The organism is Paraniabella ginsengisoli (assembly GCF_022513635.1).
In the GTDB taxonomy this organism is placed as follows: domain Bacteria; phylum Bacteroidota; class Bacteroidia; order Chitinophagales; family Chitinophagaceae; genus Niabella; species Niabella ginsengisoli.
The window spans coordinates 978,506-1,209,191 of sequence record NZ_JAKWBL010000001.1 but is presented as its reverse complement, the minus strand read 5'-3'; the positions used below and the strand labels follow the sequence as shown (position 1 = coordinate 1,209,191).

General features: G+C 38.3%; 230 protein-coding genes, 3 tRNA genes, 3 rRNA genes and 15 pseudogenes (2 of these 251 cut by a window edge). 94 read left to right on the top strand and 157 right to left on the bottom strand.

Annotation, left to right across the window (positions count from 1 at the left end; translation table 11 throughout):
• The 12 genes from MKP09_RS06735 to MKP09_RS06675 all read left to right on the top strand — a co-directional run.
• On the top strand, positions 1-588 hold the final stretch of the coding sequence (locus MKP09_RS06735; protein ID WP_240827000.1) for an ROK family protein. 636 nt of this gene lie to the left of the window's left edge; only the last 588 of its 1,224 coding nucleotides appear in the window; its start codon lies off the left edge, out of view; it ends in the stop codon at positions 586-588.
• A 388-nt stretch (positions 589-976) separates the two neighbouring features.
• On the top strand, positions 977-2,155 hold the full coding sequence (locus tag MKP09_RS06730) for a TonB-dependent receptor plug domain-containing protein (RefSeq protein ID WP_240826999.1): 1,179 nt from the start codon (positions 977-979) through the stop codon (positions 2,153-2,155).
• A gap of 2,424 nt (positions 2,156-4,579) precedes the next feature.
• The gene (locus tag MKP09_RS06720) at positions 4,580-5,992 is read left to right on the top strand and encodes a SusD/RagB family nutrient-binding outer membrane lipoprotein (protein WP_490355038.1); all 1,413 of its coding nucleotides are present in this window, start codon (positions 4,580-4,582) and stop codon (positions 5,990-5,992) included.
• Positions 5,993-6,159: 167 nt separating this feature from the next.
• Positions 6,160-6,483 carry a carboxypeptidase-like regulatory domain-containing protein gene (locus tag MKP09_RS06715; RefSeq protein WP_240826998.1) on the top strand — a complete coding sequence of 108 codons (324 nt, stop codon included), beginning with the start codon at positions 6,160-6,162 and terminating at the stop codon, positions 6,481-6,483.
• Positions 6,471-7,841: a TonB-dependent receptor plug domain-containing protein gene (locus MKP09_RS06710; RefSeq protein WP_240826997.1), complete on the top strand. Its 1,371-nt coding sequence runs from the start codon at positions 6,471-6,473 to the stop codon at positions 7,839-7,841. The genes MKP09_RS06715 and MKP09_RS06710 overlap by 13 nt, the downstream gene beginning before the upstream one ends.
• Positions 7,766-9,217 carry a TonB-dependent receptor gene (locus MKP09_RS06705; protein WP_240826996.1) on the top strand — a complete coding sequence of 484 codons (1,452 nt, stop codon included), beginning with the start codon at positions 7,766-7,768 and terminating at the stop codon, positions 9,215-9,217. Before MKP09_RS06710 ends, MKP09_RS06705 begins: the two co-directional genes overlap by 76 nt.
• Positions 9,214-9,573 (top strand): hypothetical protein, encoded by a 360-nt coding sequence (locus tag MKP09_RS06700; RefSeq protein WP_240826995.1) that lies wholly within the window; start codon positions 9,214-9,216, stop codon positions 9,571-9,573. The genes MKP09_RS06705 and MKP09_RS06700 overlap by 4 nt, the downstream gene beginning before the upstream one ends.
• Before the next feature lie 30 nt (positions 9,574-9,603).
• On the top strand, positions 9,604-11,184 hold the full coding sequence (locus MKP09_RS06695; protein ID WP_240826994.1) for a SusD/RagB family nutrient-binding outer membrane lipoprotein: 1,581 nt from the start codon (positions 9,604-9,606) through the stop codon (positions 11,182-11,184).
• 517 nt (positions 11,185-11,701) lie between these two features.
• The gene (locus MKP09_RS06690; RefSeq protein ID WP_240826993.1) at positions 11,702-12,664 is read left to right on the top strand and encodes a TonB-dependent receptor plug domain-containing protein; all 963 of its coding nucleotides are present in this window, start codon (positions 11,702-11,704) and stop codon (positions 12,662-12,664) included.
• Positions 12,592-14,973, top strand: a complete 2,382-nt coding sequence (locus tag MKP09_RS06685) for a SusC/RagA family TonB-linked outer membrane protein (RefSeq protein ID WP_240826992.1) — start codon at positions 12,592-12,594, stop codon at positions 14,971-14,973. The genes MKP09_RS06690 and MKP09_RS06685 overlap by 73 nt, the downstream gene beginning before the upstream one ends.
• A 10-nt stretch (positions 14,974-14,983) precedes the next feature.
• The gene (locus tag MKP09_RS06680) at positions 14,984-16,582 is read left to right on the top strand and encodes a SusD/RagB family nutrient-binding outer membrane lipoprotein (protein ID WP_240826991.1); all 1,599 of its coding nucleotides are present in this window, start codon (positions 14,984-14,986) and stop codon (positions 16,580-16,582) included.
• A 144-nt stretch (positions 16,583-16,726) separates the two neighbouring features.
• The gene (locus tag MKP09_RS06675; RefSeq protein ID WP_240826990.1) at positions 16,727-18,118 is read left to right on the top strand and encodes an alpha-L-fucosidase; all 1,392 of its coding nucleotides are present in this window, start codon (positions 16,727-16,729) and stop codon (positions 18,116-18,118) included.
• Between the two features lie 67 nt (positions 18,119-18,185).
• Here MKP09_RS06675 and MKP09_RS06670 read toward each other — a convergent pair whose 3' ends face one another.
• The 7 genes from MKP09_RS06670 to MKP09_RS06640 all read right to left on the bottom strand — a co-directional run bounded on the left by MKP09_RS06670 (position 18,186) and on the right by MKP09_RS06640 (position 21,401).
• Positions 18,186-18,797: a DNA-3-methyladenine glycosylase family protein gene (locus MKP09_RS06670; RefSeq protein WP_240826989.1), complete on the bottom strand. Its 612-nt coding sequence runs from the start codon at positions 18,795-18,797 to the stop codon at positions 18,186-18,188.
• Positions 18,798-18,854: 57 nt separating this feature from the next.
• Complete coding sequence (locus tag MKP09_RS06665) at positions 18,855-19,175, bottom strand: NUDIX hydrolase (protein WP_240826988.1); 321 nt, start codon at positions 19,173-19,175, stop codon at positions 18,855-18,857.
• Positions 19,139-19,411: an NUDIX hydrolase gene (locus MKP09_RS06660; protein WP_240826987.1), complete on the bottom strand. Its 273-nt coding sequence runs from the start codon at positions 19,409-19,411 to the stop codon at positions 19,139-19,141. Before MKP09_RS06660 ends, MKP09_RS06665 begins: the two co-directional genes overlap by 37 nt.
• A 228-nt stretch (positions 19,412-19,639) precedes the next feature.
• Entirely contained in the window at positions 19,640-19,981 is a 342-nt protein-coding gene (locus MKP09_RS06655) for a DinB family protein (protein WP_240829337.1), read from the bottom strand.
• The gene (locus MKP09_RS06650) at positions 19,924-20,166 is read right to left on the bottom strand and encodes a DinB family protein (RefSeq protein ID WP_240826986.1); all 243 of its coding nucleotides are present in this window, start codon (positions 20,164-20,166) and stop codon (positions 19,924-19,926) included. Before MKP09_RS06650 ends, MKP09_RS06655 begins: the two co-directional genes overlap by 58 nt.
• 2 nt (positions 20,167-20,168) lie before the next feature.
• A complete protein-coding gene (bamJ, locus tag MKP09_RS06645) occupies positions 20,169-20,573 on the bottom strand; it encodes a BamJ family beta-barrel-assembly machinery protein (protein WP_240826985.1) in 405 nt (134 codons plus the stop codon).
• Positions 20,574-20,651: 78 nt separating this feature from the next.
• The gene (locus tag MKP09_RS06640) at positions 20,652-21,401 is read right to left on the bottom strand and encodes an ABC transporter ATP-binding protein (protein WP_240826984.1); all 750 of its coding nucleotides are present in this window, start codon (positions 21,399-21,401) and stop codon (positions 20,652-20,654) included.
• A gap of 327 nt (positions 21,402-21,728) precedes the next feature.
• Between MKP09_RS06640 and MKP09_RS25550 the strand changes: the two genes are divergently transcribed.
• Complete coding sequence (locus MKP09_RS25550; protein ID WP_262915136.1) at positions 21,729-22,250, top strand: amino acid kinase family protein; 522 nt, start codon at positions 21,729-21,731, stop codon at positions 22,248-22,250.
• Entirely contained in the window at positions 22,214-22,993 is a 780-nt protein-coding gene (locus MKP09_RS25545) for an amino acid kinase family protein (protein ID WP_262915269.1), read from the top strand. The genes MKP09_RS25550 and MKP09_RS25545 overlap by 37 nt, the downstream gene beginning before the upstream one ends.
• A 2-nt stretch (positions 22,994-22,995) precedes the next feature.
• Here the strand turns inward: MKP09_RS25545 and MKP09_RS06630 are convergent, their stop codons facing one another.
• The 5 genes from MKP09_RS06630 to MKP09_RS06610 all read right to left on the bottom strand — a co-directional run bounded on the left by MKP09_RS06630 (position 22,996) and on the right by MKP09_RS06610 (position 26,493).
• Positions 22,996-23,592: a GLPGLI family protein gene (locus MKP09_RS06630; RefSeq protein ID WP_240829329.1), complete on the bottom strand. Its 597-nt coding sequence runs from the start codon at positions 23,590-23,592 to the stop codon at positions 22,996-22,998.
• Positions 23,589-23,762: a hypothetical protein gene (locus tag MKP09_RS06625; protein WP_240826983.1), complete on the bottom strand. Its 174-nt coding sequence runs from the start codon at positions 23,760-23,762 to the stop codon at positions 23,589-23,591. The genes MKP09_RS06630 and MKP09_RS06625 overlap by 4 nt, the downstream gene beginning before the upstream one ends.
• A 69-nt stretch (positions 23,763-23,831) precedes the next feature.
• A complete protein-coding gene (locus MKP09_RS06620; RefSeq protein WP_240826982.1) occupies positions 23,832-25,151 on the bottom strand; it encodes an outer membrane beta-barrel protein in 1,320 nt (439 codons plus the stop codon).
• On the bottom strand, positions 25,148-25,957 hold the full coding sequence (locus MKP09_RS06615; protein ID WP_240826981.1) for a hypothetical protein: 810 nt from the start codon (positions 25,955-25,957) through the stop codon (positions 25,148-25,150). Before MKP09_RS06615 ends, MKP09_RS06620 begins: the two co-directional genes overlap by 4 nt.
• 92 nt (positions 25,958-26,049) lie before the next feature.
• A complete protein-coding gene (locus MKP09_RS06610; protein ID WP_240826980.1) occupies positions 26,050-26,493 on the bottom strand; it encodes a hypothetical protein in 444 nt (147 codons plus the stop codon).
• A gap of 284 nt (positions 26,494-26,777) precedes the next feature.
• Between MKP09_RS06610 and glgB the strand changes: the two genes are divergently transcribed.
• Complete coding sequence (glgB, locus tag MKP09_RS06605) at positions 26,778-28,886, top strand: 1,4-alpha-glucan branching protein GlgB (protein ID WP_240826979.1); 2,109 nt, start codon at positions 26,778-26,780, stop codon at positions 28,884-28,886.
• A gap of 46 nt (positions 28,887-28,932) precedes the next feature.
• On the opposite strand, the gene MKP09_RS06600 is transcribed toward glgB, so the two are convergent.
• The 5 genes from MKP09_RS06600 to MKP09_RS06580 all read right to left on the bottom strand — a co-directional run bounded on the left by MKP09_RS06600 (position 28,933) and on the right by MKP09_RS06580 (position 33,412).
• On the bottom strand, positions 28,933-29,772 hold the full coding sequence (locus MKP09_RS06600) for an amidohydrolase family protein (protein WP_240826978.1): 840 nt from the start codon (positions 29,770-29,772) through the stop codon (positions 28,933-28,935).
• A gap of 72 nt (positions 29,773-29,844) precedes the next feature.
• Positions 29,845-30,699, bottom strand: a complete 855-nt coding sequence (locus MKP09_RS06595) for a fumarylacetoacetate hydrolase family protein (protein ID WP_240826977.1) — start codon at positions 30,697-30,699, stop codon at positions 29,845-29,847.
• A gap of 48 nt (positions 30,700-30,747) precedes the next feature.
• Positions 30,748-31,512, bottom strand: a complete 765-nt coding sequence (locus MKP09_RS06590; RefSeq protein ID WP_240826976.1) for an SDR family NAD(P)-dependent oxidoreductase — start codon at positions 31,510-31,512, stop codon at positions 30,748-30,750.
• A gap of 107 nt (positions 31,513-31,619) precedes the next feature.
• Positions 31,620-32,780 (bottom strand): molecular chaperone DnaJ, encoded by a 1,161-nt coding sequence (gene dnaJ / locus MKP09_RS06585; RefSeq protein WP_240826975.1) that lies wholly within the window; start codon positions 32,778-32,780, stop codon positions 31,620-31,622.
• Between the two features lie 83 nt (positions 32,781-32,863).
• Positions 32,864-33,412 carry a nucleotide exchange factor GrpE gene (locus MKP09_RS06580; RefSeq protein WP_240826974.1) on the bottom strand — a complete coding sequence of 183 codons (549 nt, stop codon included), beginning with the start codon at positions 33,410-33,412 and terminating at the stop codon, positions 32,864-32,866.
• A 401-nt stretch (positions 33,413-33,813) separates the two neighbouring features.
• On the opposite strand from MKP09_RS06580, the gene MKP09_RS06575 reads away from it, so the two are divergent.
• From MKP09_RS06575 to MKP09_RS06550, 6 genes are all read left to right on the top strand, one after another.
• On the top strand, positions 33,814-34,161 hold the full coding sequence (locus tag MKP09_RS06575; protein WP_240826973.1) for a hypothetical protein: 348 nt from the start codon (positions 33,814-33,816) through the stop codon (positions 34,159-34,161).
• The gene (locus MKP09_RS06570) at positions 34,118-35,257 is read left to right on the top strand and encodes a hypothetical protein (RefSeq protein WP_240826972.1); all 1,140 of its coding nucleotides are present in this window, start codon (positions 34,118-34,120) and stop codon (positions 35,255-35,257) included. The genes MKP09_RS06575 and MKP09_RS06570 overlap by 44 nt, the downstream gene beginning before the upstream one ends.
• Positions 35,258-35,286: 29 nt before the next feature.
• Entirely contained in the window at positions 35,287-35,880 is a 594-nt protein-coding gene (locus MKP09_RS06565; RefSeq protein ID WP_240826971.1) for a hypothetical protein, read from the top strand.
• Positions 35,881-36,480: 600 nt separating this feature from the next.
• Positions 36,481-37,062 carry a hypothetical protein gene (locus MKP09_RS06560; protein WP_240826970.1) on the top strand — a complete coding sequence of 194 codons (582 nt, stop codon included), beginning with the start codon at positions 36,481-36,483 and terminating at the stop codon, positions 37,060-37,062.
• Positions 37,041-38,447: a hypothetical protein gene (locus tag MKP09_RS06555; RefSeq protein ID WP_240826969.1), complete on the top strand. Its 1,407-nt coding sequence runs from the start codon at positions 37,041-37,043 to the stop codon at positions 38,445-38,447. Before MKP09_RS06560 ends, MKP09_RS06555 begins: the two co-directional genes overlap by 22 nt.
• A gap of 215 nt (positions 38,448-38,662) precedes the next feature.
• Positions 38,663-39,058: a hypothetical protein gene (locus tag MKP09_RS06550; RefSeq protein ID WP_240826968.1), complete on the top strand. Its 396-nt coding sequence runs from the start codon at positions 38,663-38,665 to the stop codon at positions 39,056-39,058.
• Here the strand turns inward: MKP09_RS06550 and MKP09_RS06545 are convergent.
• From MKP09_RS06545 to MKP09_RS06535, 3 genes are all read right to left on the bottom strand, one after another.
• Positions 39,055-39,750 (bottom strand): SIR2 family NAD-dependent protein deacylase, encoded by a 696-nt coding sequence (locus tag MKP09_RS06545; protein ID WP_240826967.1) that lies wholly within the window; start codon positions 39,748-39,750, stop codon positions 39,055-39,057. The two genes, MKP09_RS06550 and MKP09_RS06545, sit on opposite strands and share 4 nt — an antisense overlap.
• A gap of 9 nt (positions 39,751-39,759) precedes the next feature.
• The gene (locus MKP09_RS06540; RefSeq protein WP_240826966.1) at positions 39,760-40,647 is read right to left on the bottom strand and encodes a DUF4349 domain-containing protein; all 888 of its coding nucleotides are present in this window, start codon (positions 40,645-40,647) and stop codon (positions 39,760-39,762) included.
• A 384-nt stretch (positions 40,648-41,031) separates the two neighbouring features.
• Positions 41,032-41,394, bottom strand: a complete 363-nt coding sequence (locus MKP09_RS06535) for an EVE domain-containing protein (RefSeq protein WP_240826965.1) — start codon at positions 41,392-41,394, stop codon at positions 41,032-41,034.
• Between the two features lie 185 nt (positions 41,395-41,579).
• Here MKP09_RS06535 and MKP09_RS06530 point away from each other — a divergent pair, with 185 nt between their 5' ends.
• Both MKP09_RS06530 and MKP09_RS06525 read left to right on the top strand, forming a co-directional pair.
• Positions 41,580-42,674, top strand: coding sequence for an NAD(P)/FAD-dependent oxidoreductase (locus MKP09_RS06530; RefSeq protein ID WP_240826964.1), 1,095 nt, complete (start codon positions 41,580-41,582; stop codon positions 42,672-42,674).
• Between the two features lie 98 nt (positions 42,675-42,772).
• Positions 42,773-43,276, top strand: a complete 504-nt coding sequence (locus tag MKP09_RS06525; protein WP_240826963.1) for a DUF6265 family protein — start codon at positions 42,773-42,775, stop codon at positions 43,274-43,276.
• Positions 43,277-43,301: 25 nt separating this feature from the next.
• Here MKP09_RS06525 and MKP09_RS06520 read toward each other — a convergent pair whose 3' ends face one another.
• Positions 43,302-44,459 (bottom strand): galactokinase, encoded by a 1,158-nt coding sequence (locus MKP09_RS06520; protein WP_240826962.1) that lies wholly within the window; start codon positions 44,457-44,459, stop codon positions 43,302-43,304.
• A 32-nt stretch (positions 44,460-44,491) separates the two neighbouring features.
• Between MKP09_RS06520 and MKP09_RS06515 the strand changes: the two genes are divergently transcribed.
• Positions 44,492-45,529 carry an aldose epimerase family protein gene (locus MKP09_RS06515; protein ID WP_240826961.1) on the top strand — a complete coding sequence of 346 codons (1,038 nt, stop codon included), beginning with the start codon at positions 44,492-44,494 and terminating at the stop codon, positions 45,527-45,529.
• A 6-nt stretch (positions 45,530-45,535) separates the two neighbouring features.
• Positions 45,536-46,150, top strand: coding sequence for a hypothetical protein (locus MKP09_RS06510; protein ID WP_240826960.1), 615 nt, complete (start codon positions 45,536-45,538; stop codon positions 46,148-46,150).
• 50 nt (positions 46,151-46,200) lie between these two features.
• Here the strand turns inward: MKP09_RS06510 and MKP09_RS06505 are convergent, their stop codons facing one another.
• The 6 genes from MKP09_RS06505 to MKP09_RS06485 form a co-directional block, all read right to left on the bottom strand.
• A complete protein-coding gene (locus MKP09_RS06505; RefSeq protein ID WP_240826959.1) occupies positions 46,201-47,202 on the bottom strand; it encodes a GSCFA domain-containing protein in 1,002 nt (333 codons plus the stop codon).
• Positions 47,203-47,233: 31 nt separating this feature from the next.
• Entirely contained in the window at positions 47,234-47,404 is a 171-nt protein-coding gene (locus tag MKP09_RS25540) for a TrmH family RNA methyltransferase (protein ID WP_262915267.1), read from the bottom strand.
• Entirely contained in the window at positions 47,404-48,015 is a 612-nt protein-coding gene (locus MKP09_RS06500; RefSeq protein ID WP_317235185.1) for a TrmH family RNA methyltransferase, read from the bottom strand. Before MKP09_RS06500 ends, MKP09_RS25540 begins: the two co-directional genes overlap by 1 nt.
• Before the next feature lie 198 nt (positions 48,016-48,213).
• On the bottom strand, positions 48,214-48,645 hold the full coding sequence (locus MKP09_RS06495; RefSeq protein ID WP_262915266.1) for a DUF4112 domain-containing protein: 432 nt from the start codon (positions 48,643-48,645) through the stop codon (positions 48,214-48,216).
• 64 nt (positions 48,646-48,709) lie between these two features.
• The gene (locus MKP09_RS06490) at positions 48,710-48,889 is read right to left on the bottom strand and encodes an NUDIX hydrolase (protein WP_240826957.1); all 180 of its coding nucleotides are present in this window, start codon (positions 48,887-48,889) and stop codon (positions 48,710-48,712) included.
• Entirely contained in the window at positions 48,874-49,272 is a 399-nt protein-coding gene (locus MKP09_RS06485; protein ID WP_240826956.1) for an NUDIX domain-containing protein, read from the bottom strand. Before MKP09_RS06485 ends, MKP09_RS06490 begins: the two co-directional genes overlap by 16 nt.
• Positions 49,273-49,399: 127 nt before the next feature.
• On the opposite strand from MKP09_RS06485, the gene MKP09_RS06480 reads away from it, so the two are divergent.
• The gene (locus tag MKP09_RS06480; RefSeq protein ID WP_240826955.1) at positions 49,400-50,008 is read left to right on the top strand and encodes a superoxide dismutase family protein; all 609 of its coding nucleotides are present in this window, start codon (positions 49,400-49,402) and stop codon (positions 50,006-50,008) included.
• A gap of 66 nt (positions 50,009-50,074) precedes the next feature.
• On the opposite strand, the gene MKP09_RS06475 is transcribed toward MKP09_RS06480, so the two are convergent.
• The 7 genes and pseudogenes from MKP09_RS06475 to MKP09_RS06445 all read right to left on the bottom strand — a co-directional run bounded on the left by MKP09_RS06475 (position 50,075) and on the right by MKP09_RS06445 (position 59,116).
• On the bottom strand, positions 50,075-50,767 hold the full coding sequence (locus tag MKP09_RS06475) for a porin family protein (RefSeq protein WP_240826954.1): 693 nt from the start codon (positions 50,765-50,767) through the stop codon (positions 50,075-50,077).
• Positions 50,768-50,841: 74 nt separating this feature from the next.
• Positions 50,842-51,864 carry a UDP-N-acetylmuramate dehydrogenase gene (gene murB, locus MKP09_RS06470; RefSeq protein ID WP_240826953.1) on the bottom strand — a complete coding sequence of 341 codons (1,023 nt, stop codon included), beginning with the start codon at positions 51,862-51,864 and terminating at the stop codon, positions 50,842-50,844.
• Positions 51,865-51,996: 132 nt separating this feature from the next.
• Complete coding sequence (locus tag MKP09_RS06465) at positions 51,997-52,677, bottom strand: DUF4998 domain-containing protein (protein WP_240826952.1); 681 nt, start codon at positions 52,675-52,677, stop codon at positions 51,997-51,999.
• A gap of 131 nt (positions 52,678-52,808) precedes the next feature.
• A complete protein-coding gene (locus MKP09_RS06460; RefSeq protein ID WP_240826951.1) occupies positions 52,809-54,011 on the bottom strand; it encodes a DUF5000 domain-containing lipoprotein in 1,203 nt (400 codons plus the stop codon).
• Positions 54,012-54,041: 30 nt separating this feature from the next.
• Positions 54,042-55,910 carry a RagB/SusD family nutrient uptake outer membrane protein gene (locus tag MKP09_RS06455; protein ID WP_240826950.1) on the bottom strand — a complete coding sequence of 623 codons (1,869 nt, stop codon included), beginning with the start codon at positions 55,908-55,910 and terminating at the stop codon, positions 54,042-54,044.
• A 60-nt stretch (positions 55,911-55,970) separates the two neighbouring features.
• Positions 55,971-58,718 (bottom strand): annotated as a pseudogene (locus tag MKP09_RS06450) (SusC/RagA family TonB-linked outer membrane protein); the annotation flags it as partial.
• 41 nt (positions 58,719-58,759) lie between these two features.
• On the bottom strand, positions 58,760-59,116 hold the full coding sequence (locus MKP09_RS06445; protein WP_240826949.1) for a carboxypeptidase-like regulatory domain-containing protein: 357 nt from the start codon (positions 59,114-59,116) through the stop codon (positions 58,760-58,762).
• 337 nt (positions 59,117-59,453) lie between these two features.
• Here MKP09_RS06445 and MKP09_RS06440 point away from each other — a divergent pair, with 337 nt between their 5' ends.
• Positions 59,454-60,479 carry a LacI family DNA-binding transcriptional regulator gene (locus tag MKP09_RS06440; protein ID WP_240826948.1) on the top strand — a complete coding sequence of 342 codons (1,026 nt, stop codon included), beginning with the start codon at positions 59,454-59,456 and terminating at the stop codon, positions 60,477-60,479.
• Positions 60,480-60,489: 10 nt separating this feature from the next.
• Here MKP09_RS06440 and MKP09_RS06435 read toward each other — a convergent pair.
• The 6 genes and pseudogenes from MKP09_RS06435 to MKP09_RS06410 all read right to left on the bottom strand — a co-directional run bounded on the left by MKP09_RS06435 (position 60,490) and on the right by MKP09_RS06410 (position 65,062).
• Positions 60,490-62,273: pseudogene (locus tag MKP09_RS06435) on the bottom strand (S9 family peptidase).
• Positions 62,274-62,302: 29 nt separating this feature from the next.
• Entirely contained in the window at positions 62,303-62,608 is a 306-nt protein-coding gene (locus MKP09_RS06430; protein WP_240826947.1) for a hypothetical protein, read from the bottom strand.
• Positions 62,609-62,897: 289 nt separating this feature from the next.
• Positions 62,898-63,494, bottom strand: coding sequence for a S24 family peptidase (locus MKP09_RS06425; protein WP_240826946.1), 597 nt, complete (start codon positions 63,492-63,494; stop codon positions 62,898-62,900).
• Between the two features lie 52 nt (positions 63,495-63,546).
• Entirely contained in the window at positions 63,547-63,654 is a 108-nt protein-coding gene (locus MKP09_RS06420; RefSeq protein ID WP_240826945.1) for a helix-turn-helix domain-containing protein, read from the bottom strand.
• Positions 63,655-63,756: 102 nt separating this feature from the next.
• Complete coding sequence (locus MKP09_RS06415; protein ID WP_240826944.1) at positions 63,757-64,626, bottom strand: hypothetical protein; 870 nt, start codon at positions 64,624-64,626, stop codon at positions 63,757-63,759.
• A gap of 217 nt (positions 64,627-64,843) precedes the next feature.
• A complete protein-coding gene (locus MKP09_RS06410; protein WP_240826943.1) occupies positions 64,844-65,062 on the bottom strand; it encodes a hypothetical protein in 219 nt (72 codons plus the stop codon).
• A 361-nt stretch (positions 65,063-65,423) separates the two neighbouring features.
• On the opposite strand from MKP09_RS06410, the pseudogene MKP09_RS27925 reads away from it, so the two are divergent.
• Positions 65,424-66,274, top strand: a pseudogene (locus tag MKP09_RS27925) (hydrogen peroxide-inducible genes activator).
• A 305-nt stretch (positions 66,275-66,579) separates the two neighbouring features.
• Here the strand turns inward: MKP09_RS27925 and MKP09_RS06395 are convergent.
• The 13 genes and pseudogenes from MKP09_RS06395 to MKP09_RS06345 form a co-directional block, all read right to left on the bottom strand.
• Positions 66,580-67,584, bottom strand: coding sequence for a lytic transglycosylase domain-containing protein (locus tag MKP09_RS06395; protein ID WP_240826941.1), 1,005 nt, complete (start codon positions 67,582-67,584; stop codon positions 66,580-66,582).
• A gap of 253 nt (positions 67,585-67,837) precedes the next feature.
• Positions 67,838-68,422, bottom strand: coding sequence for a hypothetical protein (locus MKP09_RS06390; RefSeq protein ID WP_240826940.1), 585 nt, complete (start codon positions 68,420-68,422; stop codon positions 67,838-67,840).
• A gap of 208 nt (positions 68,423-68,630) precedes the next feature.
• Positions 68,631-69,779: a cell envelope integrity TolA family protein gene (locus MKP09_RS28875; protein WP_490355045.1), complete on the bottom strand. Its 1,149-nt coding sequence runs from the start codon at positions 69,777-69,779 to the stop codon at positions 68,631-68,633.
• Between the two features lie 126 nt (positions 69,780-69,905).
• Positions 69,906-70,743 (bottom strand): annotated as a pseudogene (locus MKP09_RS28870) (type VI secretion system contractile sheath protein TssC); the annotation flags it as partial.
• Positions 70,744-70,889: 146 nt separating this feature from the next.
• A complete protein-coding gene (gene tssD, locus MKP09_RS06380; protein WP_240826939.1) occupies positions 70,890-71,408 on the bottom strand; it encodes a type VI secretion system tube protein TssD in 519 nt (172 codons plus the stop codon).
• Positions 71,409-71,539: 131 nt separating this feature from the next.
• Positions 71,540-71,860 carry a hypothetical protein gene (locus tag MKP09_RS06375; RefSeq protein WP_240826938.1) on the bottom strand — a complete coding sequence of 107 codons (321 nt, stop codon included), beginning with the start codon at positions 71,858-71,860 and terminating at the stop codon, positions 71,540-71,542.
• 156 nt (positions 71,861-72,016) lie between these two features.
• On the bottom strand, positions 72,017-72,814 hold the full coding sequence (locus MKP09_RS06370; RefSeq protein WP_240826937.1) for a hypothetical protein: 798 nt from the start codon (positions 72,812-72,814) through the stop codon (positions 72,017-72,019).
• A gap of 5 nt (positions 72,815-72,819) precedes the next feature.
• Complete coding sequence (locus tag MKP09_RS06365; RefSeq protein ID WP_240826936.1) at positions 72,820-73,155, bottom strand: hypothetical protein; 336 nt, start codon at positions 73,153-73,155, stop codon at positions 72,820-72,822.
• A gap of 8 nt (positions 73,156-73,163) precedes the next feature.
• Positions 73,164-73,454 carry a PAAR domain-containing protein gene (locus MKP09_RS06360; protein ID WP_240826935.1) on the bottom strand — a complete coding sequence of 97 codons (291 nt, stop codon included), beginning with the start codon at positions 73,452-73,454 and terminating at the stop codon, positions 73,164-73,166.
• A 32-nt stretch (positions 73,455-73,486) separates the two neighbouring features.
• The gene (locus MKP09_RS06355; RefSeq protein ID WP_240826934.1) at positions 73,487-73,801 is read right to left on the bottom strand and encodes a hypothetical protein; all 315 of its coding nucleotides are present in this window, start codon (positions 73,799-73,801) and stop codon (positions 73,487-73,489) included.
• Positions 73,802-73,836: 35 nt separating this feature from the next.
• Positions 73,837-74,145 carry a hypothetical protein gene (locus tag MKP09_RS27920; protein WP_394801039.1) on the bottom strand — a complete coding sequence of 103 codons (309 nt, stop codon included), beginning with the start codon at positions 74,143-74,145 and terminating at the stop codon, positions 73,837-73,839.
• A gap of 50 nt (positions 74,146-74,195) precedes the next feature.
• Positions 74,196-74,582, bottom strand: a pseudogene (locus MKP09_RS27915) (phage baseplate assembly protein V); the annotation flags it as partial.
• A gap of 392 nt (positions 74,583-74,974) precedes the next feature.
• The gene (locus MKP09_RS06345) at positions 74,975-75,406 is read right to left on the bottom strand and encodes a hypothetical protein (RefSeq protein WP_240826932.1); all 432 of its coding nucleotides are present in this window, start codon (positions 75,404-75,406) and stop codon (positions 74,975-74,977) included.
• A 189-nt stretch (positions 75,407-75,595) separates the two neighbouring features.
• On the opposite strand from MKP09_RS06345, the gene MKP09_RS06340 reads away from it, so the two are divergent.
• From MKP09_RS06340 to MKP09_RS06290, 11 genes are all read left to right on the top strand, one after another.
• The gene (locus tag MKP09_RS06340) at positions 75,596-76,234 is read left to right on the top strand and encodes a hypothetical protein (RefSeq protein ID WP_240826931.1); all 639 of its coding nucleotides are present in this window, start codon (positions 75,596-75,598) and stop codon (positions 76,232-76,234) included.
• On the top strand, positions 76,231-76,494 hold the full coding sequence (locus MKP09_RS06335; RefSeq protein WP_240826930.1) for a hypothetical protein: 264 nt from the start codon (positions 76,231-76,233) through the stop codon (positions 76,492-76,494). The genes MKP09_RS06340 and MKP09_RS06335 overlap by 4 nt, the downstream gene beginning before the upstream one ends.
• Positions 76,495-76,518: 24 nt before the next feature.
• On the top strand, positions 76,519-77,301 hold the full coding sequence (locus MKP09_RS06330; protein WP_240826929.1) for a TssN family type VI secretion system protein: 783 nt from the start codon (positions 76,519-76,521) through the stop codon (positions 77,299-77,301).
• A 94-nt stretch (positions 77,302-77,395) separates the two neighbouring features.
• Positions 77,396-78,100: a hypothetical protein gene (locus MKP09_RS06325; protein ID WP_240826928.1), complete on the top strand. Its 705-nt coding sequence runs from the start codon at positions 77,396-77,398 to the stop codon at positions 78,098-78,100.
• Positions 78,088-78,546: a hypothetical protein gene (locus tag MKP09_RS06320; protein WP_240826927.1), complete on the top strand. Its 459-nt coding sequence runs from the start codon at positions 78,088-78,090 to the stop codon at positions 78,544-78,546. Before MKP09_RS06325 ends, MKP09_RS06320 begins: the two co-directional genes overlap by 13 nt.
• A 112-nt stretch (positions 78,547-78,658) precedes the next feature.
• On the top strand, positions 78,659-79,120 hold the full coding sequence (tssO, locus tag MKP09_RS06315; RefSeq protein ID WP_317235260.1) for a type VI secretion system TssO: 462 nt from the start codon (positions 78,659-78,661) through the stop codon (positions 79,118-79,120).
• Positions 79,121-79,143: 23 nt separating this feature from the next.
• Positions 79,144-79,434, top strand: coding sequence for a hypothetical protein (locus MKP09_RS06310; protein ID WP_240826926.1), 291 nt, complete (start codon positions 79,144-79,146; stop codon positions 79,432-79,434).
• A 35-nt stretch (positions 79,435-79,469) separates the two neighbouring features.
• On the top strand, positions 79,470-80,231 hold the full coding sequence (locus MKP09_RS06305; RefSeq protein WP_240826925.1) for a hypothetical protein: 762 nt from the start codon (positions 79,470-79,472) through the stop codon (positions 80,229-80,231).
• A gap of 5 nt (positions 80,232-80,236) precedes the next feature.
• Complete coding sequence (locus MKP09_RS06300; RefSeq protein WP_240826924.1) at positions 80,237-80,665, top strand: GPW/gp25 family protein; 429 nt, start codon at positions 80,237-80,239, stop codon at positions 80,663-80,665.
• 100 nt (positions 80,666-80,765) lie between these two features.
• A complete protein-coding gene (locus MKP09_RS06295; RefSeq protein WP_240826923.1) occupies positions 80,766-81,227 on the top strand; it encodes a hypothetical protein in 462 nt (153 codons plus the stop codon).
• Between the two features lie 23 nt (positions 81,228-81,250).
• A complete protein-coding gene (locus tag MKP09_RS06290; protein ID WP_240826922.1) occupies positions 81,251-82,615 on the top strand; it encodes a hypothetical protein in 1,365 nt (454 codons plus the stop codon).
• 8 nt (positions 82,616-82,623) lie between these two features.
• Here MKP09_RS06290 and MKP09_RS06285 read toward each other — a convergent pair whose 3' ends face one another.
• The gene (locus MKP09_RS06285) at positions 82,624-83,703 is read right to left on the bottom strand and encodes a Gfo/Idh/MocA family protein (protein WP_240826921.1); all 1,080 of its coding nucleotides are present in this window, start codon (positions 83,701-83,703) and stop codon (positions 82,624-82,626) included.
• 392 nt (positions 83,704-84,095) lie between these two features.
• Between MKP09_RS06285 and MKP09_RS06280 the strand changes: the two genes are divergently transcribed.
• The gene (locus MKP09_RS06280; protein ID WP_240826920.1) at positions 84,096-84,869 is read left to right on the top strand and encodes a phosphatase PAP2 family protein; all 774 of its coding nucleotides are present in this window, start codon (positions 84,096-84,098) and stop codon (positions 84,867-84,869) included.
• Here the strand turns inward: MKP09_RS06280 and MKP09_RS06275 are convergent.
• The 10 genes from MKP09_RS06275 to MKP09_RS06235 all read right to left on the bottom strand — a co-directional run bounded on the left by MKP09_RS06275 (position 84,826) and on the right by MKP09_RS06235 (position 94,845).
• On the bottom strand, positions 84,826-86,598 hold the full coding sequence (locus tag MKP09_RS06275; RefSeq protein ID WP_240826919.1) for a GAF domain-containing protein: 1,773 nt from the start codon (positions 86,596-86,598) through the stop codon (positions 84,826-84,828). The genes MKP09_RS06280 and MKP09_RS06275 overlap by 44 nt on opposite strands.
• Before the next feature lie 191 nt (positions 86,599-86,789).
• Positions 86,790-87,146, bottom strand: a complete 357-nt coding sequence (locus MKP09_RS06270) for a hypothetical protein (RefSeq protein ID WP_240826918.1) — start codon at positions 87,144-87,146, stop codon at positions 86,790-86,792.
• Positions 87,118-89,541 (bottom strand): BamA/TamA family outer membrane protein, encoded by a 2,424-nt coding sequence (locus MKP09_RS06265; RefSeq protein WP_240826917.1) that lies wholly within the window; start codon positions 89,539-89,541, stop codon positions 87,118-87,120. Before MKP09_RS06265 ends, MKP09_RS06270 begins: the two co-directional genes overlap by 29 nt.
• On the bottom strand, positions 89,505-89,960 hold the full coding sequence (locus MKP09_RS06260; protein WP_240826916.1) for a hypothetical protein: 456 nt from the start codon (positions 89,958-89,960) through the stop codon (positions 89,505-89,507). Before MKP09_RS06260 ends, MKP09_RS06265 begins: the two co-directional genes overlap by 37 nt.
• A gap of 35 nt (positions 89,961-89,995) precedes the next feature.
• Positions 89,996-90,766: a metallophosphoesterase gene (locus MKP09_RS06255; RefSeq protein WP_240826915.1), complete on the bottom strand. Its 771-nt coding sequence runs from the start codon at positions 90,764-90,766 to the stop codon at positions 89,996-89,998.
• On the bottom strand, positions 90,766-91,650 hold the full coding sequence (locus MKP09_RS06250; RefSeq protein ID WP_240826914.1) for an SdiA-regulated domain-containing protein: 885 nt from the start codon (positions 91,648-91,650) through the stop codon (positions 90,766-90,768). Before MKP09_RS06250 ends, MKP09_RS06255 begins: the two co-directional genes overlap by 1 nt.
• A complete protein-coding gene (gene ppk1 / locus MKP09_RS06245) occupies positions 91,643-93,646 on the bottom strand; it encodes a polyphosphate kinase 1 (protein WP_240826913.1) in 2,004 nt (667 codons plus the stop codon). Before ppk1 ends, MKP09_RS06250 begins: the two co-directional genes overlap by 8 nt.
• Positions 93,647-93,656: 10 nt before the next feature.
• Positions 93,657-93,863 (bottom strand): Pycsar system effector family protein, encoded by a 207-nt coding sequence (locus MKP09_RS28865; RefSeq protein ID WP_490355037.1) that lies wholly within the window; start codon positions 93,861-93,863, stop codon positions 93,657-93,659.
• Positions 93,860-94,291: a Pycsar system effector family protein gene (locus MKP09_RS28860; RefSeq protein WP_490355036.1), complete on the bottom strand. Its 432-nt coding sequence runs from the start codon at positions 94,289-94,291 to the stop codon at positions 93,860-93,862. The genes MKP09_RS28865 and MKP09_RS28860 overlap by 4 nt, the downstream gene beginning before the upstream one ends.
• Positions 94,276-94,845 carry an HD domain-containing protein gene (locus MKP09_RS06235; RefSeq protein WP_240826912.1) on the bottom strand — a complete coding sequence of 190 codons (570 nt, stop codon included), beginning with the start codon at positions 94,843-94,845 and terminating at the stop codon, positions 94,276-94,278. Before MKP09_RS06235 ends, MKP09_RS28860 begins: the two co-directional genes overlap by 16 nt.
• A gap of 411 nt (positions 94,846-95,256) precedes the next feature.
• On the opposite strand from MKP09_RS06235, the gene MKP09_RS06230 reads away from it, so the two are divergent.
• Positions 95,257-95,832 carry a YciE/YciF ferroxidase family protein gene (locus tag MKP09_RS06230; RefSeq protein ID WP_240826911.1) on the top strand — a complete coding sequence of 192 codons (576 nt, stop codon included), beginning with the start codon at positions 95,257-95,259 and terminating at the stop codon, positions 95,830-95,832.
• A 129-nt stretch (positions 95,833-95,961) separates the two neighbouring features.
• Here the strand turns inward: MKP09_RS06230 and MKP09_RS06225 are convergent, their stop codons facing one another.
• Together MKP09_RS06225 and MKP09_RS06220 are read right to left on the bottom strand one after the other, a co-directional pair.
• Positions 95,962-96,315 carry a response regulator transcription factor gene (locus tag MKP09_RS06225; RefSeq protein WP_240826910.1) on the bottom strand — a complete coding sequence of 118 codons (354 nt, stop codon included), beginning with the start codon at positions 96,313-96,315 and terminating at the stop codon, positions 95,962-95,964.
• A gap of 7 nt (positions 96,316-96,322) precedes the next feature.
• Positions 96,323-97,804: a PAS domain S-box protein gene (locus MKP09_RS06220; protein WP_240826909.1), complete on the bottom strand. Its 1,482-nt coding sequence runs from the start codon at positions 97,802-97,804 to the stop codon at positions 96,323-96,325.
• A gap of 346 nt (positions 97,805-98,150) precedes the next feature.
• On the opposite strand from MKP09_RS06220, the gene xth reads away from it, so the two are divergent.
• The 3 genes and pseudogenes from xth (at position 98,151) to MKP09_RS06200 (ending at position 100,027) form a co-directional block, all read left to right on the top strand.
• Positions 98,151-98,924: an exodeoxyribonuclease III gene (gene xth / locus MKP09_RS06215; RefSeq protein ID WP_240826908.1), complete on the top strand. Its 774-nt coding sequence runs from the start codon at positions 98,151-98,153 to the stop codon at positions 98,922-98,924.
• Between the two features lie 57 nt (positions 98,925-98,981).
• A pseudogene (locus MKP09_RS27910) lies at positions 98,982-99,730 on the top strand (DUF72 domain-containing protein).
• A 96-nt stretch (positions 99,731-99,826) separates the two neighbouring features.
• Positions 99,827-100,027: a CsbD family protein gene (locus MKP09_RS06200; protein WP_240826905.1), complete on the top strand. Its 201-nt coding sequence runs from the start codon at positions 99,827-99,829 to the stop codon at positions 100,025-100,027.
• Between the two features lie 199 nt (positions 100,028-100,226).
• On the opposite strand, the gene MKP09_RS06195 is transcribed toward MKP09_RS06200, so the two are convergent.
• From MKP09_RS06195 to MKP09_RS06175, 5 genes are all read right to left on the bottom strand, one after another.
• Entirely contained in the window at positions 100,227-100,379 is a 153-nt protein-coding gene (locus MKP09_RS06195; protein ID WP_240826904.1) for a hypothetical protein, read from the bottom strand.
• A gap of 71 nt (positions 100,380-100,450) precedes the next feature.
• Positions 100,451-102,199: a PAS domain-containing protein gene (locus tag MKP09_RS06190; RefSeq protein WP_240826903.1), complete on the bottom strand. Its 1,749-nt coding sequence runs from the start codon at positions 102,197-102,199 to the stop codon at positions 100,451-100,453.
• 5 nt (positions 102,200-102,204) lie between these two features.
• The gene (locus tag MKP09_RS06185; protein WP_240826902.1) at positions 102,205-102,537 is read right to left on the bottom strand and encodes a hypothetical protein; all 333 of its coding nucleotides are present in this window, start codon (positions 102,535-102,537) and stop codon (positions 102,205-102,207) included.
• Between the two features lie 400 nt (positions 102,538-102,937).
• A complete protein-coding gene (locus MKP09_RS06180) occupies positions 102,938-103,216 on the bottom strand; it encodes a hypothetical protein (protein ID WP_240826901.1) in 279 nt (92 codons plus the stop codon).
• 11 nt (positions 103,217-103,227) lie between these two features.
• Positions 103,228-103,452, bottom strand: a complete 225-nt coding sequence (locus tag MKP09_RS06175; RefSeq protein ID WP_240826900.1) for a hypothetical protein — start codon at positions 103,450-103,452, stop codon at positions 103,228-103,230.
• Positions 103,453-103,869: 417 nt separating this feature from the next.
• Between MKP09_RS06175 and MKP09_RS06170 the strand changes: the two genes are divergently transcribed.
• Both MKP09_RS06170 and MKP09_RS06165 read left to right on the top strand, forming a co-directional pair.
• Complete coding sequence (locus tag MKP09_RS06170) at positions 103,870-104,853, top strand: SDR family oxidoreductase (protein WP_240826899.1); 984 nt, start codon at positions 103,870-103,872, stop codon at positions 104,851-104,853.
• 122 nt (positions 104,854-104,975) lie between these two features.
• Positions 104,976-105,773 carry a DNA-formamidopyrimidine glycosylase family protein gene (locus MKP09_RS06165; RefSeq protein WP_240826898.1) on the top strand — a complete coding sequence of 266 codons (798 nt, stop codon included), beginning with the start codon at positions 104,976-104,978 and terminating at the stop codon, positions 105,771-105,773.
• Here the strand turns inward: MKP09_RS06165 and MKP09_RS06160 are convergent.
• Entirely contained in the window at positions 105,727-105,969 is a 243-nt protein-coding gene (locus MKP09_RS06160) for a hypothetical protein (RefSeq protein WP_240826897.1), read from the bottom strand. The genes MKP09_RS06165 and MKP09_RS06160 overlap by 47 nt on opposite strands.
• 204 nt (positions 105,970-106,173) lie before the next feature.
• On the opposite strand from MKP09_RS06160, the gene MKP09_RS06155 reads away from it, so the two are divergent.
• Complete coding sequence (locus MKP09_RS06155) at positions 106,174-106,668, top strand: hypothetical protein (RefSeq protein WP_240826896.1); 495 nt, start codon at positions 106,174-106,176, stop codon at positions 106,666-106,668.
• Positions 106,665-106,943 carry a hypothetical protein gene (locus tag MKP09_RS06150; RefSeq protein WP_240826895.1) on the top strand — a complete coding sequence of 93 codons (279 nt, stop codon included), beginning with the start codon at positions 106,665-106,667 and terminating at the stop codon, positions 106,941-106,943. The genes MKP09_RS06155 and MKP09_RS06150 overlap by 4 nt, the downstream gene beginning before the upstream one ends.
• Before the next feature lie 16 nt (positions 106,944-106,959).
• Here the strand turns inward: MKP09_RS06150 and MKP09_RS06145 are convergent, their stop codons facing one another.
• Positions 106,960-107,235 carry a hypothetical protein gene (locus MKP09_RS06145; protein WP_240829470.1) on the bottom strand — a complete coding sequence of 92 codons (276 nt, stop codon included), beginning with the start codon at positions 107,233-107,235 and terminating at the stop codon, positions 106,960-106,962.
• Here MKP09_RS06145 and MKP09_RS06140 point away from each other — a divergent pair.
• The 4 genes from MKP09_RS06140 (at position 107,209) to MKP09_RS06125 (ending at position 110,511) form a co-directional block, all read left to right on the top strand.
• Complete coding sequence (locus MKP09_RS06140) at positions 107,209-107,646, top strand: DedA family protein (protein WP_240826894.1); 438 nt, start codon at positions 107,209-107,211, stop codon at positions 107,644-107,646. The genes MKP09_RS06145 and MKP09_RS06140 overlap by 27 nt on opposite strands.
• Before the next feature lie 256 nt (positions 107,647-107,902).
• Positions 107,903-108,469, top strand: coding sequence for a Crp/Fnr family transcriptional regulator (locus MKP09_RS06135; protein ID WP_240826893.1), 567 nt, complete (start codon positions 107,903-107,905; stop codon positions 108,467-108,469).
• 51 nt (positions 108,470-108,520) lie between these two features.
• Positions 108,521-108,973: a DoxX family protein gene (locus tag MKP09_RS06130; protein WP_240826892.1), complete on the top strand. Its 453-nt coding sequence runs from the start codon at positions 108,521-108,523 to the stop codon at positions 108,971-108,973.
• Positions 108,974-109,119: 146 nt separating this feature from the next.
• Positions 109,120-110,511: an alpha-L-fucosidase gene (locus MKP09_RS06125; RefSeq protein WP_240826891.1), complete on the top strand. Its 1,392-nt coding sequence runs from the start codon at positions 109,120-109,122 to the stop codon at positions 110,509-110,511.
• A 50-nt stretch (positions 110,512-110,561) separates the two neighbouring features.
• Here the strand turns inward: MKP09_RS06125 and MKP09_RS25535 are convergent, their stop codons facing one another.
• The 16 genes and pseudogenes from MKP09_RS25535 to MKP09_RS27900 all read right to left on the bottom strand — a co-directional run.
• Complete coding sequence (locus MKP09_RS25535) at positions 110,562-111,446, bottom strand: sulfatase-like hydrolase/transferase (RefSeq protein WP_262915134.1); 885 nt, start codon at positions 111,444-111,446, stop codon at positions 110,562-110,564.
• Positions 111,447-111,525: 79 nt separating this feature from the next.
• Positions 111,526-112,089, bottom strand: a complete 564-nt coding sequence (locus tag MKP09_RS25530) for a sulfatase-like hydrolase/transferase (protein WP_262915133.1) — start codon at positions 112,087-112,089, stop codon at positions 111,526-111,528.
• A gap of 561 nt (positions 112,090-112,650) precedes the next feature.
• Positions 112,651-112,878 (bottom strand): sulfatase/phosphatase domain-containing protein, encoded by a 228-nt coding sequence (locus tag MKP09_RS06110; RefSeq protein WP_240826890.1) that lies wholly within the window; start codon positions 112,876-112,878, stop codon positions 112,651-112,653.
• Positions 112,875-114,152, bottom strand: a complete 1,278-nt coding sequence (locus MKP09_RS06105; RefSeq protein ID WP_240826889.1) for a sulfatase-like hydrolase/transferase — start codon at positions 114,150-114,152, stop codon at positions 112,875-112,877. The genes MKP09_RS06110 and MKP09_RS06105 overlap by 4 nt, the downstream gene beginning before the upstream one ends.
• 36 nt (positions 114,153-114,188) lie before the next feature.
• Entirely contained in the window at positions 114,189-114,503 is a 315-nt protein-coding gene (locus MKP09_RS06100) for a sulfatase/phosphatase domain-containing protein (RefSeq protein WP_394801038.1), read from the bottom strand.
• A gap of 11 nt (positions 114,504-114,514) precedes the next feature.
• Positions 114,515-114,913 carry a sulfatase family protein gene (locus tag MKP09_RS06095; RefSeq protein ID WP_240829310.1) on the bottom strand — a complete coding sequence of 133 codons (399 nt, stop codon included), beginning with the start codon at positions 114,911-114,913 and terminating at the stop codon, positions 114,515-114,517.
• Positions 114,811-115,497, bottom strand: a pseudogene (locus MKP09_RS06090) (sulfatase-like hydrolase/transferase); the annotation flags it as partial. The gene MKP09_RS06095 and the pseudogene MKP09_RS06090, both read right to left, overlap by 103 nt.
• A 171-nt stretch (positions 115,498-115,668) precedes the next feature.
• Positions 115,669-116,303 (bottom strand): annotated as a pseudogene (locus MKP09_RS06085) (sulfatase-like hydrolase/transferase); the annotation flags it as partial.
• Positions 116,288-117,124, bottom strand: coding sequence for a sulfatase-like hydrolase/transferase (locus tag MKP09_RS06080; RefSeq protein WP_240826885.1), 837 nt, complete (start codon positions 117,122-117,124; stop codon positions 116,288-116,290). The pseudogene MKP09_RS06085 and the gene MKP09_RS06080, both read right to left, overlap by 16 nt.
• Positions 117,125-117,383: 259 nt before the next feature.
• Positions 117,384-118,367: an alpha-L-fucosidase gene (locus MKP09_RS06075; RefSeq protein WP_240826884.1), complete on the bottom strand. Its 984-nt coding sequence runs from the start codon at positions 118,365-118,367 to the stop codon at positions 117,384-117,386.
• Between the two features lie 113 nt (positions 118,368-118,480).
• Positions 118,481-118,750 carry a RagB/SusD family nutrient uptake outer membrane protein gene (locus MKP09_RS28855; protein WP_490355044.1) on the bottom strand — a complete coding sequence of 90 codons (270 nt, stop codon included), beginning with the start codon at positions 118,748-118,750 and terminating at the stop codon, positions 118,481-118,483.
• Entirely contained in the window at positions 118,750-120,204 is a 1,455-nt protein-coding gene (locus MKP09_RS06070; RefSeq protein WP_490355035.1) for a RagB/SusD family nutrient uptake outer membrane protein, read from the bottom strand. The genes MKP09_RS28855 and MKP09_RS06070 overlap by 1 nt, the downstream gene beginning before the upstream one ends.
• Positions 120,205-120,215: 11 nt before the next feature.
• Positions 120,216-123,209, bottom strand: coding sequence for a SusC/RagA family TonB-linked outer membrane protein (locus MKP09_RS06065; protein ID WP_240826883.1), 2,994 nt, complete (start codon positions 123,207-123,209; stop codon positions 120,216-120,218).
• A gap of 257 nt (positions 123,210-123,466) precedes the next feature.
• A complete protein-coding gene (locus tag MKP09_RS06060) occupies positions 123,467-123,967 on the bottom strand; it encodes a glycoside hydrolase family 95-like protein (protein WP_240826882.1) in 501 nt (166 codons plus the stop codon).
• A 23-nt stretch (positions 123,968-123,990) separates the two neighbouring features.
• Entirely contained in the window at positions 123,991-125,244 is a 1,254-nt protein-coding gene (locus MKP09_RS27905) for a glycosyl hydrolase family 95 catalytic domain-containing protein (RefSeq protein WP_394801037.1), read from the bottom strand.
• 24 nt (positions 125,245-125,268) lie between these two features.
• A pseudogene (locus tag MKP09_RS27900) lies at positions 125,269-125,972 on the bottom strand (glycoside hydrolase family 95 protein); the annotation flags it as partial.
• Positions 125,973-126,735: 763 nt separating this feature from the next.
• On the opposite strand from MKP09_RS27900, the gene MKP09_RS25525 reads away from it, so the two are divergent.
• The 9 genes and pseudogenes from MKP09_RS25525 to MKP09_RS06010 all read left to right on the top strand — a co-directional run bounded on the left by MKP09_RS25525 (position 126,736) and on the right by MKP09_RS06010 (position 136,201).
• Positions 126,736-127,392, top strand: coding sequence for an alpha-L-fucosidase (locus tag MKP09_RS25525; RefSeq protein ID WP_317235184.1), 657 nt, complete (start codon positions 126,736-126,738; stop codon positions 127,390-127,392).
• Entirely contained in the window at positions 127,295-128,524 is a 1,230-nt protein-coding gene (locus MKP09_RS06050; RefSeq protein WP_317235259.1) for an alpha-L-fucosidase, read from the top strand. The genes MKP09_RS25525 and MKP09_RS06050 overlap by 98 nt, the downstream gene beginning before the upstream one ends.
• Positions 128,525-128,806: 282 nt before the next feature.
• Positions 128,807-129,852: pseudogene (locus MKP09_RS06045) on the top strand (DUF1549 domain-containing protein); the annotation flags it as partial.
• Between the two features lie 33 nt (positions 129,853-129,885).
• Entirely contained in the window at positions 129,886-132,015 is a 2,130-nt protein-coding gene (locus MKP09_RS06040) for a DUF1553 domain-containing protein (protein WP_394801036.1), read from the top strand.
• A gap of 5 nt (positions 132,016-132,020) precedes the next feature.
• Positions 132,021-133,528: pseudogene (locus MKP09_RS06030) on the top strand (DUF1501 domain-containing protein).
• A gap of 151 nt (positions 133,529-133,679) precedes the next feature.
• Positions 133,680-134,786 carry an NHL repeat-containing protein gene (locus MKP09_RS06025; protein ID WP_240826878.1) on the top strand — a complete coding sequence of 369 codons (1,107 nt, stop codon included), beginning with the start codon at positions 133,680-133,682 and terminating at the stop codon, positions 134,784-134,786.
• A 10-nt stretch (positions 134,787-134,796) separates the two neighbouring features.
• Entirely contained in the window at positions 134,797-135,414 is a 618-nt protein-coding gene (locus tag MKP09_RS06020; RefSeq protein WP_240826877.1) for a DUF2231 domain-containing protein, read from the top strand.
• Positions 135,415-135,431: 17 nt separating this feature from the next.
• Complete coding sequence (locus MKP09_RS06015; RefSeq protein ID WP_240826876.1) at positions 135,432-135,833, top strand: hypothetical protein; 402 nt, start codon at positions 135,432-135,434, stop codon at positions 135,831-135,833.
• A complete protein-coding gene (locus MKP09_RS06010; RefSeq protein ID WP_240826875.1) occupies positions 135,812-136,201 on the top strand; it encodes a hypothetical protein in 390 nt (129 codons plus the stop codon). Before MKP09_RS06015 ends, MKP09_RS06010 begins: the two co-directional genes overlap by 22 nt.
• A gap of 253 nt (positions 136,202-136,454) precedes the next feature.
• Here MKP09_RS06010 and MKP09_RS06005 read toward each other — a convergent pair whose 3' ends face one another.
• From MKP09_RS06005 to MKP09_RS05890, 25 genes are all read right to left on the bottom strand, one after another.
• Positions 136,455-138,836 (bottom strand): glycosyl hydrolase family 95 catalytic domain-containing protein, encoded by a 2,382-nt coding sequence (locus MKP09_RS06005; protein ID WP_240826874.1) that lies wholly within the window; start codon positions 138,834-138,836, stop codon positions 136,455-136,457.
• A gap of 225 nt (positions 138,837-139,061) precedes the next feature.
• On the bottom strand, positions 139,062-139,505 hold the full coding sequence (locus MKP09_RS06000; protein ID WP_240826873.1) for a hypothetical protein: 444 nt from the start codon (positions 139,503-139,505) through the stop codon (positions 139,062-139,064).
• 298 nt (positions 139,506-139,803) lie between these two features.
• Complete coding sequence (locus MKP09_RS05995; RefSeq protein ID WP_240826872.1) at positions 139,804-140,346, bottom strand: hypothetical protein; 543 nt, start codon at positions 140,344-140,346, stop codon at positions 139,804-139,806.
• Between the two features lie 14 nt (positions 140,347-140,360).
• A complete protein-coding gene (locus tag MKP09_RS05990; RefSeq protein ID WP_240826871.1) occupies positions 140,361-140,867 on the bottom strand; it encodes a hypothetical protein in 507 nt (168 codons plus the stop codon).
• Between the two features lie 202 nt (positions 140,868-141,069).
• Positions 141,070-141,810, bottom strand: coding sequence for an FEKKY domain-containing protein (locus tag MKP09_RS05985; RefSeq protein ID WP_240826870.1), 741 nt, complete (start codon positions 141,808-141,810; stop codon positions 141,070-141,072).
• On the bottom strand, positions 141,803-142,654 hold the full coding sequence (locus MKP09_RS05980; protein ID WP_240826869.1) for a hypothetical protein: 852 nt from the start codon (positions 142,652-142,654) through the stop codon (positions 141,803-141,805). Before MKP09_RS05980 ends, MKP09_RS05985 begins: the two co-directional genes overlap by 8 nt.
• Before the next feature lie 47 nt (positions 142,655-142,701).
• Positions 142,702-143,442: a hypothetical protein gene (locus MKP09_RS05975; RefSeq protein ID WP_240826868.1), complete on the bottom strand. Its 741-nt coding sequence runs from the start codon at positions 143,440-143,442 to the stop codon at positions 142,702-142,704.
• 120 nt (positions 143,443-143,562) lie between these two features.
• Positions 143,563-143,814, bottom strand: a complete 252-nt coding sequence (locus MKP09_RS05970; protein WP_240826867.1) for a hypothetical protein — start codon at positions 143,812-143,814, stop codon at positions 143,563-143,565.
• 415 nt (positions 143,815-144,229) lie between these two features.
• Positions 144,230-145,075, bottom strand: a complete 846-nt coding sequence (locus tag MKP09_RS05965; RefSeq protein WP_240826866.1) for a hypothetical protein — start codon at positions 145,073-145,075, stop codon at positions 144,230-144,232.
• A gap of 208 nt (positions 145,076-145,283) precedes the next feature.
• Positions 145,284-145,415 carry a hypothetical protein gene (locus tag MKP09_RS25520; protein WP_262915132.1) on the bottom strand — a complete coding sequence of 44 codons (132 nt, stop codon included), beginning with the start codon at positions 145,413-145,415 and terminating at the stop codon, positions 145,284-145,286.
• A 122-nt stretch (positions 145,416-145,537) separates the two neighbouring features.
• Complete coding sequence (locus tag MKP09_RS05960) at positions 145,538-145,786, bottom strand: hypothetical protein (RefSeq protein WP_240826865.1); 249 nt, start codon at positions 145,784-145,786, stop codon at positions 145,538-145,540.
• Positions 145,774-146,283 (bottom strand): DUF2931 family protein, encoded by a 510-nt coding sequence (locus tag MKP09_RS05955; RefSeq protein ID WP_240826864.1) that lies wholly within the window; start codon positions 146,281-146,283, stop codon positions 145,774-145,776. The genes MKP09_RS05960 and MKP09_RS05955 overlap by 13 nt, the downstream gene beginning before the upstream one ends.
• Positions 146,284-146,287: 4 nt before the next feature.
• Positions 146,288-146,596 carry a hypothetical protein gene (locus tag MKP09_RS05950; protein WP_240826863.1) on the bottom strand — a complete coding sequence of 103 codons (309 nt, stop codon included), beginning with the start codon at positions 146,594-146,596 and terminating at the stop codon, positions 146,288-146,290.
• Positions 146,597-146,677: 81 nt separating this feature from the next.
• Entirely contained in the window at positions 146,678-146,878 is a 201-nt protein-coding gene (locus MKP09_RS05945) for a hypothetical protein (protein ID WP_240826862.1), read from the bottom strand.
• A 20-nt stretch (positions 146,879-146,898) separates the two neighbouring features.
• Positions 146,899-147,462, bottom strand: a complete 564-nt coding sequence (locus MKP09_RS05940; protein ID WP_240826861.1) for a hypothetical protein — start codon at positions 147,460-147,462, stop codon at positions 146,899-146,901.
• A 74-nt stretch (positions 147,463-147,536) separates the two neighbouring features.
• Complete coding sequence (locus MKP09_RS05935; protein ID WP_240826860.1) at positions 147,537-147,689, bottom strand: hypothetical protein; 153 nt, start codon at positions 147,687-147,689, stop codon at positions 147,537-147,539.
• 5 nt (positions 147,690-147,694) lie between these two features.
• Entirely contained in the window at positions 147,695-148,507 is an 813-nt protein-coding gene (locus MKP09_RS05930) for a hypothetical protein (RefSeq protein WP_240826859.1), read from the bottom strand.
• Between the two features lie 10 nt (positions 148,508-148,517).
• The gene (locus MKP09_RS05925; RefSeq protein WP_240826858.1) at positions 148,518-149,069 is read right to left on the bottom strand and encodes a hypothetical protein; all 552 of its coding nucleotides are present in this window, start codon (positions 149,067-149,069) and stop codon (positions 148,518-148,520) included.
• Entirely contained in the window at positions 149,066-149,506 is a 441-nt protein-coding gene (locus tag MKP09_RS05920; RefSeq protein ID WP_240826857.1) for a hypothetical protein, read from the bottom strand. Before MKP09_RS05920 ends, MKP09_RS05925 begins: the two co-directional genes overlap by 4 nt.
• A 427-nt stretch (positions 149,507-149,933) precedes the next feature.
• Entirely contained in the window at positions 149,934-150,296 is a 363-nt protein-coding gene (locus MKP09_RS05915) for a hypothetical protein (protein WP_240826856.1), read from the bottom strand.
• Positions 150,297-150,552: 256 nt separating this feature from the next.
• Positions 150,553-151,428 carry a hypothetical protein gene (locus tag MKP09_RS05910; RefSeq protein ID WP_240826855.1) on the bottom strand — a complete coding sequence of 292 codons (876 nt, stop codon included), beginning with the start codon at positions 151,426-151,428 and terminating at the stop codon, positions 150,553-150,555.
• Positions 151,429-151,534: 106 nt separating this feature from the next.
• Positions 151,535-152,785 (bottom strand): tetratricopeptide repeat protein, encoded by a 1,251-nt coding sequence (locus MKP09_RS05905; protein WP_240826854.1) that lies wholly within the window; start codon positions 152,783-152,785, stop codon positions 151,535-151,537.
• A gap of 635 nt (positions 152,786-153,420) precedes the next feature.
• Positions 153,421-153,493, bottom strand: a tRNA-Lys gene (locus MKP09_RS05900).
• 88 nt (positions 153,494-153,581) lie between these two features.
• Entirely contained in the window at positions 153,582-154,325 is a 744-nt protein-coding gene (locus MKP09_RS05895; RefSeq protein ID WP_240826853.1) for a polysaccharide deacetylase family protein, read from the bottom strand.
• Positions 154,326-154,462: 137 nt separating this feature from the next.
• Positions 154,463-156,034 (bottom strand): glycoside hydrolase family 9 protein, encoded by a 1,572-nt coding sequence (locus tag MKP09_RS05890; protein ID WP_240826852.1) that lies wholly within the window; start codon positions 156,032-156,034, stop codon positions 154,463-154,465.
• 104 nt (positions 156,035-156,138) lie between these two features.
• Here MKP09_RS05890 and MKP09_RS05885 point away from each other — a divergent pair, with 104 nt between their 5' ends.
• Together MKP09_RS05885 and MKP09_RS05880 are read left to right on the top strand one after the other, a co-directional pair.
• Positions 156,139-156,948, top strand: coding sequence for an SDR family oxidoreductase (locus tag MKP09_RS05885; protein WP_240826851.1), 810 nt, complete (start codon positions 156,139-156,141; stop codon positions 156,946-156,948).
• A 120-nt stretch (positions 156,949-157,068) separates the two neighbouring features.
• Positions 157,069-157,896: an SAM hydrolase/SAM-dependent halogenase family protein gene (locus MKP09_RS05880; protein ID WP_240826850.1), complete on the top strand. Its 828-nt coding sequence runs from the start codon at positions 157,069-157,071 to the stop codon at positions 157,894-157,896.
• A gap of 94 nt (positions 157,897-157,990) precedes the next feature.
• Here MKP09_RS05880 and MKP09_RS05875 read toward each other — a convergent pair whose 3' ends face one another.
• The 6 genes from MKP09_RS05875 to MKP09_RS05855 form a co-directional block, all read right to left on the bottom strand.
• Positions 157,991-158,206, bottom strand: coding sequence for a Txe/YoeB family addiction module toxin (locus tag MKP09_RS05875; protein WP_240826849.1), 216 nt, complete (start codon positions 158,204-158,206; stop codon positions 157,991-157,993).
• A gap of 90 nt (positions 158,207-158,296) precedes the next feature.
• A complete protein-coding gene (locus MKP09_RS05870; protein WP_240826848.1) occupies positions 158,297-158,458 on the bottom strand; it encodes a DUF2683 family protein in 162 nt (53 codons plus the stop codon).
• Between the two features lie 59 nt (positions 158,459-158,517).
• The gene (locus MKP09_RS28605; protein WP_262915131.1) at positions 158,518-158,643 is read right to left on the bottom strand and encodes a hypothetical protein; all 126 of its coding nucleotides are present in this window, start codon (positions 158,641-158,643) and stop codon (positions 158,518-158,520) included.
• Positions 158,644-158,699: 56 nt separating this feature from the next.
• On the bottom strand, positions 158,700-159,497 hold the full coding sequence (locus tag MKP09_RS05865; RefSeq protein WP_240826847.1) for an N-acetyl-gamma-glutamyl-phosphate reductase: 798 nt from the start codon (positions 159,495-159,497) through the stop codon (positions 158,700-158,702).
• 172 nt (positions 159,498-159,669) lie between these two features.
• Complete coding sequence (argG, locus tag MKP09_RS05860) at positions 159,670-160,887, bottom strand: argininosuccinate synthase (protein WP_240826846.1); 1,218 nt, start codon at positions 160,885-160,887, stop codon at positions 159,670-159,672.
• Between the two features lie 122 nt (positions 160,888-161,009).
• Positions 161,010-161,639, bottom strand: coding sequence for a GNAT family N-acetyltransferase (locus MKP09_RS05855; RefSeq protein ID WP_240826845.1), 630 nt, complete (start codon positions 161,637-161,639; stop codon positions 161,010-161,012).
• 386 nt (positions 161,640-162,025) lie between these two features.
• On the opposite strand from MKP09_RS05855, the gene MKP09_RS05850 reads away from it, so the two are divergent.
• Positions 162,026-162,400: a hypothetical protein gene (locus tag MKP09_RS05850; RefSeq protein ID WP_240826844.1), complete on the top strand. Its 375-nt coding sequence runs from the start codon at positions 162,026-162,028 to the stop codon at positions 162,398-162,400.
• On the opposite strand, the gene MKP09_RS05845 is transcribed toward MKP09_RS05850, so the two are convergent.
• Positions 162,389-163,087 (bottom strand): SAM-dependent methyltransferase, encoded by a 699-nt coding sequence (locus MKP09_RS05845; protein ID WP_240826843.1) that lies wholly within the window; start codon positions 163,085-163,087, stop codon positions 162,389-162,391. The two genes, MKP09_RS05850 and MKP09_RS05845, sit on opposite strands and share 12 nt — an antisense overlap.
• A 426-nt stretch (positions 163,088-163,513) precedes the next feature.
• Between MKP09_RS05845 and MKP09_RS05840 the strand changes: the two genes are divergently transcribed.
• Both MKP09_RS05840 and MKP09_RS05835 read left to right on the top strand, forming a co-directional pair.
• Positions 163,514-165,046: a DUF8202 domain-containing protein gene (locus MKP09_RS05840; RefSeq protein ID WP_240826842.1), complete on the top strand. Its 1,533-nt coding sequence runs from the start codon at positions 163,514-163,516 to the stop codon at positions 165,044-165,046.
• Between the two features lie 10 nt (positions 165,047-165,056).
• Complete coding sequence (locus MKP09_RS05835; protein ID WP_240826841.1) at positions 165,057-165,356, top strand: hypothetical protein; 300 nt, start codon at positions 165,057-165,059, stop codon at positions 165,354-165,356.
• A gap of 52 nt (positions 165,357-165,408) precedes the next feature.
• Here MKP09_RS05835 and upp read toward each other — a convergent pair whose 3' ends face one another.
• Positions 165,409-166,059: a uracil phosphoribosyltransferase gene (gene upp / locus MKP09_RS05830; protein ID WP_240826840.1), complete on the bottom strand. Its 651-nt coding sequence runs from the start codon at positions 166,057-166,059 to the stop codon at positions 165,409-165,411.
• A 288-nt stretch (positions 166,060-166,347) separates the two neighbouring features.
• On the opposite strand from upp, the pseudogene MKP09_RS05825 reads away from it, so the two are divergent.
• Positions 166,348-167,435: pseudogene (locus tag MKP09_RS05825) on the top strand (anhydro-N-acetylmuramic acid kinase).
• 36 nt (positions 167,436-167,471) lie between these two features.
• Here MKP09_RS05825 and holA read toward each other — a convergent pair.
• The gene (gene holA, locus MKP09_RS05820) at positions 167,472-168,467 is read right to left on the bottom strand and encodes a DNA polymerase III subunit delta (protein WP_240826839.1); all 996 of its coding nucleotides are present in this window, start codon (positions 168,465-168,467) and stop codon (positions 167,472-167,474) included.
• A gap of 180 nt (positions 168,468-168,647) precedes the next feature.
• On the opposite strand from holA, the gene MKP09_RS05815 reads away from it, so the two are divergent.
• From MKP09_RS05815 to MKP09_RS05800, 4 genes are all read left to right on the top strand, one after another.
• A complete protein-coding gene (locus tag MKP09_RS05815) occupies positions 168,648-169,643 on the top strand; it encodes a DUF8428 domain-containing protein (RefSeq protein WP_240826838.1) in 996 nt (331 codons plus the stop codon).
• Between the two features lie 104 nt (positions 169,644-169,747).
• Positions 169,748-170,311, top strand: coding sequence for a helix-turn-helix domain-containing protein (locus MKP09_RS05810; RefSeq protein WP_240826837.1), 564 nt, complete (start codon positions 169,748-169,750; stop codon positions 170,309-170,311).
• 96 nt (positions 170,312-170,407) lie between these two features.
• A complete protein-coding gene (locus MKP09_RS05805; protein ID WP_240826836.1) occupies positions 170,408-171,154 on the top strand; it encodes a heavy-metal-associated domain-containing protein in 747 nt (248 codons plus the stop codon).
• Positions 171,155-171,268: 114 nt separating this feature from the next.
• On the top strand, positions 171,269-172,636 hold the full coding sequence (locus MKP09_RS05800; RefSeq protein ID WP_240826835.1) for a hypothetical protein: 1,368 nt from the start codon (positions 171,269-171,271) through the stop codon (positions 172,634-172,636).
• 3 nt (positions 172,637-172,639) lie between these two features.
• Here MKP09_RS05800 and MKP09_RS25510 read toward each other — a convergent pair whose 3' ends face one another.
• Genes MKP09_RS25510 through MKP09_RS05785 form a run of 4 tightly spaced genes read right to left on the bottom strand, consistent with a single transcriptional unit; the run spans position 172,640 to position 175,539 of the window.
• Complete coding sequence (locus MKP09_RS25510) at positions 172,640-173,044, bottom strand: putative porin (RefSeq protein ID WP_317235183.1); 405 nt, start codon at positions 173,042-173,044, stop codon at positions 172,640-172,642.
• Complete coding sequence (locus MKP09_RS05795) at positions 173,041-174,708, bottom strand: putative porin (RefSeq protein ID WP_262915130.1); 1,668 nt, start codon at positions 174,706-174,708, stop codon at positions 173,041-173,043. Before MKP09_RS05795 ends, MKP09_RS25510 begins: the two co-directional genes overlap by 4 nt.
• A gap of 7 nt (positions 174,709-174,715) precedes the next feature.
• Complete coding sequence (locus MKP09_RS05790; protein WP_240826834.1) at positions 174,716-175,303, bottom strand: purine-nucleoside phosphorylase; 588 nt, start codon at positions 175,301-175,303, stop codon at positions 174,716-174,718.
• Between the two features lie 2 nt (positions 175,304-175,305).
• Positions 175,306-175,539 (bottom strand): nucleoside phosphorylase-I family protein, encoded by a 234-nt coding sequence (locus tag MKP09_RS05785; RefSeq protein ID WP_240826833.1) that lies wholly within the window; start codon positions 175,537-175,539, stop codon positions 175,306-175,308.
• A gap of 229 nt (positions 175,540-175,768) precedes the next feature.
• Between MKP09_RS05785 and sucC the strand changes: the two genes are divergently transcribed.
• From sucC to MKP09_RS05770, 3 genes are all read left to right on the top strand, one after another.
• Complete coding sequence (gene sucC / locus MKP09_RS05780) at positions 175,769-177,013, top strand: ADP-forming succinate--CoA ligase subunit beta (protein ID WP_240826832.1); 1,245 nt, start codon at positions 175,769-175,771, stop codon at positions 177,011-177,013.
• A 176-nt stretch (positions 177,014-177,189) separates the two neighbouring features.
• Positions 177,190-180,864 (top strand): SusC/RagA family TonB-linked outer membrane protein, encoded by a 3,675-nt coding sequence (locus MKP09_RS05775; protein ID WP_240826831.1) that lies wholly within the window; start codon positions 177,190-177,192, stop codon positions 180,862-180,864.
• A 205-nt stretch (positions 180,865-181,069) separates the two neighbouring features.
• The gene (locus MKP09_RS05770; RefSeq protein ID WP_240826830.1) at positions 181,070-182,353 is read left to right on the top strand and encodes a SusD/RagB family nutrient-binding outer membrane lipoprotein; all 1,284 of its coding nucleotides are present in this window, start codon (positions 181,070-181,072) and stop codon (positions 182,351-182,353) included.
• A 67-nt stretch (positions 182,354-182,420) separates the two neighbouring features.
• On the opposite strand, the gene MKP09_RS05765 is transcribed toward MKP09_RS05770, so the two are convergent.
• From MKP09_RS05765 to MKP09_RS05675, 19 genes are all read right to left on the bottom strand, one after another.
• Complete coding sequence (locus MKP09_RS05765) at positions 182,421-183,158, bottom strand: OmpA family protein (protein WP_240826829.1); 738 nt, start codon at positions 183,156-183,158, stop codon at positions 182,421-182,423.
• A gap of 109 nt (positions 183,159-183,267) precedes the next feature.
• Positions 183,268-185,025 (bottom strand): DUF5723 family protein, encoded by a 1,758-nt coding sequence (locus MKP09_RS05760; RefSeq protein ID WP_240826828.1) that lies wholly within the window; start codon positions 185,023-185,025, stop codon positions 183,268-183,270.
• Positions 184,986-185,303: a hypothetical protein gene (locus tag MKP09_RS05755; protein ID WP_240826827.1), complete on the bottom strand. Its 318-nt coding sequence runs from the start codon at positions 185,301-185,303 to the stop codon at positions 184,986-184,988. Before MKP09_RS05755 ends, MKP09_RS05760 begins: the two co-directional genes overlap by 40 nt.
• A gap of 752 nt (positions 185,304-186,055) precedes the next feature.
• Positions 186,056-186,167 (bottom strand): 5S ribosomal RNA (gene rrf / locus MKP09_RS05750).
• A gap of 141 nt (positions 186,168-186,308) precedes the next feature.
• Positions 186,309-189,102 (bottom strand): 23S ribosomal RNA (locus tag MKP09_RS05745).
• A 329-nt stretch (positions 189,103-189,431) separates the two neighbouring features.
• Positions 189,432-189,504 (bottom strand) — tRNA-Ala (locus MKP09_RS05740).
• 11 nt (positions 189,505-189,515) lie between these two features.
• Positions 189,516-189,589: transfer RNA gene (locus MKP09_RS05735), tRNA-Ile, on the bottom strand.
• Positions 189,590-189,695: 106 nt separating this feature from the next.
• Positions 189,696-191,221 (bottom strand): 16S ribosomal RNA (locus tag MKP09_RS05730).
• Together the 16S, 23S and 5S rRNA genes with 2 tRNA genes alongside form the textbook arrangement of a ribosomal RNA operon.
• A gap of 1,110 nt (positions 191,222-192,331) precedes the next feature.
• Positions 192,332-194,197, bottom strand: a complete 1,866-nt coding sequence (locus MKP09_RS05725; protein ID WP_240826826.1) for a RagB/SusD family nutrient uptake outer membrane protein — start codon at positions 194,195-194,197, stop codon at positions 192,332-192,334.
• 72 nt (positions 194,198-194,269) lie between these two features.
• A complete protein-coding gene (locus tag MKP09_RS05720) occupies positions 194,270-197,047 on the bottom strand; it encodes a SusC/RagA family TonB-linked outer membrane protein (RefSeq protein ID WP_240829306.1) in 2,778 nt (925 codons plus the stop codon).
• A gap of 14 nt (positions 197,048-197,061) precedes the next feature.
• On the bottom strand, positions 197,062-197,682 hold the full coding sequence (locus MKP09_RS05715; RefSeq protein WP_240829304.1) for an STN domain-containing protein: 621 nt from the start codon (positions 197,680-197,682) through the stop codon (positions 197,062-197,064).
• Positions 197,683-197,901: 219 nt separating this feature from the next.
• A complete protein-coding gene (locus MKP09_RS05710) occupies positions 197,902-198,957 on the bottom strand; it encodes a FecR family protein (protein WP_240826825.1) in 1,056 nt (351 codons plus the stop codon).
• An 84-nt stretch (positions 198,958-199,041) separates the two neighbouring features.
• On the bottom strand, positions 199,042-199,620 hold the full coding sequence (locus MKP09_RS05705) for an RNA polymerase sigma-70 factor (protein ID WP_240826824.1): 579 nt from the start codon (positions 199,618-199,620) through the stop codon (positions 199,042-199,044).
• A gap of 209 nt (positions 199,621-199,829) precedes the next feature.
• Positions 199,830-200,570: a tRNA pseudouridine(38-40) synthase TruA gene (gene truA / locus MKP09_RS05700; RefSeq protein ID WP_240826823.1), complete on the bottom strand. Its 741-nt coding sequence runs from the start codon at positions 200,568-200,570 to the stop codon at positions 199,830-199,832.
• Between the two features lie 28 nt (positions 200,571-200,598).
• Positions 200,599-201,846 (bottom strand): DUF4476 domain-containing protein, encoded by a 1,248-nt coding sequence (locus tag MKP09_RS05695; RefSeq protein WP_240826822.1) that lies wholly within the window; start codon positions 201,844-201,846, stop codon positions 200,599-200,601.
• Between the two features lie 79 nt (positions 201,847-201,925).
• Positions 201,926-202,726, bottom strand: a complete 801-nt coding sequence (locus tag MKP09_RS05690; RefSeq protein ID WP_240826821.1) for a TPM domain-containing protein — start codon at positions 202,724-202,726, stop codon at positions 201,926-201,928.
• 131 nt (positions 202,727-202,857) lie between these two features.
• Entirely contained in the window at positions 202,858-203,322 is a 465-nt protein-coding gene (locus MKP09_RS05685; RefSeq protein WP_240826820.1) for a TPM domain-containing protein, read from the bottom strand.
• Positions 203,323-203,327: 5 nt separating this feature from the next.
• Positions 203,328-203,807: a LemA family protein gene (locus MKP09_RS05680; protein WP_240826819.1), complete on the bottom strand. Its 480-nt coding sequence runs from the start codon at positions 203,805-203,807 to the stop codon at positions 203,328-203,330.
• A 181-nt stretch (positions 203,808-203,988) separates the two neighbouring features.
• Positions 203,989-204,570: a LemA family protein gene (locus MKP09_RS05675; protein ID WP_240826818.1), complete on the bottom strand. Its 582-nt coding sequence runs from the start codon at positions 204,568-204,570 to the stop codon at positions 203,989-203,991.
• A 301-nt stretch (positions 204,571-204,871) separates the two neighbouring features.
• Here MKP09_RS05675 and MKP09_RS05670 point away from each other — a divergent pair, with 301 nt between their 5' ends.
• The gene (locus MKP09_RS05670) at positions 204,872-205,630 is read left to right on the top strand and encodes a hypothetical protein (protein ID WP_240826817.1); all 759 of its coding nucleotides are present in this window, start codon (positions 204,872-204,874) and stop codon (positions 205,628-205,630) included.
• A gap of 112 nt (positions 205,631-205,742) precedes the next feature.
• Here MKP09_RS05670 and MKP09_RS05665 read toward each other — a convergent pair whose 3' ends face one another.
• From MKP09_RS05665 to MKP09_RS05635, 8 genes are all read right to left on the bottom strand, one after another.
• Positions 205,743-206,867, bottom strand: coding sequence for a metallopeptidase TldD-related protein (locus MKP09_RS05665; protein ID WP_240826816.1), 1,125 nt, complete (start codon positions 206,865-206,867; stop codon positions 205,743-205,745).
• Complete coding sequence (locus tag MKP09_RS05660; RefSeq protein ID WP_240826815.1) at positions 206,765-207,418, bottom strand: hypothetical protein; 654 nt, start codon at positions 207,416-207,418, stop codon at positions 206,765-206,767. The genes MKP09_RS05665 and MKP09_RS05660 overlap by 103 nt, the downstream gene beginning before the upstream one ends.
• A gap of 126 nt (positions 207,419-207,544) precedes the next feature.
• Positions 207,545-208,285 (bottom strand): metallopeptidase TldD-related protein, encoded by a 741-nt coding sequence (locus tag MKP09_RS05655; RefSeq protein WP_240826814.1) that lies wholly within the window; start codon positions 208,283-208,285, stop codon positions 207,545-207,547.
• Positions 208,282-209,226 carry a hypothetical protein gene (locus MKP09_RS05650; RefSeq protein ID WP_240826813.1) on the bottom strand — a complete coding sequence of 315 codons (945 nt, stop codon included), beginning with the start codon at positions 209,224-209,226 and terminating at the stop codon, positions 208,282-208,284. Before MKP09_RS05650 ends, MKP09_RS05655 begins: the two co-directional genes overlap by 4 nt.
• Positions 209,227-209,324: 98 nt before the next feature.
• Positions 209,325-209,501: an AAA-type ATPase lid domain-containing protein gene (locus MKP09_RS28600; protein WP_449586514.1), complete on the bottom strand. Its 177-nt coding sequence runs from the start codon at positions 209,499-209,501 to the stop codon at positions 209,325-209,327.
• Positions 209,453-210,517 (bottom strand): sigma-54-dependent transcriptional regulator, encoded by a 1,065-nt coding sequence (locus tag MKP09_RS05645; RefSeq protein ID WP_240826812.1) that lies wholly within the window; start codon positions 210,515-210,517, stop codon positions 209,453-209,455. The genes MKP09_RS28600 and MKP09_RS05645 overlap by 49 nt, the downstream gene beginning before the upstream one ends.
• Positions 210,518-210,608: 91 nt before the next feature.
• Positions 210,609-210,959, bottom strand: a complete 351-nt coding sequence (locus tag MKP09_RS05640; RefSeq protein ID WP_240826811.1) for a transketolase C-terminal domain-containing protein — start codon at positions 210,957-210,959, stop codon at positions 210,609-210,611.
• Positions 210,956-211,597: a hypothetical protein gene (locus MKP09_RS05635; RefSeq protein ID WP_240826810.1), complete on the bottom strand. Its 642-nt coding sequence runs from the start codon at positions 211,595-211,597 to the stop codon at positions 210,956-210,958. Before MKP09_RS05635 ends, MKP09_RS05640 begins: the two co-directional genes overlap by 4 nt.
• Before the next feature lie 147 nt (positions 211,598-211,744).
• Here MKP09_RS05635 and MKP09_RS05625 point away from each other — a divergent pair.
• The 8 genes and pseudogenes from MKP09_RS05625 to MKP09_RS05585 all read left to right on the top strand — a co-directional run bounded on the left by MKP09_RS05625 (position 211,745) and on the right by MKP09_RS05585 (position 218,180).
• Positions 211,745-212,724: pseudogene (locus tag MKP09_RS05625) on the top strand (YpdA family putative bacillithiol disulfide reductase).
• A 190-nt stretch (positions 212,725-212,914) separates the two neighbouring features.
• Positions 212,915-213,882, top strand: a pseudogene (locus MKP09_RS05615) (DUF445 domain-containing protein).
• A gap of 8 nt (positions 213,883-213,890) precedes the next feature.
• Positions 213,891-214,172: a DUF445 family protein gene (locus MKP09_RS05610; RefSeq protein WP_394801007.1), complete on the top strand. Its 282-nt coding sequence runs from the start codon at positions 213,891-213,893 to the stop codon at positions 214,170-214,172.
• 90 nt (positions 214,173-214,262) lie between these two features.
• The gene (gene prmA / locus MKP09_RS05605) at positions 214,263-215,075 is read left to right on the top strand and encodes a 50S ribosomal protein L11 methyltransferase (protein ID WP_240826805.1); all 813 of its coding nucleotides are present in this window, start codon (positions 214,263-214,265) and stop codon (positions 215,073-215,075) included.
• A 206-nt stretch (positions 215,076-215,281) separates the two neighbouring features.
• Positions 215,282-215,932: a glycerol-3-phosphate 1-O-acyltransferase PlsY gene (gene plsY, locus MKP09_RS05600; protein ID WP_240826804.1), complete on the top strand. Its 651-nt coding sequence runs from the start codon at positions 215,282-215,284 to the stop codon at positions 215,930-215,932.
• A gap of 198 nt (positions 215,933-216,130) precedes the next feature.
• On the top strand, positions 216,131-216,853 hold the full coding sequence (locus MKP09_RS05595) for a M48 family metallopeptidase (RefSeq protein WP_240826803.1): 723 nt from the start codon (positions 216,131-216,133) through the stop codon (positions 216,851-216,853).
• Positions 216,854-217,036: 183 nt separating this feature from the next.
• Complete coding sequence (locus tag MKP09_RS05590) at positions 217,037-217,477, top strand: hypothetical protein (RefSeq protein ID WP_240826802.1); 441 nt, start codon at positions 217,037-217,039, stop codon at positions 217,475-217,477.
• A 97-nt stretch (positions 217,478-217,574) separates the two neighbouring features.
• Positions 217,575-218,180, top strand: coding sequence for an outer membrane beta-barrel protein (locus MKP09_RS05585; RefSeq protein ID WP_240826801.1), 606 nt, complete (start codon positions 217,575-217,577; stop codon positions 218,178-218,180).
• A gap of 101 nt (positions 218,181-218,281) precedes the next feature.
• On the opposite strand, the gene lipB is transcribed toward MKP09_RS05585, so the two are convergent.
• On the bottom strand, positions 218,282-219,007 hold the full coding sequence (gene lipB / locus MKP09_RS05580) for a lipoyl(octanoyl) transferase LipB (RefSeq protein ID WP_240826800.1): 726 nt from the start codon (positions 219,005-219,007) through the stop codon (positions 218,282-218,284).
• 322 nt (positions 219,008-219,329) lie between these two features.
• On the opposite strand from lipB, the gene MKP09_RS05575 reads away from it, so the two are divergent.
• From MKP09_RS05575 to MKP09_RS05565, 3 genes are all read left to right on the top strand, one after another.
• On the top strand, positions 219,330-219,827 hold the full coding sequence (locus MKP09_RS05575) for a S4 domain-containing protein (RefSeq protein WP_240826799.1): 498 nt from the start codon (positions 219,330-219,332) through the stop codon (positions 219,825-219,827).
• A complete protein-coding gene (locus MKP09_RS05570) occupies positions 219,746-220,252 on the top strand; it encodes an RluA family pseudouridine synthase (protein ID WP_317235256.1) in 507 nt (168 codons plus the stop codon). Before MKP09_RS05575 ends, MKP09_RS05570 begins: the two co-directional genes overlap by 82 nt.
• 166 nt (positions 220,253-220,418) lie before the next feature.
• Positions 220,419-221,078 (top strand): NAD-dependent epimerase/dehydratase family protein, encoded by a 660-nt coding sequence (locus MKP09_RS05565; RefSeq protein ID WP_240826798.1) that lies wholly within the window; start codon positions 220,419-220,421, stop codon positions 221,076-221,078.
• Positions 221,079-221,202: 124 nt separating this feature from the next.
• Here MKP09_RS05565 and MKP09_RS05560 read toward each other — a convergent pair whose 3' ends face one another.
• Positions 221,203-221,994 carry a DedA family protein gene (locus MKP09_RS05560; protein WP_240826797.1) on the bottom strand — a complete coding sequence of 264 codons (792 nt, stop codon included), beginning with the start codon at positions 221,992-221,994 and terminating at the stop codon, positions 221,203-221,205.
• 132 nt (positions 221,995-222,126) lie between these two features.
• Positions 222,127-223,671 carry a dicarboxylate/amino acid:cation symporter gene (locus MKP09_RS05555; RefSeq protein ID WP_240826796.1) on the bottom strand — a complete coding sequence of 515 codons (1,545 nt, stop codon included), beginning with the start codon at positions 223,669-223,671 and terminating at the stop codon, positions 222,127-222,129.
• A 174-nt stretch (positions 223,672-223,845) separates the two neighbouring features.
• Here MKP09_RS05555 and MKP09_RS05550 point away from each other — a divergent pair, with 174 nt between their 5' ends.
• The 8 genes and pseudogenes from MKP09_RS05550 to MKP09_RS05510 all read left to right on the top strand — a co-directional run.
• Positions 223,846-225,471 carry an APC family permease gene (locus tag MKP09_RS05550; protein WP_240826795.1) on the top strand — a complete coding sequence of 542 codons (1,626 nt, stop codon included), beginning with the start codon at positions 223,846-223,848 and terminating at the stop codon, positions 225,469-225,471.
• A gap of 197 nt (positions 225,472-225,668) precedes the next feature.
• Positions 225,669-226,390 (top strand): annotated as a pseudogene (locus MKP09_RS05545) (YebC/PmpR family DNA-binding transcriptional regulator).
• A 188-nt stretch (positions 226,391-226,578) separates the two neighbouring features.
• Positions 226,579-227,445 (top strand): transglutaminase family protein, encoded by an 867-nt coding sequence (locus tag MKP09_RS05535; protein WP_240826793.1) that lies wholly within the window; start codon positions 226,579-226,581, stop codon positions 227,443-227,445.
• A 195-nt stretch (positions 227,446-227,640) separates the two neighbouring features.
• On the top strand, positions 227,641-228,024 hold the full coding sequence (locus MKP09_RS05530) for a BlaI/MecI/CopY family transcriptional regulator (RefSeq protein ID WP_240826792.1): 384 nt from the start codon (positions 227,641-227,643) through the stop codon (positions 228,022-228,024).
• A 6-nt stretch (positions 228,025-228,030) separates the two neighbouring features.
• The gene (locus tag MKP09_RS05525) at positions 228,031-229,554 is read left to right on the top strand and encodes a M56 family metallopeptidase (RefSeq protein ID WP_240826791.1); all 1,524 of its coding nucleotides are present in this window, start codon (positions 228,031-228,033) and stop codon (positions 229,552-229,554) included.
• Positions 229,555-229,747: 193 nt separating this feature from the next.
• Positions 229,748-230,260, top strand: a complete 513-nt coding sequence (locus MKP09_RS05520) for a DUF5063 domain-containing protein (RefSeq protein WP_240826790.1) — start codon at positions 229,748-229,750, stop codon at positions 230,258-230,260.
• Positions 230,261-230,384: 124 nt separating this feature from the next.
• Positions 230,385-230,609 (top strand): hypothetical protein, encoded by a 225-nt coding sequence (locus MKP09_RS05515; protein ID WP_240826789.1) that lies wholly within the window; start codon positions 230,385-230,387, stop codon positions 230,607-230,609.
• Positions 230,587-230,686, top strand: partial view of a putative toxin-antitoxin system toxin component, PIN family gene (locus tag MKP09_RS05510; protein WP_240826788.1) — the start only. 317 nt of this gene lie beyond the right edge of the window; only the first 100 of its 417 coding nucleotides appear in the window; the start codon lies at positions 230,587-230,589; its stop codon lies off the right edge, out of view. Before MKP09_RS05515 ends, MKP09_RS05510 begins: the two co-directional genes overlap by 23 nt.

Below are 230,686 nucleotides of genomic sequence, written 5' to 3'. Positions count from 1 at the left end.
GGTTGGGGAATTGGTCTGGGAATTATTTCTGACGGGAAGCTTTTTAGAGGCACAGACGGATTTGCAGGTGAGTTTAGCCATATTCCTTTATTTGATAATAATAAAATTTGTAGCTGCGGTAAACATGGGTGTCTTGAGACAGAAACTTCTTTATTAGTGGTGGCGCAAAAGGGTATTAAGACGCTTAAAAAACAATCTCAACCTTCACTTTTAAAGGAGTTAAATATTGACAGGATCGAAGAATCTGCTAAAAGTATCATCGAAGCAGCGCAAAAAGGAGACAAATTTTCTATAGAATTAATTTCGGACGCAGCGTACAATATTGGCCGGGGTGTTGCCATTCTTATTCATCTCATGAATCCCGAGCTTATTGTTATAAGTGGAATAGGATCTTTGGCTGGAAAAGTGTGGATAGCCCCCATACAACAAGCAGTGAACGAACATTGTATTCCAAAAATATCAGAACACACGGAAATTAAAATTTCTCAACTGGGTTATAATGCCGAGCTGATAGGTGCAACGTCGCTGATAATGGACAATTACGAAAAGTTGCCAAAACTTCTAAACGAAAAAGCGATGGCGTTGTAAGGTCTGCTGCTGTGCTCTAAATATGAATAGAACATAACATTTTTCACAATTAAATCCCGAATATGTATGAAAAGCCATGCAAATTAGATACAGTAATTATATCGTAAACTAAAAATCAGGTTTCAAGCTCTCGAATTTTATCGCCCATCTATAACCGAAGCCGTATGCCCTTAGAACAATTGATACCGGCCAGATAGAAGTAATATAATTTCAATCATTAACCCGATGATTGAAGTGCAACTAAACTAATTACCGCTCGGCGAAATAGATGGTATTAAAACAGCTTAACGAAATCTCTATTAATTAACTAAACCAACATGGCTGCAAATTTTTGCGCTAAAAGAATCTATTTTTTAAAATCAAATCTTGAACAAGTATGAAGAAAACAATGCAAAAAGTTCTGTTAGTATTGGTGATGGGCTGCTGCACGCTCCTATCACATGCCCAGCAACGAACAGTAACAGGTACTGTTGCTGACGAAACAGGAAAACCCATTGCAGGAGCAACTATTACAGTCAAGGGCACATTAACAGCTACCGCTTCGGATGAAGCAGGCTCCTACACTATTCAAATAGCAGACAATGCTGCTATACTTGTAGCATCCTCTCTTGGCTTTGATAATAAAGAAGCTGCTGTTGGCAATAACAACGTAATCAATTTTATATTGCAGACTGGTATTAAGTCTGAAGAAGAAGTAATAGTAACAGCATTAGGTATAAAAAGAGAGGCCAGGTCTCTGGGATATTCAGCACAAAAAATTTCCACCTCCGATATTATGAAGGCGGCGCCACCTGACCTGGGTTCCGGCCTGATGGGAAAAGCAGCCGGCCTGAATGTTACGAGCTCCAATGGTATTCAAGGGGGTTCACAGAGGGTTGTAATACGAGGAAATAATAGCATTCTTGGAAACAACCAGGCATTAATTGTAGTGGATGGTATCCAGATTGATAATGGTGCCCTGGGTGGCCGACAAGCCAAAATGAACAGCAATGAACCCGGTTCGGAAAATCAGTTAGAAAACACTAAAGAGTGGGGATCTTTTTTAAATACCTTAAACCCGGATGATATCCAGGAAATTACTGTATTGAAAGGGGCTACAGCCGCAGCCCTTTATGGCTCAAGAGGCGCCAATGGTGTTTTATTAATTACAACTAAAAAGGGAGAAAATAGAAAAGGGCTTGGAATAGACTATAATTTCAGCACCTTATTTTCTAACCCTTATCGTTATTCAGATGTACAAAACTCCTACGGTATGGGATTGGCAAGTGCTATGTGGAAAGCTAACAATACATTTAGAAAAGATGCGAATGGTCAAGATCGTTTCCCTGATCCCTGGGTAGATATGTATGCTGATATTCCCGGAGGCTATCAGGCCTATGAGCTTTTCAGCTGGTTTGGCCGGGGTGCTTCCTGGGGGCCAAAACTGGATGGCACGGAAATAATATGGTGGGATGGCGAAAAAGGAAATGGGAAGCTCAACCCGATAATAGGAAGGCTTTTTACCAAACTGGAAATACGTCTACACATAATGTCTCCATTAATAAGTCTGGCGATTGGGGAAGTTTAAGAATGGCATATACAAGGTTAGACAATACTGCGATCATTAAGAACACTAACTATAGTCAAAATAATTTTAACCTGGGCTCCAATATCAATATCTCCAAAAAGCTGAAATCTGAGATCACAGCGAGCTACAATAATTATTATAGACGAAATTCTCCAGACCTCGGACAGGATTTTGGCTGGAGCACTTTCACCACATACAACATGTCAAGAGATTATAAGCCTATAGAATTTGATATTTATAAAAAAGACGACGGTAGCAAAGCAGACCTGGCTGGCCTGTCGGCTATTGGCGCCTACCCTTATCAAAACAATTATAACAACCATCTTTTTTGGCATTTAATGGAACAAAACCAGTTCATGACCAGAAATCAATTATTAAGTACCGTAAAATTAACTGCGGAATTAACTCCTTGGTTTAACTTAACGGGCAGGGCTTCAATAGTAAATGCCAATACAACCGTAGAAAGCAGGTATACTCCGGTAGATGTTGCTGGTTTACAAGGTCAGTATGGTATTGAAACAGTAAAAAATCAGGATATGAATCTTGAGGGATTTGGGATTTTTCATAAAGACGAATTATTCGGTGGTAACTTTTCAGGAAGCTTAATGCTGGGAGCCAGTTCATTAAAAAGCAGAATGTATGGCAACAGTGCATGGAATAGTGGTGAAAAAGATGCCACATATGGTCAATCCAGCATTTATCCATGGATTATTCCTAACAAATATTATTTAGCAAATACTTCCTACAACGGACTATTTTCTTTACCGGTTGAAACTTGGGCTAATTATAATATTAACTCAGTTTACGGTATTATGGATCTATCCTATAAGAACTACTTGTTTTTACAGGTAACAGGAAGAAATGATTGGTCATCTACACTACCCATTCAAAATGCATCTTATTTTTATCCATCTACCAGCTTAAGCTTTGTGTTTACCGATGCAATTCAGGGATTAAAAAACTCGAATTGGCTTAACTATGGTAAACTGAAACTTTCATATGCAGGTAGTGCAAATGGCACTGATCCTTATCTTGCATATTACACCTATAGTCCATTCGTTATTTCCAACTATTTAAATGCACAAGCACCGTCTACATTTGGAGGAGTGCCTGTAAGAAGTTATAAGGCAAGCCTCCCGCCGGCTGATGCATTGAAGCCACAAAGGAATACAAGCCAGGAAATTGGTTTAGAGTTGGGCTTTCTTCAAAATAGATTAGGACTGGAGTTTACTTATTATGCTACAAAAAGCCGCGATCAGATTTTATCCAGCTCATTAGCGGGATCGTCTGGGGCTACATCTGTAACTTTTAATACCGGTGAATTATCCAATAAAGGCTTCGAATTTATTATAAGGGCAACACCAGTAAGAACACAGGATTTTAATTGGAATATTGTGGTAAATGGAGCACATAATAAAAATAAGGTGATTGCATTGGCAGATGGTATCGACGTTTACCCATTGCAAGATCTGTGGGGCAACAATGGTGTGAGAATGTATGTTAAAGCCGGTGAAGACTACGGAACCATTTACGGGTACGACTATACCTATAAAAACGGGCAAAAAATTGTAGCGCCTATATATGATAAAACTGATCCTACAAAAGTGGTAGGTTCACGATATGTAACAACCCCCGATTTAGTGCCTATTGGCAATGCCATGCCTAAATTAACCGGGGGCATTTCAAATAGTTTCCGCTACAAAAGGGTGAGTCTCTCCTTTTTAACAGACTTCAGAATCGGCGGGCAGATATACTCTGCCGATTACGCAGCATCAATGGCTAATGGTACTGCGCCTGAAACATTACTGGAGCGCGATGGCGGCGGTCTTTCATACACCTATCCAGATGGTAGTACAGCTAATCATGGAATTGTATTTGATGGAGTATATGCAGACGGTACACCTAATAAAGACGTAGTACATTATCTATATAAGTATGCGGGCCAGTATGGCGCCTGGTCTGGCGTGCCCATGCCCAGAAGTAATGCCATATTTAATAATTCCTGGGGTAAATTAAGAGAACTTACTTTAACCTATTCAGTACCAGGAAAGATTTTGGAAGGCACTGGTTTTATTCAGGGATTGGATGTTTCACTTATCGGAAGAAATCTTTTTACCTATTCACGACCTTGCCTAATCGGTTAAACCCTGAAGCATTAAATGGAATTGGAAATGCACAGGGAATTCAGTGGGCCCAATTGCCTGGCACCAGAGAGTACGGCGTATCTGTTAAAGTGAAATTTTAAATTTTTACACAAATGAAGAAACTAATATATCTGACATTAATTAGTACAGCTTTTTTTCCTGTACGAAAAACTTTGAAGAAATAAACACTCCTCCCAAAGATCCCGTTACGGCATCTACTGACGAATTATTCAACGGTGTTATAAGTTCGTTACCTATAACTGCCGGTGAGTACTCGGTCATGAATTCATGGATCTACCCTATAACCCAGCAAGGTGTTGTAGCAGGTAGCAATAGTTACAATTTCGATGGCGCCCGCGGGTCCTTGTGGACTACTTATTACCAGGCTTTGGCCAATTACAGGCTGATTCAATCAAGAATAGAAACCTCTGCAACACCTGCTAATATGAATAATTTGTATGCAATGCTTAAAACACTTATAGCGTACAAAACTTTTAAAACAACCAATAATTTTGGCAATATCCCCTATTCAAAAGCTGGCTACGCTCCTATTAATGGAGCTGTAGCTTACAATGTACCTTATGATAAACAGGAAGATATTTACTCTTCCCTTTTAACAGATTTGAAATGGGCTGTAGATAATTTTTCTACTGATGCTACTCAATACAGCCCAGGCAGTTATGATACCTTTTTGAAAGGTGATATAGCCAAATGGATCAAATTTGCCAACAGCCTGCGCCTTTATGTAGCAATCACTATGTACAATAAAAACAGTTCCCTGGCAGGGACTCATATTGCAGAAGCTCTATCCAAACCATTATTAACTGACGGCGAAGATATTGGTCTTTGGCCAACGGCTATTACTGGTTTAGAGTTTCAATGGCGCCAATGGTCGTTTACCCAAGATTGCAATTTAAGAATGGGCAGTACCATGTGGAACTTGTTTTCGGACAATAACGATACAGATGGAAGTGGTATTTTTGATATCCGCGCTAAAATATTCTTCGAAACAAATGGAGCTAACAACTGGGTGGCTATTCCTCAAAACCAGGCTACAATTACAGAAACCGGTTCACCCTACAACATTGCCAACCGCGATGTTAATTGGAGCAATAAAGGTAATTCTAATTATTCTGCATTTAATTTCTACTTCGTAAAAGACGTTAAATATATCCCAGAACTGATCCTTACAGCGGCCCAGGTTTATTTCTTAAAAGCAGAAGCGTATAACCGTGGACTGGGAGTTACCGCCAACCAAGCTACAGCAAAAGCAGCGTATGATGCTGGTGTAACAGCATCTTTAACTATGTGGAAGAAAATTGCGTTTAATACCCCTTCATGGGTAGTGAATAAACCTGCTCAGGAAGCATTAACAGCAGTCGAGCTTAATCAGGTACTCACTAATACTAAAGTAGCTTATAATACAGGAGATGCAAGCTCTTCTTTGCTGAAAATATATGCGCAAACATGGATTGACCAATACAGGCAACCTTACGATGCCTGGACGCTGTTAAGAAGAACGGGTGGCAAAACACCGATGTCTTCAATTGGTACCGGTAACTATACAGGTAAATATGGTACTTTGTATAAATTCAAGTATCCTGATGAAGAGCAAAGCTTTAACAATGCCAACTGGAAGACTGAAACCGATGGCTCCGATGTAACCAATAAAAAGATCTGGATACAGCCATAATTTGATTTAAGAGCTTGCGAAACTGCAAGCTCTTTGATGATGTTTACATTTTATCAACACTAAGTTTTATGACTGGTGGTAATGCATACGATAACATATTGACGTATCGATAAATTAATAATTGAGAGGTTACTAACATATAAGATTTTTCAAATCAAAAACTAAGTATGAAAAAAGCAATGCAAAAACTGCTGTTCGCAAGTGTGATGAGTTGCCTCACGCTACTCTCCTATTCGCAGCAAAGAACTGTTACTGGTACGGTTTCGGATAACAAGGGCACACCGATCGCCAATGTGTCTTATATAGTAAAAGGAACGACTGCTGGTGGTGTTACAGACGAAAATGGTAACTTTTCTGTTTCCATAGATGGTAATGATACTGTTCTCGAATTCACATCCGTTGGATATACCAAAAAGAAGTTGCTATTGGTAGCAATACCGTACTTTCGATTTCGCTTGAAGAATCGGATGCTACTGGAATGGAAGAAGTAGTAGTAACTGCGCTTGGCATATCAAAACAAAAAAAACAATTAGGGTTTTCGGTTACAGAGGTAAAAGGTAGCGATATAGCCAAAACAAATGAGATTAATCCGATTAATGCGTTGCAGGGGCGTGTAGCCGGTGTGCAAATTGATCAGGGTGCAGGCGGGCTCTTTGGAAACTCAAAAATTGTTATTCGTGGCAATTCCACCTTGGGTACCAATAACCAGCCTATTTTTGTTGTAGATGGTGTAATTATGGATAACGGCGTGTTTGGAGGAACAGGGCGTGATTTTGGAAACGACTTTAAAAACCTCAACCCTGACGATTTCGAAACTGTTTCCGTTTTAAAAGGTTCTGCAGCTGCTGCTTTATATGGTAGTCGGGCGATGAACGGAGTAATACTCATCACTACCAAAAAAGGAAAAGCCAGAAAAGGAATCGGAGTAACAATTAATCAATCCATCAATACGACTAATCCATACGCCGGGCCTGAATTTCAAAACGAATTTGGAGGAGGTACTGTAGGCGCTTTTTATACCGATGCGCGCGACCCGAATTATAAATCTAATGAGCGCTGGACAACCAAGACATTTCCTACTGATCCTGTAACAGGACAACCTTACATTGATCGCCAGATTAATCGGGAATTGGAAAACTGGGGACCTCGCATGACAGGCCAGGATGTAATCAATTATGACGGTACGCCTACAAAATATTTACCTCAACCTAATAATTTTTTAGATGCTTTTCAAAACGGTTTTGGAAGCAATACTAACATTTCATTAGACGGAGGTACTGACAAATCTACTTTTCGTGCTTCTTATAATCACAACGCAGCAGAAGGCATTGTACCCAATAATAAATTTGCTAAAGATGCCTTCGATATAAGAGCAACACACAAACTAACTGATTTTTTAAGTATTGATGCGGGTGTGGCATACAGTAATTTTCGCGGAGAAAACCCACCGCGCCTTGGCGGGTTAGATGCTTTTGCTTCAGACAATTTTGGAAAACTTTTTAGCTGGATACTTCCCCGGAATTATGATTCTAAATACTGGATGCAGCGCGAACACTACGTAAGCCAATTTGGTGGTGTACCTGATTTTGCGAACCCAGATGAAACCAACCGTGTTCCTGAAGCAAGATTCTGGTATATGTTATATGAAAATAAATATCTTCAAAATGAAGAGTTGCTCCGTGGTCGGTTAACACTTACTGCAGATATTACATCATGGGCTAAAGTAGTTTTAGAAGGCAATATTAACAATGTAGCGGTAAAAAAGAAGACCGTGTGGCCGGACAGTTACAAGGCTTTAAAGGTGGTTCGTATGGTACCGGGACAGAAACCCGAAAAAGCAAATTTTTAAAGGCAATGCTTTTAGTAAATAAATCATTGAGTAAAGACATTGACTTTTCAGGATTTGTAGGCAGTGAAATACAGAGCTTTAATAATGAAAATACTTTTTCTGAAACCAGAGGTGGTTTAATATATCCCAATCAATATTTTATCGCCAACTCTATCAATCCAGTTGTTACTACACAAACTTTTAACCGTAAAAATTTTAAATCGGCCTATATAAGCATTGATCTTTCTTATAAAAACATGTTGTATTGGCAATCTACTTATCGCAGGGATTGGTCTTCAAGTTTAACTTATGCTGATGGCACAGGTAATAACTCCTACGGTTATCCAGCAACAAGCTTATCCTGGATTTTCACAGAAACATTTAAAGGCCTGCCATCCTGGATCAGTTTTGGTAAACTGAGGGCCAATATTTCAGAGCTCGGTAAGGATACTGACCCATATTTACTAAATCAAGGGTTTGCTTTTAATGGATATATATTCCCCAATGGTGGTTCTAATGGTATACCTACATCAACACATTCCAGCAGCAGTACCTTACAAGCAGACATTAAGCCTTTAAAAAAATTAGCAAGAGAAGTAGGCGGAGAAGTGAGATTTTTAAAAAACAGGATAGGGTTTGACATTACCTATTACAAAGAAAATTCTAAAAACCAATTGTTGCCAATATCTACCCCGGGGGTTACAGGAGTTACATCCATATTGTTAAATGCCGGAAACATTCAAAACAGCGGTATTGAAATTGCTATAGACGGAACTCCTGTTAAGAGTAAAAATTTTACCTGGAGCAGCAGTTTAAATTATTCCCGAAACCGCAATAAGATCATTGAACTGTACCCAGGTATTAAGGAATTTAACCTTGGCGCTGATATTGGAGAAATAAGCACATGGGCTGTGGAAGGGCAATCGTATGGAGTTTTAAGAAGCTCTATTCACGCTGCAAGATTTCAGGCGACAGATGCCAACGGAAACAATATTGATGATTCCAGAAATGGCTTGCCTATACTATCATGGAGAAGTGACGGGCGCACAGCATTTCCTGCCAGAAGCAATGTATTACAAGATGTGGGCGATATAAATGCAAAGTTCAGAGCAGGATGGGATAACACGTTTACATACAAAAATTTCAATCTTAATGTACTTATGGATGCCAAAATAGGCGGAGATTTTGTCGCCTTAAGTTACAGGTTTGGCACGCACACAGGTGTATTTCCAAATACTTTGTTGGGACGAGATGCTCAAACGGGAGGCATTAGCTGGACAAGTAAGTATACTGATGACGGCGGAACTTATGACGATGGTATGATTGTAGAAGGAGTTTTTGCTCCTGGCCAAATAGTAACCACCCCGCTGGTAATAATGTTGATGTTGGAGGAATGACATTTAACGAGGCTTATGAAAAGGGGTATATAGAACCAACTCATGCTCCCCAGTTTTATTATCGCTATGGCTCATCGTCAACAGGCGTATCAGATTTCTGGATTTTAGAAAACTCTTGGATCGCCCTGCGTCAAGTAGCATTATCTTATAATTTCACTCCCAAGATATATGAAAAATTAAAATTAAATGGACTTTCACTATCAGTTATTGGCCGGGACCTGGGCTTTATATATCAAACCCTACCGTATAATTTTAATCCTGCTTCTAATAATTCAAACAATACAGCCTTTTCTGGTGAACAGGGTTTTTTACCTAAAACAAGAAATATAACCTTTTCGCTTAGGGCATCTTTCTAAATACATGGCATTAACCATCAATATATTATAATGAAATATATCTACTCTTCTACAATAATCATTGCAAGTATCTGCCTGTGTTGCAGTAGTTGTAAAAGAAATTTTGGGGAAATAAATACAAATCCACAAGTAGTTACAACACCTGATTTAAACTTACTACTTCCTTATACCCAAGACAAAATTGTTACTTATCAGAAAACTGAATGGGTATGGGAGGGATTTGAGCAGTTACTTCGTTTCACTCAACACATATCGACAGACCCGTACGAAATAACATCCAACGTAAACAGCCGTTATTTAACTTATTATCAGCAAATATTGCCTAATCTTTTTGAAATCAGGAGGCAGATAGATATGAAAACAGATAAGGACAGTTATCAGAAAATGGCTGCTATAACTTATGTGTTGCAAATATTACATGGTATAAAAGTAACTGATATGAACGGTTCGATTGTTTACAAAGATGCCAACCTTGGGAGGTACGAACAAAATTTTAATCCTACTTATGATAAGCAGGAAGATTTGTTTAATACCTGGTTACAGGAACTTAATAATGCAATTGCCATTTTGACTAATACCACTCTACCCGATCAAAATACTTACGGGTCGGGAGATGTAATGTATGCTAATGACTGGATAAAATGGGCAAAACTTGCTAATTCGCTAAAACTCCGTATAGCCGCCCGTTTGGAAAATCAGGATGTAAATAAAACTAAAGCAATATTTCAGGAGATAATGCAAAGCGCGGCCGGTGCTATCACAACGGACGACGAGCAATTATCTTATCAAAACAATGATTATATAGGCGCAGGTGATGATATTAACTACCGAAGCACAAGATACGGAACTACGTCAATCATCAATTTTCTAAAACGCACCAACGATCCTCGTTTACTCATATATTTTGAAAAAAACGGGTTAGCAGGAAATTATCGCGATACGCTTACAAAATATAATACCGCACTTCCTGCATTTATTAATCCTAACGATCCTTTAATTAACTATCAAGGAGGTCCCGCGGATTTTACTACTAACTCCGCTGTGGCGGCTTATATCAAGAACCCTTTTCTTGTAGGAAATACTAATGCCGGAAACTCTGTAAGCAGATACTTCTTAATTTCTCCAATCAATAGAAAATTTTTCTCGCCGCGCTACCAAACGCCTACATCCACAGCGCAGTACAAAGAAGTAATTTTTTCGGCCGCAGAAGTATGCTTTTTAATCGCCGAGTTTATACAGAAAGGATATGCAGGAAGTGCAAACACCAGTGGCACTGCCGAAGATTGGTATAATAAGGGAATAGCTTCGTCTATTAAAACAATGAATGCCATTGCCGTCTCGGCCGAGTCGACTACCGCCTATACCAGCAATGATGCGGGCAATGCGTTGATAACTGCATATCAAAACAATGTAAATGTAAAATTCAACGGTGTAAACAACCTTGAAAGAATTTACATTCAGCAATATTTAAATTTTTATAGAAACGCAAATGAGGCTTTTGTGTTTTGTCGCCGTACGGGATATCCAAAAACACATCCACGTACTACGCCCGTGAGCCATTCAATGAACCTATACCCCGAAGGTTTTGGACAATCGACCCCGGCGAATTAAATAGAGTAAATTGGACTGCTGCCATGCAGGAACAGGGTTTCACCCCGAATGCACAAGACTTGCCAACGTTAAGTACACAACGGATATGGTACGATAAAAATGCACCAGTTTTTGGTCAAGGAAACTGATTAAGAAATATGTGTTCTCTAAAAAAGCCGCCTCCGGGCGGTTTTTTTATACATCTATTTTTAACCTTTCATCAGCACGCTAAACCACTTAACAAAAGTTATAAAAAAATTTAAAAAGTATTTTATTTTTTGATTTAAGATGTTTACATTTACTTAACATTTAAACCAAAGCCTGTACGCCATTAAAAACGATACGATTGGTACAGGCCCAAAACTGTGTAAAAGTTCAATTATTCCATAATTGAAGTGTACAGAGATGTATTAATAAGAAGAAAAAGTAACAGCTTTTAGTAAAGCATATTGTCGTGTACTGCTATTTTTTAACTGAACCAAAATAATTACCACCTCTATACAATTCCATTTTTATTTCAAAATCAAAAACAACAAGTATGAAGAAAACAATGCAAAAAATGCTGCTTGCTTTGCTTATGAGTTGCGCCTCTTTTCTCTCCTGGGCTCAGCAAAGAACGGTTACCGGCGCAGTTACAGATGATCAGGGAGTTCCGCTAAGCGGAGTGTCTTATATTGTTAAAGGCACATCGACCGGAGGCATAACTGATGAAAAAGGAAATTTCTCTGTCTCAGTGACCAGCAATGATGCTGTAATAGAATTTACTTTTGTAGGTTATATTACACAGTCCTTAACTGTTGGCGAATCCGCAACTTTGTCCATCACACTTCTGAAAGGTGAAAATCAGATGGAGGGCGTGGTTGTGACTGCGTTAGGAATAAAGCGCCAGCAAAAATCGTTGGGCTATGCAGTTACAAAAATAAGTACGGACAAGCTCGAAAATATTGGTTCCCCGATTAACACCTTTACAGCTTTGTACGGTCAGGTACCTGGCTTACAAGTAAACACTACGGCAATGGGTCCGGCTGGAGGAATTAATATCAAGATTAGAAACGCTGTCGCCCTGCAACAAGGTACTAATACAAGACCTTTGATTGTTATTGATGGTATACCGATGCTTGATGGAAATATCGATAACCTTGATAGAAGTACCGGCAATGGACTTAATGATCTAAATATTGATAATATTGAATCGTTTGAGGTTTTGAAGGGAGCTAAAGCCTCAGTGATGTACGGTGCAAAAGGAGGTTCGGGTGTCATACTAATAACAACAAAGAGCGGAACCAAAAAACCGGGTCTAGGCGTTGATCTTAATATTAGCAGCTCAGTGGATGAAGTTTGGGTACAGCAGGAATTTCAAAATGAGTTTGGCCGGGATTCCCGGCCGCATGGAACAATCCGGGTTTCCAAAACGAGGACGGTTTTTATTTGCGTAACGGCCAGGAAGCCTATTACCCAAGCCAACCTTATAATTTTGGACCAAGGCTTGACGGTAGAATGATACTTTGGTATGATAGTGTAATGCGCCCATATGTAGCGCAACCTAACAATATAAAGGACCTTTATAGAAACGGTCATACAAGTACAGCCAACATTGCTATTCAGGGAGGCGGAGATATTGGCAATTACAGATTCTCTTATACACATGGAGATTACAAAGGTGTTTTTGAAGGTTTCAAAATACGTAGTGACAATTTCAATTTCAATGGTGGTATGAAAATCACAGATCGGGTGAACCTTAAATTTGTAAGCACGTTTAGCACTCAATTTAACCACAATTCACCACGAACTATTCAGGACGCATTTGTTACCTATGGACAACCCCGACAATTAGACGTTAACCTTCTTAAAACACAGATATTAGATCCTGAAACCGATTATTTCTGGTGGTATCTAGATAACCGGGCCACCAGGTTTCCAGTTGGGCGGGTTGCAAGGGAAGAATTAGCAGGTAATTATTTCTTCAATCAAACTCAAAACTCCTACGATAACTATCGAACACACTATATTAATTCAATGACGATCAGCACCAAAATTGCTGACGGTATTTCATTAGATATACTTGGTGGTTTTGATCGTATCGACAATAAAAACGAGACTAAAGAAAAAGTACGCCAACCTTTAAACGTTGCCGCCGGAGGATCGTATTCGTTGTCTACCAGTACTGATATTGCTTACAACGCCCAGGCCATTCTGACTGTAGACAAAAAATTGGGTGAAAATTTTGGACTTTATACTTATGCTGGTACTGTTTTTCAAAGAAACACCAGCGAATACATGAGGAGGTTTACAAACGGAGGCTTTATAACCAGGGATTGGTTTTCTCTTAGAAATTCAAGAAATGACCCTTTCAGTGAATCAAACAGGGGAAATGACCGGCTATATGCAGTATTGGCTTCTGCGCAGATTGCTTATAAGAACTGGTTATTTTTTGAAATTCAGGGACGTAATGACTGGTCTTCAATACAACCTCCGGCTAACAACTCCTACTTTTACCCCGGCGCAAGCATCTCCTGGATTGCGTCAGATGCTCTTGAATTGCCAAAATGGGTGAATTATCTCAAACTCAGGACCTCACTTGCAGACCTCGGACTTCCTGGTCCTCGTTATTTCGGCGGAACAATTTATGATATTGGCAATTATGGCGGTACTATTTTCTACACTCCTCCAGGTGATTTGCCCGCCAGCAATCTGACGCCGGAAAGGAGAAGAGAATTCGAAATGGGAGTTGAGTCTAAATTTTTCAAAAACAGGTTAGGTTTCGAATTCAACTACTACTATGGCAACTGGTATGATCAAATTACACCGTTAAGCGTTGCTCCTTCAAGCGGTGTAAATGCAGTAAGAGTAAATGCTGGAAAAATTACGCATAGTGGTTTAGAATTGATGTTGACAGGAACACCAGTACAAACGACCAATTTTCAATGGATCACGACATTAAACGCCAGTCGGGATAAACCTGTTGTTAAGGAATTAGCCCCTGGAATCGAACAACAGAATTTATGGGGTGCTCAGGGAGCAGCTGTAGTAGCCAAAAAAGGGCGTCCTTGGGGCGAAGTAATTATTAATGACTTTACAAGAGACCCGAATGGTAACAAAGTAGTGGGTGGTGACGGTTTCTATACCAATGATGCAACCAAACCAATCACCGTAGGAAAGGTATTACCCGATTTAGGTGGTGGGTTTAATAATACCCTTAGCTATAAAAGTCTATCCCTAAACTTTAATATTGATTGGCAATTTGGAAGCACATTGATTTCTCAAACTAATCTTTATATGATAGGTAACGGTTCAGCTAAAAACACGGTAGCTGGACGTGATGAGCAGAGCGGAGGGTTACCCTATTATGTTAGGGCAAGCGATGGCGCATTTATTGGATTACCAAGTCATGACAGCCCTGTTCCCGGGGATTCAAGATATACTTTCATCATGCATGACGGAGTAATTTTAGATGGCGTAAAATCCGATGGAAACGGTGGTTTTGTAAAAAATGACATTATTGTCACTGCCGCCGATAAATATTCATACTATTGGAGAAGCTTTCTGGATATACAGCCAGATGTAATCTATAAAAATGATTACATTAAAATGAGAAATGTAGTGCTGGCATATAGCTTGCCAAAAAACATTACCTCAAAAATGCATTTTAGTAAATTACAAGTTTCATTATTTGCTAACAATCTTTTCTATATCCATAAAACAATGCCAAACGTAGATGCAGAAGCGATTAACGGAACCAATGCATTTTACGAAAACAATGCATGGCCAACTGCCAGAAGTTATGGAATTTCATTACGAGCAAGTTTTTAAAAAATACATCATGAAATATATACATGTAAAAATGAAGTGTTGGGCCTTGATGCTTTTTGCTGCAACAATGCTCATCGGATTAAATTCCTGCAAAAAGAAATTAGATGCAGAATTTTTAAACCCAGATGGATTTACCGATCCTAATATAGAAGGCTTTCTAACTCAACTTCAGCAAACGCTGGGAATTTTCAGATACGATTATGGTGAGATGTATCATACCTTTGCAGCCTTTAATCCTCGTCTGGGTTCTGGCGGTTTTGCAAATGCCGGCGACATCACCGATCCAAGTTGGGGAACCAATCCTTACAGTAATCTGTATGGTCGGCTCCGTGTAATTCATTACATGGAAGATGCGTACGCTGCATTACCAGAAGATCAAAAACAAGATTATCAAATCTTCATGCTGTCAAGTAGGATAATAAAAAATTATCTTTTCTATCATCTGGCAGATATATATAATAGCGTGCCGTACAAAGATGCATTACAGGCTTTCGACGGAAATTTCTTTCCCAAATTTGATCCGCAGCAGGAAATTTACACAGGAATGCTGGCCGATTTAAAGGAAGTGGCAACCTCTTTAAGCGGCTATCAATTGAGCACCAGTGTTGCTCATCAGGCCTTCCGTACACAAGATGTTTGGTTCGGGGGAAACGTTACTACATGGAGGACCTTTGCAAATAGCTTGCGCATGAGGCTGGCTATGCGGTTATCCGTGGCTCAACCTGACGCGGCAAAGGCAGCGATACAAGAGTTACTTGCAGATGGACAGTATGCTAAGGATAGGGAAAGTTCAATTACACATGTTGATCGGCAACCTGACCGCGCTTTGGAATATTTAGTATTTCGCAGTATGGTAGAACAAAGAGGTGTAATGTGGATGCCGGAAAATATGTATAAAATTCTTAAACCAACCGGTATGCCTGAAGATCCAAGATTAAAGGTTCTGTTTCAACCCGACAGAAATGGTAATTATTCGCCAATGCCCACAGAAGGTAATGATGTGGACGCCATTCGGTCACAAATAACCAATACTGATTTGACAGCTACATTCCCATCGCTTTATAATAGAACAACGTTCGAAACAAACTACAAATTCCCATACCAGATCATTACATCCTCAGAAATCAGCCTGATTCTTGCCGAATCTGCATTACGCTGGCCAGATATCAATATAAGTGCAGTTGATGAATACAAAAAAGCCATACAGCATTCAATAGATATATACTATGAAGCAAATGCTTTAAATACTTCCAACTATGCAGGTAAAATACCAGCGTCTTCAGTAACAAAGCCTTCGCAAGCAACAATAGATATTTTCCTCGCTGCAAAAGCAACCGAGTTTACTGCTGCCAATGCTGATGGCAAAAAGGCCTTAATTTATGATCAGAAGTATGTTCATTTTAACATGATGAAGCCGTATGAACTATGGGCCGACACAAGGCGATTGTATAAAGAATTAGGCACCCGAGTAAAAAAGTCACCCTCCAATTATGTTTTTATGGAACGTATGATTTACCCAGGAAGTGAAGAACTGAACAATAGAGAGAATTACAACGCGGTAAGATCTCAAAACAATTTTACTTCACCGATTTGGTGGACGGGAAGGTAACATATATAAACTTTTTAAAAAACCGCCTCCGGGCGGTTTTTTAATATCTGTTCGTGTAAATTTAGCTCCTCAGAATATTTATATTTACTTAATCCAGTAAGCTCACGAATAAATTATTATGAAAAAAATCTCTTTTTGATTTGTATGGCATGGAGCATCACCGCCTCCGCCCAGCAACAAGGTATCCACCCCGCATCCACTCAATATGAAGCACCGACAGATCCGCTGGTTAAACAAAAATTAGATAAATGGCAGGATCAGAAGTTCGGGATGATTATACATTGGGGGCTTTACGCAGTACCAGGTATGATCGAGTCATGGTCTTTATGTTCAGAAGATTGGATAACGCGCGACAGCAATTCTTACTACGGCGATTATAAAAAATGGTATTGGGGATTGAAAGAGGATTTCAACCCGGTAAACTTCAATCCCGATCAGTGGGCCAAAGCCGCTAAAACAGCGGGTATGAAATACCTGGTGTTTACTACAAAACATCACGATGGTTTTTGTATGTTCGACACTAAAGAAACAGATTTTAAAATAACAGATGGCCCTTTTAAAAACAATCCCAAAGCCAATGTGGCGAAATATGTGTTTGACGCCTTCAGAAAAGAAGGCATGATGATTGGCGCCTATTTCTCAAAGCCCGATTGGCATAGCCCAAATTATTGGTGGCCGGTATATGCTACTCCTAATCGAAACAATAATTATGACATCAGAAAATATCCGTGGCGATGGAATGCTTTTAAACAATATACTTACAATCAGATCAGCGAACTGATGCACGATTACGGCAGCATGGATATACTTTGGCTGGATGGCGGCTGGGTAAGGCCGCGCGAAACAGTAAACGCGGAAGTGCTAAGCTGGGGAGCACCAATCCCGGAGTGGAGCCAGGATATTGATATGCCTAAAATTGCTACAATGGCGCGCAAAGCCCAGCCTGGACTACTTATCGTTGACAGGACGGTTCATGGCGCTTATGAAAATTATCAGACTCCGGAACAACGGATTCCAGATCATAAAATAGACAATCCATGGGAAAGCTGCATGACGTTGGGCGGTGCCTGGGGTTATGTACCCAACGAAAAATTTAAATCAGCGTCGAGAGTTATTGGTAGCTTAATTGAAATTGTTGCCAAAGGCGGTAGCTTATTGCTTGGAGTAGGGCCCAGTGCCGACGGTACGTTGCAGCAACCCATCATTGATCGGCTTGCAGAAGTAGGAAAATGGATGGACGTTAACGGCGAAGCGATTTACAATACACGGACTACAGAAGTTTATAAAGACGGAAACACTTTCTTCACTCAATCTAAAGACGGAAAAACCATGTATGCCTTACTTCCTTTAAAAGATGGCGAAGCGTTGCCAACCTCTATTGAATGGAGCGGCAACATGCCGGCCAAAGGATCGAAAATGATATTGCTTCAAACAAAGCAAAAGCTAAAGTGGTCTGCAAAAGATGGAAAGATCACCATACAATTGCCAAAGGGTTTGCAGACTGCTGCGGTTGCAATATCATTTACACCGGCATAATATTTTGAACTTCTAACTCCCTCTCCTTTAGGAGAGGGTCGGGGGTGAGGTGTGCATTCGTGGCAATTTATACCGGTATCAGCGGCACGTCCAAATAACGCCATAAGTGCTTACAGGCATAGCTTCGATAAGGGCTCCACTTGTTAGAAATAGCAATCATCTGCTCGATCAAATCTTTTTGATTTGTATATTGAATATGATACAATTGAATCATTGCTTTTTGGATACCGAAATCCCCGGTAGAAAACACGTCTTCCCGGCCAAGCGCAAACATCAATATCATTTCCACCGTCCACTTCCCCACTCCTTTTATCTGCGTTAGCAATTCAATCAGCTCCTCGTTGCTCAATTTGTAAAGCTTCGCATCTGTTAGTTTATGCTCGATAAAGAACTGGCAGACATTTTTTATGTAAACAGCTTTTGAGTTAGACAAACCAATACTTCTTAACTGTTCATGAGAAACATCAAGTATAACAGCCGGTTTAGGATTTTTGGATTTAAAAAGATTTAAAAATCTGGCATAAATCACAGCAGCCACTTTGGTACTTAATTGCTGACTCATAATAGAAGCGCAAATATGCAGGCACATATTTTTTCTAACTTCCAGCGTATGCGATTCCTGCTGTTTGATAACTGCTTTTAAAATTTTGTCCTTATTTAAATGTTTGCGATAAGGCATAGCAATGTACGATGTATAATGTACGAACGCGCTGTCATCTATCCTCTGTCATCTCTCTCACACCTTCAATTCTCCCAACTTAATCAACGCATATAACATGCAGGTTACGTGCATCGATTGTATAAATTCATTATTTCTAAATTTTTCTTTAAATGCTTCCAGGTCCATCAGCTCCACATGTATTTCTTCATTCGCATCAAGGTTTTGATCTGATGTTTTTTTACCTCCCCTTGCTAAAAACATGTGCATCCAATTATTATTGGTAGATGGGTTGGCGCAGGTTTTGCCAAGGTATTCAAAGCTTTCAAATTCATATCCTGTTTCTTCGAGTAGCTCTCTCTTTATGGCGGTTTCAAAATCGGCATCTTCATCGTCCACACACCCCCCGGAATTTCCCAGCAGGTTTCGCCAATGGCGTGCCTGTACTGCATTTCCATCACCACTTTATTATCTTCAGTCAAAGCAAAGCATGTAACCCATGTTGGAAATTCATACACATAGTAAGGATCGACAATTTTCCCCTGCGGCGTTTCGCATGTATCCTTGCGCACCTTAAACCACAGATCGTTAAATAACTGCTCCGATTTTAATGTCTTCCATTTTAAATCTATCATAAGTATTTTTTATTGAGCCAGCTAAAGAATATAACTCTTCGATCTTGCCACGCTCGCTTGTGCTGCAGAATATAGCTCAGCCTATTTAAACGAAACCAACGAATGTTAACAAATTCCCATGCTGGGTTTCGACAAGCTCAACCTGACAAATGCTGCGATGCTGTCATCCTGAACTTGCCGAAGGGTCTTCTTATCAACCTTTCAACTTATCAACTATTCTCAACTTCGTCACCATCTCCTCTTTTCCCGCAAACCATTTATCTGCGCTACATGATGCCTTCCATGCCATGCATAAGATTGTAGAAAATACCAAAGCGAAAGTTCTTTCTTCATTTCGGGATGGTATGCAGCACGTTGCCAATCCTCATCTTTTAAGTTTTTTATTGCTTCATCCCAACGCATGTGTAAAGCATACAACAACGTGATAGACATATTTACGGGCAAAGCTTTTACATCATCTAACTGCACCCATAAGTTTTCATCATAAGTTTTTATAGTTGGTAGGTTTTCTGTCATACAAAGTTTAAACCTTGTGTAAGCATTGATATGGCTATCCGCCACATGATGCACCAACTGGTGTACCGTCCAACCACCTTCTCTATAAGGTGTGTGCAATTGCGCTTCACCAGGTTGGTAATAGCCGCTTCCAGCGCATTGGGCAGAAAACGAATATCGCCCAATGCTCTTTCTTTAACGGCCGAAGAAAAATCCTGCAACTCCAGTTTACCAATCGGATACTGGTTTTCGATCTCCATTGTTAACGGTTTACTTTCAGCAATTCTACTTCAAACAACAATGTTGCACCTCCCGGAATATCGCCACCCGCTCCCCTGTCGCCATAAGCCAGATCTGATGGTATCCAAAGTCTCCAATGGCTTCCCTCTTTCATCAACGGTATGGCTATTTGCCAACCTTGTATCAATTGTGTGAGGCGCGCAGTAAATGGTTGGTTTCTTTTAAATGAGCTGTCAAATTCTTTACCATCTAATAAAGCACCTTTATAATGCGCTGTAATTGAATCAGCCAATACGGGCTGAGTACCAGTGCCCTCTTTTATTACCTCATACTGTATGCCGCCTTCTAACTCTTTTACACCTTCTTTACTTTTATTGGCTTCCAAAAATATCGCGGCCTGATTGTTTTTGTTTTTCGATTTTTTCATTCATAGCTGAACGTAATTTGTGTTGTAAATTCAAATCCATATTAATATTTTTTATTGATTATAATTATTCAAAAATGATTAGTCATCCCGTAAAGTTTTTCCTGTAAGTTGTATAAAAACATCTTCCAGGTTTGCTTTCTTTACTTCCCTTGGCCTTTCAAAGCCAGAAGCCACCAAATGATCAATCAAGTTATCCGGCGTGTCTAAAGCTACAATTTTGCCCGAATCGATAATCGCGATCCTGTCGCATAGATATTCGGCTTCATCCATATAATGTGTTGTAATAATAACAGTTGTTCCCTGCGATTTAATTTCCTTTATCAACTCCCACAAATTACGCCTGGCCTGCGGATCGAGGCCAGTTGTTGGTTCATCCAAAAAAATAACTTTGGGCTTGTTAATAAGTGTTGTTGCTACAGAAAACCTTTGCTTCTGTCCACCACTCAATTCCTTAAATTTGGCTTTTGCCTTTTCCTCTAAATTTACCGAACGCAGCAACTCCATTCCGTCCACATCCTGATTGTACAATCCGCCAAACAGATCGATTAATTGCAACAGATTTAAACCGGGATAATAACTGCTGGCCTGTAACTGAACACCAATAAGACTTTTGATGGTATTTGGTTTTTTATCTAAATCGTATCCGGCTACTTCAATTTTTCCGCTGGTTTTTTTGCGAAGCGTTTCAATAATTTCCAGCGTGGTGGATTTGCCCGCTCCGTTTGGGCCCAGCAATCCGAAGATTTCATTTTCATACACCTCAAAGGAAATGCCTTTTACAGCATTAAAATTACCATAATTCTTCACCAGGTCGTTTACAGAAATCATCACATTTTCCATGCGATAAAACTACAATATAGTTGTGATATGTGGGGAGTTGAAAGTTTAAATATTGATAATTACTAAATCGGCAATGGACATTTGTCGTTTAAATAGGATGCCATTTGCACATCAGTAAAAGTGAGTGACACAAGATCGACGATCTATATTCTACAGCTGATTCAAAAAAATATATTGGAGCAAGAAGGCTACAGCACAGAATCTAAAGAGACGGCGCTTAGTATAGCAGGAATATTGCCTTTCAACTTATAAACTTTTCAACATTCTAACTTTCCATTCAACCAAACCACGACATTTGCAATTCAAAAAATATAAATGGTGAAGGTTTTTAAATTTGGTGGAGCGTCGGTTAATAGCGTGGAGCGTATCAAGAATGTGGCTGATATTTTGCAATCTTATAAAGGCAAACCATTGTTGATTGTTATTTCTGCAATGGGAAAAACCACCAATGCGCTGGAGAAAGTGGCCGAGGCGTTCTATGCGAAAAAGCAAGATGAGGCGCTACAATTTTTTGACCAGATAAAGCAGCAGCATTTAACCACAGCTAAATATTTACTAGTAACCAATTACCTTGCCTGCGAAGCACAACTAAAAGATTTTTTTACCGAAGTAGAATGGTTATTACATGACAACCCAGTTAGGGAATATGATTATTATTATGATCAGATTGTTTGTGCAGGTGAATTATTATCGACCGCCATTGTAAGCCATTATTTAAATGAAGTAAATATTACGAATGAATGGATCGATGTACGTGACATTATCAGGACTGATGATAATTTCAGAGACGCCAATATTGACTGGGATTTTACTCAAAAAAAGTCGACGAAGTCATAAAGCCCATATTAGAAGCGGGTTCCATAGTACTAACACAAGGTTTTATTGGCGCCACTGATGAAAATGAAAGTACAACGTTGGGGCGTGAAGGAAGCGATTATAGTGCTGCGGTATTTTCGAATATGCTGGATGCTGAAAGCCAAACCATATGGAAAGATGTGGAAAGCGTTATGAATGCCGATCCTAAAGAAATTGAAGATGCTAAGCCAATTGCAGAACTTAACTATACCGAAGTTATTGAAATGGCTTATTACGGTGCGCAAGTTATTCATCCAAAAACTATAAAGCCGCTGCAAAACAAAAGTATTCCATTGTATGTAAAATGCTTTCTGAATGCAGATTTACCAGGAACACATATACATAATAATGTCGTCAAAAACCTACCACCAATTATCGTAATTAAAAGAAATCAGGTAATGATTGAGTTAAAATCAAAAGACTTTTCTTTTATTGGCGAACATAATACAGAAATGCTTTACGAGCTTTTTGAAAAACTATTTATTACGCCAACGCTTACGCAAAACGGTGCTATCAACATCATTTACGCTTTCGATTATAAAGAAGAGAAGATCAATCAGTTTGCTGCCGAAGCTGCTCAAAACTTTAATGTGCAGGTTACGCCAGGCTTAACCCTTTTAACCATTCGGCATTATGATGAAACTTCGATAAAACAATATGCGGAAGGCAAAGCATTTTTAGTACGTCAACAAACCGTGCATAATATGCGGTTGCTATATAAATAGGTCTATAGAAAGGTTTGCCATATCATAGGGCTAATATATCTTGTTGCATTTTTATACTCTTTAGCACGCGATTTACCGAACTCTGTCAATATCTGTAGCAGCTCTGCTTCATTTTTCTTTTTACCTTTTGTGGGTTCCTTAATCGGTTGTTCATCAAGCGAAACAGAGGTAGCGATCCAACTTGTATATAGGCGAGGAATCGTTACGCCGAGAATCATCCCAGGCAATCCGTTTAAGCTCATTGGGCCGCCGCTTATGGTTATTTCGTCAGTATAATATGCAAATACATATACGCTATCATATAAAACTGTGCTGGCTCTTCTACAATTAAAACCAGCAATTATAGTATTATCATTTGGATATAACTTCCACTGTATATTTTTCAGATCACCTGAAATAATATAATTATCGTCTATTGCTTTCTGATTTACAAATTTTTTATCAGCATAATCATTATACCAAAAATCATCTTCGTTTACAAAACTTAACCACGGAGAAACTTTTTTTGTATCAGCATTTCTATCAAACTGAAAAGTAGATTTATTATTATTGAATTTATACTTATAATAATTAACCGTAAACTGAGGCTGCGAAGCTATAAGCTTCTTAAAAAATCATCCTCATCAAGATCAACACCCCAGCGATACCCAAGATACTTCTGTATATTAGTCTTTACTTCAAATTCAATAACTCCGCCACTTATGAATTTCTGACCTTGCACAAATACTACGGCGCAAAGTGTAAATACTATTAATAAAACTTGCTTCATTCTTTAATTTTTACAACTGTGATGTTATTAGCATAATCTACAAATGATTGATCTAAAAATATTCATACACTATTTTGCAGGCGTAGGAACAGCGCCGTTTTTCGTAATATTCCACACAAACGAAATCAGCCAAAATCTTTGTAGTGTTGTACGATAACTTTCAGTAAACCTAAAGCTATCAAAGTTTCGATTATAACCTCTATTTTGGTTAAGGATATCATATACAGACAACCTGGCTTCGAACTGATTTTTATAAATCTTCTTTGTAAGGAACCCATTCCAGATAGTAAAGTTATTACCAGATGGATATCCAGGTAATTTTTGCGTATAATTTCCATCAACATCCATCCTGATCTCAAATTTTAATGGCAACTGCACATTCCCCCATATATTAAAGCCGCCACTCCAGTATTTAGCATTTGCGATAGTGCTGACAGTACCTTTCGTGTTATTGTAGCTTACATTAGGAAACAGACCAAAGTCGTACTTATCATCCACACTTTTGTAAATGTTAAGTCTAATACTATAACTATTTGTTGTGCTAATATTTTTTAGGCTTTGCCCGGCATTCGAACTGAAATTACTTACAAAATCCACACTCCTATTAAAGTTATAACCGCCTCCAGCGCCTAAGCGCATACCTATGCTTTTGAGTTTAAACCCGTAGTTAATGTTCGAACTGAAATTAGCAACTCCATTAGTATTTACTGTATAATATCGACGAACGCCTTCATTAAACTCACTGAATTGTGTGAACGCATCCTGTGTGAAATTGTACCTGATGTTCGCCCAAATATTCCTTTCCGTCAACATTTTAAACATGTTATAGTACACATTAAAGCTATGATTAAAGGAAGGTTTCAATGAAGGATTACCAACATAAATATTAAGCGGGTCGGTATTTACGGGTATTGGTTGTAACTGATCTAAAGATGGAGCCCGGCCATATCCGTTATAGTAAAAATTCAATGTCTCGCTGGGTTTTATTTTGTAAGTCAAGTTAGCCCTGGGACTATGGTTCACAAAGCTATAATCTCTTGTAATGTCTCTTGTCAGGTCAATTTGCTCGTAACTAGTAAATGCTGCAGAAGTTCCTACAGAGAAGTTTAATTTCTTTTTATTAAATCTAAAATTGACGCCCGGAGCATTACTCATTAAATTAAGTTCATAGTTATTACTTAACGAGTCAATAAGATTATCGTATATGCCAGTTCCGCTATTAGCATACACATTTCTATCGTTGGTGTTATTAGTAAGTCCGAAGGCATAGCTCAATTCAAGATAAACATCTTTCATCAACGGCTCTGTATAAGCAATTCGTGTATTGTAGTTATTCGATAAGTTATCAGACAATGTATTTTGATCTATTATAGCCGTACTATCAATCACTCCATTTTCAAAAAATCCAACTTGGAATATAGCATATCACTTCCAGCAGATTTAGTATAATTAAAGCCGCCATTTATTGAAATAGTACGATACAGTTTTTTAAATTTATGCATCCAAAGAAGGTTCGCATTAATATTGGTATTATCTGCAGCCCTCTCTCCATGCCTGTTATTTGCGTTAATAAATGAGCTGTCAACATTCCTGTTCTCGCTGTAATAATTATAACTCGACTCATTATTATTCTTATTACCACTTGCTGTCAACTTTAAAGTGTTCATAGAATCAAGCTTGGTTTCAAAAATAATGTTACCGCCTTGTTTTAAATTTGAGCTATATGAATTATTATCGTTGTAACTAAGCCAGGTAGAATCCGGCAAAAAGTTTCTAGTATAGGTTTGCGATTGTGTTGGCGCATTTATTTTCGTCACCCTGTAACCGGCATTAATACTTTGCTTGTCCTGGTTAAATTTATTACTATAATGTAAACCTCCATTCCAGTTCGTAGGTATGCCATCGCTAGAATTGTAATCGCCTCCTCCTGAAAAATAAATATTTCCATCATCTGTTGTCTGCACGTCATCCCCTCCACCAAATTTGCTTCTATCATCCCAATCTAAATTAAGCTTACCTGTGTTGCTCATTATGCCGTATGCTGATATTTTTCTTTTAGCTTTAAATGCATTAAACATAATTGCATTATTAAACTTATTTTGATCGCCAGGTTGATTATCATTTTTCAACCCGCCGCCTGCTTCAACCTTTCCAAAATATCCTTTTTTCTTATCCTCTTTCAACACAAGGTTCATCGTTTGTTTACTTTGGCCATCGTCGATACCTGTAAATGCAGCCTGATCGCTTTTCCCTTTATAAACCTGAACATCTTTAACGATATCTGCTCTTAAATTTTTAGTGGCAATTCCCGGGTCACTTCCAAAAACTCTTCTCCATCAACTAAAAACCTTTCCACCTTCTCACCCAAAGCAGTTATTTCTCCATTTCGGTCTACCTGTACGCCAGGCAGCTTTCTCAATAACTCTTCTACATTTGCACCTTCCCTAACCTTAAAACTATCAGCTGTATAAATGGTGGTATCTCCTTTTATCCTTATGGGTGCACCTGTTTTCACGATCACCTCGTCCATCAACTTAGCCTTCGATATCATATTAATAAAGCCCATGTTGATGGGCTTTCCGGGTTGCATGTTAAACTTTTCGCTAAAATCAGCAAAGTAGGGATGCGTTACTAAAAGTATATAACTTCCTGTGTCAGCAACGGTAAATTCAAAGTCTCCATTTGAACCAGCGCGGGCAAAATCTATCAACACAGAATCCTTACTGTTCATTAGCGCTATCACTGTGTTTTGTAAACTTCTTTGGTCAGCAGAATCTATTAAAGCACCTTTTATACTTGTGGTTTGGGCAAAGGTTGTTGAACAAAGGCAGCTTAGGAGAGCAATTGTTAAATAAAATCTCATAGTTTGTTTCGATAGTTATAAGCAATTAAGATGCATAAAAGACAAAAATGCATAAACTTAGCGCTAAAAAAATTCAAGTTACTCAAACTTTTGTTAAAATACGATAAAACCAAATATCTACGAACATAACGTAAATATCTACTTTTCTTATTTTGATAGCCAAAAATAAAAATCCCCGTTCGGTTAAGTTAGATAGTTCCGGTAAACAACATGTTTTTACCGGTGAAGCGACCTGTTTAAAACGTGAAAGATTTTATGACTATCATAATTATCGTAAATTGCTTCAAACATTATACATGCCAGCCAACATTAAAATCTTTCAGGAAAAATTTGAGAAAGATAATTTTATAGATACATCAAAACCAGTTTGGAATTATTCTATTTTAACTGAGGAAGATATTGCGAATTTTCAGACAGGTACCAATTATACACTTTATGAGAAGTTTGGATCGCATTTATTACAGGTGAACGGCGTTTGGGGCATGTATTTTTGTGTATGGGCGCCCAGTGCTAAGTTTGTTCTTGTCACAGGCAATTTTAATGATTGGAACAAGCTCTCGCATCCGCTTACAGCCCGATGGGATAATAGCGGTATTTGGGAAGGTTTTATTCCCGGATTTAATTATGGCGAAGTGTATAAATATCATATTGTGGGGCCTAATAACAAAGTGATGGACAAAGGTGACCCCTTTGCTAATTTTTGGGAAGTGAAACCGCTTACCGCATCCATCACATGGGATTTGCACTACGATTGGAATGATAATGACTGGATGCAGAAAAGAGAAAAGCATAACTCGTTAAGTGCGCCCTGGAGTGTATATGAAGTGCATTTGGCAAGCTGGTTAAGACCTGACGCAAACGACGAGCACAAATATCTTACTTATGATGAAATACGTGAAAAACTGGTTCCTTATGTAAAGGAAATGGGGTTTACACATGTTGAATTTATGCCAGTTGCTGAGCATCCTTTTGATGGAAGCTGGGGTTACCAGATAACTGGCTATTATGCACCAACTTCCCGATTTGGAGATCCGCAAGGTCTGATGCGGCTGATAGATGCTTTTCACGAGGAAGGAATTGGTGTTCTTTTAGATTGGGTGCCTTCGCATTTTCCTTATGATGCGCACGGGCTATTCATGTTTGATGGCAATCACACTTATGAATATGGCGATATGCGCAAGGGCTTTCATCCAGACTGGAACAGTTATATTTTTAATTATAAAAGAGGTGAAGTAAAATCTTTTTTAATAAGTAATGCGCGGTTTTGGTTCGACTATTTTCATATTGACGGCATAAGAGTAGATGCAGTGAGTTCTATGTTAAAACTGAATTATTCGCGAAAAGAAGGTGAATGGGAACCTAACGAACATGGCGGCGATGGAAACCTGGAGGCAATTGAGTTTATAAAAAATTTAAACGAAATGGTCTATCGTGATTTCAATGGCGTACAAACTATTGCTGAAGAAGCGACTGACTGGCCGGGCGTTTCAAGGCCTACATTTGGCGGCGGGCTCGGCTTTGGTATGAAATGGATGATGGGTTGGATGCACGATTCGCTTGATTATTTCAAGCTCGATCCGATACACCGCACCAATCATCAAAACCAGTTCACTTTTAGCATGATGTATTATTATGACGAAAACTTCATGCTGCCAATCAGCCATGATGAAGTGGTGCATGGTAAAAGCCCGCTACTTTATAAAATGCCTGGCGACCTTTGGCAAAAATTTGCAAACCTGCGATTATTCTTTACATATATGTGGACACATCCTGGTGGCAAACTGTTATTTATGGGTAGCGAATTTGGACAAACGACCGAGTGGAATTATAAGTCGCAATTAGACTGGCATTTGCTGGAATATGATAGCCACAAAGGCGCACAGGCTTGCCTTAAAACCCTGAATAAAACGTTGAAAGATGAACCTGCTTTACATGTAAAACAATTTAGCCAGGATGGGTTTGAATGGATCGATTTAAACCATCGTAACGAAAGTGTGATGGTATATAAAAGAAACGGATCGCAACCTGAAGACGATGTATTAATTATTTTAAATGCAACGCCAGAACCACGCTACAACTGGGTTATAGAAAGCTACGGCAAAGAATATACACAGGAAATCTTCAACTCTGACATTAAGGAATTTGGCGGCACCGGCGATTTTTTCAATAAAGAAATACGCAGCGAATGTTTGGAAGATGATAATAAAAAATACCGCATCACTATTAATCTTCCGCCCTTGGGCGCTTTGATATTGAAGTAGCAGCTATTAATCAAAATAATTCAGAGTTTGTCAATACTTGGAAATGTTATGTAGTTAATTTATAAAACTTTATTGCATTACCTCCATAAAAAGCATTCTTTTCCGTTTCAGAAAAGGTGGCGAAGTAATGATCAACTATTGATTTCATTTTTTTGTAAGAAGCTGCCACCAGGCATACCGGCCAATCGCTGCCGTACATGATACGTTTGGTTCCAAATGCTTCAACAACTGTATCCAGGTATGGCGTAAAATCTGCAGGCTTCCACTTTTTCCAATCGGCTTCGGTTACCATGCCGCTTATCTTGCAAGATACATTCGGTAATGTAGCAATAGCCTGTATATCCTGCTTCCAGCCATCGATCTTGCCATCTTTAATATAAGGTTTAGCTATATGATCGATTACAAATTTTTGATTAGGGAATGCCTCTACTAGTTGTTTAGCATATTTCAACTGATCAGGGAAAATAAGAATATCGTAAGTGAATTTATATTTTTCTAAAAGGCTGATACCTTTCATGAAGTTTTTCTTTAGCATCAATGCCCGGTCTTTCTCACCTTGTAAAACATGGCGAAAGCCCTTCATCTTTTTATAATAACTGTAGTGCGATAATTTATCTTCAATGTTTTTTGCACGCAGATCAACCCAGCCAACAACGCCTTTTACAAAATCATGCTGCATGGCATTGGTAAGCTGAAAAAGATTTTCAGTTTCGGTTTGATCGCTTTGTACAACCACACAACCGTCGATGCCATTATCATCCAAAACAGGTTTCAGATTTTTGGGTAAGAAATCTCTTTGAATGACTTTCATCGAATCATCGATCCAGCTGTCTCTTACGGGATCGAATACCCAAAAATGTTGGTGTGCGTCTATTGTTTGAACCATAATCAAGTTGTTAGTTGACAGTTGACCGATGACAGACTGTGAACAAACAACTGTCATCCGTCAACTCACTTCCTACTTACTCCACGCAACGCAGGTTTGTGAAGACGTTCCTAATCCATCAATACCCAATTCAATTACATCGCCGGGTTTGAGATAAACCGAAGGACTAAAACCCATACCAACTCCCGCCGGAGTACCTGTAGATATTACATCTCCGGGCAATAGCGTCATAAACTGGCTTACGTAAGAGATGACATAAGGCAATTTAAAAATGAAGTTTGCCGTTGTTCCATCCTGCATGGTTTGTCCGTTTACTTTTAACCACAAACGCAGGTTATCTGGATCAGCAATTTCGTCTTTAGTAGCCAGGAATGGGCCTAGCGGCGCAAAAGTATCGCAACCTTTTCCTTTATCCCAAGTGCCTGCACGCTCTAACTGAAACTCGCGTTCACTAACATCGTTGTGCAATACATATCCGGCTACATAATCCATTGCTTCAGCTTCTTCAACATAGCTGGCTTTTTTACCGATAACTATAGCAAGCTCAACTTCCCAATCGGTTTTAACAGAATTTCTTGGTATAATAACATTATCGTTTGGGCCGCAAAGCGAAGTGCTCGACTTCATAAAAATAACCGGCTCTGGTGGAACAGCAGCTCCTGTTTCTTTAGCATGATCGGCATAGTTTAACCCTATACAAAGTATTTTGGAAGGACGCGCGACCGGGCTATCTAATCTTTCATTATCGTTAACTTTTGGTAGCGTGTCTTTATTATCTCTTACAAATTTTTCAAGACGGGCAAGTCCATCTGTTTCGAAAAATTTTTCGTTGTAATCTTCGCCGAAGGCAGACGTATCATATTTTACGTCGTCAATAATAACGCCTGTTCCTGTTTCGCCAACCTGCCCGAATCTGATCAATTTCATATTTCTAATTTATTATTTGAAATTTTATATTTAATATTCCTTATGGTCTCAATTATTTAGTTTTATAAATCCGCCGTCGATCGGGTAATCGCAACCGGTAATAAACGAAGCTTCATCACTACACAAATATAAAATCAGCGCAGCAATTTCATCCGGCTTCGCCATACGACCGATGGGTTGCGTTTGTGATAGTTTTTCAAACATTTCAGCTTCCTTGCCTGGATAATTTTTTGCAAGGAATCCATCAACAAACGGAGTATGCACACGCGCTGGAGAAATGCAATTACAACGAATATTATCTTTTATGTAATCTTTCGCAGTAGATAACGTCATGGCTAAAACAGCACCTTTGCTCATGCTATATGCAAACCTGTCCGGGATGCCTACGCTTGAGGCAATTGAAGCCAGGTTTAAAACAACCCCTCCTCCATTTTGCTTCATTAGTGGAATAGCGGCGTAAAGGCAATTGTAAACACCTTTTACATTTACGTTATACACTTTGTCAAAATCCGACTCAGAGGTAGTTTCTAATTTGCCGATATGCGAAACACCTGCACTGTTCACCAATACATCAACAGCACCTGCTTCTTTAAAAGCATCAATTACTTCTTTCTGATCCGCTACATTTACAACTACTGCACTAGCTTTTCCACCAGCAGCAATTATTTCTTCAACTGTTTTATCAGCAGCTTCTTTATTGAGGTCGGTAACAAATACCTGTGCTCCTGATTTACCAAACAACAGGGAGACCGCTTTACCGATGCCGCTTCCGCCTCCGGTTACAATCGCTTTTTTATTATTTAACTGAAACATTTAAAGTTTTTTAAAGAAATGGCAAGATACTAAAATGGAGTAAAAACATATCAACAAAAAAAGCTGCTGCAAATATGCAACAGCTTTAACTAATTTGTATCAGCGGCTTAATTAAACAAATCTTTGATCTTATCAAAAAAACCTTTTTCTGACTTTTCGGGTTGAGGCTTCATATTAGGAGAATCAGAAAGCTTTTCCAAAGAAGCTTTTTCTTCATCACTCAAATTTTGAGGGGTCCAAACACTTACGTGAATAAGCTGATCGCCCTTTTCGTAGCTGGAGTGAACGTTAGGAAAACCTTTTCCTTTGAGCCTGAAAATTTTTCCACTTTGCGTTCCTTGCGGAATTTTTATTTTAGCCCTGCCATCAATAGTTGGAACTTCTGCGTTGATACCAAATACAGCATCAGTAAAAGATATGTGTAGGTCGAAAACCACATTTAAACCTTCGCGTTGCAGTTCAGGATGTGTATCTTCTTCTATCAATACAATCAGATCGCCTGGAGCTCCGCCGCGCTCACCTGCATTCCCCCTGCCTCCAACACTTAGCTGCATACCTGCTTGCACACCTGCGGGAACGTCAATCGAAATGGTTTCCTCTCCATAAATTCTTCCGCTGCCTTTACAATTAGAACATTTAGCTGTAATAGTACTGCCTTCTCCATTACATTCAGGACAAGTTGTAACGGTCTGCATTTGTCCTAAAAATGTATTCTGAACTTTCCTCACTTGTCCGCTTCCCTGGCAAGTGCGGCAAGTTTCTATACTTCCTTTATCTTTTGCTCCGTTACCACCACATGTGGTACAACCAGTATATTTTTTTACTTTGATGTTTTTAGTAACGCCTTTTGCAATTTCTTCATAAGTAAGTTTAAGTTTTACACGAAGATTACTTCCTCGCACCCCACGCGCTCTTTGTCCACCACCTCTTCCTCTGCCGCCACCGAAAAAGCTGCCAAAAATGTCATCACCAAATACGTCGCCAAATTGGCTAAAAATGTCATCCATGTTCATGCCGCCACCAAATCCACCACGACCCGCACCACTTAAACCAGCGTGACCAAAACGATCATATTGCGACCTTTTGTCTGTATCGCTTAAAACCTCATATGCTTCTGCAGCTTCTTTAAATTTTTCTTCTGCAGACTTATCGCCAGGATTTCGATCCGGGTGATATTGCATTGCCACTTTGCGGTAAGATTTTTTTATCTCTTCAGCCGATGCAGTTTTGGATACGCCTAATATTTCGTAAAAATCTCTTTTTGACATCTATTATAATTTGAAATAAGATCTCTTTAAAAATTTAAAATCAATTAATTAAATAAAGAAATGAACGATTTTAAATTTAAAAACTATTTACCAACAACAACTTTAGCATGACGTATAATCTTGTCATTCAGGTAATAACCCTTAATTACCTCATCAACTATTTTACCTACAAACTCTTCCGAAGGTGCTGGTATCTCGGTGATCGCTTCATGAAGATCGGGATCAAAGTCAGCGCCTTTTGCTTCCATCACTTTCAAACCTTTTGCTTGAAGTAAATTCCTCAATTTATTAAAAACCAAGGAAATGCCTTCTTTCAATTTTTTATCTTCACTAGCTTCTATTTGTGGAGTAGCACGATCTGCATCATCTAATACCTCCAACAACGCCAGCACAATATCCTTATTGGCTATTTGCGAAAACTCTTCTCTTTCCTTTTTAGTTCTTCTTCGGAAATTATCAAACTCTGCAGCAAGCCTAAGATATTTATCCTTGCTTTCATTCAATTCAGTTTCTAATGCATCTAACTGTGTTTCCTCAACAGGATCAGTAAGGTGCTCTGTTCCACTTAAATTTTCATCAGCATTGATATTCAATCCTTCCTGTTCTGTCAACTTATCATTGTTTTGATTCATCCGTATAATTTTTATCTTTTTATTTTGGCGGAGCCATGCTTTCACATTGGATCCTAATTCGTGGCAAAGCTAAGCATGACAAGAATATTGCCAATGAAAAAATGAGGACAAAATGTCGGTTTATCAATAAAATATTTTGGTTAAAAAATAAACTTGTGTGATTTTGTTTAGTCATTTGTTTTATTTTCATGTGTTTGCTTTCATTAACTCATTATAATCTGTATGAAAAAATCCTGCTGCTGCTTTTATTTGGAATAACTGTATGTATCACGTCCATAAGTCAGAGCCTCGAAAACAAACTAACCGAATGGGCAAAGACTAATTCCGTAGAAAAAGTATACCTCCACCTTGACCGAGAAAATTACTTTGCAGGCCAAACGATATGGTTCAAAGGATATTTTATGTCGGGACTTGTTCCATCAGCAAAGAATTCCACACTCTATGCAGAGTTGATTAACAATCAGTCAGAAATAGTTTTAAGAGCTGTTTTTCCCGCCAGTCTTGGTGCAACATGGGGACAATTAGAGCTACCCGAATCTATACCTGCTGGTTTTTATCAATTGAGGGCCTATTCTCCGCTGATGCTTAATCAGCCTGGCTTTGTTTTTCATAAACGTATTTCAATTTTTGGCAAGGAAAGCAAGAAAAAGAAAAGGATCCTGCTGAAAATAAAAGCCAGGTATCTTTTTTCCCGAAGGTGGAAATATGATTACAGGCTTGTTGAATATCGTTGCCTTCAAAGCAATTGATAAATATGGGATGCCATTGGATATTGAAGGGGAAATAAAAAGCGATAAGGGAGAAGTTATAACAAATTTTAAAACTTTGCACGACGGGATGGGTACTTTTCCTATCATTCCCCAACCCGGAAGCAATTATTTCGCCACCATTAACGGTTCGGCAGAACAATACCCGCTCCCACAGCAAACTACTAATGGCATCGCTTTTACAGTAAGGAGTACATCCCGCGGTAAACAATTTAAAATTCAGTATAACAATGAAAATGAAACATTCAAACCAGCTTATCTGATTGGGCAAATGGAAAACGAGGTCATATTCACACATGAATTACCTTCAGATAAAAAAGAGATTAGTGGGATAATTCCTACAGCTGATTCTTATTCCGGCATATTACATCTTACTATTTTCAATAAGGATAATATGCCATTAGCCGAGCGACTTACTTTTATTGATAATAAAGAATATTTACTTCCGGCAGAATTTAAGATTGACACATTGAATACGGACCAGCATAAACGCAACAGGTTTTCCATAGCATTGCAAGACACTATCATTGGCAATTTTTCTGTATCAATAACCGATGCAGATTATGATGACGGTGGAATGAGGCCTCAAAATATTTACTCATGGTTTTTGCTTAATAGTGACATCAAAGGCTACGTACATAATCCTGCATACTATTTTAATTCGCCTGCTGATTCTATTAAAAACGCTTTGGATTTAGTAATGATGACCCATGGTTGGACGAGATTTAAATGGTCGGATGTCAGTCAAAATAAATTACCTGCAGCTCAATTTAAGGACCCCGCCTATATTAACCTAAGTGGACTTATTACTATTGAGGGAACAAAAAAACCACTCGTCAACCAGGATATTATTGCATTCAAATCTCCGCTGGATACATCCAGCAAGCAAAGAGGAATACCCCTTATGCTTAAAACCGATTCTGAAGGACGCTTCAAATTAGATTCGCAGGTTTTATATGATAAGTACAAAATTCTTTTCTCTGAAGTAAGAGGTAAAAAAGCAAATTCATACGAGTTAAATTACTCTCCGACTCCATCAGGCGTACATATCCCTTACAACCCATACTTTTTCCGTTAGACAATGCAGCCTTAACCAATAATCAGAAAATGCTGGATGCCCGTGATGAATATATTAAGGCCGAAGGTATCACCCTGGAAAACGTTATAGTAAGAGGGAGACAGAAATCGGAAATTGAGAAACTTGATGAAGAATACGCCAGTGGTTTGTTTTCAGGTGGTATAAACAGCCGTACTTATGATTTGAGAAATGAACTCTTTTCAGGTGATATTTTTCAATATCTACAAGGACGAATAGCCGGTTTGCAAGTATCTGGAACACCAGGCAACTATGTATTATCTTATCGGGGCGGAGCCGGTTTAAGCGGAGGAAATAACGTTACGATTTATTTAGATGAAATGCAAACTGACGCAGATATGGTGAGCTCCGTGTCTGTTAACCAGATCGCAATGATAAAACTACTCCCTAATTCTGTTGCCGTCCCAGGAAATGGCACTGCCCTTGCTATATATACTAAAAGAGGAGCCGACTTTTCCGCTTCTATAGAATCCGCAACAGATATTATTACTTACAATGGATACAATGTTTTGAAAGAGTTTTATAGTCCAAATTATGACCAGCAACCTAATCCGGAAAAAGCGGATAACAGGCTCACATTGAGCTGGCAACCGTCTTTTTTGTAAGTAATGTGAATCCTGAAATACCAATAATTTTTTATAATAACGATAGGACCAAACGCTTTAAGATTGTTGCAGAGGGCATTACCGAAGATGGCCGTATGTTAATGATAGAGAAAATAGTGGAACCAGGTTCTAACTAATTTTATTTATACAATTTGTGCAAACGCGTTGTTAAATGCATCATTAATTTGTTGCAATGAGAAATCATTAGCAGCAAATTTTTCGTAACTTAACAAGGTATCATGAATTTGTATAAAAAATATTATCTCCTCTTTTCTGTTTCATTACATTAAGTGTCTTTTCCCAAACGCCAGATATAAGCCTCAAAAACTGGCACAAGCAAAGTCCCATTGAAAAAGTATACCTACATCTTGACAGGAAAGATTATTTTGCCGGTCAAACGAGTTGGTTTAAGGGATATTTTTTATCAGACTTTTTACCATCTCAACGCAACTCTACCTTATTTGTAGAACTCATTAATAGCAATGGAGGAATAACAGCTAAAAAGTTTTACCTGTATTTAATGGTATTACTTATGGCCAGATAGAACTTCCGGACACTTTAAGCACAGGTACATACAGGTTTAGAGCCTATACGCCATTAATGTTGAACCATGATAAAGATTATCTGTACAGCACCGCTATCAGAGTTTATGGAAGAAATCCCAAAAATAAACAAGAAGCCTCTGTTGCCGAAAAGCGTTTATCCTTTTATCCCGAAGGCGGTACTTTATTGGCAGGCGTTGAAAACAATGTGGCTTTCAAGGCCACCGATAGCAAAGGCTTACCAGAAAATATTACAGCAATCGTAAAAGATGGATCAGGTACAAAAGTTGCTGAATTAAAAAGCTTCCACGACGGTATGGGTGCTTTTAATTTCACTCCAACTGCAGGACAAACCTATACTGTTGATGTTGCAGAACAAACTTTTATCTTACCGCAAGTGGCAACAACAGGTTTAGCTATTAATGTAATAACTGCTCCTGGTTCTGTTAATTTCTCTTTTACTTCAGCAGGAGGTTCAACATTTGAACCGGTTTATTTGATTGGACAAATGCAGAACCTGATATCATTTAAACAGCCCCTAAATACATCTTCCGGAACGATAAATACTAGTGATCTTCATTCAGGTATTTTGCAACTTACTTTTTTAATAAAGACGGAATGCCACTTGCAGAGCGTTTAATATTTATTGACAATAAAGAATATTTTATTGACGCAGCCTTAAATGCACAAACTCTAAATACAAAAGCAAGAGGCAAAAATCACTTATCGATCGATTTTAAAGAAGTCATTGAAGGGAATTTTTCAGTATCTGTTACGGATGATAATTACAACGAACCTGGTTTAAGAAAAGACAATATTTTATCTTCCTTCTTATTAACCAGCGATATACCAGGATATGTTCACAACCCTGCATTTTATTTCACAGAAAACAGCAGCTCTAAAGAAGCGCTGGATTTAGTGATGCTCACAAATGGCTGGCGTCGGTTTAACTGGAAAGATTTAACACAAAAAACAAAACCTCTGTATAAAGATCCAGGCTATATCTCACTTTCAGGACAGGTAAATGTTCGAGGTTCTAAAAAGAACTTTGCCGAAAGAGAGCTTTTGGTATGGGTGGCCACTTCCGATTCGGGACGCGCTTTGGAAATGGTAAAAACAGATGCTGAAGGGCGCTTTAAAATGGATTCGGTAGTTTTCTTTGATAAGGCCAAGGTTTTATTTAGTGACGTAATGGGTGATAAAAGTAAATTCCTTACAGTTAAACTTGATACAGATTCTTTGTATCAAACTTTTGACCTGCCAGCTTTGCAGTTACCTAATGCAGTAAACACAAACACGTCGCTTATCAATAATATGCAAACTGCTTATAGCACCTACAACAGAAGCAGTGGTGTGTTACTGGATAATGTAAATATTGCTGGCCGCCGCCTTACGCTCGAAGAATTGGAAAAGAAATATACGAGCGGTATGTTTACCGGCAATATTAACGCACGCACGATTAATTTAACGGGCCAATTTGTACCACAGATAAATATTTTTGAATGGCTGATTGGCCGCGTTCCCAGTTTACAGGTTCGTCGTAGCAGCCAATTTTTTGACGACTATCGTTTATATTTCAGACAACAACCTGTGCAATTGTTTCTTGATGAAATGCGAATGGATGATGCTAGTTTTATATCTTCCATACCTCCTAATCAAATTGCTTTAATTAAAATATATCCTCAATTTATAGGCGCCCGTGGTAATAATGCCGCCATCGCAATTTATACCAAACGCGGAGATGATCTAAATGAGGAAATGGAAAGCTCTGGCGATATTGTAGATTACGATGGATATAGCATTATCAAAGAGTTTTACAGTCCGGATTATTCAACACCTCCTGATGTTGATTACAGAGATAATCGTCTCACATTAAACTGGCAACCGGAAATGATTGTTGATTCAACAACTCAGAAAATCCCTATCAATTTTTACAATACTGATCGAACCAAGAAGTTTAAAATTATTGCAGAGGGTGTAAGTAAGGATGGTAAACTTTTAATGATTGAAGAAACGGTAGACTAATCATCTGATAATAGTTCAGTTTTCCAATTAAGGTAAAAGACATCCGGGGTTTTAGAAAAATCTCGGATGTCTTTTGTATAGTATCGTTTATATTGGATGCCATTTGCTCCACAGATCAAGTGTGCGACGCAACGAAGCTGAGTTTTGTTCTTCAGCTGGGACAAAAAAATTTATGTAATTCAATTGCTGTTTGCATCATGCTTAAAAATACTGGCATGAAAATCCTTTTTAGCACATTATTGATCAGCTTTGCGATGCTTGCTGCTGCTCAAAATCGCATTCTTCTTAAATCGGAAAAGAAAATTCCAGATCTTATCGATACCACAAATATGTACTCTAGCAAATACGGCAATGTTGCGAGGCTAACCTATGATAATATGCCATGCATTATGCCATACAATAATAGTGTATCCATTCCTAACACCGCGCATGGAAAACGTACGCCTGCTGACATACCGAACGCATGGAAGTGGAAACCGAAGCAACGAAAGTTTGAAGCCGATGGGAATACTCCGAATGTGTTTCCGAAAAAGTATAACCCCAACAACACACCCAATCTATGGAAGAGAGACTCGATGACGCTTCGGATGATTCCGGAAAAGAAACATTAAAGCCCAAACATTTTTTTTAATTGAACCGTTAATTCTTTTATGCCTTCGGTTGCTGGCTTTTCAATTACTGTAAGATTATGCATAGGTTTTAAATAAGGTACTTTTTTGTCAATTACAAATTTGGGATTGTAAAGCGGCACCATGTCTACTAATCCGGCGGCAGGATAAACAACTAACGAAGTCCCTACTACTACAAAAACATCAGCATCCATCGCTATTTCAGCGGCTTTTTCTATCATCGGCACAGCTTCGCCAAACCATACAATATCGGGTCGCAACTGATTTCCATCGGGCGCTGTATCGCCCAATTGTATGTCGCCTTTTATTTCGTAAGATGGAATAAGCAACTTTTCGCTACGCATCTTAAATATTTCGCCATGCAAATGCGCAACTTTTGTAGAACCCGCTCTTTCGTGCAAATCATCAATATTTTGAGTTATAATCTCTACATTGAAATATTTTTCCAACTCAGCCAGTCCTGTGTGAGCCTTATTAGGACTAGCCTCCACCGTTTGTTTACGACGCATATTATAAAAATCAAGCACCAGCGCAGGGTTGCGTTTCCAACCTTCTGGCGATGCTACTTCTGTAACATCATATCCTTCCCAAAGTCCGTCACCATCCCGAAAGGTTTTCAAGCCACTTTCTGCGCTGATGCCAGCACCTGTAAGTACTGCTAATTTTTTCTTCATGCCGTAAACTTATAAATTCCTTTTTATAACTGCCCGATTACGTCTGTATCTTTTTACGATATATAGAAATACGCTCAGCACTAACCACAAAGGCCAAATTGTAAGTAATCCTATAAATATATCTGCAAAGAATTTACCGCCATCCGCAAATGCAGTAATTAGCCGGGTTCCAAATCCGGGCTTGTCGTTATCTGCATTATAACCAGCTAAAGGTTCAAAATATGTAAGATTGATAGTACTATACCGGGCTTCGCCTGAAAGCTGTGCCAGGCGCGATTCTGCAGATTCAATATCCTCTTGTATATCATTAATTTCCTGCTGCACCTTTAATACATCTTCCACTTTATTGCTTTGTTTCAAAAACTCAAGATATTTAGAGCGGGTGGCTTTCCTGGTTTCAAGCCGGGCTTTGGTATCAATTATACCTCCGGTTACATCTTCCGATGTTATATTTCTTTCCAGTTGGTTCGCATCCTCTGTTTTCAATTCATTAACCAGGCTTTCAAATTGCAACACAGGTACTTTAATAGACATAACCGTTTGTCTTTTATAATCTGTAGCATCACTGTTTTCTTTTGAAATATAAGCACCATATTTTTTAACAGCATTTCTTATAAAAGAAGAATAATTATCGTGCTTCTTAACTTCCAATGTAACATTGGCCGTTTTAATAATTTTTTTATCCCAATCAACAGCGACAGGATTTTGCATCTCCTGTGGGGCGGATATATCAGCACCTGTCGTGTCTTCCATTGCGATGGTCGCGACTTCTTCTAATTTTCCAGAAGACGGTTCATTTAATGTGACATCATTTACGACAGCATCTTCGCTCTTGTTTGTAGAACAGGCAATTAGTATCCAGGGCAATATTGCTATTGCAAAAATTAAGCGTCTCATTATGTAGTTTTTTAAATGATTAAATGGAAGCAGCTTCATTAGCAGCAAGCATCTTTATAAACTCCGGATGTTTATGCAACACTTTCAGCTATTTATTTTTTTGTTAGATACTATTTAATACCAATTCCATAAAAATAGTAACCCAAAAAAATTTGTTAATGCATTGTATAATAACAAAGGTTGATAAAGATCACCGCGCGGTAATCCTTATCAACCTTTCAAATTCAATCCGGACGCTACGCATCCGCCTATTTCAGTTTAACTCCTTCAGAGTTTCCCCTTATCACCCTTCAACAATCTTCAACCACATTCAACTTTTCAAATTGTTAACTTAACCCAACTACTCTTCCGCCATCTTCAATACCATTTCCCACTCGTCGGGTTTTACTGATTGCGTGGAAAGCCGACCCAAACGAACCAGATCCATATCGGCCAGTTTTTTTCAGCTTTAATTTGTGCTAGTGTAACAGGGTTTTTGAGTTTTTTATGTGGTGCCACTTCCACTGCCACCCAACGATCATCATCAGTTGTAGGATCCTGAAACGCCTCTTTTACGATTTTAGCAATACCGACGATTTCAGTGCCTTCGTTACTGTGGTAAAAAAATGCAAGATCACCCTTTTTCATAGCACGAAGATTAAGACGAGCTGCATAATTGCGTACGCCATCCCAAACTGTTTTCTTATCCTTTACCAGTTGATCCCAACTATATTTAAAAGGTTCTGATTTAATAAGCCAATATGCCATAATAAATAATAAATATTGAATGAAAAATATTAAATGATAAATTTACTATCATCTGATTATTTTTATTGAAATTTAGTTGTCAGATGGAATTCCGCAGAAAAATTATTATCGTTTGGTTACAACTTACTCGATAATTTTTATGCTTCATTTCATAAAAATAAATATCAATTGCAACAAATTAGCATTTGGGAATCAGAAACATTTTACGCTCCGCAAGATATAATTATTGTTGGAGCTGGTTTCGCGGGCTTATGGACAGCGCTGCATTTAAAAGAAAAATATCCCTCAAAAAAATAACTATAATTGAGCGTAGTGCAACACCCTCCGGCGCTTCAGGCCGAAATGCAGGCTTCGCATGCTTTGGCAGCCTTACTGAAATTCTATCTGATATTGAGACCATTGGCGTTGAAAAAGCAGTACAAATGCTTAATTGGCGATTTGAAGGTTTAAAATTAATTCGTCATTACTTTAACGATATCACCATCGACTATCAAAATACAGGTAGCTATGAGCTATTAACAACCGATGAACCGCTTGGTCAACTAAGCTATGTCAATGGTTTGCTGTATAATATTACCGGAGCAACAGAAACTTTCGTTCAAAAAGATGAACTTATAGAGAACTTTGGCTTTTCGAATATCTCACATTTGCTGGAAAACAGGTTTGAAGGCGCTTTACACCCTGGCAAATTGCTGACAGTCTTGATCCAAAAAGCTATAGCTATAGATATACAAATAATGTTCGGCACAGAATTGAAGAGCTTTGAAGAAACTAAAGCTGAAGTAAAATTATTAACAGCAGACAAACGGACCCTTACCACGCAGCAAATCGTATTTTGCACCAATGCCTTTTCTAAATCATTATTGCCTGATATACCTATTGTACCAGCCCGCGGACAAATATTACTTACGGAACCAATTGCTGAATTAAAGCTGAACGGCGTCTTTCATTTCGATGAGGGTTATTATTATTTCAGAAATTTGAATGGCCGCATTCTGCTTGGTGGTGCGCGTAATACATCAGTAGCCACAGAATACACATTAGATTCAATTACTACATTGCCCATTCAACAGGCATTGGAAGATTTCTTAAATAAGATAATTCTTCCCGGACAAAAACCGGCCATTGACAGCAGATGGGCAGGTATAATGGCAATGGGGCCAGAAAAGATGCCTATTGTTAAAGCGTTATCTGAAAAAACATTTTGTGCAGTAAGGCTTGGAGGAATGGGTGTTGCACTAGCACCAATGATGGGAAAGATGTTATCTGAAATGATATAATTTTTGTACCAGCATACAATATAAAGCATCAAAATTGCGTCGCACACTTCAACAATTATGCTACTATCAACCTATATAAACGAAAAAAAAATCAAAGCATGAACCAGCGCCTGTTCATATTAAGTATTATGACATTTCTCTTTGTTTCCTGCAACGAAAACAAACAAGAAACTCAGGGCAAACCTTTATACGCAAAAATAAAAACTGCCGGTTGGCTTTCAGGTAACTGGCATCATTCATCCGAAGAGGGAAACGCTACGGAACAATGGAGACGTGTAAACGATTCTACTTATGCAGCAGAAAGTTTTATAATCGTAAAAAATGATACTGTTTTTTATGAAACTATGCATCTCGAACAAAGAGCCGGCTCCGTGTATTGCATTATAAACGCAAAAGAACAGAACAAAAACGAAGCAGTTTCCTTTAAACTCACATCCAGCGAACCTGACATACTTGTTTTCGAAAACCCACAGCACGATTTTCCAACAAAAATTGTGTATAACAAAATAGGAGAAGATTCATTGTTCGCTGAAATATCAGGCACCATAAATGGCAAAGAAAGAAAAGAAGGTTTTCCTTTTAAAAAATTATCTAGCCTGTAATTTATTTGATTTTGAGGATAGAATCTCACACAACCGTCCTTACCCCTTCTGCAATTACAGAAGAAAATACACCAGGCTTATAACCTATTTTTTCGTTATAATAATTAGTAATTTTTTCTTTAAAATCATCAAAGCTATCTTTCTTAACCAACGCAATAGCACAGCCACCAAATCCGGCGCCGGTCATGCGCGCGCCGATGCAATCTTCATAAGTTTTAGAAAATTCAACAATAGTATCTAATTCTTTACCCGAAACTTCGTAAAGACTTTGCAGAGAATCGTGCGATGCGTACATCAGTTCACCAAAGGTTTTAATATCTCCAGACACTAACGCATCTTTAGCTTTTTTAACTCTTTCATCCTCTGAAACTACATGCAATGCACGGTTTTCAATAACCGGATCATTTATTAACGATCGGTTTTTAGTAAAATCTTCTATACTTATTTCACAAAGATGTGTTACTTCTAAGTTTTGCTGCAACAATTTTAATGCGGTGCGGCACTCGTTAAAGCGTTCATTATACTTTGATTCTACCAGCTTTCGTGGCTTATTTGTATTTACAATTGCCAGCACATAATCGCCTATTTCAAAAGGCAGGTATTCGTAGTCGAGCGTGTCACAATTTAAAAGCACGGCATTTGAATCTTTGCCCATAGCAACAGCAAACTGGTCCATAATACCGCTATTCAATCCCATAAAATCGTTCTCCACACGTTTTCCCAATAGTGCCAATTCTACTTTATCCATTCCGCCATTAAACATTTCATTCAGCGCATGACCCGTTAACACTTCAATGGAAGCAGAAGAAGACAATCCAGAACCAATAGGAAGGTTACCGGAGAACAACATATCAAGGCCAGTCACATCAATGCCGGCTTTTGTAAATTCATGGATCACGCCAATTGGATAATTAAACCATTCATCGCCAGTTTTACTATATGTGCTTTGCTTCGATACATCTGTTGTTTCCGGAAAATCAACTGCCCTAAACCTGAAAATATGCTCGTCGTTTTTTGCTACCAGTAAGGTCGTTCCCATTGTAATGGCGCAAGGCATTACCATACCTCCATTGTAATCAATATGCTCCCCAATAAGGTTTACACGCCCCGGGCAAAAGAACACATGCTCAGCCTTTTTGTTAAATTTCTTTTCAAATTCAATTTTCAGATTATCGATAGTCATGTCAATTTTATATTTTTATCAAAAATAACTTTATGGTTGATATATCAGAGCAACAACATGGCACCCATCCTAACGGCAAAGCAATTTTTGTTTACACATTAAAAAATCAGCCGGGAACCATCGTCCAAATCACCAACTACGGCGCCATCATCATGGCGATAAAAATAAAGAAATCCAACAACACTTACAATGATATTGTGCTGGGCTTTGACGAACCATCTCAATATTGGAGCGATGAATATCTTACCAACTACCCCTATTATGGGGCTTCTATTGGGAGATATGGCAACCGGATCGATAAGGCTTCAATTAATATTGACGGAACAGAATATAAACTAAACAGTCACAATCCAGGCTTTCAGTTGCATGGCGGCGTTGAAGGATTCGATAAAAAGGTCTGGGAAAGGATTCCTTCCTCTGAACAAGAATTGATATTGCAATATATAAGCCCGGATGGTGAAGAAGGCTTTCCTGGCGATCTTACAGTTCAAATCGTTTTTAAACTAAATAATGAGAACGAGTTGAGCTACGAATACAAAGCAACCACCACAAAACCAACAGCCGTTAATATTACACATCACAGTTATTTTAACTTGAATAATGGCGAAGGCAATATCCATAATCATTTATTGAAAGTCAATGCCAGTAATTATTTAGAGCAGGATGACAATTACTGCACTACGGGAAAAGAGATCCCAGTTGAAGGAACACGCAATGATTTTAAAAATTTCAATAAAACCGGAACTATAGAAAATCCGGAAGAAGGCATTGATATTAGCTTCCCGTTAGATGATTCGGGATTGAACCATGTGGCAGCAGAAGCTTACGTTGACGGGCAGGATATAAAGTTGCAGGTATTTACAACAGAGCCATTGGTTCATTTGTACAACTCTCGCTGGTCGCCTGCTATTGTTGGTAAAAACGGAACACAGTATGCTGCATTTTCGGGTTTTTGTTTTGAAACACAAAAACATCCTAATGCGATCAGAATTGATAGCTTTCCGAACACTATTTTAAGGCCAGGTGAAACTTACCAAACTAAAACGGTTTATAAGTTGACATCAAAATAAGCTGCGATGACAGTAGAAACTTTAATAACGACTTACAATAATTACACAAATGAACAGTTGCTTGAAGTACACGCCAAGTTGAATGATTATTCTTTTGAAGCAAAACAAGCCTTAACGACCATTATAAAAAACAGAGGCGGTTTAGATGTCTTATTAAATGAAGATATTGAAAGAAAAGAAGCCCAAAAAGAGATTGCTCGAATTAAGGATGAAGTCAGACAATCAAAAAATGTGAATTTTGATGAAGACTTTTTGGTGAAAGCAATTTCCTCCAATCGACTTGATAAAAACCAAGTAAGGCAAATCATACAAGACACTCGGATTGAAATCCATCAAGATCTAGATGATAGAAAAATCAAGCCTCGAACTATTGTTGCCGGTATTCCTGCAGCCATATTGGCTAGCTTATTGTCTGGCGTAATGTGGGGATTGCAGATAATGTGGTCAGGAAGAATGTTCCTCATTTTTTTCATTGGCGTTATCCTAATTTGCTATGGAATGATTAAAGGCTTAACTAAGCAATCTTATAAAAATTTAGCAGTAATTATTTTAACAATCTTATCAATTATTTGCGCATTACTTATTGGTCAGCTAATGTATGAGTTATTCGGCAGACAATAGATCATTGGCTGAATTATCATCAATTTCATGCCAATATAAATAATATTCTGTCATCTCTCAACCGTCAACTCTTTAAAATACTTCATCTCTTCCTCAAAATTCAAAAAGGGATACTTCGCTATCAACTCTTTTGCTTTTTCAAAATGCGCCTTTAAAAATTGCTGGTGCGCGTTAGTTTTAGGTTGGAAAGCTTTATGCTTTCTTGCAATAGCAATTTGACGAACCTGTTTCATCAATTGCTGCGAAGGCTCATCAATACAGGCTTTTGTAAAATGCTCTAACACAAATTCTGTTGCCTGATAATTAGGATGCGCTAAATCTACATCGTAAAAACGATAATCACGGAGCACATCAATCACTAATTCATAAGCCGGAAAATAATATACATCAGGAAATTTATCTACCAAATGATGCACCACTTCTATCAACCTGGCTTTACTTCGGTTATTGTCAATCACTCCGTCCCGTAAATGCCTTACCGGACTTACAGTAAATAATATTTTTATCTTAGGATTAAAGGTTCTTAAACGGTGATAAGTATTATCCATCGCTGCAATAATTTCTTCAATGCCTAATAATTTTTTATAAAACCATTGTCCAGGTGCGCGATGGCAATTGGCTACATGCAAATCGTGTCGCTCCTGTTCGGGAACATTAGAAGAAAGAATATAGGAAAATGCAGAACCTAAAGTAATAATTACCCAATCCGTTTCTTTTAAAAAATGATGCGCGTTCTCAACAGCATCATTAATGCCTTGTAACACTTGTTCTTTATCCATTCCTGAAAATCGCGAATGATGATGCCAGGAATTCCATACTTCGTTGAGATAAAATAAATCGGCTTCGGTATATTTTCGATTCTCCACATATGAAACAAGACTATGCCTTACACTGGCTGGTTCAAATAAAATACCATGTGGGTTTTGAAGCACGTCAAATTTATGTTCGGCCAAAGCATTGCCAATATGCTCTGTAAAGCAAGAGCCAATCAGCAAAATCTTATTGCCATAAGCAATAGGCTGCGGCAAATGCGGAACATTTATGGGAGACATGAAATCCATTGGGAAATGTAAAATGTAGAATTTAGAATTTAGAATTTAGAATATTCCCTCGCTGTTGCAGTACTTCATACAATATCATTCCCGTTGCAACAGAAACATTAAGGCTTTCAAAATTATTCTTCATTGGTATGCTAATGCGCTCATCACAAACTTTCAATAAAGCAGGATAAATACCTTTTTCTTCACTGCCCATCACAATTGCAGCAGGAACAGAAAAATCGCAATCGGATATTTTTTTGAAGCAGTCATTTCAGATGCAAATACCAAAACCCCGTTTAGATGCAGTTCATCAACGGCTTTCATCAAACTATTGACACGGCAAACAGGTATTTTTTCGAGCGCACCGGCAGAAGTAAGAATAGCGTCGTCATTTAAAGCGCCGATACCTTTATCTGGAATAATGATAGCATTAACGCCGCAACACCAGGCTGTTCGGGCGATACCGCCGATATTTCTTATATCCGTTATACCATCTAAAATTAAAAATAAAGGAGTCTCTCCTTTTTCTACTACAAAAGAAATAACATCTTGTAGATTTTGATATTGAACTTTTGCTATTTGTGCAATACAACCGCCATGTTCGCCCACATTAAAACTATTGAGCTTTTGTTGAGGAACATAATTTACCGGTACACCAAATTGCGTAGCAAGCATTTTTAATTCGGATGCATCTTTGCCTACATATTTGGTATCAATATAAATTCTGTCCAGGCCTTTGCCAGACTTTAGTGCTTCGATAATACGTTCCGCACCAATTACTAAGGAACTCTTTTTGGGCCTTTGTGGCGATCTGAAATTTTTCACAAAGCAAAGAAAGGAAAAGTTGAGGGAAGTTGAAAAGTTAAAATGTTGATAAGGGCTTTGCAGATGATTTAAAACCTTCGAGATTTTAAAAACCTCGAAGGTTGGCCATCGTCGTTTATATAGGCTGAGGTATGTTCCACAAAAAAGTGTGCGACGCAATTTCGATGCCAGGTGTTTATTGCTGGGGCGATAAAAATATCACCAACCTAAAGCGCTTTCTGTCCATTGCAGCACGCTGATAATTAAATAAACGATTAGCGCAAGAACAATAAACATTGTAATAATTATCCCCACAATGACTGGCCGGGCGCTACCGCGATGCTTACCTTCGGTATAATGTTCTGATAATAATTTTAGGTTGCGCGTATTGGCCTTGTAGGTGAAATCGAAGACCCAGCCTAACACGGGAATGGCTCCGATAAGTGCATCAAGTGTAGCATTGACAAGCATTTTAGCGGCAAGGCGTCCAGATGCGCCGTGTTTTACCATAGTTATAATCAATGAAATGGATATGATGTATCCGCTAATATCTCCTGCAACGGGAATCAAATTTAGGATTGGATCTAATCCAAATTTGAACCCGCCAATGGAAAACTGCTCGTCCATAAGACGTGTTATCCGCCGCACCATATTAAGACGCCGATCGTTACTGGGCTGTACTGTTATTTGTTGTGTCTTTTCCAAATAGTAATTATTAATATTCGTTGAGCAACATCATCAATTGCACTTTTTGTATGGCCATTATAGAAATAGCATCCGTAATGACTCCATCGCGTATCATATCTATTGCTTCATTAAATGTAATCTTTTTCGATCTTAAATCCTGCTCAGTTTCTTCGGGAGATGCTATTCCATATTTTAATTTCCTGGCCAAAAAATGATACTGTATTCGTCGCTTACCGAATTAGACAGATGGCTTCTTACAATTACATTCCAGTCTTCGGCTATTAATCCGGCTTCTTCTAAAAGTTCACGTTTCGCTGCCTCAAGATAAGTCTCCTCTCCTTCCGGGCAACCACCTTCTGGTATTTCCCAACTAAACGCATCTAGCACAAACCTATGCTGGCCTACAAGGTAGGTGTTCCTATCGTCATCCAAAGCAATAACACCAATTGCTGCATTTTTAAAATGTACTTTTCCATAAATCCCTTTTCCGCCGCCAGGATTAATCACGTCGAACTCCGTTACATTTATCCAGGGATTGTCGTAAACCTCCTTCTTTCCTTCAATTTTCCATGGGTTATTTATATCACTCATAAATTGGTTCAATGTTTGTATAAATTTGAATAGCTATTGATTTTTACCATAATACAACAGTGGTAAAAGTAAACTTTTATATATTTTTATTCGCTAAACCTCATTAATTAAAATTTAAAAAAGCATTATGAAACGTTCTCATTTATTATTAAGTAGTATGATTGCCATTACAGCCCTGGCGTCATGCGGAGGCGCATCTACAAACAGTGACGAGACAACAGGAGGAGATTCTGCAACAGTTGTTACAGATTCAATGTCTTTACCTGAAGCAACAGGTACTTTAGTTGCAACAGCAAATCTTATGTCAACAGCAGATTCTACACAGCAAATAGGTACTGCTAAATTTTACCAGCTGGACAGCACACAAATTAGAATGGATCTTGTAATTGATGACAAGGCAAGAGCAGATAGCAATGTAGCTGTTCATTTTCACGAACACGGTGATTGTGGCGATAAAGGGAACAATACACATGGCCACTGGAACCCAACTAAAGAGAATCATGGTGAATGGGGTTCTGCTGCGTATCATTCGGGCGATATAGGTAATATTCAATTAGATAATAGTGGGCATGCTACTAAATCAGTTACAACTGACAGATGGAGTATTACAGACGGCGCAACTAATAACATTATTGGTAAAGGAATAATTGTACATGGTGGAACTGATGATTATAAAACTCAGCCAACAGGCAATTCAGGTCCTCGCTCTGGTTGTGGTGTTATTATGAAACAATAAACAAACTCCAATAAAACAGGGGCTTCGATTGAAGCCCCTGTTTATTTTTTTATTTGAGTAATTTTTTTAGAAGAATACACCTAATCTAATAGCCCATCTGTTTAAGCCTACTTTCCCGTCCTTCCAATCTTTATTTGACGTGATGTCTGTAAAGCCATTTTCTAAACCAAGCCCAAAGAAAAGATCGGTTTTTTCAGCAAGTTTATACTCACCGCCTGCACCAATCAATAATCCCATGTTTACCTTATTCGTATTTTTCATAACATTTACGTTATCACCAGAAGCAGATCCGTGTGAATATTCAAGCCTTGATCTTAACAAAGCGCCCATATAAGTACCAAATTGTCCCCAAAAACGAAAATTATTCATTTCATTAGTTCTTAATTTTACACTTACTGGAATTTGTAAATACTGCAGCTTCAATTTGTAGTTCTGATCATCGCCAGCGGCGTCTGCACGGTATAAACCTCGATCAGATGTATTGTACATCAATTCAGAAGAACCATGTGCTACTTCAAGTCCGGTAGCAAAAGCACCCCGACCATCGGCGAACATAATATCAGCCATCAATCCGTAGTTCACACCAAAGCCGCTGCCAGTACGCTCGATATCGTTTTCGGCTGGTGTTAAAGAGTTAGCAAATACCGGATCGATTTTGAATCCAAACCTTACTTTTCTTCCATAGATTTCGCTTTGTGCGTTCAGCCCGGAATACATTGAAATGGAAAGCAGGCTAAACATGATAATTTTCTTCATCATTTGAATTTTAAGTTAACAACTGTAGTTTTGTAAAAATAGTTCGCGAAGATAGGAGTTTTCAAGCTCTTTTCAGGTTATAGAATATTCACTTCGGGAAGAAGTTCAACACTGAAGCGTTGCAAAACCGCATCCTGGACTAGCTTACAGACTTCTAAAATATCAGAACCCCTGGCATCGCCATAATTCACCAAAACCAATGCCTGCTTGGCATGTACACCGGCATCACCTTTTCTATATCCCTTTAACCCGCATTGTTCAATAAGCCAGCCAGCAGCCAGCTTCATTGTATGATCAGGATTTTCGTAGGCAACAATCTCCGGAAACGCTTCTTTTAAATTTTGAAACTTTTCTTTTGATACAGAAGGATTTTTAAAAAAACTTCCTGCATTTCCAATCTGTTTGGGATCTGGGAGTTTAGACGTACGTATAGCTATAACCGCGTTAGCAATGGCTTGTATAGACAACTCGTTAACATTTGCTTTTTCAAGTTCCTGTTTTATAGCTCCATATTCAATATGATACTGAGGTTCTTTTCTAAGTTTGTAAGTAACATCTGTTATTACAAACTGATTTTTGAACTTATGCTTAAAAACACTTTCCCTATACCCGAATTCACATGCTGCATTTGAAAAAGTAATCTCTTCTAATGTTTTTCTGTGAACTGTAGTCAATTCATGAAAAACCTCTTTAATTTCTACGCCGTAGGCACCAATATTTTGCATAGGTGATGCCCCAACCAGACCTGGAATCAACGCCAGGTTTTCGATGCCTGCATAATTATGCTCTAAACAATACAGCACCAGCTGATGCCAGACTACCCCGGCGCCCACTTTTAAATAAATAAAATCCTCATCTTCCGCTATTTTTTCAATACCCTTTAAACCATTTTGTATTACAAGCCCTTGCACATCATTTGTAAAAAGCATATTGCTGCCACCGCCTACAATAAGTACGTTGGCGTCTTGCTTTAAAGCCCACGCCATCCCTTCTCTTAAGACATCAACCGAGTCGGCAACTGTAAAATATTGTGCATACGCACTAATACCAAAGGTATTGCGTGACTTTAGGGACACATTACTTTCAATTAGTACACTCATAATACAAGTGTACAATGTTACATTAAAATTAAATAGCTTGATTATTTTGTAACTTAAAAGCATATAATATATGCTTAGCACAATATCGATTTTATAGTTTAGAGATGTCTAAGAATTCAATATATCATTTTTTTATTTGGGATATAATGTTTGTGCAGAGTAAAAAGTATCTATTGAAGTTTTAGGCTTATATAATGTTTTATATATAAAGCTCGTATCACTATTCATGTTTGGTAATTTAATAATTCTTTCTTCAATACTTGTAACTAACGTATCGAATGGAATATTTTGTTTATTCATATAAGAAAATCTTGTACCAATTGAAGTTGAATCAATAGAAAGTACAGAAATAAATGCGGTATCCTGTGTTTTGGTAATTTTAGTTATAACCCTATTATTTAAGAGGCTTTCATACAATACCCCGTAAGAAATACCAATGCTCTCAACAGAAACGGATTTATTATTTTCGTTATCTAAAGTATATATCTGAAACACATACGTACCTTCAGCCAGATTATTAATGATCACCGAAGTTGTGTCAGTAGACATTGAAGTCTGGATCTGAACATCAACAGAATCAGCTTTATTATTCCAATAAATACGCGCGATTTTAGCTTTGGGATCTTTGGTAACCCAACTCAGTTTTATGCGCTCGTTTCCTGCATTGGTATAAAGATTCTCTACCTTTCCTATGTAAGTTAATCCATTAGGTACAACGAATTTTTTGTAGCTATCATCCATTTTACTGCATGATAAAATTGACACAACAATTCCGATGCTAAACAAAAAAACACTACTTCTTAAATTATTCATGTTTTGCATTTTTATTTTTTTGTCGAATGAATACCACCAAAATTTAAACAGTTATTTTGCTTTCCACTCTTTAGAGCATTCATAAATGTTATTTATTATTATAAAAAACTAAAGCATAAAATATTGCCCCCTTATTCACTCGGCGCTCCCCAAAAGGTATATTCTCTAATGTAGAAGTAGGATACGCCGCCCCATATTTCTAATATTTTGACCCGCAGATAACGATACGGAGGTATACCGATGGGCATATCAAAGTCTTCCCCATCCTCAACTGCAAACTTCAGATCTTCCGCAGAGGCCTGCCCCAATGGCAACCCTGATGGTTTAAACGAATTGAATCTCCCGATCGAATCCCAGCTCGCCCAGTTGCCATCTAAAGAAGGGTTATTACTACCCCAGAATTCGAACACTTTTGGATCGCCTGAATTGTAAGCATTAGCAACACCTTCTCTATGAAAAAACTTAAATCGACTTAATACTACAGGTTCCCCCATATCAAAAGTAAAAGAGGCCGGAATGCCTTGGCTTGGAGCAGTATGAAATATCTGGGTGCCGTTATCCCATAAAAAACGCATATATCTTGTAGCGCCTCCAAAAGTATGTGGGCCGGCATTATCATTTGGCAAACTGAGTTCTTGGAATTTTGACTTATCTATTTGAACCTCAGCCAAAGGAATAAAATTCCTTAAAAGGGTATCCGATTTATTATTCCACCTATCCCTTATATATACTGCAAACTTAGTAGTAACAGGATCAAATCCTCTGACAGCATACGCACCCGAATCAGCTTTACTATAAAAAGTATTTACTGTGTACCATGCACCATTTCCCGTTGAGTCTGCTAAAACAACAAATGCCAGATTAGCTCTTGAGAGGTTTTTGAACTTAATTGCGGCACCTCCAAAAGTCTCTTTTAATGTAAGCTCTTCAAAAGTAGTTAACAATGGAGGCTGAAGCGGCGTGACATCCACAATCTGCGGATCAGACTCTTTTCCATTTCTCCCTATAGATTTAATTGTTATTTGCCTGGGTTGAGTGTCACCAAAACCTTCAACAAACAAAGAGTCTTTAAAGTATGATACTTTAGTTTCCTGCTTTACACCTGGGCGAATTTCATATTCGGCTTTTACATACAACAAGTTGTAATCACTCGGAACAGAGTATGTAATAAATGCTCCTCCTGGCATTCCTCCTGTTTTAATATTAGTTACCATTGTAGGAGCTGGGGCATTGTCGTTTGTATAAGTCAACATATCCTGTCTCTTACAAAAAAATCCTCCTGCTATTATAAAAAGCAACAATGCTATTGCGTATATATTTTTATGCTTGCTCATGATGTAATGATTTATAGTATGCAAACTAATTTACCAGCCCAGGTTTTGTACCAGGTTTCGGTTGATTTCAATTGCCGAACTTCTTATCGGCCAGAAATAATCTTTATTAGTAAATCTTTGTATAAACACATTCTGAATTTGATAATACCCCTGAGCAGATGACTGAGGCAAAGTCCAGCCTGTTATTGGCTTATTTAACTCCGTGATCGCGGTTTTCCAACGCTTAAGATCCCAATATCTTGACCCTTCTAAAGCCAACTCTATTGTTCTTTCCCGATGAATAATATCACGCAAACCAATCTTTGTGGTATAAGCCGATGGATTTGTCGAATGCTGGCTCCAGGCTTCCTGAACAGAAGGAATTCCGGCCCTTTCTCTTATTAGGTTAAGATAAGTTAACGCCTCTTCAACAGGGCCCTGGTTTTCATTTATAGCTTCTGCATATAATAAATAAAGATCAGACAAGCGCATTTCGGGCCACGGATAATTTTGAATAGAAAGTACATTGCTAGCACTTATTACATCTTCATAATGCACGTATTTTTTAGGATAGTATCCCGTTACAGAAATAATGTTAGCGAATACACCAGCGGCAGATTGTCCGTATTTAGATTGCAAAACCAATGGAGATGATTCTGGCTTTCCCTGTCCCAGCCACACACCACCATCAAAGGCCAGGCTTGCATAAAATCGGGGTTCCCGATCAAAATTAATTGCCGAGGTTACGTAATTATTACTTATGTAAAATTTTTCAGAACTTGTACCAGCGCGCAAGTTATAACGGTTATTATAATTCCATGTTTTATCCTCGTTTATAGGAACTCCATTTTGACTATAAAAGAGTTCTACAAGTTTTAGTGGAATTCCATAACGCCCTGAGGTTTGAGTATTATCGTCTCGACGGGCGGGATCCAGACCGCGTGGAATAGATTGTTGCTGTAATGTAGTTGTTGTACTATTCGTATTTCCCCAAATGATTTCTGAGTTCCATCGCGCATTTACAGAATTACGAATATTTAATTGCAATTTGGTTGTATCTGAGAAACCTTCTTCATTACGCGTCGGTTCAAATTCATAAAGTTTCATATCGATAGAATGGCAAATATCAACGGCCTCCTTGCATGCCGTTTCTGCTGTTTTCCATTTTACAGGATCAAATGTAGTATTGAACAAGACCGTCCCTCTATTATCTTTTAAATTAGTGTAATCCGTATTACCGTTGAATAACGGACTAGCCGCAGTAACTAAAACTCTTGCTTTTAATGTATAAGCAATCGGCTGTGTTATACGCCCCAATTCATTTACAGGATCTGAGATAATGAGTGGTAAGTCATTTTTTGCTTCATCAATCAACTGTACAATATAATTAAAACACGTATCTACCGGGTCTCTATACACTTTAGCTAACTGGGGGTCTCCATCTACAGGTAAATTTTCTTTAATAATCGGGATTGGACCATACATTCTTAATAAATAAAAATGGTAATAGGCTTTTAAAAACTTTACCTCTGCAATCCAACGGTTTCGTTCCTCTATCGAAAGGTCAGGTACTCTTCCAACGTTTTCCAGGAAAATATTACAGTCCCTTATTCCACCATATAAGTCCTTTCCTCCCAACCTTCCTTCCCAGTAATTCAAATAAGGATCCGTTACATTTTGATTTCCCCTTGCAATTTCATATCCATTAGAGGTACTAAGCGGATAAACAAGGTGGAGCTCATCTCCGGCAGACAAGCCAGGATTATTTCCTACGTTTCCGCTCGCAGGCAGATAGGAATAACATGTAAATAAATACTTTTCCGCTTCTTTTCTTAAAGCAAAGGCGTTTTCTATGGTAGCTATATTGTCCGGAATTATATCCAGAAATTTTTTGCACGATGCGCTAACTATTGTCAACATACTCAACGCTATTAGATATTTAAGCTTTATCATTATTAAAAGTTTCTCTTAAAAATTAGTTTACTCAAAGTTTATTCTAAAACCGACGTTAAATACACGTTGTATAGGATAGTTAAAAGCATTTCCAGCCTGTTCTATATCCCATAGTTTAAACTTTGAAAAGGTAAGAAGGTTAGAACCGTTTATGTAGAATCTTAAATTGGAACAATGATATTTAGTAAGCAATCTTTCAGGAATAGCAAAACCGACTTCCATTTGCTTTAGTCGCAAAAATGCACCGTCACGCATAAACCAGGTATTTCGTTGCGCGTTATTTGGTATTACTGTTGCGCTTAGCCGGGGCCAAAGGGCGTAAACATTTTGATTGGCATCCGACCAATGATCGTTAGCATACGCTTGTAATAAGGCTCCTTCCGAAACAAAGGGCAAGGTGGAGCCTTTATTATTTGTCGAGTTATATGCCTGCGTATTAATCCAAAAAGACTCCTGAGCTAGTCCCTGGAAAAAGGCAGACAGATCAAGCCCCTTCCAACCTACCGAAAAACCAAAACCATATACAATCTCAGGAGTTGTAGGAAATCCGATCGGCACCTGGTCAGCTTGTGTGATTTGCCCGTCGCGATTAACGTCTAAATATTTGATATCACCACCGCCATATACACCTCCAAAACTTTGCACTGGTGAGTTTGCAGCTTCGTAATCATCAACAAAGAGACGTTCAGCGATATACCCCCACTGTTGGCCAATTGAATAACCAACTCTGGACCGGTATTCCTCAACATAATCCGGTTCTTCATAATCAATAAATCGACTTCTGGCATAAGTAAAATTGGCTCTTCCAGATGCCCAAAAATGTTTGCCAAAATTTTCGGTGTAGTCTAAAGAGAGATCAACACCACTGCTTTTAGCCCTACCTACATTGGCTCTAACCTCAGCCGAAAGTCCCATGGTCGCAATGTCAGGGCGTGTCATCAAAATATTTTGTTTGTCGATAGTATAGTATTCGCCAATAAAATTTAGTTTATTAAATAATCCGATCTCAAGTCCTAAATTCATCTGATAAGACTTTTCCCATGTAATGGCTGCGTTTGAGTAGCGCGAAACATCATACCCCGGTCGAGAATACAAGTTATTTTCACCAAATACTGCACCCCTGTCGGTACTGTTAGGATTAGTCTCCGAGAGATAAAAAAATCGATCCCCAGGTGCACCAATTGCATCATTTCCAACCAAACCATACGTACCACGTAGTTTTAGCGCACTAATGGTTTTAGCTACTCCCTCCATAAAATTTTCATTGGATACCTGCCATGCTACCCCAACAGATGGGAAAAAGCCAAATCTTTGATCTTTATGAAATCTCTCTGCACCGTTATATCCGAAATTAAACTCGAAAAAGTAGGTGTTATCATAATTGTATGTTGTTCGTCCGGATAAGCCCAGGTTTCTAAATGGCAGCGACTGTTGTAACGTTGTATTCTGGTCATTCTGTTCAATCCTATTTCTTAAAACATATATCAACATTTGCCCCAGATTATGCTTACTTCCCAATTTAGTATTGTAGTTAAGTGCTGATTCCATATAGAACGAAGCTGCCAAATCTCTAGGCCCCTGAACATAATCGAGATATTCTGTACCTGTTTCAGGATTAAGAGATATCAACTGATAAGTATCTGTTTCTCTATCGTAGCCGCTTGTTTGATACCAAAATGGTCGAAATTGTCTTGACACACTAAAATTCGACGTGCGGTTGACATTTCCTAATATTCTAAAATTAAGTCCGGGGGCAATAAAGTTTAAGTTTTGCTTTAGTTCCATTGAAGCCTGCATAAACGAGCGCGACTGATCTTTGTAACCCTTTACCATATCAGCATAAGGATTATTATAAAAATTATTATCCTCAAGATCGGCCAGATAATTACCAAAGAGTGTATGTTTTAGAAAAGACAACTCAGGTGGTGCATCATAATATGCCGGAAAGCGAACCGGGTTAGAATGCATAATATCTTCATAAACAGCAGTTCCTCCGTCAATAGGACCATTATAATCATCAAAATTACCTGCAAGCTTAACAAACAACACAGTGCTTTTTGTAATATTCACATCAACATTTGATCGTAGTGTATAACTCTTTAAGTTGATGTTATTATTGAAGTTGTTAAGCTTATCTACTTTCAATATTCCGTTATCCTGAGTAAAAGAAGACACATAATAACGGGCTACAGTACCGCCACCGCTTACATTCAGATTTGCACGTTGGTTTGTAGTCTGCTTCTTGAAGAGCATATTCAGCCAGTCGTTGGCTGGATAGACAAATGGATTTCCACCAGCTTCAGTATTTGCAATTTTATCGTCGTTGTAAATGGTGGGATCTCCAAGTGGATTTCTGGTATATACGGCTTCGTTGTAGAGTTTCATATAATCTACCGGACTAGCAAGCTGAATATTTTCTGTCGGTTGCGAAACAGATACTTCGTAGTTACCACCAATTTTTGCTGAACCAACTTTACCCTGTTTCGTTGTAACTAATATCACACCATTGGCACCCCGAGCCCCGTAAAGTGATGTTGATGCGGCATCTTTCATAATGGAAAAACTTGCGATGTCGTCTGGTCGTAACCGGGCAAGGTCCGTTGTTGTTAATTCTATTCCATCAATAAGTATTAAGGGATCTTGCTTATATCCAAACGTTGTTACACCGCGTATAAAGAAGTCGGCATTATCCTGCCCTGGTTCGCCGCTTCGCTGATAAGCAATCAAGCCAGCTACACGTCCGGCCAAAGCTGTAGTAAGATTACTTGTAGGTGTTTGTTTGAGTTCATCTACATTTACTGAAACTACAGAGCCGACTAGTTCTCTTTTTTCTGCGTTCCATACGCAACCGTTACAACTTCGTCCATTTCGGCTCCTTTAGAAAATAAAACAACGTTAATAACTAATGCCGAGTCTGTAACATCAACGGTTCTTTCTTCATCTCCGTACCCTACAAAAGAATACACTAACACGGAGCCTCTAGGAGCTTCAAGGATGTATTGTCCATCAGTATTAGTTTGGGTTCCTGAGGCGATGTTATTTTTTATTGAAACGGAAACGCCCGCTAATGCAGCACCGCTGGAATCAGAAATGGTTCCGGTCACTTTAATCTTATTATCTGCCTGGCCGCTGGAGCACAAAAAAGAAACAAAAAGGAAAGCGTAAAAAAGCATTTAAGTTTCATCATTATAAGCAATTATTTAACAGTTAAATTTTATACACAGTCGTCCACAAAAAAATAGCTTACGGCATATTTTTCCTCATTCTATTGGATCTGATTCCGATAGACATAATAATGCCATCAATACCTGGAATAATCGTGTAATAGCAAAGCAAAAAAATTAGAAGGTCAAAAAAAACAGTTTAGTGAGTCTTTCAAAACCAAGATAAATATTCTATTGAAGAAAAAAAGGAAGTACATGAATGAACTGTAAAAACCCAGTATTACAACGATTGAAACAGTTTTTATATAAAATGTATTAGCGCTCATTTCAGAAAAAAACGCTAACATTGAGCAATGAAAAAGGCGTTACCATCGTAGATATTGCGCACAGGCTAAATATGTCTGCGTCAACGGTGTCTAAAGCCCTGAAAGATGACAAAACGATCAGCGCCATTACAAGAGAAAGAGTAAAAGCGTTGGCTAAGGAATGGAATTATATCCCCAATCAGGCAGCCAGAAATTTTCAACAAAACAAATCGTTTACGCTCGCAATTGTTATACCCGATTTGCTCGATCAGTTTTACGCCTTGGCGATAAATGGCATAGAAGAAGTAGCTATACAAAATAATTATAATGTAATTATATGTCAGAGTTATGATAACTCGGAAAGGGAGATAAACATTCTAAACCATCTTGTCAGTTCGAGAATTGATGGCATTATCATAGTAGTTTCAAAGAATACAAAAGATCTTACCATTTTCGACAATATGGAGAAACAGGGAATTCCAATTGTATTCTTCGCCCGATCTATACAGCAGCCCTCGTTCAGTTCAGTTTCTTCTGATCATAACGATGGTGCGTTGAAAGCAATCAACTTATTAATAAAACGCGGACATAAAAGAATAGCGCATCTGGCTGGACCAAACGCTTTATTAACAAGCCACCTTCGACATACAGCTTACAAAAAAGCATTGGAACAAAATAATATTCCGTACGATGCTGCACTGGTAAAAGCTACAGACTTTTCTTATGAAAGCACTTCAACTGCCTTAACCGAGTTGTACAAAGACAAACACCCTCCTACTGCATTTTTTGTATTCAAAAGCTATGTCGGTTTGGATATAAAACGTTTTCTCCAATCCTCTCATCCAAAAAAACTAAAACATACTGATATTATTGGTTTTGGAAACCTACCGCTAATTAAGCAACTAGAAACTAAACCCACGGCATCATTAGACGAGAATTCTCAAATGATGGGCCGCCAAGCTGCAGAACTTTTATTTGAAAAAATAAAAGATACGGAAGCAGAAAAATTTCACCTCCGAAAAATATTATTATCCCTTGCGACCTTATTATACATGAATAAACAATAGCCACTATTGTTTATTTCGGTCCCAGCAAGTATTCCTTCGGAGGTTCCGCTCCTAATAAATGTTTTACAAAATAATCCCAGCGGCGACGAGTCATATAATAAGTATAAGGGCCGTAACCATGCCTGCTATTAGGAAAAAGAACCAGGTCAAAATCCTTGTTTTCTTTTTGAAGCGCCTCCACAACTAACAATGTATTATATGGTGGAACATTATCATCCATCATACCATGCACTATCATTAATTTGCCTTTCAGATTTTTAGCATAAGCCTGATTGGCTTGTGCTGCATAGTCACTGTTTTCTACAAGGCCGTTATAACGCTCACCCCAATCGTCTTCGTAATTCCGATTATCGTGATTGCCCGATTGCGATACACCAACTTTAAAAAATCGGGATATCTTAATAAGGCTGCCGCTGTTGCAAAACCACCGCCACTATGCCCCCAAATGCCAACACGGTTTGTATCTATCGGATAAGTTTGAGATAATTGCCGAATAGCTGCAATCTGGTCTGGCAACGTATTTTCAGCCATGTTACCATAGCTCATGTCATGAAAACTTTTGGAACGATAAGGATTGCTCGTACCTTCAATAACTACTACAATAAACCCTAATTCCGCTAAAGCCTGGTGATCACCTCTGGACGCAGAAAAGCTCCAACCACCAACGCTGCCACCTTGCGGCCCGGGATATATATAATCAACAACCGGATATTTTTTTGAAGCATCCATTTTTGTAGGTGTAAACACAAGGCCATAAATATCAGTAACGCCATCGGCCGCTTTCGTCATTACAGGAACCGGAGGCTTCCAACCTGTAGCTTTTAAACGAGACACATCAGCTTTTTCCAGATTGACAATCAGCTTACCGTCCATACTTCTATAATCTGCTATAGGTGGTACATCCAGTTGAGAATAGGTGTCAATAAAATAATTACCCGAAGGAGAAAGTGTAATGTTATGATTTCCCAGCTCAGGTGTTAACAACGTAAGCCCCTTGCCATCAAATCCTATTTTATAAAAATAACTGAAATAAGGATTACCCTTTTCCCGGCCATGCCCCGTAAAATAGAGCACACGCTCTTTCTCATCAACTCTCATAAGTTTTCCTACCAGCCAATCGCCTTTTGTAATTTGATGTTTTAGCTTTCCGGTTTCGCTATCATATAAATATAAATGTCCCCAATTGTCGCGTTCAGAATACCAGATTATTTCTTTTGAAGAAGGTAAATATCTCCAGTTAATCGCATTTCTGCCTGATTCAAATTGTGTTTTTACAGTCTCTTCAAAAATCTCTTTAACGGCACCGGTTGAAGCATTTGCTATACGTACCTTCTCATTCTTATGATCTCTTGAAGTAGATACAAAAGCCATTTCAGATGCATCCGGAGACCAGTCGATATCATCGAAAGTTCCACTACTTGCAATATCATCGCTCATTGTAGCGCGGTGCGGGTCGGGAGGAATATTAAGTGAAATTACTTTAGCGTTCTCTACATCGATAATTACTCTTCTAATTGTAGGAATATATTTATCGCCTGGCAGTGGATATTTCCATTGCTCTAATTTAGGCGCACCAACATTAGTTGTTACCAGATACATATCATTCACGTTGCGCTGATCCTGCTGAAAAGTTGCGACTTTTTTAGAATCGGGCGACCAGCTCACAATAGCTGCATCACTATGTTTCCAACCTGCATTATCTGTTGCGTACCCATAATTCTCAACCCCGTCAGTTGTTAATTGCGTTTCCCTTTTTGTTTCCAGATCTTTTACCCAAAGGTTCCAATCTTTAATAAAGACTGCTTTCTTCCCATCTGGAGAAACTACTTCATTTGGATTTTGCCTTCTGCGCCGCGTTTCATCACCACTTTTTTTGTTGCCGTAAAGATTAGTTCCCTTTTTACTTTTTTTACTGGGTCTACAAAAAAAACATCCTTTTCACTTTTATACCAAAATTTGTCCCCATCTAACCATTGCGGATAAGGGTTGGTCCAATCTACATATTTAGCTGTATTATAACTTAAAAACTGTTCTGCTCTTTTATAATCATCTGCAGTTAGTTGTGGTGTTTGAGCACCAAGGAGGTTGGCTAATAAAAGAAATGTAATGATTGCGCTATATCTCTTCATACACAAAATAAGTTTGCGTTAAAATTATCAGTTTTTACTAAACGGCAGTTAATAAATTACAAAAGAGGAAAACTTAAAGGATGAATGATTTTATTGCATAAAGCATAAAAACAACAAAGCCGCTGTTGAAGCGGCTGTTGTATAAGCAATTAGTTCGTCTAAAATCTTTCGTTAAAGTACTTAAAAATAATCTTTTATAAATAAGAAAAAATATTTTTTCGACGAACACCCCTTATTTTTCCATGAATGGGTCAATTTCATCCATAAATTAGTTCAAAAAGATGAAAACCTAATTTCTTTTCTTCTTCATACCATCTACCTGTTGTTGTAGATTGGCCACAATATTTACCAGTTGACCAACATCCCAATTCTGAGAAGTATTTGTTTTAGATATTATATATTGTGCTTCCCACATTTCCAAAACTTCGTCTGAACTTATGGTATATGGTTGAAAAGTAGGGTTGTCACTCATTAATGTCAACTTGTTCTTTGCCTTGGTATTCTTTTGTATACGTTTATAAACAATACCATCATTTCGGGAAACTAATATGCATGCAGTATTGTTTTTTAGAGTGTCCAACGCCTCAATCTTTTCACCAACAATAACGGAACCACTAGGTGTTGGTAACATTGAGTCGCCTAAGATCTCGAACGCCCGGTAGTTTCCTCCACTAAGCATCGGCAATGTAAATGTATTTAACTCATCAATAAATTCATGATCAGCATAACCAGTTAAATAACCTGCTGCCGCCTTCACCGGTACAAAAGGAATTTGAGTAACTACAGGTGCGAGTTTCAATGCGCGTCTTTTAGCAAGATAATTTCCTGAGCCGGTTTCAACGCTAAGGTCTTTACGTAGCAACTCGTCCAGCGTAAGTTTAAACATATCGCAAACGATTTCAAGCACATCGATACGGGGTTCAGCGCGCTCTTCTTCATCACGCGCCTAATAGCGATCTTTTAATATTAAGCTTAGTTGCAAATTCATCCTGCGTCCACCCGCGAAGCTTTCTTAAATACTTCAGATTTTTGTTGGCTACTGACATGACTAATTATTTTAGTGCAAAATACTAATTTTTTTATCATTATAAAAAATTTTATTTATGCATCAATTAGCCAGATAAAAATAAATACCGATTTGTTTAACTTTAAATCCCTTTTACATCTTTTACATCATAGCCTTCAATATCCTGTATATAATTATTAATGACCAAAAAATCGAACAGAGGTTTGGCTTCTGGAGATACAGGCATATTCTTAACTGTGATCACCTCATTAGTTTTTTTATTTAGGTATGGATAAGCATACAGCTTAACATTTCGGCTGAAAAGGTCACTGATGTAGGTCAATAATTCCTGAGTGTAAGTTTCGCTATAGTTTTTCGCATTAAAAATAGTTCGCAGATTTGATATGTTGGTTGAAATACCAACGTTGCGTGGTTTACAGCGAGCAAGGTATTGCGCAAGTTTATTATTACGTTTAAAATTAGATACAATAACATTATTACCCGTATCACATAACTCTTCTGCTCGGGTGGCAAATATTTCAAGATCGTTATCGTTCGATGTATCGTCATCCAGCAAATTGCTCATCAACACTTCTATCATCACAACAAGATTGTCATTTTTCACATTTTGCGACCGCTTAAACTGTTCAACCGCTTTATTGAAAAGATCAAAATTAGGTTTTGACTTTTGAAGGAATTTGGTACGAAGAATCATAATATCTTTCTTATATAAAAGATCTTTAGCCTGCATAACATTTCGTTGCGGATTGAAAATAGCCGCACTCGAAAAACCCTTGGCAATAAGGTATAAATTCACCAACCTGTCGCTGGTATGTTTGAACACAGGGCCGCGCAAGCTTATCATGTCAATCTCAACAGAACCAAAAGAAAGATTGTCTACCAGCGATTCAACCATCAATTGTACATCATGATTATAATAGAAGGCAGCATATACAAGATTAACACCCAATATGCCCAGTACATTATGCTGCAAACTGGTGTCGTTGTCCAATAATTTTACGTGAAAAATGATATCGTTGTGTTCGCCGCCGGGCGCCACCTGAAACCTAAGGCCAAGCCAGCCATGCGGTTCATTGGTACGACTGAAATTAAGCGTAGTAACTGTATCTGCAAAAGCAAAAAAGTTTTGCCCTCATGTTTCTCGCCGTAAAGTCGTTCTGTTAACAAGTCGTACTCGTGCGAAAGCATTTGCTTTACCCTGGAACGGCTTACGTAACGGCCAGTTTCTTCAATTCCATAAATGGCATTACTGAAAGACATGTCGTACGCCGACATTGTTTTGGCCACTGTGCCGGAAGCGGCGCCAGCTGTAAAAAATTTCGGGCGACCTCCTGTCCAGCGCCAATCTCTGCAAAAGTGCCATAAACCGAAGCATCAAGGTTTATTTTTAAAGCTTTCCGTTTTGTTTCGAGTATTTCTCTTGCCATATTCTTTTCAAAGCTACAATTTTTAAGTTCTTAGAAAACTGTATCACATTAAATTATGATTAGAAATAAGAATAAGATAGTTGTTTCAACCTTTTTTAATAACATAAGTGAAGAATTTTATTAGCCAACACTAAACAAATAGCATCAGCCTTGCGTCGCACCATTTTTTGTGGAATATAGCTCAACCAACATATACGACAGCTACCCGACGTCTACTCCAAAACGCCCTGGATCGTGTAACAAAAGTGTCAGATCCAATAAATCACTATGATATCAACAACAAGTACAATTTCTTTATTGAAAAGAAGATATAAAAATAATTGATAGTTTTGCAATACTTATAGATGAAAATGATATAGAAATGACTTTGCAACAATTGGAATATTTACTAGCAGTACATCAACATCGAAATTTTTTAAAGGCGGCGGAAGCTTGTTTTGTTACTCAGCCCACATTGAGTATGCAAATTCAAAAGCTGGAAGAAGAATTTGAAATAAAAATTTTCGACAGAAGCAAACAACCTATTTCCACAACAACTGCGGGAATTGAAGTTATTGAACATGCCAGGCAAGTTGTAACCGCAGCACATGAATTATCGTCTTTGGTAGAATCTCAAAAAGGAAAAATGAAGGGCCTGTTAAGGATCGGTATCATCCCTACTCTCGCTCCCTATCTCTTACCCTTATTCATTCCTACGTTTACTAAAAAATATCCGGATGTAAAGTTGCAGGTAAAGGAGCAGACAACAGATATCATTATCAATATGCTAAAAAAGGCAGCATCGATGTAGGCATCCTTGTTACACCCATTAATGAAAACGGAATAACCGAACATGCGCTTTTTTACGAAGAACTTATGGTGTATGCATCTAAAAATAACAGGCTATATCAAAAGCAATATTTATTACAAAAAGACATTGACGTAAGCAAACTATGGTTATTGGAAGAAAGTCATTGCTTTCGGTCTCAAATCCTTTCCCTGTGCGAACTACAGAAGCAGAGCAAAGAATTTATCAATTTCGAATATGAAGCGGGCAGCATTGAAACGCTAAAAAGAATGGTTGATGTAAATGATGGATTAACGATCATTCCGGAACTTGTAACTATACAGATGCCAAAAAATGAACTGCGCGCAGTACGCCATTTTAAAAGTCCGGCTCCTGTACGAGAAGTAAGTCTGATCGTTCACGGCAATTTTATCAAAAAAGATTGATCGATTCATTGAAGAAAGAAATATTAGCTGCGATACCTGAAAAACTTAAAAAAATAAAAAAGAAATGTAGTTCCTATACAATGAACTTGCTTAGACTTTTTAATAAAACACATAGAGACATAGCATTTGCCTCTTTTGAGGTGATATAGTATCCGCCGTAGGCGGACATAGCCTCTGGTAAAGGAACGATTATGTGTATTTATGTTTCCTGTTTATCATAAAAACTTATGTTTCTATGTGGTTAAAAATAAATTTAAACAACTTCAGTAACTACTTAGCATAGATATTATTTTTCAGCAACACATCTATTCTTTTTTTGCCAATAGGTCGGTTAGCAAAACTCCTTTTTGTTTGTCCAGATCAAGCAAAGTAACATCATGGTCGTAGCCAAGTTTAAAAAAAACACGATCGTCAATGATCCAGCCCTGTACACCAAAAGAATAGCCTTTAAATGAAAGTCCATAATTCGAGGTTTGCAAATCGTCATCTAATACAATCGTTACCATATCTCCATCCTGAAAGTTTTTTATTTTACCTTCTACATGCGCTAATACATATTGCTCTTCGTTTATAACCGGCGCTTTCTTGTCTTTATTTTTTTCTATTTCCTTTTCTATAACGCCAATGATATCTTCATCATTTTCAACTTTCAGATCTGATTGTTTAGGCTTCTTTTTAGGACCGGCGGTTGTGCTAAAAATATTATATCCAAATTTTGAATTGTACAATTCAGGATACTCGAACAATTCTTTTACGGCAATGATCTTATATACATATAAACCTGTTTCGGCATTTAACCTCATGGTAAAATAGTTATTTCCCTGCGCCTTGATAGCATTTAAAATATTTCCAATACCAAAATTATACGCCGCAATTGCCAATGGCCAGTTAACTGTTCCTGCCATTTTACGCAACCCGGTGTAGTTATCGCGAATTAGCTGACAAGCAACACGCGTTGCCTTATCAAAATTCTCTCTTTCATCTATCCCACTTCCTACCTGCATACCATAACCTCGAGCGGTAGCTGGCATGATTTGCCAAATACCTTTGGCGCCAACACCCGATTCTGCTTTAGTTAAAAAACCACTTTCCACAATTGGCAGATACTTAAGATCCGGATGAAGGCCATATGCCTTCAGATATTTTTCAACCAGCGGAAAATAACTGTTAGCACGCTGCCTTAAAGATGGGAGGTTCACAACATTCACTTGCTTTTTGATTACATTCACAAGCTTATCCTGAACAAATTGCTGATTCATCGGTACTGCTTCGCCACAAAAACTAATGATGTGCTGTGCCTCGGCAATCACTGAAATTGCACATATAAAAATTAAGAATAAATATTTTCTGGATTTTATCATTATATAGAAGTTGCTTAAACTTATTTTTCACCACATAGAAACATAGGTTTTTATGATAAACAGGAAAAATTAACAAACATAATCGTTCATTTTCCAGAGGCTATGTTCCGTCTACGGCGGATACTACATATCCTCAAATGAAGCAATTCTATGTATCTATGTATTTTATAAAAAAGTCTAAATAAGTTCATAATACCGTAGCTTATTTATTCTTCTTTCTTCTTGATTTTTTATTGGGCTTCTCATCCTCTTGTGGCTTTGTTTGTTTCACTGCTTTGCTATCAACTGAGCTTCTCACGGATGTTTGCACTTTAGCCAATTCATCAATATAATTTTTCCCACCAATAACAATCCCGGCTACGCCTTTTTCTTTTCGCCTCTCTTCTATAAATAAAACAAGACTTTCACTTTCTATAACATTAGGCGAGCGTGTTGCAAAAACAATGTACTGCGAAGTTCCTGGCTTTATAATCGGATAAAAATTTATATAAGTGAGATAACTACATTTAATAATCATCTTGGCTTGATCCTGTTTGTCATACCAATACATATAAGTCTTTCCAAGTAAAAAATCTTCTTTGGTATTGTTTTCAATTTTCACTTTGTAATAAGTATGCACATCTTTAAACGCAATATTCTCAAGCGTCACCTTAACGCCGCCATTTAAAATTTTGTCCGCGGTGATATTCAGTATATCGGAACTGCTGGTATTTATAAGCGAATCAGCTATCTTGAAATTGCGCAGCGTATCCGCAGCTATAAAAAAATCAGCGTTAACCATCGCCATTTGCCCAGCTGGTATGTTATATACATCAATACCTTTTTTACCGTAACGTTGCCAAATCCCTACTTCGGAATATGCCTTTTCCGCTTCTTTTTGTTTTTGCTCCGCTTCCAGTTGAGCTAACTTTTCCGCAGCGGCCTTCCTTTCGGCTTCTTTTTTTGCAAACGCTTCGGCATCCTTTTTTGGTTTTCTTCTTCAATCGCTTTCTGCTTTAGCAAAGCCTGCTCCTGCAAACGTTTTTTTCAGTTGCTTCTGCTTGGGCTTTAGCTAATGCTTCTTCATCTTGCTTAGCTTTTAACTCTTTTATACGCAGTTCGTCTAGCGCCTTCTGTTTTGCAAGAGCTGTGGCTTCTTTAGCGGCTTTTACCTCTGCCGCTATTTTGATTTCTTCGTCTTTTTGCTTTGCAATCTGTAGCTGGCTTTCTTTTTCGTCAGCTTCTTTTTTAGCTTTAGCAAGTGCTATTGCGTCTTCCTTTTGCCTGGCTTCTTCCTGCTTTCTTTGCTTTTCAACTCCTTTACTTTTTTGAGCAGCATCTTCCTCTTTTTGTTTTTGGGCTACAAGCGCTTCGGCCTTACGCGTTTCCATTTCCTTTTTACGTTGCTCTTCCTGCTCTTTATCCTGCTTTGCAATGCTGGCTTCATCAATACCTTCGGCCATGATTTCCTTTTGCTTTTGCACAAAGGACCGAAGTTCTTTAACACTTGAATGATCATACCATAAAGGTGGACGGCTGTCATCATTAATATTGTATGCAGAATCAAAAACTAAGCGAAACATATGGCTACGGCCACCTTCATTTACTAGCAAACCTGTATTAGGCCCGGTTTTCTGCTCCTTATTAAATTGTAGCGAGATGGATTTTTCTTCTCTACGTTTGGGGATATAATAATCATAAGCATCGTCATCAGAGAAGTTAATATTTAATACCTTATCCGGGAAATTAATAACCGTTATACTTTCCCGTCCAACAAGGATTTTTTCACCATTAATATTTTGAGCAAATGTGTTTAGCTGAAATAGAATAAATAGCAATGATAATACTGAAAACTTCTTCATGCTTTTTGTTTTGAATTGAAAACTATTGTTGGTCGTAACTCGTATCCCAGCTGGCACCTTCATCATCTTTTTTCCTTCCATTTTTATCATAAAATTCTTTGAGGGGAAGTACGGTTTAAGATGAATATCCAGATGTATTTTGTCCTTTTGTTCTGCATCTTGCTCAAACCGCCTGATGCTAAAACCCTCTATTAATCGGCCGGTACCTGTAATGCTATTCATGAATTTAACAACCTTTCCCATCAAGTCTTTACGCATGTTAGCATTGAAGTTTTCAAAAGTTTTCCGGTTTAAAAAATCCATTAAGACCTTAGTCACATAATCAAATACCCTCACCACAGAATAAATTTGCAACCCCAGATTATTACCGTCAAAAAGGGTTTTAGCAGAAAATGCCATTATCTTTTCCTGCGCCTTTACCATTGGTATCAATCCCATTTTATCGAGATAGGCAATTTCATTTTTTCTAAGCTCGAACCGGACACCATCAACATTATTTAGTATACCATATTCCACCCCGCGGCTACCTGGCTCATAACATTACTATATATTCTCCCGGCAAGAGCCCCTGAAGGAGGTAGGTATAGATCTTCTGTTTCGAGCCCGTAATATTTTCCACGCCCTACCAACCAGTTACAACCCATTATTATTGCCGACTTATACACATCGCCACCCGAAAGGCCGGCAGCTACAAACAGCTCCATCACATCGTCTACATCACTAAAATTTTCAAAGTCAGTAATTATAAGAACTTTATTTTCATACCCTATTTTCGCCCATTTTTCTATTACTTTATTAGAACCCAGATATCCCGGAATTACCAATAAGCTATAGTTATTCCGAAGATCAATTCGGTCGAAGTTCTTTTTTAATTCTTCGGAGATATAGTCGACATAATTTGAAAAATTCAGATCTTTTAATTGGGCTAACTCACAATTAATGAACGAAACATTTGGCAGGTTGTCACTTCCACTATTCTTAAAGAAAACAGAAATATTTCTGTAACTACACTCGATTTCTTTTATTTCCTGAATAATTTTCAAGAGATTGTTTTCAAAAAACTGTTGACATTGCTCAGATTTAAGCTCGCTTTGTGCAATCATGCCCGAAATTTCGTTTGAGGATGTCAGCACATCAGACCATAATTTTAAAATATCAAGCAATTCCTTTCGCTCAGATTTTTTTCGGGTTCGGATAAAAAATTAGTACGGCAGTTTTTCGAATCAGGGTTTAGATTTATTACTCCCTCAATAGCAGATGTTAACAAATCGAAGCCTCCATGTTTTACTAATTTGTCAACCTCGCGCTTTATAATTTCTAAGGGACGTGCCTGCTCTTCAGTTTCGTCAGAGAGTTCATGTATATTAATATTTTCGTTCAAAACATATTAGGGTTTTATAGTGACATCAATAGCTAATCGAAATCAAGCTTGTTGCTTATTGGCGCGCTGCTTTTACTTTCAATTTGAGCAGGAGGAACGCCTGGCCATTCGTTAACCAATTTCTCATCGCTTGCAAGAAATACAATAGTTTGAGCAGAAATTGTAAGATGTATTAAACACGGAGATGAACCGTCCGAAGCATTATATACAGAATCGTACGTTTGCCGGTACCTTATACAAAACGCGTTATAAAACAATAACCCAAAATCAAATGTATTGATATGGCTATCCGGATCCGGAGCAATAGTCCCTGATTTCATGTAGCCAGCAGCAACAATCCATTGTTCAACTAATTGAAGATCGTTTTCTGTACCCATATACAAAACCAGATGTATAGTTCCGGCTCTTGGATTTCCATTGGGAAGTCCACTTTGATCGATGGGCTGATACACTTCAACATCATAGGATTTGATCCAAAAAAACTTCCCTTTTTCGTCTTCCTCCAAACTCCCATCTGCTGTCAATGCAAACATCATTAATGATTGAGACATGGTATACAATTATTGGTGATTATTTAATTCGTTTATCATGGCATTTATAATTTTGGCAATTGCCTGCCGGTCCGTTGAATCAGAGAGCGCTTGCTGCAAAAGCTGATTATTTTTTAATTGCTTTGTAATATTCAAATAGCTTTCTTTTTTGTAGCAATATTTTTTAACACTGAACTTTGGCTAATTATGTTTGTCAAATCAAAATCCGTAAGATTTTTAAACTTTAATATTTCTTTACTAATACCTCTGTTTGCACTCTCCAGCTCCACACTTATTTCAGGTTTGTAATATTCAAATAACTGGTTCATGTTTTGTAAGCCGTGTACTGCCTGAGGTTTGAGGGGCGCCTCAACCGTAAATTTTCCGGCTATCAGCGTCCTGTTTTGTTGAATATTGGAGAAGGTTTCAGATGTAGCTGTCCTTATTCCATTATCGTGATTATTGCTTTCCATAACTGTTTATCTTTTGTTTGAATCAATAGCATAAAATAACCGAGGAAAATATGTCTTTAACTTTGTTACGATATTTTAGCATGTATTGATGGGATATATTACTTTATACTTTTTCATTTGCGAAAGTGGCATAATGCTGTATACTTTTATGTTTGTTTAGAAATAATCATTACCTGGTCTGTGTATTTCATGCTCTCTTCCTTCCGGTGGTAAAAATTCATATAACTGTCCTTTCCATTTCTCCATATAAATCATTTTTGTCTTATTGGACCACCCATTTTTTAAAACTGGCCATTGCAGCATATTTGCACCTATGGTTACCGTGTTTAACTTTTTAGAAACTGTTTTCATAAACTGGAATGTTGGCAAAATCATAGATGAGTCAAGGCTATATGTTAAACCATTCAAGCGGTCATACGCCGTTAATCCATCATGTATATGGCATTCAGTCTCCTTTTGAGCAGTTTTCTCGCTGTCTTCAATATAGTCTATACTTCCGTCATTTTTCGAACCAGTAATCATAGGCATCCCGCCAGCAATACCACATGAATAAAAAATAATTTTACCAACCCTGTCTTTCAATTTTAAAAAATTAGGAATTTTATCCATTGAGCTTATTGTTAAATTATCAGCTCCTAATTGCACACCTATGCCACCATGAAATGCGCCACATCTTTCTGGCGTTGCTGTTGGTTTACCATCTTTATTTAAGTGTAAGCTGTCGTATCTCCAGATCATCTTCTGCTCATACATTCCATGAGCAATAACATAAATATTTATTATTTTCTTCTCTGGTAAGCTATCTGCTATCTTTAGTGCTTCTCCAAATATCCAATCAAGAGAAGCGCCGCCATCTATTTGCCAATAATTTTTGGCCAAATAATTGGGAGCCTTTCCTTCTACCCGTACATCGTGAATTAAAACGTTATTGTCAAATGTTGCTGCTTTTACCATAATATTTAAACAATTTGATTATACAGTTCTTTTATCCGCTCTTGCCCTTCCTGTATTATTTTTTGCATTTCCAATACTTTTTGCTTATCGCCATCGTTAGCGTTTTGCCATTTTATTTTTGCCTTTTCTATAGTTTTGTTCATTTTTTCATTAGCTCGTTCATTGGTCATTTTAGGATGTACTTTGTCACCGACAAAAACACATTCTATTTCCATTTTACACAACGCTTTAGCATATAAAAGCAATGCAGTTTCGCGGCTAAACCTTTTTAATGCTACCGCCATTTCCTTTGCAACATCCGTTGCCTGCTCTGCCAATATCTTTGTTGTTGCCTCGTTCATAGTTTTTATTAACCAATTAATACAGTAGGCGCGCCTGCAACAATAGCGCCACCATGTGCTGTAAGGCTACCCATTTGCGCTGCGGGCATGCCACCAATTAATACAGTGGCAGAACCAGAAGCCACCACATCTGGACCACCAGCACACACCAACATATCGCCTACCCTTGCTGCTGGTTGTCCGCATATTAATACGGTGGGGCAGCCTGGCGGCAATATTGGTCCGCCTACATGCGGCACCAATGCGGTTACCATGGCACATACATGCATATCCCCTACTCTTGCTGCTGGTTGTGGCATAATTTTTATTTTTATTCTCTTTAGAAAATGGCTTAATTAATTTTTATAGGTAACCCTGAAATAACATTCGGACCTGTAGATTTTAGTTGAAGGGAAGCTTCTCCTTCAATGGTTGTATTTACACCACCTATTTCCATATTCATATCCCCCGAAATTTTTACATCTACACCTTCCATTTTTATTTTATTATCCGAATCTATATTTATGGTCTCCGCACCTGTTAATTGTAACTTTTTAGAAGCTTTAATACTAATATTACCCGCGCTCATATTTATTTCCTGATCAGCCGAAATGCCGACGGAACCTTTAGAATGAATTTTTATTTTCTTCTTTTTTGTGTCCAGCACAATTTCTAAAATAGCTTCGCCATTATCTTTTACGGCTAAAAAATTCCGTTTTCACCGTTTACTCTCACAATCGAAAAATTATTATCATCTGCGCCTGATACGATCTTTGTTTCATAATCCTCTTCGTTTTTTTGAAGCAAAATATAATTCCCCTTCTCATCTCCTTTATAGTCCTGAAGCCTAAGCTCTCCTTTGTCATCATCAATCTCCAGTCTCCTTCCCGTTTTAGTTCCAATAACTTTTTTATGATTATTTGTATGATCATTTTCATGTTTCCCATCATCAGTATAAAAAGCGCCAACCACAAAAGGGCGTTCGGCATTGCCTCCAATAAAATCAACCATAACTTGTTCATCAATTTCAGGTAAAAAAGAAACCCTTTGCCTTTTCCGGCATGTGGTACCATTACGCTTAACCATGGCTTATCATCCTTCGATTCGGCCTGCCAGGGAAATTTAACCTGTAGCCGCCCCATTCCTTTATCATCTTCATTATTGAGCACAATAGCAGGTTGTGGTTTGCACACAGGGTATAAGTGCGCATTGGTGTATGGAGGCCTCTTTACATCTTGCGGTATAGCCGAAAAACTGTTTTGATAGTGATGTTGATCGCTACAAAAATGGTTAATCAGTATAATAATGTAATTTCCTGCCGATGCATCGCTTTTATCTTTTAAATAGATTTTTGTGCCAAGCGCTAATGTGCTTTTCTCTGACCGGGCAGAAAGATAAGTGGTGTTGGCTATATTGCCGTGTTGCAATCTTTCAGCAACAGCATCCATACTATTGGCGGAAGAAGGATTGCTGGTAAACACAGTATTTGCATAAGTATATTGTTGCTGACCTTCGTAGGTTTTTTGGCCTGCCTCCAAACCTGCTTTAATAAACGGATCAGACATTCCGTGCGCCTCATTCACATCTTTTAATACTTCTTTTCCATCATGAGTATTAAAGCCTGCATGTTTTTCGGATGGTTTTAATGTTTTGGCAGATACGCCAACGTCGGTAACATCTGTGCCTATTTTTAAGGTAATTTCTTTTCCTTCTGGATTGCCAAATATCATTTGTGTACCATTGTAAAACAACCATTCGCCATAACGAGCAGCAAGCATGCGTAAAAAATCGAATCTTGTTTGGTTGTATTGTACCGTATAGTATAACTCTTCTTTTGTATTCAGTTCATTTTTTTTAGCGGAAAACCGGTACTTATTTTGTCAATAATGCCTTGAATAGATTCACGATAATAGCTGCTGCATTCAGAAATTTCGTCCAGTTTTGCAAATATCCCTTTACCAGAAATATCGTATGATGTTGCCATATCATCATTTCCCGTGCAAGTGATTGCATAAATAAAACCAATAAAAGTAAACTGAATTGCGCCCCCGTCGCCTTCTGTAATATTGATGACGACTTGCTTTGAAAGGCACTTTTTATAAAAATCAAGATAGCTCTGAAAAGAAGGCTCGTCGTTGTCTTTAGGATGTCGCAGTGTAAAATTGAATGAATTTACATCGGCCAGATATTGATTAATGCTAAGGTTAAAAAAAATAACCGGATCCTTAAATTCTTCTATGGTTATTTGTGTATGATTAAGTAAAAATGGCATATTAATTCAATGTTTAGCTGCATTCTTCTTTAAATTAAAATTGTTTTGCCAGGTAAATGTAGAATATAAAAGAGGCTCTCAGTATCACTATTTTTAGTGATGTGCCTTATTAGTAGTTTGATCTAATTTTGACTGAAACTAAATCATGAAGCACTTTTTATCTTTAAAAAAGATCAGCATTAAATCGTCATGAGCCGCCCTATAAATAATGCTATTTCGAAATTGTCATATACGGCTGAAGCAATATTTGCTTCACTTGTAGAAGCCGGTCATGCTACAAGTAACCTTAAAACTTATAATAAAGGTGGCTTCAAAAAAGGATATAGCAATGATGTTGACAGCGTAATAATTGAAGAGTATGATAATAACCTGACGTTTGAAATAACACTGAACAGAGATAGTATTTATGATCGCCTTCCAGAAGGACTATTTCATCAAACAAAAGGAAGTAGCAAAATCAATTCAGTAACAGAAGCAATTGAAGAACATAAACAATTTAAAGAAGAAGAAAAGCAGGCCCGAAAATTTTTTGCACCTCTTGAACAATTATTATTTCAGTACAAAGCTGCCGCAGAAACAGCCGAACGCGATACACTTTATGATATCCAGAACGGCAAACTGAACAGTTCTTTTTACAAATTTTGGAATATAAGTACGGATCTGCCAGAAACAAATGCTGGAAGATTGTTACAGTTAATGCCCTATTGTGATTCTATAAAAGGTAATATGGCAGCAACAGAATTAGCTTTAAGTAATGTGTTAAACAGAAAGATCATACTGAAGTCAGTTCAGGATATTGATAGGTCTTTTTTGACCAAAGAACATTGAGCCAACAGCGACTAGGCATTGACTCTATTGCCGGCAATCATGGCTTAGAGCTGATTATTTTCTGGAAATGCACAGTCTGCGATATTCCTGATACAGAATTAGCGTTATATGTTGATCAAGCTCCAATGAAAAATATGATTGATCGCTTTGTTGAAATTTTTGTGCCTCTTGATGTTGATATCATATTTGATTTTATACCAGCAGCTAACCTTGTAAAAGAAACACATGAAAATATATTAGGAATAGGCACTTATCTATAGCAACTATTCAAAACTCAATAAAAAATGGCCTTAAAATACTTTTTAATTTTTGCAGGAGCATTCCTGGCTTCATCATTGCTGATCATGGCATTTATAAAACCATTGAGCAGCAGTTTTGGAAACTATGGTAAAAAGCCGTGGATATTTAATATTGCTTCATCAGCTATTGTATCTGGCATTGCATTTGCCACAACCTATATAACTAAAAATCTATTTTTTACTTTCTGGATATTGTCAGCTGTGTTCCTGTTGTTCGGAATGTTCATTGTCTTAATGGTTCATAAAAAATATTTTAAGATAAGGCACGACAACTGGACCAAACAATTCTTTGCTGAATTTCTTTTCTGCATCTCTATCATCCTACTATCAGTAGCTATCTTTTCATCATTACAATATTTTATCAAGGCCAAAGATTTCATGCATTTTCCAATGCTATTATGCATGCTTTTTCTCTTAATTCCTTTTTTGCTGCTACACGTATTTGATGCAGCAATCTCCATTCCACAGCCATTATATAATTATTGGAAATATCCCCTAGACAATACTATTGAGCTCCCGGACGAAGATGAAAAAGAAAGATTGTACGTTATAGGGTTAGAAATACCTAAAACTGAAACAGACAAGGAAAGCACTTATTTTACCGTAAAAGCGCCAGAGAATATGAAATTAGGAGACCTATTCTATCATTTCATCAATGATTACAACGACGTACAAGTTGAAACACCCATAAAATATGCAAACGGAGAAAGCATTGATGAATGGACTTTCAGAACCAAACCGAAATGGAATACATTCTCAAAATTTTAGACGCTGCGCTAACCATTAAATATAATAAGCTCAAAGAAAACTCAGTTGTGATTTGTGAAAGAGTGATTTAAACAAACAAAAGCAAAACGACAACATGGAAAAGCAAACTACATATCCGCATGTAAACTGGACCGATGGAATGAAACTAAACAAAGACATTTTCATTGCACAGGATAATGCACAAACATTTGAACTTTACAACCTATTGTCTTCTACTCTTTCACCCATCAGATATGGCATATTTCCCGGTGAGAATAACTTCAATATACAACTCGCTATAGACAATCAAAACACATTACGTATCAATCTTATTTCTTGCAAAGCAGTATCGATTGGTGGCGTATTTATGAACATTAATGCAACAGACAAAAGCGATCATCAGGATGGAAACCCATTTGTATCACTCACGCTTCCGGCTTCAGCGAATGATGTGTGTTGGGTAGTTCTGACCACACAGCCGTACGATAAGGAACCTTTTGGCAATATTAATCCAGCTGAGAACCCGCCAAGATTCCCTTATGCAAAACCATCACATCAATTTCAGATTATCGCCGCTCATGAATTTAATCAATACGCTCACAATCCTTACGCATTGGTGATCGGCAAACTTGAACCTACTGGCGGAACACTTAAAGTTGCCGAAGATTATTTACCTCCATTTTTAACAGTGAATGCTTCGCAAGACCTTTTAGGCCTGCATTCTGAGCTTGACAGTTTTTTGGCAAATCTAGAGCAGGCTTCTTCACAAATAGTTCAAAAGATCTATAAAAAAGCCAGCAAAACGAATTGGCAGAGTTAGCACAATTTTGCTGTGATCGCATAATGATTTATCTAAGCAAAGCTATTACAGATTTCAGGTGGCTTTACATTTACGAGCCGCCAGTCAAAATGATCAGTGCCATTGTTGGTTTGGCAAGAATACTCAAAAACACGATCGATTTGCGTACAGGTTCGGGAAAAGAGGAGCTAATGAATTACCTGAGTGAATGGAGTGAATTGAAGCAAGGCGAACTGGAATCACTGCTGACCAACATGGCAACGTTACGCTACAATCATAATGATATCAATGAAAATATTACTGCGATCATACAATTCGCAAAGGTCACCGGCAAACTATTCAACACATTAAGTAATCTGGAATTTATTGGTAAGAAAAAAGAATCCGGCATTTTCGTTAAGGAAGGATATATAAATGATACATCTGAGCACAACAATACTAAACCCAAAAGAAGATTTTTTGGATAACATTTAAGACATAAAAACGCTACCAAGCATCCCACTAAATTTTTCAAAAGCATATGAAACCATTAAACGCTCACGATAGACAAAAAGCCTTCAGCAGGTTCCTGCTTTTTTTATACTGACAATCGCAGTAATCATAACTGCCATTTTTTTCGGCATCAAAATTCCTTATGCAGAAAATGAAAAACTTCAGGAGCAATTGGCAATTGTCGACAAGGAAAACCTTTTCCGTAATGATTTTACGTCAACCATGGCAGAAGCTCAATCCTTGCTGGATACAGTGAATATCGATCCCCAAAAATCTGGCTTACTCGATGGACGCATCACCCAAAAAATACAAGAAATGGATGCTATACTCTCCAAAAACGAAGTAACGTCGAAAGGTTTGTACAGCCAGGTTATTAAAGCGCTGAACAATATGCAATCCGACAAAAGAGGTTTACGGGCTGCTGGTAACAAAGATTCTGTTGTTGCCATGTATAACGCTCAAATACTAGAGCTCAAGAATTCTCTTGTAAAGTGGCAGGAATCATACAACCAATTGCAAACTCAAAACCTAATTCTCAGACAAAAATAATTGGCAACGGAAAAATCTTTTATATGCATCGTTCGCTTACAAAAAAATGGGCAGGTATAGATTTCAAAGTGTGGCTATCACTTATTGTACTCGCTTTTTTATCGACAGGATTACTAGCCTACAAGGTTGCGACAAATGTGCCATGTCCCAACTTTAGCATATCCGCCGCCGGCAAACTGAATCACATTGAAAATGATAGTAAACAAACTTTTTATATAAATGAGCAGATAACTTTTTCAGCTTCTAACACATCAAAAAGCATAAATATTTTGTGGGAGTTTGATGACGGATCAGAAAAAGATCAGGCAATGTAGTTACACATACTTATTTAAAAGAAGGTTATTATCTGGTGAAAGCTATTTTAAATGGCAAGTGTTTACAATCATTCAACATTCGGGTTACACAAGGCAATACCACGCTTAATATCAATGCACCTGTTATTAGCCCAATTATTTCAGCAGATATATTATCAGTTGGAGACGAGGCAATATTTAACACAAGTGCAGTTGGCGCCAATTATGAATGGAGTGTTGAAGAAATGCCAGAGTTGTCTGCACAAACCAGTAACTCGGCTAAGATCATTTTTACAAAGGCAGGAAATTTTACTATTATCTTAAAAGTTGATAACAACAAGACTTATAAAAAGATCATTCAGGTTGTTGATTCGGGTGCACAGTTGGAGCAAGCTGCGAACCTACCACCCGTCTCGCCTTTAGATGTACCACCCATTCCTGAAGAGCCTTTGCCTTTAGACGATAAAAAAACAGACGAAGCAGTTCAACTTCAAAACGAAGCACCTAAGCAAGAACCTGCTGCACCGCCTGCAAAAGTTTATGATCAATTACCTGAGCCTGCAATAAAATCAATGATACAAGGCGTGATAGATGGCAAGAAAAACGTGGAAGACTTCACTAATATTTTATGCAATGGAGCCGGAACTAAAGTGATGGCCAACAATGAGTCTACAACATTCGCAGCACTCTGTAATGAATTAAAGGAAAAGAAAGGCGTATTAATATTAAAAAAGAAGAGAAAGATCGAATCTTTTAAAGTTGTTCGTGACGAAGCAAACGGCAACTGTGTTAAAATTATTTACATCGAATACAAATAATATTCATGCCCGATTATTTAAAATTACCGCTACGGTTTCAGCATTGTTTTGAAAATAAAAAATTACCCGCTTGCACCTTACTTGATTCGGTGTATAGAAACTTGCACCTGATCATTACTACTGTTCCTGGCGAAAATAAAACAGATGAACATTACGGTTCTTCTTTTTGGGAAAGCGATTACGATATTCATTTAAATAATGACGTGAGAAAAGAACTTATTATTAACAGTCTGAAACAACAAATAACCAGGTACGAAAAAAGGATAACAGATGTTGCGTTGGATGTCAATGTCAGATTGGCCAGCGCCTTTGTAAATAACATAGAAGTACAAAAGAAAAAAATTGAAATTGTTGTAAAAGGAAAAACAAGGAGAAATATGGAACCCTTTACTTTTCAAACCGGATTTTTTATAAGTCCCTATACGTTAGATTAAAAAAGATGAGCAATAATCTGGAAGATGAAGGGAGTGACACAATTTCGATGCTACATGCACCTGCGCTCGTGCAATAATTTTAATTTATAAAACGCTTGATATGGAAGTTCAGAGCAGAGAACAAATAAAAGACCGGATGATCAGGCTTGCAGCTGAACACTGGAATCTTGAGGAAAATGAAATTGAAGCAAACTTTGATCCGTTAGCCGTATTACTTTTTGATGCGGTAGCTGGAGAGATTGAATCGCTGGGCTATAGAATTAAAGACATTCAGGGAACTTTATTGAACGAGCTGGCATCACTAATGTTGCCACATTCGCTATTAAGAGCTAAACCCGCTTCCTGCATTGTAACTGCAAAACCTTTAGATGAAACCTGCATTTTAAAGAGCGATCTAAACTTCAGCACTGTTGCAAAAATTTCGAAGGCTGATGAAGCCAGTAAAGAGATTGAACTCAACTTCACACCCATTGGTGAAACCAAACTCATAAAAGCAAACCTTGGTTATTTAAGAACTGGCAATAGCGTTTTTAAGTATCAGAATGATGGTAAAAAAACATAGTTCATCAGGATAAGGGTGCAGGCATGATTCAGCAGATACATTTTACAATAAGCAGCAAGACACCTATTAAATCGCTCGCAGGGCTGCAAATATTTTTTGATCTAAAAGGCCACTCTGAAGCTAATAATTTTTATTTTTCTCTGCAGGATGCAACACTATCATTAAATGGAATCAAAACAAATCTTAAAAATGGATTTTTTAAGAACGCACAATATGAAGCATCTATTAAAGATGCATTCAATAACAACAACGATTATTCCCGCAAAATACAAAGAGAAACCTCAGGCATTTATAATAACCAGTTTTTTACTATTGATGAAAACGCCTCACCAATAGAAGGCTTGCCGGAACAGCATTTATTGATGCAGGGGCTTCCTGAAAAACTGGCACAGGAAATAAAAAACAATAATGCAATATTTTGTACCATTATGCTTCGAAGACCTTTTAGCGCTGAAGTTATGGAGCGTTTGCAAATGGCCATTAATGCATTTCCTGTTATAAACCGTCGATTAGAAAAGATATTCCATAAAACAGAGCAATGGATCAATATTATTCCTTTACAGGTAAATGGTACTTTTCTCGACATTCACTCTATTGAAGGTTTGAATGGATTAAAATACCGGCTTCAGGCGGCTAACTACGATAGCCCCGTTGAAGAAGGACAGGCCATTATAAGAGCAGCAAGGGTTAGCAAAAACAGCAGTAACGATATACGAAATGCATTAAAAAGCTTGCTTGAAGCGATCAGAGATGAAAGTGCCTATTTTAGCAGGACCAGCAACGATTTCATCAGCTCACGTCTTAATGAAATATCTAAAATACTTACCAGGCTTGAAGACCAGGTACAAATGTCGAAAGATGAAAAACCTACATTTAGGTATGCTTTGTTAAAAGCTAAAAATCCGGGAGAAACAGTACAGGTTTCATATTGGAATACATTTCCTTCCGAAGCCAGTTTTGTTAAGGCCAACGCCAGCTTTAAAGCAGTACAGCACAGTATTGTAGAAGCAGGAAGTTGCTTCTCTATTACACCAGCATTAGGCGGTATGGAGATCCTTAACGATTATGCTCAAAAACAAATGCTTGTAAGACAACTATCATCGAAAGGAAAAATCATTTCAGTTGAAGATGTAAAACTTTTATGTTATGAACTCTTTGGGCAAAAAATTAAAAACGTTGAAGTAAAAAAAAAAAGCATGCATATTTTGAAAGGAAGCTGTTCAGGAATTGCCAGGTTCATAGACATTCAAATAACGGTTTTTAAAGACAGTTACACAGAAGATGCAAGAGCTCATCTCGAAAAACAATTATCTTATCAACTGGAAACAAGTGCTTCTTTTATGTTTCCTTTTGAAATAAATGTTGCTGAGGAAAGAAGCGGAGCATAATGAATGTCTCACAATTTCACTTTCTTTCCTGTTTTTGCTGATTCTTTTGCTGCTGCAAGAATTTTTACTACGATCATGTTAACATTAAAAGAAGAAAGGTCATTTTCATCTTTTATTTCTCCCTTCAAAGCAGCAGACAAATAAGCAAGATTATCTTTATAGATAACAGGTTGCAAGCTCAATTTTTCCGATACTTTATTATCTCTGTGTTCAAGAGTTTGCGCATCTTTAGCATGCAAATAGCCTTTCACGCCAAAAACCTCCCAGTCTTTTATACTGAACGGCCAGTTCCATGATGCTTCGATAATACCTGTTGCATTTGGATACTCAAGCAAAATTGTTGCATCATCATCAACATTTGGATATATCTCAGGTTTTATTTGATGAGTAATCGCGCTTACCGCAACAGGAGCTTCACCTTTCATCAACCATGTCATAATATTAGCCCCATAACAACCAAAGTCAGTGATGGCGCCTCCCCCATTCTTTACGGGATCAGTTAACCAAGCTAAAAAATCTTTACTGCAGCCGATTTCAACCGGTCCCTGGTGGCCGTCATGAACGATCATCTTTCTCACTTCGCCAACTGTGCCGCTATTTACCAAGGAATAAATTTGTTGATTAGAAGGATACCAGGTCGTTTCATAATTTACAAGTATTTGTATCTTATGTTTATCTTTTAAGACCTTCATTTTCTCCGCCTGTTCAACAGTAGTTGCAAGCGGCTTTTCTACCATTACCGATATACCTTTTGGTGCACATGCTTCTACCACAGCTAAGTGATCAGAAATAGCATTGTAAGCCAGCACCGCATCAGGTTTTGTATGAGCCAACATCTCATTTATTGATGAATAAAATATTGACTCAGGAAGATTATAAGCTTTTTTATAACGCTCTTTTAAACCGTTATCCGGCTCTGCAATAGCGATAATATTTACTTCTCCGGATTTATATTGATTCATTATTACATGTGCATGGTCATGACTCAAGCCCACCACACCTACATTTAGTTTTTGACTGTAAGCAAAGCCAACAGTAAATATCAAGACCACAATCAAAACTATTCTCGCTATAAAATTCTTTTCCATATAAAAAATTGATAATGGGATATTTTCAAGATTTGAGAATACACTACTTAGTCATCATTATTATTCAACAGTGTCGATTAACTTAGGTAATCGTATTCGCATTTATATAATTAACGGATAAAACAAATTTAAGAATTAGTATGTTAGAAAGTGGCGGCACTATTCAACTTATCTTTTGCCAACATTTTAATCTACTTAAGTATTAACAGTTTTATTTACAGTATTGTAGAGTCGGTGCATGTAAAAAATATTTTATACTTTGCGGCTCAATTTGGTATGCATGAACTATCTTTTTCGTCGCTGTGTGTGTAACATCTCTGTTTTTCTACTTTTCTCTCTCGAATATATTTGGGCAGGTAAATGACTCGATCGATAGTCCCGAAATTACGAAATTGTCATCTGATACTTTAGTAAAAACGGACAGTGCCTCAACTGCATCTCCATCTTACAAATTAAATAAAGAATATCTGAAGAGCTTTATACCAGCGCTTACCTATACTGTCTCCCGCCCGGCAGCGTGGAATAAAAAAGACTGGACGCGGTTCTCAATAGCAATAGCTGGCACGGGTGCCGTTCTATTAGCCGATTGGGAAATCAGGAATGCAGTGCAACATAATAAAACCAATTTTGCAGATGGCGTTGCCAAAGTTGTTGAGCCTTTTGGAAATACCTATGGCACCTACTTATTTCCTGCCATGTATGCAATTGGCGCTATAACCAAACAACCCAGGTTTGAGTCTGCTGGTCTTACTGGAATGAAGTCTCTTGTTATTTCTACTATTGTTTACACAGCATCTAAAAAACTCATCCGACGCAACAGGCCTGATGCAGCCGCTTCATCCTGGGACTATGCCGCACCTTTTGCAAAACCGCGTTATACCTCGTCTCCAAGCGGGCATAGTAACACCATCTTTACTGTTGCTACGGCTTTAGCCTTGGAATTCCAGGATCACAAATGGGTTCCTCCGCTGGTATATTCACTGGCTTCTGTTACCGCAATTTCCAGAATCTATCACAATCGGCATTGGGCAAGTGATGTGGTGCTGGGTTCTCTGATGGGGCACTTTGTAACTAAGGCGGTTTGGAAGGCCAGTCAAAAGAAAATAAAAAATGTGTGCTGCCTTAAATGTCCTCGATTGTTACCCGCAGCGCTTTTAAACCGGTAATGCCTTGCAGTTCTTCAAGCTCCAGATATTCCAGGTTTGAAAACATTCCTTTTTCTTTAAGTTCTTGTAGCTGGGTTCTATAATCTGCAACATCAGATTCATTAAAATAAACGATAGCTATTTTTCCGGGTTGGGTAAGGCGTTCACTGGAATCAAGAAGGTGTATTTTATCAATCCGTTTTTTAATCATCTGGTAACGGATATTGTAAGCACCCTCAACATCAAAGCGTTTTTCATCTTCGCGGAATGTGATGTCAATTACATCCGTATTAACGAAAATAAGCTGAGTAGATTGTAACGGCACCAAAAGCGCATGTTGCTGTGCCGCATTAGACAGCGCAACCTTTCTCATATATTCTAACTGAAGAGCGTGGAGCATGTGTAACTGTTCTGTATTGAAATCCATTTGCGGGTTGATGGATTTGCCTACATATAAATCGTACTCTATACCATCTGTGCGAAACTTGTTGTAATAGGCAGGAAAAATTTGTTGCATTTTTTTATTCATCTCATCCAACAGCAGATCTATACCCGATATTACCTGCTGCATAGAAACGTCAAGATTACGCCGGTTGATACTACATGAACCGGTATTAATATCTATAGCTTCAATATAAGCTTGGCAAATTGGAACTATTTCTGGCTTCTCTTGCATGGCGACCTTTACTAGCTTTTGCATTGTTCGATCAAGCGTGTTCCAAATCGATATAGTTTCGCTACTGATAGGCCTGTCGATATTATTTTTATTAAAAAAATCAATTTGTCGTTGAATCAGCTTTTGTATTTCCAGTAAATTAAAAGGTGCTAATTCTTTGGTCATCTTTTGTAACCACTGCAATTGCAATTGCCAGTCTGCACGAATAGCATTATTTCTTATTAAAGATGAGTTTCGAATATCAACTGCTCCATATAGGGGAAATACGGATTCAAAAACAATGGGAACCGTTTCTATTACTTTTCCGTGAGTCATTTGTTGCTGAAAATATTTAAACGCTACTTCGTTAAACTTCCATGCAACCGATGGTTGAATAACTGTAAACCGATTGGAAATAACTTCATGGATGCTATGTTGAAATATCTCATGGCCCATTTTCATTAACTGAGCCAGTTCGGCATACAGACTTTCGAGAGGCTTAATTTTTTCAGCACTAATTATATCGGGCTCTGATGCGTACAATTCCAGAATACCCAGTATCTTCTGTTGATACATTATCGGGATAGCCGCGTAAGAAAGATAAGGTGTTGATTTCAACAACTTCGAAACAAACAAAGACAAATCCGATTCTTTTCTAATATCACTTATAATAACAGGTTTACCGCTGGCTTCGATCTTTTTAAAAAAAGTGCAGATTTCAGTTTCGTCAATCTTCGAATTACATAAAAGCCCATGATCATCATCCAGCTTGCGTACCATTTTATCATTTAATAAAAGAAATGGCATTGCACCGATTTCTATCTTATTAGAATTCAGCAAAGATTTTACGGCAATATGAAGATCTTCAAACAAAGATTTATCGTGTCGCTCATCGGCTCTTAACTTCCACAACCGTTCTTTTATATATGCAAGGCTTTGTTGCTGGGTAACATCCGTTAAAGTGAGTACAACAAATCCTCTAAACTTAAAGCTGGTGAGAGGCAGTGTTTTTAGCGCATATTTTAAAAATATATCATCATCAGTAGTTCCGTTTATTATTTGTTCATCTATCTCCGGCATTTCTGCGTTCGACATGATTTCGATAAAATCATGATTAAAATTTATTTTGAAAAATTTGTATAATCCTGTGTTATGATCCACGTACCTGTACACAAATTCATCCATAGGTGAATGAGCCATTCCATACAACCGATGCAGTATTATTTTGTAAATACTCCTCAGGGCTATTGTTCCTATTTCTTTAAAATTGGATATAAATTCAGGTTTTAACCAGCCTGTTTTTTGATCAATAAAAAACTGATATAATAAAGGCGTGCCATAAGCAAACGTAGATGTGAATGGAGCTGTAACCCCCAAATGTCTTTACTGCCATCTATCATAATATTAGTAAGACTAACATACAAAATATCGAGCAGCTCTTTATACTGGGGAAGCTCATCTGCCGATATATCTTTTTCCTGCACACCAGCTTCTTCAATACGCGTTGCAAAATATTGCAGCATTTTTCGCTTTACATCATCCTCATTTTCTGTTCGTTTTTGGAGAAATTGGTAAAACGGCGCAAAAGAAAAGCTGGTGTTGATTTTCGTTAAATCAAAATATTTCTGTAAAAAAGTTCCCATCGCTGCTTAAATTAAAATCTGAATCCCATGGTAAAATGAGGGTTCCATCCTTCCTTAGAATATCCTGCCAATAATTGAAAAACTGCAATATTTGCAGGCGCAAAATAAATACCGCCACCCATACCCTGATGTATAGATCTGTTGTCAGTGCCCGCTGCCCACACTTTTCCTGCATCATAAAAAATGTTACGCCTAATTGTCCTGGCAAAATGTAACTGCCAATTTGCGCTAAACGCATCCGTAATTCAAGATTGTTATATAACATATGATTGCCGGCGAAACGATAATTTCTGAAACCTCGTAAGTTATCATGCCCACCCAAAAAAACCGATTGATAGAAGGCTGCCTGACCAAAAGTAATACCACCGCCCAGACGGTTAGCCAAAATAATAGATGATTGTTTATTTAGTGATAAATAAATGGACAATGAGGGAATTGCCTGTACAAAAGATTTACTGTAACCATTCAAACCCGTATAACCTCTTAAGTCAACAGAAAAAAGACCGCCGCCAGATGGAAAAACTTTATTGTTTCTACTATCTTTTTCATAAGAAAAAACCACTCCGGCAAAAGCTTTTGGCTGGTTGAAAGTAACGCTATCGTAGGTTTTTAAGCGATGGTTCATAATAAAACGACCTTCATTATCCTCTTCTTCCAAACTATAGTATTGAAACGCAGGGCCCAATCGCATTGTAACGTTTTTGTCCATGCGCCAGCGCAGCAACGGATCTATTTGCACCAATGTGTAGCGGCTTCGGTAATAGCTGATCGACTTATCCTTGTCGTAAACGGAATTGTTTCCAACCCCGAAAAAATTATGTGTATTATGCGGTGCATAGGTTGTTGCATTCACTTCAACATCTGCTTTCCCCAAAACATTGATCCAGTCCGCTTTGGCTTTTACTTTGAATGCGCCAGTAGCAAATGCCCCTGAAAAGACCAGTTGTTGTGAACTACTATACGGTACTTTACGGAACCCTTTTTGTTGAACATGCCTAAAACCGGCGCCTAAAATAAATCCGTCATCCCTGTTAAAACCAACAGTAGTCAAAGGCATTGTTTTAGAGTACAAATTAACCGGCACAAATGCTGTCTGCGCAGAGTCGTTGCTTATTCTTTTCCTGATACGATTTTCAATACCCTCATAAGTCACACTGTCAGCATGAGTATAAAATGGAATCCTTTTACCTGGTTTTGTTACAACGATATGCTTCTTATTTACACCACCAATCAACCTAACACGAACAGGCGAAGTTGTATAATCTATACGCACCGTATCATTTCCATCACCTGTGTAAACTCTCAACTCTTTAGTTATAGCTGGATCATAAACTCTGTCTACTAATTTACCTTTAATCTCTCCGTCTTTATTTATTTTTCTTACAGTAACATGTAGCCCACCTGCTGGTCCATCTTCAAGTTGTATCATTTCATTTTTATTACTTAGCCGCAGGTCTACGATCTCATTATAAAAATCATAATATTTATCTAAGGCAGCAGGGATATGGTCTCTGCGCTTTTTCATCTTCGTGGCTAACTGTTGACCACGTATCTGCTGCGCCGACATGGGTAATTTGCCGATAGCTTCGTCAATCACAGAATCTGATATTGTATTAACGAAGTCATCAGTCATTTCTTTCCATTCGTCTTTCGAAAACTGAAAGGCTGGAAATGAATGTACAAACCGATGCTTGTATAAAGAATATTTAACGGATGCTATGATGCTGTCAAAACCCTGGAAAGTCGGCATCAACCACGGCCGTGTAATCATTTTCGGAACAATACCTGTATTGATTTTTAGCACCTGATCCCGATCTCTGGGCACCGGAGCATAGTCTTTATCTTTAGTATCACTAATGTTTTGCCAGCGCCATTGATCCTCATGCCTGTCCCAGTCCGAAACCAACAAATCCAGCGCCATTGCTCTGAAAAATGTTTTTGCTTTAAATGTGTTATCATTATCCTTCATCAAAGATTTGATGAATTTTTCAGAGTTATCAGAATTACCACCAGGTTCTCTTTCTTCTAACAAAGCCATACTACCTGCCATCAAATTATTATACACTCCCAAGTTATCGTCTGGTGCAACTACTCCAATAATCGGCGATGCATGCTGTACTTTCAGCGCTTCAGCCAAAGGCGGTATCATTAAAGCCGAGTAAGGATGCTGGCCGCTAACATAATCATCCACCAGATCTTTGGCGAAAGTGGAACGAAGTTCTTCGGGCAGTACGCCATCGGGATTTTTGTTAACACTACGTAAAACCCATTCCTTACCAGAACTGTCTGCCAAACGTAAAGAAACAGTTTGCATGCCTCCGCCGCGCTGTAAAGGCTTCAAACCTCCATATAGCTTGCTTAAATGAAGCACCGGAAGTTTGGTTGGCGCCGCCATTCCTTTCGGTAGTTCTCACCAAAAATCTTTCGATGTAATTTATTAACCTTGTCGTACTTTGGATTAGCCGAAGTAATCACACTGTCTTTTTCTAACAACTCCGCATAAGTGTCATTACCGGCACTATCCAAAATATCATAAGAAGTTCTATGCTTGTAAACTGCATTTATCTCTCCATCGGAATAGGCATAGTATTGAATATCGGCAGTTTTATCCTCATAAATATCTACTACAACAAAACCCTGCCGCGCATCTGCAAAAAGAGACTTTGATCCTTTTTTAGCATAGGTACTTTTAGCACCGGCACCACTTACAATTTGCAAACCTTCATCTTCTATCAACTGCAAGCCATGCTCGTGCCCAGCAACCTTGATAATATTTGGAAAACCTTCTGCAGCAGTTTCTACGCTTCTGATCAAATGCTGGTATTGTGGATGAGCAATGTCTTCTGCGTTTAAAAAACACTTTTTCTGAGCAATGGATATAATGAACCAAGACCAGGCAACGGCACGTATGCATTTTTGTTAATGGCTGTGAAAGGAAAAAGATGGTCTTTCCAAGTGTACTTACCTCCATGTACGCCATAAGAACGAAAAGGATGATGGCTTGCCAGGAAGATCAATTTATCCTTATTCTGCAAAAATAATGCAGCCAGTTTATCTAATATGTCTGATTCTGTATCGCAATCACAATCAGTATCTTTATTTTCTTTATTGTGCTGAAAGAGCCACCATTCAGAATCATAGGCAATCACAACAGCCTCCCTCCCTATTGGAATAGCGATTGGATCTGGGCAACCATCAGCAGGAATCATTTTTAGTCCCGGATCATTACGTCCATTAATAAAAGCACTTTGAGCTTTTATCTTTTCAAGTCCTCGTTTTCCCATTCTGTCCCAATCATGATTACCAGGTAAAAAATAGACAGGAGTTTCTTTAGCACGAAATGGTTCAAATTGAGACTGCAAAATATCCCTTCCTTTTATGGCATCTTCTGTACCAGGAAGGCCCATCCCTCTTGGGTAAATATTGTCGCCTAAGTAAAATACGGTCGTAATATTTGGCAAAACCTTACCTGCCGCATCCGGCACAACTGTTGTTTGTTGATGATTAATTTCTCCGGCGTCACCAATAAGAATAATTCGCTGCGCTACTTTTGGTTGAGCCCAGGCAGCAATGGAACATATCATCCCTAATATAACTATTGCTGTTTTGTCAGCTATCATCAGTTTTTAGGCTTATAAGCAAATTTTAAAATTCTCCCAGCTTGCAGTTCATCGCCTTCGCTGCTAATGTACATATTACCATTACCGTCAAACGCCAGTCCTTCTGGTTGCAACAAGTATCGCCTTTCTAATGGATAAATATCTTTTATCTGCCACTGACCATCCAAAACCACAAGCATTTTATTTATTGAAGAAATAATGTAAAAATCTTTAGTAAGGGGATGCCGTGCTAATGCAGACGGTTGAAAAGCTGCTTTTTTCTTTTCCGATTGTTCTACAATTTTAGATACATCTATATTATAGTTATTCGTAACGGTTAGTGAATCTTTCAACAAACCTATTTGATACACTGTAATATGATTGCTCTTCTTATCGCCTTTACATGATTTACAAAGTACATAATAGCTGTTGGTTAGTGGGTCTGCGAAAAGGCCTTCATATTCACCTTTGGGCAATATTTTTTCCCAGCTTGCAAATGGTATAGTTTCCTTGCCATTTATACTATCCAACAAAAGCCCATTAAAAGAACCTTTGGATTCAAGCATCAATATCGTATCAGATTTGATAGCAATATCTTCAAAATCACCAGCGCCGCCGAAGTCTATCCTTTTATATTTACCGGAGGGAATGCCTACTTTAAACAAGGCAGCTTCCTCATCCTGGTGCGCATACAATGTGTCAAATTTACCTGGAGCAAAGGCGATTCCGGAAATTTCTAACAGGTCATCTCCTATTAATATTTTTTCGAAAACAGACAAATCATAACCAGGAGGAGACAAATGCTGCTCCTCCCTTTTTTGTCCACAAGCTAATAACGTAATAGACAATACTACAAAGCTTATACATGCAATTTTATACCTCATTTGTTGTAGCGTTTTATACATGCAATTGTTCTTTTACCCACTGATACATTTCTGCCTGAGCTCGCCTGGCTTTTCCTTTCGTTACAGGAATATTATTACGTCCTGCTGTACTTGATATTTCTTTGGTTGTATCGTTTAAATAAATTTCAAGCACATGCTTTAAAGATGTTTTGGCCGAAGGGTCTAAAACAGGAAAACAAACTTCTATTCGTCGATATAAATTTCTGGTCATCCAATCAGCCGAGCCCAGATACACTTCGTCTTCTCCATTATTATAAAACCAGAAAATACGCCCGTGTTCAAGATAACGATCAACAACTCTGATTACTTTAATATTTTCACTTTGCGCTTTAACACCAGGCATTAATCTACAAATGCCCCGAACAATTAATTGTATTTCGACTCCTTCATTAGAAGCTTCATACAATTTCATTATCATTTTTTCATCTTCGAGATTATTGATCTTGATAATCATTTTTGCTTTGCTACCTGATTTAGCATAACCGATTTCTCTGTCAATTAAAGCTTCAAAACGACTCTGCAAATTGAACGGAGCAATCAATAAATATTTTGGAAGGAGCGCATCTGCGGCTAAAGCCTTATTTTTCTTCTTTAATAATTCAAATAATTGGTCTAAGTCTTTCAACAAATCAGTATTACTCGTCATCAACATTTGATCTGTATAAAATCTTGCAGTCACTTCATTAAAATTACCTGTGCCCAACAATCCAATATATTGCAACTTTCCTTTATCCTTTCTTTTGATCAGTACAACTTTAGCATGTACTTTCATTTGAGGTATGCTGTAAATAATACGCACACCAGCTTTCTTCATTTTCTTAGCCCAGCTAATGTTATTAGCTTCATCAAACCGCGCCTTCAATTCTACAAAAACAGTAACTTTCTTTCCGCTCATCGCAGCTGTGATCAACGCTTCAGCAATGCGTGAAGTACCCGATATACGATACATAGTCATACTGATCTCTTCAACGTTTGCGTCAAGAGCAGCTTCATTGAAAAATCTTAACACAATATCATAATTATGGAAAGGCAAATGCAGTAATATATCGCGTTGCAATATATTCTGTAATAAGCGATCTTTCGCTAATGGATAAGATATAGCAGGCCAGGGTTCATCTTTCAAAGAAGGATCAGCAATTGAAATTGCTGAAAGATCTTTCAGATTGTGGTAAGTGCCTCCCGGTGTTACCATTGCGTTTTGCAGATTAAAACTATGCACCAATTGTTCGAGCAATTCTGTAGGCATTTCTTTATCATACAACAATCTTGTTACCAAACCAAAATCTCTCTTTGCGATCTGCGTAGCAATTTTTTGCGCCAGATTACCTTTAAATTCATCTTCAAGATCTAATTCTGCATCACGGGTTACTTTAAAACTATACGCTTTTTGAGCAATAATATCAGGCCATAAAAAAGCAAGTTTCAATTTGATAATGTCTTCGATGGGAATAGCATATTGCACTCCGTTTTCATTTACAGAAAGAAAACGAGGTAAGAAATCCGATGGAATCGTTATTACTGCTAACTGCTTGGCATTGTTCTTTTGCAAATGAACCGCCAAATAAATATGATTGTTCTCAGGAAAAAAATCATCTTCGGACTTTGGATAATAAATCCTTAAAAATGCAGCTATCTGTGCGAAAAAATAATCATCTGTTTGCCGGGCTACCTCCTTCGGAATAGGTTCATTATATACAATATGAACGTTGCGTTCCTTTAAACCATTGATAACATTTTTAATAATGCTTCCGAACCGTTCCAGTTGACGATTGATAATGTCTGTTATTTTCTTTGCCGACTCAACTTTTGTTTGCTTTTGAACTTTTCCCAACGCAATAATAGTAGGAATACGCACTCGCGAAAATTCATCCAGGTTAGAAGAGTAAATAGACAGAAACTTTAAACGTTCTGCTAATGGAACTGTTTCGTCGGACGCTTCATCTAATAAGCGTTCATTAAACTCCAGCCAACTAATATCCCTTCCTTTTAGTTGCATCCTAAATTATTTAAACTACTGAAAAAATTGCAATAACAAAAGCCAGTATGGATGCTATTAATCCAAACATGAATACATTATATGCAACACGCAATAGCTTATACTTACGGCCCAACACAATACCTTGCGAATACACATCTCTTACCAACGAGCCGTACAAAAAGTCTCTATCCTCCATTACTTTCCACATACCATCTCTATATTCTTCAAAATTCATTTTATAAAAATTTCCAAAAAAAGCAAGTTCACATTTTTGTCTTCAACATCCTGCTTACTAAATACGCCATTTGGTATTTTAGGTCTCGTCGCAAGGATTGCGTAAATCAAAGTAATAGCCGAAACGATTAAAATAAGAATGGTTGGAATAATCAAATGAGTATTGCTTTCCAGTCTTCGAATCAATAAACTTAATATGGCCGATAACAAAATAGAATTAACCGTAATAAGAATATCTGCTTTTTTATCAGCCATATCACTTAAGCGCTGGTTATTGGTAGATGTAATGCGAAACATTGTTTCTATGCCTTTTTCAGGACGCTCACCATTTCCCTTTTTGTTTTTCTTGCCACCAGTGGGTTCATTTGTATCAGGGAAATAATCTTTAGTCTTTTGATCCTTTTTTTGCTGATCTAATAAATTTTCCATTTTTTTACATTCCAATTATCGCGTGCATAATCTGTATGATACTTGTGTACTTCAAGGAGGCAAATTGTTTGATGCCGCCATGCATCTTTGCTGATCGCCAGGCCACATCTGGATTGAAGTTCTTTTCGCAATCGCTTGCTTTTATCAGAGAAAGAATTTGTGGAGAAATGTGACATGTCTGCATCACAAACAATCTGCTCCAGCAGGTTCTTTGGCTTCTGGGGCATTTTCGTTGCCTTTATACAACTTTTGACTTCCTCTATTGTCACCCCATCCACATTTTTTTCCCGTAAGAAATTCGCTGCCATTATCATGCTCTCCGCTTCGTGATTGTCAGCATCAACGAAATAACCTAAATCATGAAACCAGGCTGCCGCCTGAGCAATAAACTTTTCCCGTTCAGACAAGTTGTAGTGATCGCTCAATTCTGCTGTTGCTGCCACCACGCCAGTTGTATGTTCTAAATTATGGTACGAAAAATCTTCGGAATGCTGCTCGTCAAAATAGTTGGATACGTACTCGCCAATAGCCTGCTGTATTGATTTTAGGTCCATAAATAGATATGTTTTATAACAAAGAAAATTCATTTTTCCATGATCTCATCGCTCGTCAATTTCGTCCAAAATTATAAATAAATATCAGTATCTGTTAAATACAGATCTAAAGTGAAGGGAATGACGTCCTGTAAGCAGCAGTTCTATTCTTTATCATTTTCGCCTGCTGTTACTACAAACATAGAATTTAAGAGTAGCTATTTTAAAAACTGAAACTCTTTCCCTTTCAGCTGTCCATCTTTCCATTTCTTTAGAAACTTTCGCATATTATTTTTTTGTACGCAAATTGAACTACTCTAACAGCCAAATGAAATAATTATCCATAATGTTTCGAAGCAATATGTTATTGGCCCAGTTAATATAAACTCTAAATATCTATTATAAAAATCTTAACCCTTAAACCCATTTTTTATGGCAAAAGCACAGAATCTTAAAAAAGTGGCTCCTAAAAAGGCGCCTGCAAAAAAATCAACCTCTAAAAAAGTAGCTCCTAAAAAAGATGCAGCAACGCAATTGGCAGATCTTTTAGAACATGGTTTACAAGACATTTATTGGGCAGAAAAAGCCTTAGTTAAAGCATTGACTAAACTATCCAAAAACACCTCTTCACCTGATCTGAAAGTAGCGGTAGATAAACACCAGAAGGAAACTCAGGGGCATGTAGCAATATTAGAAGACGTTTTCAAATCTTTAGGCAAAAAAGCAAAAGCGAAAAAATGCGACGCCATGCAGGGGCTTATAGAGGAGGCCGATGGTATTCTTGAAGAAACAACACCAGGTGCCGTTAGAGATGCGGCTATTATTGGCGCAGCTCAAAAGGTAGAACATTATGAAATTGCCACTTATGGCACTTTAGCCACTTATGCAAAGGCGCTCAATGAAAAAAACGCGTTGAACAATCTTCTTAAAATACTTCAGCAGGAGAAGGCCTGCGACGAAACGCTCACTGAACTGGCAAAAGCTGATATAAATATCAGTGCTATATAGAATTTTTAGATTAAAGAAGGTCATACTCCAGCTATGGCCTTCATTTTAGATCTATTTCTGTTAACCTAATTGCAAAAGAGTGACGAAAGTTTGACCTTAATACAGATTTTAGGTTGGCCAGGCTTCACACTAAAGAAAACTTTCCACTAGTGATCGGAAACTTTTAATATTAAAGGGTTTGGCAATAAATGCGTCAGCGCCGCTTTCCAAAGTAGATTCATTTTTATGAGCGGACATTAGCAAAATAGGTACATGTTTAGATAGCGGGTCACTTTTTATCCTTTGGCACAAATCAACTCCATTTCCATCAGGAAGCATAATATCAAGTACGATTACATCAGGTAACGCTTTAGATATCTCAGCATTCAAAGCACGGGCGCTTGAACACATCGTCAATTGGTAATCGCCAGTAAGAACAAGTGAAATAACTTCTCTAATATCTATATCATCTTCAACTATCAGAACATTTTTATACTTCATCATTATTGTTTTATATTTCCTCAACTTTCGATACAGGAAGCATGAACTCAAATGTAGAACCTTTAGATATCTCGCTTTTCACATTAATCGTTCCATTATGCCGCTCAATAATTTGCTTGCTTATATATAATCCCATTCCCAGCCCTGGTATATTATAATTTGGTTCGACAGCTCTATAAAACTGGCTAAATAAATTATCTATAAGTTCCTGGCTAATCCCAATACCATAATCTTTAACTGAAGCAAAAACGTTGCCTTCTTTTTCCCAAATGGAAATTTCTATATTTCCTCCTGCCGGAGAGTACTTGATAGCATTAATTACTAAGTTTACAACAACCTGTTCAATTCTAAGAGGATCGGCATGTATGAGAATTTGTCCTTTTGTGTTCACTACAAAATGATGGCATTCCGACTCTTTGTAAGCTTCCAACACCTCTGTAACTAACTGAACCATATCAAAAGTTTCATAGCGCAGCCTAAGTTTGCCAGCCCTCATTTTTGAAAACTCCAAAAGGTCATTAATGAGAAGAGATAATTTATCCGTCTGTTTAATACATCGACGTACGATGCTGGCATTTTTAGTATCGCTGCTATAATACATTTCAAGTAGCTGTAGAAAACCACTTAATGATGTAATAGGCGTTTTTAGTTCATGGGTTGTCATAGCAATGAATTCGTCTTTCTTTTCGCTTAGCAATTTCACCTCATTATAAAGTCGTTCTTTTTCTTCCTGAATAGCGATCTTTTCTGAAATGTCTCTGGCAATTTTTGACGCACCTATTATCTTTCCATCCTGGCTGATAATTGGTGAAATAGTTAGCGATATAGGAATTCGAAGACCATCCTTGGTCATTCTGATGGTTTCAAAATGAGCCACACTATTACCCATGCTTATTTCATTAATGATGTATTCCTCTTCAGCCAGCCTATCTTCCGGAATTATCAATGAAATATGGCGATTCAAGGCGTCTGCCTCTGAAAACCCAAATAATCTTTCAGCCGCTTTATTCCAACTTGTAATAATTCCATTTAAAGTTTTACTAATGATAGCATCATCAGAATTATTGACGATTGCGGCTAACCTATCTTGTTTTTCGGCAGTCTTCTTATACACGCTAATATCACGGGCAATTTTAGAAGCTCCAATAATTTGTCCGTCTTTATTTTTAACAGGCGATATAGATAATGAAAGAGCAATTTCGTTGCCTGATTTACTTTTCCTTATCGTTTCAAAATGCTCAATACGACGGCCATTGCTAACTTCTCCAATAATAAATTCTTCTTCATGCAGCCGATCAACAGGTATGATACATGAGATATGTTGCCCAATGATTTCAGCTTCTTTATATCCAAACATTCTTTCAGCAGCGGGATTCCAACTGGTAATAATACCCTGCAACGTCTTGCTTATAATAGCATCTTCGGAAGAATCAACAATAGAAGCAAGTAAAGCCTGCTTTTCTTCTAACAATATAATCTCCGGATACCTCATAAAATAAAGCTAGTTAAAATTTGTAACTAAATATATATTTATCATTAGGGTTTAACTGCGTATTTAGCCGGGCCAACTTATTAAATGAATTTACAATAGTATAATAAAGTATCATTTATACGACAATTAAAGTTCAGATCTTTTTAGATATACAAAAATGGCTAATTTAAATACTTCAAAGTAGCTTTGGAATAATGCTTCAGTTTGTCTTTAAAATCGATAACAGGATCTTTTGCTGGAACAAAAAACAGTCTATGAAGCTTAATACAAACCTGTCTACAACAAAATCCTGGCTAAATGAACGCAGAAAAGATATCTTGAAAAAATAACGCACGATGACACTTCTATGAAAATAGCAACATACAATATCAATGGCATTAACGGCCGCTTACCTGTTTTACTTAAATGGCTTAAAGAAGCAAAGCCTGATATTGTTTGCTTGCAGGAACTTAAAAGCGTACAGGAAAAGTTTCCAATTAAAGAAATTGAGCGACTTGGATATGAAGCAGTTTGGAATGGACAGAAAAGCTGGAATGGTGTAGCCATTCTTTCTAAAGGACTACCAATGCAAATAGTTCGCGATCGTTTACCAGGCGACAGAAAAGATATTCATAGCCGGTATATTGAAGTGATCGTTGCTCAAATGCTTGTGGGGAATCTTTACCTGCCTAATGGGAACCCGGCTCCAGGCGAAAAATTTGACTATAAAATGAAATGGTTCCAACGCCTGAAAAAACATGCAAAATATCTTCTTTCAGAAAACGTTCCGGTTATTCTTGCAGGAGATTACAATGTTATTCCTACAGAACTGGATGTGTACAAGCCCGAACGCTGGCGCACCAATGCCCTCTTCAGACAAGAACCCAGGCGTGCTTACAAAGCTTTGATCGCCCAAGGCTGGTTAGATGCCATTCGACATTTACATCCTGAACAGCGTGTTTATACATTTTGGGATTATTTCTATAAATCTTATGAGCGTAACGCTAGCTTGAGGCTTGATCATTTTTTGTTAAGCCCGCAACTATCTTACAGACTTTCAGCAGCAGGAGTTGACTCGCATGTTAGAGGTTGGAAGAAAACAAGCGACCATGCACCGGTTTGGCTGTTGCTTGATGATTAATATCAATTGGATGGAGCGGTATTTGCATGATTGTACTTAAATAGTACCGATACTAAAATGGATGGAAGGAAATCATTATATACAGGAACAAGCGGGCTGGTTCTGCCTTATAAAAATAAACTGGCCTACCCGCCTGACCTGGCAGGGAAAAGCCGCCTTAATGTATATGGTACATTATTCAACTCCATTGAAATTAATTCCATCTTTTACAAGCTTCCCCGCGCTTCAACAATCGCTCAATGGGCAGAAATGGTAGGTGACGACTTTCAATTTACGTTCAAACTTTGGAAAGAAATTACACATAGTCCATCGTTAAATTTTAAACGTGAGGATTTAAAAAAGTTCTTTGAGGTGATTGCACCGGCCAGAAAAAAGGAGGTCTCGTACTTCTGCAATTTCCGCCTTCGATAAATTATTTAATGTTAAAGAAACTGAAATCGTTACTGTCTCAATTAAAAATTGTAAATCGTGATAAATGGCCGATAGCATTAGAGTTCCGAAATAAATCATGGTATAACGAAGCAACTTATGAATTGCTGAATGCACATAATGCAACCATGGTTTTTCATGATAAAACAGGAAGCGAGCCACCGCAGCCTGATCTGGATTCCAATTACATATATTTAAGGTTTCACGGGCCTGCCGGAGATTACAAAGGCAGCTATGACGAAGGGTTTTTATATGAATATGCAGGATATATTTCCGAATGGCTTGAATCGGGCAAGGTTGTGTATGTTTACTTTAATAATACAATGGGAAATGCATTAGAAAATTTAAAGATGCTTAAAAAATTTATAAAGAAATAAAAATGAATGTTAATTACTGTGAACTGTTGTGTTGTGGTACAGTACTTGATTTACCATTATCAATAAAATTATTTTTAACCATTAAAATATTAAATTATGAGTAAGTTTAATGATCAAGTAAAAGGTAACTGGAATATAGTAAAAGGTAATTTGAAGCAGAAATGGGCTGACCTTACAGATGATGATTTATTGTACGAAGAAGGTAAGGAAGATGAAGTTATTGGCCGTATTCAGAAACGTACTGGCGAAACAAAAGAAAATGTTAATCGCTTCATTGATGACCTCAAATTTGATTAAAGATCAGATTACAATAAACACCTATTATAAACAAACCCCTTTTTAAAAGGGGTTTGTTGTGTATTATCAAAGTATCATTAAATAGACTAATGATTTCAGACAGTTGAGATAAATAAAGCAATCCCTCTCGCTTACATTTATCTAAAACCTATTGTTCATCCATTAGTTCAGGCTTCGTCTTTTGTATTTTTAACCAACCCTATACCCGAGAAAAAAAGATTAATGCAATAACACCTATTACAGTAAGTGAGGTATAACTGGTATTTTTATTGATTAATTCATATCCCGTATAAATTAAGCCAATAGTACCTAAAATGGTGAGCACAGTTCCGAAAATACGTTTCACGTTCATGATCTTAGTTTTTAATCTATTAACAATATCTGTGCCTTAAAATTCGTTGGATTCAATTTATTCTGAATATGCTATTCATCAATTGCCTTGGTTTTATCGTTTATGTCCTTAATTGTGTTGTCTAAGTCGTGCGATACATTTAAGATATGTTGCAATGTTTCAACATTATTGATGTCAGAAATATCTTCAAGATTTAAAACCTCAACAAGTCCCATAATTGCAGCTACATGACTACGAACTTTATGTGATTGAATCCAGGCTATTTCTCGCAGGCGCTCATTCTGTTGCTCTATTTTTAATAAATGAGTTGTTCGCTCTGTTATGTCACGGCTAAAGCAACTTACTCCAATAATATCACTCCTATCATTATAGACAGGATTAAATCTCGTTTCACCAATTTTTTGTTCACCATTCATTTCGTATTTTTGAATAACGTTAAAAGCTTCTCCGTTTAGAGCACGCTTATATTGTTGTTCCCACGCTTCTACCTGTTTTGTCCTTGCTATCTTTCCCATTACACTTTCTCCAATATGAGGGTACACTCCTGTGAACTGATGTTTCGCATGTATATAAGCTCGGTTGGCTGCGGTAAGTATCAGGTCTCTATTCACAGACCATATCAGGTCGCTGGTATTATCAATCAATGCCCTAAGTCTACGTTCATTTTCTTCAACCATCTCTTTTAGCGACCTTTCTTCTGTACGATCTGAAAAATATAAGACCAGCTCATTCTCTGTAGGGTAAACAGAAACTGAAAGCCATTTTTGAGAAGCAAGTGGATAACCTTCGGAATGAGCAGCTATTCGACTGTTCATTGCCCTCATTAAATCTTTATAAAAAACGGAATCCTTTAAATGTGGAAACACTTTCCAAATATTTTTGTAAAGAGAATTTGATCTTTCGATTGAGAACATTTTTTCAAATGCTTTATTCACATAGGTTAAACGCCAATCCCTATCAATGGTGCAAAAACCATCCGTAATGCTTTCCAGAATATTTTCAAGTTCCCTCGATTTAGCCAATAGGGCATTTTGAGATAACACCATATCTGTAATATCAATAGTCAATCCACTTAATGTATCAGGGATACAGCCATTGCCCTTCTTCAACACAGCATTCCCGCTCAAATACTTGATGGATCCATCTCTATGACGTATACTGAATTCGGATTTTGTTTTACCTTCAGTCAGTACCTGTTTAATCGATGCCTCAAATCTTTCCTTATCCTCATCAACAATAGAGTTTATAAATATATTGGGGTCGGCCATCATTTCCTGCGGTGTATAGCCATAAACTCTGACACACGCAGGATTGGTGTATAGCAGTTGGAAGTTGTCAGCTCTTGTTTGCCAGACTACTTCATTCATATTAGTGAGTAGTTCATCCAGCTGCTCCTTTTGATTATTGACAGTCTGTAACAGTTGTTCGTTTTTAGCAGCAGCAAGAACCTTTTCGTTAATATCAATTACAGTAACCAGGGCTATATCTCTTTGCTTATAGTTAAGATCGCAGGCTAAGACATCCACATAAAACACATCACCTGATTTGTTTCTGTGCCGCCAACGTCTTTGACCAAGTTTATTTCGGATATTTGAAACTAGCATGTCAACATCTTCTTCTGGCCGTATATCCTTTATAGTCATGCTTTCAAATTCAGCAGCTGTATAACCATACATATTGATGGCAGCCTGATTAACGTAAAGAAATTGATAGGTATGTCGGTCATATATCCACATTGGAATGGGATTATGAAAAACTATTTCCCAAAAGTCGAATACTTCCGTATTTAATTTATCCTTTTTAACATAATGTTCGTTCATTTCCCTTATTTGCTTAAGAAGTACTTTCGCCGGCGCGACTGTAACTCCCTTAGCTGGAGACAATTCCATCCTTTTGCTTCAAGTAAGTCTGGCATCAACGCATCAGATAAGATGATTAATCGCGGACGTATTTCCGGCGCTGATTGAATCACTTCAAACTCCATCTCGGTATGAATACAAATAATAGTCAAGCCCCAATCTCCGCCTTCCACTTCTACACTATCCAATTTCGATTTCCTATCAATAACATCTTCATTAAAACCAGCATTCAGCAGGGCTGCCAATACCTGTTCAAATATTTGAACATCTTGCTCAATAACCAATATCCTGCGCTTCATATATTGTAGTTTCTCAATGGTCTAAAAAACAGTAAAATCAATACTAAAAACGATATATCCAAAAATATCCATTGCACGACAAATTTACTCATGTACGATGCCGAAAAATGTCAATTTTACATAACAAACCAATGTTAGCTAATATAGTTCTATTGAAAAGATTATATGCACTTTTTATTATGAAGGCCAACTGATGTAATCTTTGCAATCTTGAATGTATCCCATATTTTTCTTGCCAAATGATTTTCTTCTTCACAAAAAATAACCAAAAATCCGTTTTATCAAATTCTTAGTTTTAAAGTTTATTAGGAATATACCTTGAAAGGTGTAAGGTTTCATGTCTTTGACAAGGCGACCGTGAAGTTTTTTGAAAACGTAATGACCAACCAGATATGTACACTTAGTAAACCGTTATATCGCAATCAGGAAAATGATCTTTTAATTTTTGAAGTTCATCAGCAAATTCGATTTCCGATTTATCAGTCGATATAAAAAGTTGTTTCAATTTATGCAGATCGGTTAATACAAAAAGGTCTTCTGGTAACATACTATTTTTTGAAATATCCAAATATTCCAAATCGGTTAGCTTATTAATATTAGGTAAGCAAGCCTTTGTAATATGCCTGTGATCTTTTAACGTTAGTTCTTTCAGATCTTTCAATTTGCTGATATACTTCACCCCGTAATCTGTTACATTCGTACATCGCAAATGGATTTCTCCAACGCTTGCAATCCGTGAACTGAGATAGAAAAAAAATCGTCGTCATGTTCGGAGTCTATTCCGGTAACACCGTCTATTTCAGAAGGAATAGCAGCCACATTTTTAATACCGAAATTTCTTTCCCAAAAAATTTTTCTTTTCCTTTGAGTTTCATAAAATTGAATACATTTTATTGCATCCGACAGCAATTCCATACAAAATTCATAATAGAGTTCACGCCAATAAATATACATATAAAACTCAGGGGAAAAATAGATACATCAGATTCTAATGTATGGATAATTGTTTTTTCTTACTACGATTAAGGTATTTTTTTGGCAATAAGAAGTATTTAAAAAGAAGTAGCTTATTATTTTAAATAATCTTTACTTGACAACTATTTTCTTGGTTCATACAGGGCCTCATATTATTTTTTAATCCAGTAAACTAGTTCCGCTTTTTCAGAACCTGAATTATTAATAATACCGTGTTTGCCTTGTCTTCATCACCTCCCAACTGTCTTGTTTAACATAAGGCCGGTATGGGCGTCTATTTATTAACTGAATAGGTGCATCACGCCCAGCATTGATCACACTATAGGTTTATGGTCTGACTTTTGAAGTCTGATAGATATGAAGCATCCTAAAAAATCATTATCGCTCCGAAATAAAACAGTTGTAATTACAGGCGCCTCTAGCGGTATTGGAAAAGCTACAGCTGAAGCATTTGCGAAACAAGGTGCGAATTTAATTCTTGCTGCACGTGGCCAACAAGCCCTGGAAGCAACGGCAGCAACATGCCGTTTGTTCGGAGTGAAGGCAAAAGCGGTTCCAACTGATGTTTCTGTTGCAGCACAAGTACACCACCTTGTAACAGAAGCTTTAACGTTTAACAATCGCATCGACTACTGGATCAACAATGCCGGTGTTTTATCCTTCGGCAAATTTGAAGAAACGCCAATTGAAGTCGTCGATCAGATCGTCAAAACCAACCTGTTGGGCTATATGCATGCTGCGCATGCAGTTCTGCCGGTTTTTAAAAAGCAGGAAGAAGGTGTATTAATCAATAATATTTCTATTGGTGGCTGGATGCCAGCGCCGTATGGAACAGCTTATACGGCTTCGAAATTTGGTATTCGTGGATTGGTTGAAGGATTACAAGGCGAGGTTTCTGACTATTCCAATATTCATATATGTGCCATGTATCCGGGCTTTCAGAAATCTGCCGGCATAGAACATGCCGCTAATTTTTCAGGCATAAAATTAAGCACACCACCTCCGGCATTTGATCCAAATGAACTTGCTGCCGCCATGGTTAAAGTAGCACAGCGGCCAGGCGAGGCCAATTATCCTGATTGGTTTTCTATAATATTTAAAAATTTATATCAGATTTTTCCCCGAGTTATTCGCAATTCATCATCAGCCCTTATGAGGCAGGTTATGAAAATTAGCAATAAGGATACTAATACATCCGGAAATGTATTGCAATCTTCAACCGGGAATATGGGAATACATGGTAAAACACTATTACCATCAGCACCTAAAGTTCTAAAGCTGACGTTAGCAGGAATAGTTTGTCTGGCTGCTGTCAAAATGTTTGCAAGCCGGGTCAACTAAATAGATTTATTATACTATAAGAATAGAGGGAAACTAAAAAAGGAAATAGGTAGTGACCCATTTTGCACCGAGATAAGTATGATAATTCCAGGCCGTTAATTTTATTATATTCAAATAGAAAAATGCCTGAAGGACCTTCAATTGTAATTCTCAAGGAACTGACAGAGCAATTCTCTGGAAAGAAAGTACTGTCAGTATTGGGAAACAGCAAAATGCCTATCGACCGTGCTAAAGGTAAAGTAGTCGTCTCTTTTCAAAGTTGGGGTAAGCATTTTCTGATTTGTTTCCGGGGCTTTACTATACGTATTCATTTTCTCTTGTTTGGTTCCTATCGCATCAACGAACAAAAAGATACTGCTTCACGCTTGACGTTGCAGTTCAAAAACGGAGTTATTTATTTTTATTCCTGTTCAGTTCAGATTATTGATGAGCCATTAGATGAGATTTACGACTGGAGTGCCGATGTAATGTCTGACTATTGGGATCCAAAAGCGGCAAGAAAAAAACTTAAAGCAAAGCCTAATATGTTTTGTTGTGATGCGCTTCTTGATCAGAACGTATTTGCAGGATCAGGCAACATAATAAAAAACGAAATATTGTATCGTATCAAGGTGGATCCTTTAAGCAAGGTGGGATCATTACCAGCTAAAAAGCTGACAGCAATGATCAATGAAACGCGCACATACAGCTTTGACTTTTTAAAATGGAAAAAAGATTTCGTTCTGAAAAAGCATTGGCTAGCCCACACAAAAAAAACCTGTATTCGCTGCCATGGTCCAATTGTTAAGGAATATCTTGGCTTTACAAACCGGCGAACTTTTTTTGTCCTCAATGCCAGAAACGTTATGACTAAGATTATTTCGAAATCTCCGTCTATGAATTTGAACGATAAAGGACCTCTCGCCTTCCTGAATAAATAATCACATCCACTTTTTCATTAAAACTCGTAATCGCATCGGCACAATCCTTTGCCTCTTCAAAGGAATTAAATACAGTAAACACTACATGATCATCTTTTAATGCTAAATCAAAATCTTCATTGACTATATTACCGTTCTTTTTATCCACCCGCATTAGTGCAACTTGATTATATGTGAGATCAGGAAATTGTTGCATATAAATAAATTTATTACCAACTAGTTAATCCGATTTTAACCTTAAGTAAATTTGTGATTGGCCTACAATAGAAATGCCTCTTAAAGAAATATAAGTTAAAATTATTTAGCGACTTTTTACTTAAAATCAGATTATTGATCTAAATGTATGGAATAGTTATTGCTCTTATCAATAAGTAGTTATCAAGTAATCGAACTTTAAAATTTGAAAGCCATAACAAAGCCAGACCTACCACAGTTCCTCGTTTATCAGCCCGATCCTAAGATATTCCATATTTGCCTGGAAGTGGGGAATACTTATTATGTATGGTGGAGCAATTATCCGCCTAGCCAGGATAACCGCTTCGCGCGAAAAATAGCCCGGCTAAAGGCGATCATTCCGGAAAAAATTCCCCTAAAACAAATTTATGATAAGGGCTCCTATACAGTTAACAAAGCTGACGATAAAGCCGCTGTCGAAAAGAAAGTGAAGGAAGGCTTAAAGAAAAAATCATTCTCATTCATCCTGAATGGAAAACTCTTGAAAGGGAGGTTTATCATCAAGCAAACTTCAGGAGGAACAATGCTTCAAAAATTCAAAGATAAATTTGCAAAAGAAGAAGACATTTTTGGTACAGACCTCAGCAGAACAATCGGCCTTATGGTGCCAAATTATGATCCCAAATCTATTAAGCTTAATTATCCGAAAAAAAGAACTTGATACAGGGTGCCCAAAAAACATCTACCCAAAAAATCAAAGATGAACCGACTAAAATAACGGCTGATATGAAGGTTGGTAATAGAAAATATCATTTTGCCTTTTATACATCGGATAGCGGACCTGACCTCTGTATCATATCTAATGAAAAAAATGAAGTCCTCGCTTTACAAAAGGAAAATAATAAATGGATTTTCTTAAAAGCAGCCAGGAGTTCCGTCCTGAAAAAGGAATTGATAGCTCATGCAACAGCACTTTACCATCTTCAGGAGAAGTAACCAGTAGTTTATATTTTTAATTCAGTCTAAATTCAATTTCATTAAAAAAATTAGTATCAGATTTAAACATCTTTGGGTTTAACTGTATAATATTGTTTATGGATGCAGAATCAATTATGAGATATGGAGGATTTGCGCTGATATGCATACTGGTGTTTTGTTCGGTAGGTTTATTCTTTTGTTTCTTTATACCAATTGGAGGCTTGTTATTTGCAGTTGGCCTGTTAGCTGCAACGGATGATGCGCTACCTTCCATATCTGTTATTTGCTTACTTCTGACGCTTTCTGGCATACTGGGAAGTTTGGCGGGTTACGGCATTGGCAGAAGCACAGGAAATTTTTTTATACTCGTACAGAATCGCGTTTTTTTCGCCGAAGTTATTTAAGCTCTGCTGAAAGTTTTTATAAACAGTATGGCCCCATAGCTATAGTAGCAGGTTATTTTTTACCAATTCTCCGAACATTTGCTCCAGTATTAGCAGGAATCATTAAGATGAAGTTTCAGCGATTTATTCTTTTAAGTGTCATCGGATCGGCAATGTTTGTTTCAGTATATGTACTTATTGGTTACCTCATAGGCAGCCTTCCCATATTACGGCCCTGGTTAAAATATATTATTTCAGTTTTTGTATTGGTGGTGACAATACCTGTAGTAGTAAAAATTATTAAGACGATGAAAAAACAGCCAAATTCTATTGATTAAAGCGAAAATCATTTTGGTGACATTATTAAGAAAATCAGTACCATACTGTTAACCTAAATAAAAATCCGATTCACTAAATCCTCACCAAAGCGTTGATGTTTTTATTCATTTCAAGTAACAATTGATTTTCGTCAGGCAGGTTGAAGCAAAACTCAGCGATAAATTTTCAGTTGAACTTTTAGTAATAAATTCGACTTTTTGCGCCAGGCCTGCCCGAACCGCGATCAAATAAACCACATTGTGAAAGAATGATACAATGAAACAAATACGACAATACTTCGAAAAGACGGTGAATCTTACTGACAAAGACTGGCAGTTTTTTTCTTCAAAACTCATACGACAAGAATTTCCTAAAAATCATTTGCTCTTAAAAACAGGGCAAACGGAAAATTACCTTTCCTTTATCGAAACGGGCATGATTCGTTTTTACATACCAAAAGATGAAAACGACCTTACATTTGCTTTTGCATTTGATAACAACTTTGTTAGTGGTTATGACTCATTCTTAACCAAAACACAATCAACTTATAACATAGAAACCCTGACAAAGAGTATCCTTTGGAGACTAACATATAATGACCTGCAAGACATTTATAACCAAACTGAAATTGGCAATATAATCGGGCGACAAGCAAGTGAAGAGTTGTTTCTGAAAAAATCTAAAAGAGAAATTTCTCTTCTGAAAGACACCGCCGAACAACGTTATCGAAATTTATTTATAGAACAGCCTCATCTACTCCAACATATCCCATTAAAATACATTGCATCTTATATTGGAGTTACACCACAAGCGTTGAGCAGAATAAGGAATCGAATTTATTAACCCAGGTTCATTGTTTTGCTATGCGGTTATCTTGACCTTTGTCGCAAAAAAATGAAACCTTTAATAATATTATTAAGTGTATTTAGCATTTCATTGTTAGTAATGAAAATTTTTCGTGGAAGCATCGATCTTACTTTATGTGGCAGCATTGCAATGGCGGCAATGCTTATGTTTACTGCAATAGGACATTTTGCATTTACTAAAGGAATGTCAATGATGTTGCCTCATTTTGTTCCTTTTAAAATCGAAACTGTTTACCTGACAGGTATCATAGAAATTTCACTAGCGATTGGACTACTTATTCCAAATTTCAGGATTGTTACGGGGTGGCTTTTGATCGCATTTTTCATATTGATACTTCCTGCAAATATATACGCAGCAATTAAACACATTGACTATCAAAAAGGAACTTTTGAAGGACCTGGTTTAGCCTATTTATGGTTTAGAATACCCTTACAAATTCTGTTCCTTATTTGGACATATCTTTCGACAATCAAAGGCTGACAGATGTACTGAACCTTCCATCACTGAACGCAGTATAGTCCATGTTTTCATATTATACTCCATTGTCAAAGTTGGAACGACAACGTATTTTTACAGATATCTTCAGCTCATTCACTATCTACAGTATCACTACATTAAACAAAAAAATGAAACAAGTATTTCGTTTAATCCTGATTATTCTTTTTCTTGGGTACACGTCTTCTATTAACGCTCAAATCTCACAACAAAATAAAAAAGACATAGAAGAAAAAGAGCAAGGTATTAACCCCGAAACAGGAGTGTTAAATCTCAACAAGAAAGAACGGGAGCAATGGTTTACCTCACTTGGTTTTGGTATGTTTATTCACTTTAGTGTAGACGCACAATTAGGTTCTGTTATCAGCCACAGCTTGGTTGGCGCATCAGATGATTATTTCAACCGTTATGTTAACGAGTTACCTAAAACATTCAACCCGGATAAATTTGATGCAGAACAATGGGCTCAGGATGCAAAGATGGCCGGAATGAAATATGCAGTATTTACAACAAAACACCACAACGGGTTTTGCATGTTCGATACTAAAACAACCGCTTTCAATATAATGAACACACCGTATGGTAAAGATATAACCAAATTGTTCGTGGATGCTTTCCGTAAAGTCGGCATTGCCATTGGATTTTATTTTTCTCCGGAAGATTTTTATTTTCTTAAGAGCCAGGGCAATCTGGTTTCCCGTGTGAGGCCTGAAACCGCGGCTTCTAAAAACCCGGCATTGAATGAATATGCAAAAAAACAGATGAAAGAGTTAATGAGCAATTATGGTAAAATTGACATTATCTTTTTAGATGGAATAGATCAGTACGGAATGACTGAGCTGGCAAAAATCTGCTGGTCTTCTAATCCGGATGCTGTGGTTACCCGTGGTGCTATGAAGACGCCGGAACAAGCGACACCTAAAGAGCCTTTGCCATCGCCATGGGAGGCTTGTTATACCCTAGGCCATGCCTGGCAATACCAACCCACCAACGAAAACTACAAATCAGCAAATACGGTTATTAAAAAGCTGATTGAGATTCGTGCTAAAGGAGGAAACTTATTATTAAATTTTGGACCCGATAGACGTGGCTCCTTTCCGCCTGAACAATGGGCTGTTTTAAATGAGATTTCTTTATGGATGTTTATAAATAAGGAAGCCATGACTAATACGACCTCATGCCCGGTTGTACGCGATGATAATGTTTGGTATTTGCAAAATAAAAAAGCGGGTGTTGTTTATGCATTTATTTGCGAAGATGGATGGAAGCTTGGAGAAAGAAAACAAATTGCGTTGCCATCAATCCGATCTACTGATAAAACTAAGGTCTCGGTATTAGGCCATAATGGGAAGGTGTTGGAATACAAACCGCAAGTAGACCCATCTCCTTCGATAAAATCAGTTGCAGGAGGCGGCTCTGAAATGTCGGTGATGAGGGCACAACGCATTTATGACGATAGAGCATGGCCCAATCCAATAGTAGTAAAAATGGAAGGTGTTTCCATCGGGAAAAACGAGAAGTGAGCTATATATCTTGTATAAGATCTAATTCATTTTATTTCTATACGGGCTGTTTATTTATCAGAAAGAAAAAACATACGTTCAGTAATAAAGTCGCCGTCGTTTTGCTGAGGCTTTCCCGGAGTACTTCTTCCTTCTTTTATATATTTTGTCATAAGCGTTGTTAGTTCTTTTACAATATCGGGATGCTGCGCTTCAACGTTGTTTTTTTCTTCGATATCATTTGCTAAATCGTATAATTGTATAACTGGAAGATTGGGGTTCTTTTCATTGCTTTTGGGCGGACTCCAGCCACCGGATCCCGGACAAAATTCTAATTTCCAGTTGCCTTTTCTTATGGAAAAGCTGCCATCTATGGAATGCATTACAATATCATTTCTTACAGCAGCGGTAAATTTAGGATTAGTAATAGCAGCGTACATATCATAGCTATCTTCGGCTTCGTTATCTTTAATATCATACCCTGTAATGCGGGCGAATGTGGCAAAAAAATCCACCATCGAAATGGGTTGTTTTATTTTGCGGCCGGGTTTAATTACCGCAGGCCATTGCATAAGACAGGCCACCCGATGACCACCTTCAAATATGTCCGCCTTTGTTCCTCTGAATATATAACTGGGATCATGGCCTTTGGCTTCCAACTCGCTGAAATTAGCTACTGGAGAACATCCATTGTCGCTTGTAAATACTACGATTGTGTTCTCTGATATTTTGGCTTGTTGAAGTGCATCCAGCACCGCGCCCACATAACCATCCATCTGCATTACAAAATCGGCATAAATGTTGAGTCCAGACTTACCCTTAAATTCCGGCGTGGGCAAAATGGGAGTATGCGGGCCCGTTAAAGGCAGATAAAGGAAAAATGGTTTTTTGCTTTTGGCCGCTTTTTGAATATAGCTAACCGTTTTTTGTTGCAACTTTGGCATAACCGCTTCCAAATTCCAGTTTTTTCTCCGGTACCAGCCCGGCTCTCCAGCAACTTGCCAACAAATGTTAAGAACTGATCAGGCTTTCCTGTCAAACTGCGGTTATGTATAAAAGTGTAAGGTGGATAATTGGGCGCATCCACTCCAAAAAATAATCAAACCCAATATCAACCGGGCCGCCTGTGATCGAAGCTTTATAATCGAGGTTATTCTTACTTTCCGTGTCAACAGGTTTTGCGCCGTCCTTCGTTTTCCAGTTAAAGCCTAAATGCCATTTTCCAATGCAGGCTGTCTGATACCCTTTTTGTTTTAGCATAGATGCCATTGTTGTTCTGTCGGGCCTTATCAAAGGCGCCTCGTAAGGCCTTAATACACCGCTTTTCAGGGTTCCGCGCCAATTGTATCGTCCTGTTAAAATTCCGTAGCGCGATGGTGTACAAACCGAAGAACTTGTATGAGCATCTGTAAACCTTATTCCTGCATGGGCGATGCGATCAACGTTTGGAGTTTTAATCTTACCCTCTTCATTCAGCGAGCTTATATCTCCATAACCCAAATCATCGGCAAGAATAAAAATAATATTGGGGTGATCCGTTTGTGCCGCCGCTGATACGACATAAAAAGATATAATAAGAAAAAGAGAGAATCTAAACATGTTTCGATATTTATATTGAATGATCTTTTTTAATTGTACTTTGCATACTATCACTTTGATACCGAAAAATTAATAACCGATTTTACAAGTTTATCCTCCGCAAGTTTTCTTTGTTTCAACACACTGTCTAATCGTTTATTCTTGTAGTTCAAACATAATATGCGCCCATTTTTTATAGTCTCCGGTTTTAAACCATGCAGACAAATCTTTGTCTCCTTTTCAAAATAACCTGTATCAGCCGCTTTATCTTCGTTGCCACATAGGGGCTGCAGTTTCTGCAAGGCATCAATTTTTACATACGCCGATTTCAGATTAGCTTATTATCTTCAGGAACGGCATTGATATATAGTGTACCTTCTTCTTCCTTGAAGATGAGTATCGTCAAAAAGTGAGAAATGAGGCGGTAAGTTCATAGCCTCATTTCTTTCACTTTTAACGATTGAATTTTCATTTTAAAGGTGAGACCATTGTACAGTCTGAAAATGGACTCTTATTCTATTTACTGGATTTCTATGCCTGTCTATTTTTGTTGCTCTGTAGTTATTAAAAGAAAAAGCTCCGTTAAATATTATTTGCAATATTGCTAATATTTAATGGGTCATCCATCTGCTGTTGCTTTTTAAGCAGCGCTTCAAATAATTCGCTGACTTTTGATTTATACTTTTTAATCCCTGCCAAATCATGCATTTCTTCGGGATCATTATTTAAATCGAATAACAGTACTTTATTTAGCTTGGGAAATACAATAAGCTTGTATTGACCTTTTCGAATGCTTCGCTGAACATTCATATATGCGCCATAAATTGCATCATGAATCTTTTTTGAGAACTTCCCTTTGCTAATGATAAAAATGATTCAAACCCTACATAAGCAGGTTTCTTTACTTGCGCCAGTTCAATGCTTGTTGCCACAATATCTTGTATGTAAACAGGGGTATTGCAAATAGTGTTCTTCGGAATACCAGGCCCAATTACAATAAGTGGTGGCTTCATGCTGTGTTCAAATAATGTTTGCTTACCCATGAAACCGTGCCGCCCCATAGCAAGGCCATGATCGGCGGTAAAAAATATATAGGTATTATTCATTTTTCCTGTGGTTTCGAGCGCGTCTAAAATGTCTCCAATTTGTTTATCTAAAAAAGTGATCGCTGCATAATATTCTCTTGTATGCATTTTTATGGCAAGCTCAGTTCTGGGAAACGGTGCCAATGCTTCATCTCGAAGCCCAGCGCTATTACCGATGGAATCTTTATAAGGATTGACAGGAAGAAAACTTTTTGGCATTGAAATCTTATCCAAAGGATACCGGTCTACATAATCTTTGGGAGATTGACGCGGATCGTGTGGCGCATTAGACGCCAGATAAAGAAAAAACGGTTTATCTTGTTTTGCTGCAGCATGTATGTGTTCTAAGGAATGATTCTTGAAAACAACGGACCAATGCACCCCTCCTTCCCAATAGCCGCCAAAGGATGTATCGTACGGCGACCATGTATCATCATTTACATTCAAAGGCCTGTTATAACCTGGAATATTTAGGTTTTTATTTGTGACATTACCCGGTAATGCAGCCTTAGCAGGGGTTTTATATTCCGGCATGCCTGGTCGTATGTCAGTTACTACATTAAAAACCTTTTCGGCCGGCACCTCAACATGCCATTTACCCGTCATAAAAGTAGCATACCCGCCCTCTTCCATTATCTTACCCCAGGTTTGATTTATTGCCTGGCCCTGATGCCACTTATTGTCCAACTCTTTGGCGTGCCAAATGGTTCTACCCGAAATAAACATAGCCCGGGAGGCAACACAAACAGCTCCTCCCCAGGCACCCATATTATAAGCATTGGTAAAGCTTTTTCCCATACGTACCAGCCTGTCCAAATTAGGTGTTTCTATTTCATTATTACCCAATGCATGTATAGTATACCATGCCTGATCATCGGCTAAAATAAAGACAATATTAGGTTTGGAATTACTTTGAGCTTTTAATGTACTGGTGAATACTAAAGTGGGAATGATAGCGCAAAAAATAAAAATCAACCGCTTAATGAATTTGATTTGCATGATATAAATTTAAAAAAGACGTAAGCAATAAGCCGGTCATTTCCAGGAAGCTTCTATAACAGCCCTTTCCCCTTCAATTTCTTTTAACCAGTTGTTCAACTCTTTTATCATTTTTGCCGCTACCTCCGAATGGTTTTCAATTATATTTTTTTGTTCAGAAGGATCTTTAATCAAGTCGTATAGTTCATAGGTTTTACCATTATCAACTGAAATCAGTTTATACGTATCCGTTACCCAAGAACGTCTTTGTAAATAAACAAACCCGATAGGTTTATTTCGATACTGCTGTTTACCGGAAATCAATTCCCATACATTCATCCCGTCATATTTTTTGGTTTGGGGTAATGGGATGTTTAACAGGTTTAGAATAGTTGGAAAATAATCAAAGTAACCATTGGTGCATCAATAGACCGACCACCTTTTAATTGATCTTTCCATACCACAAATGCTGGTACCCTTACACCGCCTTCATACAAATCTCGTTTATCGGCTCTGAATTTACCAGCGCTACCAGGTGTTTTTTCTTCCGGGCCATTGTCGCTACAATAAAAAATAATTGTATTATCGGCCTCGCCAATACTTTTTAAATAAGACCATAACCTGCCCATCTGTTCATCCATTGCGCTGATAGATCCAAAATAATTTTGCTCGAACAAGCTCATACCCGAATACAAATTGCGCCAGGCTTCGTTAGTTGCAACCGGTAAATGTGGTGTATGAAACCAAACAGTTGAAAAGAAAGGTTTTTTTGCTGCTTTGATTGATCAATAAACTTGATGACTCTATCCATAATGATTTTAGAGTCATCGCCGTCAAGTGCTTTACTTACTTTTTGATTATTGAGGGTCCAATAAAATGTGCCGTAGGCTTCTGTTTCCTGCTCATCGGTTCTGGCATTCCAGCCATCACGCAAGCTTTCTCCTTGTTCAAATTTTTTCGGTTTGGCCATTGGGTTATAAGTAGGTACTTTAGATTCGGTAGCTAAATAATCCTGATAACCATGATCTGATGGCACTGTGAAATGCTTGTCATTCTGAGGGGTTCCGCCGCGGTTGGCATCTTTTTCTGTTGTAGTAAATGTTCCCAAATGCCATTTACCAAAATGCCCGGTTGTATAGCCTTTATCTTTTAATACTTCGGCCAAAGTAATTTCGTTCTTATCTAAATGGCCTTCATTAGCGTTTGGAATTCCAATTCTGTTGGGGTTTCTGCCCGTCATCACGCTTCCTCGTGTGGGAGAACAAACTGCCGAAGCCGAATAAAACCTACTTAAAACAACACCTTGAGCAGCCAAACCATCCAGGTTCGGAGTCTTTACAATCTTATTACCATTAAAGCCCACATCAAACCAACCAAATCATCAGCCATAACAAGTATGATATTAGGGCTGTTTTATTTTAGTTACATTATTGGATTTTGCAACATTACAACCTAAAATAAACACCAATAATAAAACACTATAAATTCTTTTTGCCAGCATAACCGTTTTGAGTTTTTTTGACTTTAACTACAAGCCTCACATATTTATCGACGTAAATAAAATCGTTTCCAATTCTTTTGTTCTTTCTTTCATTTCATCAGCCAGGTTTTTTGTTTCGTACGGATCTTTTTTCAGATCGTATAATTCATAAGACCAAGAGCCGTCTTTGCCCGATCGGTTAGGAATGAATTTCCAGTTACCATATCGCAATGCATAATCGCCGGAGTAAGTATGATGCACCATTTGTGTTCTTTTAGATGCGGCATTGGGATCTTTTAAAATTTGTAAAAAACTAATGCCATCGCCTTCGGGTTTTTTCTTGCCCAAAATATCAGCAACTGTTGCATAAATATCCATAATACTTACCAGCTCATTTGTTTTCGTATTTGGCTTCACTACGTTTGGCCATCTTACTATAAACGGCACACGATGTCCGCCTTCGTGCAGCGCACTTTTATAGCCATGCAAATTTCCGCAGCTTTTATGTCCATAATCTTTACCGTCATCACTAACTTTTGTAGCTCCATTGTCGCTCGATATAATTAAAAGCGTATTTTTTCTATCCCCAATTCTTTTAATTTTTTCATCACCTGCCCTACTGTCCAATCAAATTCAGCTACCATATCGCCACGTTCGCCAGCCAGGCTTTTGCCCTTTACGAAATCGGGCGGAGTGCAGGGTCTGTGCGGCGCCGTTGTTGGAAGATATAGAAAAAATGATTTATTTGCCTGCGCATTTTTTCAATAAAGTCCAGCGATTTTTCTGTAAAGGATGAGCCAATTTTAGTATCGTCCCATCCTTCTACCATCCAGCCTTCATGCACTTCTGACGCAGATGTTCCTTTTACGGTTGGTTCTCCTTTTTCACGCCAAACAGTGGGCAAACCCAATGTAAATCTGTTTTCAATAAAAGCAAAAGGTTCCATATTATTACCTCCGCCCAAAATAAAAGAATAGTCAAACCCAAGATCGTTGGGGCCTCCGTAAGATGGGTTTATAAAGTTGACATCTTTTGTACCCTTTACCCCGCTTTCATGCCACTTTTTAGCTTGCGCATACCCAAACCCCTTATTTTGTAAAAAATGAATGCCTAAATGCCACTTGCCAATAACTGCTGTTTTGTATTGCATTGATTGAAACATATCGGCAATAGTTACTTCTGATTTATCAATTAAAGGATCATCAAAAGTTGACCACAACACTTCTCTTTTTAAATCGGAACGCCAGGCATATTTGCCAGTAATAAAGCTGTACCGCGAAGGACTGCATACTGATGACGCCGCATGAGCATCGGTAAACATCATACCTTCCCTGGCCAGCTGGTTCATATTGGGAGTTGGAATTTTTGACTCGGAGTTATAACATGCTACATCGCCATAACCCATATCATCAGCCATAATAAAAATAACATTGGGCTTGCCGCTTTGTCCATTAATAAGTAGCGTTAAAAAAAATGTGGCCAGAAAAAATAACAGGCGGCGCTTACACTTCATAATATTATACTATTTTAAAACCAGGGAACATCGTTTATTTATATTTTAAATATTTACCGGCACATCATTGGGGAAAAGAAAATTCTGAACATATCGTTAGATTTATTAATTTTTAAAGATCTCTAATTTCATCGAGACGCTTGCCAATACTGTACCTTATGACTATAACTCTTAGTTAAGGCCCGACAAAACCATGTCTGTAGCTACATATTAAAAAATAAACAGTTATTAATATTACTCCATTCAAAGTGACTAATACTTAATCTACTTCTTTGCCAGATTTTCGGTTCATCAACACCACCTTTCCAACTTCGCGCAGGCGTTTCAAATAATCGCCGCTAATCAACCCTTCTCTGTCTGGCTGTACGTTAAGCAAATAATTTGTGCTTCGCTCGTTGCAAAAATTTAACCGTTCGGTTATTGTTTTTGCGCTTTGCAATTTCAGCGGCACTTCATTATTCCAAAGCCAGTTTGTAGTGGCTATGCAATCACTCACTTCGCCCGGATTATTTTCGTCTTCACCAGGCAAAGCCCTTGGACCCGGCTTTGAATTTTTCGCCAGATAAGGATATTCGTAGCTATAAATATCGGTTGTCTTGTAATCGCGAGAGTTATTAGCAATCAAAACACATTTAGGTTGAAGCCTGTGCACTAAGCCTTTTAATTGCAGCCAGTGTTTACCTGTGTATTTGTTGGTATATTGATCAAACCATATCATGTCTATTGGGCCATAATTAGTAAGCAACTCGGCCACCTGCTTCTCAACAAAACCGGCATAATCGCCTCTAGCCTCCGGCGGAAGTCCGTGCAGATCGTCTTGCTGTGCAGTGATTTTATATCCCACCGTCTGATCTCTTTTGCTTCCTAATTTTTGAGAATAATCCCCAGGCAGACAATAATAAAGACCTACTTTAAGTCCATATTTTCTGGCAGCATCAACAAAGTCACGGACAATGTCTCCTTTTCCATTTTTATAATTTTTAAAGACCGTAATGTCATGCTTGGTTGTATATTTACTATCCCAAAGACACCAGCCACCTGTATGTTTGGTGGTAAGTACTATATACTTCATACCGGCATTTTTAGCCTCTTTTGCCCATTGCTCGCAACTTAGTTTTGCAGGACTAAAAAGCAGCGGATCCTCATAACCTGTAGCCCACTCCCGATTCACAAAAGTACCCATATTAAAATGAACAAACATGCCGAACTTCCAACTTGTAAACTCATTTTGTCTTTTCCTCATCGCCGCCTCATCAGACTGGGCCATTGACATTCGCGGCCACCCGACGCAGATTAAAACAAAAGAAAAAGCAGAATAGAAGTGTTGTTTTTTTCAATCTTCATACTAACGGTAGATTATTGAATATACCCCGGATTTTGTTCTAACAAAGCTCCTGTGTTACGTTCTATTTCAGAATATGGAATGGGCCAAAGATTATGATAAGGCTCTATCGTAAGCCCTGATTTTTCATTGTATCGTTTAGTACGATCGTATAGCAAGCCCATTCTGCAAAGCGTTACCATTCTTAATTCCTCTACATACAATTCGCGTAGGCGTTCATCCAGTAAGAAATCAAGATTCATCTGTCCTGTGTTTACCAGATGAGCGTTCGCCCTCTCCCTTATTACATTGACATCATCTGCAGCCTTTGAGGGGTCTCCTTTTTTATGTAGGCTTCCGCCCGTAGCAGATAAGTTTCGGCAAGCCTCATCAGATAGACATCTTTCTGATAAACATCACCACTCGAATTCAGCAGCATAATGCCACCAAACGGTGCCATCACTGGGTTTCCGGCAGCATTCTTTTCTAAAACTTCTTGTGGAAAATCGCCTTCAGAAAGCGTTGCTTTTTTAAGAATTGGAAACCAGTTTCTTGTTGTATCAGCAAAGCCGGTGGATTTAGCTTTGTACCCATCTGCTACATAGTATTTTCCATAAGCATCCGAGTTTGCCGGAGGGCCGTCAAGACGTATATCTCGTACAATGTTGTATTCAGAGTTACGCATATCATTCGCGTCATCCCAAACCTCGTAAAGAAAAAAAATGGAAGGACGCATCCAGCCTACTCCCCTGCCTGCAAGCTTATCATTAAACCCTTTTATCGCTGGTTGCGAGGTGGGCGCTTTTCCTCCAACAGACGTAGAAACACGAAGGCTTGCAAGTTGAGGTATGATGGCCCACTGAATAACATCTCTGGTAATGGTTGCGGCGTTTTGATAATCAGCCTGAATGATAAAAATCCCTTCGGTATTACCACTGGTACGGTTCTGGTTATTCAATTCAAAAAGATCTTTGTACACATCACCCGGCCTGGTAGCATGCCGGCCAAACCTTGTCTTCATCAGGCTAAGGCCAGGATAGGATATTACCGAAGAGGCTGCCGTTATGGCTCCATCATAATCTTTTAATGAGATCAGTACTTCTGTCAAAAGATGCTGCGCAGCTTGCTTATTGACGGCACCAGCCTCAACCGCATCTACATTGCCCAAAGTTGTAATAGCCTCTGTAAGATCATTTTTGCATTGCATATATACTTCATCCCGCGTAGCCCTTGTATAATCTTTACGAGGTGTTACGGTTTCTTCCAGCACCAAGGGTACGCCGCCATATAAATTGGCAAGGAAGTTATAGGCCCATGCGCGAAAGAACAGCGCCTGTGTTCTGAACTTTATCCGGTCTGCTTCAGGAATCGCTGTAGAAGTTCTGCTACGGGTAATCACTACGTTGGCATTACTTACTATAAGGTACAAACCCTGCCAAATTTTTTCCGGTACAATAAAGGTTGGTACCATCGTATTTTTATAGTCATTTAATTTGGCGGGAGGGCTATAATCGGTTGCGTTTACTGCAAAATCTGTAGCATACCGCAAAGGAAAATAGGACTCCAGGTGATAACCACCAAATAAGATACTACGCATCTGGTTGTGCAGGTAATTAATGGAAGCCTGATAACCGGCTACGTTGTTAAAGGCGTTGTCCGGCGTATAGAAATCAAGCGGCTCTTCTTCTAAAAATCTATCGCGGTTACAGGAAATGCCAAGAATTGCGATTCCTATTAAAACAATAATAATCTTTTGCATATCTGAATAATTTAAAAATCAAAACTTAAGCCAACCGAATAACTTTTCATCAGCGGATAGGCACCTGTTGCCAGGCCGGTACCGGTTTCGGGGTCCCAACCATCCCAATCCGTTAGTGTAAACAGGTTTTTGCCATTCAGGAAAAGGCGGGCTCTTTTCATTCCTGCTTTTTTAGCGATTGTTTGTGGCAGATCGTAAGACATTGTTAGATCCTGTAACCTGATGAAGTTGCGCTGAATATAAGGTGAAAACTCCTGCCCAATAGAAGTAGTATAAAATCCTAATTGCCGGTAGCGGGCATTAGGATTTTCCGGCGTCCAGTAATCAAAATCAAAGAAATTATTCGTTTGCATATTATCCGGGTTGGGTACCGTTGCAGCCGGCTGCCCGTAGTAATACTTCTTTCCTCCCTGTATGGAATTAATAAAAGCTTTTAACTCAAAGTTTTTATACCTCACCGTATTTAGCCAACTGATACGGTAGGATGGATCTGTATAACCCAGGATTTTCCGGTCTGCGCCAGCAGTAAACGCATTATCGCCGTTCATATCCTCTACCTTGTATGTACCATAGGTAAAGCCAGCAGGGATGATATTTGCACGATAATCTGCTACCTGCCACATACCTATAATATTGTAATCATAAACAACACCAAAAGGTTCATTCATAAATATTTTCGATGCAATGAGGTCATCTTCTTTTCCGTCACCGTTAGCATCAATACCCAAAATGCTGACCACTTTATTCCGATTTAGTGAGAAGTTTACAGAAGTAGACCAGTTAAAGTTTTCTCCCTGAACAGGATCTGCATTCAACGCAAGCTCAATACCTTTATTACTCAGCTTGCCGATATTCATTGGAATAGTAGTAAGACCGTTAACGGACGGTATATTCACGGTGTACAAAAGGTCTGAAGTATTAGCGCTGTAAAGATTCAGTTCACCAGAAATTCGATGTTTTAAGAACGCGAAATCTACTCCCACATTAAAAGTTCTTGTGGTTTCCCAGCGCAGGCTTTTATTAGACAATTGAGTAATGTTCTGCCCTTGTTGTGCCAGGCCACCATCTCCATACAAATAACCATTATTAAATGATGTAGTAAGGGTTGAAAGCGTCTGATAGCGACCCACAGTACGGTTGCCATTAGCACCATAGGAAAGCCGCAACCGCAGTTCATCCAAAGCAGTCAGATGGTCGTCCATAAAAGATTCCTTGCGGATATTCCAGGCAAAAGCTGCTGAAGGGAAACTGGCAATCTTATTATCCGGAGCAAACCCTGAAAAGCCATCATTACGCAGCGTTCCGGTAAATACATAGCGATCTTTAAAACCATAAATAAGCCTATACATTTGGTATAAACTAGTTTCTTTCCATGCAGCGGAACCCACCTTTTGCAACACCGCACTGCCAAATTCAAGACCATTGTATCCTAACGCAGGATTATCAAAACCAGCAGCGCTGGCGCCAGTACTATCGAACTTATTAATTTCATAACCATATACAAAAGTTGCATTGATATCATGATCTCCAAAGCTTCTTTTATAATTCAGAATATTATCAAGCGTCTGGTTGTATCGCGAGCTATTTGATTTAGAAGCGGTGCCGGTAAAATTTTGTCCGAAAGGATTGAAATTATACGCCCTTTCCTGAATGTAGTTGTTACCAAAATTAACCCGATAATTCAGTCCCTTTACAAAGGGAATGTTCAGATCTGCATACACGAGCCCGAAAAGGTTATTACGTTTATCAAAATTGTCCTGAGTTACCTCTAATAAAGGATTTAATGCCGCGCGATTAGGTAAGCGTATAAGCTCCCCTGCCGAGTCCTTATACGCCATTTGGGGTGCCAACGTAAATATGTTTGCTAAGTTGGGAGAAACTCCGGAGTAGTCGTTGATACTGTACGAAGACTGAATCCCCATTTTCAGCCAGTCAGTTATTTTACTTTCCAGATTTAACCGCATACTATACCGCTTATAGGTGTCGTTGATTACAACATTCTCCTGATCGGTATAACCCAGGCTAAAGTAATAAGAAGATTGCTCTGTTCTGCCGCTCACTCCAACGTCATAGTTCTGAATCATCGGCGTTTGGTTGGTAAGTAAATCCCACCAATTCGTATTGGTTCCGTTCTGAATTCCGGTTGCTACTTCTGCCGGCACCACCTTCAATACATCCCATGACGGGTTAGGGCTTAGCAGATCATCGCCTGTTCGGCTTTGCGTCAGGAAGCGGTCAGCCCTCAGCCGCAGGTAACCTTCGGCATCCAACGGCAACATATCATCATTCCCTATCTTTTGAAAAGTGAGTGATGTATTTAATGAAACAGTTGGCCGCTTACCTGCCGTTCCTGTTTTAGTAGTCAGTAACAATACACCATTTGAAGCTTGCGAACCATAAATAGCAGCAGCGCTTGCATCTTTAAGTATATCTACAGTAGCAATATCAGCCGGATTAATGTCGCTTAAGTTTCCCCTGTAAATAATTCCGTCTAGAACAATTAACGGAGCGCTGGTACCGGATAGAGAAACCCTTCCTCTAATAGAAATAGACGGTGTAGCGCCAGCCCTGTTTACTGCTCCAACATTTAAACCAGCTACCGAACCTTGCAGAGATTGAAGAATATTAGTATTTGGTGACTCCTTAAACGCTTTCAGATTAGCTCTGGAAACGGCACCCGTTACATCTTTTTTCTGGGCTGTTCCATAACCAATTACCACCACTTCCTCCAGATCGCTGGCTTGTCCTGTAAGTGTTACGGATACTGACTCCCGGCCGCTCAACGTCTCTTCTATAGTTGAAAAACCAACACCGCTAAATACGAGTACCGCTTCTGCCGATGCAACATCAATAGAATAATTTCCCTTATTATCCGTAGTAGTTCCGCCAGGCGCGCCTTTTACTGTTACGCTAATGCCTGCGAGAGCTGTACCGTTGTTGTCTGTTACTGTTCCTGTAATGCGTTTGGTCTGGCCTTGTCCTTCAACATAAAAAGTTGAAAGCAAAAAAGTAAAAAGAAAAGTATCGTTTTACCTGACAAATGTAGGCGTCCCTCTAATGAAGGATTTTCTTTTTCCATGCAGCAATTGTTTTATTTTATAAAATTTTATTGATAATTATTCTTGAATGATGAGAGAGCTACTATGAACAATACAACCGTTTTATAAGCAATGTAAAGGTAGACGTGTAAAACATCGAAAAAATGGATTATAATATAAAAAAATGGATTATACTATGGGCGTAAAGTATCAATTATTCGCTTCTAAACTGGAAGACAAACATCAGCGTGCTTTGCACCTTCACGAAAACGAACCCCGTTATTACTTTTTATATAATAAGATCTCATCCCCTGCTTTAACATCAATATGATATTCATAAAATTTTGGAACAAGCAGATCAGGAAAAGATGTTTTTTATGATCGAGAAATGCACCGGGATTCATTGGAGACAATAAAATGTTTGGTTCTTTTTCGCTCCTTATTTTTCCCCCTTTTATACGTAATGGAACCGCGCTGCGAACAGGAAGCACACCATCTTTACCCACTATTATTTTTGCCTGCTTTAAAGTATGCTTATTCCATTCGATATCTACTTCAAAATCTCCCCGAGCTTTAAGCCCTGAAACCTTACCACTATTCCATCTTTCGGGCAGGGCAGGAAGAATATGCACAAAGCCATCGTGCGATTGTAACAGCATTTCGGCTATGCCTGCAGTTGCGCCAAAATTGCCATCGATCTGAAAAGGCGGACAAGCATCAAACATATTAGGATAAGATCCGGAACCTTTCAGTTTCGGATCGTTTTCTTTACAAGGCGAATAAGTTTTTCTAAAATACCTAACGCATGATTGCCATCATACATGCGCGCCCACATGTTCACCTTCCAGCCTAACGACCAGCCGGTGGCCTCATCTCCCCTTCTTATTAAAACCTGCTTTACGGCTTTAGCAAGTTCGGGTGTAGTTGTAGGCGTTATCTGGTTGCCGGGATGAAACGGGTACAAATGCGAAATGTGGCGATGGCGTATATCTCCATCTTTAAAATCAAACTGCCATTCCTGTAGCTGGGCATGTTCGCCAATTTGATAAGGTAACAGCTTGGCTTTCTTTTCTGTAATTTCTTTTCGCAGTTCGGCATCTTCAATTCCTAAAATATCAAGCGCCTGAAGATAGCGGTCAAAACTTTCTCTGATAAGCGCCATATCCATTGTTGGCCCGGGGCTTTGTGTTGATTGTCCGCCGGTATACTTAAAATTCTGCTCGGGTGAATGGCCTACAGGTGTTACCAAATACCCGTCTTTATTGGGTTTCAGCCAGTCTTTATAAAACACCACCGCACCCCGAAGCAGCGGATAAGCTTCTTCTCTTAAAAATTTTTGATCGCCGGTAAAAAGATAACGTTCCCAAAAATGACTTACCAGCCAGCCCGACGCTACCGGCCAGAAAGAACACGCACAATTATCAACCGGGCCGGCATGACGCCAAATGGAAGTGTTGTGATTGGCCATCCATCCGTCAAGGCCATACATAGATCTGGCCAGTTTAGCACCGTTAACAGATAACTCTTTGATCGCTTTAAAGTAAGGTTCGTGGCACTCGGAAAGATTGGTAACCTCGGCAGGCCAATAATTCATTTCTAAATTGATGTTAATGGTGTAAGCCGCTGTCCATGGTGGAAGCAATTTATCATTCCAAATACCTTGCAGGTTTAATGGCTGCCCGCCCGGCCTTGAACCGGCTATCATTAAATAGCGTCCAAATTTAAAAAACAATGCAGCCAGGTTTTCATCGCCCCCTTCTTTGTAGCGCATAATCCGCTGATCAGTTGGCAAGCCGGCATATTTTGTTTCGTTGTTGATGGATAAATCAGCACGATTGAAAAGCTTGGTATAGTCTGCAATGTGTCGGTTTTTAATCGTTGCATAATCGGCGTTTTCTATCTTCTGTAAATAAGAAATAGTGCGTTGTTCCGGCAAATCTTTATCCAACGGGCTTTCATCAACTGTTGTAAAGCTGGTAGCAGCGGTAAGTAAAATGGTCATTTCTGATACATCAGAAAATATCAATTTTCCGTTTTCATAACTTATTTTTCCATCTGTATTCTTTACTTTAATACGCGATTGAAAATACATACCTAAATTATCGGCCTCTTCATTATATAATAATTGTGCTGCCTTCGGTTTTCTGCTGCGATCTAAGTTGAAGATTTCAGGATATTTATGTTGATCTCCAAATTTTTCTATCTGATCTATTCCTCTTAGAACTCCAAAGCCCGGAGCGCGCGCATTAAGATATAACGTGTGGCCTTTACCACCAAGCTTCATTGCCGGCTCGTGAGGTGTTGAAAAGGAAATAGAGCCGCTCATGGCATCAGAGCCATTTGCGGTAAACTTAATGGCAAAAATATGATCGGGATAACTGGCAATAGTTTCGCGCTCATACTTTGTATTGCCAATGGTGTAGGATACTTTGTGAATGGATTTGGAAAGATCAAGCACACGTTTGTAATCAGACACTTTGCCTTTATGATCCATTTCAATCCAAAGGTCGCTCATGGGCTGGTACATGCTTTGCGAGCGGCCCAGCCAGTTTTTTGAATAAGTAATTGGGCTTCGGCGTACTTGCCTTCGTCTAATAACGCCATCACTTCGTTATAATCTTTTCTTATGCTAAAGCTCTCATACTTTTGGGTTGGGTCGCCGCTATAAAGCGTGGATTCGTTTAACTGAATATGCTCTTTAAACGGATCGCCAAAAATCATTCCGCCCATGTAGGTATTACCAATGGGCAGGGCTTCCGTCCATACTTCTGCGGGTTTGTCATAATACAAGTTGCTGTTTGTTTGACTAAACATTGTTGTTGCCAACAACAAAAGGATCAGATTAAGGCAGGCTTTTATCATCATTTTAAAAGTTCTTGGTTGTAAAAAATTCTTAAAAAAACATCTCAACGATGCTTATAGTCATCTTCATAATGAATGCTTCACGACAAATATTGTTTAATTATTTTTCGTCTGTTCGGTTCAAAAAATAGCAATTAATCGATCTGAAAATCTTACCTGAATAACAATCAATTCGCGCTCTCAAAGATACTTGACCGAGATTCAGATAAAATGGACTTTAGATTAAAAAAATGGATTATTCTATGGTCTTATCTCTTATTATTCTCCTAAGAGATATAAGGTATAATATCACCGAATAATATATAGCATGTTATTCCATGTTTTTCGACTTTATAAGTACAAAAATGCATAAAGTGATCAAGAGTTAAAATAAGGATTATAGATTTTCGTGATGAGATTCAAAAGCAAGTTTATCGCGGAGATATAATCAAGCGGCCAAGCAAAATGACAAATCGGAAAATTATTTACTATTTATCGTAGCATAATCCATTATTTACACATATAATCCATTCTTTTTGTGATTGCTCTATAATAACCTTTGTTCAAGAATTAGTTTGCCCAATTCCTTTTAAGAAGAATCACATTATTGAAAGCAAATTCAGCATTTTTTATATAACAACTACTAACATATATGAAAATCAAATTAATGTTACTTGCTATTGTTTTTGGATGGTCCGTATCCTCCTGTATAGCGCAAAAAGGAATGGAAGAGATGTGGGGAAATACAGCAGCTCAGGAACCTACCAATGTTCAGTGGTTTAAAGATGCCAAATTCGGCATGTTCATACATTGGGGACTGTATTCAGATTATGCAGGGAACTGGAAAGGTAAAAATTATTATGGATCTGGTGAATGGATTATGCAAAGAGGCAAAATTCCTATAAAAGAATATCGTAAGATAACAAAAACCTTTAACCCTGTTGATTTTAATGCAGATGAATGGACTCAGATTGCTGCTGATGCGGGCATGAAATATATGGTTATCACGGCTAAGCACCATGATGGCTTTGCGATGTACGATTCAAAAGTATCAGATTTTAATATTGTCAAAGCAACGCCTTATAAAAAAGACCCGATGAAAGCCCTTTCAGCTGCTGCAAGAAAAAAGGTATTCAGTTCGGATTTTATTATTCGCAGTTTCAGGATTGGAACGAGCCTAACGGAGGAAATAACAGTTGGGACTTTGACGAATCCAAAAAGATTATCAACAATATTATCGTCAAAAAGCAATACCCCAGCTAAAAGAATTACTTACCAATTATGGGCCACTCGGCATCATTTGGTTTGATACGCCGGGTGGTATGACGAAGCAGCAAACACAGAATTTTATTAATGAACTGCGGGTATTACAACCAAAAAGTTTATTCAGTAGCCGGGTAGGTCATGGTTTAGGAGATTATGTAGATTTTGGTGACTCAGAAATACCGGCGGCACCGGTTAACGGCGCTTGGGAATCTATCTTTACACATAATGATTCCTGGGGTTATATTCAGCACGATTTTAATTTTAAATCTTCAGAACAAATTATTCACATATTATCAGAAGTGGCATCAAAAGGCGGCAACCTTATGTTAAATGTTGGCCCTGACGGAAAAGGTAATTTCCCTTACTATTCTGTAAAATATTTGAAAGAAACCGGAGCATGGCTGAAGAAGAACGGAGAAAGTATTTATGGCTCTACTTACGGCTTTATACCAAAGCAGACCTGGGGCGTTACAACAGCCAAACCTGGCAAATTATTTTTACACGTTTGGAACAGGCCGTTTAATGAAAAAGTATTGGTTCCCGGATTTAGCAACCAGGTAAGCAAAGTATATACCCTGGTTGGCAAGAAAGCATTACCGTTTTCCAAAAAATCGAAAGATTTGGATGTTGATATGTCTTCGATAATAGATAACAAAAGTCCCAACACCGTTATAGTTGTGGAATACAGCGGAAAGCCACAGGCGCTTAATTCGACTCAACCCATAACCGTTTCGTCACAATACGCGGAAAATATAATTGATGCCGTATTTGCAAAAACCACAGGCAAAGCAAACGTGAAAAAGTTCACACACAGTAGCTACTTTGGTGTATGGCATCATACCACCTGTGTTGCGGATATGAAATCACCAGAGGATAGCACCTCTTTTGCAATCCGGATTACCGAACCAGGAGATTATAAACTGACTTTGGAATACTCCTGTGCAGATGAAGATTCCAAACAGGAAGGTGTTCTGACAATTGGTGGAAAAAAATTTATGTTCGAAACGCTAAGAACAGCAAAACACGAGACATGGAAACCAATGCTTTTTATTAAGCATGCGGTGGCAATTTTCTCAACAGATAAGCCCGGTTTATTTAATGTCACAATACGGCCTTATCAAAAAGGTAAAGAATTATTCAAATTAAAATCAATAATTGTTGAGCCGATCAAATAGTTGATTCTCATTCTTTGTGCGAAGCAGGTTTTGTCTGCATATAAGAATATAATACAATTTCGAAAACGAATGTACCACATTGTTGAAATACCGGCTACTATTTAGGTCAGCTAGCCTGCGTTTAAAAGTAGTCAGAGCTCGTTCATAAATTCTCATTTAAAATCATAATGCCGATTTTCTGATACTGTTGATTTTAAAAAATTGAAAATGTATAAAGATGCGTTGGATTAAGATTATAATTTATAGTTATATTATCATTATTTTGTATAAATATTTTGCTATATGAGTTGCCGCCTTTTTATATTAATAGTTGGCACAGCGTTTTTGTATTCCTGTGCGCCAAGTTTACCAGATGATGTAGAGACCGCTTATAATATGCTGCCCAAAAAAGTTGAGTTTAATAAACACGTTAAACCCATTCTTTCCGATAAATGTTTTGCATGTCACGGGCCAGATAAAGCCAGTCAGAAAGCGGGTTTGAGGCTCGATATTGCCGATGCCGCTTATGCCGAACTGCCCGAAACACCAGGTAAGCGCGCAATTGTACCTGGCAGCTTAAGAAAAAGTGAATTGTTTAAAAGAATTATTACCGACGATCCGGATTTAATAATGCCCGATCCTTCTTCGCACCTTACGCTTAGCGCACACGAAAAAGCGGTTTTGGTTAAATGGATTGAAGACGGTGCCGAATACAAGCCACATTGGGCATTTATTAAACCCGAAGAACATGAGATTCCGGATGTGGCTGATGAAGATCGTGTTGTAAATCCGATTGACAATTTTATAATAAACAGGCTTGAGCAAGAAAATTTAAGTCTTTCGCCCGAAGCCGACAAAGCCATTTTGCTACGTCGCGTAAGTTTGGATCTTACCGGCCTGCCGCCCACCATTGCAGAAACAGAAGATTTTTTAAAAGATAAAAGTGCCAACGCTTACGAAAAGCAAGTGGATAGGTTGATGGCTTCGCCTCATTATGGCGAACGCATTGCTGTTGACTGGTTAGATGCAGCCGCTACGCCGATTCGCACGGGTATTCCGTCGATCAGATTAGAGACATGTCGCCCTGGCGCGATTGGGTGATTCAATCTTTCAATCAAAATCTTCCTTATAACGATTTTATTATTTGGCAATTAGCAGGAGATTTATTGCCCAATCCCACACGCGAACAGCTTATTGCTACTGCGTTTAACCGCAATCACCAACAAAATATGGAAGGCGGTATTGTGGATGAAGAATTCAGAATAGAATATGTAGCCGATCGTATCAATACAACATCGCAGGCATTTATGGCCTTAACGGCCGAATGTGCGCGCTGTCACGATCATAAGTTTGATCCTATATCGCAAAAAGAATATTTTCAAATGTTCAGCTTCTTTAATAATGTAAAAGAAGCCGGACAAATATCCTGGGATAATGCCATGCCGGTGCCAACCCTTTTGCTTACCACAAAAGAAGAGGATAAAATAATTGCTTATCTAAATAATCAAACTGCTCAAAAAGAAAATCAGCTAAAGCAGGTTCAACAACAGGAGGCAAGCAAAGCCGAAGCATGGATTAACACCGGTGGCTATAAAAACGGATTGCGTAAAACATTTCCGAACGACATGGTGGCGCATTTTTCTTTAAAAGGAAATTTAAACAATAGCGTCAAAAAAGGCGAACCCGGTAGCATGAGGCGCGGCTTGGGAGGCCCCATAATTGAAAAGCCCGTGTTTACTAATACGGAAAAAGGGAAGTCGGTTTTGTTAAATGGAGACACATGGGTTGATTGTGGAAAAACGGCTACTTATAGCAAGTCCGAACCGTTTAGTGTTGGCATTTGGGTCAACATTCCTAAAGCTTTAAAAGACGGCGTAATATTTCATCGTTGCTCTTCTTCGCAACTGTATAATTATCGCGGGTTCAGCTTGGGCGTAACCAATCATTTGTTAGAGTTAAAAATGGCACATACCGCGCCGTACAATGCCATCATCGAATTTTCTAAACAGCCCGTGCCTAAAGACAAATGGATACAACTTACCGTTACTTACGACGGGTCGGGTAAAGCAGCCGGTTACAAAGTATTTTTAAACGGCGCTGAAATAGCAACCACCGTTGATCAGGATAATTTGTATAAAGATATAATGCTCAACGAAACGCTGGGATTGCAAATAGGTGCGTGGGACAGAGGCAAAGGACTTACCAACGGAAAAGTGAACGACGTGGTTGTGTTTGACAGAGCCTTAACGGGTATTGAAGTAAAGCAGCTTTCTGATGCGGGTACATTTGAAACAATTATTCGTAAAGAGCCTTCAACGCTTACGGCGCAGGAGCGCACGGCATTAAAAGAATATTTTTTATCCAATACTTCCGATACGATACAAAAATTAAAAGAAGAACTGAAAGAAATAAGAATGGCCAAGGCCGATACCGTAGAGCCTATACGTGAGCTGATGATTATGCAGGAAATGGAAAAGCCCCGCCCCGCTTATATTTTAGACCGTGGTGTATATGATTCGCCTACGGAAAAAGTAACGCCGGATGTACCCGAAGCTATTTTCCCAATGCAGGCCAACTTACCGCGCAACAGACTGGGTTTTGCAAAATGGTTGACACACCCCGATCATCCGTTAACAGCAAGAGTGGCCGTAAACCGTTATTGGCAGCTGTTTTTCGGCAAAGGGCTTGTAAAAACTACAGAAGATTTCGGCAACCAGGGCGAGCTACCTTCACATCCCGAATTGCTTGATTGGCTTTCGGTACAATTTGTAAAAAGTGGATGGAATGTAAAAGCGCTTTTGAAAATGATGGTAATGTCGGCCACCTATCGCCAAAGTTCGGTTATCGATAAAAAGCTATTAGAAAAAGATCCGGAAAATATATTGTTAGCAAGATCTTCACCATCAAGATTAACGGCTGAAATGATAAGAGACAATGCATTGTTTGCATCCCAATTATTGAATGATACAATTGGCGGAAGAAGCGTGTATCCATACCAGCCACCGGATTTGTGGCGCATGACGGGCACATATTACCCGCAGGATAAAGGTCGCGATGTGTATAGACGTGGATTATACACAGTTTGGAGAAGATCATCGCCCAACCCCACACAGGCAACTTTTGATGTAGGCATCAGAACCAGTTGTATGGTAAGAAGGCAAAAAACCAACACGCCATTACAGGCTTTGATAACGCTGAACGATCCCACTTTTGTGGAAGCCGCCAAAGTTTTGGGCGAAAAGATGACCCGCATGAATAATGATAAAGCCGGCATCAGCTATGCTTTCAGAAGCCTTACCGGCAGAAAGCCAACCAATAAAGAACTGGCTTTGCTGGTACAGCTTCAGCAAGTACAATATCAAAAGTTTAAAACCCATCCTGCAAAAATGAGCGGCTGGCTTAATGCAGGTATGTACAAAATAGATTCTACGCTGCCTAAAGAAAAATTAGCTGCCAACGCAGTAGTAGCCAGCAGTATTATTAATACCGATGCAAGCATCACTAAAAGATAAATGGTATGTGTAATCATCATCACGATACGCCTTTTGACCCGCTCAATAAAGATTTAGATCAGGTTAAAAAACAATTAGACCGACGAACTTTTCTTACCAAAACCTCCATGGGTCTTGGAGCCTTAGCCTTAGGGTCTTTGTTAGGAAAATCCTGTGGCAACAAGCCATCGGCAATAACCGCAGCGGCTGCGCCTTTAGAAGAAGGAGTTACGCAAACGGTATTTCCTAATTATTTACCAAAGGCCAAAAGAATTGTTTACTTGTTTCAAAGTGGCGGGCCTTCTCAATTTGAGTTATTCGATTACAAACCTGGGTTGCATAAATACCAGGGGCAGGATTTACCGCCGTCCATCAGAGGAGATCAGCGGCTTACCGGTATGAGTGCCGACCAGTCGGAGTTTCCCGTTGCTTCTTCAATATTTAATTTTCAACAATACGGTCAATCTAAAGCATGGGTTAGCGAGCTAATGCCTCACACCGCAGGCGTGGTGGATGATTTATGTTTTATTAAATCGATGCATACAGATGCCATCAATCACGATCCGGCTACCACTTTTTTCAAACAGGAAATCAAATTGCAGGCCGCCCGTCAATTGGGGCCTGGATGAGTTACGGCTTAGGGTCTGACAATGAAAATCTGCCCACTTTTATTGTGCTGGTATCTAAAAATGGAAGCGGACAGCCTTTAATGGCGCGGCTTTGGAGCAATGGGTTTCTGCCATCGCGCCACCAGGGCGTGGAGTTTAGAGGCGGAAAAGACCCGGTATTATTTTTAAGTGATCCTGAAGGATATGATGGTAAAGATAGAGGCGAAATGCTTGAATATCTTAAAAAGCTGAATAAGCTGCAGGCAGATAGTTATGGTGATCCGGAAATTAATACGCGCATTGCGCAATATGAAATGGCGTATCGTATGCAAACTTCGGTTCCGGAAGTTACTGACATGAGCAAGGAGCCGGATTGGGTGTACGATATGTATGGCGAAGATAGCCGCGACCCCGGCACTTACGCTGATTGCCTGCTGGCGCGAAAGCTGTTGGAAAAAGATGTAAAGTTTGTGCAGCTTTATCATCAAGGATGGGATCAGCATGGCAACTTACCCGGCGGCATAAAATCGCAATGCCAAAAAACAGATCAGGGAACAGCCGCACTGATTAAAGATTTAAAACAAAGAGGTTTGCTGGAAGATACTTTGGTGGTTTGGGGCGGAGAATTTGGCAGAACTGTTTACTCGCAAGGCAAGTTAACAGCAGATGATTATGGGCGAGACCACCACCCACGTTGCTTTACCATGTGGATGGCCGGTGCCGGCGTTAAACCCGGATTTACTTACGGAGAAACGGATGATTTTGGTTACAATATTGTAAAAGATCCGGTACATGTACACGATTTTCATGCTACATTATTACATCTTTTTGGAATTAATCATGAAGAGCTTGTATATAAATATCAGGGTAGAAGATTTAGATTGACAGATGTATCGGGCCATGTGGTAAAAGGGATTCTTAGTTAACAATAATTAATGTTGTTCGAGGCGTCTTCGCCTCGAACGATTATGCTATCGCCTCCAGGCGATTAAAAAAGATCTCCAAAACTCCTATTATTTCACTCGAACTATTTTGACATAACTATTCAACAACATTTTTTTCAAACTTATTCAACTAATGAATAAAAGAAACTTTTTAAAAACAGCAACCATTCTAACTACAGCCATTGCTGCAAAACCTGCCGCTGCATTTGGCATCAACAAAAAATTAAAACTGGAAGATGATGTACTTATTGGACATGGAGGCTTTAAATATAAAGTGCATAAGAACTGGGCTAAAATCAGTCCGGCTCATAATCCGCTTTTTAACTGCCACGAAATGGTAATGGACAGCAAAGGCAGATTGATTATGATTGGAGACCATACCAATAATAATATTTTAGTGTTTGATAAATCGGGCAAACTACTTGATTTTTGGGGCACACAATATCCCGGCGGGCACGGCCTTTCAATAGGTAAAGAAGGCGAAGCAGATTTTTTAGTGATAACCGATTGCGGATATTTTCAGGATAAAAACGGCGGCTGGCAACGCCAATCGGGGCAAGTATTTAAAACAACGATTGACGGAAAACTGATCTTTAATTTTGGACACCCGCACGCAATAGGCGTGTATAAAGCCGATGAAAGATTTCAACCAACAGAAACTGCTGTAGCACCCAATGGCGATATCTATGTAGCCGACGGTTATGGATCGGATTATATTATTCAATATGATGCGCGCGGTAAATACATCCGGCATTTTGGTGGACACAATAACTCCAATCCCGATCATAATTTGAAAAATGCGCACGGTGTTGCCATTGATAACAGAGACAAAAACAATCCGGTACTTGTTTGTACTTCCCGATCAGAACAATGTTTTAAGTTTTTTACACTTGATGGAAAATATATTAAAACAATTGCCATGCCTGGCTTGTACGTTTGTCGTGCCGTTATTGATGATAAAAATATTTACGCTGGTGTTTGTTGGTCTGACAAAAAAGACGGGCAAAAGCAGGCAAAAGATTCGGGCTTTGTTACCATACTTGATAATGCAAATAAAGTAGTTTCTAACCCGGGCGGCACCGAGCCTCAATATGTAAATGGCCAGTTACAGCAAATGTTTCAAACATCTGAAAAGATATTCAATCACGGACATGATGTATGCGTTGACGATGACAAGAACGTTTATGTATGTCAGTGGAATGCTAATCAAACTGCTCCCATAAAATTAGAAAGAGTATAAAATGATTTTATTGAGCATCGATATTTTTTTGGGAAGATTTCATCCATTGCTGGTGCATTTACCCATCGGTTTTTTGTTGCTGGCTGCAGTGTTGCAGTTTACTGGAGCTTTACCAAAATTTCGGCGTGTGCGTACCGCCGTTCCACTTACGCTGCTTGCTGGCTGCCTTAGCGCAATAATAGCTTGCGTTACAGGATACCTACTTTCGCTTAGCGGCGATTACAATATGGAAACGCTTGATTGGCACATGTGGATGGGAATTATCACAGCGATTATTTCATTTTTAGCATGGCTATTTAGTATTAAAGTGATCCGCATTAAATGGGTGCATAGCGCAAAACTATTGAACTTATTAATGGTGCTGATGATGTTTTTCATCAGCGTTGCCGGGCATTACGGAGGAAGCCTTACACACGGCAGCGATTATCTTTCTACAGATATTCTATTTAAAAAAGAAAAAAAAAAAAAGAAAATAACCAATGTAAATGAAGCATTGGTTTTTGAAGATATCGTGCATCCTATTTTGATTGATAAATGCGGTGCCTGCCACAATGCAGATAAAAAGAAAGGAAAACTTTCGATAGAATCATTGGAATTAATAAAAAAGGTGGAAAAGGTGGTGCGGTAATAATTGCAGGCAAACCTTTGGAAAGTGAATTAATAAAGCGCGTGTTGCTTGATCCTGCAGATGAAAAATTTATGCCAACGGATGGAAAAACACCGCTTACCAAAGAGGAAACTGCTATTATAAAATGGTGGATTGAAACCCAGGCAGCAGCGCCCGACATGAAATTGGCCGCTGCCAAACCGCCTGCCGAAATATTAGCAGGCATACAAAAAGTGGTGGGGCTTTCGGGTGCTGGCGAGCAGGCGCAAAGCAGCGAGCAGCCTGCTGTTGTATTAAACACGCCTGCGCCAAAGTTGCAAAACAACGCACTTGATCCATTTAAAAAAGCAGGCTTTGTAATCAAACAAATCAGCTACAATCCCGATTTGTTGGACGTTACATTGCCATCAAAAAAGACGTGTCGGGAAATGATAAAATAAAATTGTTGAACGGTATTAAAAACAATATTTACTGGCTCAATATTTCCGGTAATCAAATTACCGACGATCAGTTAAGCATTGTAAACAGTTTTGCCAATTTGCAAAGGCTTCGGTTAGACGAAAACCCTATTACCGATAAAGGCATTCAACAACTAAAAAAATTGCCCGCGCTGGAAAGTATCAATTTGAAGAATACAAAAATTACCGCAGCCAGCGTACCCATTTTAAAAGAAATAAAAAGTTTAAAAACGGTGTATGTTTGGGGAACTGCTATAAGCGGAGAAGCGCCAAAAGATAGTACAGGCCTGCATATTGTTAGCGGCTTTGAGAAATCGGTTGGAGAAACAGCAGCAGTTAGCGAGCCTTGATATTTAGCGTACGCTTATAAAGTCTCTCACTTATTGGCATAAGAGTGCCACTAAAATAAGCTTTTATCATTCAGTATGTATTCAATGTGACTAAGAAGCAAGCCATTCAAAAAAACATCATCCGTTTTTTAAGTCAGACTTTTCTTTCTCTTTGAGGAAAAAAGTATTTGAACTGTGTTTTATCTTATAAATACTTCTTGATCTTTCACCAGTTCAATTTTTGCAATATTCGTTTGCTTTTCTACTTCAATATTTATTTTTTTCTATCTCGATTATAAATACCTTTTCCTTTGGGTATTTGCACATTACACCAACCACCAGATAAAGCTTTAATAGTAGCTGTAGTTAACAAATGATTTTGCCAGTCAAATTCCACTTCAAAATTTCCACGAGCTTTCAAACCCTTTACAGATCCGGATTTCCAGGCGTCATCTTTTGGCAATGCAGGTAAAAATCTTATTACATTATTTTTACCATGACTTTGCAACAACATTTCTGCCATTCCTGCTACGCCGCCAAAATTACCATCAATCTGAAACGGAGGATGTGCATCAAATAAGTTGGCATACGAGCCTGCACCACTACTCATCTTTATTACGCCATCGTTAGAAACAGGCGTTAAAAGACCCTTCAACATTTTGAATGCGTGATTGCCATCTCCTATGCGTGCCCAAAAGCTTACCTTCCATGCTTTCGACCATCCGGTGCCATCATCGCCACGCAACTCCAAAGTTTTAACAGCTGCATTGAGTAAGTCTGGTGAATCCCAAGGGTTGATTTCATCGTACGGATGCAAACCGTACAAGTGAGAAACGTGCCTGTGATGCGGATCAACGGCCTCCCAATCATCCAGCCATTCTTGTATGCCACCGTTGGTTGGGCTTATTTGATTAGGTGCTAAGTGGTTTATTATTGTTTTTAGTCTATTGGCTAACACTTCATCTTTATGAAGAATGGCAGCCGCTTTAATCGTTGCTTCAAAAATATTTCGGCTTATCTGCATATCCATTGTAGGCCCCATGCAGGTACTTCCTTTAAACCCGTTGGGCTTTATGTATTGGTTTTCGGGAGAATTGGAAGGAGCCGTTACTAACCAGCCATGCTTTGGTTCTTTAATAAGAATCGATTCTAAAAAAACGGCAGCTTCTTTTATAACCGGATAATATTTCGCAAGAAACTGCTTATCTTTTGTATAATTATAATGTTCCCATATATGCGTTGCCATCCATGCGCCGCCAGTAAGTGTGGAACCCCATCTTGCACCTTCGCCCGGCGAAGTAAAAAACCAAGGGTTGGCAATCACATGCGCCACCCAGCCTTTTGCCCTATAGTATTTCCAAGCTGTTTTGCGCCCATTTTCAACAAGATTGTTTGTAAACTGAAACAAAGGCTGGGCAAGGGCCGAAAGGTTGGTAGTTTCTGCAAGCCAGTAATTCATTTGTACATTAATGTTCATGTGGTAATCGCCATTCCACGGCGTTTGATACTCTACTGCCCAAAGCCCCTGCAAATTAGCCGGAAGCAAGCCAGGACGCGAAGAACTGATTAAAAGATACCTGCCATAATTGAAATATAAAACCGGCAACTGCACATCCATTTTTCCTTCCGAAAAATGGATTAGTCGTTCCATTGTTGTAAGCCTATTTATAGTCAACTCATTTTTTGCAGGCATTGTTAAACGGCAACGGTTAAAATAAGACTGATAAATGGTTGTAGAGTTTTCTTTTGAACTGTTATAATCTTTTTTTGAACAACGATTCAAATCATTCTGTACTGTTTTTTCAACATCAACAGTCAAAAGTCCGCCAGCAGTATAGTTATAATTGGTACGCATAGCAATGGCGATAACGCAGGAGCTTGCATTGCTGATGGTAATGGCTTTTCCGGAGGCGCTAATTTCGCCATCACATTTTACTATCTGCGCTGCTATAGCATATTTCATTCCTTTATCTTTTCCCGAAGACAGCTGGCCCAATAAAAGCATCTCTTTACCGTTCGCCTCGTTTGAGGTAACACTTTCTTTTCTATCTAAATAGCAATCAAAGTTTAACTTACCTGGCTTTGCGCTGGTCATCTTTATCCAGATTACATCATTTTTAAAATCAGCAAAAGCTTCCTGAAAAATGGCATTACCATCGCGTCTGTAGCTTGTTTGAGCTACCGCGGTAGCTACATTAAGCGTTCTTTTGTAATCAGAAACGTTTGGTGTTGCATCTTTCCATTTTATAATAAGATCGCCTGCTGTTTGATAACATCCAAATTTTTCATCAGCGCCTTTACCTCTTCCAGAACCTGGACCATTTGCTACAAAATGTTTCATTAACAGCTGCTGTGCCTTTCCATTTTCGCCTTGCAATAAATAATTCTGAATAGGTTTCAGATACATGTAAGCGCTGTCTTTGTCCCCATTTTGTGGCCCACCCGACCATATAGAAATTTCGTTTAAAGCAATACAATCATTTACCGGATGGCCAAACAACATAGCACCCACACGCCCGTTTCCAATGGGTTGTGATTCGGTAAAATCGGTTGCTGGTTTGTTAAACAAAATTTCTACATCGCCTTTTTGCGCTTGCAAATGCAATACAGAAATTGTTGTGGTTAATGCTAAAAAGAATGATTTGGAAATTATCATTTTTCTCTTTTTTAATTTTTGGCTTAAAGTTTCACGATTATTTTTTTGAAAGGAAGATAGTTTTTGAATAACCGGGGGTCTGTTCAACATGACATTCATTGGCACCTTCGATTTTTGCCAGTATTAACCAATACCATTCCAGCAGCTAAATTACTATTTTATGAGTTCCAAACCCTATCACAATTTTATCCCATTCATTTTAATTTCCCTGCTTGTAAGGCAAGTTTATCCCATTTTACTCCCGGAAAAAATGGATCTTAAGATTGACAAAAGAAAATCATTAGGTATTGAAGTCTGGTCTATCCTAATATTTTCAGGAACACCTTTAACAACACTGTGATTACCATACAAACCAAATAGAAACAATACCCAAATTTTATTTAAAGCATCTTCATTGAGCGGTTCTAATGTTATTGCGGTTTCTTTTGTTTCGATGGTTTTAATTAAGCGGCTGCCAAACTCTTCAAACAATTGCTGTGCATTAAGCGGTAGCGTTTCTGCTATATTTTCGTTCTTTCCTTCCGGCCCCACTCTTTCTATTGTTTTTGTATTGCCATAGTGAAAAATATAAGTTTCTTCAAATGCTACAGATACCTTTTCATCTATATATTGCTCCACTCCAAATGTCACTTTGATGGATGCCTGGTTGGTGGGTTCTATTTTTTTCACTTGGTAAGTCATGGCGCATCCGCTGCCACAGCTCACTACAAAGCCCCCACACTGTTCACCGTTGTTTTTTATTGGCTTGGTTGGTTATCTGGCTTGTCGTATAAGGATTATCTAGCGCAGTATCGGCCTTGTTTGCCGTTGAGCTGGTGCAAGCCGCCAGTAAATACAATGCTATTAATAGCTAATGGTGTATTTCATATTTCGAATTAATTGGTGCTGCTGTTTTCCACTACAGGCCATAAGTAGCAAAAGCATTGGAAGCACTACACTATGTTTGGTTTTATTAAAATCGTTCTGTTCATTTATTAGCCAGGCTTATTTTTTCTTTAGGAATATTAATTACGCCACAGCCATCCACCAGCCAAATATCTCCTACACGTTTTACTTTTGTTACTAACAAATAATTATCGATTTCTGACGAGCTGAATGTGAAATAATAATCCGTTAAACCGATAGATTCTAATTCTATTTTTTGCGGACAATCCTGTGCGGTAAGTACGGGGTCAAAATCCGGTTCGGGATTTTCCGTATAAAACTTTCGGTATGCCGATTTAAAACCGTCGGTAACATCGACGCTTGTCAATACCCAATTGATGGTTGCTTGCTGGCTCGTTTGTTGTTCGCACATTTTTATATAACCGTTCAAAAATTGCATCAGATGTTGTTGATTTCTTTCTGAGGTTAAATCATCTTTATCGTTCATGAAATTTTCCCATTCCGCATCCGAATTAAAAATCATCCACTCGTTCCATTCTTTCTTTTCTTTAGGATATTCCTTACGGTTTCCGTCAACCAATAAGCTTCCGTCATCCAAAACCACATAAGTGCCCATAGGCTCCATCTTTAACATATTTTCTACGCTACCGGCAGTAGGATCGCAGCGGGGCAGCCCACCACAGTGCCATCATTAAAGTAGCCCACCAATCCTCCATTGGAATAAAAGAAATAGCTCAATCTGCGTGTCTCCTGTTTTACATTGAAGTTAACAAATGGTTTGATGTTTAAAGGTTTGAAGGACTTCATAAAAGCTTGCTTGTATTTGATTTCGCTATCTCCACCAGAAGTAACTTCTTTTTCTTCCCATTCGCAATAGAACATAGCTCCGTTGCGCAGATTTGAAGAAGGTTTATTCCATACAATCGCAATCGTATCGGTTGTTTTAGTGATAAAAAGCGAGTATTGATTGTCCTCATTTTCTCCATCTGCCAAATACTGTAAAGTATCTCTTTGAATATTTGCTACAGCTTCACTTGTATGTTGAACTGTTGTTGTCGGCTTCTCTTGTTGCTGTGTTCCGTTACAGGCCGTAAATAACGAGAGTATTGAGAGCAGCGCTGTTATGTTTTGTATGTTTAAAATCATTGCTTTGTTTATTGAGTGTTGTCGGGTTTCGTTCATAAAAAGACCATACAGAAACAAGTTCAAATATTGTAAACTTTATGATTAGTCTATTGAGGGATCGCTTTTTTCTTGATTAATTTAACAGGCTCATCGCTTACATCTGTTTCATAATAATACACCTGACTGTTTTCAGAAAACACGAGTTTTTGTAAATCCGAATCTTCTAAATCATCGCAAGCGGTTGGCACAAAAAAGGTTTTACGATTTGCTTCCAGCTTTTGTTGCTGTAAGAATAAGTGGTCATTGTATAAGTGCAGCCATTCATGGGTGCTTGAAATATGGAAAATTCATTGCTGCCGTCGTTGTTCAAGTCGCCTTCGTTGACTAAACGGATGTCGCAACAACCTGCTTTTATCGGTTTAAGTTTATGGTTTGAGAATTGGATCTCATACTCATCAGGTGTTCCGTCTTCAACCGGATTCCCCTGTCCTTCTTTAACTTTTACGGCTTTTGCAAATTCCAGTTTCCCATCGCCGTCAAAATCGCCTTGAATTTCTTCGCCTATTGCCCGAAGCTGTTTTTGTACGACAAGCAGGCTGTCCAGCTTTTTCACTTCCGCATCAAATTGCTGGCGCCAGTCTTTACCAAATTTTGCTTCCAGCTGGCGAAAGTATTTTTCGTTACCAGCCTCGTGTTGTTGCTTTTCGGATGGGGTGGCTTCGCAACCGCCTTCTGTTCTTTGATAACGGATGTTCCATTTTCGGATGATGCTATCGAAAGCGTCGTAATAACCTTCCGGTGGTAATTCGCCAATACGGTAATCGACCCAAAGTGAGGTGGTGTCCGTTGGGGGCGATGCCGCTGCATCCATTGCAGGTTTCGACTGTTTTTGTCCGCAGGAAACTACTATTTGAAAAAGCAACAATGATAAAAGGATTTTTTCATAATCTTCTATTTTACTCATTTTCAACCCTCTTTCCGGCATTCAGTTTTCGCCAGGCTTCTACAGACATATATTCGCCCGATTCTATATCCATAATTTTGAGTACACAATCCTTTTTATCCGCTTTGAAGTGATAGAAAGGTTCCCAGCGAAGCGGGCCATTATAGCCTACCACTATTTCGTAGAGCCTGTCTGTTTCATCTATCATAAAAGAAAGGTTTTGCTTCTTTTGGGTTAACAAATCTAACAGTTTGCTCCTTTCTTTAACTTCGGGTAGCGCTAAAATTTTCTGCAACAAATGTTCGCTGGTACAAGTTTTTTGTTGAACATTTGAACGGTCTGTTTTTGATTTTATAATCGGGGGCTTGGGTGGCTCTGAACCGGGTACCCCACTTAACTCTTTCCCTAAATGATATTCATACCCAATCACAAAAGTTTCGCCGTCATTGCCAATAGTCAAGCTTGGAACAGTAATTTTTTGCGAATGATAAGTACCATCTCGCTTTAGGTAAGCTTTGTTTAGTTTGCTGTATTTATAACCGTTTGCTTTGATGCCTGATACAAATTTTTTATAGTCCACCTCATTTTTAAGATAGTACAAAATCTGTGCGTGCCGACCACCTTCTTTTTCATAGCTTAGAATATAATTCAACCGCATCCATTCTTTGGTTGTAGGGTTGGTAAATACAAATTTGCCATCGGCATCTTCGTTGTTAGGGGTAGATAATACAAAATCTTTGCCAACCAAATAATCATGTTCTTTTTTGTTGAAATCCAGCACCTTGCCAATCGTTTTGGCAGAAAAGGTTTGGGCGCTTAAGCCTGTGCCAAAAAGGATAAGCAATAGTAAAAGTGATATTTTCATAAGCCTGATATTTAGCTTGTTCTGTATAATGACATTAATGACAAGGTTTATTCAAATTCACTGCCAATTTCATCCAGCTTGAGTAATGTTTCAATACCTATATCTTCCATATAAATGGATTCTATTTTTTTATTTCCTTTAAATGTTTCGGTAGCTATTTTTGGAACTAATTTTTGAAGTTTAACAACGTAATCACCAGTTAATAAATTGAAAGATTTGTCGAGGCGTTCCGACCCTGCGCCACCCTTTTTATACCCCGTATCGTAACCAATTAGTTTCATTTTCTTTTTCGTTTCATCAAATCTCAATTTCAAAAATCGGCCAAAACCAGCCGTTCCGTCCAAAAAATACCCCACTTCCAAAACATTCTTTTTTACGGCAAGCTGAACCGGATACATATTCATTTCATTTTCATTGAAGAATCGCATCTGAAAGGTTTCATCCTGACCGGATAGATATACAAGCAACAAATAATTGGCGAAATCGGCTGTATTTTCAACTATCAAAGCCGTGTCCGTCAGTTTATCATCATCTAAATCCGCTAATATCCTTTCCATTTTTCTTCCATTGGATGGACTTTCTTTTAATTCACTATAATTTTCAGGAATAGTTAAATGATTTTTTTCGTCTGAATTTTTGGGTGATGTATCAATGGATTCGTTAGAAGTTTGGGATTTTAGGGTGTCATTTCCACTGTTTGCTGTAGCGTTGTTTTTGTTAGTCTTGTTATTTGTCTGTCCGCAAGCAGCCAGCAAAGTGAATATTACTATGTAAAAATATTTTTTCATTGCTATAATCGATTTCTATTGGTTATTTTCATGTGTTTATTTTTTATTGTTATTCATTTGCCACATGGAACTCGCCAATAATCATTTTGCTGTGTGATAAAAGTATTATCATGGCTCGTTTCATTCTTGCTGAATCCATTCAAATTTCCCATTTTTCAAATAAATGATCCCGCCACCGCCAGTTTCTTTTTGATGAATAAAAATGCCGTCATTGGGAAGTTTGATTTTGTCGGTTTCTTTTACTTGCTCTTCGGTTATAATTTCCCCATCATCATTTACATTGTTATAGTAAATTTCATTTTTCGGTGCAACTTCAAAAACTCCAACCCACTCTAAATCATCAAAGCCTTGCCCTAAAATTTCTTTTCCCATTCCTAAATATTTCCACACGCATGTTGCCAAAAATAATTTTCAATCCATATTTTTCATTTTTCGTGTTTTGAACAATTTTTATCGTGTCGGGTAAATGATCTCCATCCAAGTCACAGGAAATTGAATTGGGGTGGTGTTTATGGGATATTGCTATGGTGTCATTAATTGTTTGATGGGTTGTTTTGAATTTCTTCTTTTGATTGCACCACATTTGTCCTAACATTTTTTTGAGGTTCTTTTTTTCGCTTTGACAACTCAAAATGATAAAGGCTAATAAAATCGATAGGATTAAGGTTGTATTCTTTTTCATGTGTTTATTTTTATTGTTTTTAGTGGTCACATGGAATCTTTGATGATTAAAATAATCATTACTTTGTGTGATTAAAGATTATTTTAATCATGTCGGTTCATCGATTTACTTTTTAAACTTCATTTCAGGAAATCCGCCCATAATCACTATGCTGTCTTTTTGAATAGTGCCGTTTTCTCGGTTAAATTCGTAAACAACCGAACTGGCAATGGGTTCCGCACAATCAATATCTTTAGGTTGATTGGATAAGGTTTCATCATAAAAAGTCCAATTGGGCGTAATCACGATGAGCCTTTTAAATTGGGGGTACATACCGGGCAATACATCCAGCGGTACTTGGTCTTGAACAAACAAAACAGGTGTTTCTGTTGATTTAGGAATAACTGCTTTGAAAATGTATTTGCCATTGTTGATTTCTATATGCTTTTCCGTAATTTCAATTACATCTTTAAAAACGGTATCTCTGATGCGTTCTGAATGAAACGTATTGGCTTCAACGTTTTCTTCAGGCACTGCTTTTAGACTTATTTTTCCATTGGTTTTATTAAAGGTTATTATTTTATTTGGTCTGCCATAAAATAGGGTAAGTGTTAATGTAGAGTCGGTTTCGTTATTAAAAATAATGTCTTTGGTTTCACTAATCCTTACATCGTGGCGCAATTGTGCGTCGTATTTTACATCTATACTTCGGCCTGCAAGGCTCTCCAAATTAATTTCGGTACACATAAATACCTTTCGTTCAAATATTCCCATTTTCTCTATTACCTCAAGCCAAGGATGCATTATTGGGCTATAATCCACAATTTGAGCACGGTAATTTTCATTCAGATTTTTGTCCTGTTTTAATCCCAAAGAGGTCATCGAAAAAATAAAGGAAGAAAATGGTAATGCCATGGGCAAAATGCTTACCACCAAAGCCAACAGGATGCCAGCAATAAAGAGCTTTGCCATCTTATTTTTCCAGAAGAGGACAATAACTGCAATGCTTGTAAAAAACCAAAGCCAAAATAAAATCACATCGCTGTAATATCCTGCAAAACTTATCTGAAAATAATAATACAGCAGACAATTTGCCAAAAGCAGTAAGGATAGTACAATGAACAAATAGGTAATTATTGGTCTTATTTTTAGCATTGTTGGTTTTAATTTGTTAATCTCCTTAATCCTTTACCTTTTCTCCAAAGGCATCATACCATACATCATCTACGCGTATATAGCGGTTGCGCTCGTCGCCATTGCATTGTAAGGACTCAAAGCTGCTATTGAATTTTTTCTTCCATTTTACTTGCATTGTTGCAGGCAATCAGTATTATCGTAGAAGTGATTAGGGTAAGCAATTTTTTCATTTTTCAAATAGATTGTAAGCAGTTACCAACACAGATAAATTTATCTATAAATTCAAAATTTATGGCTTTATTCTATAAATTTATTTTTCTTTTGATATTCCCAAAGCTCCCTGTTTTTATCGATGTAATGCGTTGGCGAATCAATGTAATTGGCATTGGCTTCAAAACCATTATCGAGTTTTAATTTTATACTGTCCTCCAAATTTTCGAAACGTTTTTTGATGTATTCTTCTTTTGATAATCGCATTTCGTAATAGATTTCATCGCTTTGTGGTTCTTTGGCGGTTAGCTTTTTCTTTAGGATTAATTGCTCCAAAAAACACCTCGCAACCAGACCGCAACGTTACCATCATTCGCGATTCCGACTAAAAAAGTGAGCCCTTTTACATCAGTTGGATAGCTGTGTAATTCTTTTGCTTGCTTGTTTCGCAATGCGGATTCAAAAATTTGCTTAATTTCTTTTTCGGGCAGGTTTAAAGTATCGCTGTAAAACTTTTTATCACGATAAGAAACGTATTGCAAAACCAATTTTACGGGTAAACGCTCTCTTTGACTGCTTTCAGTGTAATAATATTCTTCACCCCATTTTGAGGTGAAATTATCTACATCTTCATCTTTTATATGGCCCAAGTCGCCATCGGCCAAAATAAAATAGGAATTATGAATAGCAATAGGATAACTTTCTGGTGCGCAAACGCTTGAAAAATAATAATACTGTTCCCAGCTTTTATAGTTAAAAAATTTAATTCCGATAGCCATAACCAAAATCGAAGTCATGGCGATGTATAATTTGTTGATGAAATTCAGCTTCATAATATTAATGTTGAAATGCCTTAGCCAAGCCTGCGGCATACAACAGTAAACCCAACAATGCTAAACTGATAATCAGCGAAATAGCGAAAAGCCATTTGGCTATGCGATAACCTTTTCCGTGATAACTGAATGCGTAACAACCCATCAAAACCGTTGCTCCGAAAGATAAATAACAATAATTTATTATCTCCTGATCACCTTCATTGTCTCCTATATTTGCAAAAATTAAAAGCAAAATCAAATTGACAACGATAAACAGAATAGAAAGGTTGCTGTTTTTCTGTTTGTTAATTTCTGTTGTGTTTTGTTGCATTTCTACCATTTTTTGTGTTGACTAAACTATCCAATTTATTAGTGTAAGAAGATTTTTCATCTGGCTTCTACTTTTTAGTTTTTACCATTCACTATCTGTCTGTTTATATGCTTCGCTTATGATATCATCCGGCGAAGCATCTTCAAACAAATGTTTTTCCTTTTTCAGCTTAAATGTTTTCGTTTCAGACGGCATATCTTCTTCCATTGTATGGACTATTTCCTCAGTCAGTTCACCTTTTTCCAAATCGTAATTAAGCCCTTGATGACTGCCTGCACCCATATTGTAGGTTTCTATGTGGATCAACAGTAAATCATTACCAAAATAACGAAACGTACTGAAAAGATTGCCGCTCGGTCCGGTTCCATAGGATTTAATAGTAAGTCCCCGTTTTCAATACCAAGGCTTTCCGTGTCATAGATTTTGTAATCACTTTCGGTGTATTCTATCGGCATTGCAGTATTTGAAACCTTGTCCAACCAATACGATTTGTCTTTGTTTTGCAATAGTATCAGCATTGGCCTTACGGCTGTTTTTAGATTTTTGTGAACCAAAACAACGGCAATATCCGCTAAACCGTCATTGTTCAAATCGCCTTCGGCTTCGTACTGAATGTCATAAATATTTAGCTTCGGAAGAAAATCAGAAGCCTTGTTTCCTGTTGTTGGAAAGGTAATATCGGGTTCTTCGGGATTGTTTTCTTCGGGGTTTTCATAGTGAATATATTCATCGCTGTCCCCCGTTTGGGTATATCCCTGTCTGTTTATGGTATCTGAAGCTGTGTTTGATGCTGCACCTGTTTTGGGTGTGTTATTGCACGCAATCAACATTATTGCAGCAATGATTAGGGGAATTATTTTTTTCATTTGATTCTCTTAAGCGTTAATTTGTTTACAGCTTTTGCAATTTGAAAGAAAAAAGAAAGGATAACTTTCATCGTTTAATAGCGGCTAAATTCATTAGCCTTATTTTCCATAGCATTTTGAAATTTGGTCATTTCTTCTTTTGTTGCGGCTATTTGCGTCAGCTTAAACGCATATATTTTACTTTGATTGGCACTTGTCCATTTTCCCGTGATTTGCTTTTTATCCATTGTTCCTAAAAAACACCTGAAAAATTAGCGGTAGCTTGTTCCACCAACACGATATTGCCATCCTTATTCCGGTAGCCATTTAGCAAAATATATTCATTTTGATTCTCGTAAATATATGCCCCCAAAATCCGGTCGGCATTTGTTCCTTCGTCCAATCCTTCCAGATATAAGGTTACTTTAAGTGTGCCGTTGATGGTGCCTTTGTACAATCTTTGGTTCTGTGCGTATGTTTGCGTTGCAGCCGCCAAAAGGAAGATTATGAATAGTGTGCGCATAGTAATTTGTTTTCTTATTTTCTTTAAAAAGATAATCCAATATCTGTTTTTTCTATCATTCCGGGTGTGTTCAAGGTTGCAAATGCAGCCCTGTATGGTTTCGGGCATTCCGTTTATCCGTATTTCTTTTCCTTTGCTGTCTGTAATGATGATTCCTGCCGCATTTTTTTCACCTTCCGCAAAATAAGTCCTGTAAACAAGATAAGTATAGCCGTTGTTGCTAAACTGCAGATTGTCGATTTCCATTCCCGAATTTTCTACGCCGCCGCCTCGCCAATACGAATTGTATTCAAATTTTTGCCAGCTTTCTTTTGTTTTTTCTGTCGGAAATTCCAATTCGATTTTGTTTTGACTGCCGAAACGGTATTGCATATAGGCATTGTTTTTATCTTTTACCAAGACCATCTTTTTGCCGCTTTTTGTTTCGAAAGAATAGATGATTTCTTCATTGCTCAAAACGAAGTCTGTTTGTTTTTGTGCTTGTAGGTTGTTGCAATTTGAAAACAGCGTCAATACAGTGAAAAGTAAAATCAGGTTTTTCATAAGATATTTTTTAATTTTCTTGCATTTCAAAACTGCTGTGCTTTATCGGCGAAACTTCTTTATCAACCAAGGTTAATTCGTTTTCTTTAAATCCGAACCGAAGCTTTTCTGTCCATTCCCAGAATTTTTCCTCTCTTAAATTTACGCCGCTTGCTTTGAAAAAAACTGTAATTTGATTGTTTTTTACTTCCAAATTAATTTCATCAAACGTATCTTGAATGGTTGCGCCATCGGGCGTTGTGGGGCAATTTTCTAGTTCTTTCAGAACCTCTTTGTCATTTCTGAACCATTGCCGAAGAAAACCTAAATGCTGATTTGAACATTGATAACCCAAGTTCAAAGCCGAAAGGATTTTACATTTCAGATTGCTTCTGTCGTCGTTTGCGCTTCCGTCCCAACTGCATTCATTGCCGATAAAAGTGGCTACATACGCCAATGCCGCTTTTTCGGGCTCGGAAATGGTTTTGATGAAATCCTCATTAAGAACAATGACGTTAATATTTGTTTCATATTTTTCTTCATATTCTTCGTTGTATAGGTTTTCCTGCCAAAGGAATTTCACTTTTTATCGGTTAAGGAAAGGGGTTTTACGGTTTTTGCGGAAATTAAAAATTCGGTAAAGTTCAGAAATTCCGAATCGCCTGCATAACGGATGCTATCCTTTTTCCAGGTGATTGCTATTGCATCGCCTCTTATAAAATGATATTCGTTGTCATAAATTAATCCAATTGTGTCTTTGTTTTTTTCAACAAAAAGCAGCCAATTATCGCCGCCATCATTGAACTCAACAAAATTTACGGTGTCGGTATAAATTTTTCCGAGTTCGATTTTTTCATTGGGTCGTAACCTGCTTTTCAGCGTATCGTTAACTGTTTCGGTAATTTCGGTTTGTGGGCTTTGGCTTGCGCCTTGTGCTTTATCTTTGCAAGAATGCAACGCAAAGGCAAGTGCGAGCATAGGCCATAATACGAGGTGGTTGGTTGATTTTTTCTTCATCATTTGCTCATAAGAAGGTTAAACAATAGTATGAAAATAATAAATACGAGTATCAGGTTGCACCAAAATTTATCCCGCTGTTTTTTCTGTAACGATAAATGGCTTCTATAATCAATAGTAAAGTGATTAGTGGAGCGGCTATCAATATAGCGTAAAGTGCGCCGTATCCCATCGGGTCTGACTTACCGTTTAATACAATGAAATATATAAGGAACGATAATGCGACAATAAAAATGATTCTTAGCAAGAGGTACAAGAACCAACCTTTGTATTATGGGAATGCGTTGCTTTTCATTTGTACTTTTTTAAAAACTTATTGAACACAAAACATATTACACAAGTAAATACGAACGAAAAAAACGATGATTTTATAATATTACCAAACGGCACATAAGGATGTCCGTCCATTGTAATTGAGGGTGTTATCCACTCAAAAAAATAATATAGAAACAAAAACAGTAGTATAAAAGATGTTAAGCCAAGAGCAAATAGGATGAGATATTTTTTCATTTTCGCATTCTTTTTCTTTTTCTTGATAATACAACTTGGCACATCTTTCCTCAAAATCATAATAAACGGCATCACTAAATGCTTCCAAATAAATTTTTCCAAAATACATTTTGGTTTTGATGGTGGGTATTTTTATCAATTCACCCGCTTCATTATTCGCTAAAGGGTCGTAATAATTCCAATCGCCTATATAATCTCCGGTAAGTAAATTTACGCTTGATTCGCCGCTACCGTTTAGTGTGGCATCGCCAAGTTCATAACGATCCATTCCAATAAGGCGCACACGCTTTGCGTTTTTATCAAATCGAAATTGACAACGATATCCTGATCGCATCCAATTGCAAGCAAACTCAAATCCGTTTCGGGTAGCGGTTATTCCGCATTGTTCCTTGAGCCCTTTTATGGGTTTACTTTTTACTTTTTTAAAATTTTGTGTTGAAAGTTGACAAACAATGGCAGCAACATTACCTTAAAAATGGATATAAAATCTTGCTATTTCATTTCTTACACAATCGTTAATATATTCGCACGTGTATTTTTTACTCTTCCATCGCTTCCTGAAAATAGCTTTTATATTTCTGCAATTTTTTGTTGTACATAATGGCCAACTTTACATCTTCGCCGTTTAATATCAATCCGTCTATTGGCGCTGCCACCAAGGTTGGGCTATTCATAAAAACGCGACTGCCTACGTTGTACGAGTTGATCCTTATTTTATCATTATAATTTTCGGCAAAAGCTAAGTAAGGTTGTTTGGTAGCTTTATTAGTACAAGCAATTAGCAACCGAGAAATTTGTTTTTCGTTATTGTCTAAAATAATAGCTACGTCTTTGATGCCGTCGGCGTCGTAATCGCCATAAGCCACTACCGTTCGGGAGCGTTCCTCATTTTGTGTGGGGCTGTAATCATTTCCATTATTATAATCATTATCAAGAATTAGTTTTTTAACGCCGGGTTGTAAGGCAGTAAATGCAGCGAGCGAAAATTTTGTCTGGTATTCTTCCAAGTCAGATGCACGGATAAAATAATCCGCACGGGCGTTGTATGATTTGGATAACTTTACTTTTTCTGGATTTTGCAGATAAAAAACGGTGGTGTTTTCGTCAGAATTTTCGCTGTCATAATACACTTTATCACCAAATTTTAAACCCGGAAAGCCCGTGGTGGTGTTTGCTGGCAGGCTTTTGCCAATAACAATATTTTCTGGATAATAACTTCCTTCACTACCTTCATCGCCTTCTTCTATTTCGGGTACTTCACTGATCGAATCTTGCGCAATCGGTTTAACCAAAACAGTACTATCCGTTTTGTTTGTAGCCGAATCGGTATCCCTATTTTTACACATAACCAGTAATAGGGCAAGCAGAAAAAGGCTGGCTTTGGATAAAATATTTATAAAATAAGGGGGTTTCATGCGTATGTTTTTTTAGTTTATATCTATTTATCACGCAGTTCAAAAATAATCATGTTGATAAATTTATCTTTATATGCAGCTTCAAAATTTTTCTCAAATAATGCGTTCATGAGTTGTCTTCTGTCGGCATCTGTTTTTTTCCTTTTTCAAAAAGGTCGTAAACCGCAGCTAACAAAGGCACTTCAATGGCTTTGTTGCCGCCTTCTACCATTGCTTTATCAATATTGGTGATGTTGCCCAACGTATGACTGAATAAATCGGTAACCGTATGCCAACGCTCATCTTGTAGTGTTGCTTTTCCTGCTTTCCAATCCACCAAAAACTGGTTATAATCAATTCTAAAGCGATAGATATGAAACAAAGGTTTCTTTTTCTCGGCTACATCGCTTTCGTTACATTTAACCAAAGCAGCAGCGTCATAGTCGTTGATAGCAGACAATATCCCTATCTTTTCCAGGCAATATTGCTGCGGCAAACTATTGGCAAGTTGTAGATAAATGGGGTTATATACTTTTGTATGTTTATTGACGCTAGTTATTTGCTTAATTGTACCATCTATTATGCTGTTGATGCCATCATATTCTATTAGTTTTTGAAACCAGCGAACCATTTTTACGCTATCTGCCTTTATGAGTGGTTGCTCAAAATTTTGTATAGATAAAGGATAGGTAAGTGCATACCATGCCCACTCGTACATATCTCCCATAGAAATATTTGCCAATTCGCTTTTTACATATTCACAGTTGGTAAAGAATAGCTCAAACATCGCTATGCTTTTATCATAGTAGCCCATTTTATAATAGAGTAGTCCATAAAGTCCGTCAAACTCCGGGCCTTTTACTATATTGGCGTTGTTTAAAAGCTTCAAGCCCTCTTCAAATTTGTTGTTATCATTCAAGGCGCTTACTGCATTCCAAAGCGAGAAAGGCGTTTCATGAGCTTGATAAGCTTTTAGCGAATATTCCATTTCCTTTTCAGGCATATTAAGTCGGGCATATACGGCAACAAGGTTGGCGTAGTCGCTGGCCAATAGCGTTGCATCATTGGCATCCCGATACAAAGCAGACAGCGTATATTTTTCCCTCGCCTTTGGATAATTCTCTAAAAAGAAATAACAAAAACCTGCTTTCTCCAAAAAGTAAGAATTCGTAGGTTCTTTTTTTATTAGCGCTTCATATAGCGTTACAGCAGCCTCATATTGCTTTTCATCTTTTAAGCTATCAGCCTTTTCTTTCATTACTTTCGTGTCGGGTACTTGCGCATGAATAGTAGTGCTAAACAGCAGCAGACAAAAGGATATGAAGAATAAGATCCTTTTTATATATTTATTTTTTCCTTGTTTTATTTTCTTCATCATTTACCCATAAAATGTTAAGCACTAAAATAATATAATAAATAGAAGTATCAGGTTGCACAAAAATTTATCTTGCTATAATTCTGTAGAGATAAATGGCTTCGATAATCAATATTAAAGCAATCAGTAGAATGGTTATTAATATGGCGTAAAGAATGCCGTATCCCATTGAGTCTAACTTGCCATTTAATACAACAAAATATATAACGAACGATAAAGCGGCAATGAAGATGATTAGCAAGGACCAGCTTTTGTTTTTTTGGGATGTTCTGTTTTTCATTAGTTGCGGTTTGTTTTGTTTAACCTTTGGCATGTACTGGGTTAAAACGATGTTCTATAGGTTGATATTCTTTTCTTAAAGATAGATACAAAAGCCCTCTTCATCATTGCCAACAACAGCCAGTTCAAAAAATAAAGCATCTCCCCAGACAATATTAATGTCGCTAATTCTAAATATTTGTCTTTTGACTGTCTATTATTCTTTTGCAAAAGAACAATTTTTTAGAATCACCCAGAAATTTGGATTCATCTATATTCTCTTTAATCAATTCGCGTACGAAAAGAACACCTTACCTCGAACGGGAAAGACTGAATGAAATGTATAAAAACAGAAAAGGCACCATAAAATAGTGCCTTTGTGATTCCGCTGGGGCTCGAACCCAGGGCCCCATCATTAAAAGTGATGTGCTCTACCAACTGAGCTACGAAATCAACCGCGTTCCCGTTTGGGAGTGCAAATATAGAAGTATCAAATTATTGCACCAAACTTTTTGCAAGAAAAAAAATGAATTTTTTCTTGCTATGGCAATCTTTCAATTGAATAACCTGACTGATGTAACCTCTCAATTATATAACCCAGTTCATTGTATAACTTCTCTTTTCTTCTTTCATCCGTTCCTATGTGTATTAAAATCAAATTACCATTTAAGCCTTCTTTTCTTTCGGCCTCAAATAACCGCGTTAAAATAGTATCATTATTTCTATAATTGCTGAGTTGTGGCCATGTATAATCTGCATTGGTTCCGGTACCCGTAGTAAAGTTGATAACTGCCAATCCATTTTCATTACACCATTGAACAGTCTGTTTGTTGTACCACTCATATGGCGATAAGTACCATTTCCCCGTTGTTGCTTTCGCTGCTTTTAATTCCTGCAATGACTGACTTAGATCTCTCTGAAATGAATCCTTAGTAACAAGCAAGGATTCTCTTTTAGACCAGTCAGCATATAACAAATGCTTGTCTGAATGTGATCCAATATAATGTCCTTCATCAACCACTCTTTTTACAATTTCTCGAAATGCTTTGTTTCTTAAAAAATCTCCGGTAAAGAAAAAGTTGCCTTTAATATTATGTTTCTTTAAAGTGTTCAGGATGCTAATACCTCCCTCGCCCAGATCATGACCAGAAAATAAAAGATATACCTTTTTTTGATGACTGTTTAGTTTGATGATGGCGCCTTCTGAGTCTTTGATAATTGTGTTGCGATCTGATTGCTTTTGCATAGCAGCGAAATAATAGCTCAGGCTTGCTGTACCGTCCATCGTTGGCTCGTTGGTTGAGTAATCTCCAAAGTCATCATGGTAAACCGCTTTATCTGACTGGAATTCCTGAAACTCATCTTCAGCATATAGTTTGATCCCTATTAATTTATTCCATATACCGCCATATACAGGACCATCTACAAGCCCCCGGAAATTTTATACTTATATAAATGAGTAAAAGCGGAATGCGGATCCTTTGGTGAAATGGCATTTTCAGGTAAATCACAAATCATGCTTGTCCCCCAACTATTACACCCCAGCAGCCAATCTCTTAACGCAGCTTCCTGCTCATCATACTGATGATCGTCTGTTAATTGTTTATATAAACTCATTTGTGTAAGCATGCCAACAACCAGGTTATTAGAACACCAAATAAATGGCACACCTATAAGAAATGGATTATTTGCACCACGAGCCACCACTCTGTCTATACCTCGCTTCATAAAAGAAATATATTCTGAACTATGCTTTTTATCCAGCTTAGCGCCCAGGTAATGACCAAGGTTTACAAAAGGATACCATTGATAATGGTTGGCAGAATCCGCGCCCATCCAGGGAGTTACAGGCTCTATGCGCGCATAAATTAATCCATCTGTTAGATACCTTTTCTCACCTGATAATTGGTAAAGCGATAAAGCTGCCAGCTCCATATCATCAGCATAATTATCTTCTGCGTATATGTATGGCGCTTTTACAGAAAGCGTTTGTGTATTGCCCGGGTATGTTCTTCCGTATTCGTATGCTGCAACGGCTTTAGAAACAAGACTATCCGCAAAAGTAGGATAAAACCGCTTCATCACAACTGCGCCTAAAGCAAACGCTGAAGCAAACTTTCCCACAGAAGAAGCGACGCCTTTTGTTTTGTTTTTATATTTTTCTCCCTGCGATTGACCGGTAATAAAATATACAGGACGCGCCAAACCCTTATTACTACTATATTTCACACTATCCTTTGTGGGCAAACGCAGACCCGAGTGATCGCGATCATCTCCCAACTGATTATAATACTCACCCTTGCGCGGATTCATTTTTACCAACCAGTCAAGCCCCCACTTTGCCTCATCAATAACATCCGGAATATTGTTGGCCCCTTCATTTCCCCATGCATCATAACGATCAGAAAAACTTTCAGGATGCTGCGTGTAAGCAAACATCATCTGGTAAGTAGCGTTGGCAGAAGTGGGGAGATATTGAAGATAATCAGATGCATCATGCCATCCTCCAGAGACATCAGTAAAAGTAGAATCTTTCGATTTATTTTTATGATATACAATAAATCCATCCTGCCGGTGGCAGCTATCTTTTAAAAACGGATTATAGCCGCTACGTTGCTGACGCATATACTTTAAAATAAAATCAGCGCTTCCTTCGTAAATATTATTTGCTATTTTGAAAACGGGCGATATTACATTCCCTACTTTCAAATAGTAAGAGCCGCTTTTATTAAAGTCAGAAAAATTAAGCCTCCAACAATTCTCGAAAGGCCCATAAGCATTATATATTTTACAAGTTCCTTTATACACCTCCTGATTATTTCCAGCATCCAGTAAAGAAAAATGTTCAGCCCCAAGCATCTCCTTTGTAACAAGTACAGCTACTTTTACATCATCAGGTAAATAGCCCAATTGATTAATCCGGATCCATGTTGGCTGGGCATTAACAAAAACAGAGAACGATAAAAAAGTAATAAAGAAGAGGACTCTAAACATGATGCAGTATTATCAGCCTTCAATTTACGAAAATCGTAGCGCTTGCCTATATTGGATTTTGCTGTTTTATAAGTAGGTTTGCCAAAATCAACTTATTCGTTTAAATGAATGCCCATTTTAAAGATAAAGTAGCTGTTGTAACCGGCGGCACCGATGGTATTGGAAGGGCGCTTGTAAATGCCTTACTCTCCTACGGTGCAAGGGTGGCCACTTGTGGGCGCAGCCATGATAAATTATATGAATTGCAGGCGCAGCATGCATCGCTGCCATTACATACTTTGGTTGCCGATGTTAGTAACGAAGCCGAATGCAAAAGATTTATCGATTCCACACTTGGCGTTTTTGGAAAGATTGATTTATTGATCAACAATGCGGGCATTAGCATGCGTGGCCTTTTTAAAGATCTTGAACTGGATGTTATAAAGAAGGTAATGGATGTTAATTTTTTTGGCGCTGTCTATTGCACCAAATTTGCCATGCCGGCTCTTATAGAAAGTAAAGGAACAATAGTAGGTATTTCTTCAATCGCTGGCTATAGAGGATTACCGGGCAGAACGGGTTACTCCGCGAGCAAGTTTGCTTTGCAGGGTTTTTTGGAATCTTTAAAAACAGAATTGAAGGATGATGGTGTACATGTAATGTGGGTGAGTCCTGGCTTCACATCTTCTAAAATAAGAGATCATGCATTAAATGACAAAGGCGAAACGCAAAAAGAAAATCCGATGGATGAAGAAAAAATGATGAGCGCGGAAGAATGCGCACGTCATCTGTTAAGCGGCATCATGAAAAAGAAAAGAACGTTGGTGCTCACGCTAACAGGTAAAGAGACTGTTTTTCTAAATAAATTTTTTCCTTCGTTGGCCGATAAGCTGGTTCATAAATTTTATTTTAAGAATAAACAGCTCATTAAATAAGAGCGGCCCAATTTATGTTATTATAGAAATTCTGAATAAATCAAACAACAAAATTCATCACATTATAAAAATAAATAAATTGCACCACGCAATGTGAACGCTGCAGGCAGTAACTTATAAATGAACTTTATAACATTAACATCAGATATTGGGCATAACGACTATCTTGTCGGGGCTATAAAAGCTCAACTGCTGCAAGCCAATCCTGACCTGCAATTAATAGATATTTCTCACAATATTGCTCCTTTTAACTTTCCGCAAGCATCGTACGTTTGCCGCGGAGCTTTTAAAAACTTTCCTGAGTTTACCTACCATATTATATTGGTTAACCTTTTCGATAAAAAACCTAAAAACCTCTTGCTGGCTTTTCATAAAAACCAATATATTTTTTGTGCAGATAATGGCCTGTTGAATATGATATTAGAAGAAAAGCCAGACATTGTACTGGGCATTGAACTCGATAAGGAAGCCAATAAAAATACTTTGTATTGCACTAAAGTAATAGCTGATACTATTACTCGTTTAGCTAACGGCGAATCTATTCAGAAAATAGGCACCCCTGATATAAGTTTTGAAGAAAAAAATCCTTTGCTACCGCTTGAAAGCAAGAATTTCATAGAAGGTCAGATCATCTTCATTGACAACTTCGAAAATGTTATTGTAAACATTACCAAAAACCAGTTTGAGGAACAACGCCAGGGACGTGCGTTTAAGATTATCTTTCTGCGAGACGAGGTAATCAATAAGATAAGTGAATCTTACGCTGATGTTCCCGACGGTGAAAAGCTCGCGCTTTTTAATAGTGCTGATTATCTTGAAATAGCGATCAATAAAGGGAATGCCGCGGGATTGTTTGGTTTAAAAGGTTATTCAGATAAAGCCAGCCGATCTTCTGTGATTATGCAGAACCAATTGCTATATCAAACCGTGAAGGTTTATTTTGAATAAATTTCCAGCCCTAAAGGGAGTTTTGAAACAACTCATTTACTGATGGCTAGCACTTTCATTGTTTAGCGTTGGAAGCTCCTGAATTACACAAATTTTATTCGTAATGCCCTTTAAGCGAATAAACGTACAATTTGTTTTGTTGAATAAGATAAATGTAACGATGTTCTTTGGTGATTCTTCTCGACCATTTTGGGGCAAGATCGTATTTAAGCGCTTCAGGTTTACCAATTCCTGTGTAAGGATTTTCGATGATTGACTCCGTTAATTCTGATATTTTTTCAGAATGGCTTTGTTTCCAGTTTTTATCCAATATGCAAGGTCGTCATTAGCTTGTGGAAGCAATATTATTTCCATAAGCTGTCAAGTTCTTCAAGCGTTACAGTTCGGCCGTTTCCGTTTTTTATGTCTGCATCTCCCTGTTGTATTTTTTTACAAATTCAGAATTGTAAGGACTTTTCTCTTTAGAAACTTCAAATTTTATCTTTAACGCTTTCATAAAAGCCTTTATAGCCTCTATTTGAGAAGATTCGCTTGTATGAACTTTTATGTTAATTGTTTTCATTTTAGATCTATTTAGAACGCAACGAAGTTAACAATTTTAATTGTTCAGATTAAAAGGGTCTAAAACGCAGCCGGCTTCAGCCTTAAAGCAAGTGTTTCTTCCAATCCAAATATAAGGTTCATATTATGTACCGCCTGTCCGCTGGCGCCTTTTAATAAATTATCCAAAGCGGAATGAACCACCAATTTATTTCCTGCCTTTTCTAAATGAACAACAGCTTTGTTGGTGTTAACAACCTGCTTTAAAAAACAGGCATTTTACTAACCTGCGTAAACGGATGATCTTTATAGAACTCATCAAACAAAGGATATAATTCTTCTAAAGCAAGGTCGGTCGTAATAGTAGAGCTTACAAAAATACCCCGTGTAAAATCTCCACGCCAGGGTACAAAACTTAAATCGAAATCTGTTTCGCCCTGTAACTGATGCAGCGATTCACCAATCTCGCCCAAATGCTGATGGGTTAAGGTTTTGTAAGCCTGAATGTTATTAGCACGCCAGCTAAAATGCGATGTAGCGCTTAGCGACTGGCCAGCTCCTGTGCTTCCGGTAATGCCGGTTGTATAAATATCTTTTAATAGCCCAGCCTTTGCTAAAGGTAAAAGTCCTAATTGTATGGTTGTAGCAAAGCAACCGGGGTTGGCTATATTTTTTGCATTGATAATTTCTTCTTTATTCAACTCGGGCAGACCGTAAACAAAACTGCGGCCTAATACATCCTGTACTTTATCTTTTTGTAAACGAAAATCGTTAGCCAGATCAATGATTTTGATAGCACTGTCCAACTTATTTTCCTGTAAAAACTTTGTCGACTCACCGTGGCCCAAGCAAAGGAACAAACAATCGATATCCTGTAATACATCTGCGCTAAATTGCAGGTCTGTATCGCCGAGCAAATCTTTATGAACTTCATAAACAAACTTACCTGCATTGCTGCGGCTATGGATATATGATATGTTTACCTGCGGATGATTGATGAGTAATCTTATCAATTCTCCGCCTGTATAACCTGCTCCTCCTATAATTCCTACGTTTATCATATTTGTTACCCCCAACCCCTAAAGGGGAGTTTAATTTTTATCGTCGTTTATATCGCTCATTATTATTCTACAGTTGAAGAGTCCGCCAACTGGCGGAAGACCGATGCCATATATTCATCAGCCGGGTCAATAAATACCATCAACTATGAACCATGAACTATTTGCTCTTCAATTAAAATTCACTTGCGTTCTTTTGATTAACGCTTTCTTTAACCAGATGATAGATCGCAGTTTGATTACCAAATATACGGGTAAAGCCTTTAACGTCTTCACCGGTAAAGCCTGCATTCATTTCACCATAACTACCAAATGCAATGTTCATCAGGTCGAAGTCACTTTCAATACCTATTACCTGATAACGATAAGGGTGTAACTGAATGAACACTTTTCCCGTTACATTTCTCTGGCTGCTTTCCAAATAAGCTTCCATATCGCGCATCACCGGATCCAATATTTGCCCTTCGTGTAACCAGCTTCCGTAAAACTGCGATATCTGATCTTTCCATTGCAATTGCCATTTGCTTAGAACATGTTTTTCTAAAGCATGGTGGCCTTTCAATATAAGTATGGGCGCTGCCGCTTCAAAACCTACACGGCCTTTAATGCCAATGATGGTATCACCAACATGTATATCGCGGCCAATGCCATAAGGACCAGCAATGGATTGTAAATGTTGAATAGCCTCTGTAGGATGATCAAAACTTTTGTCGTTTACAGCGACCAATTCACCTCTTTCAAACTCAAGCGTAACTTCTTCACTTGCTGTTTTTGTAACTTGTGTAGGCCATGCATCTTCTGGTAAAATACCTTTTGAGTTTAACGTTTCCTTACCTCCGACACTTGTTCCCCAGAGGCCTTTATTGATGGAATAAACAGCCTTTTCAAAATTCATCTCAACGCCTTTGCTTTTCAGGTATTCTATTTCCGATTCGCGGCTCAATTGCAAATCACGGATGGGTGTAATAATTTCTGTTCCTGGTGCTATGATGTTCAACACCATATCAAACCGAACCTGGTCGTTTCCTGCACCTGTGCTGCCATGCGCTACTGCATCTGCATTGATCTGCTTGGCATATTCAGCAATATGTAAAGCCTGGCTTAACCTTTCAGCAGAAACACTTAAAGGATAAGTATTGTTTTTAAGGATGTTTCCATATACCAGGTATTTAACGATCGAATCATAATAATTCTTAACTGCATCAACTGTTTTATGCGATTTTACTCCCAGTTTTTTTGCATGGGCTTCTATATTGTCAAGCTCGCTATCGCTAAAACCACCGGTATTTACGATAATGCTGTGAACTTCATAACCTTTTTCTTCGGTTAAATATTTTACACAAAAAGTAGTGTCTAAACCACCACTAAAACCTAAAACAACCTTTTTAGCCATGTTAATTATTTACTGAAATTGATCACGCCTTCATGCAATATTTTATACATGAAATAATGAATGAAAAAACATTTTTATACCAGAACTCGAACCGCCATTCTTTTCTTTTCTACGGAAGGGTTTTAAAAACTTCCATTGTTTAAGGCGTAAAAGCCTTTCAAGACCCGATTGATTTTCTTCAAAAAAGCTTTTGTTTCTTCGGGTTCATAATGATCTTTAGGATCGTACAACATAGCCGTACACATACAGTTTTTACGTTCCTTTGCCATTAAAATATCATAATTCACGCAGCTTTTACATCCTGCCCAAAACTGTTCATCCTGCGTAAGTTCTGAATATGTTACCGGCTCATAACCCAAATCGCTGTTTATTTTCATTACAGCCAGGCCTGTTGTAAGTCCAAATATTTTAGCCTGAGGATAAAGCTTCCTGCTTAAATTAAAAATTGTCTGCTTTATTTGTTTCGCAACACCACTTTTACGAAAATTGGGGGAAACGATAAGACCTGAATTGGCAACATATTCGCCATGACTCCAGGTTTCAATATAACAAAAACCTACCCAATCGCCCTTTTTAGTCAATGCTATTACCGCCTTGCCTTCGTCGATCTTCTTTTCGATATACTCCGGGCTGCGTTTGGCAATACCGGTACCACGTGCCGCTGCAGATGAGGCCATCTCATCGGTGATGATAATTGAAAATTTTTTATCTTCAGAGACCGCTTCTCTAACTATAATTTCCTGATTGTCCACTCTTTGTATTTGTAAATTTTTAGGTGCCTGTCCTATAATGTTGTTATATCCGTTTTTTTTTCACTGACAGGTGCCTCTGGCGTTAGGTATGTCCTGTCAGCATATAGGACATCGGCGTTGTGGACGCGGAGAAAATATGAACACATCAAACCCAACAGCATAAACCCCCGTTGTGATACCGGGGTGAAATACAAAATATTTGGTATGACTAAGAAGATTGTTCATACAAAAAACAAATACTACTTTTAGAGCCGCAAATTTAGTGCAATAAATTAATATTGTATTATTAAAATTAAATTAAGATAAACCTTTTTTATGCCTATAGAAACAATGCCAGAACAAACACTGAAACCTAAGAAACGTGGAGGCTGCGCCAAGTTTTTTTAATGGCTTTTTTAGTGATCCTTTTGATAGCCGCAGGATACGTTTATTGGAAGTTTTACTATCCCTATACTTCCGATGGTGTAAAATCGGGCTATTTAAACTTTGCTGTAGAAAAAGGCCAGTTTTTTAAAACCTATGAAGGTAAATTGATACAGGAAGGTATTCGCGGAGTTGTAGGCGGAGGCGTACAATCCAACGAATTCGAGTTCTCCATAAAAGACAAAAAAGTATTTGATGTATTGAAGATGAATTCGGGCAAGCGTTTCGATCTTCATTATAAAGAATACAATGGCGCATTACCCTGGCGAGGTAACACCCGATATATTGTGGACAGTATTATTTCAATGAAAGATGCTGCACCTACATCAGGCTTTTAAAAGAAATATGGCTGGCTTTTTATGAAGGTCGATATTTTGTTGCTTCCATTGCTCAACGGTTTTGGTCTTGATCAACTCATCTGGGCCCGTAATGTTTACAGCCACGCATAACCTGGTTGATGGCTGACAGGTTTTAAGCAATGTTTCCAGCATCTGATTATTGCGGTATGGCGTTTCAATAAAGATCTGTGTACAATCCTTCTTTTTAGATTCCGTTTCAAGATCGCGAATAGCCTTTGCCCTTTGTGTATTATCAATGGGCAAATATCCTGCAAAGGCAAACTGCTGTCCGTTCATACCGCTGGCCATTAAGGCCAATAAAATAGAACTGGGGCCAACCAACGGTACTACTCTTACATTCAATGCCTGCGCAGCAGCAACCAACAACTGCCCGGGGTCCGCTACGCCAGGACAACCTGCTTCACTAATAATTCCGACAACCTTGTTTTCTTTTACTTTTTCCCGAAAAGCCTGTATCACTTCATTTTCTGCTTTATCAATAGTAAACCATTCATAATTATCAATTACGATCTCTCTTTTAAGTTGCTTTAAATAACGCCTTGCGGAGCGTTCGTTCTCTACAAAAAAAACATCACATTTTTCAACAGCCTCTAAAATGTAAGCCGGTAAAACCTGCAACACGTTTTCGTAAAGGAAAGTAGGAATTAGATAAACAGATCCAGCCATAAACTTTTATTCGCACAATAATACGATTTTCAAATTTTTCAAAAAAAGGCGGTATACTTTTTTAATTTTTTAAAAACATATATAAGATATTTATTTTACCTAATCTATTGATATTTCATATAAATACCTTATCTTAGAAACGCTGAACCTATTGTAAAATAGCTAACCACTATTACCTAACCCATTTAAAAAATAACCCGTGAAAGCGAATTTCACCTCAAAACTATCTATCATGAAAAACACATACAAAATCCTCTAAATTCTTTCAGGACGAATACTTCCTCTTGTAAAGTATTATACTATTTCTACTACTGCCTACTATGCATGCTATAAAGGAGTTGCACATTTAAAGCCTCAAGGCTGAATGTATTCCTTTATATAAAATCCTCCTCTAAGCCAGTATTTTTTAACTTGAAAACAATTATTATGAAAACACAGACCTTAAAACTGGCCATTCAAACCTTTTTCGTATCCTTCATTTTTTTAGTATCTAATGCCTTGTATGGCCAATCACCTGGCGGTGTTAGTTCAGGCTTATACTTATGGACCAAAGCTGACGCTGGCGTTACCGCTACCGGATCACAAGTTTCTCAATGGGCTAATCAGGCTATCACAACAACAATGACTACGCAAGCATCAAGGACAGCATCAGCGAATGTTACACTGGAAAACAACACCTTCAACTATAACCCAACCTTGGTTTTTGATGGCGTTTCTAATCAAATGTTACAAGGCCAATTTGCTTCACCATCTTCTAACCCTGCGCTAATTTTCGCAGTCGTGCAACATTCTTCTACAACGGAAAATAGCTTGGGTGGGGTGTATTCCCTCGGAGGTGAAGGCGCATCAGGAATTGTTTATGACCCTAACGCTAACGGATACTCAGTCGATGCTGCCGGTGGCAACTGCTCTCCTACCTCTGATGTACGAGGTACACCAGGTATTATCAGAGTAGACTATAATTCCGCCAGCACAACGGCTGGAGCTTTTAGTGCTTTTAACGGCAAAGAAAGTGGTGCCTGTGGAGGCCTTAGTCTCAATGCGCCAGATGGCAGTTTTCAAATCGGCGGTAGAACCTGGGGAAACACAAGCCTGAACTCCAGAATTCATGCAGGCCGACTGGCAGAAGTAGCACATTATGACATCAATAGCTTACCAAATGGAGCTGTAGATGTAAAGAAAATAGAATCTTACTTAGCCATTAAATATGGAATTACGCTGGATAAGAGTGGCGGAGGAAGCAACGGAGATTACCTTTCTTCCGACGGTAACACGATTTGGGATGCCTCGGACGACGCCGGTGCTTATCATAACCAGGTTATTGGTATTGGCAGGGATATTGGCAGCGGCCTCAACCAAAAGCAATCTCATCAGGTGGATGATAAAACACGTTTATACATTGGTCCAACTTTAGCTGCAAGTAACGATGCCAATACTGGTACAATTCCTCTAAATAATTTCGTAGTAATCGGTAACAACGGTGGGCAAATGAAGAGTACAGGCAGCACCGAATACCCATCCGGATTAAACATCTTTAGCCGGATAGACAGAGAATGGAAAATAACTAAAAGTGGTACTCCGGCAGGAGTGTTTATGGATATTACACTTGGTGCCTCACCCATTAATGCTGCTGATTTGGTATTATTAGTTGATGATAATGGCAATTTTAGTGATGGTGGAACGACCTCATTTGCCAATGCAACCGGATTAGAAGACGTTATGTCTGTTTCGGGATCAACAGTTACAATTAAAGTAATTTCAACTATTACTACAGCAGGTGGTGCGAACTACATTACGTTAGCATCAACGTCTTCAAATACTCCTTTACCCATTGAGTTAGGCGATCTAACCGCCTTTTTCAATGGAGACCAACTTATGGTTGATTGGAAAACCATTTCAGAAACTAATAATGATCATTTCATTATTGAAGCCTCGAAAGACGGAAAGCTTTTTCTTTGAAATCGGAAAAATGGATTCAAAGGCAAATGAAGGTAATTCATCATTGCCAATCAGCTATACATTCTCAATTGCTACAGCAGCAACAGCATTTATGGGCATCGCCTTATTTGGTTTAATGGGCTTTTTCTATAAAAGACGCAGCAAGTTCTATTTCATATTTGTTGCACTTGGTATTGCCGCTACACTTTATGCATGTACCAAGTCTTCAGATGTTTCACACTTAGAAAATGAAGATTTATTTATACGAATTGTTCAGGTTGACAAAGATGGCAGTAAAACCTACTCCAAGTCTGTTAGGGCTATAAGGTAGCCCTCGTTAAAGGGAAGAGGATTGTTCAAATTTTGAACGTCCTCTTTTTTATTTAATACTGCGACTTACTCCCATAAGCCAGGTCGCCGGCATCGCCCAGGCCAGGCACAATGTAACCTTTGGCGGTTAGCTCTTCATCAATATCGCCACACCATATTTTAGCTTCGGGTACTTCGCGTGTTACATATTCCAGTCCATCCACACAGGCGATGGCCGCAGCAATATGAATTTCTTTTGGTTTGCCTTCGCTCTTTAAATATTGAATGGTTTTAACTAAAGATGCACCAGTAGCCAACATCGGATCAGCAATGATCAGTATCCTGTTTTCAAGATCAGGACTGCTCACATATTCTACTTCAATATCAAAAGTGCCGTCTTTATGATGCTTGCGATAAGCCGATACAAACGCATTATCTGCTTTATCAAAGTAATTCAGCAATCCCTGATGCAGCGCCAAACCCGCCCGAAGAATCGTGGCCAGCACAGGTTGCTCTTGCAACACCTTACTTTCCGAAATACCCAAAGGAGTCTGCGTTTCCCTGGTCACAAAAGATAGCTCCTTACTTATTTCGTAAGCCAGCACTTCGCCAATACGCTCCAGGTTACGCCTAAACCGCATGCGGTCAACTTGCACATCAACATCTCGCAACTCACTTACCCAATTACTCAGGAGGCTATGGTTTTTACTTAAGTTTTTGATCATGCTGTTATTGATTTTAAGTAAACGGCGCTATTTTTTATCAGTATAAAGTATCGAATAAAAAATTTAATGTACGTTTGGCAAACTTACAGCATTATATTTCTTTATGAGCCAAACAGCAGAATATATAGCGTCGAAATTGCGTCGCACTCTTCATCGTTCCGATTATAAATCGACAATTATGTACGATGTGCGAATCACGATGTACAATTACCTGAAACTTGAAACTGGTAACTTGTAAACTTTTCAACCTTCAACTTTTTCAACCTTCAACTTTTTCAACTCCTCAAAATGATTTATCGCGCAATAGGATTAATGAGTGGCAGCTCGCTCGACGGATTAGATATTGTTTTTACAGAAATTTTGGAAAACGGCGGAAAATGGAATTATGAAATAATACACGCCGAGTGTTTACCCTACAGCGAAGTGTGGACCGAAAAACTAAAAAATGCCACTTTGCTTTCTGCTTTAGATTATCAACTATTGCATACAGAATATGGCCATTATATTGGCGGGTGTGTTAATGACTTTATCAATAAGCACAATCTACAATTCAAGGTAGCTGTAATTGCTTCACACGGACATACAACTTTTCATATTCCCTCAAAAAAATGACGGCGCAACTCGGCGATGGTGCTGCTATTGCAGCAACAACACAATTACCGGTGGTAAGCGACCTGCGCGCTATGGACGTGGCTTTTAGCGGGCAGGGTGCACCTATTGTTCCTATTGGCGAACAACTATTATTTTCCGGCTATCATTATTTTTTGAACATTGGCGGTATTGCTAATATTTCTATCAATGCAGGCAACCAATACAAAGCTTTTGACATTTGTGCGGCTAATCGTGTATTGAATTTGCTGGCAAACGAAGCCGGTCAAGAGTTTGACAAAGATGGAGCCATAGCCAGAAGTGGCAATATTAATCAGGCGTTGCTAAACGAATTGAACGGCCTTACTTATTATAGTTTGCCTACGCCTAAATCGTTGGCCAATAGCTTTGGAACAGATACGGTTTATCCAATAATTAAAAAACACGCACTTCCCATCGCCGATGCATTGCACACTTACGTGGCACATATTGTTAGACAAATAAAAAATTCTATTATTAATAACCGCTTAGAATCAGTAGAAGGCTCACAATTGTTGGTTACCGGCGGTGGCGCACTTAATACCTATTTAATCGAACGCTTGCAAGAGGCCTTAGACTATATAAAAGTAATTGTGCCGGAAGAACAGTTGGTACAATATAAAGAAGCGCTCATCATGGCACTAATCGGCGTTTTGCGTTGGCGCGAAGAATATAATGTGCTTAGTTCTGTTACCGGTGCTACACGCAATAGCGTGGGCGGTGCCATGTGGATGGGAGGCGAGGAATAGTCCATGGTCTATGGTCGATAGACCATGGACTGCAGGCTACATCATCACTTTCACCACCAATTCCTTCATGAGTTCTGCGTCCTCAATACGTGCTGCGCCTATGCCCAGGCTTTTCAAATTATAATTATGTAATAGCAATAAAATCTTTTCTACATCGCTGAAACTATACGTTTTGGTAGCCTGTAAATAACTTTTAACAAAGTAAGGCCCTACTCCTATTTGCTTAGCAATTCCATCTTCACCACCCGAAGCGCCAAAAACCATATATACTTTGTTAAAAAACGAATAAAGTGAGGGCAACACTAATTGTATGGGCGCCACTTTTGGATTAGCTTCGAAATACTGTATAATGCGTATAGCTTTAGCCAGATTTCGCGTAGCAATTGCATTTTGTAATTCAAAAACATTGAATTCTTTACTGATACCAACATAGTTTTCAACGTCTTCTTCCGTTATAGCTTTCCTCGAACCAAGATTGATGAGTATCTTATCTAATTCATTCTTAATTCGGCTGAGATCATTGCCAATATGATCTACAAGAAGGCTGTTCGCTTTGGGTGAAATGGAATATCCCATTGTTGAAACAACAGTATTGACCCATTCTGGTAATGCATTTTCGTACAGTTTCTTGGTAAGAATATATTCCGCTTTATCCTTTACTAATTTGGCAAATTTGGTACGGGAATCAAGCTTTTTATCTTTAAATGCTACAAGTAAAATAGTAGAACTCAGCGGACTTTGGATATAAGATTCCAGTTTGTCTACATCCCTCATTTGCTGCGCCTCTTTTATTATAACTACTTGTCTGTCAGAGAACATAGGGTATTTCTTACATGCATTCAACACATCTGGCCAGGCGGCATCTTTTCCATAAAAAACGGTTAAATTAAACGAAGCTTCACTTTCCGACAGGATGTTTTGTTCAGCATAATTTACTAACTGATCTACATAAAAATCCTCATCACCTTCTATCCAATATACTGGTTTATAAGCTTTTTTCCTCCAATCAGATATAACCTTATCTACAGACATGGTCGCAAGATAATTTTAAATCTTAAATATTATCAAAATAACGGCCCACGTAAGATACCACCTTCTATTTGGCATAATTTGTGTTTCGTCTGAAAAGACATTTTAAATAATATTCGAAAAAATCAACCTTCTGCACTTTGTTGCAGTTTTTTAATGCAGTTTTAAATTAAACAAATTATTATGGCAAACACGAATTATCCCTCTGCATCACAGCAGCCATCTAATAATACTCCTTCTAATCCGAATGGGAACAGAAATCTGGTTATTGGTTTGTTGATTGTAGCACTGTTGGGAACATGGGGTTATATGCTTTGGAGCAAAAATTCCACCGCAGATAATGAAAATGTTTTTGCGGGCAATGATGCTCAAACAGAAACAGTAATGTCTGAATCAGATTCACTCAGGCAAATGTTCAACCTTGCAGAAATGCGACTGGATTCTATTACCGGTGCTAATAACAGTCTCCAAGGTGAAAAAACAGCGCTTCAGAAAGAGATAGATTCCAGAAAATCTGAAATAAACAAAATATTAGGCGATAAAAACGCTTCGGCTGCCGATTTAAAAAGAGCCCGCCAAATGATTGGTGAACTAAACGGGCAAATCGGAAGGCTGGAAGCACAAGTTACACAGCTTAAAGGCGAAAACCAGGAGTTAACAGCACGTAACGCTCATTTGAATACAGAAAAAACTGTATTAACTCAAAATCTTGATTCTCGCACTGCTGAAAATGATGAGCTTGCTAATACTGTAGACGTAGCGAGCACACTTTCGGCATCAGGTATGTCAATAACTCCATTGAAAGAAAAACGTAATGGTAAAGAAAAAGAAACAAGTTTTGCAAAAAGGGTTGACAAACTTCAGGTAGCTTTTAATATTGAAAATCGCATTACCACTTCTGGCCCTGCTGATCTTTATGTGATTGTAACTGATCCTAAAGGAACAATCGTTCAGAACGTAGAATTAGGTTCTGGTGCAATGACTACACGCCAGGACGGTGACCGTAATTTCACAGCTAAAGTTCCCGTAGAGTATGAAACAGGTACAAGAAAAGGCGTTACATTCCCAATAAAAAATGCTGAAGGTTTTAAACCCGGCGATTATAAAATAGAGGTTTATCACAATGGTTTTAAAATTGGCGAAGGCATCAGAAGCCTGAGAAAAGGAATTTTTGGATAATTATCAAAAACCCACATATAAATGGAGCTGTCCTGTAATAAGGGGCAGCTTTTTTTATGCAACATTTATTGTGCTAACTTGTTAAGCAATAACTAAATGAACCAATGACTTTTTTGATAAAAAATATGGTGTGCAGCCGTTGCAAAATGGTAGTAACGGAAGTGTTTGAAAAAAACGGCATGAAACCTAATGCTGTAAACCTTGGAGAAGTGATTGTTGATAACGTTAAATTGCCCCCTGCTGCTTTTGATCAATTACATACTGATTTAAAAAAATTAGGATTTGAAATAATTGATGATCGCAAGCGCCGCGTTATTGAAAAAATAAAGAATGCTATTGTAGAACTTGTTCATCATAGTGATGAAAACCTGCAAAACAATCTATCAGCGTTTATTTCTGATAAACTAGACTACGATTATAACTACCTGAGCAATATTTTTTCAGAATCAGAAGGCATCACAATCGAGAAATATTATATAGCACAGAAAATTGAAAAAATCAAAGAACTGTTGATGTACGATGAACTCACATTATCTCAAATTGCGGATCGCTTAGGATATAGTAGTGTAGCTTACTTATCTAATCAATTCAAAAAAGAAACAGGACTTTCTCCTACTTTCTTCAAAAATCTGAAATCGAAAAACAGGCGAAACCTGGAAGACCTGTAAATGTTATAAATCAAACAAAGAATACTGCAATAGCTCTACCGATCGTTGCTTCTACTTTTGTGTTGTTGATATTTTCAACCTAAAAAAAGAAGCAAAATGACACATACCTACCAAATATCCGGCATGACTTGTAAGAGTTGTGTAGCGAAAGTAAAAAACGAGTTACTGAAAATCGGCGAGATTACTGAAGCCGAAGTGCAATTAGATCAGCCACAAGCAACAATTAGCATGCAACAGCATGTTTCTGTGAACACGCTGCAAAACGCTATTTCAAAAGCCGGGCCTTATACGATTAGCGAATTGGGCCATACAGCGAATAATAATACTGGCAATAATAATATCGAAACCGAAGAACCAAAAAGCTGGCTGGCTACTTACAAGCCATTGTTACTAATTGTAGCATATATTACATTACTGTCCTTTTTGCTTAGCACAACGTTATCCGGTATCAATTGGATGTTATGGATGAGGGTTTTTATGAGTGGCTTTTTTATAACTTTTTCATTTTTTAAGTTACTTAACTTAAAAGGATTTGCAGAAAGTTATAGTATGTATGATATTATCGCTAAGCATTTTCCTACATGGGGGTATATATATGCTTTCATTGAATTGATGCTTGGCCTTTCTTATGCTATGCATTTTCAGCCAGCTTTAACAAATAGCATAACATTTGTTGTAATGTCAGTAAGCCTTATCGGCGTTCTTCAAAGTGTACTCAATAGAAGAAAAATAAAATGTGCTTGTCTTGGCGCCGTATTCAACCTGCCAATGAGCACAGTCACAATCATTGAAGATGCTGCTATGATCCTGATGAGCGGTATAATGTTAGCAAAATATTTGTAATCCATCAACCCGAAAAAATGAAACGTCAATATCAATTTTTAGATATATGGAATTTATAAGCACGTTCCATTTGGCAAAACAATCGCAGCGTAGCTGCAACTAAAAAATATACGAATGAAAACTTACATCATATCATTATTATTAATTGGTTATTCAACCATTTCACTGGCACAGCATGAACATCATCAAAATGCCGAAAAGGATACTATTAAACAAGCTCATCATCATGAGATGCCATCCATGGATACTACCAAACAGCACGATCATCATGAGATGCAAATGTCACACGCATTTTCACGAAATCTGCCAATGACACGCAATGGCTCTGGAACATCCTGGCTACCTGATAACTCGCCAATGTATGCTTATATGTTTCATTCAAAAAAATGGATGTATATGATTCACGGCAATGTATTCCTGAGATATAATAAGCAAGACCTTTTCAATAAAGGAGAACGTGGAGGTCAAAAATTTGATGCACCTAATATGGTTATGTTGATGGGGCAACGACAAGTAGGTAAAAAAGGATTGTTTCACTTTAATAGTATGTTTTCTTTGGATCCGCTAACGGTTGGGGAGGCTGGCTATCCCTTGCTATTTCAAACCGGAGAAACCTATAAGGGACAACCATTAATCGACAAACAGCATCCGCATGACTTAATTTCTGAATTGTCAGTAAGCTATGCCCACGCTATTAATAAAAAGTCAGATGTTTTTTTGTACCTCGCTTATCCGGGAGAACCTGCATTGGGGCCAGCAGCCTTTGTGCACAGGCCATCAGGATTTTTCAATCCAGACGCGCCGCTTAGCCACCATTGGGTTGACGCTACACATATAACTTTTGGTGTAGCTACTCTTGGATATCGGTATGGTAACTGGAAGATAGAGGGTTCTTCTTTTACAGGCCGTGAGCCAAATGAGAACAGATACAATTTTGACAAGCCGCGTTTCGATAGCTGGAGCGGAAGGCTCTCTTTCAATCCAAGCCCTAAATGGGCGCTTCAGGCTTCACATGGTTTCATAAAGCAGCCGGAAATTTTGCATCTAAACGAAGACGTTCATCGCACAACAGCATCAGCAATTTATAGTCTACAAAATAAAAATGAAAGTTATACCAACGTCACCGCCTTGTGGGGTTTAAATAAAACAAAAGGACATACTGGCGAAAATGCGATCTTAGTAGAGGGTGCTCATTCCTTCAAGAAAACTACTATTTACGGACGTTACGAATGGGTTCAAAAATCATCTGAAGAGTTGGGCCTTGACGAGGATGTTTTCGACCATAATGCATTGTTTCCTGTTCATGCTTTAACTACAGGTACTTCTTACGATCTTTTCAAAACAGGTAATACAAGAATTGCTGTAGGCGGCCAGTTAAGCATTTATGTACCCGATCAAAAGTTAGCGCCTTTGTATGGTAAATCTCCAATAGCGGGACAGATTTACCTGAGGATATATCCTGGAACCATCAACAGTAAATAACCATTAATTCACAAAACCCCAGAATACACCGAATCGAATATTGAATCCCGGATAAAGATAATCAGGCGCAGCATAGTTGCTGTTGGTGAAGCCGTAATTAGTACTTCCATCTACACTTTTCAAAGACCTGAAAGTATTTAGATTTTCAGCTCGTAAAAATGCTCTGAAGGAATTTATCCGAAAATGAATAAAGGCAGCAATATCCGGTAGTTTATATGCTACGTTGGTGGCATCCTGATAAAAAAATTGACCTAATAATGGAGAATAATTATTGCCATTATAATCAGTCCGATATCGTGTATCGAAACCCATTGCTATTCTCAAATTATTAAACCCAAGCGTCCCTTCGTATAAGAAGCGGTTGCGGGTGAATATAGTAGGTACATTTACCGGGCCATTACCTATCACCTGCTGAAAATAAACATCAGCAATCCATTTGAACTGATCTTTTTTCCGGCAGCAAATACTTTATGTGCAGCGATCTGCAATAAATTAAAAAGTGGTGCTTGATTTATCTTGTAATAATCTGTGTAATAAACATAATTATTTACAAGATAATAATGCCCGCTTAATTGCAGTTTTAATAATGGCTGAAATAAATCAGCATATAAATGTGTACTGTTTTCTTTATTTAAGTCAACAGTACCAGGCATTAAATAAAATGAACTATTGGAATTTGTTATGTAAGATGGTGTGCGGTTCACATTTTCAAAACCGAGCCTAAGCGAACCAATTTTTTCACCAAAAGAGCTTTGAATGCTGGCGCCCGCTTCATAATCTCCGGCATTCATACCAACGAAATACAAATTACCTCTAGCCATCAGGTCCCAGCGTTGATTTTTCGTGCGATTACGATACTCTCCATGTCCAAGAATATTATACCCGGTTGTAACTCTGTCATCCGAATAATTAATGCTATCAGAAGTTTCAGTAATTCCGTCTCTAAAAATACCTTTGAGGTTTTGCATAGCAACGCCTACTTTCAGGAATTGTTGTGTATTCTTCTCATCAGGAAAAGTGTAAATGGAAAAATCATTCATCAGTTCTCTCCAATAATCTTCTCTCTTAAATGGAGTTTGTAAGTTTTCCAGTCCGTAAGCAGCTGAATAGAATTTTGTTGCTCTTTCCGTTGTAGGATTTTCATCTGAAAACAAATACTTGTAAGCACTGTAACGAACGGTATGTTCCAGTCGCACACGAGGAAAAAATAAAGGAACTACAGAACTATCGTTAACAATGGAATCTTTTCGACCAAAGTCGAATTGCTGACGCATTACAGCATTAAAATCATCATACTTGTTACCTGTTGGAACATCAGTGTTAAATAATCCTGTATTGAATCCCGTATTATCTCCAAGCCTAACGGGCATACGACTTCTTTCTGCATAATCGGGGTCGTCAATATACTTTGCCGCAGTATCTATACCGCCACTTTCACCGCCTTTTATTTTGTTGGCGACGATCATGAAAAAGTTAGCATATCTCTTATCTTTTGACTGAACCCAATTTGTTATCAGGTAATTATTATGGCTTGTCTTTTGACTTCGATAAATACCTGGCGCGCTGATGAGTCTGTATTGAGCTGATGCATTCCAGTTAGGCCGGATATTCTGTGTATGCATCAGCTCAATAAATTGCTCGCTACGTTTGCCCAGCATATAGCTGATTTCAGAATAAGGTCTTGTTGCAGTAAAAAACCGGGCTTTATCACCAGTGAATTTATAAATGTCATATGCATGAAAACCCGCATCCCATCCAGCTTTCATGTTTGGGGCAAATAAAAATGATTGCGCTGCACTACCAGTATTTCCCAAAAAATAATAATCTGCAGGAATAGGATATTTTACCGTAAAATCATTGATTGAAGAGTCTAATCTGTACGTACGTGTAGTATCCAGGTAACGATAGCTGATAGTGATAGAGTCTTCAAATTTATTTCTTTTACCCAGAGTATCAGAACCGCTTCCTGCATTGTTTATACCCCGAAACCTGTCGCCAACACTTCTTACAGGGTTTTGGGCAAAAACTCCAAAACCAATTGCAATAAGTATAAATAGAAAAATGCCCCTCATTAAATTGTTATAATTCTTTTATCAATTCGGTAAACAAATGCGCTAGCTTGGGTTCAGCTGCATTAGCCGCTTCCAATACTTCTTCGTGAGTTATAATATTATCATCTTCACGAATACCCAGGTCAGTTATAATACTTACTGCGAATACGTCAATACCCATGTGATTAGCAACAATACATTCCTGCACCGTACTCATACCAACTGCATCAGCTCCTACAATTTTTATCAACCGGTATTCAGCACGCGTTTCAAACGTAGGGCCTGTTACTACAAAATAAACACCTTCATGCAATTTAATATCAGATTTTACGCCGATTGCTTTTGCCTTTGCCACGAGATTTTTTTTATATGGCTCACTCATATCAGGAAAACGTGTACCCCATTCTTCAATATTTTTTCCGATTAATGGATTAGGTGTGCTAAAACTGATATGATCGTTAATGATCATAATATCGCCCACATTAAAGTCCTCATTTACGCCACCCGCGGCATTACTTAACAGCAAAGTTTTTATACCCAGCATTTTCAACACACGGATTGGAAAAATTACTTCCTGCGGAGTATATCCTTCATAATAGTGAAAGCGCCCGCTCATGGCTACCACTTTTTCCCTGAAAGTTCACCAAATATCATTTTACCTGAATGCCCTTTTACGGTTGAAACGGGAAAATGCGGAATGTCTGAATAAGCGACTTCTTTTTCTACATTGATCTTTTGTACGAAATTACCCAGGCCGCTTCCTAATATGATAGCTACCTGCGGCTCTTCTGCATATTGCTTCTTTAAAAATGCCGCAGTTTCATTTACTTTTTCTACAATATCCTCACCCATAGGGATTATACATTTAAGTGAGCAAATATAGCGAAAGGTTTATAGGTTGAGAGTAGTTGAAAAGTTAACGAGTTGAAAAGTTAACAAGTTGCGGAGGCAAGTTTCAGGTACTCGCACATCGTAGTTTTTACATTGTACGTCAATTGTTGAATTATAATCGGGACGATAAAGAGTGCGACGCAATATCGATGATAGTAGTACAAAAGCCGGGCTCATAAAAAATACATGAATGAAACTTTCTCTTATCTTCGTGGCAAAAGTTTTTAGTATGAACCTTCATGAATATCAAGCAAAAGAGTTATTGAAAAAATACAATGTGCCCGTGCAGGAAGGCTACGCATGTAGCTCTGTTCAGGAAGCTGAAGAAGCTTATCGTAAAATCAAAACGGATTCAGGAAGTAAATTTGCGGTTGTAAAAGCGCAAATACACGCTGGTGGCCGCGGAAAAGGAACGGTAAAAGAAACGGGGATTAACGGTGTAAAAGTAGCTAAGTCTTTAGAAGATATACAGGAGTTTGCCAAAGGCATTTTAGGCGGTACATTGGTAACTGTGCAAACGGGCCCAAGTGGTAAAGTAGTTAATAAAATTTTTGTTGGGCAAGACATGTATTATGACGGACCCAGCGAGAGACAGGAATTTTATTTGTCTATACTGCTTGATCGCTCGAGTGGCAAAAACGTAATTATGTACAGCACCGAAGGCGGTATGAATATAGAAGACGTAGCGCATGATACACCTGAAAAAATATTTAAAGAATTAGTTCATCCATCAGGTGGGTTACAAGGTTTTCAGGCAAGAAAGATTGCTTTTAATCTTGGATTGAAAGGTGAAGCATTTAAAAATTGCGTAAAGTTTGTTACCAATTTATACAATGCATATGTGGGACTTGATTGCAGTATGGTAGAGATCAATCCACTATTCAAGGCGGCCGATGACAAGATCATTGCAGTTGATTGTAAAATGAATTTGGATGATAATGCAATGATGCGTCATGCTGATCTGGCAACTTTAAGAGATATCACAGAAGAAGATCCTACTGAAGTAGAAGCAGGTAAATATAACCTCAACTTTGTTAAGCTTGATGGGAACGTTGGATGTATGGTAAATGGTGCGGGCCTTGCAATGGCAACAATGGACATGATCAAATTAAGTGGTGGTGAACCAGCAAATTTCCTTGATGTTGGTGGTACTGCTAATGCACAAACAGTAGAAGCTGGCTTTAAAATTATTATGAAAGACCCGGCAGTAAAAGCTATTTTGATCAACATATTTGGCGGTATTGTACGTTGCGATCGTGTGGCTGCCGGTGTCATTGATGCGTACAAAAACATGGGTAATATTGAGATCCCTATTATCGTTAGATTGCAGGGAACCAATGCCGAAGAAGCTAAAAAATTGATCGACGAAAGCGGACTTAAGGTTCAATCAGCAATTTTGTTGAGTGAAGCTGCAGATTTAGTAAAAAAGCCGTAGCCTAACATTTTATACGTAAACGCTTAGTTTACAATAAAAAAGCCTGCAAGAAATTTCTTGCAGGCTTTTTTATTTTTCTTTTTAACGATTTACTAAAAGCCATCGTTAAGCTTTGGCTAAGTTATTGTTATGGGTTATGCTGAATATAAAAAATCTAAACCTACCCAAAAGAAATCATGACATGTAAGCTTAACCGCTTTGTACTTATGATTGTAGTATTAATCGCTGCGTCAAATTTTGTACAAGCCCAAACCATTAATGGAAAAGTTGTTGGTAAAACGGGTATCGGCATAACTGATACCTATCTCTTTAAAGCTGGAACTGCGGACTCTGCAAAAACCGATGCAGAAGGTATTTTCAGCTTGAAAGCCAACAAAGGAGATTCCATCCACATCAAAAATAATGTACTTAATCTAAACCTTTTATTCGTAGCGCCTGCATCAGACAGCATCCTGGTCAACGTAAAAGACAACAGCGAAATTGAAGTAGGCGAATGGAAAATGGGTACAAGCTTAAAAGATACAATAACTGGCCGGGCACAAACGGTTGTTGATACTACCAAAAAGCAAATTGCTGCTGTTAGCGACAGCGCTGCTGCAACAGCAACTGGCGGCACAGACAGCACTGCAGGTGCAGTACAAACCACACCTACAGGCGATACAGTTCTTATAAAGGGCAAAGTGGTTAACAATGCAGGCGAGCCTATTGCTTCTGCAAGCATTGAATATCCTAACGGAACACTATATACCGCTGATTCGAGTGGAAATTTTTCTATTCCCTTTATAAAAAATACAAAAGTTAGGTTTTCAAGTGTGGGTGTTGCAGCACAGGAAATAACACTGGCAGATTCAAGCCAGGTATTGAATGTGCAACTACAAAAAACTTCTGCTGAACAGTTGGAAGAAGTAACAGTAACCGCTCTTGGAATATCAAAGAAAAGCAGGTCTGTGGGTTATGCTATATCAGAAGTTAAGGGAAGTGAGATCCAAACTGCGAAAGAAACGAACTTTGTAAATAATCTTGCTGGCCGTGTGGCAGGGGTTCAAATCTCTACGAATAGTGGATCTATGGGAGGTTCTACCAAAGTTAATATCCGTGGGCCTAAATCAATTCAAGGAGACAACAATGCATTGTTTATTGTTGATGGGATTCCTTTTAGTAATTTAAATACAAATTCAATTAACCAACAAATTGGTGGTGGTGGTTTTGATTACGGTAATCCAATACAAGATATTAATCCCGATGATATAGATCAGATATCAGTATTGAAAGGTGCTGCCGCAACAGCGCTTTACGGTAGCCGTGGTCAGAACGGTGTAGTCTTAGTCACCACAAAGAAATCAGCTGGAGCTAAAAAGTTTGGTGTAAATTATAGCCTAAACGTGCAGTCTGATAAGATATACATTTTACCAGATTACCAAAATCTTTACGGTGGTGGTAGCGATGGTCAATTTGATACTTTATGGTATAATGACAATCCAGATTATTTTTTATCAGAAGGTGCAGCAACTTATGATGATCCAACTAGGGGGCCTTATGACCTGATGCCAGAATTTAGTGTAGATGAATCCTGGGGGCCGAAACTGGATGGAAGTCTTGTAAGACACTATTGGTCTTTTGATAAAAACAAAGGCAATCCAGATTTTGGAGTAACGGCCCCTTGGGCACCTCAACCAAATAATGTAAGAGATTTTTTTCAGCCAGGATTTACTATGACTAATAGTATTAGTATGGGTGGCAGTAATGATAGGGGATCAATCAGAATTGCATTTGCTGATACGCGTCAGCGCTTTGTATTGCCTAACTCCAAATTATCACGTACCAATGCTGGCATCAACGGCACTTATAAAATAACAGATGATCTCATTGTATCGTCTGGAGTAAGATACGCTTATACAGAAGCAAAAGGCCGACCTGGAACAGGTTTCACAGGACAAAATATGATGATGTTATTTAGTGAGTATGGCCAGCGCCAGTGGGATATGGATCGGATGTCAAATTATAAGCGACCTGATGGTAGCCAGATCAGCTGGAACAGACGCTCTTTCTCAAATGATACATTAGCCTTTTCTAATAATCCATACTGGACAAGATATGAAGAATTCCAAACAGATAATAGAAGCCGTGTATTTGGATCTTTAGGATTGGATTATACGGCCACAGATTGGCTGACCCTTAGTACAAAAGTATTTATGGACGCCTATAATACACTTCAAGAAGAACGTTCGGCGAAAGACTATTTACCTGGTGGTTATATTCGAAATACCATTGATTTTAGAGAAATGAACTACTTAGGTACAGCTAACATAAGAAAAGATCTGAGCGAAAAATTCAATATAAATGTAACTGTCGGTGGCAATATTATGAGGCAAGAGGCCAAGCTATTTACAGGTAGCACAACAACAGGATTAGGATCTGTAGGTGTTTATACATTAGCAAATAGCCTTGGCCCTGTACTTATTACAGAATTAAATCCTAGAAAGCAGATTAACTCCCTATTTGGTACCGCCACTATTGGTTTTACTAATAGCGTCTTTCTGGAATTAAGCGGTAGAAATGACTGGTCTTCATCATTATTAAAAAATGGTAAGCCACGCCCCTACTTCTATCCTTCAGCTTCTACATCTATTATTTTTTCCGATTGGATAAAAGATGCTAAGTGGCTTTCATTTGGTAAGATAAGAGCTGGTATAGCTCAGGTGGGTAATGATACTGATCCTTATAATTTATTTACGGTGTACCAAGCTCCAACACAATTCAATGGGCAATCAATGACTGGTATCGACCCTACGAAAAGAAACCCTGACCTGTTACCTGAAATGAGTACTGAAAAGGAAGGTGGTATTGAATTGAAGATGTTCGATAATCGATTTGGCCTTGATTTTACTTATTATGATCGTATTACTAAAAACCAGATTATCTCTATCCCAGTATCACAGACTACAGGTTACACTAACTCAATTATTAATTTAGGTAAGATCAGCAATAAAGGTATTGAACTTCGTGTAGAGGGTACACCACTTAGAACTAAGAGCGGCTTCACCTGGAACATTGCTGTTAACTTATCAAAGAATAAAAATAAAGTGTTAGATCTGGCGCAGAATGGACAGGAAATCACAGACCGTATCGTTATTGGACAAGAAAGGAGATTAACCCCACCAGTTGCACTTGTAGCAGTTAAAGGACAACCTTTGGGAAGCTTATATGGATTTGACTATGCGTATGATAATCAAGGCCGCAAAATCATTGATTCCGCAGGCTTATATCAACTTACCGGTACAACCGTACCCCTTGGAAGCGTTTACCCCGATCTGGTTGGAGGTATTACCAACTCGTTCACATTTAAAAATATTTCTTTAAGAACATTAGTAGATTTCAGCAAAGGAGGCAAATTCTTTTCATATACAAACATGTATGGAAAATACTCCGGTTTGTTAGCTGAAACAGCGGAAAGTGGAATCAGAGAAAATGGTGTTCCTGTGTCTGGCGTAGTGGAGCAGCCGGATGGAAGTTATGCGCCGTATTCGGTTGATGTTCCTGCTAAAACCTATTATCAGGCCAACTTTGGGCGAAATAACAATATACACAGTGCTAACGTATATGATGCGAGTTATGTTTATTTAAGGGAAGTAACATTGGGGTATCAGTTACCGCAGAGCTGGTCAGAAAAAATAAATTCAGATAATATTACATTGTCTCTTTATGGACGTAATCTTTGGCTGATTAAATCAAATGCACCGAATGTGGATCCATCAAATATTACAAATGGCTCTGGCAATATACAAGGTCTTGAAGGCGGTGCACTTCCTTCAGTGCGTTCATATGGCTTGAATCTGAATATTGCTTTTTAATTAAGCAAAAGGCTGTCTATAAAATTTGACCAACAAAAATTAAAAATAAACGGATGAAAAAATCATATATACAACTTTTATTTTTTGCTTCAATATCTATCTTTTCTTGTAGCAAGTTTGAAGATCTTAATACAGATCCTACTAAACCTTCAACTGCAACGACATCACAACTGATATTGTTTGCTGAAAAAGAGCGTCAGATATTTTGTACAACACAGTTACAAATAACCGTATAGGCATGCACTATGCTCAATACTGGTGCGGCACAGATGCAAAAGGTGATAGCCAGTACAGCTCATCTGATGGAGGATCTACCAATTTATGGACAATGTATTCTGTAGTACTTCCTGCGCTGAAAGAAATTCAAACACTTAACGAAACTGCTACAGACGAAGTAGCTGCGGCTAATCAAAATGCCATAGCAGGTGTGTTTCAGATTTGGGTTTATCACATGTTGACAGATGCGTTTGGTAATATCCCTTATAGTAATGCAATTACAGAGGAACTATTACCAACGTATGATGATGCAAAAACGGTCTACACAGATCTTTTAAGTAAACTGGACACCTATCAATCGCAGCTAAATCCAGCGAATCCTTCTTTTACAACTGGGGATGTTATTTATAATGGGGATGTTACAAAATGGAAAAAATTTGCCAATTCGCTTATGCTGCGTATTGCCATGCGAATGAGTAATAAAGATGAAACTACAGCCAAGCCCTATATTGAGAAGGCAATACAGGCTGGTATAATAGAAACTAATGATGACAATGCATTGTTCCCATATAATGGAAACGCCACAGAAGCATTTCCATTTAACAATATTGACAGAGACCCTGTACAGTTTGTTGTCAGTGCCACACTTATCGACTACATGAAAGAAGTAAATGATCCTCGGTTGCCTCAATTTGCAAGAACAGTTGGCAATGTATATAAAGGTTCACCATATGCTTCAGGAGAAAATAATGCCTCTGATGCTCAAATTTTTTCTTTACCCTCGATAAAAGTTTATAATCCCGATTTCCCTGGTATCATCTTTACTGCATCTGAAGCACAGTTCTTAAAAGCAGAAGCAGCTGCCAGAAATATGAGCGCAGGTGGTACAGCAGTTACTTTTTATAATAGCGGTATTGAAGAAAGTATGACGTTCTGGGGAGTGTCAGCAGATAGTACTACAGCATATTCGGCTCGTGTTCCTTTTATTGCGGCCAACTGGAAAGATTGTATCGGCACACAGAAGTGGCTTGCATTTTATATGCAAGGTATGCAGTCATGGCACGAACGTGTACGTTTGGACTTCAACAAACCGGATGGCACACCTTTATTCATTGCACCAGTAGAAGGATCACTAGATCCGTCTGTAACAATGGTTCCCAATCGTATTACTTATCCCACCTCTGAGAATAATACAAATAAAGCCAATAAAGACGCTGCTTCGCAAGCTATAGGTGGCGATACAAAAGGCACTAAACTTTGGTGGCAGAACTAAATATATTGAACTCTCAAAAACTCAAGCCCGGATCTGACGATCCGGGCTTCTTTATTATCTACTAAAATCAGTTTTGTGCTAATGCAGGTTGTACAAATTTCAGCTCTACTCTCCGGTTAAGGATTTGCCCAGAGGTAGTGCTATTGTTTGCAAAGGGCATTTTTTCTCCAAAACTGTTTACATATAATTGATCGATGTTTACATTTTGCTGAAGCAGATAATTTTTTACAGCATTAGCCCGCAAAAGTGAAAGTCTCTGATTCGTTGCTATTGCACCAGTTTTGTCTGTATATCCATCAATTTGTAAACCGAGCGTAGGGTGGCTATTCAGGCTTCTCGCAACAAACTGCAAAGTTTTATGATATACAGGTTTCACAGTTACTTCATTAACATTGAAAAATATTTTTTCTAATTGCATTGATAACAAATTGTTAACTACCGAATTGTTTGACAGCTCAGGTTCTGTAATAGATTTCGTTGGCACTTCCCTCGCTATAGGGTCATTATCATTTTTATAAGTATCTAAATCTTGCCTTAGCTGTGCAATCTCTGCTTCAAGGGAGCTTATACCACCAATACTGTCTATTGAAGTTGGCTGTTGAGCAGCTAACTCTGCTTTTAATCTCTGTATTTCCTGCTGCAATACATAGTTGCTATCACTGCCCGATGCGATTCCAACTTCATTATACCTGGCCATATCAGTCCTCATACGTTCCATTTCCTCTTCCAGATTTTTGGCTTGCTTTTTTGAAACTAATGCATTAGTGCCAGCAACTCCGACAGCAGATATGGCCTGATAAGCCAATATCGATTTTCTCAGATCCCTTATTTCATCTTCCAGATCTTTAGCATATCTTCTATCAAAATCATCATTGTTTGATGAGCGCGTAAGAGCTGCGTTTCCGCAGCCCCGTTTATGTAAAAATTATTTGCCTCCTCTCTAGCTGCCTCAGGCTCTTCATCTTTCTTTTTAAAAACATTAAAAAAGATTTCTTCTTGTCCTTCACTTTGGCTTCAGGCTTAGCTTCTTCAATTGTTATAGAATCTTCGACTTCCATTTTCTTCTTCAATTGCTTTAATTGAATTTCGCGTTCTGCAAGCCTTCTTACAAGAGTATCCATTTGAGCTTGTTTCTTTTTATTAAGCTCTTTTACGTTAATTGTGTCAACATCAGTGCTCACCTCTTTTGCTGGCTGAATCTGCCTTACAGACCTGATGGTATCAATTCTTACAGATGGATTTCCACCTCCTGTATAATTATTAATAGTTATGCTAACTGGTGATATCTGGCCATGATTGGCTAACCTTATTGAATCGAGAACTCTTTGCTTTTCCAGCTCAAACAAACGTGCTTCTAAAGCTTTCACTTCAAGTTCTTTTTTGATTATTGTTGAATCGATCTGAACTTCATCTCTTCTCATATTTCCTGCTAAAAGAACATTCGTTTTTTCTGCAGCAGGATTATAAACGTCTTTATCTTTTGCGTGAGTTGCAGCACTGAATGTTTTGGCTAAACGTGATGGACTTCCGTATGTGATAGGAATTCTAAGACCGGCGTGAATATCGGCAGTTCTTGTTTTATCATTAAACACAAGCGATCCAAGATTAGCAGAGCCAAAGTAAACAGGGCCTACGCGTACTGTTGCGCCAACATTCCAGTCATCAAATTCGTTATACGAAACAGGGAAATATAAACCAAACACACGCGACTCAAATCTTGGTGTTACAGCATACGCAGCTTCAACATGCATTTTTTTATCGGCATCGAATAAATTAAAGGGCTGATAAGTCATCGCATTTACATAAAATCCTCTGCCTAAATGCAAGTCAAACTGGGCGCTATATGCTGTAGGCAATGCAACAGTATAACCGTCAGCGTTTGCTTCGTATATAACTCTTGAGGAAAGCATTGTGTCTATATCATTGATGCTTCTAATATTATATTCCTTTAGATTCCAGTCAGTAATATTAGCAGAGAAGTCGTTATTGAGTTGGTTTTTCTTGAAAGTAAGTTTGCCTGCATCCATTATTGAAAAGCCAAACTTAAAGGTGTATTTATTTTTGTCTCTTCTTAATTTTTCCTCCGATTCAGGGTTCAAATATTTGAACCTGTCAATTTTACCACGATACTCATAAACAATGCCTGCATTCCACCCAAATCCTTCAGCCTCGGGCCGTAAAGATTTTAAAGACGCTGCTTTAAACATATCAAAACCCAACTTTTCTCCATGCCCATATCTTGCGTATGAAGTGCTTGCATCCACATTATTCTTATCATTAAATTTCAGCGACAAATCGTCTGATTGGAAGTAACCAGAAGCAACGCCTCCAATATACTTAGCAGTAAAAGCTGCTTTTATAAAATGTTCGTCCTGGTCTAATAAAACGCGGCCATAAGTAAAGCCAACATCAAGCCAGTTAAGCACGTTCATATCAATGCCGTTCATATCCATAGTCTTGCCATAAAATGCAGCGTCATCAAATCTTCTGTAAGCAAGACGTGCAAAATCCTGATTCAAATTATTTACTGTAACACCTGTTCTGTTAGCAATATTTAATGCGATAGCTGATTTTTTACCAGTAGTAAGCATAAAAGACAAAGGTGCTATGACACGATTGTTAAGTCGTAAATTTACTCGTTCGTTTGCTGCCAGTTTATTTTCATGCAACAAGTCTTTTTGCACCAATGACCAATCCTTATACTTATCCTTGAAAAAGAACCTTTAATTAATGCATCTCTTTTCACTGAAAGATAATTATTAGAGTAATAATTACTTACACCTATTAAATTCAGATCAAACTTTAATCGGCTATCAACTATGCTTGCCGGGTTAAGGTTCATTCCCGTAATACCAGCATAATTTCCTGTGCTTAATCCCAATAAATCCTGACTAAAACCCATAATTGAGCTTCCTATAGAAAGCGACAATAAAAAAACATACTTCTTCATTAGTTTATCATTTAAGTGATGTCATCAACACATTTGTTCCGTAAAAATTGCGTGTCTTGTAATTGATTCCTGATTCTGTTCTGGTAAAATTGATGTTGTTTTATGCCGTTAAAAAAGCAGGTTGTATATCTTCAGAGGTATTAATACTGGTTTTGATAGAACCATGATATTCTCACTATTAATCTCATATCAGAGAGCCTGGTTTTTATAAGCTGAATTACTCGATAACAGAATTATTACGAAAATAATAGGAATAAAACCGCAGTATTTCGATATTAGACAGAACAGTATATTTCTTCGATGAACTGCTTAAAAAATTCTATAAATATATTGGGGTAAGGTGTTTTTTACTGCCATTATAATGACAAAGCCAGATATATTAACGAACGCTGATCTGCTTACAAATTTCTTTTTGAGTAATGTTGTGACGTGAATGATGTAAGCACTTCTAGATGATACATCTATATTAAAAAAATGGTTGCCCTTGTAAATAATTTAATTAATCAGATAAAAGTGAAATTGGTGGTAGTTCGTTATCCAGTCTCTTAAGATCAAGAGATGCTTGAATTGTTTGATGTTTTGCTGGTTTTGTACAATTTTCATAGTCGCTAAAGAAAAAGCATTTAGGATGGAGCAGCACCATTCTTCCGCCAGCTGGCGGATCAACTTCTAGTTTGTGAAAGAGATGAACATCTTATCTCATATACACGCACAAAAAAGCCTCAACAATAATTGTTGAGGCTTTTAAATAAGAATGGCAGCTACCTACTCTCCCGCATTGTTGTGCAGTACCATCGGCCTTAAGGGGCTTAACTTCTCTGTTCGGTATGGGAAGAGGTGAACACCCTTGGTATAACCACCATAAAAAATTAAGAATGTAGAATTTAAAACTTTAGAATTTCAATTATACTACTATACTTCGTACATCGTAACTCTTAATTCGTACATCAATAAATTAACATATTGGAAAATAAAAAAATTAGAAGGAGTACCTAACAATTAATAAAATTAAAGCGTACGGGCAATTAGTACTACTCGGCTTTGATGTTACCACCTTTACACCTGTAGCCTATCAACGTAATAGTCTCTTACGGCCCTTAAAAGTAAACTCATCTTGAGATAGGTTTCACGCTTAGATGCTTTCAGCGTTTATCCTGTCCGTACTTAGCTACTCAGCATTGCACCTGGCGGCACAACTGATACACCAGCGGTACGTACGACCCGGTCCTCTCGTACTAAGGTCATGTTCTCTCAATTTACTAACGCCCACCACAGATAGGGACCGAACTGTCTTGCGACGTTCTGAACCCAGTTCACGTGCCACTTTAATCGGCGAACAGCCGAACCCTTGGGACCTTCTCCAGCCCCAGGATGTGACGAACCGACATCGAGGTGCCAAACCTCCCCGTCGATATGAGCTCTTGGGGAGATCAGCCTGTTATCCCCGGAGTACCTTTTATCCTTTGAGCGACGGCCCTTCCATACAGAACCGCCGGATCACTTTAGCCGACTTTCGTCCCTGCTCGGCCTGTTTGCCTCACAGTCAAGCTCCCTTATACTAATGCGCTCTGCGTACGATTACCAACCGTACTGAGGGAACCTTTGCAAGCCTCCGTTACTCTTTAGGAGGCGACCACCCCAGTCAAACTACCCACCATGCACTGTTTCCCGCTAGGGATTAGATTCTAAATCAAAGAAGGTTGGTATTTCAACGACCGCTCCACAATGGCTGGCGCCACCGCTTCATAGCGTCCCAACTATTCTACACATCCGTAATTCAAAATCAATGCAAAGCTATAGTGAAGGTTCACGGGGTCTTTCCGTCCCGTGGCGGGTAACCGGCATCTTCACCGATACTACAATTTCACCGGGCTCGTGGAGGAGACAGCGTTCAACTCATTAGACCATTCGTGCAGGTCGGAACTTACCCGACAAGGAATTTCGCTACCTTAGGACCGTTATAGTTACGGCCGCCGTTTACTGGGGCTTCAGTCAGGAGCTTTGTCTTGCGACGAACACCCTTCCTTAACCTTCCAGCACCGGGCAGGTATCAGGCTCTATACGTCATCTTTCGATTTTGCAGGGCCCTATGTTTTTGTTAAACAGTTGGTTGAACCATTTTACTGAGACCTACCGAAGTAGGTATGCTTTATCCCGAAGTTACAGCATCAATTTGCCTAGTTCCTTCTCCACGGCTCACCCGAGCGCCTTAGAATACTCATCCCGTCTACCTGTGTCGGTTTGCGGTACCGGCTGCTATGCTCGCTTTTCTTGGAAGCACATTCACACTTACGCTTCACCCGAAGGATCCACTCAGCTAATCCGTCAGCTTATAGTGCTACCTTGCTCCGTCACTTTTAATGCATAGCAGGCGCAGGAATATTAACCTGCTTTCCATCGTCTACCCCTTCGGGTTTGACTAAGGACCGGGCTAACCCTGATCCGATTAACGTTGATCAGGAACCCTTAGACTTTCGGCGATAAGGTTTTTCACCTTATTTATCGTTACTTATGCCTACATTTTCTTTTGAAACCGCTCCAGCATACGTCGCCGTACACCTTCGATGCAGTTTCAATGCTCCCCTACCGATATACCACCTAGTGGCAATCATAGAGCTTCGGTTCATAGTTTATACCCGATTATTTTCCGCGCAGAGCCTCTCGACCAGTGAGCTGTTACGCACTCTTTAAATGAATTGCTGCTTCCAAGCAAACATCCTGGCTGTTATAGAAACTCTACCTCGTTTGATTAACTTAACTATGCATTGGGGACCTTAGCTGCTATTCTGGGTTATTTCCCTCTCGGCCATGGACCTTAGCGCCCACAGCCTCACTCCCGGTAAACATCTGTTAGCATTCGGAGTTTGTCAGGGTTTGGTAGGCGGTGAAGCCCCTAGCCCAATCAGTAGCTCTACCTCTAACAGACTTTATAAACCGAGGCTGTTCCTAAAAACATTTCGGGGAGAACGAGCTATCTCTCAGTTTGATTGGCCTTTCACCCCTATCCACAGGTCATCCCAAGACTTTTCAACGTCAACGGGTTCGGTCCTCCAGTTAGTTTTACCTAACCTTCAACCTGCCCATGGATAGATCACAAAGTTTCGCGTCTACCCCCACTGACTAAGCGCCCTGTTAGGACTCGCTTTCGCTACGGCTCCGTTGTTTAAAACTTAACCTCGCCAGTGAGGAGTAACTCGTAGGCTCATTATGCAAAAGGCACGCCGTCACACCATAAAGATGCTCCGACCGCTTGTAGGCGTACGGTTTCAGGTACTATTTCACTCCCTTATTTAGGGTGCTTTTCACCTTTCCCTTACGGTACTGGTTCACTATCGGTGTCTGAGGAGTATTTAGCCTTACCAGATGGTGCTGGCAGATTCAAGCAGGATTCCTCCGGTCCCGCCCTACTCAGGATACCGCTCGTCCAGGTCAATTTACGCTTACGCGGCTTTCACGCCCTATGGCTTAATTTTCCAAAAATTCAGCTTGATGACCCTTTCTAAATGCGGTCCTACAACCCCGGTGCAGCACGCCACACCGGTTTAGGCTCTTCCCCGTTCGCTCGCCACTACTTAGGGAATCATTTGTTATTTTCTTTTCCTCCGCCTACTTAGATGTTTCAGTTCAGCGGGTTGGCTCTCATTACTGAGTGATACGTCTTCAACGTAACAGGTTGTCCCATTCGGAGATCCGGGGATGTAATACTCGTGTGCAGTTCCCCCGGCTTTTCGCAGCTTACCACGTCCTTCATCGCCTCTCAGACCCAAGGCATCCACCATACGCCCTTAATTGCTTTAAAAAAGTTTATAAAACTTAATTAATATGAGGCCAGCATCTCTGCTGGACTTTTTTATTTAGTTTGTTGTAGTTGTTACCCGACCACATTGCTTCAGACCAACCAAAAAAATGGTGATTTATACAATTATGATCGATAAACTTTGTTAGGTACTCTCCTAACAATATTTTTTCCAATATGTCAAAGAACTTTGACCCCCATCCCCTAAAGGGGAGTGTGAATCTTAGTTGATAATATGGTTATGAACCATCAGGCCTAAAAGCCATTACCATTACTCTAAAAGAACTGCTTTGTTGAAGTGTCATCTCTTCTCTACCTCACCTTCAACTTTGTGGAGGATATCGGAGTCGAACCGATGACCCTCTGCGTGCAAGGCAGATGCTCTAGCCAACTGAGCTAACCCCCAAGATTTTTTGTAGACCCGACCAGATTTGAACTGGTGCCCCTACATTATCAGTGTAGTGCTCTAACCAGGCTGAGCTACGGATCTATTTCTATAGCCCACTTACCAGCGGGTTTACATTAAAAAATTTAAAAGAGCTTTTTAAAAATCAATGAAAAATAAGGAAACAATAGCAGGTAAGTACTTGCTCTAAAAAGGAGGTATTCCAGCCGCACCTTCCGATACGGCTACCTTGTTACGACTTAGCCCCAATTACCAGTTTTACCCTAGGCAGCTCCTTACGGTTACCGACTTTAGGTACACCCGGCTTTCATGGCTTGACGGGCGGTGTGTGCAAGGTCCGGGAACGTATTCACCGTATCATTGCTGATATACGATTACTAGCGATTCCAGCTTCACGTAGTCGAGTTGCAGACTACGATCTGAACTGAGAGAAGGTTTTTGAGATTAGCTTCATATCACTATGTTGCAACTCTTTGTCCTCCCCATTGTAGCACGTGTGTAGCCCTGGGCATAAAGGCCATGATGACTTGACATCATCCCCTCCTTCCTCACGTCTTACGACGGCAGTTTCACTAGAGTTCCCAGCGTTACCTGATGGCAACTAGTGATGGGGGTTGCGCTCGTTGCGGGACTTAACCCAACACCTCACGGCACGAGCTGACGACAGCCATGCAGCACCTTGCTTTGTGTCTATTGCTAGAAATACCACTTTCATGGTACGGCACTCGCATTCTAGCCCAGGTAAGGTTCCTCGCGTATCATCGAATTAAACCACATGCTCCACCGCTTGTGCGGACCCCCGCCAATTCCTTTGAGTTTCAACCTTGCGGTCGTACTTCCCAGGTGGGATACTTAATGCTTTCGCTCAGACACACACAGTTTATCGCGTATGTCGAGTATCCATAGTTTAGGGCGTGGACTACCAGGGTATCTAATCCTGTTTGATCCCCACGCTTTCGAGCCTCAGTGTCAATATATGTGTAGCCAGCTGCCTTCGCAATTGGTGTTCTATGTCATATCTAAGCATTTCACCGCTACATGACATATTCCGCTAACCTCCACAATATTCAAGACTACCAGTATCCAAGGCAGTTTCCGAGTTAAGCTCGGAGATTTCACCTCGGACTTGGCAACCCACCTACGCTCCCTTTAAACCCAGTGAATCCGGATAACGCTTGCACCCTCCGTATTACCGCGGCTGCTGGCACGGAGTTAGCCGGTGCTTATTCATAGGGTACCGTCAGTCGACCTAGAAAGGCCTTTTTTCGTCCCCTATAAAAGAAGTTTACAATCCAGAGGACCTTCATCCTCCACGCGGCATGGCTGGTTCAGAGTTTCCTCCATTGACCAATATTCCTTACTGCTGCCTCCCGTAGGAGTCGGGCCCGTGTCTCAGTGCCCGTGTGACTGGTCGTGCTCTCACACCAGTTAATGATCGAAGGCTTGGTGGGCCGTTACCCCGCCAACTACCTAATCATACGCACACCCGTCTTCTAGCGTGTTGCCACTATAATATTAATGTGATGCCACATCAACATGTTACGGGGTATTAATCCAAATTTCTCTGGGCTATCCCCCACTAAAAGGAAGGTTGTGTACGTGTTCCGCACCCGTTTGCCGGTCTCAAGAAGAGCAAGCTCCTCTCTACCCCTCGACTTGCATGTATTAAGCCTGCCGCTAGCGTTCATCCTGAGCCAGGATCAAACTCTCCGTTGTAAATGAGTTTGATTACTGACTATTAAAAATTCTCAAAAAGAAAAAAATTAACGTGTCAAAAATCGAATAATTATTCTTGCTTTTGACTTACCTTTTGTTCGTGTTCACCTCTTCAGGTGAATCGATTGTGCTATTGCTTCCAAATTTTCAAAGAACTTAAAACCAATTCGCTAATTAGCTGATGCGCTAATATGCTAATGATTAAAGCTGATGTCAAAGATTATGAATCTTAAGGTCTAAAACCACATCAATATTTTAAGAACTATTCCCAATTTACTTCCCTTTAGGAGCTGGGGATATCATCTGATACTGTTGATATCAGCGGGTTTGAACCACTCTGGCGCCTCTCACGCCATATCATCTTTTGTAACTATTTTCTGAAGAACTTAAACAACTTGACTCGTTGTTTTTCGATTGGGATTGCAAAGGTAAACTCTTTTTCCAATCTGCCAAATTTTTTCGAAAGTTTTTTTGAAAATTTAGTCTTTTCAAAACCTCCCTAAAACCTCTCTAAGAACTACTTCCGCTTCCTTAAAAACGGACGGCAAAGATAAGGAGTTTTTTCGAAACTTTTACCAGTATCCAAAAACTTTTTTTGAACCGTAGCTACCTGCTACTCACCAGTTAATACAACTAATGTACCCTCGAAACCTTTTGTACTTTATCCCCTTTTTAAAGAAGATTTTTTCAGAGAACTTATCCGCTATTCGCTAACGGGGTGCAAATATAGAACTCTTTACGACATCACAAAACTTTTAATGAAATTTTATTTAAAAAAATTGAGAGTGATGCTGTTTCACACACAAAGAGCTACGAATACAGGAAAATTTTCGCTTCGTTTTGAAACTCGAAGAGATTTAAAAGAACAAGATTTTATCTCATAAGAACATACTATAAAAGTCATTTAGGATGCTAGTACTCTCTTCTTTTTTCATTCTTATATCGTTGATGATGAATGATTGCATGACTCATTTTTCAAACCTCAAGTACTATTCAGTTTATTTAAAGGCAATATTTTGCCATTTTCATCGAAAAAAAAACCCGCCATTTGGAATTATACAACGAGTCGTATTTATTACATTCCAAATGGCGAGTAATCGTTATTCTCTATTACCAACCGGGGTTTTGTACCAATAGCTGGCCTTTACTTTTTTGAACCTCTGCCAATGGAATCGGGTATAAATACATAGATCTATAAAACGCTCTATTTTCAAATGCAGTTCTTGTATAGTAACCTCCTATTGTCTGACTGGGAGATTGCATGTTCATGCCTGTAAAAGGTCCACCCTGATGTCCACCACCTTCGTCATTGCTTCTTTCGGCAATCATCCATCTTCTAACATCAAAATATCGTTGCCCCTCAGTACACAATTCAACTCTTCTTTCTGCAATTATTGCCTCTCTTTGCAGCTCTTTATTTCCTTTTATCTCTGGTTTAATATCCGCCAACTTAGGGATACCGGCTCTTTCACGTACTTTATCAATATACTCCAACACCTTTGGGTCGCCTGGGTTAACTTCATTAAGCGCTTCTGCATAAAGCAAATAAAAATCAGCTAACCGAAAAATAACCGAAGGTCTATATACCGATTTGGGATTAGTTCCGGAATTATATACGTTCCTTGCGGCTCTTTTATACATTATATAGCCGGTGTAAGGGTTATTGGTACTGGATTGGTCATTAGGACTGCCTGCGTGGAATTGAACAGGGTTATTACTGATTTGCCAGGGCCTGTTTTGATAAAAAACCGCTTGATAAAATCTTGGCTCCCTTTTCAGGTACATATTATATATGTTTCCGGTAAAACCCGTTTCATCATAAAGCGGAGATTCTTTAATAGATAATCCATCGTTCATAAAAAACGCGTCGACCAACTCCTGCAATACACCAATGCAAGCAAAACCGCCACCTTCATTTCTTGGAGAAAGCCTCCTTTCCGTTCCATCCGCAGAACCAACAGCACCCCATGAACTTACCGGACTCGCCCATATTACTTCTCTTTGCGTAGCCATATCTGTATCAAAGAAAAGCTGGTATAAACTTTCGCTTGCATTATAAGAACCGTCGGTGTTAAACCGTTTGTATAACTGATAACGGCCATTTGCAAAATCTATAAATTGCTGAACCGCAGCCAATGCTTCTGTCCATTTAGTTGCATTAGCCGCAGGAAAGATCTGTTTGCCATCAGGATTTCTTAGCTGCAAAGCTTCTGCAAAACCCCCATTAAATAAAGGGCTTGCGGCATAAACCAATAATTTAGCTTTTACAGCAAGTACAACACCTTTAGTAGGTACAATTCTTCCGTCAGGAAAATCTGGATTGGGCATGTCGGCAAGATTAGGTAAAACAGCGTCTAAATCATTTTTAATAAATTCCACTACCTCGTCAACGCTGTTTCTTGGAAAGTTAAACTCCTTACTTTCGGGATCAATTGCCTGATCGACGATTGGTATGGGTCCATATTGCTCAAATAGCATATAATGATAATAAGCTCTGAAGAAACGAGCGGCATTAATCATTTGTTTGATTTCCGACTCATCAATATAATCAGCATCTCCTAATTTTGGAATGGCGTGTGCGTATTGAATAAATAGATTTGCCTGTCTTATTAATTGATACAAAGCTGTCCATCGGCCAAACGTAGCATTGCCGGCATTGTAACCGTTTGTAACAACAGTCTTTACTGGACCCTGAGCAATTTTCAATTCGTCCGTGAGTCCAGCCCAGGGATTATCTAAAGCAGTAAGCCTTCCACCAGACGTTGCATTAAAAATCACAGCTGATGAATTGGGAATGCCGCTATAAATATTTGCGTAAAAGTTCCGTACACTTGCAGGCACGGAAAAAACCGAATCTATTTTTACTTCAGAAGCCAGTTGATTGGCTACGCCTAAATAATCTTTTTTGCAAGAAGCAAATAAGAACAATAAAGCTATATTAAGCAGAATTGCATTTTTATGTATAAATGATTTCATTTGATTTTTTTTCGTTTAATAATCAGATGTCCGCATTTAAAAAATTGAACATCATCCGTGGGAGCGATCTTTTTAATCTATTACACTAAATTTATTTAAGTGTGAGTTCCACTCAAGGGTAAATGTTCTGGATTGAGGATAAGTCATACCTGAATTACCTGCACCTTGTTCCGGATCCCATATTTTTAACTTATCCCAGGTTACTAAATTGAAGCCCATCAGATATACTCTCGCATTAGACATACTAATCCGCTCCAAGATCGTTTGCGGCAATTCATAACCTAATTCTACATTTTTTAATCTTAAGAATGACATATCACGTAACCACCAGGTGCTGGCAGTTTCATTGTTAGTGTTTGTCCCTGTTCTTAATCGTGGAAATAGTACGTCCTGAGACGGATTTGCTTCTGTCCATCTGTCGCGCGCTATTGTTCTTACACCGGTTTCATCTACATTAAATCTAAATGGGAAAAAGCCTTGAGGAACACTTGACCCCAAAACCGCCTGAGTATTAGCAACCCCTGCGAAGAATACATTTATACTAAATCCTTTATAACCATAACTTGCGCCGAAACCATATACAACTTCCGGAGTTGTGGGCTTACTCAAATGTCTGGATTGGTCAAACTGATCGATAATACCATCACTATTAAGATCTACATATTTTATATCTCCAGGGCGCAACATTGCATCCGGTCCAAAAAACTGTTGTGAAGCAATGCTGGGTTTTAATTCATATTGCTGAATCCCGTTTCCATCTGTAGTTATTGTAAAATCATCTTGGGTGAATAGGCGATCTGCTTGATAAATATAAGGTGTGTTCAAGCTTACACCGGTTTCATTCATGTAAGGATACAATTGAGGCACCTCATCTCTTTCCAGAGTTTTATTTCTGGCAAAAGTGTAATTTACCCGCGCACCGAAATTATGATCCCCAACCTGGTGATTGGCAGTAATAGAAGCATCAAATCCTTTATTACTTACCTTTCCATAGTTTTGCCATGGCATCTGACGAAAACCCGCCACTTCGGATACGGTAGCTCTTTGTAATAAAATATCTGACCTCAAATTATCAAAATAATCAACTGTCACATTAATTTTATTTTTGAAAAACCCTAAATCTACCCCATAGTTTTGTTTAAGTTCCGACTCCCATGATAATCCTGGCGCTGCAAACTTATCCTCAACATAACCACCGAATGTCCCCAAAGGGCCGCCAGAATTATATCCCAAAGAAAAACCTGTACCGCTGATAAAACCACCACGGTATAAAAATCTTGCAGCACCGGTTGCGTCATTTCCTGTTAAACCTACTGACGCGCGCAATTTAAAATTCGATAATACGTCTTTCAACTGTTGAGGGTAATAAGGCTCATTACTAACGATCCACGCCAAACCCGCAGCAGGGAACGTGCCATATCTGTTGCCTTTTACAAATTGCTCAGAACCAGTAATACCTACATTAATCTCAGCTGAATATCGTCTGTCATAAGCATAGGTAAATCTTCCTACATAAGCCATTTTTCTGTAAGGAAGTCTGGTAACAAGAGAAATACCGGCTTGTTGTAATACGCTTTCCTTTCTGTACACAAGTCCCATCGCAGTTACATCATGCTTATTGGAAAAGAGTCGAGCATAATTGATTGAACCCTCCATGTAAATATTTCTATTGGTGCTAAAACTGGTGCCTCCATCAGTTAATTCGCCGGTGCCGTTTGCGGTTTTATTGTATACAATTGCTCCTGTAGCAGGATCTCTTCCCGTTGCAAAATAAGTACTTACCGACTTACCAGTGCGGGCAGTAAATGTTCCTGAGAAATCATAACTAACACCAACCTTAGCTCGCAAACCTTTTGTGAATGCATCAAGTTTTTGCTCAAGTCCTATATAACTTTGAAGTGCCGTTCTATACTCATTCGTATAACCCGAATTATTTAGAAGGTTGTATGGATTGGATCTGTTTGCGCTTGGAACCGGATGGCTTGCCGATTTCCCATCGCTATAAAACATTGGATATAGATACGGCGGCGCAAAACTTGATACGTTAAAGATATCATCGGTACCGGATCCTGGATAATTAGTAGTAAGATATTGTCCACTTAAGTCTATCCGTAACAAGGTTGTATTTGTTACGTTCAAATCGACATTACTTCGAAGGTTATAGCGCTTTAAATTAATATTGCTACTGTACTGTGATAAAGAGTTATTTTGAAATATGCCCGATTCTGAATAGTAAGCTGTAGATACAAAATAACGAGCATTCTCCGTACCTCCTCTAAAACTTAGATTGTGTCTCGTATTTGAGGTTCTATTTTTAATTAACGCTCCAAGCCAGTTAACATCTGGATAAAGATCAGGATCTAATTGTTGACGTGTAGAGTCTATTCTTCCCTGAGTAAAAAAATCGGTCAATCCCTCATTGCGCCTTGTTTCATTATATAGTTCCATAAATTCAGGTGCACCAACAAATTCAGGCATTCTGAAAGGAGTAAGCGTACTTGCTTCACCTCTATAAGTTATTCTTGTTTTTTGCGATTTCCCTCTTTTTGTGGTAACCAGAATTACGCCATTTGCACCCTCTGCACCAAATACAGCAGTTGCAGCAGCATCTTTCAACACGCTAAAGGTTTCTATTTCGTTAGGATCGATGTCATTAAATGTTCTGGGTACACCATCTACTAAAATAAGCGGGTTTTGTACGCCATTATAAGTGCTTACACCCCTAATCCAGAATGTTGCATTATCATAACCCGGTTCGCCACTTCTTTGAAATGAAATAATACCCGAAACCTGGCCCTGCAAATTGTTAGAAAGATTTCTACCTCCAAACCTAAGATCTTCACCATCAATTGTGCTTACAGCACTTACAACAGTCGACTTTTTTGCTCTCCAAACCCCACTACCACAACTTCACTCATTTTTTGTGCTTCAGCGTCTGGTTCCAATTGAAAAGTAACTTCCTTACTATTACCAGCAGCAATTCTTAAGGTTTTATAGCCAAGATAGGAAATGATGATAGAATCTTCTGCAGACTCGATTTCCAATAGAAATTGTCCGGTAATATCCGTGGAGGTGGTTTTAGATGTGCCCTTAACCGCTACCGTGGCGCCAATGATTGGCTCATCTTTCTCGTTCAAAACAATACCACGTAATACCCATGAAGGAGGAAAATCTATTTTTCCTGTCTTTTCAATAATGGTTATTAAATTGGCTGCTGTTTTTTTATATTCCAACTTTGTACCTGCTAATATTTTCTCCATGACATAGTCTATATCAGCATCTTTTGTTAATACATTTAATTTTATGCTGTTTGGTAAAATATCATCTTTATAAACAAAATTGTAATTGCTTTTACTGGCGATTTTATTCAGTACGGTCTCAATAGTAGCATTTTTGAGGTCAATGCTGATCCTGTCTTGTGCAAGGCCATTATTGGCAACACATTGAAAAGTAGTAAGCAAAACTATAAATACGGATAATTTCATCAATAGCAGATATTGGATGAGCTTAGACGTCGTACTTTTTTTAGGGCGCGACGATATATCTTCATAACTTTATGAATAATTTTGGTGAGGTAATATGCCGTGCAAGGCGTTATTTCAATCATTTTAAGGCGGCGGGTGGTGCAAACACTCTCCGCTTTTTTATCTATACTTTACGTTTCTATTTGTTTCATTTTTGCAATTATTTCGTTAGTAAATTTTTTATGGCGTAATCAAAATTGTTTTATTATTAATCGAATAGTGAAAATGGCCGGTCAGCATTAGTGACTCCATTACCTCTTCCAATGTAACATTGTCAAACTCGGCACTGTATGTTTGTGACTTCAAGGACTCGTCTGTTATTTTTATTTCTACATTGTACCAACGAGACAGTTGTTGAGCAATTTCCTCAAGCGTATTATTTTTAAATACAAGTTTATTTTTTGCCCATTTTGCTTCGTCCGTGTCAAAACCACTTTTCTCCCTTTTAATTTCACTTAAAGAAAAAATTTCAGACGAAAGCTCGTTTTTCAAAGTGTCTCCCTTTATTTCAATTTTATTCTGAACTGATATCTTTTCGAATGGCTTCAATAGGATCTTTTTATTCGGGTCTTTTTTTAAAGTGACCTGAACCGATCCATTTATCAAGGTTGCTTCTGAGCTTTCACTATTTTCATAAGCATTTACATTAAATTCGGTTCCCAATGCAGTTACGTCCATAACAGCCGTATGTACAATAAAGGGCTTCGCCGGATTTTTAACAACATCGAAGTAGGCTTCGCCAGAAAGCGTTACTTCGCGGGTTCGTTCCCCAAATGATTCGGCATACGATATTTCTGTAGCATTATTTAGCCAAACTTGCGTGCCATCTGGTAATCGCAGATAAGACTTCGACCCTTTTTTGGTGACAACAATATTTTTTTCGTCATTGTTAATCGGCTTTTTATTTAATAATATCGTATATCCTATTAGGATAATAGCTAATAAAGACGCCGCTACCATTACTGTTTTGATATAGAACCGCTGCTTTTTAGTTTTACCAACTTCTTGCGTAACTGGTTCAAGTTTCTCTTTTAAAGAAAACCAGCGGTGCTCAAAGTCTGAATGTACATTATGTTTAAAACCGGAATGTTGACTATTGAAAATATCAAAAGCCTCTGCTATACGAGCCAATTCTTCGTTCCCTTTAACTAGATCGGATAATTCCTTTTGTTCTAAAAGGGTAATCTCGCGGGAATCACGCTTAGCCAATAGTTCAATAAACCTGGTTTTACTCATTTAACAAACTCCTATACTGTATATAGACAACGGGTGAGTGCAAAAACCCTTAGAACAAATAAAAATAATTTGGAAAAAATTAAGTCAGCAACCTGAGGCTTTCTTAATATTAGAAAACTCTTCTAACAATCCTTCCAGTCGCTCACTAATACGATGATAAGCCAGTGTCATATGGGCTTCTACAGTTTTAGGGGAAAGAGAAAGCAAGTCTGCTACTTCTTTATAGCGAAGCCCTTCTTCTTTAATGAGCCTGAATACCAGCTTGCATTTTTCCGGCAAAGCATTAATAGCGGCTTCTATTTGTTGAAGATTTTCTTTTTGTATAGAATTAGTTTCAGGACATTGTATGCTAAAAATTTCTCCTGTACCTTCCAGAGCAAGGTAATTATACTTTTTCTGACTACTTAAATAATTAAGCGCTGTATGTTTAGTAGCGGTGTATAAATAGTAAGACAAATTGTTTATAGTAGGAAGCATTTTTCGATTTGCCCATACTTTTACAAACACATCGGCCACCGCTTCTTCCGACAATTGCGTGTTGCGAAGTAGTGTATTAGCGTAGGAAATGAGACCGGAAGAAAAATGCTGATACAGATTTTTAAATGCTAACTGGTTATCATTTATCGAAATTTCGGTTATATAGAGAGCAATCAATTTCTTCATAAAAGCAAGTTGCAAATAGTTAATAGTTCATGGAGCTATTAACTATATGGTTAAATAAATGATGTAGACATTAGCGGCCTTTGAATCAACTCTCAGAGGCATGCTATATGATGCAAGTTAAATACGATTGATATCAAAAATAATAGACTAAACTTCAATTTTTATGGATTATCCCACGAGTGAAATTTAAATTTCGAGTGGCAATAGGATTATTGATATCTTACTTCTTTTAAAGTCAATCCATGCGCGGGAGTGTCGAAATAAGCTTTGGTACAGTCTTTCGATTCAAGAATATCATGGAAAGATTCGATGGATATTATGCCTCTTCCCACTTTTAGCATAGTTGCAGTAAGCGCCCTTACCATGCCTCTTAAAAAGCGATTGGCAGAAACAATATAAATCAGTTGCTCATCTTTCTCAATCCATTCACTTTCTAAGATGTTACAATTAAAGGTTTTTACCTGTGTGTTGCGTTTGGAAAATGAAGTAAAATCTGTATAACCTTTTATAAGAGATGCCGCTTCGCTGAGCTTTGCAAAATCCAAGGTGTAAGGATAGTGATAGGCTCTGTCCGCAATAAAGGGATTTTTATATTGATAGATGTGATAGTGATATGTACGGTTTAATGCATCAAACCTGCAATGCGCGTGATCGCTTACTTCAATAACATTTTTGATTACAATATCACCTGGTAGAATGGCGTTTAAGTTGTAGATCCATTTCTGTTGAAAAACATCTGGCCAGTCAAAATGAAAAAAATTTTGGCAGGCATGAACACCCGAATCTGTTCTAGATGATCCTGTCAACTTCACTCCCTCTGAAGGAGAGGACGAAGAAAACAATATTTGAAATGCTTTTTCTATTTCGCCCTGAACTGTAAGCGCATTTTGCTGTACCTGAAACCCTCTGTACCCGGTACCCTTATAAGCAACTTCTAAAAAATAACGCAATACATTTAGAATTTAGAATTTCGGATAGTTATTGAATCAGGCTTTGGAATTTGCTTTTGTAACCTGCATCTTTAATTTCTGATTCAAGAGAAGCAAAATTTTCCTTATCGGAAATATGGGCATAAGCAGCCGCAAAAAAATTGTACTTGCCTGCATTAGACAAAAACATACTACTTAAATATTTTATTTGTGCGGTAGTGTAACATTTGGATTTAAATGCCTTTGCGGCTTCTGAAATCATCTCATCATCATTACCTTCGGAAGCCATTGCTCTGCGCAATTGCAAAAAGTCAGTCTCCCCTGCTACACTTTTGCAAGCTTCGTTCGAATTTTTTACCGGCTCTTTTGCAGGTTCAGTTGCCTCTTCTTTTTGAGGCAAAGGTGCTTTTTCTTCGACTGTAAAACCGGCTTCTCCATTACTCTCTTTTGCAGCTGGCTCTTCTACAGTCGCAGGTGCCGGTTCAGGTTTCTGTTCCACAACTTGCGGCGGCGTTTCTTTAACCGCTTCGGTTTTTGCAGCAGCACCATTTGGAGCAGGGATAAAAATGGTTATTGGATCAACCTGACCTGATTCATTCCTATCATCATAAACTATAGTAACACCGTTACCGGATTGGGCTGTCGGGCGATTCTGCGCAGCCTGATTTGCTATGTTTTCGTCTACTTGCTGAGATGCCCCAGTTTGTTGGGAAGGCGGCTCAGCTGAAGGTGAAGGTTCAACAGCAACCGGTGTTTGTTCTACTGGCTTTTCTTCAACTGGTGCGGGCTTAGGTTTTTCAAGTAAACTTGGATCCTTTGCCGCCTGAGATAATACTTTTGTAAAATCAGATACACCATCGGCTGGAACTGTTTCCGGCTTAGGCTCTTCTTTTGGCAGCGGTGCCTGCTTTATTGCCACAGCCTCGTTGTCATTGCCTTTGATGGCTTTTTGCACAACCATCGTTTGTAAATCAAACAAACCCCAACCTTCATCACCATAATCTTTTATCAGGTATCCTTTATCCTTCGAATCGATTCGAAAATCGAAACGCTGTTCTTCTGTTTTACTTTGAGGGAAACCGACAATCAATTTATAATCTCCGTCCTTTAATTGTGGAAGGATTAGATAACCAGAAGCATTGGCACTAATTTGTTGCCCGTTAATTTTTATATAGAAAGGCTGGGCTGGTTCTGTCTGGAGGTAAACGAAATATTTCGATTGCACCTGATAGCCCTGACCAAAACTCCAAAAAGAAACAAGTGTAAATAAAGCCAAAAAAAGGAAATGCCTATTCATGAACGTATGTAATTTTTCTTGCAGGCAAATTTATACTAAAAGTATGAGTAGTTGAAAAGTTTAAAAGTTAAAAAGGTTTTTACCAACTTCCGCCGGCTCCGCCGCCGCCAAATCCACCGCCTCCGAATCCACCAAAACCGCCTCCACCGGACCAGCCACCGCCACCACTGTTGCCACCGCCGCCCCAGCCTCCTGGAAATATAACGGGACCATTCCAACCTCCGCGGTAACCGCGGCGCGAGACATAGCCTCCACCTCCGCCGCCACCTCTGCGACTGATTATGATGATAATGATTATGATGATAAACCCTGCAAGTAGCAACCCTGAAACTTTTCCACCTTTGCGGCTTTGGCCATAACCTTCGGGAGCGCTATATCTTCCCGAAGCCGCATCCATAATATCTGTTGTAGCCTGGTCAAGTCCGCGGTAATTATTGCCCTGCCTGAAATTGGAAAGCAAAGCATGTTGTACTATCTGATCAGCGACCAAATCAGTTATTACACCTTCGAGCCCATAACCAGTAGCGATAAATACGCCACGCTGATCGCCTTTTTCACCAGTATTTACGAGTATCACAACACCATTACTAAATTCTTTCTGTCCACCCACACCCCACTTTCGACCTAAAGCTATTGCATACTCATCGCGTGAATATCCTTTTAACTCATCCACTATTACCACTGCGATTTGGTTAGATGTGCTATCATCATATGCCACCAGTTTCTTTTCCAAAGCATCCTGCTGTTCGTGAGTTAAAAATCCGCCGGTAAAATCATTTACAAGTTTCGGGGGATTGGAAGGAGCTGGAACAGCATTTTCAATTTGCGCATTTGCGAAAACTGAAACGAATAGTAGAAAAAGTAAAATGAGTTTTTTCATTAAATAGATATAGTCGATGGACAATGGACAATAGACAATGGACTATCATCATTTATATAGGATGCCATATATTCTTCTGTACAAGGGAGTGACACAACGAAGATGCCATATATTTACTGTTGGTATCCTTATTACTTTCCGAAAATAATGTCATCGGGCAATTCATTATGATCCGTTGCCCTGTCGTAAGGAAAATATGCATGGAGGCCTTCTCCGATTTCATAAACGTACTGACAAATGCCGGCTGCGAAATGTTCTTGATTGAACTCCCGTAATACATGACTTACCAACTCATGCCAGTATTCTTTCCCGGTTTTATTATAAATGCCTTCATCACCAAAAATGGCCAGCTGATGATCTTTAACTGCTATGTAAAGCAATACACCGTTGCGCTCACTGGTCTGATCCATTTTTAAATTATAGAAGATCTCAGAAGCCCGATCCACGGGATTCACATATTTGCAATGGCTTTCCATATATATGCGAATCTCACCACTGGTACGGCTTTCCGCATCCCTGATGGCTTGCACCACCTGCTCTTTCTCTTCGTTAGAAAGAAAATCGGGTTTATTTTTGCTAAATAGTGAAAATGCCACTTGATTTAAAATTTTATTTCAACATTTTTTTCGGCTCCTTCAGTTGCCGTAAATCCTTCTTTAATATCGAAACCAAAAGCCTTTGCTACCAGGTTTTTCGGAAAACCACGAACGGCTCCATTGTAATCTTTAACAGCTGCATTAAAATCAACACGGGCCACTTTGATCCGGCGTTCATTTCCTTCTAACTGTGTTTGCAATCCGCGAAAAGCTTCGGTACCTCTTAATACCGGATACTTTTCAATAACTGCAATAATACGATTGGACGCGGCAGCCAAAGTGTCTTGCAAGCCTGCTTGCTTATTGTAGTTTTCAGCGTTGATCTCGGATGAACTGCCAGATAACGCATTGCTTCTGGCTTCCGAAATTTTAGTGAGGGTTTCCTGTTCAAAGCTGGCCATTCCTTTTACGGTATTAACAAGGCTCGGTGTAAGATCGAGCCTGCGCTGGTATGTGTTTTGAACATCACCCCAGGTTTGTTGCATCTTCTCTTCTTTTTTACCAAAGAGTTGTACGCTACAATTACGTAAAGTCCAAGCAACACAAAGAAAGCACCGATCAAATATCCGGAGAACCGTTTCTTCTGCATTAGAAAATGATGAATGATGAATGATGAATATTTAAAGTTCAATGTTTAATATTCATCATTCAAGTATTTAATATTTTTTAAAATTCAACTTTAGGAGCTGTTTCTGCACCGGGATCAGCTTTAAATGGTTCTTTGGCTTTAAAACCAAACATACCACCTAACATATTCATCGGGAATGACCGCACCTTAGTGTTGTAACTGTTAACAGCACTATTGTAGGCATTACGTGAAGAACGAATTTCATTTTCAATACCTTCTAACTGGCCTTGCAATTGTAAAAAGTTTTGATTTGCTTTTAGATCAGGATAACTTTCTACTACAGCTAAGAGGCGGCTTAACGCGCTGCTCACCTGTCCCTGAGCGGCCTGAAATTGCGCCATGTTTTCAGGTGTTAATTGATCAGCTGAAATATTTACAGATGTAGCTTTTGACCTTGCTTCAATTACTTGTGTAAGTGTTTCCTGTTCAAATTTAGCGGCTCCTTTTACTGTACTCACCAAATTCCCAACAAGGTCATTACGCTTTTGATAATCGGTTTGTACATTAGCCCAGGCGTTCTTTACAACTTCATCTTCTTTAACAAGGCTGTTATATCCTTTACACCCCATGAAGCCAACGATAACCAGTGCAATCAACAGAATCAGACCAATTCCTTTCATTTGTTTAATTTTTAATGCCCTTCCGGATGAAACTCGGTTGGACGGGTTTTTAATGACCAGCTATCCCGGTATTTACCGGAGACCCTACAAATATTTGTTTATTTAAAATATACTGAAGGGTAATTAAGCCGTATTTTATTTTAAAGTTCGTAAAACAAATTTATACAATTAATCATGGGAAAGAAATATATAAACAACATATTCGGTAAACTTCTGTCAGACGTCGGTAAATATTTCAAGTGCGAAATGTACGGCATTAAAGTTTTAGTATGTAAAACGCCAGAAAAAGGTTAAATTAGTAGTGCAAAAAGCAACTGCTATTCTTAGCAAGCTTTTACGCAACGATACTGAGAAGGAATGGAAAGTTTGTTCACCAATTAAACTTAACATTATGTACCAGTCATTTTACACACCGATTGTCTATGCTTCGCCAAACTATGTTTCTACGAAAGAAAAAATCCACCATTTTAAGAAGCTGAAGCCTCAATATTATTTATTTCTTTTACTGCTTTGCTTACCTATCGTTTTTACAGGATGCAAACAATCGAATGCTAATACGCAAAAAGAAAATATTCAGGCAGATAAAGATGCCATTTTAGCAACGATTGAAAAAGAAACAGTTTCCTTTTTTGCGAGAGATTATGAAGCATGGAAATCAACGTACGCCCAAACTGATTATGCTTTTCAGGCCTGGAGTAACCGGGATGGTACGTTTGATGCCAGCGTTGGCTGGAATGGAATCGACAATACTGTAGGTAAGTACATTCACGACAATCCGGAGCCACAATCCAGCAGCCACCCAACAGTAGAAAGAAAAAATATAAAGTATAAATTTTATGGGCCCGATGCATGCTATCTAACCTGGGATCAATTTAATAGTAATAAGGCAGGCGACAATTTCCATCATAGTAAAGAGGTAAGGATGATGGAAAAAATAGACGGGGAATGGAAAATTGTTTGTGTTGCAGCATTTTGGGATTATGTAAATCCAATTGCCGGGGACAAGTTAAAAGACATTCAAAGGATGGACAAAGAGTCGAGGGGAACTGAAAAGATTTAGCGATTTAAAGTGCTTGTGGAAGTCACCAAACAGGCCGTTATGGGGGAACGCAGGCACAAGTCGCACCCTTTATCTATGAAATAATTATACACCCCAAAAGGTCGTTAATGTATTAGCGGCCTTTTTTCTTTTTACTAGATTTTTGTTTATTGCCTGCAACCGATTTATCTAAAAGTGGGTTTGATACAATTATAGGCTTGGGCTTGGTAGTGGTTTCATTCTTTTCAATTTCAATTTCATTGATGATTATGCTTTCCGGAGCGATGATGCTAAAATCTGCCATATTCTCCAGCCTCATTTTGTCAGATGCAGTTACAAACCGTCTTAACGATTTTAGATTTAATGGCGTTATTTTACATTCATTAACCATTTCTATGTTGCCAGTAGCTACATCAATTTTATAAATCTCCGGAGCATTAAAAGAAAAATCTTTTACAATATAAGCCGTAGGCAGGCCTTCCTCCTTCGCAAGCTGAAGCAGCCTGCTTTTCATTGAATCTATAGCTGTTGTTTTGGCAGCACTTAGCTGCAATACACCAGCGCTATAATTTCTGCCCATAAAAGATTGTGCAAAACCTTGCGACTTTGGAAATTTTTTAGTAGGCGTTCTTCCATTCAAAAGTGCTTTTAGTATGCCGTCCCCTATCAATACTAATGAGTCTTCAGGCATTACACCTTCGTCATCAATCTTATAGTATCCGGTTGTTTTTTTTCCATTAAAAGTTTTTAAAGTAGGCGTTGCGGTAATCGTAAGATCAGCCGACACCAGTTTTTGCCCCAGCTTTTCTTCATAATTCGTTTCTCCTGAGTTATAACCCAGAATTGATTTACGCTTTGCCTGCAAAGTAGTAGCAAAACATTGATGAACGACATCGGTTACAGCATTGCCCACAAATAAAACAGGCCCCATGTAAGATCCCTCAAATGGTTTTGCCTGTTCTTTCATCTTTATTTTTTCTATCAATTCTTTGACATGGTTCTGAAGTGTTTCAAAAGATGGAAGTTCATCTATACTTTTTACAGTTATACTATAATTGCTGTTGTAATTATTACCTTCTTCGTCAGATGTAGCGCCAAACGCATTGAATGTTATATACCCGCCTGGTTTTCTAATTACAGCACCTTCGCTGCTTACTATATAATCTTCATAACTGTACACAATAAGGCGACAGTAAGACGTAGTAATTTTGGAATGTGTATTAAATAATGCAGATAAGTTACGTAGCTTTTTTCCCATTCGCTTGTATTAACATTGATGGGTTGAGCAACACCAAAATCTTTTGTTACAACCGGAATTTTTGCGAAGTCATCCAGGGCCAGCTCCTTCTCGTCGACAGTAACTCTTTTTAAAGAGGATACAAAACTGCTGTATTGCCTTGCGTTATTTTTATATGCCCGATCCGTTTCCAACCATAATAAACGCCGGTATTCATCTGCGTCATCCTCATCAGGAAGCCCAACAAAATAACCGTCGTACATCATATAATCGAAATTCCGATGATAATCACCCACTCTTAACTTTACTGATACCGATTTATTATTAACAGGCGTTTTAACGCTGCTGGTAATTTCGCCACGCTCACTGTTCAAACTATAAGAATATTGATTACGCAAATTGTATGCAATAAAGAAAGGTTTTTCAAGATCTGGTAAATGCAGACGCTTGATATTCCGTTGTAATTCCTGGTTAAGAACCTTTACATAGAAATTATCTGTTAAATCTTGCGCAATAATTGTTGAGCTGCCAAATGCCGCTACCAACAACAGAAATAATATTTTTCTTTTCATCTCAGACGACTATTTATGATTTATGATGTCGGATGTACAAATTTTCAACTTATAATCTTACTTAACCGCCAATTGCATTGGCGGCTATTGCATTGAAGCCCTTCAGGCTTCCTCAAAAAGTCAGCCTTACGAACTTATCGACCTACTTGTCCAAATCCGGTCTTGGTAATACCGGCATACGTTCTGACGATTTACTTTTTTCTGTGTTTCAATAACGTCAACAAAAATAGCTGGCGAAGAGGCTGAAACCGGCACCCAGCCTGAACCAGAGCCACACATGCCATTAAAGGTTTCCATTTGGTTACTGCAAGCTGCAATATGTTTGAACATCGAAAGCGGAGTACCAATAAGATCTACACCACGAACCAGTTCATCCGGCTTACCATCAGCATAAATCTTATATACTTCTGTTGGCAGAACATTGAATGCATTGGGTGTTGTACGGCCGACAGTGGTGAAGCCGCCTTGCACATCCTGAAAAAGGTAGCCATAAGGTTTGCCTTGTTTTTTACATTCATCGATCAGCATTTTTCGTAACTCTTCAAAAGACTTATCACTCTTGCCGGTTACAATAAGATTACTTTGCCGGCTTTCAGGCACGCCACCAGGAGCAGTTCTCGCATGACCATTACTTCCACTAACACCATTGATCGGTGTTCTAGTCATTAAAAAATTTCTAAGAATTCCATTTTCAACAACGTCGACTTTTTGTGCCGCTACACCTTCATCATCAAATCGATAAAAGCCATTTATTTCTGCGCCCGCCACATTCTTTCTGGTTGGATCCATAGTGATGCTTAAAAACGGAGGTAATACTTCAGTGCCTATTTTATTTTTAAACGTTTGCCCATCAAACTCGTTTTTCATTCTTTTACCTTCAAGCCGATGCCCAAATATTTCGTGAAAAAAACACCGGCAGCGCGGCCCGAAAGTATGGCTGGGCCTACGAAAGGATCTGCCAAAGGTGATTTTCTTAATTGACTGAGTTTAGTACTCATTGTCTTAACATCTAAAATAACACTATCGCTTGAAGGCAGTTCGGCAGGATTATAAGCGAAATAAAGTTTATACAAAGGAAGCTCCATGCCATCATCTGCTTTGCTATTTCCATAAATACTTTGCCATGTTTCAGTTGCATTTTCAGCAATGTCAGATCCATCTGTATCGACGAAATATTTACGGGTAATTTTAAACTCAAAATTTGCTCCACCCATTAGCAGATCCGGATTCTGTTTGAAAATAACTGTGTAGGATTTAAGCCTATTAGCTATTTCCTGCAAATCGGGTTTTAACTGAGCATAATTAAGCGGCTCATCAAAATAGACCTCTTTTTTTGCGTGCGAAAAATCAGCGGCTGTATCCTCTTCTGCTACTCTTACTTTTTTATTAGTGAGTAATTGCTCATACATCTGCGCTGCGTTTTTATACGCCATATCCGTGCTTTTCCAAATAGAAAGCCTTAAAAGGTCTTCGCTATTTACAATGGGCAAGCTACCTGATGCTCCATCAAATTGAATGTTATGTGTATTGTCAAACTGATAAGTACCCACCCTTATAGTAGGCGTGAAGATCCTTACACGACTGGAGTCAATTGAATTGATAACACCAAAGCTTGCATTTACTCGGTACGACATGATATCATCTACTCGATAACTCATGTAATACACATTTTTATCAGCAACTTTTAGTTGTGCATATTCTCGGTGCAGTTCCTCTTTTAAAACTTTTGAAAGGGGATCTTGTGCGTTGACATCCACCAAAAGAAGGTGGGCACAAATAAGCAGCAAAGCGCGGGTAGCGTTTATCATATAATAAAGATAGTGAATGGTAAATAGCCAATAGTCAACACCCTATCCACCACTCACTTTTTCACTATCGACCATTGCTCCTTTTTATCAAGATGCAATTATTTGGGATTTGCATAACTTTTAACGTCATCTTCCCCAATTGTTTTTCCGCTTAGAATAACAAGGCGTTCAACAACGTTTCTCAACTCACGTATATTACCCGTCCAATTGTATTGCTGAAGTAATTTTAAGGCGTCGGCATCAATTCCTTTTTTGCGATACCATAATCTGTACAAATACTTTCCAGAAACGTATCAATAAGGTGAGGAATATCATCACGGCGTTCGTTCAGGGACGGAACATGAATTAATATCACGCTCAGACGGTGATAGAGATCCAGCCTGAAATTTTTTTGCTCAACTTCCTGTAAGAGATCTTTATTAGTAGCGGCAATAACCCTTACATCTACATTAATATCTTTGTCTGCGCCTACTCTGGTAATTTTCCCTTCCTGCAAAGCACGCAACACTTTGGCTTGGGCGCTAAGACTCATATCACCAATTTCATCCAAAAACAAAGTACCTCCGTTAGCTTGTTCAAATTTTCCAATTCTTTGTTTAACCGCTGATGTAAAAGATCCTTTTTCGTGGCCAAACAACTCCGATTCGATCAGCTCTGTCGGGATTGCCGCACAGTTTACTTCTACCAACGGACTGTTATTTCTTGTGCTTTTTTCGTGCAACCAACGTGCAACCAACTCCTTGCCAACTCCATTTTCACCGGTTACTAAAACCCTCGCTTCCGTTGGGGCTACTTTATCGATCGTTTCTTTAATTTTTAGGATGGGCTCCGAATCACCAACAATGTCCTGAACTTTCGAGATCCTTTTCTTAAGCACTTTAGTTTCTGTAACAAGAGTACCTTTATCAAGTGCATTTTTGATAGTGATCAGCAATCTGTTCAAATCAGGTGGCTTGGAAATAAAATCATACGCCCCCGTCTTCACAGCTTCTACTGCTGTTTCAATAGTGCCATGACCCGAAATCATAATAATAGGAATATCAGGATGAATTTCTAATGCCTTACTTAAAAACTCCATGCCATCCATCTTAGGCATTTTTATATCGCACAGAACGGCGTCGCATTTGTTTTCCGAAAAAATCTTAAGACCCTGTTCTCCATCCGCTGCCTCAAGAGTTTTATATCCCTCAAAAGAAAGAATCTCAATCAGCGTTTTTCTGATAGAAACTTCATCATCTATTACAAGAATAAGCGAAGCGTTATCGTTTGTTGTTTTATTTCTATTAGGCACTTATAAATTTTTGTATTTTGAATATTACGCTAAAAGTCCACAAGCATATAAATATAGCTCATGGACTTTTAAAGATAAGATATACAGTGTATTATTTCTTCTGATACATTACTTCTTTAACAAGCTTTACAGTACGTGCTACATCTGGCAACGCAGCAGCAACCAAGTTTGGAGCATAATGTAAAGGAGCGTCGGCGGCAGTGATGCGGCGTACAGGAGCATCTAAATAATCAAATGCATCTTTCTGCACGTTATAAGCAATTTCAGAAGATACTGAAGCGAATGGCCACTGCTCTTCTACAATTACCAACCTGTTTGTTTTTTTGATACTATTCACAATTGTAGGAACATCTAAAGGACGAATGGTGCGTAAATCGATCACTTCTGCACTGATTCCTTCCTTCTCCAGCTCGGCAGCAGCACCCAAAGCCACTTTCATCATTTTATTATAAGAAACAATTGTAACATCTGTTCCTTCTTTTTCACATCTGCTTTGCCTAATTCAATATAATATTCTTCTTCAGGTACTTCCATTTTTTCGCCATACATCACCTCGCTTTCCATAAACATCACAGGATCTTCTTCGTAACGGATTGCTTGTTTCAACAAACCTTTTGCATCGTAAGGATTACTTGGAGATACGACTTTAATACCAGGAATGTTGGCATACATGGCTTCAAAAGCTGTGCTGTGCTGTGCACCTAACTGGCCGGCAGAACCATTACCACCTCTGAACACAATGGGACAAGAAATTTGTCCCCCGCTCATTGCCAACATTTTAGAAGCAGTATTCAAAATCTGATCTAAAGCTAATACCGCAAAATTCCAGGTCATAAACTCTACAATCGGCCTCAAACCTCTTTGTGCAGCGCCCACGCCAACCGCAGTAAATCCAAGTTCGGCAATAGGTGTATCTAAAATTCTTTTAGGGCCAAATTCTGCCAGCATTCCCTGGCTTACTTTATAGGCTCCATTATATTCTGCTACTTCTTCTCCCATCAAAAACACCCTGTCATCCCTTCTCATCTCCTCGTTCATGGCTTCTCTTAAAGCCTCTCTAAATGCAATTATTCTTGCCATATTTTTTTGTTGATACTTTTAAAGTGGGGCAAATTTAAACGTAAAATGTAGAATATTCAATTTAAAATGTAAAATACTCAATGCAAAATATAAAATGAGGAATATTCAATATAAACAATAGGTGATTTCAGACTGTATCTTTGTGCAATGCAATCACATTTTCCCCTGATTATCATTGGCGGTGGCCCGATAGGCATGGCCTGCGCACTCGAAGCGCAGAAGAACAATATTGAATATGTTGTTATTGAAAAAGGATGCCTGGTTAATTCATTGTATAACTATCCGGTAAATATGACTTTTTTTCTACTTCAGACAGACTGGAGATAGGAAATGTACCATTTGTATCCAATAATCCAAAGCCAACACGAAATGAAGCGCTTGAATATTACCGAAGGGTTGCGCAAAGCTTTAATTTGAATATTAATTTGTTTGAAGAAGTCATTCAAGTTGACAGAGGACAGTTGACAGATGACAGTAGGACGTCGTTTACAGTTAAAACTTCAAAATCAACATATAGTTGTAATAACATCATTATTGCAACAGGCTTTTATGATATCCCTTATCTGCTCAATATTCCCGGTGAAGAGCTGCCTAAAGTTACACATTATTACAGCGACCCTCATTTCTATGCTTTCCAGGATGTTGTAGTTGTTGGTGCTATGAACTCTGCTGTTGACGCAGCCTTGGAAACCTATAGAAAAGGAGCAAATGTAACCATGATCGTTAAAGGCGATTCAATCGGTTCACGGGTAAAATATTGGGTAAAACCCGATATTGAAAACCGCATCAAAGAAGGCTCTATCAAAGCTTATTTTAATGCATCCTTAAAAGAAATAAGGCCTGAAGACGTTGATATTGAAACGCCTGACGATTTGATTACACTAAAAAATGACTGGGTAATAGCAGCTACGGGTTATCAGCCCAATCTTCGGTTTTTAGAACAGGTTGGGATAGAGCTTAGCAGCGATGAAGTACGTTGCCCAACAATCAATCAAGACACACATGAAACAAATATTCCCGGCATTTATCTTGCAGGAGTTATTTGCGGAGGCATGAATACGCATCGTTTGTTTATAGAAAATTCAAGAGAACATGCGGTGAAGATTATGAAAGATATAGCCCCCTAACCCCGAAGGGAAAAATCAAGAAGCCGACACGGTCTGACAGTCTCCGTCTGACCGATTTGGCGATTGATAACAATCGAATATGTAGGCTTAGCTATGTACAACTGTACAAGCGAGTCCCGTGAGCGGGATAAACTGTGGCAAGATGGATGAGTTATATTCATCAGCCGGGGACAAAAAATAAAAATTACAAATGAACGAACCAGGTGATTATATAAAAGCCCGGCAACTAAAAAAGCATAAAAGTATTGCAACAGGTCTGTTTTTGTTGATGGCAATCATTTACATCGGCACAACCTGGCTGTTAAAAACGCATCATTATGTTTGGCTGGGTTATATCAACGCATTTGCAGAAGCCGCTATGGTAGGCGCTTTAGCGGATTGGTTTGCCGTAACTGCATTATTTCATCATCCTTTGGGCATTCCTATTCCGCACACCAATTTAATTGAAAACCGAAAAAAAGTATTGGTAATAATCTTGGAGGGTTTGTGGTATCTAATTTTTTAAATGCCGCGACTATCAGGCCGTATGTTGCTAAAATAAATGTGAGTACACTGCTTACACAGTGGATGGATAACCCCAAAAATATTGAACTGCTGTCTGCCGAGATCTCCAAAATTTTAAAGGATGTTATTCAAAAAGCCGATGACAAAGCGGTAACCAGTTTTATTGCCAACAAATCGAAAGAGCTTCTGAAAGAAATAAAATTAAATGAAGTGCTGGCATCAGGGCTGGATATTATTGTGGAAAGAGGTGACCAGGTTCGCATACTTAATTATATTGTTTTAAAGCTTCGAGGCTATATTATGGAGAACGAGGCGATGGTTCGCCAACGTGTAAAAAAGGAAAGCCATATTTTGATACCCGGCTTTGTTGACAATATGATTGCATCGAAAATCACAAATGGATTGGCTAAATATTTATTGGAAATTGAAGACGATCCCAATCATAAAATAAGGAAGGAACTAAATGAGCAGTTGGAGCAATTTATTAATGATATCAGAAGCAGCCCCAAATGGCAGCAGGAGTTGCAGGAAGTGAAACAAATGTTATTAGACGGCAATAGGATAGAACAATATGCTGCTGCTGTTTGGAAGCATCTGCAACTAAGCATTATCAACGATCTGAGTCAGAAGAATCTGCGATTCAGTTATATTTAAAAAAGACGATGCAGGAACTAACCGATAATTTAAAACATGATCAGGCTTTACAACAAAAGTTAGATAGATGGATCAGGCACACAGCGTACAGATATATTTTAAGAAACACAGCAAAAGCTGGCGAGCTCATTAGCAATACCGTTGGCGACTGGGAAGGTAAAGAACTCAGCAATAAACTGGAGCTGGAAGTGGGCAAAGACCTTCAGTTTATACGCATCAATGGAACGATTGTAGGCGGCCTTGTTGGGTTGATTATATATACAATTACCCGTTTTATTGAGAATAGTTAATATAATTTTACCAGCTTTTGCATTACTATCATCGATATTGTGTCACTCCCTTCATCGTCCCGATTAATTATTAACAATCACCATTAAAGAATGTACACACAAATAATATTCAGCAATATTGCTGAAGAAATAAAAGACATCGTCATTGCCAGCCTGCAGGATAAGGCAGAAGGTTTTGAAGAAACAGATCATGAATTAAAAGCCATCTTTTTAACAGAACAATTTGATGAAGCGAGCATCAACGAAATAGCATCAGCACATCATATTTTATATCAAAAAGAAAAAATAGAAACTCAGAACTGGAATGCTTTATGGGAATCCAATTTCAGTCCCGTTGTAGTTGATGGTTTTGTTGGCATAAGGGCTTCATTTCATGAACCGATGAAGGGTGTTGAGCATGAGATCGTAATCACACCAAAAATGAGTTTTGGTACAGGCCATCATGCTACAACACATTTGATGATGCAACAAATGCAAAAAATCGACTTCACTAATAAAGCTGTTTTTGATTTTGGAACCGGAACCGGCGTTTTAGCAATATTGGCTCACAAGTTAGGCGCTTCGTCTGTTGTTGCCAATGATATAGATGATTGGAGCATTGCTAACGCAAAAGAAAACTTTGAAAAAAATGACACAGCAGGTATTAGTTTAATACAATCAGATTCGGGTTTGCTCGATCAGAAATTTGATATCATTCTGGCAAATATCAATCGCAATGTTCTGATCAATAATATTCCGGTACTATCTAATCAGCTTAAAGAAAAAGGCGTTATTATACTAAGCGGCATATTGGAGGAAGATGAGGAAATAATTACAAACACTGCGCAATCCAGCCAATTAGATCTGGTTGAAAAAATTTCCAGGAATAAATGGATATGCTTAATTTTTTCATATGAATCCTAAGTCGCTGTAAAACAGTTACATTAGTCAGGCAATAAGGAACACTGATTCTTATTTTAATTTTCGGCTATATATTTGCGACCGTTAGAATGCATAACGTTTTGAAATTTCAATCTTTTACAGGTTATCATTTTAATATATTTTGTTAGCAGTTTGATGCTTATATATGTTATATTTGATATTCAAATTGCTCCATAACGGATAATCAAATGCAGGAAATCTTATTAGTTTTATGTGCTTATTGTTTGGGAAGTATTCCTACATCCGTTTGGGTGAGCAGGGGGTTTTTCGGCATAGATATACGAGACTACGGAAGCGGTAATGCAGGCGCTACTAACACCTTCAGAACACTTGGACCGCGTTGGGGCTCTTTCGTAATGATATGTGATGTGCTGAAAGGCTTTTTTGCAGTAAAGCTTGTTGAACTGTTGCCAGCATTTGACACTGAAATCGCATTACTGAATATGCAACTTATTTTTGGCATTGCAGCTGTAATAGGACATATATTCCCTGTTTGGGCAGATTTTAAAGGTGGCAAAGGAGTAGCAACATTATTTGGATTAGTTATTGGAATTTCACCCTGGACCGCATTAGCATGTTCGGGCGTTTTTTTGTTAGTACTTTATCTAACCCGATTCGTTTCATTAAGCTCAATCCTCGCCAGCATTGCATTTCCTGTATTTATATTAGTCATCTTCAATGTAGATAATCACTTTTATCGTGTTTTTGCAGTTGCCGTTGCACTGCTGGTAATTCTAACACATCAGAAGAATATCAGCCGCATTATTAAAGGTGGTGAAAATAAAGTTCCTATCTTTAAAAAGAGGGATAGAAGGAGACTAAAAGACCAAAACGACTAAATCTTCTTTTCCAGGATATACATTCTCAAACCGTACTTTTATACTTTTGGTATAATGATTGCGTTTATTGCTTAGACATTTTAGATTTAAATTAAATGCCAAAACAATGATAAAAAAATACTCAGCCTTTTCGCTGTTGCAGCAATTGCAATTTCCTGTTCAACCAATGCTGTTACAGGTAGAAGCCAGTTTAAACTTTTGCCAGAATCTCAATTGCAGCAAATGGCTGTTAGTGAATATCAATCTTTTTTATCGGGTAGCAAAGTTGTTCCAAGTTCATCTAAAAACAGAGATGCAGAAATGGTAAACCGGGTGGGACAGCGGATCGTGTCAGCCGTTACGGAGTTTTTCAAACAAAACAATATGTCGCAGGACTTGCAGGGATACCAATGGGAAACAAAGCTGGTTCAAGACAATCAGGCAAATGCCTGGTGCATGCCCGGTGGGAAAATTGTAGTGTACACTGGGCTGCTCCCCATCACTCAGAATGAAGCTGCCCTGGCCAATGTAATGGGGCACGAGGTTTCTCACGCTTTATTTGGACATACAAATGAACGTATGAGCCAGACAATTGCAGCACAATATGGTGGAAGCATTTTAGATGCGTTTATGGCTAACAAAAGTTCTGCAGGTATGAGAAATATATTTAGCAGCGCAGTAGGTGTTGGTTCGCAAGTAGGAATTCTGGCATTTGGAAGAAAACAGGAATTAGAAGCGGACCGTTACGGAATGATTTGGGCCGCAATGGCTGGTTATAACCCTCAGGAAGCCATAGGTTTATGGCAAAGAATGCAAGCTCAGGCAGGCGGCGGCAATACGCCTGAATTTTTAAGCACACATCCAGGACCGGAAAGAAGAATAGAACAACTTCAAAAATATTTGCCTGAAGCCATGAAATATTACAAACCAATCGGTAAGTAAAAAATACATATTTAATTTAAGTAATTTAAAAGCCATTGACTTACAGAAGTCAGTGGCTTTTTTGTTAAATATGTCGATTATTAAACATATTTAGGTTACCTTTGCAAAACCTTTTCGAGGCTTTGTAAATATTTAACCAGGTCCTAACATATCTGGTATTTTTTAATAAATCCCACAAGTTGTATGATTCAAACAGTTTTTGAAAAATTACAGTACGCAGACGAAAAGAATCTTTTAATTCAGGGCTTACCTTCTTCTATTGAAAAACAATTCAGCAAGCTTTCATTCGCAAAAAACATGACACCATTATTAAGATCAAGGAAACTTGACTTTGCCTTGGTATTTGCCGTTAATGAAAACCAACTGAATGGTATTTTGAATGATGTAATGCCTTCATTAAAAGAGGACACTAAATTTTGGATTGCGTATCCTAAAATTACTTCTAAGATCGTTACAGATCTTAATCGTGATCGAAGCTGGAATAAGTTGACCAAAGATGGATTTGCTGGCATGGATAACGTTGAGTTAGACCATGTATGGACAGCGACGAGATTTGAAAGGAACAAGGTGGAAAGGAGTGCTGCAGCGCCTACTGAAAGAAAGAGAACTGCGCAACTCGCTTAGCGTTTTAAGAGATGAATTTTGTATAGAAACCCGGTTTAATGCCGGGTTTTTTATTTGCGGCATAGTTATTGTAAAAAGAAAGACAAAACCATAATTTATGAAAAAATTATTCTTCTTAGCAACAGCTTTTAGCCTGACAGCTATTGTTTCAAACGCACAAACGGAAAAAGGAAACTACTTAATTGGAGGTACAATCGGTAATGTTGGTACTGAATTACAAAAGGGGAGTTCTAAATTTGGAATTCAAGTAACACCCAAAGTCGCATGGTTTATACAGGACAATTTTGCGGTTGGTGGCCAGGTAGGTTTAGGTTATCAAACTCAAAAAGATGCTGGTAATACTTTTAGTTATAATATTGGACCATTAGCACGTTATTATTTTGGTGATGCTCAAATGGAAAAAGTCAATATTAATTCACCCAAGCCAGTTCGCTTTTTTGCAGAGGCAAATGCCGGTATCGCAGGAAGTAATTCTAAAGTTAAAGGTGAAGATGGTGTTTCGACAAATGGCTTTAATGTGGGTGTTGGCCCGGGTGTAGCATTTTTCGTTAATGAAAATATTGCCTTGGAAGCTTTAGCAAAATATGATTTGACATTAGGTTTTGGAAGCACACCTGCTATAAATAAAATTAATGTTGGTGTTGGTTTCCAAATATATCTTCCAGGTTCTAAATTGAAATCGCTTAGAAACGAAGTAAAATAATTCAGACCAATATATTTATCCTATGATTAAACTTAAAATAGTCGCCTCAGATGAGGTGACTTTTTTTAGGACAAAAAAACAAACCTTCTCTAAATTAAAGCCTAAACAACTTCCACTTTAAACACAGTTTCAAAATTGGCCTTTACCCGTTGCTTAACCTCATCCATGTCAACCTTACTACATAATTCTTTCTCCAAAGAGGTAACCTGTTTTCCCTGAATACCACAAGGAACGATCATATTAAAGTAATCCAGGTTGGTATTAACATTCAAGGCAAAGCCATGCATTGTTATCCAACGGCTGGTACGAACGCCGATTGCACATATTTTCCGCTCGCGCCCTTTATTATCAGGATCTATCCATACACCAGTTTCCCCGTGTGATCGCTCTCCTTTTAATCCGTATTCAGATAAAGTAAGCATAATAACTTCTTCAATATTTCGAAGATATTTGCCGATATCAGTGTAAAATTTTTCCAGGTCAAAAATTGGATAGCCTACTAATTGTTCCGGGCCGTGAAAGGTTATGTCTCCGCCCCTGTTTGTTTTAAAAAAATCGATGCCCAACTTTGAAAGATGCTCCTCGCTCATCAACACATTATTCATATCGCCGCTTTTACCCAATGTAAATACAGGAGGATGCTCCACAAAAAGCAAGTGGTTGGTGGTTTCAGGTTTCAGGTTAACGGTTTCAGGTTCTTGGCTATCTTCCAATTCACGCAACTTTGTTTTAATAGCTACGTTTTTCTGTAATATATCTTCCTGGTAATCCCATGCGTCTTTGTAGCGCATGTTTCCTAAATCTTTAAAGTGTACCTGCTGTTTCATTTTTATTTGTGACCTTCTAATTAACAAAAATAAACAGAATCTGTTCACTTAACCAGCTGCACAGATTTTTAAACTCTTTCGACCGCGTTTTTATAGGATCAATTATAATCGGGACGATAAAACGAGCGTGGCAAGGAAGATGCCATATATTTATTGCCGGGCTAAAAAATAGGGTGTATGACAAATCTACCGCTGTGCGAGGCGTCTCGCCTCGCACTAATATGCTATCGCCTCCTGGCGATTTTATAAAAGGTGAATTTGTCATACGCCAAAAAATATGATACATCATTTGTAGCCAATAACATTTGTACCTTTGCATGCAATGAACGAAGAAGTAATAGAACAGCAGGATACGAGCGATGAGCTGTATCAAAAATTTGTTTTTAAAACCGATGCCGGCCAGGAGCCGTACCGCATCGACAAGTTTTTAATGAACCGCATTGAAGGCGCTACACGCAACAAAATTCAGCAGGCCATACACAATAAAATGGTGCTGGTAAATGGCAATGAAGTGAAGCCGAACTTCAAAATAAAAGCTAACCAGGAAATTGTGGTTTATACGGATACGGAACCGGATGAAAACAATATTCTTCCCGAAAATATTCCGCTGAATATTTTTTATGAAGACGAGCATATTATTATTGTTAATAAAGCCGCCGGAATGGTAGTGCATCCCGGAAGCGGCAATCACTCCGGCACATTGCTAAATGCGATAGCCTATTACCTTCAACAAAAAATATTGCGGTTGACCTTGAAACATTACCAAGATTTGGCCTGGTACACCGCATTGATAAAAACACCACGGGTTTATTGGTTTTAGCCAAAACCGAACTGGCAATGCGAAATTTGGCTAAGCAGTTTTTTGATCATACGGTTGATCGAAAATATATGGCACTTGTTTGGGGCGATGTAGAGCAGGACGAAGGCACGATTGTGGCGCATGTGGGCCGCAATCAACGTTTCAGAAAATTGTTTGAAGCTTATCCTGAAGGAGATCATGGTAAAGAAGCCATCACACATTATAAGGTATTGGAAAGATTAGGCTACGTAACGTTGGTAGAATGCATACTGGAAACGGGCCGCACGCACCAGATACGTGTTCACATGAAACACATTGGCCACCCTTTATTTAATGATGATTTTTATGGTGGCGACCGCATTGTAAAAGGAACAGTGTACGCCAAATACAAACAATTCATCGATAACTGTTTTAATATCTGCTCCCGCCAGGCATTTGCATGCTAAAACATTAGGTTTTACGCACCCCGCAACTGGTGAGCGTGTATTTTTTGAATCAGAATTGGCGGGCGATATAAATGAGGTTATTGAAAAATGGAGGAAATACACCACAGCTTATCGCCCCACAGAGTAAAAAGTGCACAATCACGTCTTCTTATTATAAATAGACGTTATGCAAAAATTAAAAATTATAATTACAGGCGCCACTGGTATGGTTGGCGAAGGTGTATTGAATCATTGTTTGAAAGATGATCGTATTGAAAGTATTCTTTCGATAAGCCGCCGCTCCTGCAATGTGAGCCATCCCAAACTCACTGAAATTTTGCATAGCAATTTTGAAGATCTCAGTCCTATTCAAGATCAATTAAAGGGATACGATGCGTGCTTTTTCTGCCTTGGCTTATCATCTGTTGGTGTAAGTGCCGATGATTATTACCGGAATACTTACACGCTTACTTTACATGTTGCTAATACGCTGGCGGAGCAAAATCCTGAAATGGTCTTCTGCTATGTGTCGGGTGCCAGCACAGACAGCACAGAAAAAGGAAGGATAAGATGGGCGCGGGTAAAAGGCAAAACGGAAAATGATTTAATGAAGCTACCCTTTAAGGCTGTCTATAATTTCAGACCAGGTGGGATGGAGTCTTTTAAAGGTGCTCAAAATGTGCCTAAACTTTATAAACCTGTTATATGGGGCATCAAACTATTAGCTCCTAAAAAACTGATCCATCTTTCGGAACTTGCTAAAGCTATGATCAGTGTTAGTACCGGAAAGTATTACGGAACAAATATTTTGGAAATAGCAAATATAAAAGAAGCGGGCAACGACTAGTTAATAAGTTGAAAAGGGGTTGTACGAATCATAATTTTTATTGCCCTAGCAGATGAATCGTGATAGCATCAACATAGAATCACAATAACCTGAATCTGGTAACCTGAAACAGGAAACCAAAAAACTAATCCTTCTTTTGCTCTTCAATAATATTTTCGACTCTTTCTTCCTGCGCCTCTTGAATCAATTTCTCTTTGCTTTTTTTGCCTCCCTTTACAATTTTCAATACAACCGGCAAGGTTGTTATTACAACAATTCCAATGATAATAATTTCAAGATGTTCTTTCAGATCAAAGCCAAAAGCACTCATCATCCATTTTTGTAAAAAATGTCCGGCGAAGATCATACTGAAAACCCAGGCCACACTTCCTACTATATTATAGAACATGAATTTTGCGCGATCCATTTTCACAATACCTGCTATAATAGGTGCAAAAGTGCGTATAAAAGGAAGGAACCTTGCCACAATAATTGCGCCGCCTCCATTCTTTTCATAAAAATCATGCGCTTGTTCTAAATATCTTCTTTTAAAGAAAAAATTCTCTTTCCAGTTATACATAGCAGGGCCAACTTTTTTACCTGTCCAATATCCAACCATATTACCCATAATACCGCAAAATGCGATCAGCGCCCACAAAACTATAAGGTCAACCCATTCATTTTGAATATGCCCTATTCCAAATAATTTAAGAAATTGATAAGTAAGTCCAGGCTCTGCCGTTGCTCCCTCTCCTATTTTATGTGCGTAAATCCCTGCTACAAATAATAATGTGTCTCCGGGTAAAAAGAACCCGGCAAATAAACCTGTTTCAGCAAAAACCACAAATAACAATAACCATAAACCACCATTTTCAATATACCATTGTGGTTGAAGTAAATCTGTCCACTGAAATGCTGTACTCAATAACTCAATCATGTTTATAATTTATCTTTCTCTGCTTAATTTGTTTATGTGGCAGCTGTATTTAGTTGTTTTTTGGCAGCCGAGGTATCAACAAAGGTTTTATAAAATAGTTTACGATATTAATACAAATATTATATAATATTTTTACTTATCAGTAAAGGTTTGTGCTTTTAGATCGTCAAACTCACCCTCCCATCTCGCAATAACACAGCTGGCTAATGTATTTCCCATAACATTCACACTGGTTCTGGCCATATCCATCAACTCATCAATTCCATAGATCGCCATAATGGGCCACAAAGGTAATCCAAACGTGTGAGCTGTTGCTATCAAAATCACTAAAGAAGCCCGTGGAACAGCAGCCACGCCTTTGCTGGTTAACATAAGAGATAAACCAATAAACAATTGTTCTCCAAAAGAAAAATCAATGCCTACTGCCTGCGCCACAAAAATAGATGCTAATGATAAATATAATGTGGTGCCGTCTAAGTTAAATGTATAGCCTGTTGGAATTACAAAAGATACAATTTTACGTGGCACTCCAAATTTCTCCATATTCTCCAAAGCCTTTGGCAGTGCGGAGTCTGAGCTGGTTGTAGCAAAAGCAATCGATACTGGTTCCCTGATCGCTTGTATAAATTTCTTAACGGGAATTTTCGCAACGAACAACGCAATTGGTAACAAAACAAAAAGTAAAAAGCAAAATAATGCAAGGTATAATGTAACTAAAAGTAACGCCAGATTCTTCAAAATATCAATACCTAAATGGCCGACAGTCACGGCAATCGCAGCACCTACACCAAACGGCGCAAAATACATGATGATGTTAGTAAACTTAAACATCGTTTCAGCAAGGCTTTCTGTAAATTCAATCAAAGGTCTTTTACGTTGTTCAGAAAGCATAGCCAAAGCAATACCGAATATCACACTGAACACAACAATCGGCAACACATTACCTTCATATATAGATTTAATAATGTTTTCAGGGAAGATGTCAATAATGTGATCCTGCCAGGTTTTAGGTACTGCTGTTGGCAAATCATGCAACAAAGCTTCGGGTATTACGATACCGCTTCCCGCCTGCGTAATATTAATAAATACAAGTCCGATGATTAAAGCAAAAGTAGTAACCACTTCAAAATACAAAAGGGATTTCCATCCCATTCTGCCCACCTGTTTCAGATTGCTATGACTGGCGATGCCAACCACCAGTGTTGAGAATAATAACGGAGCGACTATTGTTTTAACAAGCCTTAAAAATATTTTACTTAAAAATTGCAGATTTTGTGAAAAAGCAGGAAAATCAACGCCAATCTCTACTCCCATCGCCATTGCAACTAATATCCAGGTAGTTAATGATCGTTTGTAAAAAGCAAAAAGAACTAACGCGCCAACAAGTACCCATCTTGAAACAAATAATAAAGCACTTGGCAACGCTTTGATTTCGAAGCTAAAAAGATGTAAAGCAGCTACGATAGTGAATACGATCAGTGCTATTAACCCGGCTTTCCTTTTTGTTAATGATCTTTTTAGAAAATCAAAAAAGAAAAGCATGCCAATAAGTATGCCTTCCACAACAAACAAAAGCCCATCAGGTAATGTGCTGGCTTTAAACCTGAAAAGATGTAATAATGCAACTACAATAATAAATGTGATTAATGTTAGTCGTCCGGCTTTATTTTTTGTCATAAGTATATATTATGGTAGGCTTGAACCAGCTCTCTTAGAATTCTAAAACTTGGTAAAATAGTGAATATTATATGGAATTGCCAAAAGTTTTGTTAACGCATTTACGATTATTCCTTATTTTTCGCCTTTCAAAAAAGATTCATAACAATAATATACCACCTAAAGTAGATACTTATGGGATTATTTACAAGAAAGCCACTAAGCATTTTATTAGCCGAGGCAGCCGATACTGAAAAAGGGTTGAAGCGTACTTTAACTGCCGGAGGACTTGTTGCCTTAGGGATTGGAGCCATTATTGGCGCTGGACTTTTTGTGCGTACCGCTGCTGCTGCTGCTCAAAATGCTGGTCCATCCGTGACTTTTGGATTTATCCTGGCAGCGATCGGTTGTGCATTTGCCGGGCTTTGTTACGCAGAATTATCTTCTTCTATACCTATTTCTGGTAGCGCTTACACATTTACTTATGCTACAATGGGAGAAATGCTTGCTTGGATCATTGGTTGGGACCTTGTGCTGGAATATGCAGTAGGTGCAGCTACCGTTGGTATTGCCTGGAGTGAATATTTAAATAATTTGTTAGTTCAGATATTGCACTGGAAGCCGATTGCATATGAATGGTGCCACTCTCCCTTTCAGGAGTTGAATACAATTAATATTGCGTCTGCTACAGATGCATTGCAATTCAGCAATTATATTTCTGCCGGCCAGCTTGCAGAATTATCCCGCACCAATACTTTAAACATCAATGAAGACGTGTTAGCTGTCTTACCTGAAACATTGAAAGCTTCAGTAAGTTCCGTGCAAGGGATCATGAACATCCCCGCGTTATTTATTGTAACACTAATGAGTTTACTTCTTATAAAAGGAACCTCAGAATCTTCCTTTGTAAACTCGATTATAGTAATCGTGAAAGTAACTATCGTTTTACTAATTATATTCTTGGGATGGAATTTTATAAATCCCGCTAATCATACTCCTTACATTCCAACAGCAACCAAGTACGTAGACCACCAGGGTGTTACACACAACTTTGGAGGCGTGATGGGAATTTTAGGTGCTGCCGGAACTGTGTTTTTTGCTTTTATAGGATTTGATGCAGTAAGTACCGCAGCCCAGGAAACAAAAAATCCTAAAAGAGCATTACCTATAGGTATACTGGGTTCTCTCGTTATTTGCACAACACTATATTTATTATTTGGCCATGTACTTACAGGATTAGCGCCAGTAGAATTTTTCAGAGATCCTACAAAAGGTGGAGAAGCGTCTGTTGTGGCAGCCATCCAAAGCTTTATGCCAGGTTATAAATGGTTATCTGATGCTGTAACAATAGCCATTCTTGCAGGATTTACTTCGGTTATTCTTGTGATGCTTTTAGGCCAAAGCCGCGTATTTTATTCAATGAGTAAAGACGGTTTATTACCAGCTTCTTTTAGCCAGCTTCACTCAAAATTTCAAACGCCTTTTAAAGGAAACCTTATCATTCTTTTATTAGTGGGTTTATTTGCGGCTTTTGTACCGGGTGATGTTGTTGGGCACATGACAAGTATCGGAACTCTATTTGCGTTTATATTAGTGTGCGCTGCGGTTATTATTTTGCGTAAAAAAGAGCCCAACATGAAAAGAGAGTTCAAAACTCCTTTTGTACCCTTATTCCCAATTTTGGGAATTATAGCATGCCTTGCAATGATTTTAGGATTGGGCTGGGAAAACTGGGCCAGACTACTTGTTTGGTTAGCACTTGGTTTTATTATATACTTCGGTTATAGTAAAAAACACAGTAAGCTGAGGGATAAGAAGTAAATTCAACTTTATTCAAAAGGTTGCTTCGGCAGCCTTTTTTATTGCATGTATAAAAACTTCAACTTCATCTGTGAACAATTATAGTTACTTCGGATAGATAGAAGTTGACATAAAATTTTCAATCGGCTAAGTAAAATCCGGATGAAAAATTTTATGTACGTTTGCCACCTTAATTTTAACAGTTAGATCATTTTAATATGGGAAGGATTTTTGAAGTTCGTAAAGCTACGATGTTTGCCCGCTACGATCGCATGGCCAAACAGTTTACAAGAATTGGTAAAGAAATAGCCATTGCTGTAAAATCAGGCGGCCCTGACCCTGCAATCAATCCGGCATTACGCCGCTGCATGCAAAATGCTAAAAGCGTTAACATGCCTAAAGACCGTGTGGAAGCAGCCATTAAACGTGCGCAGGGTAAGGAAATGGAGAATTATGAAGAAATTCTTTACGAAGGTTATGCACCCCATGGAGTAGCGATACTTGTTGAAACAGCAACCGACAATCATGTTCGTACCGTTGCTAATGTAAAATCTCATTTTAATAAAGGCGGTGGTGCCATGGGAAATAGTGGCAGCGTGGCTTTTCAGTTCAACAAAATGGGCGTTTTCAAATTAAACCCCGAAGGTTTAAATGCAGAAGACCTAGAATTGGAACTTATTGATTATGGCCTGGAAGAATTGGGCGAAAGTGCAGACGAAGAAGGTAATAATGTTATAGTGCTGCGTACTGGCTTTACCGATTTTGGGAATATGCAAAAAGCTTTGGAAGAAAAAATATTCATCCGATAAGCGCTGAAGTAGAATGGATTCCCGGAACTACAGTACCCGTTAATGACGAACAAGCCGAAGATGTAAGTAAATTAATCGAACGCTTGGAACAGGATGAAGACGTTCAGAAAGTGTTTCATAATATGGAGTAGTGGTTTCAAATTGGAAGTTGCAAGTTTCAGGTCACAGTATTCATACATCGTAATTTGAACGATGATTTATAATCGGAACGATAAACCGAGCGTGGCAATGCCGACGCCACATATTCATCTGCCGGTCAAATAAAATTGTCGACACAAACCAACTATTCAACCCTTCAACTTTTCCTATATTTGTTTCAATGGAGAATGAAAAAGAAGTTGAGGCCCTACTTACGTTGATCGAAGATCCGGATAACGAAGTTTTTGAAGCGGTAAGTAACCGCATCATTGCTTACGGAACGCCCATAATTGCTAACCTCGAAGATCTTTGGGAAAACACTATCGACGATGCAGTACAGGAACGCATTGAACTGCTTATACACCGACTTCATTTTATCAACTTAAAAAATGATTTTCAAGAATGGAACAACGCTGCTCATCACGAGCTATTGCCCGGCGCTCTACTTGTTGCTAAATTATTATACCCCGATTTGCACACAGGCAAAGTAATTCAAGATGTAGAACGCCTAAGGCGCAATATCTGGATCGAACTCAACAATTACCTTACTCCATTAGAACAGGTAAACGTAATTACAAGTATATTATATAATTACTTTGGTTTGAAAGGCACTGACCCTGGGAAAAAATGGCCCGCCGATTTTTTAATTTCAAATGTTATAGAATCGAAAAAAGGAAATCAAACAGGCAATGGTGTACTTTATTTATTGCTTTGCGAATTGTTAGATATTCCCGTAAGACTTATACCAATACCCAACCAGTTTGTGTTGGCTTATTTTAAATCGAGAACAGAAATCGATGCAGACAAACTGCACCTGAACATTGAGTTTTTTATCGATCCGACCATTGGCCAGGTGTTTACTCACAACGACCTTTATAATTATTTCAACAGAATATCATCTGCAGGACAACCTGATTTCTTCAGGCCTCAAAACCACAAACAGGTCATTCAAAAATTACTTAGCGATCTGAAACAATGCTACGATACAGAAAGTAAGATCTACATGATTAATGAAATTGATGAGTTGATCACTATTTTAAACAACTGATTAATTGATGACAGTTGACAGATGATAAATGACAAGTTTTGCAACTTTTTTACTGCTTGTTACTTACTATTTCCCTACTTGCCTATTCTGCAAACTTTCATACATTTCTCAAAACAATTGTTAAAAAATATCCCTGAATTTTAATACAGTATTAATTATACGAAACAAATCGTAAATTGCTTTAAAATTTTGTGTATGGCTGAAATAAAAACGCTTAAACCAACGGAAAGTGAACTGGAAATTTTGCAAGTGCTTTGGCAAAAGGGAAAAGCTACTGTTAGGGATGTGCATGAACAATTAGTAATTAACAGGGAGATCGGTTATACTACAACGCTTAAGTTGATGCAAATAATGCATGAAAAAGGTTTGGTTCAACGAGATGATTCTGCACGCACTCATATTTATAAGGCAGCCACCAACAAAGAGCACACACAAAAATTCTTGCTGAACAAATTCATCGGTAATCTCTTTGGCGGTTCTTCATCTCAACTGGTAATGCAGGCATTGGGCAGCCAAAAAGTATCAGCAGAAGAACTTAATCAAATACAATCTTTAATTGATGACCTGAAGAAAAAATAAAGCCTCATGATTGATAGCTTGCAATTAATACTTACTGCTTTAGGAAATGCCATTCTCAACAGTATTTGGCAAACAGGGTTGTTGTGGCTGCTGGTTTTGCTTTATGCAAGACTTAACGTTTCACCACAAAAACTAAGCAGTGTTAGTTTTGCAGCATTATTGACCAGTTTTGTTTCTTTTATTATCACTTTTTTCATTTCTATTTTAACCCCGTATATCAACTTTGGTATGCTTCAATGGATAGATAGCATCGGCTCAGTATATCCCATCATGTTTTATGCAGCAATTGCTTATTTGCTGCTTTTGATAGTTCCCACAACAAGACTTCTATTCGGAATCAGAAATGTGTATATACTTCGAAATAAGGGATTGGCCAAAGTTCCGGGGCACCTAAAGATATTTTTACTTAATGCATCACAATACCTCGATATCAAAAGAAAAGTAAAGATTTTTACATCAACTATTATTTCATCGCCTTTAACAGTTGGTTTTATCAAACCTGTTATATTGCTACCTGTTGCAATGGTCAATCAGCTTAGCACACATCAGGTGGAAGCTATCATTTTGCACGAACTTGCGCATATAAAAAGGAATGACTATTTGCAAAATATTCTTACGCAGATCATTCTTACCATTTTTTATTTCAATCCTTTTGCAAAAATGCTTGCAAAGATGCAAAGCCTGGAGCGTGAAAAATCTGCAGACAAATGGGTTGTTCAGTTCGAATACAACAATCGAATGTACGCTAATACTATTCTGCAACTTGCAAAACAAAATTTTCAAGACCAAAATAAATTAGCCATTCCCATTTCGGGTAAAAGCTCTTCTCTTTTAGAAAGAATAGAATGGTTATTAGGATCGGCTAAAAGAAGATACCCATCCCTAAAAAGCTTAACCCTACTTTCTCTATTTATTGCAGTTGCATTTACAATATCGCTCATACAAAAAGTGAACCTACCAACAACATCGTTGGAAAACTTCGCTTACAATCAACCAGCCGCTACTTATATACCAACAGTTCATTCAACAATAGAAGATATTCCAAAAGAAGAAGTAGAGTCTGAAATAATTTTACAAGATCAGGAAAAAACAGCACCTGTTCCTGAAAATAAAGAAGAAGTTCAGAAAGAAACGATTGCTCATGAAGAAAGCCGTACCGAAGAAAATAACACAGAAGTTGCTGCAACTTTTGTAAATAATATCACAGTTGTATCACCCGAATTAAAAGAAACTGAAGAAAATAAAGTTCAGGAAGCCTTAACTGCTACTAAGAAAATTGTAACAGAGTTAAGTTGGAAAGCTATTGATAATTCATTAGCTGAAACTGTTACGAAAGAAGAAAGGCAATTGCTTAAAGAAGCTTACAGCCAAAAACTTGAAGCTGCCAATTGGGAAAAACAAGCTGACATGTTACGCCTGCACTACAATAATATTAATTGGGAAAAAGCAACTAAAAATCTGGCTATAGCTATTGAAGGAATTAAAATTGATAGTGTATATAACAAGTACAAAGAAGCTGCGCATGTTTAACCGGTTATAAAAAACAACTGGAGCAAGAAATAAACAGCAATAAAGAAGTGAACGCCTTAAACGAATTGATTGGACAATACCAAACTTTCATCATAAAAGTAGACAGTCTGCGTAGTAAAAAGATTGTTGAACTTTAGCCGCATTTCTCACAAAATTATACTTATACAGCTATACAATAACATAACCTACTACCTTGACAATTCATGAAACAATTCAAGCGAACAGTTTCGTTGCATTTATAAATTCTGCCAGAGATTTTTGTAATTTTATTGAAACCGATAAAACAGAAAATCATATCTCCTTTTTGCAGCAAACTCAACATCACTTGCATACATTGTATTTCGGTGGGCAAAATCTTCAATTTGTAGACCTGAGTTTCAATTTGGACTTTCCGGATATAATGACTAAAGTTCAAGTTGAGATTGTTTTAAACAGGCTTGCAAACAAACTCACCAATAGATTTTATTGCCATGTGTTTGATCCAACAAAGGAAGGCAACATTGAAACTGTTTGTGGAGATCTACTTGACGACTTAGGTGACATTTACATAGATCTTAAAAACGCTTTACTTTTATTTGACAAAGGAACACCAGCAGAAATAGAATGTGCAGTTTGGTCATTCAAATTTGACTTTGACAGCCATTGGGGCAACCATTGTATAAATGCAACTTATGCGCTACATTACTTCATTAAAGGTTCAATTTGACGATAGCATACCGCAAAGTATTTTATATTACACATGGCTTCATGAGTAATACAAATTACCATGTATTTCTGCGGTTTCTATGAGAACATCAAAATCTTTCAAAGACTTTTATTAAATTTGGTAAATGACTTATCAGGTAGATATATTAAATCCTAAGGCAGATAAATTGTTGCAAGACCTTGCTGATTTGAAATTAATTTCTATTTCAAAAACTTCTAATGACTCTTTTCTGAAGGTAGTTAAGCGGATACGTAAAAAAGCATCTTTAAACCCTCCTACATTGGAAGAAATAACAAAAGAAGTTGAAAGCGTAAGAACTAAACGGCATGCCAATAAGAAGAAAGGATAGAATCATTATAGACACCAATTTATGGATAAGTTTTTTGTTAACAAACGACCAATCCAAACTCGATCATTTGCTTCTAA

Excerpts from the sequence above, each read along its gene's own strand:
- MKP09_RS06515 (WP_240826961.1), top strand. The coding sequence starts at position 44,492 with ATGGTTGATATATCAGAGCAACAACATGGCACCCATCCTAACGGCAAA.
- MKP09_RS06170 (WP_240826899.1), top strand. The coding sequence starts at position 103,870 with ATGAAGCATCCTAAAAAATCATTATCGCTCCGAAATAAAACAGTTGTA.
- MKP09_RS06615 (WP_240826981.1), bottom strand. The coding sequence starts at position 25,957 with ATGAACCTTGTGTTGAAAGAGGATAAGAAAAAAGGATATTTTGGAAAG.
- MKP09_RS25550 (WP_262915136.1), top strand. The coding sequence starts at position 21,729 with ATGGTGAAGGTTTTTAAATTTGGTGGAGCGTCGGTTAATAGCGTGGAG.
- MKP09_RS05990 (WP_240826871.1), bottom strand. The coding sequence starts at position 140,867 with ATGATTTTAAACATACAAAACATAACAGCGCTGCTCTCAATACTCTCG.
- MKP09_RS06550 (WP_240826968.1), top strand. The coding sequence starts at position 38,663 with ATGAAAATCCTTTTTAGCACATTATTGATCAGCTTTGCGATGCTTGCT.
- MKP09_RS06365 (WP_240826936.1), bottom strand. The coding sequence starts at position 73,155 with ATGAACGAGGCAACAACAAAGATATTGGCAGAGCAGGCAACGGATGTT.
- MKP09_RS06360 (WP_240826935.1), bottom strand. The coding sequence starts at position 73,454 with ATGCCACAACCAGCAGCAAGAGTAGGGGATATGCATGTATGTGCCATG.
- MKP09_RS06480 (WP_240826955.1), top strand. The coding sequence starts at position 49,400 with ATGAAACGTTCTCATTTATTATTAAGTAGTATGATTGCCATTACAGCC.
- MKP09_RS06710 (WP_240826997.1), top strand. The coding sequence starts at position 6,471 with ATGGAAGAAGTAGTAGTAACTGCGCTTGGCATATCAAAACAAAAAAAA.
- MKP09_RS28875 (WP_490355045.1), bottom strand. The coding sequence starts at position 69,779 with ATGGATTTTTTAAACCGGAAAACTTTTGAAAACTTCAATGCTAACATG.
- MKP09_RS06535 (WP_240826965.1), bottom strand. The coding sequence starts at position 41,394 with ATGGCATATTGGCTTATTAAATCAGAACCTTTTAAATATAGTTGGGAT.
- MKP09_RS06425 (WP_240826946.1), bottom strand. The coding sequence starts at position 63,494 with ATGTTTAAACTTACGCTGGACGAGTTGCTACGTAAAGACCTTAGCGTT.
- MKP09_RS06625 (WP_240826983.1), bottom strand. The coding sequence starts at position 23,762 with ATGAAGCAAGTTTTATTAATAGTATTTACACTTTGCGCCGTAGTATTT.
- MKP09_RS05935 (WP_240826860.1), bottom strand. The coding sequence starts at position 147,689 with ATGGATAAAAAGCAAATCACGGGAAAATGGACAAGTGCCAATCAAAGT.
- MKP09_RS06330 (WP_240826929.1), top strand. The coding sequence starts at position 76,519 with ATGGCCTTAAAATACTTTTTAATTTTTGCAGGAGCATTCCTGGCTTCA.
- MKP09_RS06300 (WP_240826924.1), top strand. The coding sequence starts at position 80,237 with ATGCCCGATTATTTAAAATTACCGCTACGGTTTCAGCATTGTTTTGAA.
- MKP09_RS06445 (WP_240826949.1), bottom strand. The coding sequence starts at position 59,116 with ATGCTTTTTTACGCTTTCCTTTTTGTTTCTTTTTTGTGCTCCAGCGGC.
- MKP09_RS06410 (WP_240826943.1), bottom strand. The coding sequence starts at position 65,062 with ATGGCAAGAGAAATACTCGAAACAAAACGGAAAGCTTTAAAAATAAAC.
- MKP09_RS05850 (WP_240826844.1), top strand. The coding sequence starts at position 162,026 with ATGGCTTTTTTAGTGATCCTTTTGATAGCCGCAGGATACGTTTATTGG.
- MKP09_RS05775 (WP_240826831.1), top strand. The coding sequence starts at position 177,190 with ATGACATGTAAGCTTAACCGCTTTGTACTTATGATTGTAGTATTAATC.
- MKP09_RS06580 (WP_240826974.1), bottom strand. The coding sequence starts at position 33,412 with ATGAATCAAAACAATGATAAGTTGACAGAACAGGAAGGATTGAATATC.
- MKP09_RS06105 (WP_240826889.1), bottom strand. The coding sequence starts at position 114,152 with ATGCAAATCAAATTCATTAAGCGGTTGATTTTTATTTTTTGCGCTATC.
- ppk1 (WP_240826913.1), bottom strand. The coding sequence starts at position 93,646 with ATGCAACTAAAAGGAAGGGATATTAGTTGGCTGGAGTTTAATGAACGC.
- dnaJ (WP_240826975.1), bottom strand. The coding sequence starts at position 32,780 with ATGTCAAAAAGAGATTTTTACGAAATATTAGGCGTATCCAAAACTGCA.
- MKP09_RS27920 (WP_394801039.1), bottom strand. The coding sequence starts at position 74,145 with ATGGTTGATTTTATTGGAGGCAATGCCGAACGCCCTTTTGTGGTTGGC.
- MKP09_RS06555 (WP_240826969.1), top strand. The coding sequence starts at position 37,041 with ATGCCACTTGCAGAGCGTTTAATATTTATTGACAATAAAGAATATTTT.
- MKP09_RS05980 (WP_240826869.1), bottom strand. The coding sequence starts at position 142,654 with ATGAAAATATCACTTTTACTATTGCTTATCCTTTTTGGCACAGGCTTA.
- MKP09_RS06375 (WP_240826938.1), bottom strand. The coding sequence starts at position 71,860 with ATGGAAAGCAATAATCACGATAATGGAATAAGGACAGCTACATCTGAA.
- MKP09_RS06130 (WP_240826892.1), top strand. The coding sequence starts at position 108,521 with ATGAAACCTTTAATAATATTATTAAGTGTATTTAGCATTTCATTGTTA.
- prmA (WP_240826805.1), top strand. The coding sequence starts at position 214,263 with ATGTACACACAAATAATATTCAGCAATATTGCTGAAGAAATAAAAGAC.
- MKP09_RS05575 (WP_240826799.1), top strand. The coding sequence starts at position 219,330 with ATGAACGAAGAAGTAATAGAACAGCAGGATACGAGCGATGAGCTGTAT.
- murB (WP_240826953.1), bottom strand. The coding sequence starts at position 51,864 with ATGAGTGTACTAATTGAAAGTAATGTGTCCCTAAAGTCACGCAATACC.
- MKP09_RS05945 (WP_240826862.1), bottom strand. The coding sequence starts at position 146,878 with ATGGGTGCAGGCAGTCATCAAGGGCTTAATTACGATTTGGAAAAAGGT.
- MKP09_RS06660 (WP_240826987.1), bottom strand. The coding sequence starts at position 19,411 with ATGATAGATTTAAAATGGAAGACATTAAAATCGGAGCAGTTATTTAAC.
- MKP09_RS06230 (WP_240826911.1), top strand. The coding sequence starts at position 95,257 with ATGGCAAAAGCACAGAATCTTAAAAAAGTGGCTCCTAAAAAGGCGCCT.
- MKP09_RS05810 (WP_240826837.1), top strand. The coding sequence starts at position 169,748 with ATGACTTTTTTGATAAAAAATATGGTGTGCAGCCGTTGCAAAATGGTA.
- MKP09_RS06145 (WP_240829470.1), bottom strand. The coding sequence starts at position 107,235 with ATGCCAGAAAGCGTCAGAAGTAAGCAAATAACAGATATGGAAGGTAGC.
- MKP09_RS05655 (WP_240826814.1), bottom strand. The coding sequence starts at position 208,285 with ATGAAAAACGAGTTTGATGGGCAAACGTTTAAAAATAAAATAGGCACT.
- MKP09_RS05795 (WP_262915130.1), bottom strand. The coding sequence starts at position 174,708 with ATGAGGGGCATTTTTCTATTTATACTTATTGCAATTGGTTTTGGAGTT.
- MKP09_RS06560 (WP_240826970.1), top strand. The coding sequence starts at position 36,481 with ATGTTGAACCATGATAAAGATTATCTGTACAGCACCGCTATCAGAGTT.
- MKP09_RS06370 (WP_240826937.1), bottom strand. The coding sequence starts at position 72,814 with ATGGTAAAAGCAGCAACATTTGACAATAACGTTTTAATTCACGATGTA.
- MKP09_RS06680 (WP_240826991.1), top strand. The coding sequence starts at position 14,984 with ATGAAATATATACATGTAAAAATGAAGTGTTGGGCCTTGATGCTTTTT.
- MKP09_RS05660 (WP_240826815.1), bottom strand. The coding sequence starts at position 207,418 with ATGAAAAGAAAAATATTATTTCTGTTGTTGGTAGCGGCATTTGGCAGC.
- MKP09_RS06190 (WP_240826903.1), bottom strand. The coding sequence starts at position 102,199 with ATGAACGAACATTATGTTAAAAAGGATAAATTAAATACGGAAGTATTC.
- MKP09_RS05835 (WP_240826841.1), top strand. The coding sequence starts at position 165,057 with ATGGATTCAAAGGCAAATGAAGGTAATTCATCATTGCCAATCAGCTAT.
- MKP09_RS06730 (WP_240826999.1), top strand. The coding sequence starts at position 977 with ATGCAAAAAGTTCTGTTAGTATTGGTGATGGGCTGCTGCACGCTCCTA.
- MKP09_RS05695 (WP_240826822.1), bottom strand. The coding sequence starts at position 201,846 with ATGAATAGGCATTTCCTTTTTTTGGCTTTATTTACACTTGTTTCTTTT.
- MKP09_RS06110 (WP_240826890.1), bottom strand. The coding sequence starts at position 112,878 with ATGAATGTTCAGCGAAGCATTCGAAAAGGTCAATACAAGCTTATTGTA.
- MKP09_RS06250 (WP_240826914.1), bottom strand. The coding sequence starts at position 91,650 with ATGTATAAAACGCTACAACAAATGAGGTATAAAATTGCATGTATAAGC.
- MKP09_RS05610 (WP_394801007.1), top strand. The coding sequence starts at position 213,891 with ATGCAGGAACTAACCGATAATTTAAAACATGATCAGGCTTTACAACAA.
- MKP09_RS05550 (WP_240826795.1), top strand. The coding sequence starts at position 223,846 with ATGGGATTATTTACAAGAAAGCCACTAAGCATTTTATTAGCCGAGGCA.
- MKP09_RS06670 (WP_240826989.1), bottom strand. The coding sequence starts at position 18,797 with ATGCCTTATCGCAAACATTTAAATAAGGACAAAATTTTAAAAGCAGTT.
- MKP09_RS05975 (WP_240826868.1), bottom strand. The coding sequence starts at position 143,442 with ATGAAAAAATATTTTTACATAGTAATATTCACTTTGCTGGCTGCTTGC.
- MKP09_RS06650 (WP_240826986.1), bottom strand. The coding sequence starts at position 20,166 with ATGGAGATCGAAAACCAGTATCCGATTGGTAAACTGGAGTTGCAGGAT.
- MKP09_RS06610 (WP_240826980.1), bottom strand. The coding sequence starts at position 26,493 with ATGAACAGTAAGGATTCTGTGTTGATAGATTTTGCCCGCGCTGGTTCA.
- MKP09_RS05525 (WP_240826791.1), top strand. The coding sequence starts at position 228,031 with ATGATTGATAGCTTGCAATTAATACTTACTGCTTTAGGAAATGCCATT.
- MKP09_RS06225 (WP_240826910.1), bottom strand. The coding sequence starts at position 96,315 with ATGATGAAGTATAAAAATGTTCTGATAGTTGAAGATGATATAGATATT.
- MKP09_RS06545 (WP_240826967.1), bottom strand. The coding sequence starts at position 39,750 with ATGAAGAAAAAATTAGCAGTACTTACAGGTGCTGGCATCAGCGCAGAA.
- MKP09_RS05965 (WP_240826866.1), bottom strand. The coding sequence starts at position 145,075 with ATGGCAAAGCTCTTTATTGCTGGCATCCTGTTGGCTTTGGTGGTAAGC.
- MKP09_RS06505 (WP_240826959.1), bottom strand. The coding sequence starts at position 47,202 with ATGTCTCCCATAAATGTTCCGCATTTGCCGCAGCCTATTGCTTATGGC.
- MKP09_RS06025 (WP_240826878.1), top strand. The coding sequence starts at position 133,680 with ATGAATAAAAGAAACTTTTTAAAAACAGCAACCATTCTAACTACAGCC.
- MKP09_RS06295 (WP_240826923.1), top strand. The coding sequence starts at position 80,766 with ATGGAAGTTCAGAGCAGAGAACAAATAAAAGACCGGATGATCAGGCTT.
- MKP09_RS06175 (WP_240826900.1), bottom strand. The coding sequence starts at position 103,452 with ATGGAATTGCTGTCGGATGCAATAAAATGTATTCAATTTTATGAAACT.
- MKP09_RS05920 (WP_240826857.1), bottom strand. The coding sequence starts at position 149,506 with ATGATGAAGAAAAAATCAACCAACCACCTCGTATTATGGCCTATGCTC.
- MKP09_RS05650 (WP_240826813.1), bottom strand. The coding sequence starts at position 209,226 with ATGATAAACGCTACCCGCGCTTTGCTGCTTATTTGTGCCCACCTTCTT.
- MKP09_RS06575 (WP_240826973.1), top strand. The coding sequence starts at position 33,814 with ATGTCGGGACTTGTTCCATCAGCAAAGAATTCCACACTCTATGCAGAG.
- MKP09_RS06340 (WP_240826931.1), top strand. The coding sequence starts at position 75,596 with ATGAGCCGCCCTATAAATAATGCTATTTCGAAATTGTCATATACGGCT.
- MKP09_RS06520 (WP_240826962.1), bottom strand. The coding sequence starts at position 44,459 with ATGACTATCGATAATCTGAAAATTGAATTTGAAAAGAAATTTAACAAA.
- MKP09_RS05755 (WP_240826827.1), bottom strand. The coding sequence starts at position 185,303 with ATGAAGAAGTATGTTTTTTTATTGTCGCTTTCTATAGGAAGCTCAATT.
- MKP09_RS05890 (WP_240826852.1), bottom strand. The coding sequence starts at position 156,034 with ATGTTTAGAGTCCTCTTCTTTATTACTTTTTTATCGTTCTCTGTTTTT.
- MKP09_RS06345 (WP_240826932.1), bottom strand. The coding sequence starts at position 75,406 with ATGCCATTTTTACTTAATCATACACAAATAACCATAGAAGAATTTAAG.
- MKP09_RS05665 (WP_240826816.1), bottom strand. The coding sequence starts at position 206,867 with ATGGGAAAAAAGCTACGTAACTTATCTGCATTATTTAATACACATTCC.
- MKP09_RS05840 (WP_240826842.1), top strand. The coding sequence starts at position 163,514 with ATGAAAACACAGACCTTAAAACTGGCCATTCAAACCTTTTTCGTATCC.
- MKP09_RS25520 (WP_262915132.1), bottom strand. The coding sequence starts at position 145,415 with ATGCAAGTAAAATGGAAGAAAAAATTCAATAGCAGCTTTGAGTCCTTA.
- MKP09_RS06640 (WP_240826984.1), bottom strand. The coding sequence starts at position 21,401 with ATGATTTCTGTAAACGACCTGGTGAAGAATTATGGTAATTTTAATGCT.
- MKP09_RS05590 (WP_240826802.1), top strand. The coding sequence starts at position 217,037 with ATGATTCAAACAGTTTTTGAAAAATTACAGTACGCAGACGAAAAGAAT.
- lipB (WP_240826800.1), bottom strand. The coding sequence starts at position 219,007 with ATGAAACAGCAGGTACACTTTAAAGATTTAGGAAACATGCGCTACAAA.
- MKP09_RS05675 (WP_240826818.1), bottom strand. The coding sequence starts at position 204,570 with ATGAAAGGAATTGGTCTGATTCTGTTGATTGCACTGGTTATCGTTGGC.
- MKP09_RS05815 (WP_240826838.1), top strand. The coding sequence starts at position 168,648 with ATGGCAAACACGAATTATCCCTCTGCATCACAGCAGCCATCTAATAAT.
- MKP09_RS06540 (WP_240826966.1), bottom strand. The coding sequence starts at position 40,647 with ATGAGACGCTTAATTTTTGCAATAGCAATATTGCCCTGGATACTAATT.
- MKP09_RS05785 (WP_240826833.1), bottom strand. The coding sequence starts at position 175,539 with ATGGGTGAGGATATTGTAGAAAAAGTAAATGAAACTGCGGCATTTTTA.
- MKP09_RS06510 (WP_240826960.1), top strand. The coding sequence starts at position 45,536 with ATGACAGTAGAAACTTTAATAACGACTTACAATAATTACACAAATGAA.
- MKP09_RS06720 (WP_490355038.1), top strand. The coding sequence starts at position 4,580 with ATGAATTCATGGATCTACCCTATAACCCAGCAAGGTGTTGTAGCAGGT.
- MKP09_RS05635 (WP_240826810.1), bottom strand. The coding sequence starts at position 211,597 with ATGGCAAGAATAATTGCATTTAGAGAGGCTTTAAGAGAAGCCATGAAC.
- MKP09_RS05970 (WP_240826867.1), bottom strand. The coding sequence starts at position 143,814 with ATGGGAAAAGAAATTTTAGGGCAAGGCTTTGATGATTTAGAGTGGGTT.
- MKP09_RS05725 (WP_240826826.1), bottom strand. The coding sequence starts at position 194,197 with ATGAAATCATTTATACATAAAAATGCAATTCTGCTTAATATAGCTTTA.
- MKP09_RS06675 (WP_240826990.1), top strand. The coding sequence starts at position 16,727 with ATGGCATGGAGCATCACCGCCTCCGCCCAGCAACAAGGTATCCACCCC.
- MKP09_RS06485 (WP_240826956.1), bottom strand. The coding sequence starts at position 49,272 with ATGAGTGATATAAATAACCCATGGAAAATTGAAGGAAAGAAGGAGGTT.
- MKP09_RS05845 (WP_240826843.1), bottom strand. The coding sequence starts at position 163,087 with ATGGCTGGATCTGTTTATCTAATTCCTACTTTCCTTTACGAAAACGTG.
- MKP09_RS06695 (WP_240826994.1), top strand. The coding sequence starts at position 9,604 with ATGAAATATATCTACTCTTCTACAATAATCATTGCAAGTATCTGCCTG.
- MKP09_RS05800 (WP_240826835.1), top strand. The coding sequence starts at position 171,269 with ATGAAAACTTACATCATATCATTATTATTAATTGGTTATTCAACCATT.
- MKP09_RS06160 (WP_240826897.1), bottom strand. The coding sequence starts at position 105,969 with ATGCAACAATTTCCTGATCTCACATATAATCAAGTTGCACTAATGCGG.
- MKP09_RS06275 (WP_240826919.1), bottom strand. The coding sequence starts at position 86,598 with ATGTCGAACGCAGAAATGCCGGAGATAGATGAACAAATAATAAACGGA.
- MKP09_RS05715 (WP_240829304.1), bottom strand. The coding sequence starts at position 197,682 with ATGAAATTATCCGTATTTATAGTTTTGCTTACTACTTTTCAATGTGTT.
- MKP09_RS05885 (WP_240826851.1), top strand. The coding sequence starts at position 156,139 with ATGAATGCCCATTTTAAAGATAAAGTAGCTGTTGTAACCGGCGGCACC.
- MKP09_RS06255 (WP_240826915.1), bottom strand. The coding sequence starts at position 90,766 with ATGATAGCTGACAAAACAGCAATAGTTATATTAGGGATGATATGTTCC.
- MKP09_RS05530 (WP_240826792.1), top strand. The coding sequence starts at position 227,641 with ATGGCTGAAATAAAAACGCTTAAACCAACGGAAAGTGAACTGGAAATT.
- MKP09_RS25530 (WP_262915133.1), bottom strand. The coding sequence starts at position 112,089 with ATGTTTAGATTCTCTCTTTTTCTTATTATATCTTTTTATGTCGTATCA.
- MKP09_RS05940 (WP_240826861.1), bottom strand. The coding sequence starts at position 147,462 with ATGAAAAAAATAATTCCCCTAATCATTGCTGCAATAATGTTGATTGCG.
- MKP09_RS06125 (WP_240826891.1), top strand. The coding sequence starts at position 109,120 with ATGAAACAAGTATTTCGTTTAATCCTGATTATTCTTTTTCTTGGGTAC.
- MKP09_RS06455 (WP_240826950.1), bottom strand. The coding sequence starts at position 55,910 with ATGTTGACAATAGTTAGCGCATCGTGCAAAAAATTTCTGGATATAATT.
- MKP09_RS06185 (WP_240826902.1), bottom strand. The coding sequence starts at position 102,537 with ATGAAGCGCAGGATATTGGTTATTGAGCAAGATGTTCAAATATTTGAA.
- MKP09_RS06165 (WP_240826898.1), top strand. The coding sequence starts at position 104,976 with ATGCCTGAAGGACCTTCAATTGTAATTCTCAAGGAACTGACAGAGCAA.
- MKP09_RS05950 (WP_240826863.1), bottom strand. The coding sequence starts at position 146,596 with ATGCAACAAAACACAACAGAAATTAACAAACAGAAAAACAGCAACCTT.
- argG (WP_240826846.1), bottom strand. The coding sequence starts at position 160,887 with ATGGCTAAAAAGGTTGTTTTAGGTTTTAGTGGTGGTTTAGACACTACT.
- MKP09_RS06200 (WP_240826905.1), top strand. The coding sequence starts at position 99,827 with ATGAGTAAGTTTAATGATCAAGTAAAAGGTAACTGGAATATAGTAAAA.
- MKP09_RS05895 (WP_240826853.1), bottom strand. The coding sequence starts at position 154,325 with ATGGACGGTACAGCAAGCCTGAGCTATTATTTCGCTGCTATGCAAAAG.
- MKP09_RS28860 (WP_490355036.1), bottom strand. The coding sequence starts at position 94,291 with ATGGAAAATTTATTAGATCAGCAAAAAAAGGATCAAAAGACTAAAGAT.
- upp (WP_240826840.1), bottom strand. The coding sequence starts at position 166,059 with ATGATCAAAAACTTAAGTAAAAACCATAGCCTCCTGAGTAATTGGGTA.
- MKP09_RS28865 (WP_490355037.1), bottom strand. The coding sequence starts at position 93,863 with ATGAATTTTGAAGAATATAGAGATGGTATGTGGAAAGTAATGGAGGAT.
- holA (WP_240826839.1), bottom strand. The coding sequence starts at position 168,467 with ATGTCTGTAGATAAGGTTATATCTGATTGGAGGAAAAAAGCTTATAAA.
- MKP09_RS06390 (WP_240826940.1), bottom strand. The coding sequence starts at position 68,422 with ATGGCGATGGTTAACGCTGATTTTTTTATAGCTGCGGATACGCTGCGC.
- MKP09_RS06590 (WP_240826976.1), bottom strand. The coding sequence starts at position 31,512 with ATGTTTCAGTTAAATAATAAAAAAGCGATTGTAACCGGAGGCGGAAGC.
- sucC (WP_240826832.1), top strand. The coding sequence starts at position 175,769 with ATGAAACTTTCTCTTATCTTCGTGGCAAAAGTTTTTAGTATGAACCTT.
- MKP09_RS06420 (WP_240826945.1), bottom strand. The coding sequence starts at position 63,654 with ATGTCAGTAGCCAACAAAAATCTGAAGTATTTAAGAAAGCTTCGCGGG.
- MKP09_RS05930 (WP_240826859.1), bottom strand. The coding sequence starts at position 148,507 with ATGAAAAACCTGATTTTACTTTTCACTGTATTGACGCTGTTTTCAAAT.
- MKP09_RS06005 (WP_240826874.1), bottom strand. The coding sequence starts at position 138,836 with ATGATAATTTCCAAATCATTCTTTTTAGCATTAACCACAACAATTTCT.
- MKP09_RS06495 (WP_262915266.1), bottom strand. The coding sequence starts at position 48,645 with ATGGTGCGGCGGATAACACGTCTTATGGACGAGCAGTTTTCCATTGGC.
- MKP09_RS05705 (WP_240826824.1), bottom strand. The coding sequence starts at position 199,620 with ATGAAGAAATTGATTGCTCTCTATATAACCGAAATTTCGATAAATGAT.
- MKP09_RS05905 (WP_240826854.1), bottom strand. The coding sequence starts at position 152,785 with ATGATGAAGAAAATAAAACAAGGAAAAAATAAATATATAAAAAGGATC.
- MKP09_RS05910 (WP_240826855.1), bottom strand. The coding sequence starts at position 151,428 with ATGAAACCCCCTTATTTTATAAATATTTTATCCAAAGCCAGCCTTTTT.
- MKP09_RS25540 (WP_262915267.1), bottom strand. The coding sequence starts at position 47,404 with ATGGGCAGTGAAGAAAAAGGTATTTATCCTGCTTTATTGAAAGTTTGT.
- MKP09_RS06290 (WP_240826922.1), top strand. The coding sequence starts at position 81,251 with ATGATTCAGCAGATACATTTTACAATAAGCAGCAAGACACCTATTAAA.
- MKP09_RS05805 (WP_240826836.1), top strand. The coding sequence starts at position 170,408 with ATGACACATACCTACCAAATATCCGGCATGACTTGTAAGAGTTGTGTA.
- MKP09_RS06195 (WP_240826904.1), bottom strand. The coding sequence starts at position 100,379 with ATGAACGTGAAACGTATTTTCGGAACTGTGCTCACCATTTTAGGTACT.
- MKP09_RS06700 (WP_240826995.1), top strand. The coding sequence starts at position 9,214 with ATGACATTTAACGAGGCTTATGAAAAGGGGTATATAGAACCAACTCAT.
- MKP09_RS05880 (WP_240826850.1), top strand. The coding sequence starts at position 157,069 with ATGAACTTTATAACATTAACATCAGATATTGGGCATAACGACTATCTT.
- MKP09_RS06270 (WP_240826918.1), bottom strand. The coding sequence starts at position 87,146 with ATGGGAACTTTTTTACAGAAATATTTTGATTTAACGAAAATCAACACC.
- MKP09_RS06460 (WP_240826951.1), bottom strand. The coding sequence starts at position 54,011 with ATGAGCAAGCATAAAAATATATACGCAATAGCATTGTTGCTTTTTATA.
- MKP09_RS06600 (WP_240826978.1), bottom strand. The coding sequence starts at position 29,772 with ATGGTTCAAACAATAGACGCACACCAACATTTTTGGGTATTCGATCCC.
- MKP09_RS05955 (WP_240826864.1), bottom strand. The coding sequence starts at position 146,283 with ATGAAGCTGAATTTCATCAACAAATTATACATCGCCATGACTTCGATT.
- MKP09_RS06040 (WP_394801036.1), top strand. The coding sequence starts at position 129,886 with ATGTTCAGCTTCTTTAATAATGTAAAAGAAGCCGGACAAATATCCTGG.
- MKP09_RS05790 (WP_240826834.1), bottom strand. The coding sequence starts at position 175,303 with ATGAGCGGGCGCTTTCACTATTATGAAGGATATACTCCGCAGGAAGTA.
- MKP09_RS05515 (WP_240826789.1), top strand. The coding sequence starts at position 230,385 with ATGACTTATCAGGTAGATATATTAAATCCTAAGGCAGATAAATTGTTG.
- MKP09_RS05690 (WP_240826821.1), bottom strand. The coding sequence starts at position 202,726 with ATGAAAAAACTCATTTTACTTTTTCTACTATTCGTTTCAGTTTTCGCA.
- MKP09_RS06235 (WP_240826912.1), bottom strand. The coding sequence starts at position 94,845 with ATGGACCTAAAATCAATACAGCAGGCTATTGGCGAGTACGTATCCAAC.
- MKP09_RS06080 (WP_240826885.1), bottom strand. The coding sequence starts at position 117,124 with ATGAAGTGTAAGCGCCGCCTGTTATTTTTTCTGGCCACATTTTTTTTA.
- MKP09_RS06075 (WP_240826884.1), bottom strand. The coding sequence starts at position 118,367 with ATGAGGAAAAGACAAAATGAGTTTACAAGTTGGAAGTTCGGCATGTTT.
- MKP09_RS06715 (WP_240826998.1), top strand. The coding sequence starts at position 6,160 with ATGAAAAAAGCAATGCAAAAACTGCTGTTCGCAAGTGTGATGAGTTGC.
- MKP09_RS05555 (WP_240826796.1), bottom strand. The coding sequence starts at position 223,671 with ATGACAAAAAATAAAGCCGGACGACTAACATTAATCACATTTATTATT.
- MKP09_RS06285 (WP_240826921.1), bottom strand. The coding sequence starts at position 83,703 with ATGGAAAAGAATTTTATAGCGAGAATAGTTTTGATTGTGGTCTTGATA.
- MKP09_RS05680 (WP_240826819.1), bottom strand. The coding sequence starts at position 203,807 with ATGCAACAAACCTGGGGTGATGTTCAAAACACATACCAGCGCAGGCTC.
- MKP09_RS05585 (WP_240826801.1), top strand. The coding sequence starts at position 217,575 with ATGAAAAAATTATTCTTCTTAGCAACAGCTTTTAGCCTGACAGCTATT.
- MKP09_RS06570 (WP_240826972.1), top strand. The coding sequence starts at position 34,118 with ATGATTACAGGCTTGTTGAATATCGTTGCCTTCAAAGCAATTGATAAA.
- tssD (WP_240826939.1), bottom strand. The coding sequence starts at position 71,408 with ATGTCTCAATCATTAATGATGTTTGCATTGACAGCAGATGGGAGTTTG.
- MKP09_RS05535 (WP_240826793.1), top strand. The coding sequence starts at position 226,579 with ATGGAGAATGAAAAAGAAGTTGAGGCCCTACTTACGTTGATCGAAGAT.
- MKP09_RS06325 (WP_240826928.1), top strand. The coding sequence starts at position 77,396 with ATGGAAAAGCAAACTACATATCCGCATGTAAACTGGACCGATGGAATG.
- MKP09_RS06690 (WP_240826993.1), top strand. The coding sequence starts at position 11,702 with ATGAAGAAAACAATGCAAAAAATGCTGCTTGCTTTGCTTATGAGTTGC.
- MKP09_RS05560 (WP_240826797.1), bottom strand. The coding sequence starts at position 221,994 with ATGATTGAGTTATTGAGTACAGCATTTCAGTGGACAGATTTACTTCAA.
- xth (WP_240826908.1), top strand. The coding sequence starts at position 98,151 with ATGAAAATAGCAACATACAATATCAATGGCATTAACGGCCGCTTACCT.
- MKP09_RS05985 (WP_240826870.1), bottom strand. The coding sequence starts at position 141,810 with ATGAGTAAAATAGAAGATTATGAAAAAATCCTTTTATCATTGTTGCTT.
- MKP09_RS05865 (WP_240826847.1), bottom strand. The coding sequence starts at position 159,497 with ATGATAAACGTAGGAATTATAGGAGGAGCAGGTTATACAGGCGGAGAA.
- MKP09_RS06595 (WP_240826977.1), bottom strand. The coding sequence starts at position 30,699 with ATGAAATTGATCAGATTCGGGCAGGTTGGCGAAACAGGAACAGGCGTT.
- MKP09_RS05565 (WP_240826798.1), top strand. The coding sequence starts at position 220,419 with ATGCAAAAATTAAAAATTATAATTACAGGCGCCACTGGTATGGTTGGC.
- MKP09_RS06265 (WP_240826917.1), bottom strand. The coding sequence starts at position 89,541 with ATGGCGGCGCCAACCAAACTTCCGGTGCTTCATTTAAGCAAGCTATAT.
- MKP09_RS05870 (WP_240826848.1), bottom strand. The coding sequence starts at position 158,458 with ATGAAAACAATTAACATAAAAGTTCATACAAGCGAATCTTCTCAAATA.
- MKP09_RS25525 (WP_317235184.1), top strand. The coding sequence starts at position 126,736 with ATGAAAATCAAATTAATGTTACTTGCTATTGTTTTTGGATGGTCCGTA.
- MKP09_RS27905 (WP_394801037.1), bottom strand. The coding sequence starts at position 125,244 with ATGACCATTTTACTTACCGCTGCTACCAGCTTTACAACAGTTGATGAA.
- plsY (WP_240826804.1), top strand. The coding sequence starts at position 215,282 with ATGCAGGAAATCTTATTAGTTTTATGTGCTTATTGTTTGGGAAGTATT.
- MKP09_RS05995 (WP_240826872.1), bottom strand. The coding sequence starts at position 140,346 with ATGGAGCCTATGGGCACTTATGTGGTTTTGGATGACGGAAGCTTATTG.
- MKP09_RS06525 (WP_240826963.1), top strand. The coding sequence starts at position 42,773 with ATGAACCAGCGCCTGTTCATATTAAGTATTATGACATTTCTCTTTGTT.
- MKP09_RS06465 (WP_240826952.1), bottom strand. The coding sequence starts at position 52,677 with ATGAATAATTTAAGAAGTAGTGTTTTTTTGTTTAGCATCGGAATTGTT.
- MKP09_RS05640 (WP_240826811.1), bottom strand. The coding sequence starts at position 210,959 with ATGATGAAAGTGGCTTTGGGTGCTGCTGCCGAGCTGGAGAAGGAAGGA.
- MKP09_RS06475 (WP_240826954.1), bottom strand. The coding sequence starts at position 50,767 with ATGATGAAGAAAATTATCATGTTTAGCCTGCTTTCCATTTCAATGTAT.
- MKP09_RS06430 (WP_240826947.1), bottom strand. The coding sequence starts at position 62,608 with ATGAAGAGATATAGCGCAATCATTACATTTCTTTTATTAGCCAACCTC.
- MKP09_RS05710 (WP_240826825.1), bottom strand. The coding sequence starts at position 198,957 with ATGAGTAAAACCAGGTTTATTGAACTATTGGCTAAGCGTGATTCCCGC.
- MKP09_RS06070 (WP_490355035.1), bottom strand. The coding sequence starts at position 120,204 with ATGCAAAAGATTATTATTGTTTTAATAGGAATCGCAATTCTTGGCATT.
- MKP09_RS06060 (WP_240826882.1), bottom strand. The coding sequence starts at position 123,967 with ATGTTTGATGCTTGTCCGCCTTTTCAGATCGATGGCAATTTTGGCGCA.
- MKP09_RS06565 (WP_240826971.1), top strand. The coding sequence starts at position 35,287 with ATGCTGGATGCCCGTGATGAATATATTAAGGCCGAAGGTATCACCCTG.
- MKP09_RS06135 (WP_240826893.1), top strand. The coding sequence starts at position 107,903 with ATGAAACAAATACGACAATACTTCGAAAAGACGGTGAATCTTACTGAC.
- MKP09_RS06310 (WP_240826926.1), top strand. The coding sequence starts at position 79,144 with ATGCATCGTTCGCTTACAAAAAAATGGGCAGGTATAGATTTCAAAGTG.
- MKP09_RS06220 (WP_240826909.1), bottom strand. The coding sequence starts at position 97,804 with ATGAGGTATCCGGAGATTATATTGTTAGAAGAAAAGCAGGCTTTACTT.
- bamJ (WP_240826985.1), bottom strand. The coding sequence starts at position 20,573 with ATGAAAAAATCGAAAAACAAAAACAATCAGGCCGCGATATTTTTGGAA.